188 protein-coding genes, 1 tRNA gene and 2 pseudogenes (2 of these 191 only partly in view) are annotated in these 230,686 nt (G+C 41.8%); 88 read left to right on the top strand and 103 right to left on the bottom strand.

Annotated elements, in window-relative coordinates:
* A protein-coding gene (locus ID165_RS05670; RefSeq protein WP_192349405.1) for a hypothetical protein crosses the window boundary here: on the bottom strand, nt 1-191 show its 5' portion. The gene continues 4 nt to the left of window position 1, outside the view; the window shows 191 of its 195 coding nt (coding positions 1-191); it begins with the start codon at nt 189-191; the stop codon falls past the left edge of the window.
* Between the two features lie 123 nt (nt 192-314).
* Between ID165_RS05670 and ID165_RS05665 the strand changes: the two genes are divergently transcribed.
* Nucleotides 315-557: a helix-turn-helix domain-containing protein gene (locus ID165_RS05665; RefSeq protein ID WP_192349404.1), complete on the top strand. Its 243-nt coding sequence runs from the start codon at nt 315-317 to the stop codon at nt 555-557.
* Here the strand turns inward: ID165_RS05665 and ID165_RS05660 are convergent.
* Nucleotides 550-1,428 (bottom strand): HEPN domain-containing protein, encoded by an 879-nt coding sequence (locus ID165_RS05660; protein WP_192349403.1) that lies wholly within the window; start codon nt 1,426-1,428, stop codon nt 550-552. The genes ID165_RS05665 and ID165_RS05660 overlap by 8 nt on opposite strands.
* A gap of 85 nt (nt 1,429-1,513) precedes the next feature.
* Between ID165_RS05660 and ID165_RS05655 the strand changes: the two genes are divergently transcribed.
* The gene (locus ID165_RS05655) at nt 1,514-1,894 is read left to right on the top strand and encodes a thermonuclease family protein (protein WP_192349402.1); all 381 of its coding nucleotides are present in this window, start codon (nt 1,514-1,516) and stop codon (nt 1,892-1,894) included.
* A gap of 615 nt (nt 1,895-2,509) precedes the next feature.
* Here the strand turns inward: ID165_RS05655 and ID165_RS05650 are convergent.
* From ID165_RS05650 to ID165_RS05630, 5 genes are all read right to left on the bottom strand, one after another.
* Entirely contained in the window at nt 2,510-3,133 is a 624-nt protein-coding gene (locus tag ID165_RS05650) for an RloB family protein (RefSeq protein ID WP_192349401.1), read from the bottom strand.
* Nucleotides 3,123-4,427, bottom strand: a complete 1,305-nt coding sequence (locus ID165_RS05645; RefSeq protein WP_192349400.1) for an ATP/GTP-binding protein — start codon at nt 4,425-4,427, stop codon at nt 3,123-3,125. The genes ID165_RS05650 and ID165_RS05645 overlap by 11 nt, the downstream gene beginning before the upstream one ends.
* 340 nt (nt 4,428-4,767) lie before the next feature.
* Nucleotides 4,768-6,906: a DEAD/DEAH box helicase gene (locus tag ID165_RS05640; protein WP_192349399.1), complete on the bottom strand. Its 2,139-nt coding sequence runs from the start codon at nt 6,904-6,906 to the stop codon at nt 4,768-4,770.
* The gene (locus ID165_RS05635) at nt 6,906-8,213 is read right to left on the bottom strand and encodes an ATP-binding protein (RefSeq protein WP_225586997.1); all 1,308 of its coding nucleotides are present in this window, start codon (nt 8,211-8,213) and stop codon (nt 6,906-6,908) included. Before ID165_RS05635 ends, ID165_RS05640 begins: the two co-directional genes overlap by 1 nt.
* A 2-nt stretch (nt 8,214-8,215) precedes the next feature.
* On the bottom strand, nt 8,216-11,008 hold the full coding sequence (locus tag ID165_RS05630) for a tellurite resistance TerB C-terminal domain-containing protein (RefSeq protein ID WP_192349398.1): 2,793 nt from the start codon (nt 11,006-11,008) through the stop codon (nt 8,216-8,218).
* A gap of 158 nt (nt 11,009-11,166) precedes the next feature.
* Here ID165_RS05630 and ID165_RS05625 point away from each other — a divergent pair, with 158 nt between their 5' ends.
* Nucleotides 11,167-12,036, top strand: a complete 870-nt coding sequence (locus tag ID165_RS05625) for an exonuclease domain-containing protein (RefSeq protein ID WP_192349397.1) — start codon at nt 11,167-11,169, stop codon at nt 12,034-12,036.
* Between the two features lie 336 nt (nt 12,037-12,372).
* On the opposite strand, the gene ID165_RS05620 is transcribed toward ID165_RS05625, so the two are convergent.
* From ID165_RS05620 to ID165_RS05590, 7 genes are all read right to left on the bottom strand, one after another.
* A complete protein-coding gene (locus ID165_RS05620; RefSeq protein ID WP_192349396.1) occupies nt 12,373-12,546 on the bottom strand; it encodes a hypothetical protein in 174 nt (57 codons plus the stop codon).
* A gap of 624 nt (nt 12,547-13,170) precedes the next feature.
* Complete coding sequence (locus tag ID165_RS05615; protein WP_192349395.1) at nt 13,171-13,719, bottom strand: T9SS type A sorting domain-containing protein; 549 nt, start codon at nt 13,717-13,719, stop codon at nt 13,171-13,173.
* Nucleotides 13,720-13,748: 29 nt separating this feature from the next.
* A complete protein-coding gene (locus ID165_RS05610; RefSeq protein ID WP_192349394.1) occupies nt 13,749-15,551 on the bottom strand; it encodes a S8 family serine peptidase in 1,803 nt (600 codons plus the stop codon).
* A gap of 283 nt (nt 15,552-15,834) precedes the next feature.
* Nucleotides 15,835-16,737 carry a PD40 domain-containing protein gene (locus tag ID165_RS05605; protein WP_192349393.1) on the bottom strand — a complete coding sequence of 301 codons (903 nt, stop codon included), beginning with the start codon at nt 16,735-16,737 and terminating at the stop codon, nt 15,835-15,837.
* 1,238 nt (nt 16,738-17,975) lie between these two features.
* The gene (locus ID165_RS05600; RefSeq protein WP_192349392.1) at nt 17,976-19,109 is read right to left on the bottom strand and encodes a peroxiredoxin; all 1,134 of its coding nucleotides are present in this window, start codon (nt 19,107-19,109) and stop codon (nt 17,976-17,978) included.
* Nucleotides 19,110-20,372: 1,263 nt separating this feature from the next.
* Nucleotides 20,373-21,353: a nucleotidyl transferase AbiEii/AbiGii toxin family protein gene (locus tag ID165_RS05595; protein ID WP_192349391.1), complete on the bottom strand. Its 981-nt coding sequence runs from the start codon at nt 21,351-21,353 to the stop codon at nt 20,373-20,375.
* Nucleotides 21,350-22,075, bottom strand: coding sequence for a DUF6088 family protein (locus ID165_RS05590; protein WP_192349390.1), 726 nt, complete (start codon nt 22,073-22,075; stop codon nt 21,350-21,352). The genes ID165_RS05595 and ID165_RS05590 overlap by 4 nt, the downstream gene beginning before the upstream one ends.
* Before the next feature lie 545 nt (nt 22,076-22,620).
* On the opposite strand from ID165_RS05590, the gene ID165_RS26625 reads away from it, so the two are divergent.
* Together ID165_RS26625 and ID165_RS05585 are read left to right on the top strand one after the other, a co-directional pair.
* Complete coding sequence (locus ID165_RS26625; protein ID WP_225586996.1) at nt 22,621-22,839, top strand: hypothetical protein; 219 nt, start codon at nt 22,621-22,623, stop codon at nt 22,837-22,839.
* A gap of 153 nt (nt 22,840-22,992) precedes the next feature.
* On the top strand, nt 22,993-23,193 hold the full coding sequence (locus ID165_RS05585; RefSeq protein WP_192349389.1) for a hypothetical protein: 201 nt from the start codon (nt 22,993-22,995) through the stop codon (nt 23,191-23,193).
* Between the two features lie 160 nt (nt 23,194-23,353).
* Here the strand turns inward: ID165_RS05585 and ID165_RS05580 are convergent, their stop codons facing one another.
* From ID165_RS05580 to ID165_RS05560, 5 genes are all read right to left on the bottom strand, one after another.
* The gene (locus tag ID165_RS05580; RefSeq protein ID WP_192349388.1) at nt 23,354-24,016 is read right to left on the bottom strand and encodes an NAD-dependent epimerase/dehydratase family protein; all 663 of its coding nucleotides are present in this window, start codon (nt 24,014-24,016) and stop codon (nt 23,354-23,356) included.
* Nucleotides 24,017-24,041: 25 nt separating this feature from the next.
* Nucleotides 24,042-24,605, bottom strand: coding sequence for a TetR/AcrR family transcriptional regulator (locus tag ID165_RS05575; protein ID WP_192349387.1), 564 nt, complete (start codon nt 24,603-24,605; stop codon nt 24,042-24,044).
* A gap of 79 nt (nt 24,606-24,684) precedes the next feature.
* On the bottom strand, nt 24,685-25,092 hold the full coding sequence (locus ID165_RS05570; RefSeq protein ID WP_192349386.1) for a nuclear transport factor 2 family protein: 408 nt from the start codon (nt 25,090-25,092) through the stop codon (nt 24,685-24,687).
* A gap of 223 nt (nt 25,093-25,315) precedes the next feature.
* Nucleotides 25,316-25,639: an IS3 family transposase gene (locus ID165_RS05565; RefSeq protein WP_192349385.1), complete on the bottom strand. Its 324-nt coding sequence runs from the start codon at nt 25,637-25,639 to the stop codon at nt 25,316-25,318.
* A complete protein-coding gene (locus ID165_RS05560) occupies nt 25,636-25,953 on the bottom strand; it encodes a transposase (RefSeq protein ID WP_192349384.1) in 318 nt (105 codons plus the stop codon). The genes ID165_RS05565 and ID165_RS05560 overlap by 4 nt, the downstream gene beginning before the upstream one ends.
* A gap of 243 nt (nt 25,954-26,196) precedes the next feature.
* On the opposite strand from ID165_RS05560, the pseudogene ID165_RS27075 reads away from it, so the two are divergent.
* Nucleotides 26,197-26,532 (top strand): annotated as a pseudogene (locus ID165_RS27075) (thermonuclease family protein).
* A 38-nt stretch (nt 26,533-26,570) separates the two neighbouring features.
* On the opposite strand, the gene ID165_RS05545 reads toward ID165_RS27075, so the two are convergent.
* From ID165_RS05545 to ID165_RS05500, 10 genes are all read right to left on the bottom strand, one after another.
* On the bottom strand, nt 26,571-27,197 hold the full coding sequence (locus tag ID165_RS05545; protein ID WP_225587127.1) for a zeta toxin family protein: 627 nt from the start codon (nt 27,195-27,197) through the stop codon (nt 26,571-26,573).
* Nucleotides 27,198-27,294: 97 nt separating this feature from the next.
* Nucleotides 27,295-27,525: a PDDEXK nuclease domain-containing protein gene (locus ID165_RS26615; RefSeq protein ID WP_225587126.1), complete on the bottom strand. Its 231-nt coding sequence runs from the start codon at nt 27,523-27,525 to the stop codon at nt 27,295-27,297.
* Between the two features lie 209 nt (nt 27,526-27,734).
* Complete coding sequence (locus ID165_RS05535) at nt 27,735-28,346, bottom strand: bifunctional 2-polyprenyl-6-hydroxyphenol methylase/3-demethylubiquinol 3-O-methyltransferase UbiG (RefSeq protein WP_192349381.1); 612 nt, start codon at nt 28,344-28,346, stop codon at nt 27,735-27,737.
* 472 nt (nt 28,347-28,818) lie between these two features.
* Entirely contained in the window at nt 28,819-29,961 is a 1,143-nt protein-coding gene (locus tag ID165_RS05530) for an NAD(P)/FAD-dependent oxidoreductase (protein ID WP_192349380.1), read from the bottom strand.
* 29 nt (nt 29,962-29,990) lie between these two features.
* On the bottom strand, nt 29,991-30,788 hold the full coding sequence (locus ID165_RS05525; RefSeq protein WP_225586995.1) for an AraC family transcriptional regulator: 798 nt from the start codon (nt 30,786-30,788) through the stop codon (nt 29,991-29,993).
* 513 nt (nt 30,789-31,301) lie between these two features.
* Nucleotides 31,302-31,640: a hypothetical protein gene (locus ID165_RS05520; RefSeq protein ID WP_192349379.1), complete on the bottom strand. Its 339-nt coding sequence runs from the start codon at nt 31,638-31,640 to the stop codon at nt 31,302-31,304.
* Nucleotides 31,641-31,659: 19 nt separating this feature from the next.
* Nucleotides 31,660-32,580 (bottom strand): DUF6268 family outer membrane beta-barrel protein, encoded by a 921-nt coding sequence (locus ID165_RS05515; RefSeq protein WP_192349378.1) that lies wholly within the window; start codon nt 32,578-32,580, stop codon nt 31,660-31,662.
* Nucleotides 32,581-32,596: 16 nt separating this feature from the next.
* Complete coding sequence (locus tag ID165_RS05510) at nt 32,597-35,731, bottom strand: efflux RND transporter permease subunit (protein ID WP_192349377.1); 3,135 nt, start codon at nt 35,729-35,731, stop codon at nt 32,597-32,599.
* A gap of 2 nt (nt 35,732-35,733) precedes the next feature.
* Nucleotides 35,734-36,837: an efflux RND transporter periplasmic adaptor subunit gene (locus tag ID165_RS05505; protein ID WP_192349376.1), complete on the bottom strand. Its 1,104-nt coding sequence runs from the start codon at nt 36,835-36,837 to the stop codon at nt 35,734-35,736.
* A 257-nt stretch (nt 36,838-37,094) separates the two neighbouring features.
* Complete coding sequence (locus ID165_RS05500) at nt 37,095-38,423, bottom strand: TolC family protein (RefSeq protein ID WP_192349375.1); 1,329 nt, start codon at nt 38,421-38,423, stop codon at nt 37,095-37,097.
* 409 nt (nt 38,424-38,832) lie between these two features.
* Between ID165_RS05500 and ID165_RS05495 the strand changes: the two genes are divergently transcribed.
* Nucleotides 38,833-39,840 carry a sensor histidine kinase gene (locus ID165_RS05495; protein ID WP_192349374.1) on the top strand — a complete coding sequence of 336 codons (1,008 nt, stop codon included), beginning with the start codon at nt 38,833-38,835 and terminating at the stop codon, nt 39,838-39,840.
* Nucleotides 39,837-40,604: a LytTR family DNA-binding domain-containing protein gene (locus ID165_RS05490; protein WP_192349373.1), complete on the top strand. Its 768-nt coding sequence runs from the start codon at nt 39,837-39,839 to the stop codon at nt 40,602-40,604. Before ID165_RS05495 ends, ID165_RS05490 begins: the two co-directional genes overlap by 4 nt.
* A gap of 409 nt (nt 40,605-41,013) precedes the next feature.
* Here the strand turns inward: ID165_RS05490 and ID165_RS05485 are convergent.
* A tRNA-Ile gene (locus ID165_RS05485) sits at nt 41,014-41,087 on the bottom strand.
* A gap of 103 nt (nt 41,088-41,190) precedes the next feature.
* Between ID165_RS05485 and ID165_RS05480 the strand changes: the two genes are divergently transcribed.
* Nucleotides 41,191-41,820 (top strand): HAD family phosphatase, encoded by a 630-nt coding sequence (locus ID165_RS05480; RefSeq protein ID WP_192349372.1) that lies wholly within the window; start codon nt 41,191-41,193, stop codon nt 41,818-41,820.
* Complete coding sequence (locus ID165_RS05475; RefSeq protein WP_192349371.1) at nt 41,813-42,919, top strand: site-2 protease family protein; 1,107 nt, start codon at nt 41,813-41,815, stop codon at nt 42,917-42,919. The genes ID165_RS05480 and ID165_RS05475 overlap by 8 nt, the downstream gene beginning before the upstream one ends.
* 128 nt (nt 42,920-43,047) lie before the next feature.
* Here the strand turns inward: ID165_RS05475 and ID165_RS05470 are convergent, their stop codons facing one another.
* Both ID165_RS05470 and ID165_RS05465 read right to left on the bottom strand, forming a co-directional pair.
* Nucleotides 43,048-44,121 carry an agmatine/peptidylarginine deiminase gene (locus ID165_RS05470; RefSeq protein WP_192349370.1) on the bottom strand — a complete coding sequence of 358 codons (1,074 nt, stop codon included), beginning with the start codon at nt 44,119-44,121 and terminating at the stop codon, nt 43,048-43,050.
* Between the two features lie 6 nt (nt 44,122-44,127).
* Entirely contained in the window at nt 44,128-45,003 is an 876-nt protein-coding gene (locus ID165_RS05465; protein WP_192349369.1) for a carbon-nitrogen hydrolase, read from the bottom strand.
* Nucleotides 45,004-45,311: 308 nt separating this feature from the next.
* Between ID165_RS05465 and ID165_RS05460 the strand changes: the two genes are divergently transcribed.
* Together ID165_RS05460 and ID165_RS05455 are read left to right on the top strand one after the other, a co-directional pair.
* A complete protein-coding gene (locus tag ID165_RS05460) occupies nt 45,312-45,746 on the top strand; it encodes a RidA family protein (RefSeq protein WP_192349368.1) in 435 nt (144 codons plus the stop codon).
* Between the two features lie 630 nt (nt 45,747-46,376).
* Nucleotides 46,377-47,858: a hypothetical protein gene (locus tag ID165_RS05455; RefSeq protein ID WP_192349367.1), complete on the top strand. Its 1,482-nt coding sequence runs from the start codon at nt 46,377-46,379 to the stop codon at nt 47,856-47,858.
* Here ID165_RS05455 and ID165_RS05450 read toward each other — a convergent pair.
* On the bottom strand, nt 47,848-47,988 hold the full coding sequence (locus tag ID165_RS05450; protein WP_192349366.1) for a hypothetical protein: 141 nt from the start codon (nt 47,986-47,988) through the stop codon (nt 47,848-47,850). The genes ID165_RS05455 and ID165_RS05450 overlap by 11 nt on opposite strands.
* 150 nt (nt 47,989-48,138) lie before the next feature.
* Complete coding sequence (locus tag ID165_RS05445; protein WP_192349365.1) at nt 48,139-48,600, bottom strand: small multi-drug export protein; 462 nt, start codon at nt 48,598-48,600, stop codon at nt 48,139-48,141.
* Nucleotides 48,601-48,894: 294 nt separating this feature from the next.
* Here ID165_RS05445 and ID165_RS05440 point away from each other — a divergent pair, with 294 nt between their 5' ends.
* Together ID165_RS05440 and ID165_RS05435 are read left to right on the top strand one after the other, a co-directional pair.
* Nucleotides 48,895-49,377 (top strand): thiol-disulfide oxidoreductase DCC family protein, encoded by a 483-nt coding sequence (locus ID165_RS05440; protein WP_192349364.1) that lies wholly within the window; start codon nt 48,895-48,897, stop codon nt 49,375-49,377.
* A 40-nt stretch (nt 49,378-49,417) separates the two neighbouring features.
* Complete coding sequence (locus ID165_RS05435; RefSeq protein WP_192349363.1) at nt 49,418-49,867, top strand: nuclear transport factor 2 family protein; 450 nt, start codon at nt 49,418-49,420, stop codon at nt 49,865-49,867.
* Nucleotides 49,868-49,893: 26 nt separating this feature from the next.
* Here the strand turns inward: ID165_RS05435 and ID165_RS05430 are convergent, their stop codons facing one another.
* Nucleotides 49,894-50,328 (bottom strand): hypothetical protein, encoded by a 435-nt coding sequence (locus ID165_RS05430; protein ID WP_192349362.1) that lies wholly within the window; start codon nt 50,326-50,328, stop codon nt 49,894-49,896.
* 216 nt (nt 50,329-50,544) lie between these two features.
* On the opposite strand from ID165_RS05430, the gene ID165_RS05425 reads away from it, so the two are divergent.
* The 6 genes from ID165_RS05425 (at nt 50,545) to creD (ending at nt 55,394) form a co-directional block, all read left to right on the top strand.
* A complete protein-coding gene (locus ID165_RS05425) occupies nt 50,545-51,633 on the top strand; it encodes a sensor histidine kinase (RefSeq protein ID WP_192349361.1) in 1,089 nt (362 codons plus the stop codon).
* The gene (locus ID165_RS05420) at nt 51,630-52,325 is read left to right on the top strand and encodes a LytTR family DNA-binding domain-containing protein (protein WP_192349360.1); all 696 of its coding nucleotides are present in this window, start codon (nt 51,630-51,632) and stop codon (nt 52,323-52,325) included. Before ID165_RS05425 ends, ID165_RS05420 begins: the two co-directional genes overlap by 4 nt.
* A gap of 230 nt (nt 52,326-52,555) precedes the next feature.
* Nucleotides 52,556-53,170 carry a hypothetical protein gene (locus ID165_RS05415; protein WP_192349359.1) on the top strand — a complete coding sequence of 205 codons (615 nt, stop codon included), beginning with the start codon at nt 52,556-52,558 and terminating at the stop codon, nt 53,168-53,170.
* A complete protein-coding gene (locus tag ID165_RS05410; protein WP_192349358.1) occupies nt 53,160-53,465 on the top strand; it encodes a transcriptional regulator in 306 nt (101 codons plus the stop codon). The genes ID165_RS05415 and ID165_RS05410 overlap by 11 nt, the downstream gene beginning before the upstream one ends.
* A gap of 52 nt (nt 53,466-53,517) precedes the next feature.
* Nucleotides 53,518-53,844, top strand: coding sequence for a hypothetical protein (locus ID165_RS05405; RefSeq protein ID WP_192349357.1), 327 nt, complete (start codon nt 53,518-53,520; stop codon nt 53,842-53,844).
* 218 nt (nt 53,845-54,062) lie between these two features.
* Nucleotides 54,063-55,394, top strand: a complete 1,332-nt coding sequence (creD, locus tag ID165_RS05400) for a cell envelope integrity protein CreD (RefSeq protein WP_192349356.1) — start codon at nt 54,063-54,065, stop codon at nt 55,392-55,394.
* Nucleotides 55,395-55,925: 531 nt separating this feature from the next.
* Here the strand turns inward: creD and ID165_RS05395 are convergent.
* Nucleotides 55,926-57,023 carry a serine hydrolase gene (locus ID165_RS05395; RefSeq protein WP_192349355.1) on the bottom strand — a complete coding sequence of 366 codons (1,098 nt, stop codon included), beginning with the start codon at nt 57,021-57,023 and terminating at the stop codon, nt 55,926-55,928.
* A 266-nt stretch (nt 57,024-57,289) separates the two neighbouring features.
* Between ID165_RS05395 and ID165_RS05390 the strand changes: the two genes are divergently transcribed.
* Both ID165_RS05390 and ID165_RS05385 read left to right on the top strand, forming a co-directional pair.
* Nucleotides 57,290-58,201 (top strand): sugar phosphate isomerase/epimerase, encoded by a 912-nt coding sequence (locus tag ID165_RS05390; RefSeq protein WP_192349354.1) that lies wholly within the window; start codon nt 57,290-57,292, stop codon nt 58,199-58,201.
* A gap of 124 nt (nt 58,202-58,325) precedes the next feature.
* Complete coding sequence (locus tag ID165_RS05385; protein WP_192349353.1) at nt 58,326-58,463, top strand: hypothetical protein; 138 nt, start codon at nt 58,326-58,328, stop codon at nt 58,461-58,463.
* Nucleotides 58,464-58,698: 235 nt separating this feature from the next.
* On the opposite strand, the gene ID165_RS05380 is transcribed toward ID165_RS05385, so the two are convergent.
* Complete coding sequence (locus tag ID165_RS05380) at nt 58,699-60,201, bottom strand: hypothetical protein (protein WP_192349352.1); 1,503 nt, start codon at nt 60,199-60,201, stop codon at nt 58,699-58,701.
* Nucleotides 60,202-60,468: 267 nt separating this feature from the next.
* Nucleotides 60,469-61,737, bottom strand: coding sequence for a fumarylacetoacetase (gene fahA, locus ID165_RS05375; RefSeq protein ID WP_192349351.1), 1,269 nt, complete (start codon nt 61,735-61,737; stop codon nt 60,469-60,471).
* Nucleotides 61,738-62,081: 344 nt separating this feature from the next.
* Here fahA and ID165_RS05370 point away from each other — a divergent pair, with 344 nt between their 5' ends.
* The 7 genes from ID165_RS05370 (at nt 62,082) to ID165_RS05340 (ending at nt 69,208) form a co-directional block, all read left to right on the top strand.
* Entirely contained in the window at nt 62,082-63,971 is a 1,890-nt protein-coding gene (locus ID165_RS05370; protein ID WP_192349350.1) for a CocE/NonD family hydrolase, read from the top strand.
* A 770-nt stretch (nt 63,972-64,741) separates the two neighbouring features.
* The gene (locus ID165_RS05365) at nt 64,742-65,266 is read left to right on the top strand and encodes a hypothetical protein (RefSeq protein WP_192349349.1); all 525 of its coding nucleotides are present in this window, start codon (nt 64,742-64,744) and stop codon (nt 65,264-65,266) included.
* Between the two features lie 10 nt (nt 65,267-65,276).
* A complete protein-coding gene (locus ID165_RS05360) occupies nt 65,277-65,948 on the top strand; it encodes a hypothetical protein (RefSeq protein ID WP_192349348.1) in 672 nt (223 codons plus the stop codon).
* 241 nt (nt 65,949-66,189) lie between these two features.
* Nucleotides 66,190-66,771 (top strand): Crp/Fnr family transcriptional regulator, encoded by a 582-nt coding sequence (locus ID165_RS05355; RefSeq protein ID WP_192349347.1) that lies wholly within the window; start codon nt 66,190-66,192, stop codon nt 66,769-66,771.
* 63 nt (nt 66,772-66,834) lie between these two features.
* Nucleotides 66,835-67,197: a DUF4260 domain-containing protein gene (locus tag ID165_RS05350; protein ID WP_192349346.1), complete on the top strand. Its 363-nt coding sequence runs from the start codon at nt 66,835-66,837 to the stop codon at nt 67,195-67,197.
* A gap of 117 nt (nt 67,198-67,314) precedes the next feature.
* Complete coding sequence (locus ID165_RS05345) at nt 67,315-68,460, top strand: ATP-binding protein (RefSeq protein WP_192349345.1); 1,146 nt, start codon at nt 67,315-67,317, stop codon at nt 68,458-68,460.
* Nucleotides 68,461-68,572: 112 nt separating this feature from the next.
* Entirely contained in the window at nt 68,573-69,208 is a 636-nt protein-coding gene (locus ID165_RS05340) for a hypothetical protein (protein WP_192349344.1), read from the top strand.
* A gap of 56 nt (nt 69,209-69,264) precedes the next feature.
* Here ID165_RS05340 and ID165_RS05335 read toward each other — a convergent pair whose 3' ends face one another.
* The gene (locus ID165_RS05335) at nt 69,265-70,236 is read right to left on the bottom strand and encodes a GlxA family transcriptional regulator (RefSeq protein ID WP_192349343.1); all 972 of its coding nucleotides are present in this window, start codon (nt 70,234-70,236) and stop codon (nt 69,265-69,267) included.
* A gap of 137 nt (nt 70,237-70,373) precedes the next feature.
* Between ID165_RS05335 and ID165_RS05330 the strand changes: the two genes are divergently transcribed.
* The 3 genes from ID165_RS05330 (at nt 70,374) to ID165_RS05320 (ending at nt 72,982) form a co-directional block, all read left to right on the top strand.
* Entirely contained in the window at nt 70,374-71,780 is a 1,407-nt protein-coding gene (locus tag ID165_RS05330; protein WP_192349342.1) for an MFS transporter, read from the top strand.
* A gap of 298 nt (nt 71,781-72,078) precedes the next feature.
* Entirely contained in the window at nt 72,079-72,495 is a 417-nt protein-coding gene (locus tag ID165_RS05325) for a VOC family protein (protein ID WP_192349341.1), read from the top strand.
* Between the two features lie 40 nt (nt 72,496-72,535).
* Nucleotides 72,536-72,982, top strand: a complete 447-nt coding sequence (locus ID165_RS05320; RefSeq protein WP_192349340.1) for an SRPBCC domain-containing protein — start codon at nt 72,536-72,538, stop codon at nt 72,980-72,982.
* A gap of 53 nt (nt 72,983-73,035) precedes the next feature.
* Here ID165_RS05320 and ID165_RS05315 read toward each other — a convergent pair whose 3' ends face one another.
* Nucleotides 73,036-73,866: an alpha/beta fold hydrolase gene (locus tag ID165_RS05315; protein ID WP_192349339.1), complete on the bottom strand. Its 831-nt coding sequence runs from the start codon at nt 73,864-73,866 to the stop codon at nt 73,036-73,038.
* Nucleotides 73,867-74,067: 201 nt separating this feature from the next.
* Here ID165_RS05315 and ID165_RS05310 point away from each other — a divergent pair, with 201 nt between their 5' ends.
* Nucleotides 74,068-74,568: a GreA/GreB family elongation factor gene (locus ID165_RS05310; RefSeq protein ID WP_192349338.1), complete on the top strand. Its 501-nt coding sequence runs from the start codon at nt 74,068-74,070 to the stop codon at nt 74,566-74,568.
* Between the two features lie 290 nt (nt 74,569-74,858).
* Nucleotides 74,859-77,492: a valine--tRNA ligase gene (locus ID165_RS05305; protein WP_192351315.1), complete on the top strand. Its 2,634-nt coding sequence runs from the start codon at nt 74,859-74,861 to the stop codon at nt 77,490-77,492.
* A 166-nt stretch (nt 77,493-77,658) separates the two neighbouring features.
* On the opposite strand, the gene ID165_RS05300 is transcribed toward ID165_RS05305, so the two are convergent.
* Entirely contained in the window at nt 77,659-80,523 is a 2,865-nt protein-coding gene (locus ID165_RS05300; RefSeq protein ID WP_192349337.1) for a PD-(D/E)XK nuclease family protein, read from the bottom strand.
* A complete protein-coding gene (locus ID165_RS05295) occupies nt 80,516-83,734 on the bottom strand; it encodes an exodeoxyribonuclease V subunit beta (RefSeq protein ID WP_192349336.1) in 3,219 nt (1,072 codons plus the stop codon). The genes ID165_RS05300 and ID165_RS05295 overlap by 8 nt, the downstream gene beginning before the upstream one ends.
* Nucleotides 83,735-83,907: 173 nt before the next feature.
* Between ID165_RS05295 and ID165_RS05290 the strand changes: the two genes are divergently transcribed.
* The 5 genes from ID165_RS05290 to ID165_RS05270 all read left to right on the top strand — a co-directional run bounded on the left by ID165_RS05290 (nt 83,908) and on the right by ID165_RS05270 (nt 88,035).
* Nucleotides 83,908-86,061, top strand: a complete 2,154-nt coding sequence (locus ID165_RS05290; protein WP_192349335.1) for an alpha-glucuronidase family glycosyl hydrolase — start codon at nt 83,908-83,910, stop codon at nt 86,059-86,061.
* A 96-nt stretch (nt 86,062-86,157) separates the two neighbouring features.
* The gene (locus tag ID165_RS05285) at nt 86,158-86,643 is read left to right on the top strand and encodes a VOC family protein (RefSeq protein ID WP_192349334.1); all 486 of its coding nucleotides are present in this window, start codon (nt 86,158-86,160) and stop codon (nt 86,641-86,643) included.
* 262 nt (nt 86,644-86,905) lie between these two features.
* Complete coding sequence (locus tag ID165_RS05280; protein ID WP_192349333.1) at nt 86,906-87,481, top strand: DJ-1/PfpI family protein; 576 nt, start codon at nt 86,906-86,908, stop codon at nt 87,479-87,481.
* A gap of 104 nt (nt 87,482-87,585) precedes the next feature.
* Nucleotides 87,586-87,762: a DUF4160 domain-containing protein gene (locus ID165_RS05275; protein ID WP_225586994.1), complete on the top strand. Its 177-nt coding sequence runs from the start codon at nt 87,586-87,588 to the stop codon at nt 87,760-87,762.
* A gap of 36 nt (nt 87,763-87,798) precedes the next feature.
* On the top strand, nt 87,799-88,035 hold the full coding sequence (locus ID165_RS05270; RefSeq protein WP_192349332.1) for a DUF2442 domain-containing protein: 237 nt from the start codon (nt 87,799-87,801) through the stop codon (nt 88,033-88,035).
* A gap of 133 nt (nt 88,036-88,168) precedes the next feature.
* On the opposite strand, the gene ID165_RS05265 is transcribed toward ID165_RS05270, so the two are convergent.
* Nucleotides 88,169-89,002: a 1,4-dihydroxy-2-naphthoyl-CoA synthase gene (locus ID165_RS05265; RefSeq protein ID WP_192349331.1), complete on the bottom strand. Its 834-nt coding sequence runs from the start codon at nt 89,000-89,002 to the stop codon at nt 88,169-88,171.
* A gap of 109 nt (nt 89,003-89,111) precedes the next feature.
* Here ID165_RS05265 and ID165_RS05260 point away from each other — a divergent pair, with 109 nt between their 5' ends.
* From ID165_RS05260 to ID165_RS05250, 3 genes are all read left to right on the top strand, one after another.
* Nucleotides 89,112-90,176 (top strand): AMP-binding protein, encoded by a 1,065-nt coding sequence (locus tag ID165_RS05260; protein WP_192349330.1) that lies wholly within the window; start codon nt 89,112-89,114, stop codon nt 90,174-90,176.
* A gap of 112 nt (nt 90,177-90,288) precedes the next feature.
* The gene (locus ID165_RS05255) at nt 90,289-90,717 is read left to right on the top strand and encodes a DUF2141 domain-containing protein (RefSeq protein WP_192349329.1); all 429 of its coding nucleotides are present in this window, start codon (nt 90,289-90,291) and stop codon (nt 90,715-90,717) included.
* A 216-nt stretch (nt 90,718-90,933) separates the two neighbouring features.
* Nucleotides 90,934-91,695 carry a hypothetical protein gene (locus tag ID165_RS05250; RefSeq protein ID WP_192349328.1) on the top strand — a complete coding sequence of 254 codons (762 nt, stop codon included), beginning with the start codon at nt 90,934-90,936 and terminating at the stop codon, nt 91,693-91,695.
* A 149-nt stretch (nt 91,696-91,844) separates the two neighbouring features.
* Here the strand turns inward: ID165_RS05250 and ID165_RS05245 are convergent, their stop codons facing one another.
* Together ID165_RS05245 and ID165_RS05240 are read right to left on the bottom strand one after the other, a co-directional pair.
* Nucleotides 91,845-92,618: a LexA family transcriptional regulator gene (locus tag ID165_RS05245; protein ID WP_192349327.1), complete on the bottom strand. Its 774-nt coding sequence runs from the start codon at nt 92,616-92,618 to the stop codon at nt 91,845-91,847.
* Nucleotides 92,615-92,872 (bottom strand): hypothetical protein, encoded by a 258-nt coding sequence (locus ID165_RS05240; protein ID WP_192349326.1) that lies wholly within the window; start codon nt 92,870-92,872, stop codon nt 92,615-92,617. The genes ID165_RS05245 and ID165_RS05240 overlap by 4 nt, the downstream gene beginning before the upstream one ends.
* Nucleotides 92,873-93,431: 559 nt before the next feature.
* Here ID165_RS05240 and ID165_RS05235 point away from each other — a divergent pair.
* From ID165_RS05235 to ID165_RS05220, 4 genes are all read left to right on the top strand, one after another.
* Nucleotides 93,432-96,176 (top strand): outer membrane beta-barrel protein, encoded by a 2,745-nt coding sequence (locus tag ID165_RS05235; RefSeq protein WP_192349325.1) that lies wholly within the window; start codon nt 93,432-93,434, stop codon nt 96,174-96,176.
* 681 nt (nt 96,177-96,857) lie between these two features.
* Nucleotides 96,858-97,850 carry an LLM class flavin-dependent oxidoreductase gene (locus tag ID165_RS05230; RefSeq protein WP_192349324.1) on the top strand — a complete coding sequence of 331 codons (993 nt, stop codon included), beginning with the start codon at nt 96,858-96,860 and terminating at the stop codon, nt 97,848-97,850.
* Between the two features lie 55 nt (nt 97,851-97,905).
* Nucleotides 97,906-98,496 (top strand): Crp/Fnr family transcriptional regulator, encoded by a 591-nt coding sequence (locus tag ID165_RS05225; RefSeq protein WP_192349323.1) that lies wholly within the window; start codon nt 97,906-97,908, stop codon nt 98,494-98,496.
* 75 nt (nt 98,497-98,571) lie between these two features.
* Complete coding sequence (locus ID165_RS05220) at nt 98,572-99,450, top strand: pirin family protein (protein WP_192349322.1); 879 nt, start codon at nt 98,572-98,574, stop codon at nt 99,448-99,450.
* Nucleotides 99,451-99,719: 269 nt separating this feature from the next.
* Here the strand turns inward: ID165_RS05220 and ID165_RS05215 are convergent, their stop codons facing one another.
* The 4 genes from ID165_RS05215 to ID165_RS05200 all read right to left on the bottom strand — a co-directional run bounded on the left by ID165_RS05215 (nt 99,720) and on the right by ID165_RS05200 (nt 106,456).
* Nucleotides 99,720-102,137 carry an ABC transporter permease gene (locus ID165_RS05215; RefSeq protein ID WP_192349321.1) on the bottom strand — a complete coding sequence of 806 codons (2,418 nt, stop codon included), beginning with the start codon at nt 102,135-102,137 and terminating at the stop codon, nt 99,720-99,722.
* Nucleotides 102,138-102,380: 243 nt separating this feature from the next.
* On the bottom strand, nt 102,381-102,986 hold the full coding sequence (locus tag ID165_RS05210) for a hypothetical protein (protein WP_192349320.1): 606 nt from the start codon (nt 102,984-102,986) through the stop codon (nt 102,381-102,383).
* A gap of 450 nt (nt 102,987-103,436) precedes the next feature.
* Entirely contained in the window at nt 103,437-103,601 is a 165-nt protein-coding gene (locus tag ID165_RS05205; RefSeq protein ID WP_192349319.1) for a hypothetical protein, read from the bottom strand.
* Nucleotides 103,602-104,209: 608 nt separating this feature from the next.
* On the bottom strand, nt 104,210-106,456 hold the full coding sequence (locus tag ID165_RS05200; protein WP_192349318.1) for a Tex family protein: 2,247 nt from the start codon (nt 106,454-106,456) through the stop codon (nt 104,210-104,212).
* A gap of 306 nt (nt 106,457-106,762) precedes the next feature.
* Here ID165_RS05200 and ID165_RS05195 point away from each other — a divergent pair, with 306 nt between their 5' ends.
* The 3 genes from ID165_RS05195 to ID165_RS05185 all read left to right on the top strand — a co-directional run bounded on the left by ID165_RS05195 (nt 106,763) and on the right by ID165_RS05185 (nt 110,517).
* Nucleotides 106,763-107,335: a TlpA disulfide reductase family protein gene (locus ID165_RS05195; RefSeq protein ID WP_192351307.1), complete on the top strand. Its 573-nt coding sequence runs from the start codon at nt 106,763-106,765 to the stop codon at nt 107,333-107,335.
* 97 nt (nt 107,336-107,432) lie between these two features.
* A complete protein-coding gene (locus ID165_RS05190; protein ID WP_192349317.1) occupies nt 107,433-109,769 on the top strand; it encodes a glycoside hydrolase N-terminal domain-containing protein in 2,337 nt (778 codons plus the stop codon).
* Between the two features lie 154 nt (nt 109,770-109,923).
* Nucleotides 109,924-110,517, top strand: coding sequence for a hypothetical protein (locus tag ID165_RS05185; protein WP_192349316.1), 594 nt, complete (start codon nt 109,924-109,926; stop codon nt 110,515-110,517).
* Between the two features lie 148 nt (nt 110,518-110,665).
* On the opposite strand, the gene ID165_RS05180 is transcribed toward ID165_RS05185, so the two are convergent.
* Both ID165_RS05180 and ID165_RS05175 read right to left on the bottom strand, forming a co-directional pair.
* Nucleotides 110,666-111,628, bottom strand: coding sequence for a type IX secretion system membrane protein PorP/SprF (locus ID165_RS05180; RefSeq protein ID WP_192349315.1), 963 nt, complete (start codon nt 111,626-111,628; stop codon nt 110,666-110,668).
* 78 nt (nt 111,629-111,706) lie between these two features.
* Nucleotides 111,707-119,287: an MBG domain-containing protein gene (locus ID165_RS05175; RefSeq protein ID WP_370539755.1), complete on the bottom strand. Its 7,581-nt coding sequence runs from the start codon at nt 119,285-119,287 to the stop codon at nt 111,707-111,709.
* A gap of 1,120 nt (nt 119,288-120,407) precedes the next feature.
* Between ID165_RS05175 and ID165_RS27070 the strand changes: the two are divergent.
* Nucleotides 120,408-120,461, top strand: a pseudogene (locus tag ID165_RS27070) (hypothetical protein); the annotation flags it as partial.
* Nucleotides 120,462-121,310: 849 nt separating this feature from the next.
* On the opposite strand, the gene ID165_RS05170 reads toward ID165_RS27070, so the two are convergent.
* The 4 genes from ID165_RS05170 to ID165_RS05155 all read right to left on the bottom strand — a co-directional run bounded on the left by ID165_RS05170 (nt 121,311) and on the right by ID165_RS05155 (nt 124,896).
* Complete coding sequence (locus ID165_RS05170) at nt 121,311-122,261, bottom strand: methionyl-tRNA formyltransferase (protein WP_192349313.1); 951 nt, start codon at nt 122,259-122,261, stop codon at nt 121,311-121,313.
* 170 nt (nt 122,262-122,431) lie between these two features.
* Nucleotides 122,432-123,550, bottom strand: a complete 1,119-nt coding sequence (locus tag ID165_RS05165) for an ABC transporter substrate-binding protein (protein WP_192349312.1) — start codon at nt 123,548-123,550, stop codon at nt 122,432-122,434.
* 196 nt (nt 123,551-123,746) lie between these two features.
* Nucleotides 123,747-124,319 (bottom strand): phage tail protein, encoded by a 573-nt coding sequence (locus tag ID165_RS05160; RefSeq protein WP_192349311.1) that lies wholly within the window; start codon nt 124,317-124,319, stop codon nt 123,747-123,749.
* Between the two features lie 7 nt (nt 124,320-124,326).
* Nucleotides 124,327-124,896: a phage tail protein gene (locus tag ID165_RS05155; protein ID WP_192349310.1), complete on the bottom strand. Its 570-nt coding sequence runs from the start codon at nt 124,894-124,896 to the stop codon at nt 124,327-124,329.
* A 66-nt stretch (nt 124,897-124,962) separates the two neighbouring features.
* Here ID165_RS05155 and ID165_RS05150 point away from each other — a divergent pair, with 66 nt between their 5' ends.
* The gene (locus ID165_RS05150) at nt 124,963-125,253 is read left to right on the top strand and encodes a hypothetical protein (RefSeq protein WP_192349309.1); all 291 of its coding nucleotides are present in this window, start codon (nt 124,963-124,965) and stop codon (nt 125,251-125,253) included.
* 400 nt (nt 125,254-125,653) lie between these two features.
* Complete coding sequence (locus tag ID165_RS05145; RefSeq protein WP_192349308.1) at nt 125,654-126,220, top strand: pentapeptide repeat-containing protein; 567 nt, start codon at nt 125,654-125,656, stop codon at nt 126,218-126,220.
* 22 nt (nt 126,221-126,242) lie between these two features.
* Here ID165_RS05145 and ID165_RS05140 read toward each other — a convergent pair whose 3' ends face one another.
* Nucleotides 126,243-126,953, bottom strand: a complete 711-nt coding sequence (locus ID165_RS05140) for an NUDIX domain-containing protein (RefSeq protein WP_192349307.1) — start codon at nt 126,951-126,953, stop codon at nt 126,243-126,245.
* 90 nt (nt 126,954-127,043) lie between these two features.
* On the opposite strand from ID165_RS05140, the gene ID165_RS05135 reads away from it, so the two are divergent.
* Nucleotides 127,044-128,687: a carboxylesterase/lipase family protein gene (locus ID165_RS05135; RefSeq protein WP_192349306.1), complete on the top strand. Its 1,644-nt coding sequence runs from the start codon at nt 127,044-127,046 to the stop codon at nt 128,685-128,687.
* Nucleotides 128,688-128,738: 51 nt separating this feature from the next.
* On the opposite strand, the gene ID165_RS05130 is transcribed toward ID165_RS05135, so the two are convergent.
* Complete coding sequence (locus ID165_RS05130) at nt 128,739-130,994, bottom strand: helix-turn-helix domain-containing protein (protein WP_192349305.1); 2,256 nt, start codon at nt 130,992-130,994, stop codon at nt 128,739-128,741.
* 110 nt (nt 130,995-131,104) lie between these two features.
* Here ID165_RS05130 and ID165_RS05125 point away from each other — a divergent pair, with 110 nt between their 5' ends.
* The gene (locus tag ID165_RS05125; protein ID WP_192349304.1) at nt 131,105-131,737 is read left to right on the top strand and encodes an FMN-binding negative transcriptional regulator; all 633 of its coding nucleotides are present in this window, start codon (nt 131,105-131,107) and stop codon (nt 131,735-131,737) included.
* Nucleotides 131,738-132,149: 412 nt separating this feature from the next.
* The gene (locus tag ID165_RS05120; RefSeq protein ID WP_192349303.1) at nt 132,150-132,524 is read left to right on the top strand and encodes a PRC-barrel domain-containing protein; all 375 of its coding nucleotides are present in this window, start codon (nt 132,150-132,152) and stop codon (nt 132,522-132,524) included.
* Nucleotides 132,525-132,708: 184 nt separating this feature from the next.
* Here the strand turns inward: ID165_RS05120 and ID165_RS05115 are convergent, their stop codons facing one another.
* Nucleotides 132,709-134,343 carry a hypothetical protein gene (locus ID165_RS05115; RefSeq protein ID WP_192349302.1) on the bottom strand — a complete coding sequence of 545 codons (1,635 nt, stop codon included), beginning with the start codon at nt 134,341-134,343 and terminating at the stop codon, nt 132,709-132,711.
* 214 nt (nt 134,344-134,557) lie between these two features.
* A complete protein-coding gene (locus ID165_RS05110) occupies nt 134,558-134,911 on the bottom strand; it encodes a Spx/MgsR family RNA polymerase-binding regulatory protein (protein ID WP_192349301.1) in 354 nt (117 codons plus the stop codon).
* Nucleotides 134,912-135,144: 233 nt separating this feature from the next.
* Here ID165_RS05110 and ID165_RS05105 point away from each other — a divergent pair, with 233 nt between their 5' ends.
* Nucleotides 135,145-135,285 carry a hypothetical protein gene (locus tag ID165_RS05105; RefSeq protein ID WP_192349300.1) on the top strand — a complete coding sequence of 47 codons (141 nt, stop codon included), beginning with the start codon at nt 135,145-135,147 and terminating at the stop codon, nt 135,283-135,285.
* Between the two features lie 179 nt (nt 135,286-135,464).
* Here ID165_RS05105 and hemL read toward each other — a convergent pair whose 3' ends face one another.
* The 3 genes from hemL to guaA all read right to left on the bottom strand — a co-directional run bounded on the left by hemL (nt 135,465) and on the right by guaA (nt 140,084).
* On the bottom strand, nt 135,465-136,760 hold the full coding sequence (hemL, locus tag ID165_RS05100; RefSeq protein WP_192349299.1) for a glutamate-1-semialdehyde 2,1-aminomutase: 1,296 nt from the start codon (nt 136,758-136,760) through the stop codon (nt 135,465-135,467).
* 3 nt (nt 136,761-136,763) lie between these two features.
* A complete protein-coding gene (locus tag ID165_RS05095) occupies nt 136,764-138,413 on the bottom strand; it encodes an amino acid ABC transporter substrate-binding protein (RefSeq protein WP_192349298.1) in 1,650 nt (549 codons plus the stop codon).
* 141 nt (nt 138,414-138,554) lie between these two features.
* Nucleotides 138,555-140,084 carry a glutamine-hydrolyzing GMP synthase gene (gene guaA / locus ID165_RS05090; RefSeq protein WP_192349297.1) on the bottom strand — a complete coding sequence of 510 codons (1,530 nt, stop codon included), beginning with the start codon at nt 140,082-140,084 and terminating at the stop codon, nt 138,555-138,557.
* 215 nt (nt 140,085-140,299) lie between these two features.
* Here guaA and ID165_RS05085 point away from each other — a divergent pair, with 215 nt between their 5' ends.
* The 3 genes from ID165_RS05085 to ID165_RS05075 are packed head-to-tail and all read left to right on the top strand — an operon-like array spanning nt 140,300 to nt 143,314.
* Nucleotides 140,300-140,902 (top strand): hypothetical protein, encoded by a 603-nt coding sequence (locus ID165_RS05085; RefSeq protein WP_192349296.1) that lies wholly within the window; start codon nt 140,300-140,302, stop codon nt 140,900-140,902.
* A gap of 51 nt (nt 140,903-140,953) precedes the next feature.
* Nucleotides 140,954-142,669, top strand: a complete 1,716-nt coding sequence (locus ID165_RS05080; protein ID WP_192349295.1) for a M28 family peptidase — start codon at nt 140,954-140,956, stop codon at nt 142,667-142,669.
* A gap of 48 nt (nt 142,670-142,717) precedes the next feature.
* Nucleotides 142,718-143,314 carry a hypothetical protein gene (locus ID165_RS05075; RefSeq protein WP_192349294.1) on the top strand — a complete coding sequence of 199 codons (597 nt, stop codon included), beginning with the start codon at nt 142,718-142,720 and terminating at the stop codon, nt 143,312-143,314.
* Nucleotides 143,315-143,359: 45 nt separating this feature from the next.
* Here the strand turns inward: ID165_RS05075 and ID165_RS05070 are convergent, their stop codons facing one another.
* The 7 genes from ID165_RS05070 to ID165_RS05045 all read right to left on the bottom strand — a co-directional run bounded on the left by ID165_RS05070 (nt 143,360) and on the right by ID165_RS05045 (nt 150,262).
* Nucleotides 143,360-144,355, bottom strand: coding sequence for a phosphotriesterase (locus tag ID165_RS05070; RefSeq protein ID WP_192349293.1), 996 nt, complete (start codon nt 144,353-144,355; stop codon nt 143,360-143,362).
* Nucleotides 144,356-144,440: 85 nt separating this feature from the next.
* Nucleotides 144,441-144,866, bottom strand: a complete 426-nt coding sequence (locus ID165_RS27065; protein ID WP_370539737.1) for an SDR family NAD(P)-dependent oxidoreductase — start codon at nt 144,864-144,866, stop codon at nt 144,441-144,443.
* Nucleotides 144,818-145,120 carry a hypothetical protein gene (locus tag ID165_RS27060; protein WP_370539736.1) on the bottom strand — a complete coding sequence of 101 codons (303 nt, stop codon included), beginning with the start codon at nt 145,118-145,120 and terminating at the stop codon, nt 144,818-144,820. Before ID165_RS27060 ends, ID165_RS27065 begins: the two co-directional genes overlap by 49 nt.
* Nucleotides 145,121-145,373: 253 nt before the next feature.
* Nucleotides 145,374-145,775 carry a hypothetical protein gene (locus tag ID165_RS05060; RefSeq protein WP_192349292.1) on the bottom strand — a complete coding sequence of 134 codons (402 nt, stop codon included), beginning with the start codon at nt 145,773-145,775 and terminating at the stop codon, nt 145,374-145,376.
* A 165-nt stretch (nt 145,776-145,940) separates the two neighbouring features.
* Nucleotides 145,941-146,636 carry a head GIN domain-containing protein gene (locus ID165_RS05055; protein ID WP_192349291.1) on the bottom strand — a complete coding sequence of 232 codons (696 nt, stop codon included), beginning with the start codon at nt 146,634-146,636 and terminating at the stop codon, nt 145,941-145,943.
* Between the two features lie 369 nt (nt 146,637-147,005).
* The gene (locus ID165_RS05050) at nt 147,006-149,432 is read right to left on the bottom strand and encodes an ABC transporter permease (RefSeq protein ID WP_192349290.1); all 2,427 of its coding nucleotides are present in this window, start codon (nt 149,430-149,432) and stop codon (nt 147,006-147,008) included.
* 140 nt (nt 149,433-149,572) lie between these two features.
* Nucleotides 149,573-150,262, bottom strand: coding sequence for a head GIN domain-containing protein (locus ID165_RS05045; protein WP_192349289.1), 690 nt, complete (start codon nt 150,260-150,262; stop codon nt 149,573-149,575).
* Nucleotides 150,263-150,591: 329 nt separating this feature from the next.
* Here ID165_RS05045 and ID165_RS05040 point away from each other — a divergent pair, with 329 nt between their 5' ends.
* From ID165_RS05040 to ID165_RS04995, 10 genes are all read left to right on the top strand, one after another.
* Entirely contained in the window at nt 150,592-152,535 is a 1,944-nt protein-coding gene (locus ID165_RS05040) for a tetratricopeptide repeat-containing sensor histidine kinase (protein ID WP_192349288.1), read from the top strand.
* Between the two features lie 198 nt (nt 152,536-152,733).
* Entirely contained in the window at nt 152,734-153,438 is a 705-nt protein-coding gene (locus tag ID165_RS05035; RefSeq protein ID WP_192349287.1) for a 2OG-Fe(II) oxygenase, read from the top strand.
* The gene (locus ID165_RS05030; RefSeq protein WP_192349286.1) at nt 153,439-153,681 is read left to right on the top strand and encodes an Ada metal-binding domain-containing protein; all 243 of its coding nucleotides are present in this window, start codon (nt 153,439-153,441) and stop codon (nt 153,679-153,681) included. It abuts the gene before it with no gap.
* Nucleotides 153,682-153,797: 116 nt separating this feature from the next.
* Nucleotides 153,798-155,324 (top strand): bifunctional phosphoribosylaminoimidazolecarboxamide formyltransferase/IMP cyclohydrolase, encoded by a 1,527-nt coding sequence (purH, locus tag ID165_RS05025; protein WP_192349285.1) that lies wholly within the window; start codon nt 153,798-153,800, stop codon nt 155,322-155,324.
* Nucleotides 155,325-155,686: 362 nt separating this feature from the next.
* Nucleotides 155,687-155,839 (top strand): hypothetical protein, encoded by a 153-nt coding sequence (locus tag ID165_RS05020; RefSeq protein ID WP_192349284.1) that lies wholly within the window; start codon nt 155,687-155,689, stop codon nt 155,837-155,839.
* 518 nt (nt 155,840-156,357) lie between these two features.
* Nucleotides 156,358-157,848, top strand: coding sequence for a cysteine--tRNA ligase (gene cysS / locus ID165_RS05015; protein ID WP_192349283.1), 1,491 nt, complete (start codon nt 156,358-156,360; stop codon nt 157,846-157,848).
* Complete coding sequence (locus ID165_RS05010) at nt 157,838-158,818, top strand: M28 family peptidase (RefSeq protein ID WP_192349282.1); 981 nt, start codon at nt 157,838-157,840, stop codon at nt 158,816-158,818. The genes cysS and ID165_RS05010 overlap by 11 nt, the downstream gene beginning before the upstream one ends.
* Before the next feature lie 73 nt (nt 158,819-158,891).
* Nucleotides 158,892-159,917, top strand: coding sequence for a LacI family DNA-binding transcriptional regulator (locus tag ID165_RS05005; protein ID WP_192349281.1), 1,026 nt, complete (start codon nt 158,892-158,894; stop codon nt 159,915-159,917).
* 118 nt (nt 159,918-160,035) lie between these two features.
* The gene (galK, locus tag ID165_RS05000) at nt 160,036-161,181 is read left to right on the top strand and encodes a galactokinase (protein WP_192349280.1); all 1,146 of its coding nucleotides are present in this window, start codon (nt 160,036-160,038) and stop codon (nt 161,179-161,181) included.
* 126 nt (nt 161,182-161,307) lie between these two features.
* Complete coding sequence (locus ID165_RS04995; RefSeq protein WP_192349279.1) at nt 161,308-164,748, top strand: ThuA domain-containing protein; 3,441 nt, start codon at nt 161,308-161,310, stop codon at nt 164,746-164,748.
* Between the two features lie 297 nt (nt 164,749-165,045).
* Here the strand turns inward: ID165_RS04995 and ID165_RS04990 are convergent, their stop codons facing one another.
* On the bottom strand, nt 165,046-165,795 hold the full coding sequence (locus ID165_RS04990) for an NIPSNAP family protein (RefSeq protein WP_192349278.1): 750 nt from the start codon (nt 165,793-165,795) through the stop codon (nt 165,046-165,048).
* A gap of 89 nt (nt 165,796-165,884) precedes the next feature.
* Nucleotides 165,885-166,253, bottom strand: coding sequence for a transmembrane 220 family protein (locus ID165_RS04985; protein WP_192349277.1), 369 nt, complete (start codon nt 166,251-166,253; stop codon nt 165,885-165,887).
* 124 nt (nt 166,254-166,377) lie between these two features.
* On the opposite strand from ID165_RS04985, the gene ID165_RS04980 reads away from it, so the two are divergent.
* Entirely contained in the window at nt 166,378-166,938 is a 561-nt protein-coding gene (locus ID165_RS04980) for a GNAT family N-acetyltransferase (RefSeq protein WP_192349276.1), read from the top strand.
* A 470-nt stretch (nt 166,939-167,408) separates the two neighbouring features.
* On the opposite strand, the gene ID165_RS04975 is transcribed toward ID165_RS04980, so the two are convergent.
* The 3 genes from ID165_RS04975 to ID165_RS04965 form a co-directional block, all read right to left on the bottom strand.
* Nucleotides 167,409-168,425, bottom strand: coding sequence for an SMP-30/gluconolactonase/LRE family protein (locus tag ID165_RS04975; RefSeq protein WP_225586992.1), 1,017 nt, complete (start codon nt 168,423-168,425; stop codon nt 167,409-167,411).
* A gap of 184 nt (nt 168,426-168,609) precedes the next feature.
* Complete coding sequence (locus ID165_RS04970) at nt 168,610-170,091, bottom strand: arylsulfatase (protein WP_192349275.1); 1,482 nt, start codon at nt 170,089-170,091, stop codon at nt 168,610-168,612.
* 28 nt (nt 170,092-170,119) lie between these two features.
* On the bottom strand, nt 170,120-171,394 hold the full coding sequence (locus ID165_RS04965; RefSeq protein ID WP_192349274.1) for a sugar isomerase: 1,275 nt from the start codon (nt 171,392-171,394) through the stop codon (nt 170,120-170,122).
* 812 nt (nt 171,395-172,206) lie between these two features.
* On the opposite strand from ID165_RS04965, the gene ID165_RS04960 reads away from it, so the two are divergent.
* The 6 genes from ID165_RS04960 (at nt 172,207) to ID165_RS04935 (ending at nt 179,648) form a co-directional block, all read left to right on the top strand.
* Nucleotides 172,207-174,327 (top strand): bifunctional aldolase/short-chain dehydrogenase, encoded by a 2,121-nt coding sequence (locus tag ID165_RS04960; protein WP_192349273.1) that lies wholly within the window; start codon nt 172,207-172,209, stop codon nt 174,325-174,327.
* Nucleotides 174,328-174,374: 47 nt separating this feature from the next.
* Entirely contained in the window at nt 174,375-175,409 is a 1,035-nt protein-coding gene (locus ID165_RS04955) for a GntR family transcriptional regulator (protein WP_192349272.1), read from the top strand.
* Nucleotides 175,410-175,419: 10 nt separating this feature from the next.
* Entirely contained in the window at nt 175,420-176,745 is a 1,326-nt protein-coding gene (locus tag ID165_RS04950) for an FGGY-family carbohydrate kinase (protein WP_192349271.1), read from the top strand.
* Between the two features lie 21 nt (nt 176,746-176,766).
* Nucleotides 176,767-177,525 carry a (Fe-S)-binding protein gene (locus tag ID165_RS04945; protein WP_192349270.1) on the top strand — a complete coding sequence of 253 codons (759 nt, stop codon included), beginning with the start codon at nt 176,767-176,769 and terminating at the stop codon, nt 177,523-177,525.
* Nucleotides 177,522-178,886, top strand: coding sequence for a lactate utilization protein B (locus tag ID165_RS04940; protein ID WP_192349269.1), 1,365 nt, complete (start codon nt 177,522-177,524; stop codon nt 178,884-178,886). The genes ID165_RS04945 and ID165_RS04940 overlap by 4 nt, the downstream gene beginning before the upstream one ends.
* A gap of 195 nt (nt 178,887-179,081) precedes the next feature.
* Nucleotides 179,082-179,648, top strand: coding sequence for an LUD domain-containing protein (locus ID165_RS04935; RefSeq protein WP_192349268.1), 567 nt, complete (start codon nt 179,082-179,084; stop codon nt 179,646-179,648).
* Here the strand turns inward: ID165_RS04935 and ID165_RS04930 are convergent.
* Entirely contained in the window at nt 179,645-180,949 is a 1,305-nt protein-coding gene (locus ID165_RS04930) for a sensor histidine kinase KdpD (protein ID WP_192349267.1), read from the bottom strand. The two genes, ID165_RS04935 and ID165_RS04930, sit on opposite strands and share 4 nt — an antisense overlap.
* A 410-nt stretch (nt 180,950-181,359) precedes the next feature.
* Nucleotides 181,360-182,403, bottom strand: coding sequence for a 6-bladed beta-propeller (locus ID165_RS04925; RefSeq protein WP_192349266.1), 1,044 nt, complete (start codon nt 182,401-182,403; stop codon nt 181,360-181,362).
* Nucleotides 182,404-182,490: 87 nt separating this feature from the next.
* Here ID165_RS04925 and ID165_RS04920 point away from each other — a divergent pair, with 87 nt between their 5' ends.
* The 3 genes from ID165_RS04920 (at nt 182,491) to ID165_RS04910 (ending at nt 185,399) form a co-directional block, all read left to right on the top strand.
* Nucleotides 182,491-183,327, top strand: coding sequence for a sugar phosphate isomerase/epimerase (locus tag ID165_RS04920; RefSeq protein ID WP_192349265.1), 837 nt, complete (start codon nt 182,491-182,493; stop codon nt 183,325-183,327).
* Nucleotides 183,328-183,482: 155 nt separating this feature from the next.
* Nucleotides 183,483-184,613: a geranylgeranyl reductase family protein gene (locus tag ID165_RS04915; RefSeq protein WP_192349264.1), complete on the top strand. Its 1,131-nt coding sequence runs from the start codon at nt 183,483-183,485 to the stop codon at nt 184,611-184,613.
* 180 nt (nt 184,614-184,793) lie between these two features.
* On the top strand, nt 184,794-185,399 hold the full coding sequence (locus ID165_RS04910) for a DUF2911 domain-containing protein (protein ID WP_192349263.1): 606 nt from the start codon (nt 184,794-184,796) through the stop codon (nt 185,397-185,399).
* A 150-nt stretch (nt 185,400-185,549) separates the two neighbouring features.
* Here ID165_RS04910 and ID165_RS04905 read toward each other — a convergent pair whose 3' ends face one another.
* The 16 genes from ID165_RS04905 to ID165_RS04830 form a co-directional block, all read right to left on the bottom strand.
* Nucleotides 185,550-186,962 (bottom strand): Gfo/Idh/MocA family protein, encoded by a 1,413-nt coding sequence (locus ID165_RS04905; RefSeq protein ID WP_192349262.1) that lies wholly within the window; start codon nt 186,960-186,962, stop codon nt 185,550-185,552.
* A 193-nt stretch (nt 186,963-187,155) separates the two neighbouring features.
* Entirely contained in the window at nt 187,156-188,196 is a 1,041-nt protein-coding gene (locus ID165_RS04900) for a hypothetical protein (RefSeq protein WP_225586991.1), read from the bottom strand.
* Nucleotides 188,193-189,410 carry an alpha/beta fold hydrolase gene (locus ID165_RS04895; protein WP_192349261.1) on the bottom strand — a complete coding sequence of 406 codons (1,218 nt, stop codon included), beginning with the start codon at nt 189,408-189,410 and terminating at the stop codon, nt 188,193-188,195. Before ID165_RS04895 ends, ID165_RS04900 begins: the two co-directional genes overlap by 4 nt.
* A 10-nt stretch (nt 189,411-189,420) precedes the next feature.
* A complete protein-coding gene (locus ID165_RS04890) occupies nt 189,421-190,164 on the bottom strand; it encodes a DUF6503 family protein (RefSeq protein WP_192349260.1) in 744 nt (247 codons plus the stop codon).
* Nucleotides 190,165-190,194: 30 nt separating this feature from the next.
* Nucleotides 190,195-190,920, bottom strand: coding sequence for a hypothetical protein (locus ID165_RS04885; protein ID WP_192349259.1), 726 nt, complete (start codon nt 190,918-190,920; stop codon nt 190,195-190,197).
* Entirely contained in the window at nt 190,917-192,251 is a 1,335-nt protein-coding gene (locus tag ID165_RS04880; RefSeq protein WP_192349258.1) for a glycosyltransferase 87 family protein, read from the bottom strand. The genes ID165_RS04885 and ID165_RS04880 overlap by 4 nt, the downstream gene beginning before the upstream one ends.
* Nucleotides 192,248-193,126: a hypothetical protein gene (locus ID165_RS04875; RefSeq protein WP_192349257.1), complete on the bottom strand. Its 879-nt coding sequence runs from the start codon at nt 193,124-193,126 to the stop codon at nt 192,248-192,250. The genes ID165_RS04880 and ID165_RS04875 overlap by 4 nt, the downstream gene beginning before the upstream one ends.
* Nucleotides 193,127-194,038: 912 nt before the next feature.
* Complete coding sequence (locus ID165_RS04870; RefSeq protein ID WP_192349256.1) at nt 194,039-194,731, bottom strand: glycosyltransferase family 2 protein; 693 nt, start codon at nt 194,729-194,731, stop codon at nt 194,039-194,041.
* 6 nt (nt 194,732-194,737) lie between these two features.
* Entirely contained in the window at nt 194,738-196,204 is a 1,467-nt protein-coding gene (locus tag ID165_RS04865) for a cellulose synthase family protein (RefSeq protein WP_192349255.1), read from the bottom strand.
* On the bottom strand, nt 196,205-197,749 hold the full coding sequence (locus ID165_RS04860; RefSeq protein ID WP_192349254.1) for a 4Fe-4S binding protein: 1,545 nt from the start codon (nt 197,747-197,749) through the stop codon (nt 196,205-196,207).
* Nucleotides 197,746-199,101, bottom strand: coding sequence for an NAD(P)/FAD-dependent oxidoreductase (locus tag ID165_RS04855; protein WP_192349253.1), 1,356 nt, complete (start codon nt 199,099-199,101; stop codon nt 197,746-197,748). The genes ID165_RS04860 and ID165_RS04855 overlap by 4 nt, the downstream gene beginning before the upstream one ends.
* A 51-nt stretch (nt 199,102-199,152) precedes the next feature.
* Nucleotides 199,153-199,917: a DUF547 domain-containing protein gene (locus ID165_RS04850; RefSeq protein WP_192349252.1), complete on the bottom strand. Its 765-nt coding sequence runs from the start codon at nt 199,915-199,917 to the stop codon at nt 199,153-199,155.
* 239 nt (nt 199,918-200,156) lie between these two features.
* Nucleotides 200,157-200,666, bottom strand: coding sequence for a rhodanese-like domain-containing protein (locus ID165_RS04845; RefSeq protein WP_192349251.1), 510 nt, complete (start codon nt 200,664-200,666; stop codon nt 200,157-200,159).
* 36 nt (nt 200,667-200,702) lie between these two features.
* On the bottom strand, nt 200,703-201,416 hold the full coding sequence (locus tag ID165_RS04840; RefSeq protein ID WP_192349250.1) for a Crp/Fnr family transcriptional regulator: 714 nt from the start codon (nt 201,414-201,416) through the stop codon (nt 200,703-200,705).
* A 65-nt stretch (nt 201,417-201,481) separates the two neighbouring features.
* The gene (locus tag ID165_RS04835; protein ID WP_192349249.1) at nt 201,482-201,955 is read right to left on the bottom strand and encodes a type I restriction enzyme HsdR N-terminal domain-containing protein; all 474 of its coding nucleotides are present in this window, start codon (nt 201,953-201,955) and stop codon (nt 201,482-201,484) included.
* A 50-nt stretch (nt 201,956-202,005) separates the two neighbouring features.
* Nucleotides 202,006-202,524, bottom strand: coding sequence for a helix-hairpin-helix domain-containing protein (locus tag ID165_RS04830; protein ID WP_225586990.1), 519 nt, complete (start codon nt 202,522-202,524; stop codon nt 202,006-202,008).
* Nucleotides 202,525-202,885: 361 nt separating this feature from the next.
* On the opposite strand from ID165_RS04830, the gene hemA reads away from it, so the two are divergent.
* Together hemA and ID165_RS04820 are read left to right on the top strand one after the other, a co-directional pair.
* On the top strand, nt 202,886-204,154 hold the full coding sequence (gene hemA / locus ID165_RS04825) for a glutamyl-tRNA reductase (protein ID WP_192351301.1): 1,269 nt from the start codon (nt 202,886-202,888) through the stop codon (nt 204,152-204,154).
* A 94-nt stretch (nt 204,155-204,248) separates the two neighbouring features.
* The gene (locus tag ID165_RS04820) at nt 204,249-205,814 is read left to right on the top strand and encodes a WG repeat-containing protein (RefSeq protein ID WP_192349247.1); all 1,566 of its coding nucleotides are present in this window, start codon (nt 204,249-204,251) and stop codon (nt 205,812-205,814) included.
* Between the two features lie 10 nt (nt 205,815-205,824).
* Here ID165_RS04820 and floA read toward each other — a convergent pair whose 3' ends face one another.
* From floA to proS, 3 genes are all read right to left on the bottom strand, one after another.
* Nucleotides 205,825-206,844: a flotillin-like protein FloA gene (gene floA / locus ID165_RS04815; RefSeq protein ID WP_192349246.1), complete on the bottom strand. Its 1,020-nt coding sequence runs from the start codon at nt 206,842-206,844 to the stop codon at nt 205,825-205,827.
* Between the two features lies 1 nt (nt 206,845).
* Nucleotides 206,846-207,304, bottom strand: coding sequence for an NfeD family protein (locus ID165_RS04810; protein WP_192349245.1), 459 nt, complete (start codon nt 207,302-207,304; stop codon nt 206,846-206,848).
* A gap of 97 nt (nt 207,305-207,401) precedes the next feature.
* Nucleotides 207,402-208,883, bottom strand: coding sequence for a proline--tRNA ligase (gene proS / locus ID165_RS04805; RefSeq protein WP_192349244.1), 1,482 nt, complete (start codon nt 208,881-208,883; stop codon nt 207,402-207,404).
* A 233-nt stretch (nt 208,884-209,116) separates the two neighbouring features.
* Here proS and ID165_RS04800 point away from each other — a divergent pair, with 233 nt between their 5' ends.
* Both ID165_RS04800 and ID165_RS04795 read left to right on the top strand, forming a co-directional pair.
* Nucleotides 209,117-210,340, top strand: coding sequence for a hypothetical protein (locus ID165_RS04800; protein WP_225586989.1), 1,224 nt, complete (start codon nt 209,117-209,119; stop codon nt 210,338-210,340).
* 189 nt (nt 210,341-210,529) lie between these two features.
* Nucleotides 210,530-212,029, top strand: coding sequence for an OmpP1/FadL family transporter (locus ID165_RS04795; RefSeq protein WP_192349242.1), 1,500 nt, complete (start codon nt 210,530-210,532; stop codon nt 212,027-212,029).
* Here ID165_RS04795 and ID165_RS04790 read toward each other — a convergent pair.
* Genes ID165_RS04790 through ID165_RS04780 form a run of 3 tightly spaced genes read right to left on the bottom strand, consistent with a single transcriptional unit; the run spans nt 212,019 to nt 214,191 of the window.
* Complete coding sequence (locus ID165_RS04790) at nt 212,019-212,549, bottom strand: shikimate kinase (protein ID WP_192349241.1); 531 nt, start codon at nt 212,547-212,549, stop codon at nt 212,019-212,021. The genes ID165_RS04795 and ID165_RS04790 overlap by 11 nt on opposite strands.
* A gap of 3 nt (nt 212,550-212,552) precedes the next feature.
* Nucleotides 212,553-213,653 carry a BT_3928 family protein gene (locus ID165_RS04785; RefSeq protein WP_192349240.1) on the bottom strand — a complete coding sequence of 367 codons (1,101 nt, stop codon included), beginning with the start codon at nt 213,651-213,653 and terminating at the stop codon, nt 212,553-212,555.
* Nucleotides 213,646-214,191 (bottom strand): DUF1599 domain-containing protein, encoded by a 546-nt coding sequence (locus ID165_RS04780; RefSeq protein WP_192349239.1) that lies wholly within the window; start codon nt 214,189-214,191, stop codon nt 213,646-213,648. The genes ID165_RS04785 and ID165_RS04780 overlap by 8 nt, the downstream gene beginning before the upstream one ends.
* Before the next feature lie 14 nt (nt 214,192-214,205).
* Between ID165_RS04780 and folP the strand changes: the two genes are divergently transcribed.
* From folP to ID165_RS04765, 3 genes are read left to right on the top strand one after another with little or no spacing between them, the layout of a single operon-like run.
* Complete coding sequence (gene folP / locus ID165_RS04775; RefSeq protein WP_192349238.1) at nt 214,206-215,090, top strand: dihydropteroate synthase; 885 nt, start codon at nt 214,206-214,208, stop codon at nt 215,088-215,090.
* Complete coding sequence (gene cdaA, locus ID165_RS04770; protein ID WP_192349237.1) at nt 215,087-215,968, top strand: diadenylate cyclase CdaA; 882 nt, start codon at nt 215,087-215,089, stop codon at nt 215,966-215,968. Before folP ends, cdaA begins: the two co-directional genes overlap by 4 nt.
* 19 nt (nt 215,969-215,987) lie before the next feature.
* On the top strand, nt 215,988-216,710 hold the full coding sequence (locus ID165_RS04765) for a DUF5715 family protein (protein ID WP_192349236.1): 723 nt from the start codon (nt 215,988-215,990) through the stop codon (nt 216,708-216,710).
* 393 nt (nt 216,711-217,103) lie between these two features.
* Here ID165_RS04765 and kbl read toward each other — a convergent pair whose 3' ends face one another.
* Nucleotides 217,104-218,300 (bottom strand): glycine C-acetyltransferase, encoded by a 1,197-nt coding sequence (gene kbl / locus ID165_RS04760; protein WP_192349235.1) that lies wholly within the window; start codon nt 218,298-218,300, stop codon nt 217,104-217,106.
* A 156-nt stretch (nt 218,301-218,456) separates the two neighbouring features.
* Between kbl and ID165_RS04755 the strand changes: the two genes are divergently transcribed.
* Nucleotides 218,457-219,404 carry an NAD-dependent epimerase/dehydratase family protein gene (locus ID165_RS04755; protein WP_192349234.1) on the top strand — a complete coding sequence of 316 codons (948 nt, stop codon included), beginning with the start codon at nt 218,457-218,459 and terminating at the stop codon, nt 219,402-219,404.
* 180 nt (nt 219,405-219,584) lie between these two features.
* Here ID165_RS04755 and ID165_RS04750 read toward each other — a convergent pair whose 3' ends face one another.
* Nucleotides 219,585-219,755, bottom strand: a complete 171-nt coding sequence (locus tag ID165_RS04750; RefSeq protein ID WP_192349233.1) for a hypothetical protein — start codon at nt 219,753-219,755, stop codon at nt 219,585-219,587.
* Nucleotides 219,756-220,780: 1,025 nt separating this feature from the next.
* Between ID165_RS04750 and ID165_RS04745 the strand changes: the two genes are divergently transcribed.
* Nucleotides 220,781-221,194 (top strand): hypothetical protein, encoded by a 414-nt coding sequence (locus ID165_RS04745; RefSeq protein ID WP_192349232.1) that lies wholly within the window; start codon nt 220,781-220,783, stop codon nt 221,192-221,194.
* A gap of 112 nt (nt 221,195-221,306) precedes the next feature.
* Here ID165_RS04745 and ID165_RS04740 read toward each other — a convergent pair whose 3' ends face one another.
* The 3 genes in view from ID165_RS04740 to ID165_RS04730 are tightly spaced (at most 14 nt apart) and all read right to left on the bottom strand, a layout consistent with a single transcriptional unit that may run on beyond the window.
* Complete coding sequence (locus tag ID165_RS04740) at nt 221,307-223,262, bottom strand: OmpA family protein (protein WP_192349231.1); 1,956 nt, start codon at nt 223,260-223,262, stop codon at nt 221,307-221,309.
* 14 nt (nt 223,263-223,276) lie between these two features.
* Entirely contained in the window at nt 223,277-224,248 is a 972-nt protein-coding gene (locus ID165_RS04735) for a type IX secretion system membrane protein PorP/SprF (RefSeq protein WP_192349230.1), read from the bottom strand.
* Between the two features lie 5 nt (nt 224,249-224,253).
* On the bottom strand, nt 224,254-230,686 hold the 3' end of the coding sequence (locus tag ID165_RS04730) for a gliding motility-associated C-terminal domain-containing protein (protein ID WP_192349229.1). Its footprint extends 7,841 nt past the window's final position; only the last 6,433 of its 14,274 coding nucleotides appear in the window; its start codon lies off the right edge, out of view — the gene reads right to left on this strand; the stop codon is at nt 224,254-224,256.

Genomic DNA, 230,686 nt, shown 5'->3' with positions numbered 1-230,686 from the left:
ATTGGGTTTTTGGGCTTTAATGGAAACAACAAATCCATAGTGCCACCTTCCTGCTGCGCAGGAGCTGCTATAGGCAAATATACCGGAAGTGCTAGCCCCCCTGTCCCATTGCTGGGGCCTGAGAAGATGCCCGAGCCTCGAATAAAATAGGAGGCTGCACTTCCAATGTCTAAAATCAAATTGACCATCATCCTGAAATTTTAGGCTTCTCAGACCAGCAACGAGGATGATAATTAATCAAATATAAAAAAAATATTAATAAAGTCAACATTTATGTTGACCTATTTTAAGACTTCTTTAGAGAGCTTCAAATTATGAAGGAAGTTGATCTTAATACGTTTCGAATAAAGCTAGGCGAAAATATAAAATTAAGGAGAGAGGAACTTGGCCTAACCCAACCAGAACTTGCCGCTAGGTTGGGAAGCAAGGACAAACAAATGATTAGTAGATACGAAACTGAAGGAGCAAATCCTACTGCTTACAATTTGAGACAGCTAGCTAATTCTTTAGAACTTTCCGTACAAGAATTGCTTGATTACCAAAACAAGGTCAAGTAATTAAATTGTTTAATCGATCCAGTTCTTTAAGGCATAAATCTTCAATTAGAATTTTCATCTGCATTACTTTATCAAGCATCTCTAGCATTTCTGACTCCGTAATCTGAAAATCGAGCTTATATCTTGCGTCAATATATCCTTTCTTCAAATTTTTAAAGATTTGAGATTCAAAATGCTCATCGATCTCCGAAAAAAACAAATTATAGAGATCAGTACTAAGATGCTTAGAATATTCTCTCAAATTTTGAAGATTATGGGATTTAGGCTTGTATCCAGTAAAAACAAGTAAAATAGCAGCATAAAAATGCTCTACTGTTTGATGCAAGTAAAAATTACAAACTCTATAACTTTTTCTTTCCAACGCTTGTGGGGCATCAATCAGAAAATCCTCTCCCATCGTAAACCAAATATCGTAATATTCCTGAGCTCTATCTCGTAATTGTAGGGGAGTCAGCTCAGTGGGCTTAACAAATTCAACTAGTTCTGTATCATAAAGGAGAATCCCTTCTTCAATTATTTGCTTGAAAAAATATTGATCATAAGAAAGCCCCTCATTGATGTAATCAATACTATGAACAAGAGCACTGACAATCCCCATTACAGAATTAATAGACCTATTTTCAATCTTGCTTTTAAGCTCATATTCCTTGATTGAATTATCCTTGGTCACCACCAGAAAATCAAAATCACTCCGGTAAACGAAAGTGACACCATCTTCCACTGTAATATCATCTACCCATTTGCCTTTTGCATAGCTACCAAAAAGAATGACCTTTTCCGGATTAGCCACTTCCAAAATAATATCAAGGGCTTTAGCAATTTCATATTGCTTTTGGGGTGGTAAATGAGAAAGTTGTTTGCTTAAATCCATATCCTAAAAGTAACAAAAATGGAAGTTTGACCAATATTGATTCGAGTTTTCTTCTTAAATTGATAGTGCAACCTGCTTTACTGTCATGAGGAAGCCTCTTCTTATTCTCTACGTTTTATTCTCTACGTTCACACTGCTCTTCACCCAAGAGCGATATGGCCCTTACAAAATCCACGAATTTGTGGACGGCGATACGTTCTGGGTTAAGATGGATGCTGGAAAGACTGAGAAGATCCGTCTAATTGGAGTTGACACCCCTGAAGTTAAATGGGAAGGACTCACCGAAGAACAACCCGGTGGGAAAGAAGCATCAGAATATGTCAAGAATCTATTGAAAAGGAAGAAGGTACTACTAGAATACGATGTACAAAAGTATGACCGATATGGAAGGACTCTGGCATATGTATATCTGGAGGATAGTACATTTCAGAATGCCCCTCTTGCCGTAGTCAGTACCTCATATTGACTGGGAGGGATATGTAATTCCATCATAATATACTTACCATTTTGTAATTGGCTTTCCTACCTCATCCCCCTCCGTCTCCTTAAAGAGAGGGTGATCGGCAAAGAGAGGGTGATCGGCTCTGCTATCATTTTACTATTCTGATTCAGAATTAAGCGAGTTCCGGATTTAAGCCCGGATGGGTGATAAAAGTTGGCTGTTCTACCTCATCCCATCCTTCTCCTTGAAGAGAGGGCGATTGGCAGCGGTAACTGATAGTTTTCAGTATTTAAAAGACATCTGCAATAAAAGGAATAAAATGATACCATCCCAGCGCGCAGTCTGGCCCCTTCGCTAAAAATGTCCTCAGGACATTTTCTTTACGCTCGGTCCTTCCTCCCCTACATGCTGGCCTCTCCTTAAAAATGTCCAAAGGGACATTTTCTAAACAGTCGATCCTAGGGTATTTTTTGGGAAAATGGGAGGAAATGTGAAGGAATTGTGGTGTTTTTTGGTCTGTTTACAAAATTGCCCACCTTGTAAAGTACCTTCTTAATGAGGTGATCTATTGGGTCTTTTCTCTGGGTAACTAATTGCAAAAGGGGGCGCAATTCCACCCTTTTTGCAAGTCAAAACTTGTCAAGACAATCCTAAAATCCCAAACAGCTTATGCATACCAGAATGTCCTCTATCCGGATTCTCAGGATCAAACTCATTACATTTTTTGGAATGCCCTATAGCAGAAGGCAGCCTTTCTTTTAACTTCAAATATATATCATCTCCTTCTCTGGTGTAATATTTCTGTACTTTGGCGTAATCTGTCATATGTTTTCTCAGGCTACGCTCCGCTCTTGCACAATCATCGAAAGGAGCCTGAGTGAATTCAAAGTGAAGCAAGAGCCAAAATTCCATGCATGGTTGATTAATAATAACAGTGACATTCGTAACTGAATCCAATAAGCCCTTATACTTCAAAAATTTATCGAGAGGTCTAGGCTGATCTTTTTTTGCCTCTCTTGTCTCTTTTAAAATCACGTCCATATCGATCATCCATACTACAGTGTCATAGTCATCAGAAAGACTAAGTACCTTATCGTATTGGTTGGATAGTGACTTTTTCTGAGGAATTTCAGGTTTGATCTGAAACAGTAAATCAGGATGGTTTCTTTTGAGCATATTAAGATACCAAGCTTCAGTATCCCCATCTACTACTACGGCAACTACAGGTTTTCCTTTAGAAAGGATATTCTTTTTATTTCTCATGGGTCAGATCGATAAAAAAGTCTCCTGTATGGGGCACACCTCCCAGCTTCCCTATCTTGTAAGCATTATATACATTACTGGTATTTCTGATCACAGAAGAATCAAAATCATCCAAAGAATAGAGCTCAGTAGCACTGCTCTCATTTTTATCGGTAAACCAAATGGCGTCATTTCTAAAGATATCCCTATTGTCCAGAATTTCCCGGTTGTGCGTAGTGGCTATCAACTGGGAATTCTTGGTATTCATCAGGAATGAAAGGATAAAATGATTGTACAGATCAGGATGCAAGGAAGTCTCCAGTTCGTCAATCGGGAAAATAACTGACCCCTTGATCATCAAAGCCAAGAGTCCTGCAAACCCAAAATACCGCTGAGTCCCCTGAGATTCAGCCAAAAATGGTAGCAAATATTTTATGCCACCAACCGTATGTTCAAATTCTAAATCAATTGACGTGGAAATCTGAGAATTCAAAATATTTGTAAAGTACTCAGGATCAATACCTCGATCGAAATGAAATAGCTCTTTGTCATAAGAAACCTCAGATTTTTCTTTATCAATTACTATATCTGAAATATTAAAGTCTGCCCTTTTCAAAATTCGTGAGATATCAGTTTTATATATTTTTCCAGAACTTATTTCACTCAGAATTAATGAATCCAATTCAGTATGAGTCAGTACCAAAGACTTGAGCTGCATTTCAAACCAGTCAGCCACATTCCTTAATTCATTTATCTGGATATTCGTCTTTAGATACCCCCCTAGTACCGTATTATTCCAGAGGGTATTTGATTCCAGTGTCTTTTTGTAAACTTTATCCACGGAAATCTTACTTCCAAATTTGATTTCAGTAAACCGGTTTTCAATATCTGTAGTCCGCCTGAAAATATTGGCTTTGCTCGGATTGTAGAAGGTCAGCTCTTCTGTCAAGACTGCATTTTTATTGAATTCTACGGTATAGGCATACTTTATCTCCTTTTGGATAAATTCAATGGAAAGAATTGAAGGATTATGAGGGGTGTCCTGGTCGAATAGAAAAGGAGAAAATTTAAGCTGCGCTGTTTTCTTTTCCTCCGGTTCCAAGACCAGATCTCTTAGAAAATCAAGCGCCCGAAGGATGGTAGTCTTCCCTGAGGCATTGGCGCCATAAATAAGACCAAGCTTCAAAACCCTGATTCCACTCTGGGTAGTAATCACATATTGATCTTCCAAATGAGAGGAGCTATCCGCTTCAAAAGACAGGATTTGCTTTTCCTTAACAGACCCAAAATTTTGGACACTAAAGTTGAGTATCATCTAGGTGTTTTTAAGACTAACGCTATTAATTTACCCGCAAAAGAGTATACAAAAATACAACGAAAAAAACTAATTTTGGTTATTTTTCATCCAAATATGTAAACAGTTAACATATTTGGATGAAAAAATCTTCAATATCATAATCCCTGAGGCCACTTCCACAGCGCCTTCTGCACCTCACCTAAAATTAACACCTAGGTGATAAGGCTAATTAAAACCCTTAAACAATTTAACTTCAATAAGTTGAACACTATTTTTAAGATTCAAAATGTCCAGTTTTTTAGTGAAAAAACTGGACATTTACGCTATTTTCAAAAGCACATCATGAACTCTAGTCAAGCTATTTTCCATTCCTAACCGGTTGCATTTGATCTAGCAATATTTCCGCTGAATCAAAATCAAAATACTTCTGCTTCAGGAGCATTGTTTGATATGAAATCGGCAAGTATATCGCCCACTTTGAAAAACCCAAAATACTTGGATTGGTTTCAATTTTTTGCTGAATCTTTAAATCTAGTCCTGCTTGTGAAACCTTCCAGCTACCCCAGCGGGACTGAAACTCTTCGAAGGAAGCCTTAATTTCCAGAGCACTTTTTTGTTCTTCCAAAATGGTTGTAATTCCCGCCATATCAAATACGAACTGAATGGTTCTATTAATCCGGCTACCTGTAAAGGTAAATAACTCAAGCTTTTTCTCTGATAGCTTCAAAGGTCTCTGGGTGGCTTGATCTGTGATATTAAAGACCGAAAAGTCCTTCCTCAATATGTTAATCTCACTTTTGCTCTGCTCATCTAAAAATTCATAGATCTCGATAGAATAAAGTATCTCCAACATTTTCTCCCTGACTCTTGGATGTATGGATCCAGCCCCACCAAAGAAGATCGGCTTTTTGCCATCATATGCAGGGATAACTTCCACTCGTTTTGCTTGCTCATCCACAAATTTGATCTTCCAGATCCAGGCAGCAAGCAGAATATTTTCATCTTCTACCAGCTGCGGAGAATAAGGAACCTCTCCGATATTGTTGCCCGCATGAACCACCTTGAAATTATCCTCGGATTCAAACATGCTGTAAAAATTGCGGCTATTGACCAGCTTTTCGCCCTCCACTCCAATAATCACCTCCTGTCTAATCTTTTCCAATAAATCAATTTCGATCAAATGATCAATGATTTCCTTTATCTCACTCCCTTTGATGTGCTTGAACGTGGAATTTGTTCCAAGCTGATCAATTAATTCCGCAATGGGTAATCCAGAATGTCCTTTGGTAATCGACAACGCCTGATGCAGTAAAATATCGAAAGGTTTCTCCGTGACTTGGGGAGGCTCTATAAATCCTTCTCTGTACAACAACCAGCACCCAATAGACTGGAGTAAACTCCATGGTTCGGTAGCATAAAGAAACAGATTACTCTGCTGATCATCTTTCCTGCCACTTCTTCCTACCCGCTGGATCAGGGATGCAATACTGTGGGTGGAATCTATCTGCACCACTTCATCCACAGTACCTATATCAATCCCCAGCTCAAGCGTAGAAGTACAGGAAATACAGAAGTTTTGATAGGTGTTATTCTTGGCAAAGTATTCTACATATTCCCTTACCTGTCTGTCCACAGAGGAATGGTGAGAAAAGTAATTTGGGTGCCCCTTGACCCTGTCGGAGATTTTCTTCAGTTTGACGGCAACCTCCTCCGCCCTACCTCTACTGTTGGGGAAAATCAGAACCTTTGAATATTTGGTCTCTTTGTACAAATCCTTTAACAACTCAAGCGGCAACTCTTCGCCATCAGCTTTGAAAAAACGGAAGACTGCATTTATTTCCTTAGGAGTTCTATCGATCAGGATTTTTGTGCGCTCAACTTCACCTGTAAATGATTTTACTTCCAGAAATTTGTTCACTTCACTCATGGTGGCAGACAATCCCACGATAGAAAATCTTGAACTGTTTACCTGCTGGAGTCTTGAGAGGATTGACTGGAGTTGTATCCCCCTATCTGTTCCAATAAATGAATGGATCTCATCAATAACCACATACCGAAGATTGGAAAAAAGAACCTTAACCTGATATGGACGATTGATGAACATAGCTTCCAATGATTCCGGGGTAATTAAGATTATACCATTGGGATCTTTAACCAGCTTTTCTTTTAGTGTCCTGTTAGCCTCTCCATGCCACTTGGTGACTTTTACATCCAGGTATTTGCAGAGGTCTTCCACTCTTGCGAATTGATCATTGATCAGGGCTATAAGAGGTGATATATATAACACCTGTACTCCCTTATCCAGAAAGTTGACCTTGGATAAAATCGGCAGAAATGCCGCCTCAGTCTTACCTGATGCTGTTCGGGAGACAAGGATATAATTATCCTCTGATCTCATTATCTTTGTGATTGCAGCATTCTGGATTGGCCTAAGACTTTCCCATCCTTTATCCCTGATGAACCTTCTGATGGGCTCTGAAAGCAAGTCGTATCCCATTACAATTCCTCTATCCCATCAAGGGCTGAGTCATCAGGTCTTTCATCATACACTTCCACTTCGCCAAAAAGTTTGCTCTTATCGACTTTGGGGTTTTGCCTGATGATATTGAGAATATTCAAAAAATCACGGATCACTTCCCTTGGCGTAAGGAATTCAGAAGCACCAGGTTGATTGAACAATTCTTCCATAAACTGATGAATCTCGTCATCTGATATATCAATATGGCTTTTATAGTTAAAATCAAAAATCTCTTTCAGCTTCTTGAGCAATACAAATATTTCATTGTGATCCAAAGGAAGAAGCTTAATAACAGGCTGAGCAAAATCCCTAATCTCAGCAGTTTCAAATTTATTTGTTGACAGCCTTGTTTTGAGCGCATCATAGCTAAAGAAGCCCCTTCGCGGGTTTTCTAGAACTTCTTTAGTTCCCGCAAAATTGATAAATAGATTACCCACCTTTCCTTGAAAACAGTCATTGTAAATGGTCAGGATCTTCTCGTAGTTCTTTTCCCTCATGGTAGAGGTGGAAATTTTATAGAGATTGATCGCCTCATCCAGATTGATCATAAACCCACTGTATCCCATGCTGACAAAGAGCTTGCAAAAATTCTTCAGCATATCGTAATAGTTCAGGTCGTTGATCACCTCACGCACTCCCAGATCCTGACGGGCTTCTGTCTTGGTCTTATACTCTCCTTTTAGCCATTTGAGAGCATTTCTTCTCAAGCCTTCCTCATCTTTGATATACCCTTCATAGTACTTCATCACTACTGTCCCAAAATCAAAACCACCAACTTCAGTGATCTCATTGATGGTTTTCATGATATTATTCTGAATTATTCCCAAATACTTTTCATCTCTAATTTCCGTAAGAAGGATAGCATTGTCTTCAGCGGTCTTTGTAATGATCTGCTCAATCCATTTTTCCAGAAGTGTGGGCAATGCTCCACCCTCTGGCTTGGTCTGGATTGCTATGTTATCCATAATAGCCGCATATAAGGCAACTCCCTTTCCGTCATTTGAGTACAGCCTATTGTCCGGAGTAAAGTCAGCATTGGCGACAACAAATTTTTGTTTTAAAGCAACGGTATTCAAAAGATGCAGCATAAAGGATTTTCCGGAACCAAAGTCCCCTATCCAGAATTTGACTATGCTATGACCGTTTTTCACTTCTTCCAATGCAGAAACCATGGCATTGATCTCAGAAGATCTACCCACGGTAATATGTTGAACGCCTATTTTCGGGACGACTCCACCGATGAGAGAATTGATAATAGCGGTGGCTTCTTTTGGCTTAATGTTCATGGTTATTTGGTTGTAATAGTTTGAAAATACATGGCTTCGATAATATAAAAATCTTCATCCTCTTCAATTAAAATATCATCGAGCACTTCATAGCAAGCCTCATTGATACTTTCAATTAATTGATTCCGAAAGACCCCATTTGCTTTCGCAAAAGATTCAATTTCACTAACCGGGATTGAAAAATTATTCTTTGAGAATAATTCCAAAGCTGAATAATGTATAGGCTTAAGCTCAATTTCTTCCAAGAATGGGGATTCACTTACTTCTCCTTTAACTGAAGTAATGTGGATTTCTATTTCCTCTTTCGTCGAACTCATATCAGTGGTTTCCATCTTTATATCTTCTTCCTCATCCTGCAAAAATTCATTGAGCAGCTGCACCGTTCCCGCATGCTGCTGCCTAACCTCTTCAATTGAATTCCGATCCAGCTTGATTCTTTTTCTTTTTATAGCATAAAGTTCCGATACAGCGGAAATAGCTTTATCCAAGTTTTGATACTTCAAAAAATCGTTAACAATAACCCCAAACATGTCCAACTGTTCTTGAGACTTGAAAAGACTTTTCTGAATAGTTTTAGTAAGTTTTTTATTGTCAAATTTGGCAGATTTGAGATCGTGGTCCAGGTAATGCATGTATAGGATCAGAGATGATTCTTTGTCCTTAGTGGCCATGAATTTTGATGCTTCAAAGAAAATATTTTCAATCGAAGGATTCTTCGCATTGACGTCACCTAGGCTCTTTATATCTTCTAAAAACTTTTTCTCATTACCGGAAAAGGTATCGCAAATTCTCTGGAACTCATCTTTCCATCGGCTGGTATTGAGTGCATTGAGCTCTTTTTGGGTTGCTTCATCCGGTTCTGGAATCTTAATAACAAGCTCCCCTATCACGTGCGAAAAAGGAATTGCTATCTTTGCTTCAAACTGCTCGCTAATCAAAGGATCAGAATAACGGATTTCTGTACTTAACTTTCTCCTGTGCCCATAATGCTCTCTGACAGCATTCTCACATAATTTAAAAAGTGTGGTGTAAAATTCATCAGAGGTGTTTTTTACACTCATTTTATAATTCGCGCTACCTTTTCGATATCTAAAGATCTTCCTGGCAATCAGATCGGAAGCTATTAAAAATTCATTTTCCAAATTGGATCCGGATTTTTCACATTGTTCAGCGAAGATTGCGATAGAATCTAGGTAAAGCTGTATCACCTGGAAATAGCAAAATTCAATGCTGCAGAAATTAGTGGTAGATTCCCACAGCTTGTTGAGTAATACTACTTCTTTATCATTTAGCCCAAGTTTCTCCTTGTATTTACTACCAACCTTCCAATAGACATAGTCAGGCTCAGAGTCATAAAAGACTTCGTCAGCAGGTTTTATTTCTATTTTCTGATTTGTAAAATTGCCAGCGAACCCTGATTGTATTCCCAACTCCTTCTTGATGTCATTTAGAAACCTAATACCATATGATCTGGTCTTATAGTAGCTATTACCCAAACTATTGATTTGAGAATCCAGCAAGTTGATGTTTAAGTGATTTCTGTATTCATCCAAGAGATCAAAAAGCAATACAAAGGCATAGTTGGTATTTCCCATGATATCCAGAGAAGTACCATTTAAAAACTTCTGTTTGAAATGATTATAAAAAATCTTTTGCTCTGAGTTGGCAGAATTAAGGTCTGATTTGGAATAGACATATTGGTGAGCCCATGTGGGAACGGGTATAGGGTCAGACTTTTGAGGTATTAAGTCAGCAGTGAAAGGCCCCATGGTTACATCAATAATACTTTCGTCCTCCTTACTATCCTCTAATGAGAAATTTTGACTTGCTATCAATTCGGAACTTATTTCCTCATTACTGGCACCATCGATTTCTCTTTTAATGCTTTTTAGGTAACCTATAGCATAGGATTTTGTCTTACTATAATATGCTCCCAAATTAAACAGCTGGGTTTCCAGTAGACCTATATTTTGATGGTTCTCATATTCGGCCAGTAGATCATGAAGCAAAACAAATGCGTAATTATTATTTCCATTTAAATCCAAAAATGAATTGGCTTTAAACTTCTCCTTGAAATACTGATAAAACAACTTTTGCTCATTCGTTGCCTTATCAATCACATTCAAATTAAAAACATCCCTATCTGGCCAATAAGGAGCCTGGGTAATTACGTTCGGTTTCTTGTCTGAATGCACGGTTTGAATCGGCTTATCTTTTAATCCAAAAATAGTTTCGCCACTCGTTTTTCTCTTATCAGTAATTAAAGTAACTGGATTCGCTCCTTTCTGAGTAGTAAGTCTCTTAATTTGACCCCGATTATCATTAGCAACTTTGATATTTTTAGGTTCCTGAAACAATTCAGGGTGAGCACCTTGAAACTTTTGTATGGATGATGCAATCCTTTTTTTTCTATACCTGCGCGAAATTTCAATGATTATAAAAAGAGCGAAAAACAAAATAAGAACTCCGGCAAAAGGATAAGACTTTTGTTCTTCTACATCTACAATTGGCACCTCCTCTACAGAATCAGCAATTATAGGTTCTACTAATTTCACAAATTTGCTTGAGATGTATCCGACCTTATCTTCAAATTCAATTTTATACCAGTTTGGATTTGACTTATCCAAAACATTTACCTGAGCTCCCGCCTTTGCTACACCTAATGGCTCATTGCTTGTACCAATTCCAGATCTGACAAAAACATCACTGGTGACTTCGTATATTTCGAAAGCAAAAGATTTAATATTTACAGAGAGAATCAGTAAAAGAACTAATGATGTAAAAAATGCCTTCATTTGAATAATCTGGTTAATACTTTATTTAACAATATCAAGCAACTCTATGTAGAAATCATATCCAGCTAAGAAAATGATCCCAATTTAAAAACACTCAAGGCTAGTTCAAGATGGGTGTTTTTTTTATATTTTAACTAAAATATAAAAAAAACAAGACTATGGACAATCACTTTTTCGTAATTGATGTTGAAACTGCCAATCTAGATAATTCGAGTATTTGTCAAATTGGGCTGGCTGAATTTCAAGATACCACGTTAATTTCTACATGGGAATCACTTGTAAACCCTGATCAGTTCTTTGATCCCTATTTAAGCAAAATACATGGAATTACGGCTGATCAGGTTTTGAAAAGCCCTAGATTCTCGGATCTGTCAGGACATATAGCAAAAAAAACAAAAGGAAAAAGATTGTTTCACCACATGCCTTTTGATAAAAACGCGATTAATAGAGCTTGTGAGCGACACAATGCTTTAAGATGGGAAGCAAAATGGATGGACTCTGCAAGGTTAGTGAGAAGAGCATGGAGGGAATTTGCCCATACCGGTTATGCTCTTGGGAAAATCACCAAGCATCTAGGGATTAAATATCAAGCTCATCATGCACTATATGATGCAATCGCTACAGGTCAAGTAATAAATGCTGCAATACTTCATTCGGCTATCCCACTATCCGAATGGGATGAAAGAATCCTTCAATCTATTAATTCCTTTCAATCTTCTGGCAAGGCCGCTAATTATAAAATGCAGGGAAATCCAAACGGCTTATTATATGGAGAATCAGTCGTATTCACAGGAACATTAAGTCAACCCAGATCTATGTATGCCCAGTTTGCTTCAGAGGCGGGTTGCAGGGTTCAGGATGGAATAACAAAGGAAACAACAATATTGGTAGTGGGTTGGCAGGATTCTTACAGATTAGCTGGATATGAAAAAAGTTCTAAACATCGAAGGGCAGAAAAACTAGCCGAGGCAGGTCATGGAATCCGTATCCTCAGTGAAGAGGATTTTCTTGCAATTACAGCAGAATGAAATATTGCTCTTATCACCTCTTACTAAAGTCGGACAGGCTTTTAGTTCAATTAAAATAGTAAAAGCTGCTTTCTCTACCTCCCACTGAGCGAAGTATAGGTTTGAAATATAATTGGCTTTCCAAACTCATCTCCTCCTTCTTCCCGATACGCTCCGCTATCGGGACAGGCTCTTTAGGAGAAGACGATTGTGAGATTGTATTTTCAAGCTAGTGCTTCCACTAGATTGAGAGGTTTTCAGGTTTAAGCCCAGATGGGTGTTTTACCTCACCCCCCGCCCTCTCCTGAAGAGAGAGGGTGATCCGCTCTGCTATCATTTTACTATTCTGATTCAGAATTAAGCGAGTTCCGGATTTAAACCCGGATGGATGATAAAAGTTGGCTGTTCTACCTCACCCCCAACCCTCTCCTGAAGAGAGAAGGTGATCGGCTCTGCTCCAAATGGGCTAAAGTATAGGAAATTGGTTGGTCGTTCCCGAATCACTTCGCTTATCGGGATCTTCGATCTCAATAACTAAAAGGCTGTACGCAAGAAAAGGAATAAAATGATACCATCCCATCACGCAGGCTGGCTACTTCGCTAAAAATATCCTCAGGACATTTTCTTCACGCTCGGTCCTTCCTCCCCTACATGCTGGCCCCTCACTAAAACAGTCCACCAGACTGTTTTCTAACGCTCGGTCCTAGGGTATTTTTTGGGAAAATGGGAGGGAATGTGAAGAAAGTGTTGTGTTTTTCGGTTGGTCAGCAGAATTATATGCATCTCTCTGTGCCATTCTGCAGATAAAAACAGAAAGTGGGGTTCATGGTCCTGTTCTGGATTTGTGATGCGGGTGATGGGTTTGGCTCCTTTTCCTGCCCGTCATTTTCTTTATCTGACTTATAGATTTAGCTTTTCCCTCACTTGTTCTCTGAATAAATTGTACCACCTATTATCCTCTCAGAAACCAGAATACTAACCGAATCACCCGTAGTATAACTGGATGCGGTACAGGTTTTCAACAACTAAAAGACTTTTTGAAGGCTTTTCTGGCTCATGTGGGTATAGATTTCAATTGTTTTGCTATCATATTCCCTTTTAGTTTGGTTTGCATTCCCTTCAAACGGGCTGAAATTAGGCGTATCAGAAAAGGTATTATGGCTTAAGTAGCTTACCTTCCAGAACACCTCCCTGTGAATAATACTTAACCATGTAGGTACCCGGCTTGAGACTGCTGACATTTATGGTAGTCTTGCCGCCCTTAAGCTGCTGCTGATAAAGCTGATTGCCCAGCCGATCATATAGAACTAGCTCACCCGTTTCCCCTTCTATCAACTGCTCCTGCTGTAATCCGTTGTCCCTTGACTCGGCAGGAATACCCAGAACGGCAATTTCAGCCTCAGAGGTAGCCGGATTCGGTGATATCCTCAGGCTATAGCCCGCAAAACAGGGAGGGTCAAAGAGTGTAACCGTCCGCTTGGCGGAGGTGCCACAAGCATTCACCGTTTCCACTGCTACCAAGTAGGAGTTTCCACAGAAAGGGCGAGCCCATGGAATCCTGATGGTTGCGTTGTGTTCACCGGATTGCAGGATCCCGCCCACATACCAATTGTAGGAGATCACTCCTTGGTTGGCCGGAGGAGTCAGGGAGACGGTGAATCGATTCGGGGGAACGTTCGCCAAAACCACAGGGGTGGGCGGCATAGCGGGTTTGCCCACCCAGAAAACCTTTTTCACCTGAACATTTCCCAGGCAGTCGTAATGGCATACGTGAGGGTAGCCTGCGCTGCCGCAGTTCCACTAGGACTAAGTGTAGCAGTAGTTCCGCTGCCCGAAGTCGAACCTGTAAACTGCCCGGATGGAGTAACAGACCAAGTGGCGGAACTTCCTGTAGGAAGGTTTTGAAGGGTATAAGAACCGGTAGAGCAGAGGAGGTCGGGGCCTGATATTGGGCCTGCAGCTGCCGCAGGATTTGGTTCGCCTACAGCTGTATAGGCCAGCTTTGTCTGCGCGGGGGCATTTGGTATCCACGTATTCAATGTTTGTCCCGATGCGTTATGCCTAACATAATATGCAGCATATTCTACATCGAAACCCTCTTTCGTTACATTTGAAATAATAGAGAAGGGCCTTCCATTGTTGGGATTGGCATAGCTTCGCCCTCTAGTTTGCCGATCCCGCATCCAGACTTGGGGGACATCACAAAATGGGATATCAAAAGACACGTGCTTGGTGATTTTATATCTATCCACTTGAAAATAAGTTCCTGCGGCGATCCCCCATCGTCCACTCGTCACTACCCATTGACTTAATGCCTGGTTCAAAACGGAAGTTCCTCCCACCGATTCTCCATGTATGACCGTATTAGGCTGATCGATTAACTCCAAAGCAGCTCTGGCATTTACTATGCCATGTCCTGTGTCCTCATCGAAGCCAACAGCACTAACATCCGTTGCTGTTAATTCCAATATATTTCTAACATCATCATTGGTAAGGTTAAATCCCCTGTCTTTTGCCTCTGATATCACCAAACCGGCCACTCCCGCCACTATGGGGGCAGAGAACGAAGTGTCGTTGGGGCTGGCAGTCCCACCACCTCTATCGGTGGTCAAAATACTTTCGCCCGGTGCGCTTAGGTTAATATGTGCTCCAGTATTAGAAAAGCTGGCTTTTTGCCCTTGCTGTGTTGTTGCTCCTACAGCAATCACCTGCTCCTCAAACCCGGCAGGATATCGTACGCTGTTATTTGATTCGTAATAATTCCCCATCGATGCAGTAATCACTACATTATTTTTATAGGCATTGTCAATAGCTTGGGCTACAAAGGGAACTCTAGTGATAACCTCACTCAAAGGCCACCCCATGTCAGGAAAGCTATAGCTTAAGTTGATGATATCAGCATCATTCATAACAGCATAATCCAATGCGGCACCAACGTCTGCCGGGAATGCGGTGGTACTCCATTGCCAGTTTACGATATGTGGAATTTTAATACTCCCACTCCTAACCATTTTAACCGGCATGATTTTGCAGTTCCACATTATACCCGACACCTGATTAGAATTATTTGTAATTGCTCCAATTACTCCCGCTATTTTTGTACCGTGTCCTGCATAACTGTCTGTAACAACAGGTAAATTGTCAAGAGGGTCATTATCTCCATCACCTGTGTCAATACCCTGAATTACCCTACTGCGATTCCCTGGATCAAGATCTCCATGATTATAGTCCACCCCGCCATCAAGTACAGCTACAACCACATCATTTCTTCCTTTGTTAATATCCCAAGCCTGCTTTGCGTCAATATCAAAATTGGGGTAGGAAGGATTATACAGGTGCCACTGGCTACCGAAGTTGCTATCATTGGGAGTTGCGTCAAAATCAAGTTTGATAGGGCTATTTAGCATAGTATGAATCACGCTTTCCATTTTGTCCATTTCTGCCATTAAATCATCAGAACTAAATTGGTCGGATAATCTAATTTTGAACCAGTTTTTCAATACTATCTTTTCTGAGTCTTTAATACTTTGCTTCAACTGGCCGTTTTCCTCGTACCTATGCTCAAAACAGACCTAATTGTTTCTATATTAAACTTTTTAAAAATTTCACGAAGATCAGAGTCATGATCTGCGCAGTTGAGGATTCCATTAATGTATCGGATAAAATGCCATCCTTAAATTCGATAAGGACAGTTTCTCCAAATTTGTCTTGGGAGACCTGCTTACTTTCGTTGTGGGTACAGCCCATGCTGCAACCAATCAAGAAGCTATAGAATACTAAAAGATGTAGCGGATTTTTCATTAGGATTGGGATATATGGTCAAAAAGTCAGCTGACGCCTATTGCTTCCGTCAGGACCGATCAAATAAAGTACTTCCTTGGAATAATCATGATTTGCATGGCTATAGACAATCTCGCCCTGAACTGACCAGCTTGGGTAAACCCCATATGATAATGGAGTCTGATTGTTTCCATCCGATTCCATAACATGGATCCTGACATTCTTACTCCAAGCTATCATTTGGCCATCCGGAGACCAGGTAGGACTTCGGTTATCACTGTTGTTTTCTGTCAACATTAAATCATTATCGCCTGTCGTATCCATCGCGAAAATTCTCCAGCCATTCCAATCTCCGGAAGCTTTTGTATAAACTAGTCTATCGCCATTAGGGCTTAGTTCCGGATCTCTACCTGCCACTATAATATTCCCAAATATTGGGCTCAAACCTGTAAAATCTTCTTTAATCGATAATAGATTACTCTCACCTTCTATATTTTCAGCCCTATCAAAAAGAATTTCGGTTCCACTGGAGATCCAATCCGGAAAGAAATAGGAAGAGTACTGTGATAAATCATTCTCTTTAAATGTTATAAGGCTGTCACCATCGATTTTACACTTCTGCAGCACTCCTGATGTGGAGAATACCAGCCATTTACCGTCGGGAGACCAAGCTGGATTAAGATGTGTTCCCCGAAGCACCAACCTTCTGTTTCCCCCATTATTGTCGATGATATACAATCCGGTAGGATAATCCTCAGCATCCGGTGATTCGCTATTCTGATGGTAATATGCGATATGCTCTCCATCAGGCGAAAATTTTGGGTATTGATCCCTGTCTGAGACAAACAATTCATAATTTCCAGGAGAGGGATCAGGAAACTGGCTACATGAAACGGTAGATATAGATAAAAAGAATAAAAGAAATGACTCAAATTTTTTCATGTTCGTTTAACTAAAAATCCTAGTAATTATAATTAAAAACTTATTCTCTAACAAGTGAGTATCTGTCAAAAAAACAAAAATAATCTAGCGATAATATAAAACGCCTAGAACTCGAAACCAGCACACCTTTTTAGTTCTACTTATTTCGAGTAAGAAAAAAAATTGCGGAAATTTAGAGGCACCTCATCCTACCTGCATTTCGGTTGGTCTCGGTATTTGAGAGCCTCAGGTGATAAAGAACAGGTACAAGAAAGGGAATAAAATGATACGAAAAAATACCCTGTACAGGGTATTTTTTGTGCCTCACCCTCCACAACCTCCTCTACTAGCTGGCCCAATCCTAAATCAATTCACTGAATTGATTTTTAACGGATTGTCCCCTCTGGGAGTAGTCACATCGCTCGTGGCACTGGGTGAAGTTTGTAACTTCACCCTTCTATCTTTACCAATTTGCAATTGGCTTTCCTACCTCCTCCTTTCCTCCTCCTTAAAGAGGAGGCGATTGTGAGATTATATTTTCAAGCTAGTGCTTCCACTAGATTGAGGGGTTCTCCGGGTTTATGCCCAGATAGGTACTAAAAGTTGGCTATTTGTCTTCTACGAAAAGGCTTATGCAATAAAAGGAATAAAATGACACCATCCCATCACGCTGGCTGGCTACTTCGCTAAAAATTTCCTCAGGACATTTTCTTTACGCTCGGTCCTTCCTCCCCTACATGCTGGCCTCTCCTTAAAAATGTCCAAAGGGACATTTTCTTAACAGTCGATCCTAGGGTATTTTTTGGGAAAATGGGAGGAAATGTGAGGGAATTGTAGTGTTTTTCAGTTGGTCAGCAGAATTATCTACATTCTGCTGTGTCATTTTGCAGACAAAAAAAAGAAAGTGAGTCATGGGGTTCGGTTCCAGATCTGTGATGCGGGTGATTGGTTTGACGATCTTTCCCAATGTGGGAAGCAGTTTCATTTGCTTTATGTGGCTGGTAGGCTTGGATCTTCGAGCCGTGGGATTATAGTTAGCGATTGTCGAAAATGTCCGCTAAAAAACCAAAACCATCCATCAGAGGGGTCAACATACTCAGGAATATCACCGAAAATCTCCCAGAAGGAAAAAAAATAGTCCCGACGGTAAATACCAAATAATTAGAATCTTACGATAGATCTTCTCACTTCTTTCTAATCCTCATCCTTAAATTAACAATTAGCTTTTTGACGAAAAGTGTGTGAAGAATTTTCCAGCTTCACCTATCTGTATCATTCGACAGACTGTTAGTTCGAAGACTTTCTAAAAACTCCTTTTGGTAGCCTTGAACTACTTTATCAATTTCACCTGATTGATTAATTATAAAAAATGTAGGAAAGGCAAATACGCCGTAATTCTCCCCAATTACCTTTGCCTCAGCTATAACAGGAAATGATGGATCAAATATTTCCATATATCTGGAAACGTTTATTTTAGTATCCAAGGGATATATAGCCACAAGAGATACACTCTCTGAAAGTTGAAACTTTTCATTTGTAAGATTTTCAATTGCCAGTTTACAATAGCCACAATTGATTACTGAAAACATAAGTACAAGCTTTTTATCCTGAAAATCTTCTTTTTTAATCAATCTTATATTAAGATCAGTCCCTTCAAAGTCGGGAGCTGAATCGCCTGGATTATGAGTAATTCTATCTTTGTCATTTTGACCAAAGGGCACGGTTACAAAATCTTTGGGAATGGTATAGGTTAACTCCATATTGTCATCACCGAAACTATAATCATCGTAGCGATACACAACCGTCTGAGACAATTCCCCCCTGTAAAAATTCCTACGCTCAAACCTTTCCATGAGCTTGGTTTTTGAATTTATGAAGATGTACAGCGCTGTATAAATCTCATTTCCATCAATGATGGTATCTGTTTCTACTCTTTTAAAGGAAGAATAGCGCACTGTGTTTTGAAGGGTATCATTTACATAACTCCAATCATCCTCATTTAAAAAGGTCATAGGGGAAAATTGGATATTCCTGCCACTTCGGACTGACGATTCCATTTGGTCAGCTTGCTCTACAGGAAAAATATTTATGATTTTTTCATTTTTCTTTACTAATCTGTATTCACCATTTCTAAAATAATCATCAGTAGTATTACTCTGAAACAAAAAGTCATACCCTAGGAAAGAGCTTGAATTTTTCTTAAGAACAACAGATGCTTTCAAGGTATCAATAGTCCCCATGGGATTAGGATAGAAAGCTGATTGATCATAACTTATGTAATTTGCAGCATTTAACTTCAATCTGGCATCTTCCAAAAGATTATTTGGATTTTGCTTGCATGCAACTAAACACATGTTCATTAAAACCAATGCACTTAATTTATACTTCCACATATACCTATTTTTTTTGTCAGAAAACTCGAATAATGACGAATACTCCGTAGTTCCTTACTTAGTCTATGATGCATTGCATTTATATGACAGTACGAGAAAACTTATTGAGTAAAAATATAGATCGATTGCTGAAATTTCATTGTCTATCTATTACACCTGCCTTCTACAACCTTACTTGGAATAGTAACCTTGTTCTTAGCGCTGGTTGGAGTACATCTGTTGTACTCCTTTCATCCTAATCAATTCTGAACAGTTATCAATTTATACCTACCTCGTATTTCCCGATTTCGGGGTGACTCTTTCTTGAAAAAATTCACAACTGTCTTGCCATCACCCGTGTCAATACCCCTCTAGGTGTAGTCGCATTGTTAGTTTGAACTTGGTGTAGTTTGCAACTATAACCTTTTATCCCTACCAATTTGCAATTGGCTTTCTTACCTCACCCCTATTCTGATATTGAGTTGCTTACCGAATCACTTCGCTCTCGGGATTGAACTATCGGGAGCGATCGGCTCTGCTATCATTTTACTATCAGATTCAGAAATAAACGGTTTCCGGATTTAAGCCCGGATGGGTGTTCTAGTTCACCCCCTGCTCCAGATGGAGTAAAGAGTAAGAAGTAGGTTGGTTGTTCCCGAATCGCTTTGCTCTCGGGATTAAAATATCGGGATCTTCGATCTCAATAATTAAAAGGCTCAAGCAAAAAAAAAAAATGATACCAGCCCAGCGCGCAGCCTGGCCCCTTCGCTAAAATGATTCGCCGCGGCGAATCATTTTTTAACGCTCGTCCCTCCCGCCCTGCAAGCTGGCCTCTCCTTAAAAATGTCCCCCGGACATTTTCTTAACAGTCGATCCTAGGGTATTTTTTGGGTGAAAGACAGAAAGTTATCCACATTTCAGGCTGGATAGGGAGGGAATTGCTGGAATTTGGGGATGGACGTTGGCGCATAAGCTCCATCAGTACCAGGCTACAGGAATCGATGATCCCATATTCCTTAACCGCTCACCATATCCCTGTTTTCACTAGATGCAGCGTAAGGTGGTTTACAGTTGTAGTAATTTTATTTATAGGCATCTGTGATTCGCTACGCTTAATTGATGGCTGCTCTCCCAAAACTTCGGGACCATCGGAGGGCCTAGCTATTGATTTCTCGATAGTCCTCCATCCATTTCAAAGCATTCGACCTGCTTTTAAGGTCGATAAAGTCACACACGACTTAAATGTATGAATTGTAGCCCCATTCCTAAACGCCCCGTCCAAATTCAATCTACTTTAACCTCCCAAATAATCTCGCCTAGTCTATCAGCCAAAATTTTCATAGAAGACAATACATCCTGTGGTAATGGAAAGTCTCCATAAACCAATCCACTAAAACCTTTGGAGTAAGTAGGCTCCAATTCTTTCCAGACTCCGTCAAGATCCGCAAAAATCAAAGCTTCTTTAGGGTGAAGATTCAGCCAAGAATTGTTACTTCTATATCCTATCACATCGTCCTGCCCTACCCTATTAATCATCACTTCAAAGTCCGAGGACATTATAAAAGCCCTGATATTTTCTTCCCCCAATATTCTATGTAAATCATAAAGATGACGGATCTTCATTTTCAGATCAGCTATGGGGTTTTCGGAATGGCTAAAGCGGACTAAACTCAATATTTTTTCGCACACGGTCCTTTTCACATCCAGCACTTGAACAGTAAATGGCTCCAAATTATACTGAGTAGCCAATTCATTTTGATTAGTACTCCTCATCATATTATAGATAAAAGATTTTATTGTCTTCTCGTGAAATGGTTCATAGTGCCCTAGGGTAGAAGACTCCAAAATCACTTTGTCTCTGACCTGCCCAAATTTTCCTGAAAAAATCATCGGATATTCATGGGCGGTCTTTCTGATCATTCCCAGCTTATTGGTTACTCCCACAATCTCAACTTCAGGCATTACCCTCTCCACAACATTATAAATAGCTTTCAATTTGCCCTTCAACTTACTGCCCGACTCCCCTTCTCTAGAAAGAACCACCAAATCTATATCCTCAGAGAATCGCTCTATCAACCCATAACATTTTGAAAGTGCAGTCCCTCCCTTAAAAACCACTTCTGTTCCGATGGAATCAGAAAAAATAAGGCTCAGTGCTTTAGTCACCCAATAGTCTTTTTCCACATAGATATCCAATATCCCCATTTGCTCTGCTGTAAACCGAACAGCCTCTCGGAATAATGACGGGTTTTCATGAAGATTCATACAATATTCCAATTTTGAGAAGTGGGCAAAACATTTCCTGCACCAGGAAGCTGATATTGAGTAATCGGGTTGAGCGATTTCTTTAGCACATTCAAATATTCAATTCGTTTGAGCTGTTCCAAAATGGCCCCCAATAGCGCCCGGCATGAGGGGGGATATTTTTGAGACAGGCGAACCAGTGTTTTCACTTCCGATTCATTCAATTGCGAAATCAATTCAATAAATCTGAAACAGGATCCGGAAATGGTGGCATCAGGGATTTTCTTGACATTGCGCATTGCATCCAAAACCTGTAAAAGAGGGATGTTTTCTTTCGTAATGGTATTGCGCTGACGTACAAAGGAAATTTTATATCTCCCTCTTTTGAATTCAGGTCTCACCTCATTCTTCCCGATCTGAATAAGATTTCCAATCTGGGTGGACAATCCGAGTTTCGCATAAATACTATGCCCCGTCAGATACCCGGTAACCTTTCCGTCTTCCTCCAATAAATCTTTGACAATCTGATACTGAGGAGGTGCCAATTCCCCAAAAGCTGTTTTCTCCGGCTTGAAGTATTTCCCTTTCGATAGTTTGTTAATTCTTCCTGCAGACACCATCCGATTCAATGCTTTGATGACCGCCTCTTTACTTTTCACCTCCCCCATAAAATCAGCATAGGTGAACACATACCCTTTAGGGAGCCTATCAATGCTATCTGCTATGTAATCAGTGATTTTCATGAATTTTGTAGGTTCTCAAAAATACAAAAATGTCCAGTTTTTTAATTAAAAAACTGGACATTTTATATTCGATTGTAAAAAATAATCTTATTGGGAACACTATCCGCACGGGATGCTGACCGAAGGTCAGCATCCCAGTAATGAAAGCATATTTTTTTTATGTTAAAAAAAACTTTTCAATACTATTTATAAGCCAAAGACAAAAATAAAAACAATCTTAGACCACACCCATTTACAAGGCATTTTTTATCAAGACCTATTGCATTGATGTTTATCATAAGACTTCCAAGAGTCTAAACTTGACCACTTCTCCCCCGTCTATTTTTGTCCAAACGCTACAAAAAAAATCTTGCTTTTTTATTCAAAAAGCGCACCCTCAGATTTGTCCTTTCCGGAGCCAAGGGAATCCATTCCTTTGAAGTCAAATCAAAAAGAGCCTTCTGGCCTTAGAATAGGCTATTTTCCAGTGTTCTCTGGATTGAAAAATTCCTGTCCTAACCTTACCCAGAAGTTTGATTTATGTTTCAGGCGAAATAAAACAGATTATGGAGGAGCAAATCATTTCATGGATCATAAACTACCTTGGAGAAGGGGTATTATTTCCCGTCATAATTTTTCTCATCCTCTATTTCCTAAAAACCATGCACCTCTACTTTGATTCAATTCTAATATTCATTTCCAAGCACCAGGAAATTAAATCTCATGAAAAGATTGAGAAGAAGAAACTAAAAGCAGTCCGGAAAAAGAAAAAGGCATCTAGGTAAAACGCTATCATCTCTCCACGTAAAGACTACACTCTTAATGTATAAAGATCATTTCTCTGCCAATTCATGTCAAAACCTACTAAACAGTATCGCATAATTCTCACATAGTAAGCAAATTACCCTATGTTTACACTTCACAAAACCCAAAGTAAAATGCCAAATTATGTAGTAAACAATGTCGCCCAGCCGAATGGCGACCATGAGGTTCATCAAACAGGATGCAACTATTTCCCAAGTAATTATCGGGATCTAGGCTGGCACTCCAACTGTGTGTCTGCTGTGGTAGCAGCTAAAAAAATCTATAGCAAAAGCAATGGGTGCTATCATTGCAGTAATGCTTGTCACACTACCTAAAAGAGAAGACTGGCTAATCGTAGTTATCGGTCAGCCAGTTTTTTTCATAACTCTCAAATCTCCCCCACCGGAAGCCGATTCAGCTCTCCTCCTCCTCCTCATTCAACACCCCCACAATCGTCCTTTTTTACGCTCACAAAGAACTTTGATCACCTAAAATTTATTCATCCAGCTCAGCCTGTTTGGCAATTAATTTTAAATCTTCTATTTCTAAACTAGTTGCGCTGTATCCAAGTGTCAGTATTCGAACTAATGCAATTCCTATTTCATCATAAGTCAGGATTTTATTTGGAAAAACAAAAGGATAAATAAGCTTAAGTCCTTTATAAATCGGCCTCACATTTTTTTGTGCTTTCATCGGAATAATAAAACCTGGCCGAAAGCTGTAAGCAGCTTTAAAATTAAGCTCATTTAATGCGTTCTCTGTTTTGCCTTTTATCCTTGCCCACATTATTCTTCCCTTTTCCGTACTATCTGCATAAACTCCAGACAAGTAAAAGAAGACCATATTCGGATTCACATTGGCAAGTTCCTTTGCAAACATGATTGTGGTATAAAAAGTGATGTGGTTGTATTTATCCTCATCCATGCCAAAGGAACTAATTCCTGCGCAATAGAAACAGCCATCGTAACCCATTAATTGGTCGCTATGGGAAGCTAGATCTGTAAAATCTTTTACAATCAGTTCAGAAAGTTTGGGATGCGCTAACGGTGAAGCTCTTCTATTCACCATCAATACGCCGGTAATATCCGGATGATCAAGAGAAGCCAGTAAAACACCTTCCCCAATCATTCCTGTGGCTCCTGTTATTATTATTTTCATTTTCTAGTTTCTATCATGTAGCTCATCAGCGCTCAATCATTTTCCAAAACATAGAGAATGTATCCTCAATGATGCGGTGCTGTTCTTTTTTGGTGAATTGACTTGAGGAAAGGTATTGATTCACACCAAATACCTGATTGCTGATCAAAGCGTACAATAAATTCACATCAATATCAGCGATCTTTTGCTCCTCGATAGCCAACCTAAAAAGTTGTAATACAGGTGCTGTCTGAGCAGAAATTTCATCAGCCCCAATTTTTTTCAGATAGGGAGAATTGGAGAACTGCGCCAGAAACAAAAACTCCTTGGGATTACGGAGCGACCATTTAAGCGATTCTTCATAATAAGTTTTGACGACTTCCTTTGTTGATTTAGCTTCAGCCAGTGCAAGATGTATACTTTCTGCTGCCTGCCCCTTTAATTTTAGGTAAAGTGAAATGATCAACTCATCTTTTGTCGGAAAAAAATAAAACAAAGTCCCTGTTGCTATACCTGCCTCTTTTGCAATCTTACTAGTCGGTGTATCATTAAATCCTTGTGATACAAATAATTCCAATGCGGTTTGAAGTAGTTTTTCCTTTTTATCCATGGCTTAAGATTAATTTTTGAAGGCAATTGAAGTATAAAAGCACTTATATACCCCGGTCGCATTCTAATACGGTAAACTATTACTTTACATCATCCATCGGGCCACAGAATAATTCATTGACCATAATGGTATCCAAATATTCATAAAGCCCACTGATTAAGCCATCCTTAAATGTTAAAAGCAGCATCACATTGTTTTCGTAAATGCGCCCATCCTTTCGCGTTCCCTGAATATGGACGTAAAGTGCTGCCCGCTCATCATCTGCGGTAATAGACCGGAGCGTGATGTTCATCCCTCTAGGGAAGCGTTCCGCCACGGTGCCCCATAATTCCCCTTGGTTTTCTAAGGACTGGTACCCCCCAAACGGCCATGATCCCTCGCCACTCAGCCAATAAACACAATCAGGCGTTTTTAATTTGGTCATTTCATCGAAGTTTCCGACCACCATTGCATTGAAATATTTTTCTGCGGTTTCTTTTATTTGCATAGTTGATAATTTAGTGACTGTTTAGTCAGTCATACAAATGTACACTAATTTATTTGCCTGCAAAAACTGTAACGCTTTTAAAAACTTATAACATCAGGATTGAGAATCCAAAAGACCCATGGAAGCTTCTTGCGGAAGCATTTTCTTAAGCATATGGAATTAGACTCAGTTATGGAATTAAACTGAATGAAAATTGCTGGAATTGATTTGACTTTAACCTTCTCTAAAGCGGCCCATGATTCGAATCTGTGGTCGACACCTTGAATTTATTGCAGATAATGCTGCGCAGGCCCAGCTGTTTCATCAGTCTGGCTACCCTGGGTCTGGAAACAAGGATTCCCCGATCCTTGAGTTCTATCCTCATTTTGGGACTCCCCAGGCGAGATTTGGTCTGTTGATGCAGTTCTTGGATAGCGGCTTTCAAAACCTGATTCCCAAAGGCTCTTTTAGAAGGTTTTCTGCTTAGCCAGGCATAATAGGCACTTCTTGATACACAGAAAACTTTACACATCTTCTCAACAGCAAATTCCGCTTGGTAGTCTTTCATGAACCTGAATATTTGTTGTCGCTCTTGGAAAAGATGCTTACAGCCTTTTTTAAGATATCCCGTTCGATCTGCGCTTCTTTTAGTTCCTTCTTTAATTCGGCTATTTCGCGCTGCTCAACAGTCAAAACCGGTTTCCCATTGCCTGTGAAACTGGACGCTCCCGTTGATGCAAATTCCCGGCTCCACCGCCTGACCATGTCACCGGCAATACCTAATTCCCTGCCGATCTCATTGGAGGATTTACCGCTTTTGTGTAGTTCAACTGCCATCAATTTAAAGGCCTTGTCGAAAGTTCTTCTTGATCTGTCACTCATTGATTCAAAGTTAGGAGAGCTTAACTTCATGTCCAATCAAATGTAGCAGCTTCATTTCTGTCGCTTTAGTCCTCAGTTTTTGTGAATTAAATAAACAATAAATCCACCTGTTTTACTGCTATGAGGAAATTTCTTTAAGCCCTAATCTTCTTATTCTCCACATCCACATTGCTCTTCGCCCAAGAGCGATATGGCCCTTACAAAATCCACGAATTTGTGGACGGCGATACGTTCGGGGTTAAGATGGATGCTGGAAAGACTGAGAAGATCCGTCTAATTGGAGTTGACACCCCTGAAGTTAAATGGGAAGGACTCACCGAAGAACAACCCGGTGGGAAAGAAGCATCAGAATATGTCAAGAATCTATTGAAAAGGAAGAAGGTACTACTAGAATACGATGTACAAAAGTATGACCGATAATATGGAAGGACTCTGGCATATGTATATCTGGAGGATAGTACATTTCTAAATGCACATCTGCTGGAAATGGGACTGGCAAGACTGGCGAGACTGGCGACCTTTCCCCCGAATGTGAGGTATGTGGAATACTGTACCAAGAACGGGAAGAAGGTGGTTTGAAAAAAACTGCAGGAAATGAAAAAATGAACCGGTTTTTGTTAAATTCTATTAATAAAGAAAAAGGAGGATGCTATGAGCGACAAGGATTTTGCAAAATTGATGGAGATTGCCCAAGAAAGAATTGAAGCGGTAAAAACGATGACCAAGAAGGAAGCTATCGAACCCTCAATGGTGCTGGTATTTTGACCAAAAAAGGAGAATATACCAGGCATTAAAAGCCTACTCCAAAAGGAAATAATTTCACTGTCTGGCACAAAGTGTCCACCATTCTCAACTCTGATCGCCACTCTTTTCTGGGCTTCTTCTACAGAATTCAAGCAGAAATAAATCATATTAACCGCATACCCTTTGGCTTTAAAAATCAATGGCCAGTGTAATGGGTCAGAATTGAAGTTAGTCTCGTAGGCAAAAGACTTTCCGGCATCAATAGCCTGATCGATTTGCGTCTCAAGCTTTTGGAAAGTCATATTATGTGCCATCTGATCCTGGAAATCTGTAGGGATTATCGAGGAGTAGATTTCGAGGAAATGCTTATCATAACCAAAAACGGCTATCCCTTCAGGAGATAGGATGCGTGAATAAGAAGATTTACCCGCTCCGTTGCATCCCGCAATAACCAAAAGCTGGGTTTTTCCATTAGTTAAACTGCGGAGACACCTTAGGATTCTTCGTCAGTGTGCCCATAGCGACTTTCTGCTCATATACGCGGATCTCTTTTTTAATGCGCGGCATCTGACTTTTCATTTTTTTTAGTCAAATCTTCTATCTGTGCAGTAAGCTTATCTTTTTTTGTACCCATACCTCAAAGATACTAAATTTTAAAATTTGAGAAATCAAGCCGGAAAGCATATCCACAAAATATTCCTTTCCGTTGTACTCCAGCCTATACTGATTGCCAATAAAGCTAAATCCTTTACCTAGCTCAAGTATAGAAGCCCTAATCTTAGCGATCAAACGGTTTTCAAGCTCCAATTCCTTGACTGGTTCTGTAATGCCTCCCCCCTCGGCGTAGTCACATCGCTCGTGACACTGGGTGGAATTACAAATTCCACCCTCATATCATTACCAATTTGCAATTGGCTTATCTACCTCTTCACATCCTTCCAGATACAGTGGTGTGAGGCCTGCATGCCGTGGAGTAGGCGCACCTCGTCAGAGAGATTCAGCGAAGCCGCCTACTTGATTATGGTGCGTTTTTCTTGTCATTTCATTCTTGTCTTTCTACACTTTATTAGGTGAAAAGGATAATTTTCGGTCACTTCTGTTACTTCAAAAAGTCCTACGTTCCCAAATTCTTCTTGCAGGGTTTCCTTGTCGTAAAAGAAAATTTTAACTCCACCAAACATTTCAAATCGGTCTTTACTTATTTGTGTCCCTTGTCCATAAGTTTGGGCATCCTTAGTAATTGCTGTAAAAACCATACACCCGTTTTCAGTCAATTGGCTGAAACAGTCTTGGATAAGTTTTTTTCTTTCGTCTTTGTCCAACAAGTAAATTAATCCGTAACAAAATATTCCGTCAAACAATTTGTTGTCAAAAGGCATTTCTGTTACCGAACCGTGATAAATATTCAAGTCCTTCCCAAAATGTTTCTCAGCTAAATCAATGGCGGTCCGCGAAATTTCAATTCCTGTAACGGTTATTCCGCTATCTATAAAAATCTGTGCGTTTCGTCCGTAGCCAATCCCCGGAATTAGCACATTTTTTATCTGTTGCTCAACAAAAAAATCTTTTGTCAAAACAGCAGATTTTGCGGGTTCTAACCCCCACATTTCTTGCTTTTGCTTAAATGCTTGTTCCCAAAATTCTGTCATTTTATTTTTAGTTGTACACAAACTTTGTCTTCCAAAATACCGCAATTGCAGCCAACATTCTTCACTAGGGTTAAAATTCTTTTAGAATTGATTTTGTTGCCTTGACCTCTTAAATGCCGATGGCACTTTTTGGGAGCACTTGGACATAATTTTCCGTTAGCCATTTGGAGAAGGCATCCAATACCTGCAACGCTTTGTCCTGCCGGCAGATGGGGTATCCCCTACCCGTTTTCCGTAGTGTTCATAAGCGGCGTATCCATCGCTCAGTAAACAGCAGTGCCTACGGATCAGTTCTACCATTGCTCTCTACCGAAGCTAATGTTTCTTTTTTTGGATGCATTCTGTTGCGGCAAAGGCTTTCTTGCTCTGACCGGGATTCCTGCCACTTACAGTACAGGGAATAGTACGCTTCGTTGCTTATCCTTTTCATCCTGCAACATTATATATTCAAGCTCCAACCAGCAATATGGTTTTATCGAAGGGATACAAACATATCAAGGATGTATTGCAATCCTTTGGGTCCATGCATCTCAACTGTATTTTGCATAGTGATTGCGGTAACTTCTTTTGCTCTTTCAAACATTCTGGTTTCGTAGTTTTCCAAAGCCGATTTTATATTTTCTGCATGAAGTAACCCTTCGCTTAATTCCAACGCATCAAGCATGGCCATATTTACACCTTCGCCTGCATAGGGCGGCATTCGATGGGCTGCATCGCCAATGATGGTTAGATTGCTTTGAGTTGACCAATGTTGGTCTGAATGATAATGATACAATGGTCTTGGCACAATAGTCATTTTACTTGTTGCAAACAGTTCGTGGTAAATTGAATCCCAATTTGAAAAATTTGTCTCGAACCATTTTTTAACATCTGCCAAATTTTCAAAATTGATTCCACATTCTTTCACCCAATTTGTATTTACTTTTTCGCCTGTATAAAATGCAATACTTCCATCGCCTTTGGTGCTTAAAATAATTGATTGTTCATTTCCAAACGCAAATATTTTTCCACCTTTAAGCAGTTTGAAAATACTCGGTGCGTTTTTCTCTGCATCATAAATATTTCCTTCAATAATAGTAACACCTGAATAAACCGGTTTTATGTCACTTAAGTAAGGTCTGATTTTGGAATTAGCGCCATCCGCTCCGATTACAATGTCAGCGTAATATTCTTTTTCATTTTTGAAAAGCAAATTCCAACCATCATTTTCCTTTTCCATTGAAACGAATTGACTATCCCAAACAACGGTATTGGGTTGTAAGGATTCCAATAAAATTTTTCTTAAAGGGCCTCTGTCAATTTCAGGACGGTGTTCTGCACCATACGCTTCCGCATGGTCATCTATATGAATATTTCCATTATTGTCCATTATTCTTAGCTTCCCCGCATCAGGTAAATAATTAGCGTAAAATGCATCCAAAAGATTCGCTTTTTTAAGTGCTGCTAAACCCGATTCTTCGTGTAAGTCAAGATTGGCACCTTGAACCCGGGCATCTTTGTTGATGTCCCGTTCGTACACCGTTACGTTACCACCACCTTGCTGTAAAAGTCTTGCCAATGTTAAGCCACCTGGGCCACCACCGACAATTGCAATTTTTTTGTCTTTGATATTCATTCCCGTAAAATTTTAATTACGGCACAAAATTACTTCTCAGGTAAGGTTGAAAATTGTATAAATCGGTCGTTTTGGTTTTGTGCTAATTGTTTAGGGCTTACTCCTGCCAACTTTTTTACTTCTTTAATAAAATGGGCTTGGTCAGCAAAGTTTTGTTCCGGAAAAAGTTTGCCCTCTTTGATATGTTGAAATGACGCTCTGAACCGGAGAATATTGCAGTAGGCTTTTAATGGAATGCCATATTGCCTGCTGAAATAACGGTTGATTTGGCGGCTGCTCCAAAAAACCCTTTCAGAAAGTTCCTCCACCGTCATTGCCCCATTTGAATTGTATATCAATTCAAACAATTTTTGTTTTTTGCTGTCTAATTCATTTGGTACTAGTGATTTGATTTTTTGCGTTGCTTTTTGGCAGAATACTTTAAAATCTAAGAGATCTGATGAGCTAAAATCCCAAAAGTCATCAGATACATTTTTTCCCTTGTTCAATAAGTCTGAAATATTCTCTTTCAATAAATATTCTGCCGCAAGTGGTTTAAAACTTATTGCAAAGGTTGTTCTATTAGCTTTAATTGTAGAATGTACAGGGTTTGTTCCTATTCCTAGAAGTGTAATGTGAAAAGCATCGGTTGCTGATTCAGTAAAAAATACATCAACTCTCCCATCAGGTAAAACGACAACTTGTTTGTCGCTGTCATTTGGGTTATGTAACATCCAAAAACTCTCTACAAAGTCGGATAGTGAATTGTCAGGTTTTACAGATTGATATTTTACATATCGTGTGATCATCTCCTCATCAAGTCCCACTGTTTTTACAAAATAAGCCACTACCCAAAACCGGTTGCCCTAACAGGGCTGCTTCGTTAGTTTTGGATAACTCTTGAAAAGCTTGACAGCTATCTTTCCTTTCAATGTGCCCGTCAATTGTGAAATCGAAATCTTTGCAGGAACAAAAACCTACAAATGAAGATGATCTTCCTGAACGTTAAGTTCTTCAACCATACAGCCTTTTCATTCGCAAAGCATCATTATATCATCAGCAACCAGCTCCTTTATCGCACCCTTCCTTAAGTATTAGCAATTCTACGCCACGGCGTACAATTGCTAATACTTAATCCAGATTAAAAATACTAAAGCTGTATTTAGGAAACCAAACAATTTGATAATCACATTTGAAAAATCACAGATTCATTGGCAGTAAATGCAATCCCACTTTCATCAGATTCCATTCTGCCCTGCTTTTAGGAGATGAGGGTTCCCTACCCTCCTTAATTTAATGTCTTTAAGGTTCGGAAACCTGAGTTGATCGGTTCAGGATCTGCGATTACTGAGACGCTGAATTCACAATTTGGTCCATACAATTGTTTTTGAAAACGCCATTTTTCGTGCGGTGATTGTTAGCTTGTTGCCGTTCATTACCAACTCGCAATCAGCTTTTGTGCTGCTGCCTGGTTTGAAAATTTTCCCCTTCCATTGACCTCCTGAAAATTGAACATTCTCAATTATTGTCTCTTTTGATTCTTCGATCGTACCGGTAAATGCTTCACCGGATTTTGATATCAGGATAATCTTCCCTTCCGATGTTTTCCATTTGCCTGAAAAATCGTCAGTAATTTTTTGGCCGAAGCTAAGCGCCGATACCATCATCAGCATTATAGAAATCATGATTCTCTTTTTCATATTTATTGTTTGTTTGACGCTATTCTTGATTTTGAGACGCGGATTTTTTTGTTGGAGGAACAATAGTCAAACCCACACTGAAACTGCTGCTACTTTGTGAACTGTATGTATGAACCGTGCTGTGCCCGTCCTCAAACCGGTATCTTCGCATGGCGTTAAAACCACCAAAGATTTCGAGTTGTACTATTTTAGCAAAACGATAGCGCACAGTTGGGCCAAAGTTTGCGACAACATAGTTCAAACGGTCGACCGGAATCGATCCGTAAAAATTGTCAACACTTGAATTAAAGTTAGCTCCGTTCAGCACCGTCTTAAAGCCAACCCAGAGTTTCTCCTCCCGGGTTAGTCGGTAGTTATAATCAATGGTTGCCGGTAAAAATGTAAAGAATTGATGCCTACCATGTTCATATTTCAGCTGCAAGCCCGGTAATAACATTGGTTTTCCAAGACGTGTGGTGTAAATCAACCCTCCTCCGGCCATAAGCTTTTGATTAATTTGTTTGTTCGCCAGGAGAAATCCCTGCATCAGGAAGTCATCGCTGTTCAGTTTGTCACCAAAGTCACTCGCCAGTGTGGGTGAGAAGCGGCTTATCAGCACCCATTTTTCGGTAAGACGATGAATGACCATAAAGGAATAGGAGAGCTTATAAAATTTTTGCTTATACTCATTAGTACTACTATCCGAGAAGGATGTTGCCTCTAATAAACTGAATTGTACCCCGTTTACTAGGAAGGTTCTATCATTTTTGAGTTTCATAGGAATATTGATATAGCTATTTAATTCCTGAAAAGATACCTGCAGGCTGCTGCCATCGTCATTTAGTCTGACTTTCGGATAGTATAAATAGTCTACGCCCGCCAATTTTAAAACCTGGGCTGAAACTTCTGTCATTGTTGCCAGGAGTGCCAAGGGGAGTAAATACTTAAATTTTGTATACATAATGTTAACGGGACTATTATTGATGCGTATCTTCTATGGAGGGACCTGTGGGATGCCAGGATGAACCTATCTTATATTTTGATCGCGAAATCTTTGCTTGGATCGTATCTACCACCAAATAGACTGAGGGGACAAGAAATAGGGTAAGGAGGAATGAACTGGTCAGCCCACCGATCAGGACCCAGGCCATCCCATTTTTGAATTCAGAGCCTGGGCTTTGTGATAATGCAAGTGGAAGCATACCCAGTATCATGGAGAATGTGGTCATAATAATGGGGCGCAGACGTTCCTTTCCTGCCATGATTAATGCCTCCACAGTGCCTTTACCAACATTTTTCAATTGATTGGCAAAATCTACGATCAGTATACCATTCTTGGTTACCAGCCCAAGTAACATAATGATCCCAATGATGGTAAAAACGGTAAGTTCGTCCATCGTTAATGCAATCGCCAACAATGCCCCAATCAACGCGACAGGTACGGAAAAAATCACTACAAATGGATACACTAGGCTCTCATAAAGACATACCAACACCATGTAAACCAGGAGTATAGCAATAGCCAGGGCAAAACCGAGGCTTCCGAAAGCACTATCCTGATTTTTCGCATCACCTTGGTAACTGATTTCAGTATTGGCTGGCAAAGGGGTGGACTGCAGCTCCTTTCGGATATCATCCACAATCGTTCCCGATGGACGCCCGACAGCAGCTGAAGTGATAGTAATCGAATTTTCCCGATCGGTCCTTTGTAAAATGGCTTGTCCTAAAACCTCCTGAACATGTGCAACCTGCCCAAGCTTTACTAATTTGCCTCCACTGCTAGTTAAGGATAGATTCCTCACTGCCTCCATACTCTGCTTGTCAGCATCACTGATCGCTACATTCACCTGGTAGGTATTGTCTCCACTTCCCAATTCGATCTTATTATTACCATTAAAGGCCAGCTGGATGCTTTGAGTTACATCTGCCAACGACAATCCAAGCATTGCGATCTTTTCCCGGTCGGGGATAATTTGTATTTGCTTTACCGCTCCCTTGGTACTGAACCTTACATAATCCGAACCGGCAGTTTTGGACACGATATCCCTGACTATTGATGCGGCTTTGAACAGACTGTCCGGGTCTTTCCCTTTTACGGAAATCTGGATCGGTGAAATCACTGTGCCCGTGATATTAGTAGGGATAACTGTAACCTGAATGCCCGGAATTTTTTCTATTTCGTTGCGGGCAATCAGGCCAAACTCGTCTGAAGTAAGCTCACGCTTCTTCTTGTCAATAAGTGTTACTGAAAGCTCAGCCAGGTTTTCTGAACTGCCCTTTGCCCCTGTCTGCGTTCCCACCAGGCTATAGACGGTCTTCACTTCAGGATGCTGGAGCATCATTTTCTCTGCTTCGGCGACCAATAGGTTAGTTTGCCGGATCGGCATATCTGGGGCAGTTTCTAGCTGGATGGCAAGTTCACCCCTGTCGGATTGACCTGCGAAAGAGCCCCCGATAAATCCTGCCGGAACAAGGGAGACAGAACCTAGCAGCAGTAAAACAACCAGGATAAAGAAATATCTTTTACGGTGCAGAATCCAATGGAGCAAATGACTATAGGCATCCGCCATTTTATTCAGATAGCTCTCAAAGGCAAGGATCGTCCTGCCCCAAAGGCTACCCGCAGAAAGTTGCTCCAGTCTGGCAAAACGCGATGCCATCATTGGTGTGAGGGTAAATGCGACTAAGAGGCTCATCAGGGTAGAGACTACTACGACCGTGGCAAACTCACGAAGAAGATTACCGATCAACCCACCGGCTAATGCCATAGGTAAAAATACCACCACATCGACAAGTGTAATGGCAAGGGCTGTAAATCCGATCTCATTACGTCCCTCCAGGGCCGCCTTCTCCTTATTTTTCCCCATTTCCATATGGCGGAAAATATTCTCTAGAACCACAATGCTGTCATCAACTAGTATACCAACTACCAGGGAAAGTGCGAGTAACGTCATCAGGTTAAGGGAAAACCCCAGAACATACATGACAATAAAGGTGGGAATCATAGCAGCAGGAATGGCTATCAGTACAAAAAAAGCGCTACGTAAGCTGTGTAGGAACAGTAGCATGACAAAACCAACGATCAACACTGCCAGCATTAAATCGTGTATCACCGAGTTGGCGGATTCCAGTGTATACACTGACTGGTCAGAAGCGATTTCAAATTGAAACCCGACGGACTTGTGGGTCTTGACTAACTCGGCCAATTTCTGCTTCACTTCCTTACTGACTTCAACCGCATTGGCGTCGTTGGTCTTGAAAATTTGTAGGCCGATCCCCGGCTTACCATTTATTCTATTGAGTGTAGCGATTTTCTCCTGGCCATCACTGACAGTTGCTACGTCAGAAAGCAATACCCGGCTTCCATTTCCTTTATCTTTCACTATCAGTTGTGGCAAAAGCCCAATGCTAGAGTAACCTGCATCAATAGTAATCGAAAGATTCTCCTGTTCATTGCTAATATTCCCCCCTGGGATGGAGATGGAATTTGCTAGTACCACCTGGAAAACCTGCTTGGCAGATAACTGGTACATCTGGAGTTTGGCATTGTCAAGTTCAATCTTTATTTCCTTGGACTGCCCTCCGATAATATTGATTTGGCCCACGCCCTTTACCCCACTTAATTTAGGCTTGATGTCCCTATCAATCAGCTCATACAACTCTTTGTCTGCAATAGTCGCGGTAACAGAAAGGTTCAGAATAGCAAAGTTGTCGGTATTCACACGATTTACGGACGGCTCCTCTACCCCCTCGGGAAGTGTTGACTTGATCTGGTTTATCTTCCGCTCAATGTCTTGTTGAGTGAGGATATCCGAAACACCCGGCTTCAGATTCACCTGTATGGACGAAACATTCAACAGCGAGCTGGAAGTAACCAAATCGATGCCTTCCACGGTGCTGATTGCCTCCTCAATAGGTTTTGTAAGCTTGCTTTGCACTTCGCTCGGAGATGCACCGGGAAATACCGTATTGATCGTCACCACTCCTGCCGAGAAGCTCGGCAATAAGTTGTAGTTAAGATTAGTATAACCAATAATGCCAAATATTATCAGGCCTATAAAGACAGTAGAAATCAGCAGTGCCCGCTTGATGGATAATTCAGTTAAGCTCATGTTTAAATAGTTATGATAGCTATTGGGCTGCCTGACTTCACATTGATTAATCCGCTGGTGATAACGGTTTCGCCCTCACGTAGACCTGATATGATCTCAACCATGTCGTTTTGGCGATGGCCGGTAGTAACCGGTCTCTCAATTGCCCTTTCATTTTCTGCGACAAAGACAGTTGGATTTGACGAGCCAGTTACTAATGCAGATTGGGGGATGCGTAAGATATCCGACCTTGATAGGGTAATGAAGGATACCAATACATCGGTCCCACCCTTTAAAGCGATATCACTTGAATTTTCGATCAGCAGGTCAACCTGATAATTATGGTTATCATCTGCCACAGGACTACTAAAAACGATGTGCCCGGTAAAAGTTTTTCCAGAAAAAACCGGGGTAGTAATTGTGGCTTCCTGGTTAGCCTTAAGCTGGTAGCTGGTCTGCTGGTTCACATAAACCGTAGCCTTTACTCTACTGATGTTACTGATGTTGGCAATAGCTGTTCCTGTAATAACAAACTCACCTTCTTTGATTTTGTGTTTGGAAACGGTGCCTGTCACAGGTGAAACAATGGCTGAATTGGCAATTTGCTGTTTGATTAGATCAATTTGGGCCTGTGCGTTTTCGAAATTGACTAAGCTGCTTTCATAATTGCTTTTTGCCGATAGCATGTCCATTTCCAACCTGGCATTATGTTCGTAGAGGTCTTTTGCTCGCTGATAGTCTCTGAGTGCTTTGTCGCGGGAAATGGATGTCGAATTTAGATTGGCTTCTGCCGATTTTAGATTGATTTGTTGAATCCTTGTATCCAGCTTTCCCATAATCTCACCTTTATGTACCTGTTTGCCTAAGAAAATATCTAATTGTGAAATTATGCCGCTTGCGTGGGAATACACACCTGCTTCCTCCATAGGCTCCACTAATGCCGGGTATTGTACGATTGCATCGAGCGAACCTTTTTCCACCTTCGCAACCCCTACGGAAACCGGGATGTTTGACCTGTCTACCGGCTGGTTCTTTTGGTCTATCTTCTTTTTGTTGGCGGAAAGGGCCAGGATAATAGACAGTATTACCGCGGCAGATATTCCGATGGGCACAATTAGTTTTTTCATGTGTTTATAATTGATTTATATTGGCCACATGGAATCTCGCATGCATTATAATCATCGCAGTGTGTGACTTTGGAGTCATGCTCGGTTTCATATGTTTATAATTGTTCTTTAAAGGTCATATGGAATCTCGCACAGTAAATAAACATCACTCTTTGTGTCACTTACGACATGCTCGATTTCATAATATCCATCATTTGAAAGATGTCTGACCAAACGGAATTATGCTAGTACGCTTGGTACAAGGGATGACAACAAGTTTACTGGAGCGTAGTTAAAAAGGCGAAAAGATTTCCCCTTGATTTTTGAAACTCGAGTTGACTTACAATCAGGTTGTAAAGGCTATTGATATAATTACTTTGGGCGGCTTTGTAGGCGGTATCATCGTTGAGAAAATCCGTTAATGAAGCTACCCCACGCTGATATTGATACTCGGTGACTTTCCGCAATTTTAGCGCAAGGGCCATATTCTCTTGATTACTTTGATAATTACCATAGGCTGTACTTACCGAGGTTTTTGCGTTCTCAAACCGCAGACTGTAGGACTGTTCCCTGATCTGGAAATTATACTTTTCATTCTCAAGCTTTAGCCGCTCTTCTTTAACTTGGCTCTGGCGGCGGAAACCACTGAAAATCGGTACGCTGACCGATAGTCCCACATAGGAAAAACCCTTCCATGACGAGAAAGCATCCGAAAAATCATTGGCAAGTGACTGTGCTGCGATTTTACTGAAAAAGCTGATGGAAGGTAGGTAACTTGCCTGCTTCGCCAGCAAGTTCACCTGCTGAAGTTCGATCAACTTTTCCCCTATCTTTACCTCTGTTAAAGCCTCCAATTCAAAAACCTCGTCCACGTTGTGTTCAGCAAACTGCCCATAGTTGATCGAATCTATTATTGCCAGGTCAGCATCAAGGGGCAGACCCATCGCATTTTTTAAAGTGTTTACAGCTAATCGACGTCTTGTCTTAGCATCTTCCAATTGATAGTTGGCAGCATTCAGATTAACCCTAACCCGATCGACATCCTTTTCAAGCACAGTACCTTTTTCAAATTGGTACTGCAGGGTTTTTACCATTTCTTCGTACTTGATTTTATTCGCTGTCTGTATGGCTATTTGCTCTTCATAGATTAACACCTGGAAATAGGCTTTTGCCGTGTTGTAAGCGAGATCCTCGTTATTATGCTCTTGTTGTACGCGAGATACGGCTATATAGGGTTCGTTCCCTCTGATTCCGACAATTTTCTGTGGGTCGTAAAGTGTTTGGCTTACATCGATGCCCAGATTACTGTTGTACTTGGTTCCAAACTGTATTTCTTCCGGTTCGGGACCAAATATCCCAGCAGGCAACACATTAGTTTGCAACTTCAGGTTATCTGTGAAAGTAGCTGACCCAGAAACCTGTGGCAGATAACCCGCCACCGTTTGAGCGCTTTTGGCCTCTGCAATGCCAACATTGTTAGTGTACACCGCCTGAGAGGGATGATGCTTCAGGGTATATTCTATACTCTGAAGAAGTGAGAAATGGTCTTGCGCTTGACTATCACTTATCAAACCTGCAAGAAGGATGAAAAGAATTTTATATTTCATGTCCTATTAATTTCATTTGTAAGGGCCTGATGGGATCTCGTGTTGTTTATGATCTTCCCCTGTGAGTCGCTTCGGTCCTACCCAATTTCATTTGCCTTTTTTTGAAGAACGACTCCCAAGTTGCTGAAAGAAGAATTGCTGACCTGGTTCTGATTTTCCCTGTGCAAAGCAGCAGAGGTACCCGCAAGTCTAAAAGTACATTTTGCATGAAGCGGGCAAAACACAAGGGGAGACGGGCAGATTTCCTAAACCGTCAGGTTGCAAGTCCAATTGAAACTCCCTATTAAAGTACAGCCTAACTACACTATGCCATTTTTACAAATCAGAAATGCCCGCTTCGGAAGCCAACCTGCCCGCCTTACGAACTTTTCCTGATTGATCTGTTATGTAATGGTTTAAATTTGCCTTTGTGAAAAATATCAATTGGAAATTTGGTTTTGGTATTGCCGCTGCACTGTCGCTGATTACCCTTTCTTTTCGGATTACGCTCACGACCGATGCGGGATGGCATTTACATGCGCTTAGCCTTGTATATACCTTTGTCTATAATATCTCAATATGGGTGGCCATGAATGCATTGCTGAACAACACCAAAAGAATGTGGTTCTTAGAATCGAAGATTCTTATTGCTGCGTGCATCGCCGTCACCGCTTTGTTGGGTATTATCGAAGATTGGGCTTTCAACCACTTCACTGGCTACATGCTCCAACAAGCAGCCGCACCCGGCATCAAAAGATATTTCATCATGTTTTTCAGAGCTTTTCTGCTTAGCTCATTTTATTATTTTCTCGCTTATTATCTGCATGTCCTGTCTGAAAAGCAAAAACACAGTCTTGAGATCGAACGGCTGAAACAGGTACAACTTGCTGCTAACATCTCTTCTTTAAAAGAGCAACTAAGTCCCCACTTTCTTTTTAACACACTAAATACCCTTAGTTCGATCACACATGAAAAGGAAGTAAAGGAGTATATCTCTGAACTGGCAAATGTTTACCGCTATTTACTTACTTACAAAAAGGCGGATTCAGCGACACTGGAGCAGGAACTCACCTTCATTGAATCGTATCTTTATATCATAAAAGCAAGAATGGAATCCGCTTTGGAGATAGTGATACAAGTGGATAGTCAACTGCTGTCAAGCCTTTTACCCCCGCTCACACTGCAACTCCTAATTGAAAATGCGATCAAGCACAACGTTGCCTCGGTTTCCCGGCCACTGACCATCAGCATTTATAATGAAGGAAGCCGGGAACTGGTTGTTTCCAACTACTATCAACCCAAATCACTCACTCCATTTTCCACCGGGGTAGGTCTCGACAATGTTATTCAACGATATCGCCTGCTTTTTGACAAGGACATAGTCATCGAGAAAACCAAGCAATCCTTCAGTGTAAAACTTCCTATTATTATACCATGAACGTCCTAATCATAGAAGATGAAAAGAAGGCTGCCAAAGAGCTAGAGCGGATTTTGTATGAAATCGATGGTGACCTCTCTGTTGCTGCCATCCTTGACTCGGTGGAGCAAGGGGTATCTTATCTTTCGAAAGAGCCGCCCATTGATCTGATATTTTCCGATATTCAACTTGCCGATGGGATGTGCTTTGAAATTTATAATCAGGTTACTATAAGCAGCCCAATCGTATTCTGTACCGCTTTCGACGAGTTTATGATGGAGGCTTTTGAAACGAATGCGGTGAGTTACATCCTGAAACCGATCACCAGTGAAAAGGTCGCAACTGCACTGGCCCAGTATCACCAGATGAAGACCGCATTTGAGCCGGCAAGTGCCGCGCGAGCCCTTGGAAAGATATCCTCTCACCTGAAAAATGTGTTCAAAACAACACTACTCGTAGAATATAAGGAAAAGATTATCCCTCTTCGAGTGAAGGACATCGCTTATTTCTATCTTGACAAAACAATAGTTAAAATAACCACCCAGACAAACCAGTGTTTCTTTTTTGCCTCCAGCCTAGATGAAGTAGAACGGATACTTGACCCAGAACTATTTTACCGGGCCAATCGCCAATACCTCATAAACAAGAAATTCGTTGCGAGTATTGAACGGCATTTTTCGCGCAAACTCGTTACAAAACTCAGCGTAGACACCCCCGAAGCTATTGTGGTCAGTAAAGCGAAGGCTAGCGAATTTCTGAGGTGGCTCGAAGGCCTTAATAACTAAATACTTATAAATCAATTACTATTATTCTACGAAATTATATCGGTTGGCGTGCTGCTTTGGATATATATAACACTATCAGCCAACGAAACCATACTTCACCTGTCAACACAGACTTTTGAAGCACATGCTTTTGTCATCCACATTGAGTGCCAAAACTTTAAAAATCACCTTGGTCAATTCTTCGAATTTCACCCCCGTTCGCTCTTCCGGATCTGAATTCCGTTCTCCTTCAGCTGATTGTAGTTGCGGTAGCCTAAATTTTCATAATTCTCGAGGTAGAGGTTTTCCACGTCCTTGTAGTGCTCCGGAAATTCTATGCCTAAGGCTTATCTTAAAATATTTTTTTGTGCAAATGGCATGCAAATAAAAAAGCACTTAGCAAAAAAATGCTAAGTGCTTGATAATAAAGTGGGCCCACCTGGATTCGAACCAGGCACCTACTGATTATGAGTCAGTTGCTCTAACCGAATGAGCTATAGGCCCTTTACTTGAAAAACCTCAATTTTTAGCTTGTATTCGCCGTAAACCTTGGTTTTGGGAGTGCAATGTTACATATTTGAATGCAAATACACAACCTCTATTTCGCATGAAAAATGCTCCCGATGCAGACTTTTTGATTTTTGACTTAGGCAATGTCATCATTGATCTCGATTACCGCAGAGCAATGAGGCGTATCAGTCAAGAGATTTCTGTTGATTTACATAACAAAGTGAATGGGTTTTATCTAACTGATTTCCACAAGGATTATGAGGTAGGAAGAATCAACTCAGGCCAGTTTAGAGATGAGGTCAGAAGATATTTCCAGCAGGATTGGGAGGACGAAAAAGTAGATGAATTATGGAATGATTTGCTGCTAAAAATTCCTCCGGAAAGATTGAAATTAATTTCAAAATTGAGAGAAAAATTTCAAGTAGGCGTATTGAGCAATACAAATTCGATTCATATCAGTGCCGTAAATAGGATTCTAAAAGAGGACCATGGTCTGGAAAATTTTGATCCGATTTTTGATTGGGTGTTTTTGAGCCATGAGATGGGGTTGGCTAAACCTTCTCCGGAGATCTATGAAAAAATGCTGGTAGATCTGGGAACTTCAGGAGATCGGGTGATATTTTTTGATGACTTGCCAGCCAATGTGGAAGGAGCTAAAGCAGTGGGTATCCAAGCGGTGCATGTGACGGGGACTGAGGTTATTTTCGATTATTTTAAGAATGTATAGCAAAAAAGATTACCTCCGTCACGGAATATTATTTCTCGTCACACTAATTACCACCACGCTGGCAGGGGCTGAGTGGGTATATGGAAAATCGGTACTTGGTGAAGGAGACAGCTTACTTACTTGGGAATATTTCCGGAAGTCAATGGCCTTCTCTGTGCCTTTTATAGGAATATTACTTATCCATGAGTTAGGTCATTTTTTTACGGCTATTTATCATAAAGTAAAGTGTACACTGCCATTCTTCATTCCAGGTTGGTTGGGTTTTATAGGAATTCCGACTATCGGGACTTTTGGCGCAGTGATTCAGATGAAAGGTTTTGTCAACAGCAGAAAGAAATTCTTTGACATAGGAGTTGCCGGCCCTTTGGCAGGGTTTCTTATCGCCTTGATTGTGCTTATCTATGGATTTACCACACTTCCCGAACCGGACTATATTTATTCCATACACCCGGAGTATGCTGATCCGGATTTTGAGGTAGAAGAAGGCTCACTGGATTTTGAACTTGGAAATAACCTGCTTTTTTGGGGACTGGGTGAACTATTTGCCGATCCTGACCGATTGCCGGCCATGTCCGAAATGATCCACTACCCGTATTTATTCGCAGGCTTTCTTGCGTTGTTTTTTACGGCCTTGAATCTACTTCCGATCGGCCAACTTGATGGCGGACATGTGGTTTTTGGCCTTTTCCCCAAACTTCACAAAGAGATCTCGCTGGCAGCATACATTTTGTTTGTCGGGTATGCCGGCATGGGAATGATTAGCCCTTATTCGGACCTAAATGATCTCATGCTGTGGATTCCTTTGTACATAGGTTTTCTCTTTGTTTGTTTTGCGAAATCAGGATTAAGCCTACAGAATAGAATAACCCTTGTTCTTAGTATTGCGGCTTTACAGTATGCCTTGGCGTATGTCAATCCGGATTTGCAGGGATACCAAGGCTGGCTATTCTACGGTTTCTTATTGGGAAGAGTAATGGGACTGAAACACCCTGAAGTATCCGGATTGAAAGAACTGGATGGGAAAAGGAAATTATTGGGCTGGTTTGCGATTGTGATTTTTATCCTTTGTTTTTCACCAAGACCATTTATATTCTCATAAAAACTCCATGAAGTTTAATTTGACTAAAGCCCGGTTGAGATTATAATTCGCTGAAAAGTGGCCTAAACCCAAGGGTTTAGACCACTAAAAATCTTTCCACCGCTATGCTTTTGCAGGAAAAATACTTGTCAAACCGACGGCTCCTGCTGACTCAGGCAATGAAAACTGCCCAAACCCCAGATAATGTCAGTAGAGTCTACTCCTACTACCTTTCGATCCGGAAAACAATCAGAAATAATATCCAGGGCTACCTGATCATGGGCATCCCTGAAAGTAGGAACTACCACCGCATGATTTGAAATATAGAAATTGGCATAAGAAGCAGGAAGCCGCTGATCATCCCAGATCACAGGTGCAGGCATAGGCAATTCTACAATATTGAGCTGTTTTCCATCAGCCAACCTCATTTTATGAAGTCGGTCCAAATTCTCCTGAAGTAAGGTGTAATTCTCATCGGCTCTGTTTTTTTCCACTGCGGTTACCACCGTGTCTTCACTGACAAAGCGGGTGATATCATCGATATGCCCATCCGTGTCATCACCGACAATCCCATCTCCTACCCAGAGGATTTGTTTCACTCCATAATAATCCTGCAGGTACCGCTCTATTTGATCCTGTTTCAGGTGAGGATTTCTATTTTCATTCAGCAGACATGCTTCAGAGGTCAGCAAGGTACCCTTTCCGTTAAATTCCACAGCGCCTCCTTCCATCACAATCCCGGGTTTAAAACATGGAATACCCAGCTCCTCAGCAATTTTAATGGGAATTTGATTGTCCAGATTATGGGGAGGATATTTTTCTCCCCAGGCATTATAATTCCATTTCACCAATACTTTCTTTACCTCAGCATCCGGATTGATCAGGAAAGCAGGGCCATGGTCTCTACACCATGCATCATTGGTAGGGAAAAAGTGAAAACAAATATTAGCCAAGTTCACTCCTGCCTGCTCCAAATGAAGTAGCGCAAAATCCTTCATGGCCTGATCCGACACGTTGATATTTACGATTTCGCCAAGAGCCACGTATTTGATAAACTCTGAATATGGAGCAAAGATGGTCTCTAGTTTCCCCGGCCAAGAACCTTCCTTATGCGGCCAACTCAACCAGGTAGCTGTATGCCATGCAAATTCTGCGGGGAAATAGTAGCCCAACTCAGCGGGGGTTTTCTCTACCGATGTGGCCAATGCAAAGATATCTGTCATAAGGGTCTATTCTTCGTCAAGGAATCGTTTGGTAATCGGCTGATAAGAATCTATGCGACGGTCTCTCAAAAAAGGCCAGTGCGTACGGTACTGATCAGATTTGGCAAAATCGAGTTCCTCCACATGGATTTGCTCTTCATCATGACTTGCCTTAAAAATAACTCTGCCAAAAGGATTGGCAACAAAAGAACCTCCCCAGAATTTCATATCTCCCTCATTTCCACAACGATTCACCGATATCACAGGAATGCCATTTGCTACAGCATGAGAACGCTGTATGGTCTGCCAAGCTCCGTACTGCTCATCATTGACATCAGGGGCTTGATCCTTGTGCCAGCCAATAGCTGTAGGATACACCAAGAAATCAGCTCCTTTCAGCGCAGTGATTCTTGCGGCTTCGGGATACCACTGATCCCAACAGATCAGCACGCCGATGTTTCCGAATTTGGTGTGAAAAACTTTATAGCCCAAATCGCCCGGAGTAAAGTAAAACTTCTCATAATACCCTGGATCATCCGGAATATGCATTTTTCTGTACTTGCCCAAATAGGCTCCATCTGCATCCAAAACTGCCGTGGTGTTATGGTACAATCCTTCAGCTCTTTTCTCAAAAAGAGAAGCAACGATCACAACGCCAAGTTCTTTGGACAGATCACCGAGTATTTCCGTGGACGGACCGGGAATCACTTCAGCAAGCTTGAAGTTTTCGTAATCTTCCACATCACAAAAATATAAAGAGCGGAAAAGCTCCTGAAGTATTACCACCTGTGCTCCTTTGGCCGCAGCCTCACGTACACCGGCGATGGTTTTAGTCATATTTTCGGACACATCCGGAGAGCAACTCAACTGGACTAAGCCCACTTTTACAGTTTTATTTGCCAAAATAGTTCGGTTTTAATGGATAGGTTACAAAGATACTTTTGCCCGTCGCCATTCCCAAATGAAGATTTTGGAACTCATACTTGAGTAAGTCGAAAGGCAAGGGTGGAAATAACGGAAGGAAGGCGAAAATGATTCAATGGAAAAGCGGGAAAAATAGCTGAATTTCTGCTAAATCCATTGTAACTAGTGAATACAAAAGGTTTTAAGTCATCCGGATTACGAGTAATCCATCTTCAAATTCAATAAAACGTTAACTATTTTGTGAAAAACCGGGAATATTACTATAACCATCTATAAATCAAATAAATATGAAACCTGAAACCTTCTTAATCCTATTTGCCATTTTACTCAGTAACCTGGGAATGGCACAATCCAATATCAAAAAAGACAAGTGGCACTGGAATAACACGGAACAAGATACGATAGCGGGCTACGCTCAAGTAATAAAAGTGGACAACATACTTTATATTTCAGGTGCCGTAACAACTGAACTAACCCCTAAAGGAATTGAAGGAGTCTATAGCGCATTGGAATCATCACTAAAAAATTACGGTGCAACTTTCCAAAATGTCGTTAAAGAAAATCTATATACAACTGATATTGAAACGATGAAAAAATATAACCAAGCCCGCAAGAAATACTACAAAAATGATTTTCCCGCTGCGACTTGGGTGCAAGTTGACAGATTATATATGGAAAGTGCCAAATTAGAGGTGGAACTCATAGCTCATCTTCCCAAGTAATATCACTGGCTAGTCTTAAAAAAAGTTTACAGATCAGTAAAACAAGTCTCCGGTACAGTCATTTCATCCGGTAGGACGGCTGAATTTTTTGCCCTATATCCATTTACTCTACATACACAAAATGTATGTAGAGTAAATGGATGAGGTGGTGTATGCAAGAACATTGCACTAAATGGGCAGGAAAACACCTCTAATCCGCTTTTGCACATACATTCTAAACATTGGGCTCATTTCCAAAAAAATCAAAAAAACATAGGTTCATTGAAATCACATTCAAAAGATATATTATTTTATAAGCAAGGAAACAACTATATCTTACTAAACCTTAGTCACAATAAATCAACTATTTATTCTTAAAAAATGGTATCAGATTTTTATCATAATCTAATTCAATCAAATAGGATTAATCTTCAGGATAGCAAGAAAAATCTTTTCATTATTCAACTCTTGAGACTTTTCTTTTTTGCCGGATTCTTGACATGTTTGGTTCTTTCATTCAATAAGTCAGGTAGCTATATTTATTTTTCTGCAATTGGTCTTTTCGCCTTCATTTTTTCAATAAAGGCCTATAGAAAATTTCAAAACAAAAGCGAATTTTTCAAAAATGTAGACAGTATAGCCCAAAGGGAATTGAAAATAATTAATAATGATATTCCCTCATTAAAATTATCAGTTAATAGAATTGAAAAAGGCCATCCTTTCGCTTTTGACTTAGATGTATTGGGAGATAATTCTTTATACTCCCGATTAAATCGGACATCATCACAGATTTCGGAAAGTATATTGATTGATTCAGTCACCAAACTTAGCAATGACCGGAACCACATTTATAAAAGACAAAAATCAATTGAAGAGCTGTCCCAAAAGGTATCCTTATGTGTAGTGTTTAATGCTATTGCATTACAATATTTTGAAACCCAACCGGAAGTAAACTCACTCGATCAGGCACTCAAGAATCGAACAAAAAAAGTTGGGGTAAGCTTAACATTTTCCTCAATAGCATTATCCCTAGGAACTATTATGGCTTTGGTATCAGCTATAAATCAGGTAATACCCCATCACTATTGGATAATTTTATTTGTAATTAATTTGATGATAAACTATTGGGTAAAGCAAAAAAAATCGGACAAAATACTGTCCCGTGATACCAGTATTTCCATAATTAAGAAATATCAGGAGCTGTCCGATCACCTCAATAAGTTTAGCTTTGAAGGTGGGCAGCTTAAAAACTTATCTCTAGATTGTAAAAGGAATAGCACTTCTTTAGCAAAGTTGACCTCTATACTAAATTTTCAAAAATCCTCCAATTTTATAACCAATGGCTTTTTCTTATTGGATATCCATGTGATTCGAAAAACAGAAAATCTTAAGTCAGAGAACCCCATTGATTTTGGGAACTTGGTTTTATCTATTTGTCAAATAGAAGAACTGATTTCTATCGCATTTTTCAAATTCAACAATCCCACCTATACGTTTCCTTTAGTAGCCGACAAGCCCGGGATTTTGAACTTTAATCAATTGGGTCATCCATTTGTCCCTAAGGAAAACTGTGTAACCAATGATTTTCATCAAGAAGCTAAAATCAATATCGTAACAGGCTCTAATATGTCCGGGAAAAGCACGTTTTTACGTAGCATTGGGATTAATTTTGTGTTAGTTCATATCGGGGCTCCTGTTTTTGCGTCCCGTTTTGAAACTTCGCTGGGCAATTTATTTACATCAATCAAAACAGTTGATTCTCTAAATGAGCAAAAATCATTTTTCTACGCAGAAGTATTAAGGCTTTCGGAAATTCAAAAAAATATCACTGAAGAAAATTGGGGGTTAGTTTTATTGGACGAGACCCTCAAGGGAACAAATTCTGAAGATAAGCTCAGTGGGTCAATTTCTCTGGCAATCAAGTTTTCAAAATTGAACTGCATGCTGCTTTTTGCTACACACGATTCAAAAATGGGAGTCTTGGCAGATCAACACAAAGACATTTTCAGCAATTATTGTTTTGAAAGCGAGGTGGTAAATAACGAGGTGATTTATGATTTTAAATTGAAAAAGGGCATTACCACCAGTAAGAATGCCACATTCTTACTCAAAAAGCATGGGGTTATTGATTGATGCCAGCATTTCTAACGCTCAATGCAGCCTGTCTATCTAGACGAAGTAAATTGCTTAAAAAACCGTAGCCGGAATTGTCTCCAACAAAAAAACTCACTTCCACACCATTCCCTTTTTTGATACCGGCCATGACTACGGCATTTTATTGTATCCCTTTTCCTCCTGGATAAATTCTAAAATTTATCAATCACCCATGGTAAATCCCACCCCAATATTTCATTCCTGTTTTGAATGGGATATGCCTATACTGATTGAGCTCCAAATGAGCTGATCCAACACTTCAATTGTTAAATCCCTGCATGGCGGTCAAAGTAGCAACCCAAACAATTACGCATGATATGAATATACCGATGGCATTTGCAAAGAATGCTTTTTTCCGCTCTAGTCCAAAAAGATATGCAGCAATAGTTCCCACATAAACCCCGGTTCCGGGAAAAGGCATAGCCACGAAAACCATCAGACCCCAAAAACCATATTTCTTAACGTTTTTCCCTGCTCCCGCCTTTGCGCGGCGGCCTACAAAAATCGCAGCCTTCTTGTAATAATACCACTTCAAAAAATACCGGTTGATTACATCGAAAAAGAAATTCATGATCGGGAAAATCAACACATTGGCCAAAAAGCAACAAAGAAACGCCAGATAAATATTCACGCCCTTCAGTAAGGCGTAAGGAATTCCAACTTTAGCCTCCCCAAAGGGGGAAATGCTCCAAAGCATTGCGGTAAGTAAATCTAATAACATTCATCAATAATTGAATGCTGCAAAAGTAAGCAGTTTGGGAGTTTAAATGGTGAAGAATTGATGATTAATTATTTAAATCCATCACTGAAGAAAGGTAAAAAATAATAGGTGAAAAGAGCAATTCGCTCCATAAATATCTTTGCTCATCCATAAGCTTAAGATCGATTGACCAACACCTTGATTATCAAAGGAAAATGATATTTTCACCTACCAAAATAAGAATCCCAAATCAATCAGCACTGAAATTCGTAGGATATATATCAGCCAACATCTTTTTACCTTATACCTCCTCCTATGTTTGCCAACATCCAAAAAACACAAAATCCACCAACTCAGCCCTTATTTATCTGGGATGGGGAATGTGGATTTTGCAAGTATTGGATTATCATATGGAAGAGCCAAACAAAAGGCTTGACCTATACTACTTTCCAGGAAATAGCATCTGACTTCCCTGATATTCCGCTCAAAGAGTTTAAAAAAGCATCCAGATTGATCGAAACAGACGGATCTGTTTTCAGTGGACCGGATTCCGCCTATCGGACGTTTTGGTATTTCCCGAAACCCAAAAAACGCTGGCATAGACTCTATCAAAAGTCCGGGTTCTTTCAATCAATAAGTGATCACGGCTACAATTGGATTGCGAAGAATCGACCACTGATGATGAAGCTTACCTTGGCTTTCTGGGGAAAAGACCCACTGAATCGAAAGCCCTATTGGGGAATTTGCTTATTTGGAGTTATTGCTATTGTATTAGGTATAAGATCAATAATCGGTTAAATTTCTACCCAGTCAAACTCTATTTGCAAACTAATCTCCTATGAAACCGACCTTTCTTTTCTTGATCACTAGCTTATTCACCTACTTTTCTGCTTTTGCACAACAAAACTGTATGACCGAAGCATCCATCAAAGCACTGGATGCCCAATGGGAAGAAAACAACCTCAAACCCGATCCTGAATTTTTCAAAAATGTCTTGGCTGATGATTTCGTCTGGGTTCACAATCACGCTTCAATGATTGACACAAAGGAAGCCGTCGTAAAACGAGCGGAAGACCAGGCTGCAAAAGGCACAAGTAACACGCAATCCAGAATACAAAGCAATGTAGAAGTGGCAATTACAGGAAACACAGCTATCGTCACAGGATTCACAATGGTAGATCGGGATCCATCCCCTACCAAGTATCATTTTATGCGGACTTATGTAGAGATTGAGGGAAAATGCCTACTAGTTGGAAATCATACGATGGCTGTACCTGAAGGGGATTAGCACATGTTATTAGCCTATTCACATAATTAACCAGTTGTTTCGGTATCAGCTTTTCTCATCCAGCTCAAAACAAAAGTCGCAGTATACCCGAGAATAAAAACTGTCAAACCAAACAATGGTGAGAGCAACGTGATCTTAAGACCTCCGGCTAAAATGGCGGGTTCAGCTCCCCCAGATGCCTCCAGTGCATCAAAACCTTGGATCAACCCCAGTAGGCTGTTGGCAAAGGAAATCACCAACCCCAGCAGGGCTACTTGGTTGATCAGCTTTTTATATTTCAAGAAATTGGCTTGCTCTCCATTCAAGTGAGCAAATGCCTTGAAAGTAAAAAAGGTGGCTAATACTAGACAAAGTAGAACCAGTGTCATTCCGCTTAATCCTCCTTCGACAAATCGTTCAATAAGAATATTTGAGAATACCATACTTTGTCCGAGTACAATGCTTGTTGTTAATGAATTCATAATTTTTTGGTTTTTTGATTACACCACAAGTTTAACCCTACAGTTATTCCCTTTTTCATAAATGCGACCAACGACCAGTGAATGCAAATAATTGACTGTATTCACCGGATTTGTGACCGACATCTACAACTGCCGGTTACCTATCTGGCAAAACCGGTCATTCATCGCAATTTCTTTGCAAATACAGATTTTTAAAAGACCTTGTAAATTTCTAGGATGAACAAAAAGAGTCTACTGCTTCACATTTCAAAGAAATTGCTTGAACAGGCATCTATCTGCCTGGGTGCTTTGTTGTTCTTCACTTTTTACTTTGGAATCACAATTTCCAACTTAGGGCCCGCATTTACCTTTGGTGCATTCCTACTTCCGGTCACGATGGGAATGGTGAATGTGTTCAGTTTCTATATCATCCCAAAATTCCTCTTTCAGCAGAAGTATTTTTGGTTTGCACTCTATACGATTTATGCAATCGTCATCTCCATTTTCCTCATCGCATTTTCATCATTTTATGGCTTCATTTATATCAATTCCCTTGATTCCATAGGCACTGAATTTATGCTAACCAAGAATCTTTATCTTATCATGATAGGGGTTTATATAGTCGTTTTGCTTACTTCATTCTTTTCTGCCTATCGGGAAAATCATAAAGTACGGCTTCGAAATCAGGAACTACAATACGCCTTACTGAATGGAGAACTTCTACTGAAACAAGAAGAACTCTCCTACCTCAAAATGCAAATTCATCCTCATTTTCTATTTAACACACTCAATACGATTTATGGTTCTGCAATTGCGGAAAGCAAGGAAACTCCAGAACTTATCCTAAAGCTTTCCAATCTTTTGGACTATATCTTATACCAAACCCAAAAATCACTGGTGCCTCTAGAAGATGAAATCAGTCATTTGAAAGATTATTTAGCATTGGAAAAACTCAGACATGGAGATAGATTGCAGGTGAATTCAAGTTTTCCGGAGGAATCAAAAAACCTAATGATTGCTCCAATGCTATTTCTCCCCCTGTTGGAAAATAGCTTCAAGCATGGCAAGTCACAGAGTACCGAGGCTTTCGTAGAATTAAAAATAGAAATTCATGAAGAACGTATTCTTTTCTTTTTAAGAAACTCCTATGATGAAACCCTCTCAACCAAAAACCTGACTTCTTCGGGAATAGGCCTTCAAAACATTAAAAAGCGCCTCAATCTTCTCTATCCAAATTACCACCTATTGAATATCAGGAAATCTGATGGTTATTTCGAAGTCGATTTACAGCTAAAGACTACTCCACCTAAAACTAGTGTATCATGAACTGCCTCATAGTAGACGACGAACCTATAGCACAAAACATTCTGAAAGAGTTTATCTCAACGATTGATTATTTGAATCTTGTGGCCTGCTGTAGCAATTCAAATGAAGCCTTCAATGAGGTGCAACAGAAACAGGTAGATTTGGTTTTTTTGGACGTTAATATGCCTGGGATTGATGGGATGGCATTTGCCAAAATTATCCCAAAAGAAATCCATGTGATTTTCACTACAGCCTATAGAGAATACGCTATAGAAGGATTCAATCTGCAAGCCACCGATTACCTCTTGAAGCCAATTCCTTTTGATCGATTTCTAAAAGCCGTTGCAAAAGCCAGAGAATCCTTTGTTACCAAAAGCCCACAAACAGCTCAAGATAAGTCAGAATTCATCTTTGTACGGCAGGATCGGAAGATGGAAAAAATAGATTTTTCTGAAATACTAGTCGTAGAAAGTCAGGCAGATTACATCAAGATTCACTTAAAAGACCGATTCTTGATCGTTCGAGAAAGCATTTCCAATTTCGAAAAGAAACTTCCCGGAAGTCGATTCATTCGATTCCATCGATCTTTCATCGGGAACCTAAAATCAATAGACTCTTACACACATGAGTATTTGGAAATCGCCGGAAAAGCGCTCACCATCAGCAGATCCTATAAGGAAGAAGTGCTGAGGCGGCTACAGCAGTTTGAGTAAAAACCTATTTCCCAAACATGATTATCCATAATGACCACTAGCCTTATTTCCTTTGATTGATGGGTGGGATGACCGAAGTGGCCTCAATGCTGGTGTTTACCATTTAAGAAGTCACCTTTGATCTGCTACTGGTGTAATTGAGGATATACTTATTCCCAACTATTTTTTTTCACAAATAGTTAGAAAATGGAATTTTTACTTTTACTTTGTATCTCAAAGTACTTTTAAATATGAGAAAACCGGAACAAGAACTTGCCGAAATCAAATCCATGATGGAGCGGAGCACCCGCTTTCTGTCCCTCAGTGGACTATCTGGAATATTGGCCGGCACCTATGCACTTATTGCTGTTGGGATAGCATATGCCTGGATTTATTACCCTAATCCACCTTACGGATTCCGGACAGCTTACATTTTGGATACCAGAACCCTCACCAAGCTACTTGTTACAGCCTGCGTAGTTTTGGTAAGTTCTATTGCCACTGCCTTAATATTAAGTCAGCAAAAAAGCCAAAGAAATTCCAGTAAACTATGGAGTCCAGCCGGTAAGCGGTTTGTAAAAGCATTACTAATCCCTCTTTTGATAGGCGGTTTCTTTTGCATTGCCCTCTTTCTCCGGGGATACACCATTATAATTGCTCCGGCGACGTTGATTTTCTATGGTTTGGCGTTAATCAATGCTTCGCATTTCACACTTAGCGATATTAAATACCTTGGCTACTGCGAATTAGTACTGGGAATACTTTCAGCTTTCTTTCCGGGCTACGGGCTTATATTTTGGGCTTTGGGCTTTGGAGTACTACACATCATCTATGGGGCGATGATGTACTACAAATATGACCGATAACGTGAAGGGAACTTACGATAAGGCATTTGAGAATGTGGTTAGACTCCGCATGATGTCCATCTTGATGGTCAATGCCGAGTATGACTTTAATTCTTTCAAGGAAATCTTGGAGGTCACAGATGGGAATCTGGCTTCTCATTTGAGAAATCTGGAAAAGCAGGAATACATTTCAGTGAACAAGTCTTTTGTAGGAAGAAAGCCGATGACCAATTATTCAGCAACCAAAGCGGGCAAGCAGGCTTTTCAAGAGCATCTGAAATTCCTCGAAAATTTAATACAGGAAAACAAAAGCTAAAAAATTTATTCATTTACTTTGAATTTCAAAGTACTTTCCAAACTTATGAAGCATGAAAACAGAAATCAAATTTCTACAAGGCATCAAAGCAAAACCTGCAATTATCGCAGGTATCATCGGGGCAGGAATTCCTCTATCATGGCTCAGTTTCATTATTCTGACAAAAGAAGAGCTCTTCGAAACCTGGATGTTGATTCCACTGACATTTATTCCTATTGGCGGAATTTTCGGAGGCTTATTCTTTTATCTGATGGGCTTTATCTGGTTTCCTACAGGAGGAAAAAAGTTCGCAGCCGTTGTTTTCAGCGTCCTTATTTACTTCATCACAATCTGGATCTCTGCTGTCTTGGCCTTCAGCATTACAGGTCATTGGGATTAATCCACAGAATCACTAAAGCATAAAAAACTATATGAAATGGGATGTCCTCCCCTACTGCACAGTGTTCACTGGGGGATTTCTCCTCAAAAAAACAACCCATTCACAAATAGCCATACTAGAAAAAACTCAGTGAAAATCTGCGCATTTTTCAGCGTTCGATCTGCGGGAAACAAGTTGACACCATCAAAAATCACTCATTTACCTTTAACAACTACACTATGGAAACAAACACAAACTCTTCCTTACTTGAAAAATTTCAGGACTGGATTTCTAAATCCACCAGTTTAAAACTTTTAATTATCGGATTTATCGCCCTGCTCCTCTTGATTCCCCAAGCACTCACAACTGACTTGATCAATGAAAGACAAACACGCTTAGAAGAGGCCGAGTATGAAGTAACAGGTAAATGGTCTAGGTTCCAAACAGTAATCGGACCCTATTTGGCATTACCTTATCATCACTATAGAGAAGTGCAGAGTAATGGAGAGAACAAACTAATCAAGGAACTGAAAACCGCCTATTTCTTGCCGGATCTATTGGATATCGCAGGAGATCTCCAAGCAGAATCCCTTCATCGGGGAATTTTCGATGTGGTGGTTTATCAGAGTGATATTCAGCTCAAAGCGGACTTTGGTGCAATAGCCCTCGAAAAATTAGACATCACTGCCGAGCAGGTACTTTGGGATCAGGCATCGTTCTTGATTTCTGTCAGTGACCTTAGGGGAATAGGTGAAAATCCTGAGCTGACGCTCAACAATGTTCCGCTGATTTCAGAGCCATTCACAGATTCCCAGACCGGCCTAAAGGGACTTCAATTCCCTGTATCACTTGATTCTGCATCAAAAGATTTTACAATTTCCGGCAAGATAAAGCTCAAGGGAAGCGCCAATTTCCATATCGCTCCCTTAGGTAAAACCACCGAACTGAAACTGACCGGCAACTGGTCAAATCCGAGTTTTCAGGGAGATTTTTTACCGGAAGAGAGAGTATTGAATAGCGATGGTTTCGAGAGTACTTGGAAAATCCTGCATTTCAACAGGCCCTTTGGTCAGGAATTCACCAATACATTACCTAATTTTCAGGAAAGTTCCTTTGGTTTAAGTCTGAAAATGCCTGTGGATCAATACCAACAAAGTATTCGTACTTCCAAGTATGCTGTCTTAATTATCACCCTGAGTTTTCTTGCATTATTTCTAATGGAGACCTTCACCAAGCAGAGAATTCATCCACTTCAATACACTCTGGTAGGTTTTGGATTGGTATTGTATTACACCTTACTCATTGCGCTTTCCGAGCATTTGGGATTTTCTACTGCCTATTTGATTGCCAGTGTAGCCACGGTGGGCCTTCTGGCATTGTATTCCAAAAGTATATTTTCCCAACTTAAAACAACCGGGATTTTCACAGGAATACTATCTCTGTTTTACATCTTCATATTTGTTATAATCAAGCAACAAGACTATGCTTTGTTGATTGGAAGTATTGGATTATTTGTGGCGCTTGCTGCTACCATGTTTATTTCAAGGAAAATTGATTGGTATAAAAGTTAATATGACGATCCGAAATGATGCCATCAGCCTCCTTTTCTTTGGTATGGTGGCAGGGAGACGGGAGACCGAAGCGACCTTGCTAGATTTCACCTAATTCTATGTCGCTTTTGATTTTTAATGGCAGAAAAACGGATACATCTAATAATTAATTTCAACTACGAATCCCAAGAAAAAACAAGGCAGGTACCATGGAACCGGGTACCTGCCCTTTTTGATGCTACGGAATAGTTGAGTCCGTCATTTTTCAAAAGTAATGTCCTTTTGCTCCGTTGCACAGGTATAAAACTCCTGATCAAAGTCCCCAACATGTGCTCTTAGAAATTCCTTGTCAATCTTTCCCTTTTGGTGCCCCAGCTTGTCATTTTTCCAAAATTGAATAAACCCGACTTATGCATTAGAAAACCTACTACAGCCTTAAACAGTCAAAAAAACCTGCCAATATTGTCAGGTTTTTTTATTCTAAGTAATTGCATCAGCCTAGCAATCATTTTGCTTCTTAGTCATCTAAAAAAAGTCATCTTTTATCCACTCCTATTTCTCCAATGCAGGATAAATAAAATCTGTCAACAGTTGAAATGATCCTTTTTCAAGATCCCAGATATTATAATTCCCCGCAGTTGTTACCACTACCAGTTGTTTTGACTTGTCTAGGTAAATACGCTGGTCACCATTTCCTACTGCCGTGACAAGTTTGTTCGGTTCTTTTCCATCGGGAGATTGGTCTATCCAGAATTGATATCCATAACCACCGTTCTTTCCGCGCTTTACATGAGAGGTAAATGATTCTTCAACCCATTGCTTGTTTAATAACTCTTCTCCTTTGTAATAACCATCCTGCAATAAAACCACACCTATTTTCAGTATATCCGAAGGAAGCATTCTTAAACCGGATGCAGCTATAGGATGCTCTTGTCCAGGCGCTTTTGTCCAATAATAGGTATCTATTTCCAATGGTTTAAATAGATACTCAACAGCAAATTCTTCTATATTCAATCCGGTAGCTTTATGCAAAATGACAGAAAGTAATTCAGTAGTGCCCCCGTTATAATTCCACACACTACCGGGCGATTCTTGCAAAGGTCTGCTCAGAACATAGCGAATAGGGTCATCACTCATCACCATGGCAGTTTCCGAGTTTTTCGGATTGGTATAAGGGAGGTCTTCATTCCACTCCAACCCAGAAGTCATTGTCAGGAGGTGCTTTAAGGTAATCTCTTGATGAAGGCCAATATTGAGATCCCCATATTCAGGAAAATAGGTAAATACCTTTTCTTCTACATTTTCTATAAAACCATTTTGAATGGCAAGTCCAAAGCAAATAGATACGATACTTTTGGTCAGACTTCTTAAATCATGAAGGGTATTTTCACCATGTTCAACCACACCCAAGTCTGTGCCCCAAGACTCATCTTTGCCTGAAAAATATTTCTCAAAAACCAAGTTCCCTTTGTAATGTATCAATACACTATGAACGTTGGGATAGGTTTGATTTTCTATGGCAACTGTCATTTTTTTCAACATTTCTGTATTGATAAGGTTTGGTTCTTCGCTTGAACTGTCAGCTTGGCCAAAAGCAGAGTAGCCAACCAAACAAAGTAATAGGAGCATGATGACGTGTGCCTTTTTCATAGGGGATTAATTATATGACGGTTATTTATTTCAAAAATAACACGTTCCCTACAAAACAAAGTAGGCAAAAAACGACAAACTTACCTTCCAATAATGCCACCCCTGCTTTTTTTAAAAGCAACTCCTTTACCTGCCTAGTGGATGGCATGATTGCGGCTTAAGGTGCTGAAGCCTTCTTCGCAAACTCTACCTAACAGTATATCATGACAGACATTTAATATTACTGTGATTTAGCTAACTTGTACCCGATAAAAACCTAATCTAAAATGAAAAAACACTTTAATCTTAGTCTCAGCTTCTTTTTTGCATTATCTCTGGGCTTTACAGCCTGTAGTTCTAAAACCGGTACCGAAGAAGTTGCGGAAACAGTAGACTCAACTCAAGTCGAATCTACCAATTTCGGTGGATTAGCCCTTTACACGGTACGTGATTCCATGGCAAACAACCCAAAAAGCACATTACAGGCTGTAGCCGATGCAGGCTATGCTTACGTTGAGGCAGCAAATTATGATGATGGTAAATTCTACGGCATGGCGCCTGCCGAGTTTAAATCTTACGTAGAATCACTTGGCATGACTGTCAAAAGTGCTCATATGGGCATGGTAAATATGGAGAATGCTGACCAGTTAATCACTGATGTGAAGACCGCCGGTATTGAATATTTTGTTATTCCTGTCCCTCCGATGGGCATGTTTACTTTTGGTCCGGAAGGCATGGGCATGAAAGGTACTCCCGATGAATTGGTTACTATCATGAACACCTTGGGTGAAAAATGCGCTCAAGCCGGAATTAAACTTCTTTACCATAACCATGACTTCGAATTCAAAGCAATGGAAGATGGAACAATCATCGAAGAACTGCTTTTGGAAAAATGCAATCCCGAGTTTGTCAACTTCCAGATGGATCTATTCTGGGTAACCAAAGCAGAGGTAGATCCTTTGACTTACTTCGAAAAATATCCTGGAAGATTTATCGCATGGCACGTGAAAGATATGAATGACGAAGGAAACTTTGCTCCTGTTGGAACCGGGAACATCGATTTCAATAGAATTCTCGCAGAAAAAGATAAATCCGGCATGAAGTTTTACTTAGTGGAACAAGATCAAACATTCGGTTTGGATCCTATGGAAGCCATCAAAATCAGCCATAAAGGCTTGGAAGAAATTGGCTTTAAGTAAGATTTGAGCTTATATCTTTAGATTTTGAGTATATACTTACGCTGAAATTACTAAAGCCATCCAATTTTTTTGGATGGCTTTCGATTTTTGTAAAAATTATCTTTAAATCAATAGCTTAGTTCCTATGAGCGACACTTTTATTTATATCATTGTCGGAATCGTAATTCTTCATTTTGTAGCCGGCATAGGCTATTTGATTTATAAGATATCAGGGGGCAACTCTTCCAAAAAGGACAAGGTGAAAAATGATGAGGGTGAGTAGTGGGTTCTAAGTTGCAAGCGGCATAGTAGTAAGATGAAAGTGCAGGTTAGATCCAGCTTCTGGAGAAGCAGGATAACAATCAACATCAAAGCTATTCGTGCAACACAGACGGCGGGAATGGATATCACAATACTGTGACCTCTGCGAAAGCCTCTGTGCCCACCGCGGTAAAATAACTTCATTAAAAAAACCACTCCCTACAGGAAGTGGCTTTCGATTCTAGACCATTTACTTTTTATCCTATTAAAAGAGTCAAATTGCGATGGGTGTTATTATAGCCCACCCACGAATAGCCATTGGTTGTTCGTGCCGAAGCTGACAACACAAAACTATAAGCACAAGATTGAGATGGCCTCCAATTCCCCAATTCAGGAATCAGCTTATTGACAAAACCGGCCCAATTGCCTTTTGCAGGAGTATAATTTTCGCTATAGATAGAGGCAGAAAGTCCAGCTCCATAGGTAGCATAGAAGTTGACTCCCCTGAGATTTCCTTCTGGGTCATTCGCCGTGATCCTGAAATTCAACCCATCAGGAGCTGCACCAATTGTTTCGATCGCACATGCAGACACTTCATTTGAGCCATGCTTCACGCTCTCTATGATGGTAGCCGGCACGTGATTGTCAATATACAATCTCAACTCTTGAATAGCTGCTATATCAGTAGTGCTGCTCCCTACATAGAATGTCACTTGTATTCTATACAGTCCCGGCAATAGTGCAGCCGTGGGAAACTGAACCAATAAATCATCTATCGAGTAATCTGTCCCTGGATTTGCCATCTGATAGTATCCAAAGGCTGAAGGAGCAAATGATTCCAAAGCGTAAGTTGATCCTGTCCAGCGATAATTAGACCAGTTACTGATCAGCTTGCTGAATGAACCTCCGGGAGGTGCTATTTCCACTTTGTATTTTCTGTTTCCCGCTGTCCAGAGTTGCTGAAGTTTGGTTCTGTTTCCAATTAAATTCAGCGTGCCTCCAAATGCCGCATTCTCTACAAAATGATAATAGCCTGAATCAGTCGTTGCCCGGCCCGATGCAGAGATTTTAGTGGTCGGTATCAATCCCACACTTCCTACCAATGGTCCCAAGTCTTTAGAAGGTATTGTGGGCTTCCTGCTCAGAACCAATTGACGTAGTTTTGCGAAGTCCTTATAAAAATCTCCCGGAAAGTCAGTCGTAAACCCGGGATTGCTGGATTTCACCCTAAACCCAAAATAGGTATACGGAGTACTCAATGGCCAGGAAAGCGCCACATTGATCTCACTGAGCTCAATCCTGAATTTCCAGATTCTGTGCGATACATCAGAATTGGGGCTGGGTCCAAACTCCTGCACCACCCCAGAATTTGATGGATCCGCAAGAAGCCCCGTCCACTGCCCAGGCCCAAGATACTTCTGTCTACCCAGTTTGTTTGGCTGCCCCGGATACAAACCATAGTTCACATCTACGCCCGAAGAGATCGCACGGTCACGGTTATTGTCAAAAGTCAACCAAAAGTAATCGTTCGTACCTGAATCATTTCCTGTATCAGACACGACGTCCAGCGCGAGATAGAGGAAATTAGCGTCGTTTTTGGCCATTACATAGCCGCGTGTAAATTTGAGGCTCCCCGCACCGTCCCAGTCATCGGCCATAACAGGCTTGTTGATATCGACAGGGTTCACTGCCCACTCGCTGCGCAGAGGCAAGGCAAAAATAATAGGAGTTGTAATAGATAAATTTCTAAGCTTAGCCATTTGTTTTGATAAATTAAGAAAGTTTGTAAAGAAAAATTGTCTCTGAAAAAGTGAGACAGATATGAAAACTACAATCCCGCTCTACATACGAAAAGGCATGAAGTTACCGGGAACCAACGAACATCAACACCTGAGAAAACAAGATCAACAATCTGATGTCCAACGCTTAACAAAGCTATTAGCTAGAAGAAAAAACAGAATATAAATGAGCATAAAAAAACCCTGACTTTTACTAAATCAGGGTTTAAAATTAGTATTTATTGCAAATCACTTGGCGGGAAGAACTTTGGCTTTTACTTCTCCAAACCCTACTCTAATACCATCTTTCTCCGAAAATCCCTTCATAATCACCGTATCCCCATCTTCTATAAACTGCCTTTCGGTTCCGGATTCAAGCTTAACCGGCTCATTACCATTCCAGGAAAGTTCCAGCATAGAACCATAGGAACCAGGTTCCTCACCCGAGATAGTTCCGGAAGCCATCATATCCCCTACATTGATATTGCAGCCATTTACAGTATGATGAGCCAGTTGCTGGGCTACATTCCAGTACATATACTTAAAGTTGGAAGCGCAAACTTTGCTGCTCTTCTCGCCTTCAGGCTGAATATACGTCTCCAATTGTATATCAAAACTGTGGGATTTTTCACATCTCAAATAATCCAAAACTTCAGGCTCCTGTACAGGGCCCTCTACTTTGAATTGCTCCAAAGCTTCCAAGGTTACCACCCAGGGCGAGATAGAAGAAGCAAAGCTTTTTCCCAAAAATGGGCCTAAGGGCACATACTCCCAAGCCTGAATATCGCGGGCAGACCAGTCATTGAAAAGTACAAAGCCGAAAATATAGTCCTCTGCATCAGCGGTGGAAACAGAATCCCCAAGCTTGGTGGACTTGCCTGTGATAAATGCCAGCTCTGCTTCGAAATCCAGTTTTTTACTTGGCCCAAATACAGGCGAATCTGATTCAGGATCTTTTGTTTGTCCTTTTGGTCGGGTGACCGGTACTCCTGAAGGAATAATAGAAGATGCTCTTCCATGATAGCCGACGGGAAGATGTTTCCAGTTTGGAAGAAGTGCATGTTCAGGATCACGAAATAGTTTACCCACATTGGTGGCATGCTCCATACTGCTGTAAAAATCGGTATAGTCCCCGATTTTTACCGGCATCAACATGGTCGCTTCCTTTCGGTTAACCATCACTTTCCCTCTAGCAGAATGATCTCTCAGCTTTTCATTGTCTGCCAACAACAAATCCTGCACGCGTTCACGGATTTTTTTAGTGATGACTTTTCCCAATTCAATCAGCTCATTCAGTGAATCTTTGAGAAACACCCCCTCGGGCAAAAACATATCAGAAAAAAAACCTTCCTGATCCAGCACACTTAAGTCAACAATCTTATCACCGATTGCAATTCCTATACGCGGTCTTAGTCTTTTGTTTTCAAAAACACCAAATGGGAGGTTGTAAATCGTGAAATCGGAATTTTTTGATACTTCCACCCAGGTAATCAGGGTGTTGGTTGGGCTGTCGCTCATGGGTAAAAATCGTTGTGACTGCAAATTTAGCTTTTATGTATGAAATGAAAAGTTTAAAAACCGAATACCTAAACATTCACAAGTACATCAATCACATAAGTCATTGGCTTCTTGACCGTTGATGCAGCCTATCTAAATTTCAATTATTTCTCAACCATTAAATCTACCAACCATCAATTTCCACTCCTCCAATTCAATCTCTTCACTAACTTAGATTAAAATTGAAATCCTATCATATGAAATCGACACGATTAAAATCATCATTAGAACACACAGAGCTCCGCCAGCTGGCTGAATAATAGTCCAAGATTCCATCTGACCTTTAAAAATCAAATTATAAACACATGAAAAATCTTTATAACACCTTCCTGACGCTACTGCTCGTCATGATCTTTTCTGTTTCTTTTTCGCAGGAAAAAAGCATCATAGATCAGCTGGATGAAGTAGCTATAGTAGACCAGAAAGTTATGATGCCCATGCGGGATGGTGTGCGGCTGGCCACAGACATTTACCGTCCCAAGGGAGAGGGAAAATACCCTATCGTATTTTCCAGAACTCCTTACAACTTCAATACCTGGGGAAATGGAGAAATGAATACGCGTACCATGCAAACCGCACTTACGTGGGTAGAAAAAGGCTATGCTTATGTAGTCCAAAATGAACGCGGGAGATACTTCTCGGAGGGAGATTGGGATATTTTGGGCGTTCCCCTGACGGATGGGTACGACGCTTTCGAATGGATGTCCAAGCAAGACTGGAGCAATGGCAAAATAGGCACGCTGGGCTGCTCCTCCACTGCCGAATGGCAAATGGCCGTTGCTTCACTTAATCATCCGGCACTGGCGGCACTGGTTCCTCAGGGCTATGGTGCAGGTGTAGGTAAAGTTGGTGAGTTCTATGAGCAAGGAAACTGGTACCGTGGAGGTGCAGGGCAAATGCTTTTCACCAACTGGCTTTATGGCGTACAGCATGACCCTATGGCTCCAAAATTACCTAAAGACATCAGCCAAAAAGATCTATTGAGGCTTCAGCGCTTCTACGACATGTCTCCGAAGTATCCAAGAATCGACTCCAAAGAGGCGTTGAGTCATCTTCCGATTCAGGACATTATCAAGAATCAGCATGGCCCAATGGGAATCTATGAAGAAATGATCACCCGTAAGCCGGATGACCCGAAGTGGTTTGAAGGCGGATTGTACCATGATGATATGCCATTTGACAAACCCAGCTTCTGGTTTGTTTCCTGGTTTGATGTCTCTGCCGGGCCAAATATCGCATTATTCAATCACGCCAGAGAAAATGCTGTTTCCCAACTATCGAGAGACAATCAGTATCTTGTCATCGCTCCTGTGCTTCATTGCTCTTATACCCGAGCGTCGGAAAACACGATGATAGGCGATCTGAATGTAGGTGATGCGCAATTGAATTACGACGAGATCATCACCGCATGGTTTGACCGGTGGTTGAAAGATGAAAAATCTGAAACTATGGCGGAAATGCCAAGAATTCAATACTATACCATGGGTTCCAATAAGTGGCAAACTTCAGAGGTGTGGCCCCCAGCTGAAGCTGTGATGACCACGATGTATCTGGATTCTGAAGGAAAAGCAAATACACTAAACGGAGACGGGAAGCTTTCTGTCAAAAGACCAAGAAAAGACACTCCTGACACCTTCCAATACGATCCGATGAATCCGGTGACCTCCTATGGAGGAAACGTCTGCTGTACCGGAAATGCCATCGATGGAAACGGCGGTTCTTATGACCAAAGTGAAATGGAATTACGGGAGGATATTTTGGTATACACATCCGATGTACTGGAAGAAGGAATCGAAGTTTCCGGCTTTATCGAGTCCTACCTCTACCTCTCCTCTGATGCCAAAGACACCGATGTTACCATCAAGTTAATCGATGTGCATCCTGACGGAAAAGCCTTTAATTTAGATGAAACAATCCAGCGGGTTCGCTATAGAGAAGGCTATGACAAAGAAGTTTGGATGGAAGACGGAGAAGTCTACGAAGTAAAAATGACTCCAATGAGCACTTCCAATTACTTTGACAAAGGGCATAAAATCCGCATCGAAGTCAGTAGTTCGAATTTCCCACGTTTCGACAGAAATATGAATACAGGAGGAAATACCTACGATGAAACCGAAGGTGTGGTAGCGACCAACTCCATTCATCATGGAGGAAAGAGTCTGAGTAGAATTATATTGCCGATAGTGAAGAAGTAGATTTCAGTATTCTTATGAATAACCAAAAAGGAAGTTTAATCGCTTCCTTAGTTAAGGTTGGGCGCAGTAGAGACCAGAAATAGTTTTATTCGGATTGAAATCATCTAACAGCAGGAAATTTCGGACAACAATCGTGGAACCCCTCGATTTTAATAAGTCCCCAAAAAACTGAGAACATCTGAAATATGTCTGCATTTCAGATTTATCATTTTTTTGTTGAACAGGATACTGTACCATTCTAAAAATTGCTTAACTTCTTATGTAGAAAGTCAAAAAAAGTCAAGAGTTTTAAACATGAAAAAAAATCCATTTGTTAGAAATAATTGGACCATAAAACAGATGAAATAGAAAAGAGATTCAATGAAAGCTAATCAAACAAAATTGAAAACAATAGTTTTATAAAGGCACTAATAAAAAAAAAAAAAAACACAGCTGCTGATTTATAATAATATTAAATTTATACATACTTAGTAAATTGATAGATAAACCTTTAAATATAAATGCTTTATGAGCCTAATGTTACAATGTGGATCATTCGTTATTGATAGTAAAAACAAAGACCTCATTCAAGCCTCTCGCTTTGATTTTTCATGGGAGTTGGCGGCAAAAATGTATTTTAAAAACACACTTTTTAAAATGCGAAATTGATTCAAAAGGAGAAAAATCCTATAAAACTCTTGCTTTCAATATTAATAGAAATGAAACTCATTTTTTAAATTTAGTGAGTTCTCAAGATTTTTTTAAGAAAAACTTTACGGATAAAAAAAATAGTGGACAGAGCCCCGTTATTTTATTTATTCAATATTCCATTTCCAAATATAGAGTACGAAGTTGAAAATTTAAGCATATCTGGTGAAGATCGATATAGTATAATAGTGTCAAAGTTTCGAGAGAAGACTTACCAAAACTTAGAACGATATAGGGTTCGCATAGAAATTCCAAATACTTTTGATTTTAGAGAAAATCCGTTTCGCCCAATATTTCAGGCAAATTTTCAAGACATTTATGATTTCTCAGAGAGTTATAAGGAATATTTATCAAAATTTCTTAATGTTGATCCTGTATGCATTAAAACAAAGAATTTTATAGTACCATTTTATCTACTTAACGCAGATGAGTTAATTGAAATAAATTCCATTCAATATGAAATTGAAAGTGAGATGCATCAAAAAATGATAGAAGAGTCACAAGAAATTGAAGGTGAAGAGCATTTTAATTGGGAGAGATCTGTTATGGAGGAGATGAATAGGGAGGCATTTGAATTTGATCCTGATAATTATTGGAATATAGATTAATAGAGAAGTTATGAAAGTTAGATTATTAGCAATGGGATTATTTGAGGAGTATGATCCCACCAACTACACTAGACACCTTAGTAATTTAAGATTAGAAAAATTTTATCAAAAAAAGGCCTATCATTTCAATTTTGAAACAAAAATTGACACTAAATATAAAATTTCCCCTAAAGGTGGTTATTTTAGTCCGTTGAAAGCTGAAACTTTCTTTTATGTAGATGAGTCAGATCGAAAACCCGTTGAATTTTCTTCAGTAATTAGTAGGAAACCTTCTTTCTTCGCCTTTATACTTCCAAATCCAGTATTACATAGAACTGACTTAAAAACAGGCTATACAATTAATGATATTTCACACAGAGGACAACCCTTCAACAATGAGCGATTTCATAATAAGAGTTATATAGAAAGCTTCAAAAATTTTTCTCTTGACTCTGATCTAGCTGGAAAAATTAGCATTATACACGAACTTCACGACTTTTCCTTTATAAATAACTTTTTAGAAAATAATTGTTATCCGATTTTCATTCAAGACCAGGAAGAATTGTGCATATTGATTAATGACTATAAAGTATTTCTCGAAAAAATATTTAACCTTAATGTTGACATAAAATCATTTTCAAAAACTATTATTCCATTTTTTAAGCTTGAAGAGCAAGAAAAGAAGCAGTTAGCTTTACCATAATTTCGCCATATTCTCCCCCACTGATCGTAGAATTTAGTTTTGAGGTTGCTAGGTGTAATTTGTAATTACACCTTACTATCCACATGAATTTGTATTTCTGATAAGCCAAGCTTCTGGTGAATCAGCACAACTGAAAATCTGCGACCTCCGCGTAAACCTCGGTTGGTGAGTCAGTCGAACCACAGCGTCCTTTGTGGTTGAAAAATCTCCACATCTGTTTTTTTACTATTTTAACCAAACAATGACAGAACTCGAACAAAATATAATTAGCTACTTTGGGGTGATGCGTGAGGATAGTTTGCAGGCTATAAGCTCACGCTTTCACCCGGAAACGCTGAAAAAGGGAGATTACTTTTTGAAAACAGATAAGCCTTGCAACAAGCTTAGTTTTATAAAATCAGGGCTTTTGAGAGTCTATAAGCAAACCGAAGACAAGGAAGTAACCCAATGGATTTCTAGTCCAGGCTATTTTGTGGCAGATCTTTCCAGTTTACTTTTTGGCACTCCAGCTCGCTGGACTATCGAAGCCTTGACGGATGCTGAGCTTTTCACCATCAGCGGAGAAGATTACAAGTCCATCGGAAATGTTGTTCCCAATTGGCATGAGCTTGAAAAGCTGTTTATAGCCAAATGCTTTACCTTTTTGGAAGACCGTGTATTCACTCACTTGTCCATGACTGCCGAAGAACGCTATTTGCATTTCTTTGAGTACAATAAGGAGCTTTTCAACCAAGTTCCGCTTCAATACATCGCATCAATGCTTGGCATGACACCGGAAACTTTCAGTAGAATCAGAAATAAACAACTCAGCTCAACTTCTTGATATTTATCAAGAGCATCCTGCCTTCTACTTCCCAATTTTGCCTCAACACTAAATCACTTAACAATGAGGAACTTATTAAAATTGGAAGAGGCCGCAATATTTCTGCTAAGCATTTATTTATTCAGCATACTGGACTTTGCCTGGTGGTGGTTTCCAGCGCTCTTGCTGGTTCCTGACATAGGAATGATCGGGTATTTATTCAGTCCGAAAGTTGGAGCTTTCATTTATAATCTATTTCATCACCGGTTGGCGGCTGCCGGTGTTGCTTGCTACGGACTGGTATTTGAAAATGAGTATTGGATACTTGCCGGGATTATCCTATTTGCTCACATTTCCTTTGATAGAATGATGGGCTACGGCTTGAAATTCAACGACAGTTTTCACCATACGCATCTTGGAGGCATTGGAAAAATCGACAAAAGTTGAATTCAACATACGGTTAACACAAAAAACAACACACACAACATACTCGTTTTCAGTAAATTATTTTATTTTGAGCGCCATTTTGTGTAATTTTGGAATTAGATTCCTAATTTACACAAAATGGAGTATTTTGATAGACATATAAAAGACAAGGCAATATCGCTTTTAGGCAAATTTCCCACGCTAGCCATCACAGGTCCACGACAATCCGGAAAAACTACCTTTGCAAGAAAATTGAAACCAGATTATACTTATGTAAATCTGGAGCTACCAGAAACAAGGAACTTTGCCAAATCTGATCCATTAGCTTTTCTTAGAGCATATCAAAACGGAGTCATTCTAGATGAAGTCCAGTGGGTTCCCGAGTTATTCTCCTATTTACAGGTATTAACTGACGAGAGAAATATTCTTGGCGAATATATTCTGACTGGCTCCCAAAACTTTCTTCTATCTAATCAAATCACCCAATCCCTAGCGGGACGGGTAGCTATGTTAAATTTACTCCCATTTTCAAAGGCAGAACTATCCGGGCATATCCCAATCCAATCTTGGGAAGCTCTGACCGTAAATGGTGGCTATCCAAGAAAATATCAGTTTGACATCGCGCCTAACGACTACTATCCCAATTACATTCAAACTTACATCGAGCGTGACGTGAGACAAATCCTGAATGTGATGGATCTGGGGAATTTCCAAAAATTCCTCCAATTACTCGCTGGAAGAGTTGGTCAAATATTCAATCAAAGCAATTTTTCAAATGAACTTGGAATCGATCAGAAAACCGTAAATGCGTGGCTTACCGTGCTGGAAACATCTTTCATTGCATTTAGACTTCCTTCTTATTATCGTAATTTCAATAAGCGGATTTTGAAGTCACCGAAAGTGTATTTTTACGATACTGGAGTACTATGCAGTTTATTGGGAATAAAACGCGCAGAAGATTTGAATGTGCATTTTGCACGGGGTCCCCTATTTGAAAACCTGGTAATTCTGGAACTCATGAAAAAAGAACTCAATGCCGGAAATATTCCAGCCATATATTATTGGAGAGACAGTCATCAAAATGAAGTGGATCTTTTGCAAGAAAATGATGGGAAATTGACGGCTATAGAAATAAAATCGTCGGAAACCTATCATTCAGATTTTCTCAAAGGCTTGAAATACTTCCAAAAAACAGCTCCTGAAAGTGCTGCAAAACTCATCTACGCGGGAAATCTAAACCATGAACGAGAAGGAATACAGATCAGTAATTTTCAAAATTTATAAGTCCATTACTTAACAGTTAGATTAAGTCCAGCTTCTGGAGAAGCAGGACAACAAGGATATTTGGAGAATATATGCACTTGCGTATATAATAGATGTACACAATATGAATACAATGAAACATTTACGACTAGCTTTTATTTTGACTCTTACCCTAGTGCTTGTTCAAGCTTGTAAGACATCAAAAACGGCAAACGGAAACAAAAAAAACACCAAAAATGGATTGATTATTTTTCAAAATGGCGTAGAAACTTCCGTGAACAATCTTTCGGAAACGATAGAAATTGACAAGAAAGAATTCTCATTGAGATTTTACAACAAGAAATATGATTCCGAAAACAAAGAATTTCATTCAGCTCAAATCGCAGCTTTTGTTGACAAATCTGAATTTGATAAAGTAAAAGTCGGATTATCAAAGGCTGATATTCCTTGTTTTGAACCGGGATCAGGAATGGCTCCCGACAAAAGTGGAAAATATGAAACTTTGATTTTCAATAATAACGGACACCATTACACGATTTATGAAAACCCGGAAAGTGAAAGACTCAACCTTTTGGAAGACTCCGGGAAATTTTTGAAGCTTGAATTTGAAATAAACTCTTTGTACTATGACACTATGGAAGTTAAGATGACAGACACCAAATTAAAAGAGTTCTACATTGCTTTTTTGATTGACAGAAATCTAAATGGAACTATTGACAAAGGAGAGTTGAAAAAACTGACATTTAAAATAAAGGGGCTAGACGAGTAGACAGGCGTAAGATGTAGGCTCACAGACTGTCCCTCCCGACTAGGTGAGAGTCATTCCTAATTAATCCTAGCATATCGCTTCTGATAGGCGGATGGCGTAATTCCTACAATCTTGAGAAACACCTTTCTAAAAGCAGTCCCATCGGTATAGCCAACGCTGTACATGACCTCACTGATATTCAAGTAGTTCTTTTCAAACATTTTTTTCGCTGCTTCTACTCTCACACGTTGTAAGTACTCTATCACTGTATTATTGATTGCTTTAGAAAATCTACGCTCAAAAGTTCTTCGGCCTATACTAAACCTTGCACATAGCTCACTTACGGTAATGCTTTCGCTGTAATTTTGCTCTATATACAACTGAGCCTTCTGCATCAGCACATCATCATGTTTTTTTTGTGTATTAAAAATGATAAATGGCGACTGACTGTTACGATCAATGTCTATCTCAAAAATTTTAGAATGCCTGACAGCCATTTCACGTCCTATGAATTTCTCAATTAAATATAAATTGAGATTAAGTGAAGAATAGGCACCACCACTGGTATAAATCCCATTTTCATCGGTTATTATTTTGTCGTCCTGCAAATTCACAAGGGGAAACATAGCCTTGAATTCTTCCGCAGCCATCCAATGCGTGGTGCAATCCCTTCCATCCAGCAAACCCGAACTGGCCAATATAAATGCACCAATGCATAAGCTGGCGATTTCTGCGCCTTTTCTATATTGCTCGACCAGCCATGGAACCAAGTTTTTGTTAGAATCAACTACCGCTTTGTATGGACCATGTACGGCAGGTATAATAATCAAATCCGTTTTTTCGAGATTCTGCGTAGTAACATCAGCTTTAATGTCGAATATGTTGTTGCTTGACTTCTTCTCTAGATTTGCTGCCACTAACTGAACTACAAACTTTGGAACATTACCAGATTTCACCAATGCATCATTTGCCATGGTAAACATCTTATAGGTCGCTTCTAAATTACTTGCGCTAATGTTGCCTTCTGGCAATAGAATGGAAATATGCATCGCTTTACTTTTGGGTAAACCCAAAGATAATCAAGCCTCCTGTCGCATTCAACACCCTATATTGTCAAAATAGCACTAACTGACTGGTTCTTATAGGCTTTACCTTTATCCAATATTCTGAAAAAGCGATAGACACTATGTACCAAATCAATCAATCAGAGCAGAAAACAGGCAAATCAAATCTATGGTGGGCCCTGACATTACTTTGCACATCTTTTTTCATGGTAGTTACGGATTCTACCAGTGTTTATTCCGCACTGCCCTCTATTGAGGAAGAACTTGAGTTCTCATTAGGTGGATCCGAATGGATAATTATTATTTATATGTTGGTTTTTGCAGGGTTGGTATTATTAGGTGGCCGCATCTCCGATTATTTTGGACGAAGGCGAATGTTTACAATAGGGGTAATATTTTTTACACTTTCCGCTGTACTCTGTGGATTTTCTTGGTCTGGTGAGGTACTTATTTTTGCCAGACTTCTTCAAGGTATTTCTGCTGCAATAATGACACCCGCCGCTTTGTCTATTGTTATCAACACGTTCACTGACAGCAAAGAAAGAAACAAAGCTATTGGAATATGGGGAGCGATGGGAGGTATTGGCGCAACCGGTGGTTTGTTGATTGGAGGCCCCACAACCGAATGGCTGGGCTGGGAATGGATTTTTTTCATCAATCTTCCAATTGGCATTTTGGTTTTGATATTGACCCCATTTCTACTGAAAGAAAGTAATGACAGAACAATCTCAGACTTTGATATGGCAGGAGCCATACTGGTTACTGCTTTTTTATTGATGACAGCCTATCTAATTACAGGTATTCCGAAGCATGGGTTACTAAGCATTCCCACTCTATCGTTATGTATAGTAAGTTTCTTGCTCCTAACAGCATTTATAAGGGTAGAAAAACATGCGAAATCACCGCTTGTCCCTTTTCGAATATTTCAATCTCAAACACTGGTAGGAGGCAATTTATTGATATTATTTGCAGGAATGTCCGTGGATGGAATGCTGTATATTTTCACGATGTTCGTCCAGCAATTGCTGGGATATACTGCATTTCAGTTTGGCTTAACTATGACAGCAATGACTGCTTTGTCCGTAGTGGGTGTATATGCAGGCCAGTATTTCGTCTCAAATTATGGATTGCGTGCGGTAGGAATAATGGGAATGGCCTTGCTGGGCATAGGAATGGCATCAATTAATCTCTTACCTGTCGAACACAATACATGGCTTATGCTGATTGCATTATCTGTTTTTGGTATAGGAATGGGAACTTCGTTCGTCTCTGCCCAAATTGCAGCCTTGTCAAATGTAAATGAGGCGGACTCGGGTCTCGCTTCGGGTATAGTAGAAACTGCCTTCAGCGTAGGTGGTGCGCTGGGAATTGCTATTCTGGCTACCGTTTCGCAGGTATTTTCCGATAATGCAAATCCTGCGGTTTTAACATCTTCCGGAGTAACTCACGCCTTTAATATAGTAGTTGCATTTGCTCTCGTAGGCATAGCTATTTCCAATTATTACTTTAAAAAATTATATCTGGGATAAGATAATCTAATAGGATCGTTAGTTGTGAACTTATTAAAGCAGGTAGGAGATGATAATAAGTAGAAACAAAGAATAAATATCATAATTAACCGCATTCAATAGCCATAGGATGATGCCAGTAGCCATAATTTCTTTGCTCACCTGGTCAGATGACCGATACTTCGACTACGCTCAATACAAGTGACCGAAGTGGCCTCAATGCTATTGCTGACCAAATCCTACAATGCTTTAGTCCCTTTACTGACAGAAAAGCTGATTTACATAAATACTAATTAAACCTATAACAAATTGATACGCTATGAAACCAAAACAAATCTGGGCAAACTTAGGGGTAGAAAATATCGAAAGGACGAAGGAATTTTACCAAGCATTGGGATTTAAGCTAAATGGTCATCCTAGCAAGGAGCTTGTGAGTTTCTTTTTTAGTGCTGATGGATTCGTAATTCACTTCTTCGAAAAGGAAAAATTGAAAGCGAGTCTAGAGGGGGAATTATCTGATCTCAGCCAAGGAAACGAAATCATGTTTACGCTCTCGGCAGCTAGTAAAAGTGAATTTGATCAGTGGATAGATGAAATAGAAAATGCGGGAGGAACGGTTTTTTTCGACTCCAATAAGGATAGAAAGGCTTTTTACGATGAAAATGGTTTTTACGTTTGTGTATTTGCAGATCCTGACGGCCACAAGTTCAACCTTTTATACAGTGACACTATGTAACACCATAGAATCGAGTCAATAATCACATATAATAAGAAAAATGAATAACGCTCTTATAGTTAACAAAGAAAAATTGACACATACTACCCCAAAAGAAATTTGGGAGGTAATCACTGCCACTTACTACTTCGATAACTGGATGTTTGTTCCGGGAAAAGCTGAAGAAAATAAATCCTTTGGCTTAGGAAGCAACATCAAATGGATTAATGAGAAAAACATTGTTTATCTCACAGGAGAAGTGATTTCATTTGTTCCTCAACGAAAATTTGTGATTTCATTGCAGGATATAAGTTGGAAAGCTGAAGTACCAAAAGGAACTGTAACCTACGAGTATCATTTAATCGAAACAGATAAAGGCACAAAGGTGAAATTTTACTTAGGCGACTTGTCAATCGATCCAGAAGGACAACGTTGGTTCGATGCTTACAATGAAAGTGATGAAATCGGAGCTATAGAAAAATTAATTGAGCGTAGAAAAACTTCATAAAAAAGCCGGAAACCTAATAAAAGGACCGGCTTTTTAGATGACAAATATCCTCCTTACTTTTTCAGGAAATCCAACAAAAGCTTATTCAATTCATCCCCATGTGTGAGGTTTAAGCCATGCGGGGCTCCTTTGATTAGATGGTAGGTATTATCGGTAATTCCTTTTGCCGCCTGTTCTCCAGAAGTCTTGTAAGGCACAATATTGTCCTCATCTCCATGGACAATCAAGGTAGGAACTTTAACATTTTTCAATTCGGATCTGAAGTCCGTGCCAGCCCAGGCCTCTGCGGCCTTGATGGTAGCGATAGGAGATGCATGAGAAGCAACAGAAAAATCAAATTCCAGATTTGCCTCACTCACGCCCGCTGCATCTTTTTTATAATTATAGAAGTTCTTATGAAATTCCTTTAGAAATCCCAATCTATCTGATTTTAGAGCAGCGAGGATCTCATCCAAAGCCTTTTGCGGAACGCCCTCAGGATTATCATCTTTCTGTGCCACAAGTGGAATTATGGATGCAATGAGTGCAGCTTTTGAAATACGATCTGCACCAAACTCAGTAAAATACCTCACCACTTCTCCCCCACCCATACTAAAGCCAACTAAAGTCACCTCTTTAAGATCAAGCTGAAGGATCAATTCATTCAAATCACCCGCTAAGGTTGTATAATCATAATCTCCCCATGGTTGGGATGAATTACCAAACCCCCTCCTATCGTAGGCAACGACCCTGAATCCCTCCTCCACCAACGTCCTGATCTGACCTTCCCAGCTCTGATGACTCAATGGCCAGCCATGTATTAAGATGACAGGTTTCCCTTTTCCATAATCCTGATAGAAAATCTCTACCGGTTCTTTTCCTTTACTGTGTTTCAAAAATGACATAAGTAGTTAATTTAAACGTTAGTGGCTTGTTGAATTAAACAGGTTTGAAAATCTGCTGCGTACCAGTATAAGACTGGAGTAAACGATATTTTGTTGCATAACTGCTTCGTTTATTCTTTGCATTACCAGCTCTTGTCTCCTGCTTGGGAAACTTAATCCCATCTCAAACTCTTATACATATAGAATAAAGATAATAACCGCATGAGCAGAGGATTTGTAAAAGAAGATGATCAGGAAGAAACCCCTCTAGTACCACCAAGAGCTGATTTGCCAGATGATGTCATAAATTATGTCACCGAAAATGGAATGGAAGAGCTCCTTGCCGAAAAACAAGGGCTGATCGAGGAAAAATCCGCTATAGAGGCTGCCACAGAACAGGAAAAACGAATTGCATCAAATTTCATTAATGCTAAAATTCATTTGCTCGAAGAACGGATCTCCAGCACCAAAATAATAGCATTGGACGAACAGCCCAAAAATGAAATTCGGTTTGGAGCAACTGTCACCCTAAAAATCGGAAATAGTCCTAAAACCCAGAATTACCAGATTGTAGGTGTGGATGAAGCAGATATTGCCAAAAATAAAATATCCTTTATCTCACCCATAGCCAGGATATTGATCGGCAAGAAAGTTGGAGAGCAAGCAACTTTAAAATTGGCTAAAGAGAACAGAGTTTTTGAGGTGATGAAAATAAGGTATTGATTTTTAACCTGTCAATGAAGAAGTTGTGATTGTGGCACTAAGTAGGAAAAGTAAATTTTGGGACTACAAATTCCGAAAAGCATGAATGAAAATTTTTAGACTAGTCCAGGTTCAGGAGAAGCAGGACAACTTAAAGCTGCGCTCTCTGCGTCAACCTCCGTGCCCGCCGCGGTTAAACCCTCCCATTGCGCTCTTTGCGGTTTAAACCTCATTTTTCCACAATTGATCCGCCAATCATGCCTCCAAAATTGGCTTTTTCGCTATTTTTGCGGCTCAAATACTTATCCAATATGTCTATTGCCAGCAAATACGATCCGGCAGCTACCGAAGCCAAGTGGTACGCCTACTGGATGGAGCACAAGCTTTTTTCTTCGAAAGTTGACCCGAATAAAGAACCTTACACCATCGTAATCCCTCCTCCAAACGTCACAGGCGTCTTGCATATGGGACATATGCTGAACAATACCATTCAGGATGTATTGATCCGTCGTGCCAGAATGCAGGGAAAAAATGCCTGCTGGGTTCCCGGAACAGATCATGCTTCGATCGCTACGGAAACGAAAGTGGTGAACTTGCTGAAAGAACAGGGAATCGACAAAAAGTCCCTGACCCGCGAGAAATTCCTAGAACATGCATGGGAATGGAAAGAAAAATACGGAGGAATTATCCTTGAGCAACTCAAAAAATTGGGAGCCTCCTGCGATTGGGACCGAACAGCTTTCACCATGGATGAAGGGCTGAGTGATGCGGTGATCTCCGTGTTTGTAGACCTCCACAAAAAAGGCAAAATATACCGTGGCATCCGTATGGTCAACTGGGATCCTAAAGGGAAAACTGCGCTGTCAGACGACGAGGTGATCACCAAGGAAATCGCTTCCAAACTCTATTACATCAACTATAAGATCGAAGGATCGGAGAATGAATTCCTTACCATCGCTACCACCCGGCCGGAGACAATCATGGCTGATGTGGCGATCTGTGTGAATCCTAATGATCCCCGATTCACTCACTTAAAAGGTAAGAAGGCCATAGTCCCTTTGATCAACCGTGCCATTCCGATCATAGCCGATGAATACGTGGATATGGAATTCGGTACGGGTTGCCTAAAAGTAACTCCTGCCCACGATATCAATGACTATGAACTGGGACTAAAGCACAAGCTGGAAGTGATCGACATCCTGAATGATGACGGAACGCTGAATGAAAAAGCCCAGATTCTAGTGGGAGAAGATCGTTTTGTTGCTAGAAAGATGATCGCCAAAAAGCTGAAAGAAGTAGATCAGTTGGAGAAAATAGAAGATTACAAATCCAATGTGGGACATTCGGAAAGAACAGATGCGGTGATCGAGCCAAAACTTTCTTTGCAGTGGTTTCTGAAAATGGACGAAATCACCAAGCCCGCACTCAGCTCGGTAATGGATGACGTGATCCAGTTATACCCCCCAAAGTTCAAGAACATGTACCGCTCTTGGATGGAAAATGTGCGTGACTGGTGTATTTCCCGTCAACTCTGGTGGGGACACAGAATCCCGGCTTACCACCTTCCTAACGGGGAATTTGTAGTCGCAAAAACTGCTAAGGAAGCCTTGGCCATCGCCAATGAGAAATTTGACGGCAAATTCACCTTATCGGATTTACAGCAGGACGAAGATGTGTTGGACACCTGGTTCAGCTCCTGGCTTTGGCCGATTTCGGTTTTTGATCCGGAGGTCTTCACCACCGGCAAGCCGAATGAAGAATTGAAATATTACTACCCTACGAATGATCTGGTAACTGCACCGGAAATTTTGTTCTTCTGGGTGGCACGTATGATCATTGCCGGATACGAGTATATGGGTGAAAAGCCTTTCAAAAACGTGTACCTAACCGGAATTGTACGGGACAAACTAGGCAGAAAAATGTCCAAGTCTCTGGGCAACTCTCCTGACCCGCTGGATCTGATAGCCCAGAACGGAGCTGATGGGGTACGTACCGGAATGCTGTTCTCCTCTCCTGCCGGCAATGATTTGCCTTATGATGACAAGCTCGTGGAGCAGGGAAGAAACTTTGCCAATAAAATCTGGAACGCTTTCCGTCTGGTAAAAGGCTGGGAAATCGATCCGAGTCTTGAGGGTTCGTCCAATGCCTCAAGTATAGAATGGTTTGAAAACCGGTTCAACCAAGCACTGGTAGAAATCAATGAGCACTATGAGAAATTCAGAATTTCCGATGCGTTGATGACTACCTACAAGCTGGTTTGGGGAGACTTCTGCTCTTGGTACTTGGAGATGATCAAACCCGAATATCAGCATCCAATCGATCAGGCGACCTATGACAAGACCATTGTGCTCTTCGAAGATATCCTGAAAATCCTTCATCCATTTATGCCGTTTATTTCTGAAGAACTATGGCATCAGATTAAGGAAAGATCAGTAGAAGAATCCTTAATCCTGGCTTCTTGGCCATCCGAAAAAGGCTACGATCAGCAAATCATCGAGGAAGCCAATCAGGTCTTTGAGGTAGTTTCTCAGGTACGAAACCTACGTGCATCCAAAGGCATGTCACCAAAAGAATCGCTTGACTTAACCATCAATGCCAAAAACGAAGGGTTATATGGTCGTTTCGAAGCAGTCTTAAATAAGCTGGCCAATCTTTCTTCACTTAATTTCGGCGAGAAAGTAACCAATTCACTCAGCTTTGTGGTTAAGTCTGACGAGTGCTTTGTCCCTATGGGTGACTCTATCAATGTAGAAGAGGAAAAAGAGAATATCCGGAGGGAAATCGACTACACCAAAGGCTTCTTAAATTCGGTGATGAAAAAACTAAGCAACGAACGGTTTGTCGCAGGAGCACCTGCGCAGGTTATAGAAATGGAGCGTAAGAAACAAGCTGATGCTGAAGGCAAAATCAAAGCCTTGGAGGAAAGTTTGATAAAGCTTGGATAAAGCCTATTGCTTCTTTTCTATTGATTTTATTTATCGCAGTAAAGAGTATTTCCCTTGACTTTTCCGGGGAAGAAAATTCACTCTTGAAGTGAGGGCAGAGAGATACAATGTGGCAAAATCGCAACACATCTCCCTGCCTTTTACTTTTATCCAGAAGGAGCTAAAGCTACCTTCCACAGATCTCTTTGTAGGCACAATAACCGCATTTCTTCAAATCTTCCGTCTGGTCAAAAGGGATTTCAGGATTGTAAATATCCTCCAGCAGTACTTTCAACCCAGTGCTGTATTCTTCTTCAAACTGCCTGTAGTCATTTACTTCAGATCCCTCTTTTCTGGGCAATTTCTGCTGCAGGTAAGGGTTAAAATCATCTCCAAACATTTCCCTGAGATTAAAAATTGCAGGTTTAAGAGGCAATGTATTCCCCGGGTTAGTAGCCTGGTAGATTAAGCCATAAAACATCGTCTGCATAGCAGCTTTGTTTCGGCTTTTATTCTCTCTGTCAAAAAGCGATGTAACATCAGGAAAGGTTTTGTTGTCCTGCCCCGATTTATAATCTATCAGTCTCACCGAACCATTGTGCTCATCCACACGGTCGATAATCCCCTTTAAGGAAACTGTTTGCTCACCCGAAGAAGTAATGATCCTTAAACCTGCTTTATACACTTTCTCCTTCTCCAAAGAAATCAAGGTAAAGGGAGCTGAAGCCTCATCTATTTTTAAAATTTGATGCAGGTATTTCTGAAGCACATCCCGGGCAATAGCCATCTGACCATTGAGCTTAGTATCTGCTTCGTCTTCCAAATGATAAAAATTCCGGATTGCTTTTTCAATGGCAGGAAATACCCACAATTTCCCCAATTCCCCGAAATCTGACTTTTCCAGCAAAGTTCTATTCTTTCGCTTCGCAAAATCCTGATACAATATCTCCATGCTCAGGTGAGCGAGATTACCAAAAACCGCCGCATCAATTTCCTCACTTACCTCCTCCTTTTCCCGGATATTTGCTAGGTACTGAAGGTAAAACTTCAACCTACAATCCAGAAATACACTCAGTGCAGAAGGTGAAAAGGAAGTTTGGGAAACACCATTCTCATCGATCAGGTACTTATCAAGTAGGCGAATCACTTCAGCGTCTTTCTCTATCGTAATCGCTTTAGGAGATTTTTGGTCAATTGGAATATAAACCACCTCTTCATCCATAGTTCTTCCCAGCTCTACGGACATTTGCTGAATATATCGGCTCCTTTCGCCGGCCTTTCCCTGATCAGATGCGGTCGTATAGATCATATGTACTTCCTCCGCACTGTGCAATAATCTATAAAATGTGTAGGCGTAAATCGAGTCATTCTGCTCCTGCACAGGCAATCCAAACGCTTTACGTATGTTAAATGGAATCATGGAATTCAACCCTGCGGAAGGCGGAAAACTATCCTCATTCATAGTGCAAATGATCACCCGCTTAAAATCAAGATTTCGGGATTCCAGTACCCCCATGATTTGCAAGCCCTGGAGGGGTTCTCCCTCAAAAGGCAATTTGACCTCCCGGAAAACCTGCCGAAATAGCCGGATAAAAAACTCTCTGTTGATGGTGAGAATATCCTGACCGGCAAAAATCTCCCGTAATCGTGTCAACTGCTTGAAACATTGATAAAGATAGGAACGCTGCAAAGGCTCGTCCACCAACCGCTCAGCCAGAGCTTCCATCAGATTGGACAGGTAACTGAAAAGTGAATCGTTTTCAAGTTTCCGGAAAATCAACTGATATAAGAATCCTCCCATATGAAGCTTTTCCGCAGTAACATGAATCTGGTTCAAGAGCTGCATTTCTTCCACCAACTTCTCCGCAAAGCCCGGATTCGCACTTTTCAGGTATATCGAGCTCAGCAGGTTTTTTACAGCCGTATGATAGAAAAGCAACTTTCCATCCTCTTCTTTGATATACCGCTGCATTTCCAGCACTGCTTCCAAAAAAGAATAAACAGGTGCATTTTTCACAGGATATCCCATGGTCACATTTACCTTACCCACTTGCTCGGGCAGCGTGTGAAGAACAGGAAAAAGCATCTGCTCATCCGGCAAGATCACCACAGTCTCTTCCCAAGACTCACCGGCAGGGATTTTTTCCAAAATTGACCCTACCAAATTTGCCTGATTGGTCTTTAAAGGAGTCGCATAGGTTTTAATACTTGCCTTTCGATCCTCAATCTGTGTTGGAATCCGCTCAGGGAAAGTGGGTCCGAAAACCTTGTCTTTCTGATAATCACGGAAAAACATGCCCGCTTCCTGTACCTTATCTTCCAAATAATATGCATCCACATCCCAATAAATCTTTGCATCAAATGCGATAAGGTAATGTTTGATCAATGCCTCCTCCGCGCCTGTAAACGCATTGAAACCTATAAAATGATGTACTTTTTCAGGACGGGGAATAGTATGCAGCGATTCTGCTACTTTTCTGTAGAGCATCCCGGAATAAGCCAAACCAGATATCGCCAAAGACCCTTGAAAACTTGTATAAAGTGGACTTAGCAATTGCCAGAACTTCAAAAATTTCTCCTGATGATCTCTATCCTGACGGATAAATGAAGACCAAAATTGCTTGATCAACGCAACTTGACTTTCGTTCAGAAAACTCAAATCCGACTCCAACTCCTTGATCTCAGACAAGTGATGGTAGAGTTTATCCGCATTTGCCATAAACTGATCCACATCATTGAAATCTTTGAGAATCATCTCCCCCCAGAAATAAAACCGGTCAAAAGTCTCGGCTTCAGGATTCAACTCCCGGTACACGCGATACAGCTCAAAAATTAAAGTCAGCTCATCCGCGGGTCTATTTCCTGCCAACTCATAAAAGATTTCCTCGATCGTTTTCACTTCCGGCATCCAAGTCGGTTCGCTGATCAAACTCCCCAAATGCTGGGTAAAGAACAATCCGGCACGCCTATTCGGCAACACCACGGTGAGCTTTTGAAGGTCAGCCCCGCTTTCGAGGATTTCTTTGGCGGTATTTCTTAAGAAACTATGCATAAACCTCCTCGATTAATCCCGTTTCCAAATAACATAAATAACCTTTGGTGGGCTTTTGTGATAGTCTTGATACCAGTTCCATATATTCTCTTACCTGACTGGCGTAGCGAATCTGTGCTTCGCCTGTTTTAAAATCCACGATCAATGCTTCACTTTCATTCAGGATAATCCTATCAGGTCTCTTCTGCTTTCCTCCCGGAAGAAGAATGCCTTGCTCTGCCAGGAGAATCCCTTTTGCGCCAAACCATGAAGCAAAAAGCGGATCGGTAAAGAGGTGCTCCAATTGCCGCTCCACCAGCTGCTTTTCTTCCTCATTCAATCTCCCTTCAAAATAAAAAGTCTGCAAATTCTGCAAAGCCGCATTTTTGTCGGCTGATAATTCCAAAATCTCATGCACGATCAGGCCAAACTTCTGCTTCTTCCGCTGCTCCATTCCTTCCAATGAAAAGTCAGCTGCATACTTTTTCAGTGTCAATACTTCTGACCAATTTTTATAAGCCCAGCGAAGTTCAGGAGAATTTTTAGACTCCACTGTTTTTAGCCGGTTTTCAGGCCAATCTCCAAATTCAAATATTTTTGACTCTTGGTCATAATATGAAATCCAGCTCATGTCAGTTCCGGAAGACTGTGGAGATTGGATCAATTGCTGAAGCTGGACCTCCATGGAGTTCTGTGATCCGATTTTCTCCTTGTAGGGCAAAAATCCAAAGAAAACATCCTCAGCCCTTGTGAGTGCCACATACAACATATTCAGACTATCCAAATAAGCCATGGTGGCTTCCTCAGCATAAGTGTCTCTAAAATCTGAATCTGCCAAATTCCCATTAAGCGTGAGCGGAATAATAGCGGAAAGTCCCTTTTCCCTATCCTCAAATGGTGACCAGACCACATTTCCTTTGTTGGTATCGAAGATCGTCCATTTCAGAAACGGCATCACGACCACCTTAAACTGCAGCCCTTTAGATTTGTGAATTGTCAGAATCCTCATGGCGTTATGCCCTTCTGGAATTTTGACTGTGCGCTTGGTTTGATTGATTTCCCACCATTCCAGAAAACCACTCAGGTCAGCCCGATTAGTTGCCGTAAAGTCATACACCGCTTCCTTGAACCCCGAAATATAGGCTCTCTCCAAACCAATTTCCATCAGGCCTAGCACTTTGATCAACTCTTCCAATGCCTCCATCAGAGGCAATTGAAGCATCAGGATTTCCTTTTCTCCGAAAGCTTTGACTTGTTCTTCGAAGTAAGCGGGCATTCTATCCAATGCAAACAGTTCATGATCTACGGGTGCGTTCATCAACACTGCCAAATAATACCACATGGTTTTGTACTGAACCTTATCAGACGGATTGTGCAGGTAATTGAAGCCTGAAACCAAGGCCTTCACTGATGCCGCTTTGTTCAGATACATGGACTCGTCGGAGAGCACATCAAAACTATACTGTGAATCGGGATTATCTGCCGCATAACTCATCAGGCAATCCGCTATAGCCTCCCCTTCTGACTTTCTCCTCACCAGAAAAGCGATATCCTCCAGCTCATATCCGTGATCCTGTAGCTCCATGACCAAATCGGGTAACTTCGATAAAACCACCTCATCGAAATTCCCTTCTTCATCCTCATTTTTTGGATCGATAAACTCCAATTTGACTTTTCCCTTAAAAACTGACTTTTCCTTCTTTGGAGAAACTTTCTGAAAGGAATCCGAATAAGCCTGCGAAAGGATCTGCGGATTTTCCACAGCGTAGCTTTCACTTAAGACCTGCTCCATCGCTGAAGGCAATGCTTTAAAAACAGCATTGTTGAAATTGATGATATTCGGAAGGCTACGGAAATTTTTGTCCAGATTTTCCAACTGGATGCGTTCCTTGCCTATTTCATCCTCCACCTGGGAAAGCAATAATTTCATCTCTCCACCACGCCAGCGATAGATCGATTGCTTCACATCTCCTACGAGCAGGTTAGTCTGATTTTGCCCAAGTGAGTTTTCCAGAAGTGGTTTAAAGCTGTCCCATTGAAATCCCGAAGTATCCTGAAATTCATCAATCAGATAGTTTTTATACTGATTTCCGACTTTTTCATAGATAAAAGGCGTATCATTTCCCTTGGTGATTTCCTTGAGAAATTCATTGGCATCAGAGATCAGAAGTATGTTTTCCTCATCCTTGACAAGGGTAAGTTCGTCCAGCAAATTTCTAAAAACACCATAGACGTAACTGTTTTTGGCAATTGCCTGCAGCGTATTCCACTTTGAGCCCAAGGCTGTAATCTGATGCAAAATTTGGTTTAAGCCTTGGTCGTAAGCAGATAGAATTGCATCGATTTGCTTACTTGATTTTGCAAACCAAGTTTCAGGATTATCGATTTTACTCTTCTGCGAATCCGTTAGAATAGGAATAGGCTGGTTTCTATCACCCAATTTCTCAAACAGCCTGGCAAATGACCTGGAACCTCCGGCGAAATCCGTCCATTCCAGACCATTCGAAATGCGGATCAAGTCCGCCTGTTTCCCCAGTTCTTTGGCGATACCGACAATCTCTTGCTTTCGCTCACGGACAAAAGACTGTAGTAAAGTAATATTTTCCTTATCCTTCAGAAACTCCTTGATTTCAGGGGAATATTTTTTGAAATCCTCCTGAAAAATCTGCTGACCAAGGCCTCGAATATTGCGCCTAATATCCCAGGATTTGCCATTCTGGATTTGTTCATAGGCATAATCCACGAGCCATTTATGGAGAAATTCATCTTCCATCACCAGCATCACCACCCGGTCTACCACGCGCTCCAACACTGCCAATTGATCCAATTCCACATCAAACTTGGCATTCAAGTCAATCTCCCGGGCAAATGCCCTTACCACTTTTTGGAAGAAACTGTCAATCGTACTCACCGAAAATCTTCCGTAATCATGAAGAATCGCCGTGAGTGTCTGCCGGGCAAGGAACTTTAGCCCTGCCTCGTCCACATGTAGTGAACGCATCAATTCCCCGTCCATCTTGTCTTCGGGACTGACTTGGCCCCTCAGTCTTTTCAGCTCTTCCAATATCCGCTCCTTCATCTCCTGTGTAGCTTTATTGGTAAAGGTCACGGCTAAGATTTGCTTGAATGCATGAGGGCTTTGCAGCGCAAGCTTGAGATACTCCAGCGTCAGCGTATAGGTCTTACCCGAGCCTGCGGAGGATTTGTAAATAATAAACGGTTTATGATCCATAGGTAAAAAGTAATCGAACTAAGATAAGCAAGGCAGGGAGTTTAAACTCAATGGAAAATCAAGTTTGACGAAAATTGTCGGGATTAATAACACCTCTGTAAGTAGCTGCTTTAAAATCAAACCTTTGGATTCTGCTTCGATTTATCGATCTTTTAGGCTCAAACCCAAAACCTATGTACAAACCTATTTATCTCGCAGCCCTACTGTGGCTGTGTACCGCCTTGACTTCACTTGCCAATGACGGCTACAAACTCTGGCTGGATTATCAGCCCATCAATGAAGCAAAATTGAAATTCCAAGTCGAACCATTATTTGGTGGGGTTTACTTTTACGGTGAGAATCCCACATTCGATGCCATCAAAAATGAGCTGAATCTGGCTTCCGGAAATATGCTTGGCAAAGCTCCTGTTTTCAGTAAAGAAAGACTTCAAAAGACTAAACTTTGGATTGGAACCCGGGAGCAACTTTCTCAGGTATTGTCACTGAGTCAGCAGGCAGAAATCAAAGCACTAGGAGATGATGGATATTGGCGGGGCTCGGTGGAACTGGATGGAAAATCATTCTACACAATCGTGGGAAACCAACCTATCGGAGCACTTTACGGGGTTTATAATTGGCTGAATTCTATACAAAGTAACACTTTCGATAAGTCTATTGAATTAGCTGAAAGTCCGAAAATTAAACTTAGGATGTTAAACCATTGGGACAATCTCGATAGGACAGTCGAAAGAGGCTATGCAGGCTTCTCGATTTGGGATTGGCATAGACTTCCGGGTTACATTGATCCACGGTACATTGACTATGCCAGGGCAAATGCTTCTATAGGAATCAATGCAGTTTCACTCACAAATGTGAACGCAAATGCCCTGATATTGACCACTGATTTCATGAAAAAGGCGAAGGCTTTGGCGGATGTTTTCAGACCCTATGGAATCAAGGTTTTCTTGACTGCCCGCTTCTCGGCTCCTATTCAAATTGGCAACTTGAAGACTGCCGATCCGCTGGATCCTGAGGTGATTGATTTCTGGAAAAAGAAGACCGATGAGATCTATTCCTTCATTCCTGATTTCGGTGGATTTCTGGTAAAAGCAAATTCCGAAGGACAACCCGGGCCGCATGAATACGGAAGGAATCATGCAGAAGGGGCAAATATGCTTGCCGATGCTTTGGCACCTCATGGTGGAGTATTGATCTGGAGGGCATTCGTCTATTCCCATGAAGATGATGTGGATCGTCACAAGCAGGCAAATTATGAATTCGAACCACTGGATGGGAAATTCAAAGACAATGTGATCATCCAAACAAAAAATGGCGCTATTGATTTCCAACCCCGGGAGCCTGTTCACCCCCTATATGGAGCTATCAACAAGACAAATGTTGGGATGGAGTTCCAGATCACTCAGGAATACCTTGGGCAAGCCACTCAGCTGGTTTACCTCGCTCCCATGTGGGAGGAAGTGTTAAAAACGAAAACCTTTCGGCCTTCTTCGACTTCTACAGTGGCAAGTATTCTCGAAGGAGAAGAAAGTGGTCAAAAGCTTACGCTTATCGCGGGAGTCTCCAATATTGGAACAGACCGCAACTGGACCGGACATCTGTTTGGGCAATCCAACTGGTATGCATTCGGACGCCAAGCTTGGGATCCAAGCCTGAAATCCGAACAAATCGCTGAAGAATGGATCAGATTGACTTTTGGTCAAAAACAAGAAGTGATAGCGAAAATCAGTGATATAATGCTAAAATCTCACGAAGCTGCCGTGGACTATATGACTCCGCTTGGCTTGCATCATATCATGGGTAGAAGCCATCACTATGGCCCAGGACCTTGGGTAATGGGCGGAAGAGCAGATTGGACTGCACCTTATTACCATCAGGCAGATAGTCTTGGAATTGGCTTTGACAGAACAAGTGCCGGAAGTGGGGCATTGGACCAATATGCCCCTGAAATAGCAAAGGAATGGTCTGATCCGCATCAGATTCCTGAGAAATACCTATTATGGTTTCATCACGTGCCATGGGACTTTAAGCTTACCGATGGAAATACCCTCTGGGATGGAATAGCTTATCATTATGATCGGGGAGTAAAGGAAGTAAGGGAAATGCAGCAGACTTGGGCAAGCTTGGAATCGGAAATAGATCCTGAGGAATTTGACCATGTCCGACAGCTTTTGGAAATTCAGGAAGAAGAAGCAGAATGGTGGAGGAATGCCTGTTTGCTGTATTTTCAAAGTATTTCCAAACTACCCTTCCCTGCTGACATCGAACAGCCTGAAGGTGAATTGGAATATTATAAGAGCTTGATGTTCCCAAATGCGCCGGGGATATAGAATTTGAGATTTATTATTTGAGATTTGAAATTTCCACGCATTTTGGCACTAATCAGCTAAGGGTTCGGTTAATTTCAAATCTCAAACTTCAAATTAATGAATACCTACACCATCCCCGCCGCTACCCGAATTGGCCATATACATCTGAAGGTTTCAGATCTTCAAAAGTCATTGGACTTCTATCAAGGTTTATTGGGTTTTGAATTGATTACTATGTATGGGCAGGATGCCGCCTTTATTTCTGCCGGAGGTTATCATCACCACATCGGACTAAACACTTGGCAAAGCAAAGGAGGAAAGCCCACACCAAAGAATACCGCGGGGCTTTTCCATACCGCAATCGTGCTGCCCACACGAAGAGACCTGGCTGTTTTGCTGCAGCGGCTGATAGATGCGAATTATCCACTGACCGGTGCTGCAGATCATGGAGTTTCCGAAGCATTGTACTTAGATGATCCGGATGAAAATGGAGTCGAGCTGTATTGGGACAGACCAAAAGAAGCATGGCCACTAAATCCTGACGGAAGTATTATGATGTACACCAGGAAATTGGATATCAATGGGTTATTATTAGAAATATAATCCATAGGTTTAACCCATCTAAATACGATCTTTTACCCAGCTCACAATCAATTTCATCATCTCTTCCCGATCCAGATCATTGATCAATTCATGGTAGCCATAACCACCAAACCGCCACCCATGCTATGTCCATAGATAAAGACAGGAACATTAGCAAAACTTAACTCTTGATTAATCTCATTCCAGCTTCATTTTCTTAAATTGGGCTAACTAAAACAGGTAGATTCTCTACCCACTTTTCAAACCAACTAATCATAAAAAAATGAAAAAGATATTATTCCTTACAGGAGATTTTGCGGAAGATTACGAAACAATGGTTCCTGTGCAGATGCTGGAAATGGTAGGCTACGAGGTCCACTCTGTATGCCCCGGAAAGAAAAAGGGAGAAACCATCAAAACTGCCATTCATGACTTTGAAGGTGATCTCACCTATACCGAAAAGCCCGGTCACAACTTTATGCTAAGCTATTCCTTTGAACAGATAGATGTAGATGACTATGTAGGATTGGCGATTGCAGGTGGGCGTGCTCCTGAATACCTGAGATTGAATAAAAAGCTGCTGGAGATCGTCAAGCACTTCTTTGATACCAATAAACCGGTGGCTGCTGTATGTCACGGGATCCAGATTCTAACCGCCGCCGGAGTGGTAAAAGGCAGAAAGCTGACTGCATACCCTGCCGTGGGACCGGAGGTAACTATCGCAGGTGGAGAATATCAGGATATTCCTGCCACAGATGCCTATGTGGATGGCAATCTGGTCACTTCTCCGGCTTGGCCGGGTCACCCGGCTTGGATCCGCGAATTTCTTAAAGTGCTTGGAGCAAAAATCGAAATCTGATCCTACCTTGGCTTACAACAGAAAATCCCTTTCAGATACTTTGGAAGGGATTTTCTGATCATATAACCTATTAGAAATTTTAGAATTGTTTAACTTGTGAAGCAATGCCTACAGTTCTGAGAGTAAAAGGTTTTAGGTTTTTCTTCTATAGCAATGATCATTTGCCTAAACATATTCATGTGGAAAAATCCGGAAAGACTGCAAAATTCATTTTAAACCCTAGCCAATTGGTCAAATCAAAAAATTTTTCAGCATCTGAATTGTCAGAAACCGTACCTTAATTGAACTAAACGTTCAACTATTTGATCAAAAATGGGATGAGTACTTTAACTAAATTCAAATCTAATCAAGCTTCTGATCTTTCATTTTCAAATAACAAAATGAAAATTATCATGGAAGATGGTCGGGAAATAAGTATTCCATTGGAATGGTTTCCATCCCTGAGAAATGCCTCCGATACAGAGTTAAATAACTGGAGATTTATTGGCGATGGAGATGGAATTCACTGGGAGGATCTAGACGAGGATTTACTAGTAAGTGAATTGATTTCCTAAATTCAAACCCACATAGAAAAGCCAAGAATTAAGATTTTCAAAAATCTTAATTCTTGGCTCTATTGTCTATCTTCCTGGCTCCAATTTCTTGGCTCTTAGTCCTTGATACTAACCTCTTGCTACTAAAGTCTCACTAAGGTATCCACTTATTGGCTCCAAAATTTGGCTTACGCTTCTCCAGGAATGCATTTCTGCCTTCGATCGCCTCATCAGTGCCATAAGCCAATCGGGTGGCTTCCCCTGCAAAAACCTGTTGCCCTACCATTCCATCATCAGTAAGATTCATCGCAAACTTCAGCATCTTAATAGAGGTCGGTGACTTGGCTAAGATTTCCTGAGCCCATTCGTAAGCCGTTGACTCCAATTCAGCATGGGGGATCACGGCATTTACCATTCCCATTTCATAGGCTTCCTGTGCTGAATAGTTTCTTCCCAGAAAGAATATCTCACGCGCTTTCTTCTGTCCCACCATTTTGGCCAAATAAGCCGAACCATAGCCTCCGTCAAAGCTGGTCACATCAGCATCGGTCTGCTTGAAGATCGCATGCTCCTTACTCGCCAAAGTCAAGTCACAGACCACATGTAAGCTATGCCCTCCTCCTACTGCCCAGCCAGGAACAACAGCTATCACTACCTTAGGCATAAAACGGATCAGGCGCTGCACCTCCAAAATATTCAACCGATGATATCCATCTTCGCCTACATAGCCTTGCTTGCCTCGTGCTTTCTGGTCGCCACCGGAGCAAAATGCCCAACCTCCGTCTTTTGCCGAAGGCCCTTCCCCGCTCAATAAAACCACACCGATGGAGGTATCTTCCTGTGCATCGTAAAATGCATCATACAGTTCAGCTGTAGTTTTCGGACGGAAAGCATTCCTGACTTCAGGACGATTGAAAGCGATTCTCGCCACGCCGTCACATTTTTTATAGGTAATATCTTCGTATTCTTTTGCAGTGATCCAGTTCATATCTTTCGATTTGGGTAAAAATCTAATTCTTTTGCAAGATAACAGGCTTCCCTGAATTTTGAAGGAAGGATAGTTACCTTAGGCAAAAGCATTAACAAGGACTTGGCACATGTTTCAACTGATTTTCGACAACTACGCATTGATCACAAAGGAAGACTTTGAAACTACTCCCGATGATTTTCCCGACTATGTGAAAGCCGCTGTTCAATTCTGTCGCGAATGGCTTTCAGGTAAAAACATCTTTGTGCAGCAAACCTCAGGTTCCACCGGAATTCCAAAAAAAATGGAGATCACACGGGCTCAAATGATAGCCAGTGCCAAGTCAACTCAGGCGTTTTTCAAAACCGATGGAGCTAGTACTTTACTGTGTTGCCTAGATCCTGCCTATATTGCAGGCAAAATGATGTTGGTGCGCGCGCAGGTGTGGGACTGCTCCATTCAGTTCGTTGAACCTAAGTCAAACCCTCTTTTGGAAGTAAATGCCATTCCTGATTTTGTCGCGATGGTGCCTCTTCAGGTCGAAGCCTCACTGAAGGACAAGTCTTCATTAGTGAAGCTTAAGCAAATTAAACACCTGATAATAGGTGGAGCTCCATTAAATACGGGTTTAAAGCACCAACTCATCGCAAGCGATATTCAGGCTTATCAGACTTATGGCATGACTGAGACAGTATCCCATGTTGCGCTGGCCAAAATCGTACCAGGTGAATTGATCTACAGCATGTTACCGGGAGTAGAATTTGGTTTGGATGAACGAAATGCACTTTGGGTGAAATCAGAATCAAGCAATAATCAATTGGTGCAAACAAATGATCTGGTTGAGTTGATCGATAAGGATTTATTTCGCTGGCTCGGAAGGGCAGACTTTGTCATCAACTCCGGTGGGGTGAAGCTCCATCCCGAGCTGTTGGAAGCCAAAACAGAGCGTTTAATCCACAGTTTTTATCCCAATTCCGCATTCTTCTTTTTTGGAATGAAAGATAAGAAACTGGGTGAAAAATTATGTCTGGCTATAGAGTCTAAAGATTCAGCTGTAAATGAAAATATACTCACCATCAGGCTAAAAATGGAATTGGGTAAATACGAGCTCCCAAAAAACATTTTTGTAATCCCTGAGTTCTCAAGAACCGGCTCGGGAAAAGTAAACAGACTCAAAACAATCGAATTACTATGAAATCGAGCATGATGCAAGCGACACACAGAGGGATGATTATTTTCAGTGCGAGATTCTCCCGATGAAAAATCGGGACAGGCTATATGACCGTTAAAAATCAAATTATAAACAGATGAAACCTGTATTTTTAATTTTATTCTTTTTAATGAACATCTCCTCCTCTCAGAATAATTTCGGAACTATAGAAATAATTATTTCGGAAACTTCTTCAGATGAGGGAGTGATTCAGGTGCTGATTTTTGATCAGGAAAAAGGATGGCCGGAATCAGTTGAGGATGCCTGGAAAATGGTAACTATCCCAATAGAAAACGGCATTGCTAAGCAAACGCTTACCGATGTGCCTATCGGCAAATACGCTATTACAGTATTCCATGATCATGATGAGGACGGAGAAATCCGCAAAAATAGAATCGGATATCCTTTAGATAATTTTGGGTTTTCCAACAATCCCAGTTTAGTTTTTGGAGTTCCTTCATTTGAAAAATGCAGTCAAAAAGTAAAACCGGGGAAAGCCACCCGCTTTGAAATTGAATTGCGCTGAGAAATTTTGAGGTAAAAGGTCTACTTTTGCAGCAATGAAACCGAGCATGTCGTAAGCGACACACAACTTGTCCCGAACTTGCTTCGGGACAAGAATGATTAACAGTCTTGCGACCTGCCTGCCATAGGCATGGATTCCTTGTCCGACGATAGGCGGATATCCCGTTTCCTTGGTCACAGGACAAGTTATGACCGCGGAAAAGCAAATTATAAGCAGATGAAAAAGAGTAACGACAACACAGATGGAATTGTAATTGAATTCGATTCAGGAATTATCCCGCCTCCATATAGTCATGTATATAGACTTTCACTTGATTGGAGTAATTCTGATTTAATCGCCGAGCTGGAAATTCATTATACTGATAGAGAAGATTTGAGCGAAGAGGAAATCATAGATGAAGGATTTACTCCCAATGATGATTACAGCTTCAAAGGAAAACTGGACTTCGTCTGGAAGAAGGTGGTTTCGATGGAGTTCGAAAAAACGAAGTGGAGCGGTAGGCATATAGATGAAGGCGGACTTACGCTTTCAGCTATAGAAGATGGTAAAGTTGGTCAGGCAAAAGTTCCCACTGACCAAGAAGCTTGGCAGATGCTGGCTCAGGATGTGATTCAGGCGATCTACGAAACCTCCAAGAAGGAAGCGCCGCTCACTGTAAATTACCGTCAGGTGACGAATGAAGAAAGTGTCGATTGCTCGATCACGATGAACTTCTCTACCCGTGAAGCTGTATTTGCCTCAAAAAATGAATCCCGTATTATAAATTGGGAATACGCAGTTCAGCTATTGAAATTGGTATTCTCTCCGGATTACAATTATGAGATTGCCAAAGAAACTGCCGGAACCAAACGTGGTTCCTATATAGAATGTGGAGACGGCTATTGGCATGAACTGGGAAAGGGAGTAGTCAACATAGACACATCCTTTGATGCAGTTGGAAAGATCAAAGACGGTTTTGAAAACTTGATGGAAGAATAAAATATTTGATTATCCCGCAATGATGTCGATAGCTATATTTTCTTTGCTTTACTGTCTGCCCCGATAGGCGGGAATGATCCGACACAGCGGACAGGCCGAAGTGGCCTTTCTTAGCTTTAATCAAATCCTATTTTGGTTTGAAAAGAGAACTACCCCTTAAGCGTCCTCAGATCCGCACGAATATCTGAGATCATCTCGCCTAAATCCTCCAATGTCAGTGGCTTTTTCTTATCGCCCGGATTAGGAAAATCCGTACTGATAAAAGCTTTGGCTTCCCAAACTTCCACCACATCCTCTCCCTTTACCTCATAGGGCTTGTATTGCTCATTATCAGAAACAAGAAAAAGCTTGCCGTTATCGGTGAGGTAGTTGAAAACACGCTTGTAGACTACTCCTTCTGTCTCCGTTACGAGCACGTAGGTTTTACCACTTTTGATATCGTTTATCTGATCCACATAAGCACCGATCACGATGGTACCCGAAGTCAGAGGAAGCATGGAATCACCTGCCAGCTCAAAAGCCCGATAAGTAGCCTGCTTGGAAAGTGTGGGAATCTGAAACTGAGGAAGACTTTCCATGTATTCAGTATCTGCAAATCCGTTGAGATAACCTGCAGATGCCTTCTGTCCCACTAAGGTGATATTTTCCTTCTCGTCTTCATCGCAGGCAATGGTAAGGATATTGACTCCTCTTTTCTGGATTGCCTTTCTGCCTTGGCCTTCGATATCATGGTTGAGCAACTCTTCCATCCCTACCTCCAACACATCACATAGCTTTCCCAGTGTCAATAGCTTTGGCTCAGACCTACCGTCTTCATAGGCTGAAATCATCGTACGTTGCACATCCAGTTGATCTGCAAGCTCAGTTTGGGTAATGCCTTTTTGCTTACGCAGATATCTGAGGTTGGAAGCTAGGTGTTTCATGCTGAGTACAGGTAGAAGTTGTGATCTTCAGCCATTGGCTGCACTGGAAAAAAGGGATTCATATTCAAAGAAGCATGTTTTCTTCTCTCCATGCGCTGCTTGATTTCGTCGATGATTTCTCCGACAGGCTTGGGACCATTTACCAACAGGTAACCGTATTGTGGTTTTACCTCGTCCTCGATGAAAAATTTAACCTGGCAATTGCCTGATGCCAAGTTCTTTGTCGTAATGCTGATTTTTTCGTGATTTTCCATATCCGGTTCTTTTAACTTTAGCTAAGATATGAATGTTGTTTTTATAAACATAACAATGACTGAAAAATCAACATTATTTTATGACGCTAATTGTCATAATTTTCATAACCTCTCAAAACCACCCCTCATTCCCCCAGTAGTGTTAACCAAAACCTGTCAGATTTACACCATCGATTTTTGATAAATAAGTAGATTATTACGGTTCTAATAGCAAACCCTAACAGGTTTATCCGGTACTTTTTACACCTCACATAACACTAGGTTTTTAAACTCTGTGAAAATTAAGGCAGTATACCTGGTTGAGCAGCTTGCCTCGCCGTGGCGGGGAATCGAATCCCACTTTCAATGACAAGTCATGCTTAAACACTAGAATAAGCTTTCTCATACACATGCTATTAACTACTCACTACAGCATTTTACCGCTTAGCCAATATCCCTCAATAACTTGCCGGCAACTTACTTCCTTTGTCCCAAGGTTGACCATAGATCTACTTAATGATGAGTTTCATTAAGCCAGTGATGTAACTTCATAGAAGGAATACCCAATTAGCCAACAACAATGAAATATTACCTCTACCTCCTCTTATTTCTAATCTCCATATCCCAACTAACTGCCCAAACCCACTCTATAAAAGGAAAAGTCAAACAAGCAGGCACAGAGATTACCATTCCAAATGCAACTGTTTTAATCCAAAATCTACCTGACTCTGTACAGGTGGATGGAATGATTTCTGATTTTGACGGGGAATTTGAAATCAACAATATAAAGGACGGAGAATATCTTCTCAAGATTCAGTATTTAGGATATGAGAACCTGTTCAAGACCATCCATGTCAGTCAAGATTTGGATTTGGGAGTCCTGGGTCTTAAGGAGGAAGCAACAGCTTTGGATGAAGTGATCATCAGCGCAAGAAGAGCTCAGGGAGAGCAGAAGGGGGATACCACATTATTTAATGCCGATGCTTTCAAAACCATGAGAGATGCCAGTGCCGAGACCTTAGTGCAGAAGCTTCCGGGGGTTGTTTCTCAAGATGGATCATTGCAGGCCCAGGGAGAAGCGATTACCCAGATCTTGGTGGATGGAGAGCCTTTTTTTGGTGGAGATATCAATACGGCTTTGCAGAATATCCCTGCCGAGGTAATTCAGAGCATTGAAATCTTTGATCAAAAAAGTGACAAAGCACTCCTCAGCGGATTTGATGATGGTGAGCGAATGAAAACCATCAACATCATTACCAAACCAAACCGAAGAAAGGGACAGTTTGGAAAAGCAACAGTGGGATATGGTACTGACGAACGCTATTTGACGGGAGCAAGCATCAATTCATTCAATGAAGACCAGCGAATAACTTTTACCGGCTTGAGCAACAATATCAATGTCTTGGATTATTCAAGTGATGCAAATTCCCAAAGCAACAACCGTCCACAAAACGGTATCATAAACACGAATATTCTCGGCATAAACTATTCGGATAATTGGGGAGACAAAATAAAAATCAGCGGAAGCTACCTCTACAGCCACCGTGAAAACACCAACCTGTCCAGTCTAGTCAGAGAATATGTAACGGGCTCAGAATCAGATCAAGTATATACGGAAGAAAGTAGAGAAAAACGAATCAGTCAGGATCATCGGTTTGACATGAGATTCGAATACAATATCAATGAAAACAATCGGATTCTATACAGGCCAAGGCTCTCTGCAAAGTTCGAAAGGGAAAATTCCGGCTTCTTTGGCGAAACACTAAATAATGCCGGCCCCCTAAACCAAACAGAAAACAACCGTACGGCAGACAATGAGGATTATGACATGTTTCATCGTTTGTTTTACAGCCACAAATTCGGCAAAGAAGGAAGAAGTCTAACCCTAAGTGCAAACACAGGAAGTCACGACAATAAAGATGAAGCTTTTCGCAGCGCTACCAACATCTACTATCAGCCGGATGAACGCAGGGAAATAATAAACCAGCAAATCAACCGGGACAGATCCGGTTTCGATTGGGAAACCGGTATTTCCTATACAGAACCTATCGGAAAAAACGGACAGATGGAATTAGAATATGAGATAGGCAATCGATTAAATGATTCGGACCAGTTGACTTTTGATATTTTGACCGAAGAAATCAGCAACCCTGACCTTTCATTGGATACTGCGCTGAGTAATTCATTCGAAAGCAAATATCTGAGACAGGAACTAGAGCTGGGCTATCAATACACACTTGAGAAATTAAAGTTTCAGGCAGAAATCCAATATCAGGATGCTTCGCTTAAGAACGAACAGTTTTTTCCTGCTGTCGGCACGATTGACAGAAGTTTTCAAAGCTTTCTCCCTACTATCAGGCTTGATTACACTATTTCCCCTACCACAAACTTCGAATTGGATTATGATACAGATGTGGATGCCCCGTCTGTAGACCAACTTCAAAATGTAATAGATAATTCTAATCCACTCCAGTTGAAGACAGGAAATCCCTCACTTGATCAATCATACTCCAATAGAATGAGACTTAGATTCCGGAGTAACAATCCGGAAAATGATAGATCATGGTTCATTTTTGCCCAATATAGACTGGTAAATGATGCTGTATCCAATAGCACGTTCACCGCGGAAGAAGCGACTGAATTGCCCGGGGGAATTATCTTGGAAAAAGGATCACAACTCTACATGCCTGTGAATCTAGATGGTTTCAAAGATTTCAGGTCTTGGGTGAGTTACGGCATCCCGCTTGACTTTGTCAAATCCAACTTCAACATCAACGGAGGATTTAGCAGCACCAAAAGACCCGGGCAGGTAAATGAGCAATTGAGCTTTAACAATTCTTCACGGCTAAGTACAGGACTTTCGCTTAGCAGCAATATTTCAGATCAGATTGATTTTAATGTCTCCACACGTTTTTCCTACAACAATGTAGAAAACACCCTGAATACAAACTTGAATAACAACTTCTATAATCAACGCTCAAGATTAAATCTCAGCTGGATAATTTGGGAAGGTTTTGTATATAGATTAGATGTAAACCATCAGTTGAATTCCGGGCTATCCGAAGGATTTGATGCGAATGTTCTTCTAATGAATATGAGTATAGGGAAAAAAGTGTTCGGAAACCGGCGGGGAGAAATTTCTATCAATGCCTATGATTTACTCGGCCAAAATAGAAGTGTGTATAGAAATGTCACCGATGCCTTCGTAGAGGATGGTCAAAACAATGTGATGCAACGGTATTTCATGCTTTCATTTTCCTACAACATCCGCCGTTTCAATAAAGGAACGGATATGGACGACTACAATGAAATCTACAATAATTAAACTATAGACAGACTGATGGAATATTCATCAGCCTGTCTTGGTTAAGCTAAAAGCGCTTCACATTCAGCTATACAGTTGCGGCATGCTTCTGCGCATTTTTTGCAACTTTCGTGTTCATGCTTCTCACATTCTTTCGCACAATTGTAACATGCATCTACACACTGCTGCATTGCTACCGCCCGATCCTCGGAGCTACTCTCTGCTGCTGCAATACAATCTTTACAAGCATCAATACATCTTTCGCAGAACTTGATGCAATCCTGCATTCCAGGGCGGTTACTACACGCTTCAATACATTGCTCACATGCTTCAATACATAGTTCACACGCTACTATACAGTTGCTTTTGATTTTTGTTATCGAGTTCATAAGAATTGGTGTTTAGTTGGAATAATCTTTTACTTGAAATTCAAATAAATATTAGTTAGCCAGCATTCAGCAATAGCCAAAATATTTTGACTTTAATAAGATTTGCTCAAAAAATCTGCCACAAGAGTAATCTGCATTTAACAGCTATATAGCACCCTGTGAACAACCAGCACACTGAAAACCAATAATTTATGTGGTATAAAATTCACATATTGTGGACTTTGATAACATAGAAGTCGAATTAAACCCTGCAGTTCAGAAACTTTCCCGGTAGAAATTCAATTTGCTTACTAACTACAAGCAATTACCTATTTTGAAAACGAACCTACCCTATTCTCTTCTCGACCTTGCCATCATCCGTGAAGAGTACGATGCCAAAGATGCATATATAAGAAGTCTCCAAATGGCACAGCATGCCGAGCAACTTGGCTACACCAGAATGTGGCTGGCCGAGCATCATAACATGGCCAATGTAGGCAGCTCATCCCCTCAGATCCTGATAGGATACCTAGCCAATGGCACTTCTAAAATCCGCCTAGGTTCCGGAGGAATCATGCTTCCCAATCATAGCCCGCTGATCATCGCAGAGCAGTTTGGAACGCTGGCGACTCTTTATCCTAACCGAATTGATTTGGGACTTGGCAGGGCTCCCGGCACTGATCAAACCACTGCTACTGCGCTACGAAGAGGAAGGCATGAGTCGGTACAGGAATTCCCAAGTGACCTTGACGATCTCCAGCGCTATTTCTCAGAAGAAAATATGGATTCCAAAGTCCGTGCATTTCCGGCTGAAGGGTTAGACGTTCCTATTTACTTGCTGGGTTCAAGTATGAGCAGTGCAGTACTTGCTTCACAAAAGGGACTGCCTTATGCATTTGCAAGCCACTTTGCCCCCGGATATTTGATTAATGCATCAAAATATTACCGTGAGAATTTTCAGCCTTCAGCTCATTTGTCAGTGCCATATTTTATTTCCTGCGTGAATGTGATTGCTGCTGATTCTGATGAAGAAGCCCATTATTTGGCTACCTCATTTTACCAGACAGCCTTAGGGATCATCCGAGGCAAGTCATATCCTATGAAAAAACCCGTAAAAAGCATGGATAATATATGGAATGAAGCCGAAGCTGCGGCCATTCAGAATATGATGGCATGTACTTTCATCGGTACAGAAGAATCGCTTAAACCACAATTCGAAAGCTTCTTCAAGCAGGTAGAAGTGGATGAACTGATGGTATCTACGAATATCTATGACCCGGAGAAACGCTTGAGATCACTGGAAATCACGGCGAAGGTTTTAGGGTAAATTCAGTCTTTGATATTGATTCTTTTTAGCTATTTTGGAAGCTAAACACCTTGCCGTGCTAGCCAATTTCAAAACTTATCTTAGCAAAAAAAGTGACCTTGAAGAATACGCTCTCGACGAAATCCTGAAAGAAGTAAGAGTAGAAACCATCCAAAAGGGCGGCTTTCTACTTCATTCCGGGGAAATCTGCAAACATGCTTTTTTTACCGAAAAAGGACTTCTGAGGGCATTCAGAGTGGACGAATCCGGAAAAGAGCACATTATCCAATTCTCTCCCGAAAACTGGCTCACATCGGATCGCAGCAGTATTTATTTCAACGAACCTTCGGATCTTTTCATCGAAGCTATTGAAAATAGCACCGTCGTGTTCATGAGCAGCGAGTTTATGGAAACGGTATCAGGGATGAGTCACAAATTCCTTCAAGCAAATGATCGGGCACTCCACAGCCATATCCGTCAACTCCAATTACGCATCAACCAATTGCTTGGGGCTACGGCAGAGGAACGTTACCTTACTTTCATCCAAAAATACCCTGATCTCCTGCTTCGCGTACCGCTTTGGATGACCGCTTCTTATCTGGGGATCACACCGGAATCACTGAGCCGGGTAAGAAAAGATCTTGCAAAAAAGAATTTCAGGCGTTGAATCGATCTTACCATACATCAAGGTGGGGGCAATAGGGCTTGCCGATATTTGTTTATCATTTAAACAAACTACATCATGGCAACAAAAAATATAGAAATCATAGTCAATCCTACTGCACCGCATTTTGTAGGGGACGGATTCAGAGTCCACAATTTCATTCCAAGCGGATATCACCTGGATATGGAGCGCATGTCACCTTTCATCATGCTGGATTACAATTCCAAGTTTCATTTTCCACCTTCCAATGAACCGAAGGGAGTTGGTGTGCATCCGCATCGGGGTTTCGAGACGGTCACGATTGCCTACAAGGGAAAGGTAGCACACCATGACAGTACCGGTAACAGTGGAGTAATCGGAGAAGGAGATGTGCAGTGGATGACTGCAGCTTCGGGGATTTTGCACAAGGAATACCATGAAGAAGAATTTAGTCGCACCGGCGGAGAATTCCAGATGGTACAACTTTGGGTGAATCTTCCTGCCAAAGACAAGATGAGTCCTCCAAAATATCAGGGAATAACCAATGATCAGATTCAGAAATTTACCTTACCGGATAATGCGGGAGAAATTGAGGTGATTGCGGGTAAATATCAAGGACTGAAAGGTTCTGCAAGTACATTCACCGATGTGAACTTGATGAATGCCAAATTGAAAAAACGCGGAATTGCCAACTTCAATTTCCCTGCACATTTCAATACTGCTTTGCTCGTAATCGAAGGTTCAATCGAAGTCAACGGAAAGGAAGAAGTAGGAACAGACAAATTCGTTCTATTTGAAAACAAAGGAGAAACCTTTCAAATCAAAGCCGGCGAAGATGCAGTTGTTTTGATTCTGAGCGGTGAGCCGATCAATGAGCCTATCGCTTCCCATGGCCCATTTGTAATGAATACCAAAGCGGAATTGATGGAAGCTTTTAACGACTTCAATGTCGGGAAATTTGGCTATCTGGAAGATTGATCTGATATAAAAAGTAAAGCCTCTGGATTATCATGATTCAGAGGCTTTACTATTGCAGAAGTTTGAACTTGTTTTAACTAGAGTATTTTCAATTTTTTCCCCGCAGATACTCGCAGAAAAGAACGCTGATAAACGCAGATTTTTTAATAACAGATTGAATAGTTTATTTGGTACAAAATCAGCTAAAATCTGCGATAGTTATCAGCGATTATCTGCGGGAAACTTTTCTGCGCAAATCTGCGGGAAATCAATCGAGTTCCCACTTTCTTTTACTCATCCGCCAAACTATCAACAGGATTGCCCAATGCCGCCCTTATGGCCCGATATCCCACGGTGGAAGCAGTTATAACCAGAGAAACAGCAATCACGAAAACGTACAAACCAATAGGCACCGTGGTTCTGTAGGAGAAATTCTGAAGCCATTGATCCGTGAGGTAATAACCCAGCGGAACGGCAATCAAACAAGCGATAAGCACCAGATAAATAAACTCTTTTGAAAGCAAAAAGGTAATTTGGGAAATCGAAGCTCCAAGCACCTTTCGGATTCCGATTTCCTTGAGCTTTTGCCCCACCAAGAAAGAAATCAACCCATACAGTCCTATAGAAGAAATAACTATCGAAAGCACGGCAAAGACTTTATAGACAAGTGAAAGTTGGTTTTCACGACGGTAAAAATTTGCAATCGTCTCATCTAAAAACTCCCCGGCATAAATGGCATCTGGATAGATGTTTTTGAATTCTTCCTCTATACTTGCCAGCGTTTGCTGACCTGCCGAACTATCCAATTTCATTCCCATCACATAGTAATCCTGTTTTTCCGTAGCGATGATGAATGGCTTCACTTCTTCCCGTAGCGAGTTTTGCGCAAAGTCCTTCACTACGCCGGTGATCGTCATCCAAGGTTCTCCACCGCCGATTGTGATTGTTTTGCCTATTGCTTCTTCTGGATCTAAAATATTGAGCTTCTTGGCCATGGTCTCATTGATCACAGCTTCTTTGAGTGTGTCACTTTCAGAAAAACCGGTTCCTGCTGCAAACTGCAACCCATAATTATGAAAATAATCTGCATCTCCGTACTTCAATGAAGCCATAAACGGAACATCCTCACGTTTGTCGTCAAACCAAAAATTCGAAGCCCAATTGTTATTAGAAGAAGGCACATCACTGGAAATACTGACACTTTTGATTTGGGAATTCGATTCCAGACGCTGCTTCAGCACATCCAATCTACCATCTCTTGGTTCATCAGAAGGAAGATCAAAATAATAAACAGCCTCCTTCGAAAAGCCTAGATCAGCATTCTGGATTTCTGTCATCTGCTTTACCGCAATCACCGTCGCGATCATCAACACCTGTGCGATGACAAACTGCATCACGACCAAACTTCTTCGCAAAGAAACTCCACCAACCTGTGCTACCTGAATTTTATTTTTCAATGCCTGAATAGGCTGAAAGCCTGAAAGGATCAATGCCGGATAAAGTCCTGACAGCAGCGTCACCCCCAATATTATTGTGGTAGAAAATAATAGAAACGTAGGAGTAATCAACTGGATAGACTCAGGCACTTCGGCAACTTTGCTGAGGTAAGGAAGTAAAACTGTAGCAGCCAAAGTAGAAATGGTCGCTGAGATAAACACGACCATAAAAGTCTCCCCAAATGATTGGAAAATGACCTGTCCTCTACTTCCTCCCATCACCTTTCGGATTCCCACTTCCTTACTTTTACCAATGGCTTGCGCTGTGGAAAGATTGACAAAGTTGATCGAAGCCATCAGTAGTATAAACATACCAATCAAGGCCAAGGTATAAATGGTTCCCTTGCGTATCATTCCTCCACTGATCGGATCAAAACGATTGTCAAAGTGAATATCTCCCATTGACTGTAGAAAAAATGACTTCTTCGAAGTGCCTCGATCTTTGTAGTTTTTCTCTGCAAAGGCAATCAATTGCTGGTTGATCTGATCTACTTTTCCAGACTCAGGGAGTTTTAGGTAAACCTGAAAATTACTTCCAAAGCTTCCCCATTCGTCAAAATAAGTATCAAAAACTTCCTCGTTGCTCTGCATGGTTTTATAGGACACCAGCATGTCAAATCTGAAATTACTGTTATCAGGAATATCGGCTACTATTGCACCCACGGAGGCTTCCACACGTTTTGACAAAAGCATTGATTTCCCGAATGCATTTTCCCAAGTGCCAAACAGCTTCTTGGCTTCTGTCTCTGCAAGAACCACTTGGCCCGGATCATTTAAGGAATTTAGATTTCCTACCAGTACCTCCACATCAAATAATGAAGAATAATCAGCGGTGGTAAAGAAGGCATCTTCCACTATAAAATTATTTTGACCTATAGAAGTCACAGCTTCATCTACCGTCACGAAAACAGAGGAATTTACCACCGGCACGATAGCATCGGTTCCCGATAGATCTGCCTTCAGCGCATCGGGCATGGGAGGAGATACACCTGGATTGTAGCTCATTCCATCGGAATACTCATCCTGAGTCACTACGCGATAGATCTGATCTGAATTGGACTGGAAATTATCATAACTGAGTTCGTAACTCACAACCGTGAAAAGCAAAAAGGCAGCGGTGATACCTAAGGTCAAACCAAAAATATTGATCAGCGTCACACGCTTGCCTTTCTTAAGATTTCGCCAAGCGATTTTAGAGTAAATTTTCCACATAGGTATTGTATTGAAATGTCTGTCCACATACCCTTTAACCAAGATCAAACCAGAAAAAATAAGCCTATTTAGGCCTAGAATGGAGATTTATTCAAACTCTTGTAGAGTTTCCCGAACAATTTTGTTCGCTTTCGGGCAAAGAGAGGGAACAAAAATATCGAATAGATTCGACAAAATGATAGCTAAATTGTCTGTTAAAATCGACAGAATTGCATAAAAAGCAAAAACCCTGAGACTTTCATTTCAGGGCATTTTTATCAAATTCTCAGTGTACTTAGTGGCTAAAAAGTAACCATATCCACCCATGCGAGCGTCTCCAAAATTATTAGGAGTATTGAACATGTTCTTATAGCCATGAATAACTTTGGATATGCTTAGTCTACTAATCCCATTAGAGCTTAGTGGTTCAAAAAGCTCAAGAGTAATCAAATCGCCTTGGATTAATTCTGTACTGAAATTCCCAGTCTCACCATAATTTTGGGAGGTAACCGGACCATATACCATAGTTCGATCTTCATTATAAAGGTACATTTCTCCTCCTTTAGGTAAAACCAAATCATCAAAAATTAGGTTGATAGAAAACGCTTCCGGTGACTTGATTCTCAGTTTCCATACCTTACCATCTGTGATTTCATACCAAGAACCAGAATTACTCAGATCATAGTTTACCTCAGTGGCATAGTCGAAGCGGAATGGAACACCTAGGTTTGCTACTGCAGAATCTTCCTGCAATAATCTATGGACATCTATTTTTGGCAACTGGCGTATCGATCCTAATTCGGCAACATTATGATATCCTCTTTCTCCCAATAAAGCTTGTTCTGCATATTGGGTTTGTATTTGAGCCATTGAATGGGTTGACATGAAGATAATAAGCTCAGTAAAGAGTAAATTGACCTCATAAGAATTACGTTTATAAAAATCCAGTTTTTAATCTATTTTAAATTCTATAGATGTGCTAATCGAAATTTCTATTCCATCAATAGCGACGAGATCCGTAAAAGACGAAAAACACCTCCCTTTATCAATAGGTTGGTTTTCTTGTCGGTAGGACCAAAAAAAGACCAAATATCATCTCTCGCTTCCCTTGGGGAGGGATTTTCGTTGGTGGAAGATTACTGTCAACAAAGTTGATAGAGACTTCCGGATCGTAAGGTTTCCCGATTGGATTCATAGTCTCCGATTCCATCTCATATACCAAAAGAAAATCTTCCCTTCCGTAAAACTGCGTAAAGAGCCGCCTGTAATCACTCCATGAAAAATACAGCGTGTCCTTAGTACGGTTAATAAGATCTAAACCTATTGAAAAATCCTCCCGGCATTTAAAGAATTGGTTCTTTCCCCAAATTCGTTTAATATGACCAGTTGAAATTCCAGTCTTTGGTCAGGAGAGAAATCGCTTTCCTGACAGGATGAAACCATCCCCCCTGTGATCAATACCAATAATGTGAATAGTACCTTCATAAGCGCTAAGAATTAGTAATACTATACAGAACAGAGTACGATAAAAGTATCCAAAACGCTTTAACAAAATACAAAAAAACCAAACACAGCCATCTGAATTACAACCGAATACGAAAACGTCCTCGGAAGAATAAAGCCTCACTGAGAAAATAAAGGCCTGTGCGGACACAGACCTTGGCGGAGAAATTTACTCCCTAAGACATCTTCAGGTGAATAGTACTTCACCCCAACCAGATTGAAATTATCGATTTTCCGTGAGTGAGCACTCACGGGGCTAAGAAAAATGCCGTGAGTGGAGACACTCACTGCGGCAAAATACAGTGGCAAAATATTTTCTTTGCGCTTTCTTCGCGCCCTTTGTGGCTAACAAAAATCACCCTCCGAATTTACCTTTGAGCGCAGCCAATTTATCAGCCATAGAACCTTCAGGTTCCTGACGCTGAGGTTTACCTTTGCCCGTGCGAGTGTCTCCACTCGCACGCCAAAAGCCAGTTAGTGGGCACTAACCGGGACGAAGAAAAAAGTCGTGAGTGACGACACTCACTACGGCAAAAGAAATTGTGACCTCTGTGTAAACCTCAGTGTTCTCTGCGGTTTAAAAACAAGAATCACCCTCCGAATTTACCTTTCAGCGCAGCCAATTTATCCGCCATTGAACCTTCCTGCTCTTTAGCTTGGGGTTTGCCCGCAGGTCTTTTTTCCATCTTCTTGCCCCGCTCCGCAAATGGATCTGACTTCATGCTCAGCCCGACACGCTTGCGCGGAATATCAATTTCCATCACTGTTACCTGTACTTTTTGATTGACAGAAACAATCTCATTCGGATCCTTTACAAATCGATCTGCCAAGTGACTCAAATGTACCAAACCATCCTGATGCACTCCTATATCTACAAATGCACCGAATGCCGTGATATTCGTCACCACGCCGGGAAGCTTCATCCCAACTTTCAGATCTGACATACTGTTCACACTTTCTTCAAAAGCGAAAACCTCAAAACTCTCGCGGGGATCTCTTCCGGGCTTGGCCAATTCCTCTAAAATATCCTGGAGTGTAGGCAAACCTACTGTATCGGACACGTAGTTCTTCAAAGAAATCCTATTTCTCAATTCCTCAGAACTCATCAAGTCCGAAACTGAAGCATTCACATCTTTGGCCATCTGCTCCACCAAGACATAGCGCTCGGGGTGCACAGCCGAGGAATCCAACGGATGTTTTGCCTTGCTGATCCTCAAGAAGCCTGCAGCTTGTTCAAAAGCCTTATCCCCAAGTCTAGGCACTTTTTTGAGTTGCGCTCTGCTCTTGAAAGGACCGTTTTCATTTCTGAACTCCACAATATTCTGGGCCAAAGTCGGTCCCAGTCCAGAGACATAAGTCAACAATTGCTTGGAAGCAAGATTCACCTCCACGCCTACACCATTTACCGCAGACATTACCGTATCGTCAAGCGCATTTTTCAAGGCATTTTGATCCACATCATGCTGGTATTGACCGACACCGATGGATTTGGGATCGATTTTCACCAGTTCTGCCAGAGGATCCATCAGTCTTCTACCGATGGAAACAGCTCCTCTTACTGTCAGATCAAGATCGGGAAATTCTTCTCTAGCCACATCAGATGCCGAGTAGATAGAGGCTCCGGATTCATTGACCATAGTCACAATCACTGATTTTGGCAATCCCAAGCTCTTTACAAAAGCTTCGGTCTCACGTCCCGCAGTACCATTGCCTATGGCAATGGCCTCAATCCCATACTTCTCAACCAAACCTTTTACATTCATCGCAGCTTCTTGACCTCTGCGGTTGGCTTCATGGGGAAAAATAGCTTCGTAATGTAAGAATTGACCCTGCGGTCCTAAACAAACCAGTTTACAACCTGTACGGAATCCTGGGTCGATGGCCATTACAGACTTCTCACCCAGTGGTGCCCCCAATAAAAGTTGCTTCAAATTTTCTGTAAAAACCTTGATCGCTTCCTCATCAGCCTTGCGCTTGGTGAGTAAGCGTACTTCCGTTTCCATACTGGGTTTCAACAATCTTCTATAGCAGTCTTTGATTGCTAATTTCACCTGCTCCACGGATGAATTTGCGGCATCAACAAGAATCATTTTCTCCATCTGATAAATAGCAGATGCTTCTTCAGGGACAGCATCCAGCATCAGGAAGAGTTCTTTCTCCCCTCTTCGCATCGCCAAAACCCGATGAGAAGGTGCGGTTTTAATAGGTTCGGACCAATCAAAGTAATCCTTGTATTTTATCGCCTCCTGTTCTTTGCCTGGTAAAACCTTCGAAGAAAAAACACCCTCATCCAAAAAGAGCTTTCGCATCTTCTCTCTGAGTTCAGCCTTCTCATTGATCCACTCAGCCATGATATCTCGAGCTCCTTGAAGCGCTTCGTCTATCGAAGTCACTTCTTTGGAAGCATCTATAAAATTCCCCGCTTCAGCATCCAGGTCTATAAATTCTTGCTCGAAAATCAGCTCGGCCAGTGGCTCTAAGCCCCTTTCTCTGGCAATTGTAGCTTTGGTACGACGCTTAGGCTTGTATGGCAGATAGATATCTTCCAGCTTTGACATAGTCTCCGCTGCATTTACTTTATCTTTCAGTTCCGGAGTCAATTTCCCTTGCTCATCGATTGATTTCAGGATTGCTTCTTTTCGTTTTGCCAACTCTCGTAGCTGTAAAACCCGATCTCTAATAGCAGCCACCTGCACCTCGTCCAATTCGCCGGTAGCTTCTTTACGATATCTGGAGATAAATGGCACCGTACCGCCTTCGTCCAGCAATTGCACTGTGGCGTTCACTTGACTGGGTTTGATTTGGAGTTCAGCGGCTATTTGTACTTCGTAATTCATAAGCTAAAGAAAATTCTAATCTAAATTTGAGACGCAAGTTAAGCCTCCTTTTGGAGACAAAAAGTAAGAAATGTGAGAGTTGTCACTAAGCGTCTGATTTTAAGATTGTAAAATTGGATGTTCTTAAAATTGAAAAATTTGAATTACTTGTCCGTCGAGGCGGATTAAAATGTTCTGGGTTGTCGGGCTGAGAGAAGTCGAAGCCAAGTTCTCGTCTTCGCTCGAACTGACATACCTTGCAAGTTAAAAATTGACCATAACGCTTGAAGTCCCAAAAATCCCGTAAATCATCTATCTAAAATGAGCATTGATTGGAAAAAAGAAATAAAAAGCTGGGGCATCATGCTCAGCATAGTGGCATTTTTATACTTTACAGGATTGCTGCCAGTTATCATTGGGGGACTGCAATCTGTTCTGCTCTCCACAGGACTCATCAAGCCCAAGATCGAAATCCCCGACCTCACCAACCAGCAATTTGACTATCGGGGGAAATTCCTGACATTTAATGGTGAGGAAATTGACCTGGAAAGCTATAAGGGCAAGACACTCTTCATCAATCTTTGGGCTTCTTGGTGTGGACCCTGTCGTGCAGAAATGCCCCATATTTCTGAGCTTTATAAGTCCGTACAACATGAGCCTGATTTAGAGTTTTTACTAATCGGAATTGATAATGACTTCAAAAAAAGTCAGGGATTTATAGAAGGAAAAAGCTGGGCCTTTCCTACTGCCCATGCAAGTTTTGGACTGAATCAGAGTTTACAAAGCGAGTCTATCCCTACCACTTTGGTAATAAACCCGAAAGGCAAAATCGTCTTTTATCAAGAAGGCATGAGCAATTTTAATACAGATAAGTTTCGGGAGTTCCTACTTTCACAGTAAAAACCCGCCTTCAAGGCATCAATTAAGCAATTTTGAACATTTTGGGTTGGCGACTTCAAAGATTTGTCGTAATCTTATTTTTTTGACCCAATAACCTATGAAAAAGTTCTTGCTGAGCATAGCTCTCACACTTAGTTTATACCCCTTTATTTTAGCCCAATCCCCTTCTGTGCTATGGTACAGTCAGCCTGCAGTGGAATGGGAAGAAGGACTGCCTGTGGGAAACGGCCGGCTTGGAGCCATGGTCATGGGCATACCGGGACAGGAGCACCTGCAGCTCAATGAAGATTCATTATGGCCCGGCGACTATAAAGACTGGGGTTTGGCAGATGGAAAAAGAGCTGATTTAGATCAAATCAGATCCTATTTACTCTCCGGTGACAATAAAAAAGCAGATTCGCTTGTGGTATTGAAATTCTCCAGAAAAGGTGTCACCAGATCCCATCAAACTATGGGAGATTTATGGTTTAATTTCGACTGGATAGAGTCCAAAAATTACAGAAGAAGCCTAAACCTGGAAACAGCCAGTGTTCTAACTCAATTCATAACTGAAGGCTATGAGGTCAGCCAAGAAGTAATCGCTTCTGCTCCGGATGATGCATTGATCATGCGTTTTAAGACAAATCACCCGCAGGGTTTTAATGGACAGATAACGATGAGTCGCCCTGAGGATAATGGCTATGCCACAGCAAAAACGACTGCGCTCAATGGTAAGCAACTCGAAATGTCCGGCATGATCACACAGCGTGGCGGTCAATTGGACAGTAAGCCTGTGGAGATATTAAATGGAGTAAAATTCAGAACGCTACTCTTCGCCCAAAATCAGTCAGGTGAGATTACTACTACCGATTCCACTTTGATCGTGTCAGGAGCAAAGGAATTTACGATCAAGTTAGTCTCGGAAACTTCTTTTTACCATGAGGATTATGAAGATGAAGCAGCCCGCCAGCTTGAAAAAATAGAATTGAAAAGCTGGGGAGAAATTCTTCATTCCCACGAGAAAGAATATGCTTCCTGGTTTAACCGAATGAGCCTCCAATTGGAGTATGATGAAGCTGACCTCCTTGCCACAGACGAACGAATCGAACGTGTCAAAAACGGAGACGTTGATTTACACCTGGAGAAGCTTTTGTTCGATTATGGTAGGTATCTGTTGATTTCTTCCAGTCGTCCGGGCACCAATCCCGCTAATTTACAGGGACTTTGGAACAGGCATATCTCCGCTCCATGGAATGCAGATTATCATCTTAACATCAATTTACAGATGAATTATTGGCCTGCAGATGTGACTAATTTAGGTGAATTAAACCAGCCACTTTTTGCTTTTATGGATGGAGTAATAAAAAATGGAGAAAATGCTGCCCGTGAGAATTTTGATATGGATGGATCCATGATTCCCCATACTACAGATCTTTGGCAAGCTCCATTCTTAAGTGCTGCTACGGCGTACTGGGGAAGCTGGATTGGCGCGGGAGGATGGATAGGCAGACACTATTGGGATCATTATTTATTCTCTCAGGATATAAATTATCTTGAAAATCAAGCTTATCCGGCGCTTTCAGCCATTTCAGCATTCTATTCTGATTGGTTGGTAGAATATCCGGCTGACGGAAAACTAGTCTCCTCTCCTTCCACTTCTCCGGAGAACCAATTTATCAATCCTGAGGGAGAAAGTGTAGCTACTACGATGGGAGCAGCGATGGATCAGCAGATTATAGCAGATGTATTCTCCAGCTATCTAAAAGCTTCTGAGATTTTGGGTAAAGAAACCACTCTTACGGAAAAAGTCCGAGGCCAACTTCCGAATCTTCGTCCGGGAGTTCAGCTAGCTGAAGATGGAAGAATTTTGGAGTGGGATCAGCCCTATGAGGAACATGAAAAAGGGCATCGGCATATGTCTCACTTATATGCCTTTCATCCGGGAGACGCTATTACGTCTAGTGAGACACCTGAGGCGTTTGACGCAGTGCGTAAAACGCTAGAATACAGGCTGGCAAATGGTGGTGCAGGAACCGGTTGGTCACGCGCATGGCTGATTAATTTCTCCGCTAGATTACTGGATGGAGAAATGGCGCATGGGCATATTCAAAAGTTGATTTCCCAATCCCTTTATACCAATCTATTCGATGCTCACCCTCCTTTTCAGATTGACGGAAATTTTGGATATACTGCAGGAGTCGCTGAAATGCTGGTACAATCGCACGAAAATGGCTTGATTAGGCTTATGCCTGCTTTGCCAAAAGCTTGGACAAATGGTAGCGCAACAGGCTTGAAAGCAAGAGGAAACTATACTATAGATATGACTTGGCAGGATGGTGAACTCAAAACTTACAGGATTCAAGCAGGAAAAAACGGTCGAATCCTGGTTTACTATGATGGATCAGAAATGGAATTGGAACTCGAAAAAGGGCAGAGTGTAGAAATTGAATTGTAAAAAACATTGAGCTGCTGATCAGCCCGTTATTGATTACATGCTGTAGGGATGGATATTGTGTAAGAAGTGACTATGAAGTAAAACCTTATCCTGCAATCAAGTTGTCAATCGGTATGATAAAGTTTAAATTACTCTTTCATTAAACCCAAAGACGATGAAAATCCTATTGAGTACTGCAGTGATTTATTTGACAATTTCTCCTGTCTTTTCACAAAACATAGTCATTCCATCCAAAGAAGTTCAGATAAGAACTGCGGTTTTGGCCGCTCCGGAAGAAAAGCAAGAGCATGCAAGAATTCTGGGATATGACGAAAATGGAGAGGTGGTTGAATTGAGAAAAGGCTCAAATGAAATGATTTGTGTGGCAGATGATCCCGGTGGAAAAGGCTTCAGTGCCTCCTGCTATCATTCGGCTCTGGAACCATTTATGGAAAGAGGCAGACAACTTAAGAAAGAAGGAAAGTCATTTCAGCAAATCTTTGATATTAGAGAAGCAGAAGCTAAAAACGGTAAACTCAGCATGCCTAAGGATGGTGCGACACTTTTTGTACTTACAGCAGACGATGAAAGCTACGACAGCAATTCAGGCGAAGTTTCTGACACATTCCTGCGATACGTAGTCTATTTACCGTGGGCAACCTCTGAAACCACAGGACTTCCATTGAAACCAAGTGCCCCGGGAATGCCATGGATAATGGATCCAGGGACACACAGAGCACATATTATGATTACTCCGCCACGGGATTGATCATTAAAGTATAAGTTTTCTTTATATCAGAAAAAGTCCTGTTGCAATAAAAAATGGACTTGCCCCCAATATGTGTCTAACTTTTTGGGAGCACATCAAAAATGTATCAAGACTATTTCGTTAAATATTAGTTTCAGTCTATTTTAGTCTACCACATCACCACCTGACGGGGATCTGTTCTTACATTGTCCCTAAAAAGGCTGAACACTGCAGTGAATTCATGCGTGTTGCCGGGGAGATTGTAACTCGTGGCATTGGGGAATTCGTACAGATAACCTATCCTTAACCGCTTGGTCACGATTCCCAGCTGGGCGTTGGTCGCATAGTCAATCCTATGGCCTATTCCAAACCACAGACGGTCCACCAGCAGGGCCTTGATATTAAACTCGATGTTGTCATCCTGATTCTTTTGCATGCTGTACATCGCATTGGCTATCACTGCGATATTGTCGCTTACGGCACTTCTGTAGCCTGCCTGGAAAATGGAGCTCGCTGGATAGGCATCCATAAATTCGTCACCTGAGATGATTCTTCCACCATTTACCCGATGGATACCATATGAGAAATAGAAGTTGGCGTGTGTCAGAGCAATTCCTAGATTGAAATCCACCACATTCATATTTGAAAATTGCCCAATATACTGTCCCAGTGTAGGATCATTCTGTTCCTCTGTGGTCAGTGCATTCCCATCCAATCTTATAGTCTGGTAATTGAAGCCTGCCCCGAGTCTCAGGTTATGCTTTTCAGACAGCCTGATTCTACTCGCATAGCCCAATGTAAGCTCTGTCTCCCGGAATGCGCCATACGTATCATGCAGTAGATTTATCGAGACCGCATTCTTGCCCATCAGGGCAGGATCCATCTCCCCCGTCAATTCCCCAAAGTCCAATTCCGTGCTGAAAAAGTATGTTTTTGGGGCACCGTCTACCCCTGACCACTGATTCCGTACAAAGCCCCTGACCGTGGAGCCTTCATACCCCGTAAGCCCGGGATTATAATAACTTTGGAAGAGGTTAAAATTGGAAATGAATTTCCTCGACTGGGAATATCCGCAGGTCACGGATCCGATAACCAGGACCGCGGATAGAAAGTATTTAATGTTTTGTCTCATCTGAAAATTAGTATAAATCCAAAAAACGGGAGTCCGGTGTTTAGTAGCTACCGGCTCTCCCAAACTTCATTTGACAGCTTATTTATTAATCAGATTAAGCATGCCGCGTATTACCCCGCCTGTTTCTCCCACTTCAATCACATACAGGTAAGCGCCTACCGGCATCTCTTTGCCGTTAAAGGAACCATCCCATCTTACATCAGGATCCCCGGTGTAGAACATTCTGTCCCCGCCTACGGCAAAGACCGAAATCCTTACCCCGGAATAGTAGCGCAACCCAGGCACTCCCCAGGTATCGTTGATGCCGTCACCGTCAGGTGTGAAGGTATTGGGAACCTCAAGCTGCTCTAGCGGAGTACGTTCACGGGTAATATTAAAGTCTTTGTCCAATACATTCCCCGCCCTGTCAGTCACCCTGAGTGAAACTGTAAATTCTGTTCTGCCTTCTGCCTGTTCCGCACTGCTCCAAAACAAAACCCCATCAAGTACTTCGAAATAATCATTGTCGTAAACTCCCTCCGGAAGAATCAAGGTGTGTTGATCATCGGAGGGATCGACCACAGTGAATGTTCCGATCTCCTGAAAGAATAGGTCAGGAACCGCCACAAAACTGTCTGAGCCCAGCGTCACGTCCTGCGGTGTAGGTTTCACGAGTACCGTGATTTCTAAAATTGGCTGGTGCCCATTCGGATTGGACAAGCCCGAAGACTCTTCCACTGAACCTTTGGAAATGAAGGTTCCTACCATCATCGGGTCATAGCCCGACAGGTCCCAATCCACCGCCAAGTTTACAAACGCTCCCTTGGAGGTAATCGCAACTGCTTCCGCAGGTACTCCCAGTCCACCCGCAGGTGTACCCCAGAGAACCTCCAAGCTTTGGCCTGCAAACCCGATGATGGTATCCCCTTCTTCCGCTTCCCCCATAAGAATTTCAAAGTCAGCTCCCGTAAAGACGACCGTATAATTGCTTCCCGCAGTCAGGGTTCCGATTACGATGGAATAAGTACCCACTTCCTCACCGGGCTCTCTTTCAAGCGATCCCTCCAGCACTGCTTCGTCATCCCCCACTCCAAAATCTGTGACGGTATAAGTCAGTTCGGGATCCTCTTCCCCAAAAACCTTGCTTTGCCCTGCATCTGCGACTACGCTCAAATCAGCTGGCATAATTATCAACTCAGCCGTCAATATCAATTCATCCAGATTGCTCCCCATGATGGTTGCCGTTACCATCTGGCTTCCCACATCCGTTCTGCCATTGTCGGTATAGGACACAGAGGTTCCCGAAGGAAGGGTTCCTACAATCGCAAGTGACTTTTCTGTGCCGTCATAGACAAAACTGCCGTCTTTGAATGTGATTCCCGTGATCTCGGCTGGGGTAATTGTCAGCCGGGCGGTCAATACCAAGTCCGTATAGTTCGATCCCGTGATCGTCGCTGTCACTTCCTGTGTACCCACGTCCGTCCTGCCGTTGTCGGTATAGGACACGGAAGTTCCCGAAGGAAGGGTTCCCATGATTTCAAGTGACTTTTCTGTGCCGTCATAGACAAAGCTTATGTCTTCGAAAGTAATTCCCGTGATCTCGGCTGGGGTAATTGTCAGCCGGGCGGTCAATACCAAGTCCGTATAATTCGATCCCGTGATCGTCGCTGTCACTTCCTGTGTACCCACGTCCGTCCTGCCGTTGTCGGTATAGGACACGGAAGTTCCCGAAGGAAGAGTTCCCGTGATGGCGAGTAATTTTTCTGTGCCATCGTAAACAAAGCTGCCGTCTTCGAAAGTAATACCTGTAACTGTAGCAGGGGTTACCGTCAGGTCTGCTCTCAATACCAAGTCCGTATAGTTCGATCCCGTGATCGCCGCTGTCACTTCCTGCGTACCCACGTCCGTCCTGCCGTTGCCGGTATAGGCTACCGATGTTCCCGAAGGAAGAGTTCCTACAATCGCAAGTGATTTTTCTGTGCCATCGTAAACAAAGCTGCCGTCTTCGAAAGTAATACCTGTAACTGTAGCAGGGGTTACCGTCAGGTCTGCTCTCAATACCAAGTCCGTATAGTTCGATCCCGTGATCGTCGCTGTCACTTCCTGCGTACCCACCTCCGTCCTGCCGTTGCCGGTATAGGACACGGAAGTTCCCGAAGGAAGGGTTCCCGTGATTGCAAGTGATTTTTCTGTGCCGTCATAGACAAAGCTTGTGTCTGCAAACGTAATTCCCGTGATCTCGGCTGGGGTAACTGTCAGCCAGGCGGTCAATACCAAGTCCGTATAGTTCGATCCCGTGATCGTCGCTGTCACTTCCTGCGTACCCACCTCCGTCCTGCCGTTGTCGGTATAGGCTACCGATGTTCCCGAAGGAAGAGTTCCTACAATCGCAAGTAATTTTTCTGTGCCATCGTAAACAAAGCTGCCGTCTTCGAAAGTAATACCTGTAACTGTAGCAGGGGTTACCGTCAGGTCTGCTCTCAATACCAAGTCCGTATAGTTCGATCCCGTGATCGTCGCTGTCACTTCCTGTGTACCCACGTCCGTCCTGCCGTTGTCGGTATAGGCTACCGATGTTCCCGAAGGAAGGGTTCCCATGATTTCAAGTGACTTTTCTGTGCCGTCATAGACAAAGCTTATGTCTTCGAAAGTAATTCCCGTGATCTCGGCTGGGGTAATTGTCAGCCGGGCGGTCAATACCAGGTCCGTATAGTTCGGTCCCGTGATCGTAGCTGTCACTTCCTGCATACCCACGTCCGTCCTGCCGTTGTCGGTATAGGACACGGAAGTTCCCGAAGGAAGATTTCCCGTGATGGCGTGTAATTTTTCTGTGCCGTCATAAACAAAGCTTGTGTCTGCAAACGTGATTCCCGTGATCTCGGCTGGGGTAACTGTCAGCCAGGCAGTCAACACCAAGTCCGTATAATTCGATCCCGTGATCGTCGCTGTCACTTCCTGTGTACCCACGTCCGTTCTGCCGTTGTCGGTATAGGACACGGAAGTTCCCGAAGGAAGAGTTCCCGTGATGGCGAGTAATTTTTCTGTGCCATCGTAAACAAAGCTGCCGTCTTCGAAAGTAATACCTGTAACTGTAGCAGGGGTTACCGTCAGGTCTGCTCTCAATACCAAGTCCGTATAGTTCGATCCCGTGATCGTCGCTGTCACTTCCTGCGTACCCACGTCCGTCCTGCCGTTGCCGGTATAGGCTACCGATGTTCCCGAAGGAAGAGTTCCTACAATCGCAAGTGATTTTTCTGTGCCATCGTAAACAAAGCTGCCGTCTTCGAAAGTAATACCTGTAACGGTCGCAGGGGTTACCCTCAAATCTGCTGTCAATACCAAGTCCGTATAGTTCGATCCCGTGATCGTCGCTGTCACTTCCTGCGTACCCACCTCCGTCCTGCCGTTGCCGGTATAGGACACGGAAGTTCCCGAAGGAAGAGTTCCTACAACCGCAAGTGACCTTTCAGTGCCGTCATAGACAAAACTGCCGTCTTCGAAAGTAATACCTGTAACGGTCGCAGGGGTTACCCTCAAATCTGCTGTCAATACCAAGGTGGTGAAATTACTACCTGTGATCGCCGCTGTCACTTCCTGTGTACCCACGTCCGTCCTGCCGTTGTCGGTATAGGACACGGAAGTTCCCGAAGGAAGAGTTCCCGTGATTTCAAGTGATTTTTCTGTGCCATCATAGACAAAGCTTGTGTCTGCAAACGTAATTCCCGTGATCTCGGCTGGGGTAATTGTCAGCCGGGCAGTCAACACCAAGTCCGTATAGTTCGATCCCGTGATCGTCGCTGTCACTTCCTGCGTACCCACCTCCGTCCTGCCGTTTTCGGTGTAGGACACGGAAGTTCCCGAAGGAAGAGTTCCTACAATCGCAAGTGATTTTTCTGTGCCGTCATAGACAAAGCTTGTGTCTGCAAACGTAATTCCCGTGATCTCGGCTGGGGTAACTGTCAGCCAGGCGGTCAATACCAAGTCCGTATAGTTCGATCCCGTGATCGTCGCTGTCACTTCCTGCGTACCCACCTCCGTCCTGCCGTTGTCGGTATAGGCTACCGATGTTCCCGAAGGAAGAGTTCCTACAATCGCAAGTAATTTTTCTGTGCCATCGTAAACAAAGCTGCCGTCTTCGAAAGTAATACCTGTAACTGTAGCAGGGGTTACCGTCAGGTCTGCTCTCAATACCAAGTCCGTATAGTTCGATCCCGTGATCGTCGCTGTCACTTCCTGCGTACCCACCTCCGTCCTGCCGTTGTCGGTATAGGCTACCGATGTTCCCGAAGGAAGGGTTCCTACAATCGCAAGTGACTTTTCTGTGCCGTCATAGACAAAGCTTGTGTCTGCAAACGTGATTCCCGTGATCTCGGCTGGGGTAACTGTCAGCCGGGCGGTCAACACCAAGTCCGTATAGTTCGATCCCGTGATCGTCGCTGTCACTTCCTGTGTACCCACGTCTGTTCTGCCGTTGCCGGTATAGGACACGGAAGTTCCCGAAGGAAGAGTTCCCGTGATGGCGAGTAATTTTTCTGTGCCATCGTAAACAAAGCTGCCGTCTTCGAAAGTAATACCTGTAACTGTAGCAGGGGTAACTGTCAGCTGGGCGGTCAATACCAGCGTTGTAAAACCAGGACCTGTTATTGTTGCTATTACTTCTTGCGTTCCAACGTTCGTTCGTGTGTTATTATCGTATGAAACCGATGTTCCTGCCGGAAGTACCCCTGCTATCGCAAGTGACTTAGCTGTTCCGTCATAAATAAACGAACCGTTTTCAAAAGTCACACCTGTTACATCAAGCGGTACCACTTCAACAATAGCAGTTGCGCTTGATTGATTGCCATTTACATCAGTTACGGTGAGCGTAACTGTATTTTCTCCAATATCAGACGATCCAAATACCGACTGGCTCAAAGATAAACTAGCCAAACCACAATTATCCGAACTTCCGTTATCTACATCTTCTGCAGCAATGGTTATGGTCCCAATCGGTTCAAGTTGAACCATGATGTTCTGGGTTATCACAGTAGGCGCAATAGTATCCTCTACTGTAACTGTTGCCGTTCCTATTGCGCTATTGCCGTTGACATCAGTCACTGTTAAAATTACCGTGTTTTCACCCTCGTTTGTGCAATCGAAGTCGGATACATTCAACGTCAAACTTCCTATACCAACCCCATCCGTACTGCTGTTGTCAATTTGTTCTGGGGTAATACTTACTTCACCGGCAGCATTCAGTTGAATCGTAATATTTTGAGTAATTACCGTTGGGGCAGAGGTGTCCACTAAGTAATTGTTGGACGGAGTTGTCCCTATCCCCGTATTTCCCCTTAAATCAACATAGCCTGTATTTTCCAGCGTGATCACATTGGTTGCTTCCTCCACTCCATCTGCAGGAGTAAAAGTAGCTGACCAGGTAATTCCATCTGTACTTTCAGGATCACTCAATACCCCATTGGGTACAGCAAAGTCTGCCGCGGTCAGACCAGTTACCGCTTCACTGAATTCTATGGTCACCGGGGAAGTTTCTCCACTTGCCAGCTGGGTGTCGGCTACCACAATTATTGCCGTTGGTCTACGGGTATCAATCCCAAAGTTGTTGGAATCTGTGGTTCCTGTACCTACATTTCCACCCGCATTCTCTACCCCCGTGTTATCCAAAGTTATCACATTGGTCTGTTCCTCTACATTGGCAGTTGGTGTGAAAGTGGCTGTCCAAGTGATGTCTCCATCGGCTGAACTCACAGGGGATAATGTCCCGTTGGAAAAGCTCAGGTCTTGATTACTAAATCCAAAAACCGCCTCGCTGAAAGTGACCGTCACTAAACTTGTTTCTCCTATTCTTAATTCATCTTCAGAAACTACGATGTTTGAGGTAGGTCGGACACCGTCGATAACCAGGTTTTTTTGACCTGCCAAGGAATTTGCACTACCCACGGCCGGAAGGGTGAGAATTGCATCGTCCCCGGAGGTATTTTGAATCACTGATCCATTTAAGGATAATGCTCCTGCGGAAGTATAGTCAAGGTCTGAAGTTTGATCTCCATTCTGTACGGTATAGCTGAAATTAAGCGTGTTTGTTCCTGATCCGGATGTATAGTTAACCTCCCGATCTGTTACTCCGGTTTCCAGACTTAGTGTGGGAGCCCCTCCACTGACAATAACTGCCTGATCAAAAATCACCTGTATAAATAGCTCATCTCCGATTTTGTAGATTCCATTTTCCCCGGACGAAGTTACAGAGGTGACGACAGGATTGATGGAATCAACAATGATTGTGATCACATCCTCATCTTCCTGAGCACCTCCAGAACCGGAGAACCCTTGGTCATTCGTAGTGATCGTAATACCCGCAAGACCGCTGTATCCAGCTGTTGGAGTAAAGGTCATTCCATTAAACGCTGCATTAATATCTGCAATTGAACCTTCCATGCTCAATGCTGCATCGTTGCTTCCTGTTCCGGTGGTAAAAACCAAGCCAGCGGTAGTAGAAAGAGTAATCATGCCATTGGAAGCAGTCAACGAAACAATTACATCTTCAGATCCCACATCTACATCGCTTACACTGATTTGATTTCCACTTCCACTACTGAATTCAAGAGTTACATTCTGATCGGTTTGCTGTGGGCCGGGGATACTGTTGACCGGAGCATCATTCACTGCTGTGACATCAAGTGTGACATTCGCAGAACTTGTTAATGATCCTCCACTTCCTGAATTGCCATTATCATTGATCGTAATGCTTAAGATCACATCAGAAGTTGCATTTAGGGCAGTTGTGAATGTCAATTCTCCATTAGAAATGAAAGAATTGATCGCATCGATATTTCCTTCAATTATTCTGGAACTTGAAGTTCCGCTTACTGCTACACCACTTCCTGGTTCTGCAGACAAGCTTCCGCTCCCTACATTGAATGTCACCGTAACCAAGTTGGTACCTGCATCTGAATCACTAAAGCTGATGCCGGTAAGTGCCCCTGGAAGATCTTCATCCAAAGTAATCGTAAAAGGTGCTGAAATACTTGGCGCATCATTGACCGCTGTTACTGAGATCCGGAACACATCGGAAACATTTCCTCCGTTGCCATCAGAAGCGATCACTTCAATATCAATATTTCCTGAATCAGAATTCCCAGGCGTTCCGCTGAAAGTTCGAGTGGCACCATCAAAGCTTAACCAAGCCGGCAAAGCTGCTCCACCTTCTAATTGAGCAGAGTAAGTCAGGATATCGGCGACATCCACATCATTGAAGGTATTAGCGGCGAACTGGAAATTAAATGCAGCATTTTCAGTGGCATTTTGATTAGGAATTGCATTGGCAACTGTTGGTGCGTCGTTTACATTGGCGACAATGATATCAAACGTATCCGTGACAGTCCCCCCATTTCCATCATCAGCGATCACATCTATGCTCACTATCCCTACATTGGCATTCAGTGGTGTGCCTGAGAAGGTTTGAGTTTCCGTATCAAATTCTAACCATGACGGTAGGCTTCCTCCGCCTGACAATTGAGCAGAGTAACTTAATTCATCGTCAACATCCACATCCTCAAAAGTATCGGTAGGAACCACAAAGTTAAAAGGTTCATCCTGTGTTGCATTTTGATTATCAATCGGATTCGCAACTGTTGGAGCATCGTTGACAGGAGTGATATTTAGTTGGATTTGCCCCAAGACCACGGTTTCCCCTCCTCCTTGTCCGGTATTTCCATTGTCATTCGCTGAAACCGTAAGTGTAGCCACATTTGTGCCGCTCAGATTTGTTGGGGGTGTATAGACTACATTTGTATTTATATTTAAGTAAGCCTCAATATCAGCTACTGTTCCTGAAAAAGTACCAGTGGAAGCGCCAGGTCCAATTATACTCACACCAGTACCGCTTGGGTTAGCATAATTCAACGTTCCTTGGCTTACATTCAGAATTAATGTAACGATGTTATTTCCAGCATCAATATCTGCAAAAGTGGCATCAGAAAAGGCATTGTTAAGGTCAGTATTTACTGCATCCTCCAGCACAGTAACTGAAGCCGGCAATCCTTCAAAGGTTGGGGCATCATTGATCCCGATAATATCAAAAGTCACTGACGCTACCGCTGAAGTTGAGTTGCCATCATTAGCGGTGAAAGAAATTTCACCTGCATCCTCTCCGAATAGATCAGGTGTAGGCGTAAAGGTGGCCGCAATCAATGCTGTATTGATGTCTATCAATGTTCCGGCAGCGGTGAAATTCGCAGAACCGTTTCCATCGCCACCAAAAGTGATCCCTGGTGTACCTAAGGTAAGAATACCTCCGGTAATGGTAAAGGTCAAGGTCTGATCATCCCCTTCCAAGTCAGTCACTCCAAAATCACTCGATAAAAGAACGTTTTCATCATCTTCCTCCACCACTGGAACACCCGGTGGGGTTGCTACCGGAGCCGTATTCGGCGGAGCCACCACAGGTGAACCCACTCCAATATTATTAATCGCAATATACGAGTCTGCACCATCAGCTTGATAAATCCACACCTCGTCGACATCAGAGAATGCAGTTGGAAGATTTCCCGGATTAGACAAAGAGACATATGAGCCATCTGTATTGCCGTCAAAATCGTACGTAGCGGTAGAAACTCCGTCCTTAAACCCCTCAATAGTAAAAGTAGCTCCATCGTAATTACCCCAGTCGTGGAAGTCTATGCCATTAAATGCAAATTCGGCACCATTTTCAGATTTTATATTCCATCCGTAAAAGATTAAGTTAGCTTCAGCTCCATATACAATTATCGCAGGATAACTTGACCAATCGGGTTCGGATGCATCGTGGTATTCCAAAAGATTGGCAGTTAGTCTTGTTCCGGAACTATTAATAGGATAGGCTTGTATATTTATATCACTGATAGATACCGAACCTCCATCACCATCACCTGCGATCTTGTCTCCAAAACCGGTATTATTGGAGAAAGAAAGCACCGGATTGGTATTTAGCAGTACCGATGGGATACTTGGGAAAAAAAGTGAACCTGAGAAACTGTCTTCCAGATTGTCCGGGTAATTAGCGTAATTCCCTAATTCCCAATTAGCAATCGAATTGATAGTGGCAGCACAATTAATCGCCGTGCCATTGAAGGTAGTTGGTCCGCTATAATACCCTTCATCTGAAAAAACTGCTGCAGTTTCTCCAACCACCAAACCGGTCCCCGAAAGGGTCGCAGGAGCAGGTAGACCTCCCACAAAAGCCAAAAAAACACCTGGAGATGCTCGACTTCCTGTAAATGCATAAATCTGATCCCCGATTGCCGTGTTAAATCCGGCATCAGTTTCCACCGCAACGCCAATAGAAGCAGTAATAGGGGAGCCTGGATTATCAGAAGCATTGACTATATCTATAATAGTACCTCCCGGAATGGCCGCTCCTGTATTATTTGTCCAAGTGACATCACCTTCACCCGTGGGAGAGCTAAACTCTGTCCCTGTCCATTCTTCATCAGTGAATACAATCACAGCTCCTGCGGGAGCACTATCTATAAGTAAAAAAGAAAAACCATCCTCACCCCCTGTAGCACCTTCATTGTATGCCACAAATGCAATATCCCCAGGAGCGTTAATTGTGTTGTCTAATGTTTGCGCATTTACTAGAAATGGAACAAAAAACAGTAACCCTGCAAATAGTAAAAATATTTTTTTCATAATGTCAATAAAATATTGTTCTCTCAATAAAAAGATTTTAAAATCCAATTTTAGCCGCTTGAAGTTGATGCTTCCCAAATTTCTCGTTTGGTTTCACTCCAAGTGCTACCAGCTTATTCCCGGTCACGACAGCCTCCGGGGTTTGTATAATATTGATTTTCAAAAATCTATAATCAGAACAAAGCACAAATAATCCCTCCTTTGCACTGGCATGCACCACTGTTCCCGGAGTTAGCAAAGCTGCATTGCGAACATCCGCAGGACTGGTTTCCAAAATTCTCACTAGTGTATTTCTAAAATAAGTAATTGCTCCTCCATAGGAAGGGTTGGAAGCATTTACCAGTGCCTCTATTGCGTCAGCACTTTGGTTTTTCCAGTCGATGGTCAACTCTTCCTGAGTTGGCCTTTTATAAGTACTAGGATTTCTCTCTATAGCTTTACCTTTAAATTCTACTTCTACCAAACCAACCAATCTATCCAAAAGCCCACTTGACATTTGGCTGAGACGCGCGCCTAGCAGTCCATAATTTTCTCCTGGATATATTGAGACTTGTTCTTGAATATATAGTTCACCACAATCCAAGTACTCCTCCATTTTATGAACCGAAAGGACAGCGGTTCTCTCTTGATTTCGTATCATCCAGAAAACAGGATCTCCTCCTGCATAATCCGGTAATCTTCCAAAATGAAAATTAAAGATTCCCAAAACTACTCCTCTTAATAAGGATGTAGGGAGTTTATAAGGAAAGCTTAAACAAATACCCATGGTACATTCCAACTCCCCAATCCATTTCAGCAATTCTTTACCAAGTTGCTTTTTATTGGTTTTAAAGAGAGCGATTCCCTTTTGAGCAGCAAAATCATCTATATACCTAAGTGCCTCATGATCAAAATCAGGGACAACAATAGCCTTGAGTTTCCCTGATTTCTCAAGAGCTATAAGTAATGGAATACTCCATCCGGAATTTGTAAATAAAACAATATTCATATGTTTATAATTTGTTTTTCATAGGTCACCCCGATCAGTCAGGGCAGGCCATGGAATCTCGAATGGCAGATAATCATTGCAGTGTGTGACGATTTTCGTCATGCTCGATTTCATATCTATAAAAAACCCTAAAACTTAATAACAATACCCTCTTTTCACTTTCTTACAAATCACATAAACATATAGGGATTCGTATATTGATTTCGTTCCTGAGATAATTCCAAGATCGAAGCAGGAGGAATATCCCCTCTTTTTCTTGCCGGATGACTCTCAAAATCTTCGCATCTTCCACCCTCATATAGCTTAATCCCAGACTCAAAAAACTTAGTCCCGGCACTGTACCATGTTCTGCCTACCACAGTTTCCTCCTCAAATCCATCCCAAGCAGAATAAATTTGCCTCGGGATATCGGTAAGGTTCTCCAACTGTTGAAGAGCATGATAGATAAGTTGCCCTTGCTGAAAACCTAAGGCGTGATGATGGGTGGGGGACATTCCGATATACTCATTTATTCCATCTACAAGTTTCCTGTACTTCTCATGTTTTTTTGATAATTCGACAAAAGACCAAACATTTCCACCCGACTCATTGTCAGTAACAAATGGAGAAGTAAACAAACAATTGGGCTTCAACTCTATTTTCCGCAAAAACCCATTGATCAATTCCGGATGCAACAATAGACACCAAGCTTTATTGGCATCCAGATTAAAATTATCTTCTAAATCCTGAAGCAATTCCCCTGAGTCGTAGGCTTTGGATATATACGTTTCATATTTATCATACTTTTTCGACTTCAGCCCAAGCATAAATGCCCTGTGTGAATCATATCCAACATCAAACAAAGAAGTCACTATCAACAACTCTTTTTCTTTTAGACTTTCTCCTACATAGTTTCCCAACTCAAAAAAAGACTGCCAAAGCATAAAGGAATGGAAATAAAGGTTGGCAGGTATTTTCTCTCGAGCCACTTTAGTCTCTCCCAATCCACCTATCAGCATTGGCACATTCATTATCTCCGCCATGTTTCCTACTTGCAGCGCTGTATTGAACTCCATCAATCCACCAATCACATCCACTTCATCCAAGGTGATCAATTTTCTGGTTTTCTCCAGACTCACACGCTCCGTCCCAAAACCAATGTCCTCAATCACCAACTCAGCTTTTCTTCCTAAAAAAAGATTATCATGAATGGTAAAGTATAATTTAAGCCCATCCAAAAACTCTTTAGATATAGTAGGATACTCTTTAGACTGAGGTAGAAGAACTCCTATTTTAAAAGAATTCTCCATTTTATTCTTGTTGAGCATAGTAAAAATATATGATTATCCTCTTTTCTAATTTCACAGTCACGTGCTAACGCCAACTGCCAATCGGTCCCCTAAGACATAGATAACGCTTCACAGTGTGCGGCAGAAGCTATTTTGACTTTGGCAGTAATTGGACGCATAGCAGAGGATTGCTAAAACGCAGTTCTACAGAAGCACACTATTCTCTTGAGGGATAAATGCCATACAAACAAATGATTGGATTAAGAACCAAATATGGTTGTTCGTTGGAATGGGATAATCCACTACCTGCCATCCCTATACTTACATTACCGGTCACACCAACGGGACTGCCTCCATAACTTTCCCCGCTACTTGGAGTACTTGCATAATGATCATTCCCCATATTAGCCATTACCCCACTTCCCGGACTGGATTCGTCTTCGTCACCCGCAGTTTCATTTACAGGAATACCAAAAGAACTGTTGGGCATAGCTGCGATATGAGTATGGCTAGGCAAATTAATTTGAGTTAAAGTAACCTTCTCTGCACCTGATCTTTGACCCGATATCCTATTAGTCAATCCATTTCCTTGCCCTTCACCAACGGCAACTCTGCCTCTGAGGTCCGGCAATGCAAAACTTGTCCTCCCATCACCACCGTATATTGTACCTATCAAGGAATATAAAACCTGATTTTGTGCTACTGACAGTAATTGACCTTGACAGCTTAACCAATTTTTCGGAGCCCAATTTGGGCCAAAGAACCTTATCTCTGAAATATAACCTTCCATAGCAAATTTAAGGTCTTGACGGAAAAATACCTTGAGAACAAATAATAGGCGTTATGCATAGCCAAGGTTGCATGTTTTCATGAGCTTGACTACCACCTGCTACACCAACTGTTACAGTTCCATTTACCGCGATTGGAGCACCAGAGTACATAGCACCTGAACTGGGAGTAGATGAATATTGATCGTTACCTGTGTTTGCCAAGACACCACTACCTGGGTTACTTTCATCTTCGTCTCCTACAGTAATATTGACAGGAATAGTGGAATGACCTGAAAAAACAGCCCCATGACTATGACTGGGCATTTCTGATTGCAGCAAAGTCACATGCTCTACTCCGCTGGCTTCACCTATTCTTCTTGGTGTCAGACCCGGACCGGCTCCTTCACCTACGGCTACTCTACCTCTAAGGTCAGGAATAGCAAAAGTATTCATACCGTCGCCTCCATAAGTTGTCCCTATTAAGGAAAAGAATGCAGAGTATTGGTTAATGGGCAATAATGCTCCATTACAAATCATCCAATTTCTCGGTGCCCAGCTGGGGCCAAAATACCTGATTTCTGAAATAGTTCCTTCCATTTAATTTTGTGTTTTATGGTTAAAAATTTAATTTGAACAATTACTTTTTCTTAAATCCTTTGAAGCATGGCCGACACCAAACAATTCTATGAGTCTCTAAAAAACTTTATCTTAGAAGAACTACAAACATGGGCTCCCAATAAGCCCTTACTGGAAATACCCGACACTGAATGGATGGGGTCTCCACTAATCTATGACAGATCACTGATTTCATACAAAGGCAGTGAACCTATATTTGAAACTTGGAAAAAAGAATTTTTCCTTAATGCATTTGTCTATGCGCACATCTACAAAAACGCCAATACCGGAACTACAATTCTACATTCCTACCTGGGTTTTAAAGAGGTGAGACCATAGATCTTAAAACTGTACTTCTAAATCAAAAACCGCTTAAAACCAATACGCTATCATTGCTTATGAAGTATTTAAATATAGATAATTATAGGTTAAGGTACTAATCTAAACTGAAAATTAGGTATTAATACGTACGCATGGATAGTGCATTACCGATGCGGTATTTTTATATGTTTTCAAGAAAATCAATAGATAGTAATTGAATAATTCAAAGTTGTAAATAATGCAAAAAAATGTGAGTCTTATAAAACAAGCCAACAAGTTATGAATAAAACATCATTAATTATTTTAGAACATTAATAATCATTTTTCGCAAAAAACCTTTCACCGAGAAATCTGAGTGTGGTTTTTATAAAAATGATTCTACTTTTGAAGTTCTGACTCAATTACAAAATTCCTAAATATGCCCTTCTTCTCAGAACAAACCTATAAAGACTTAGACTACACAGAGTTACCATTGACTGTCGCAGAATATGAATACTGTACCTTTGATCAGTGCAATTTTTCAACCTTGGATTTAAGAGGAATCAATTTTGAAAACTGCATATTTAAGCGATGTGACATGAGTAACGTGAAGGTTCCCGATGTGTCATTTCAGCAAGTTCGTTTTGAGCAGTGCAAGATGTTGGGCGTTCATTTTCACGCCAGCAACCCATTTCTGTTGGAATTTATCTTTCAAAATTGCCAACTAGACTACTCAAGCTTTTACAATTTGAAGATCAAAAAATCAAAGTTTTTAGATTGTAGACTTACAGAAGCTGACTTTACCCAAGCTGATTTGACCGCTTCCGATTTTCAGGGTTCGGATCTCACCGGTGCCACATTTGATCAGACTGTAGTGGAGAAAGTAGATTTCAGAGACACCCTCCACTATTCAATAGACCCAGAGAGAAATAGAGTCAAAGGAGCCCGGTTTGATCTGGATGGACTACCCGGCTTACTGGGCAAATATGCCATTAAGATCGGTTGACAATAAGTAAAAACCTACAATCTCACTTCCTTTCTTTGAAACTATAGAGATAAGGTGCTTTGTGAGAACCTCCGGAATATAGCTTCTCATGCCTTTCCAATATATTAAGACTAAGCATTTTACGCTGAAAATTTGCACGGTTTTGAGTTTCACCCAGTATAGCATCATACACTTGCTTCAGCTCTTTCATGGTAAAGCGCTCGGGAAGCAGATTGAAACTTAGTAGTTTTTGATCCAAGTGGTTACGCAGGTGTTCGAGTGCTTTCTTTACTATCTCGTCATGATCCATCATCAGCTTTGGCAGCTGATCGAAGTCATACCATCCTATAGAATCTGACAATTCATCAGGCTTTGGCACCACATTTTCGTAATTAATCAACGCATAATAGCCGACTGTAACAAATCTACCAAGCAGCCAATGATTCTCGAAGTAGTGTCCCTGCGCTTCCAGAATATTCCTCATCAACGCAGGGTCAAAGCGCTCCATTGAGCCAAAGGTGTGAAATTGTTCCAAATAGATTTCCTCCAACCCTGTTCGCTCAGAAAGCCCACGCTTCACTGCTGCATCTAAAGGTTCGTCCATACGCACAAACCCTCCAGGCAGGGCAAAAGTCTGTTTACTACTAGTACTATGATATTCAAGTACCAAAATTTTGAGTTTTTCCCCTGAAAAACCAAAAATAACAGAGTCATAAGAAATATGTGGCAGGTATTCTTCGTGTGCTAAATGCATGTGCAAAACTATGAAATACTGGTATAAGAAATAGGATTTTCAAAAATAAGCATTTACTATTGTTTCCTGTAGAAACATTAATTAAAGCCCATGCAACCTATCTTACAATCAGTCCGGATTTCTGCTCTGATACTTCTACTTGGAATATCAGCATCTCTTAAAGCCCAAAACAACAATTCAATTGAAGTGCAGACAAAAATCCAAAATGGAGTGATCGCAGGGTCATATGATGTCAAAACAGGTATACAAAAATACTTTGGGATTCCATTTGCAAAACCTCCTGTAGGCGAGCTTCGCTGGAAAGCGCCCCAAGATTTGGATAATTGGTCTGGAGTGAAAGAAACCAAAAAATTTGGTCCCAGAGCTGTACAAGCTCCTGTTTTCGGAGATATGGACTTTAAATCTGACGGAGTTAGCGAGGATTGCCTTTACTTAAATGTGTGGACCCCTGCGAACCGAAACACTAAGGACTTGCCCGTTTTGGTATATTTTTATGGAGGAGGTTTTGTGGCAGGTGATGGTTCGGAACCACGATATAACGGAGAAGCTATGGCTCAAAAAGGCATTGTGGTCGTCACGGTAAATTACAGATTAAATATATTTGGTTTTCTAGCCCATCCTGACTTAAGCGCCGAAACTTCTTACAAAGCATCGGGAAATTATGGCCTGATGGATCAAACTGCTTCTTTGAAATGGGTTAAAGAGAATATTGCGGCATTCGGTGGAGATCCAACGAAAGTCACTATTGCGGGTGAATCTGCAGGTTCCATATCAGTCAGTTATCAAATGGCTTCTCCCCTTTCGAAGGGTCTAATTGCAGGAGCAATCGGTGAAAGCGGCGCCGGGATAAATCCGACTTTGGCTCCTACACCTCTGGCGGAAGCTGAAAAACAAGGTGCAGAATTCGCTTCCAACGCCGGTTATAATTCTATCAAAGAATTGAGAGCACTGCCTACAAAGGATATTTATGAGATCTACAATGAATCCAAACGCTTTGGATTTCCCGTAGTTTTAGATGGTTATTTCCTTCCAAAAACGATCCCGGAGATTTTCGAGGCTAAAGAACAGGCAATGGTGCCGCTACTGGCAGGCTGGAATTCAGCCGAAATTCCGGGCATGGCATTTATGCAAGGGCATCCTTACACTCCTGAAGCATTTATCTCCAAAGGGAAAGAAGTTTATCCGAATGATTATGATGAAGTTTTAAGTCTCCATCCGCATGCTGACGCAAAAGAAGTAGAGCGGTCGGCGACTGATTTAGCCTCTGACAGATTCATAGCATATTCTACTTGGAAGTGGATGGACCTGCATGCCAAAAACTCTGATCAGCCTATTTACCGATACTTGTACAGTAAACTTCGTCCACCTCTAAAAGACACCAATCTAACTGCAGGACTGGCAGGTGGCACCATAGAAGGCGGACCAAAAGCACCAGAGCCAATCGGTGCTCCACATGCCTGTGAAATAGAATATGCCATGGGAAATCTGCCTTTAGTAGATGTTTTTGACTGGACTGCTGATGACTATAAAGTATCAAAAATCTTTATGAATTACTTTGCCAATTTCATCAAAACAGGAAATCCAAACGGAGATGATCTCCCTGAATGGAAGATTGTGGAAGGGGTAGATATTACCCCGCCTGTGATGGTGATTGATACAGAAAGCAAACTGATCAAAGCTATCGATGATACCAGATACAACTTTCACGACAGATCGTACGGAAATATCAACTAATACCAATCAACCGAATTCATTTAAAAGAGAGGCTAAACAGTCTCTCTTTTATTAATCCTGCCTTCCTGCCACTACCATTTTGATGGTATTATAATCGTACTTGCCATCAAAATGAATCCTAAGAGCTTGAAGATTCTTGATGTTTTCGATCTGAGAATTAATCTCGGAAATAACCTCGATTGGTAGGCAGTCTTCTAATTCCACCCTGCCTTCTTTGATTCCTTTGGCCAGATGGCCTTTGATAGTAGACTCCGCCAATCCCCGTGCTACTACAATATCCCCAATGCTTTTGCCTTCATCGATCATCCCGAAAGTGATCTCGTAGGTCTCTCCTACTTTTCTTTTCAGATTTGCTTTGCCAGCCTTTTTTCTTCCGGTTTTGTTGCTGGCAAATTTCGGATTATCAGCTGCAGTTTGTTTGGCTGCCTCAGCCAATCGAAGGCGGAGATTGATTTTGTCCTGCTCCAAATCGTTCATTTTGCCGGGAATGCTCCCTTCCAAAATAGATAAAATCAAGCGGCTTACTTTGCTGATTTCTCCATACTTCCTAAGCAAACTGACTTCAAGTTCTTCCAAACCATTTGCATAGGTTTTGGTTCTGGAAAATCGCTCGACCTCTGCACGATGAATCAGTATTTTCTCCAAAGCATCTTTCAAAAAATTTTTGAAATAGGCAGCTCCTTTGTCCAGCCGCTCCATCAATTTCTCTTTTTCATTCTGTTGCAACAGAAAGCGAAGTTGATTGCTGAACTTGCCGGCTGTTCCCACTTCATTTCTAATCAGGGAAGCGATTTCACCTACAGCCTTTTGCATCTCGGGATCTTCAAATTCCAGAGAACTGTCATTCTTTCGCTGAAAACTGTTGATTTCCTGAAGCAAACCGGACAAATCGAACGTATCACCGGACAAAAGTGAAAGATACCGCTGCTGATATGTCCCTAAAAGCTCATCAAGTTGGGAATTCTTTTTGGCTCCTTCCACAAAAGTCTGAACCTGTGAGTCTGATTGCAGTGCATTGTTTTGAATTCTAGTTCTCAGCACCAATCCTCCCAGGCTTCTCAATCGGCTCAAGGCTACGTAAACTTGTCCGGGCGCAAATGCGTTGCCCACATCTATTATCGCCTGGTCAAAAGTCAATCCCTGGCTTTTATGCACCGTCACTGCCCAGGCCGTTTTGATGGGATACTGACTAAATGTCCCTATCACCTCCTCTTCCAATTCCTTGGTATCCGGATTGATGACGTACTTTTTATTTTCCCAAATTTCCTTTCTCAGCTGATATACGAATTTCTTCCCTTCCAACAATACCTTGATCGTATCGTCCTGCAGTTCCTCCACAGTCGCCAGTTTACCATTGAAGTAGTCTTGGTTCCCGGAAGAGTCATTTTTGATAAACATCACCTGGGCACCCACACGAAGTTCGAGGGATTTGGGAAGTGGGTAAATATTCTCGGAGAAATCACCTTCTATATAAGCCTCATAAAACTTCGATTCTCCTTTCAACGCCATCAATCTTTCACGATTGATTTGATCAGCCTTGTAGTTATGGGTAGTGATCGTGATGCAGTCTTTAATTTCTGAGATCTCCTCCTGCGTTCTGTAATGCTTATTCAATAAGGTGATATCCTCCTGCGTCACGGTATTTTCCCTCAAATGATTGAGTACTTGGATAAAATCATCATCCTGTTGCCTAAAAATCTTGTCCAGCTCCAGATAAACCAACCCGGATTCTTGCAGCACCCTAGCTTCAAAGAAGTGCATGCTTGGGTAAAACTTGCTTAGCACCTGCCATTCATTATCACGAACAATAGGGGGAAGCTGGAAAAGATCCCCAATCATCAATACCTGCACTCCACCAAACGATGTCGTATAGTTTCGCTTAACACTTCTCAATCTGTAATCAATCGCATCCAACACATCTGCCCGAAGCATACTGACTTCGTCTATCACGAGTAATTCTATGGATTTCAGCACATTTTTTCGGAGCGCATTCAAAGGATGCTTTCGGATCAGTGTATGCTGGGTAAAACAACCGTATTGATCCGAGAAATTACCTTCAGGCTCATTTACAGGGAGGAAAAACCCAAGCGGAAACAAAAACTGGGAATGGATAGTAACTCCACCTGCGTTCAGGGCGGCAATGCCGGTGGGTGCTACTATTACATGATTTTTGTGTGTTTGCAAAGCTAGATTTCTCAGAAAAGTGGTCTTGCCTGTTCCTGCCTTTCCGGTCAAAAAAATCGGTGCTCCTGTGTTGTTGACGAACTTGGCAGCCAACTCTAATTTATCAGTACTTTGATTTTCCATTCGGCGAAACTACTATTTTTAAAAATGAATAAAATCGAATTTAGAGTCTTTCACTTTCTCTTCCTGTTTCTAATTTCGCTTATTAAATCCATAATCTCAAACTAATCCGCATGTATATACACCCACTGAATCGCTGGAAAGACGATGCTGAGCTAGGTACTTTTATTCAAAAAAATGCTTTTGCAACACTGGTTACTCAAATTGACAACAGTCCATGGGCTACTCATTTGCCGCTTGTTCTGGATGAAAATAAGAATGGCAATACGGTCCTTTCCGGTCATATCGCAAAGGCAAATCCCCAATGGAGAAATCTCCAGGAGAATAAGGAAGTACTGGTTATTTTCCAAGGACCTCATGCCTACATTTCATCATCTTGGTACAATCATGAAAATGTACCTACTTGGAATTATATGGCTGTCCATGTTTACGGAAAAATTAGACTTATCGAAGGAGAAGAACTTCTAGATCACCTGAAAAAATTGGTAAATAGCTATGAAGATGGGCGCCCAAACCGCATTCGTGTGGAGACTATGAACGAAAACTATGTCGCAAAGCAGCTCAAAGCTTTAGTTGGCTTTGAAATAGTGATAACCGAAGTTCACGGCAGCAAAAAGCTATCGCAGAATAGAGACGATGTCAACCATCAAAACATCGTGAAAAATCTACAAGAAAGCAATTTTCACCAAGATAGAGAACTGGCCGAAGAAATGAGAAAAGAAAGATCCGATTCATCAACAACCTAAGCTGTCTTCCTTAAAACACAGTAAACACCCTAAGCTCATGAAGCTAACGTAAGTCTTAAGATTAGCGGTTGCTTCCTCGAGTCTACTTGTGAATATCATTGCCCAATTCGCCCCTTTGGGATACATAAAAAATCTTAAAAAAATACCGGAGATAGCCTAAGAGCCACTTTATCGCAAATGGCATAGCCTTCGTTTATACTTAATTGAAATGGATTATTGATTATCCGTATTTATGTCACTATTCATATTAAAACCAATATAGGAATATAGGATTTGCCCAAAGCCCGTGAAAAGTGTACTTCTACCTGTCCTATACGACAGATCATCTCCTTTCTAGGGGGTCAGGCAACCTAGAAAATATCGCAGTTGGCGACATTGCGGAAAATCTAAACTAACATAAACCCACATCACCATGAATACCCAATATAATTTCCCCATTAGTAGTTCAACCACAGCAAATTGCGTGGTTAAGACAATAAAAGATGAATCAGTAGGAACTATAAAGGACATCATGCTAGACACCGAAACAGGAGAAGTAGCCTATGTTGTTCTTTCGATTGACACAGGATTTCTAAATCTGGGCAGTAAACTTCTAGCTCTACCTTGGGAGGCATTTGATTTTCACGGTCACCAACGTGATATAATCATCGTAAATGTCGAAAAGGAAAAGCTGGAAAATGCTCCCGGATTTGATGATGATGCCTGGCCGGTAGGTCCTCAGCATAGATTCATCAATGAAGTACATACTTATTATGGATTTGACAGAAGAAGAGCGTTGATTGAATAGGCGTGGCGCTCGGATTCTGCAGGGCTCTCCAATTATGGGGAGCCTTTTTTATAGTCAATTTTAACCCACAATACGAAATACGAATTGGCAATTCTACACCACCGCGTACAAGTTATTGCAGCCATTCAATACTTCAAAATCGTCCATCCTACCCTAAGTAATAGTTACCACAATAGGTAGAAAATCATCTCTTTCTGCCTTTGTCTGCAGGATCTTGTTCATTTAATATTAGCTGCATGAGATCCCCGGGTGCTATTTCGAGCATCCCTTCTCTTAAGGATTCCCAAATTAGGTTGAAGGTACCGCGATATTTATTTCGCTGCGTTTGAAAAGTTGCAGTTTTGTAGTTTCTGTTTTCAGGGAGATTGTTGCTTGAAATTAGAATATTGGAAAGTGTTGACATCAATTTCTTTTTATTTTCCTCCTCATCCCTCAACTCAACCTTAAGATCGCTGTAATGGAATTTCATAAAATTCGATGAGTATTTTGGATTTGCATCCATAGTGATTTCCAACTTTTCCATCCGGCCTGAGTTTATATTTACTGACACCAAATCACCCAAAATACCATTTAACGATGGGAGAGCAAAAGGATCAACACTGGCTTCCAAATGGAATGTTTCCTCATTGGCTCCCATACCGTAAGGTACAGTCACGTCCATACGCATAGGTGCAAAACCATTCAGAACAGCTTCCCCATGAATCATCATTTCGCCGGACTGCAGGGAATCCAGAGATACCACACGGGTAACGAGCGCCGATAACTGCTCAAAGTTCAGACTCCCAGGGTGCGATTTTCCTTCAGATATTTGCGAGTAAGTAATCGTAGAATTCAGCACCCTGACCGTATCCAGCTCCAGAGGAAAAGGAATAAGTTCCACCATTCCTTCAAACATTGGCTTCTCCGGTTCGTCGTAAGGGCGGGATTTGTTTTTATTTCTCAGATCATGGAGAACAAGGCTATCAATGGTCATCAAACCGGCAACTACAGACCAATTGCCATAGATACTGCTACGGGCACTGATTTTCTCGATCTTCAAGTGTTTCAGATCAATTTCTATATAATCTCTCTGAAACTGTGCTCTCTTTGCTGCTGCGAGATTGGAATCATCATATGCTAATTTCAAATCAAAAAAATCAAATGAGTCAGCTTTGGAATCATAATTCAATTCGCCCAATGTAAAAGTCAGCTCTTCGTCTATATTGATTTGAAGATTTTTAAGACCACTCTCTATACTTGCAAGTTTGAATGGGATGGCATAATTCAGTCGTACAGAATCAGTTTCCAAATCAGCAGCTGAAATATTAAAACTGTCAAAGCTTCCGAATTTTCTCAATGAATCTGATTGCGTAAAAAACTCGCCGGAACCATCATTAAGGATAAAATTATGGATCACTCCACGAGAAACTATGTCGCCGAAAAAATCTTGGAAGGCCATGGATACATCAGCCGGTTTTTTGGAGATTGAATCATTCCTTACCAGAACAAATTTTGGGACTTCAAACTTCAATTCCCCAATGTCGAGAACATCCCCAAAAATAAAACTAAGCATATCCACCTCACCAAGTCTAACAGATTGCATAGTCCCTGTAATAGTAGTTGCCATACTGTCTTTCACAGGATGAACAGAGATATCCATCAGTTCTATACTGCCCCTAAACAGCTGCACATCCACATTATCAAATCGAATATCATAGGCTCTATCCTCATTTGCATTCAGCCGGTCAGGTAAGGTCTTTATCAGCCACTTTTCTACTAAAAATATCGATACTATGCCCACAAGAACCAGCACCCCCAGAATCCAGAGAATTTTTTTCAAGAGTTATTTTTTAGATTTTAATATTGAAGTGTTATAGGGTAAAGTGAAAGGAGAAGCCGTCAAAAAGATACAAATAAATTAGCGATATATCTTTCACATGCTATTATTAAGCCGAACAATCCCCGTACCGAAAAATCGACAAAAGAAAAGACTCCCCGAAGATACAAACCTCGAAGAGCTAATACGTTTCACAACAGCGTCGCGACGGGAGTTCCTACTTCAAATGTCCTTCGATTTCCTCAGGATCAAACCCCAAAGTAACACTTCCGTCTTTGTAAACGATCACCGGTCGCTTGATCATACTTGAGTTTTCTTCCAAAACCGGAATCGCTGTCTCCTCATTTTCAAGTGCTGATTTCTGTTCATCCGTCATTTTTCGAAAAGTCGTTCCTTTCTTATTCACTAGAGAAGCAAGATCAGTTTTCTTCAAAAACCCTTCTAAAAGTACTGCATCGGGCTTTTCTCTTTTATAATCAATAAAGTCATACTCCACTCCCTTTTCCGCTAGGAAATCGAAGGTTTTCTTCATCGTGTTGCAATTTTTGATTCCGTAAATTTTGATAGACATGAGGTTTGTAGTTAAAATATTTTAGGGTTTTAAAGCAGATTCGTAGATTTAAATCACATTGGATTATTGGCTGGAAGTCCGATGACGGATGACCGAAGTAACCCAAAATCAACATCCTACCTTCTTTTTTAAGTTCCGAATTTCCTAATTAGCGGTAAAAGGGATATGCCTAGGATTTTATTATTTGATCGAATTTTTCACTAAATAGTAATTCTCTACAATCTTTCAAAACCATGAGCAAATCCGGAATTTTCGTTTATAAGAGCGATCAAGAGGAGCGCTTTGTCTCAAAAGTCCCAGAACTTCCCCTGCTTAAAGCACAAAGAAGAAGGGATGAAATACCAGAACCAAAATACAAACTGCCATATGCTTAACTTTTGGTTAGCAAATCAACGTGTAAATATCCTTATATGCCATGAAGAAAGACCGTCCAAATACTCCGGAGAATTCAAAGAAACCCTCAAAATATCGTGGAAAACTTCCAAACGAAATTGCTGAAAAATTCCAAGTATATATTTCTAAATGCCGAGCCGAATGGTCAACAAACAGAAATTTATAACCCCGTTACCTCTACCATCGCTTCCTTATGAGCAACTAGGATCTGATCGATTACCTCATCATTCAGAGCTGTGGACAAGAACAAACTTTCAAACTGGCTTGGTGCCAAATAAACTCCCCGCTTTAGCATGGCCTGAAAATATTTCCCAAATAAACCAGTATCAGAAGTCTTTGCACTTTCAAAGTCAAACACCGAACTATCAGTAAAAAACAAAGAATACATGCTCCCCATGCTATTGACTGTATAGTCCAACCCCAATTCCTGATTGATACTTTTTATTCCATCTGTCAATGATGCACCGATGTGATTCAATTCTTTATAAACTTCCGGATGATCGTTCAAATATCTCAACATCGCTAATCCCGCAGCCATGGCAATTGGATTACCCGAAAGCGTGCCTGCCTGATATACGGGGCCTTCAGGAGAAACGAACTCCATAATTTCTCTCTTCCCTCCATAAGCACCTACCGGCATTCCTCCACCAATGATTTTGCCTAATGTGGTCATATCAGGAGTTACTCCGAAAACTTCCTGCGCACCGCCCTTTGCCAGACGAAAACCGGTCATCACCTCATCGAAGATCAATACGATTCCCTCTCTCGTACAAATATCCCGTAATCCTTCTAGATATCCTTCTTTCGGAAGGCAGAGTCCCATATTCCCCGGAATAGGCTCCAGAATCAACGCAGCTACTTCACCCGGATTAGCAGCTATCAGTGTCTCGATAGCCTCCAAGTTATTATATGGGGCAATCAAGGTATCTTTTGCCGTTCCTTTGGTCACTCCCGGAGAATCAGGATCACCCATAGTCATCGCACCCGACCCGGCAGCAATTAGAAAGGAATCACCATGTCCATGGTAATGACCTTCCATTTTGATAAACTTATCACGGCCGGTATATCCCCTGGCTACTCGAATAGCAGACATTGTAGCCTCAGTTCCGGAATTCACCATTCTGACTTTTTCTACCGAAGGAACCATGCTTACGATCAGTTCAGCAATCTCAACTTCTCTGGCGGTAGGTGCTCCAAAAGACGTCCCATCATTCATAGCTTCCATTACAGCTTCACGGATCATGGGGTTATTGTGTCCCAAAAGCATTGGCCCCCAGCTATTGATCAGCTCGATGAATTTATTCCCATCTTCATCATACAAATAAGCCCCATCCGCTTTTTTGATAAAAAGGGGCTCCCCGCCGACTGCTCTAAAGGCACGAACCGGTGAATTCACTCCACCTGGTATGAAATTTTGGGCTTTTGCAAAAAGCTCTTTACTCTTAGAAATATTCATTGATTAATCTAAAGGTTTCAGTTCCCCTGCTTCTAATGTAAACAGCGGTACATATTGATTACTATGGGTGCCTTGAAAGTTAAAACCCCAAGTCAATTCCCCCACTTGAAATGCTTTCTGATCCAAGTTCCTCCTCAAATCAAAGCCTTTTGTATCTGACATATTGGAAGCCACCCAGTTTATCATTTCTGCTCCCAAAACGGTGTTCATACTTGGAAGACTCTGGTATTTGTCAAAAAATCTGTTCCTGAACTGCTGCATAGGTTCATCATAGAAATTCAAGGTGTTATTCCCTATAAAGTAGAAATTAGGAAACTCCAACATTTCATAATTGGCAAAATTAAAGCCTAACCAAGAATCCATAACAAGAGTAGGAATGGAAGCTGTGATGGATTCCATCAATGAAAATGCAGGCTGGGCGATAGCAGGATCGTCAGAAAGCAACACAATCTGATCTACAGACATGTTTTCCACTCCACTGCGAATCCCCAATCCCTGTAAGAACTCACTGGTATTCCTAGGGTTAATCTGCTCAAATTCCACCAACTGAAACCCTTCTCTTCCCAGCCTATCTTGCAGCATTTTGGCCAACATCTCATCACGGGCACTGCCACTGTATCCTATCGCTACTCTTTCTCCCCAATTTTGTTTTTTCAACCCATCCACAATTCCATTTGCAATAGAACTTACCGAAGGCCTGAAGAGGTAGCTATAATCCAACTCTTCGAATCTATCGCCTAAGTTAGAAAGTGGATGAACAAATGGTATTCTAGCCGTTTCCGCAAAATTGCTCACCACATCTGCTTCATCAGGGTATATCGGTCCAATAATAATATCCGCAGAAGCAATAGCAGGATCTGCCAATAAGGCCTGCAAATGTGCCTCATCTCTCTTTGAATCAAAAGTCAACATATTGACCCCAGTCCCTTTTCGCTTCAATTCCTCAACTCCATATTTCAAGCCCTGATACAATTCGAAGACAAAATCATTCTGGGCAATGCCGGACAAATTTGTGCGGGATGAATTAGTAAACGGCAAAATCACCACGATATCCAGCACCTGATCTTTCACTACATTTTTTCTTTCATTCGCTTTTCCCTGAAGCTCATAGTAAGCTGCCCGCTCGGTGGCTGAAAGTACGCTTTGCTTTTCCAAAACACGCTTAAGTGCCTCTCCATAGCCGCGATTGTCTTTAAACTCAGAAAGATTGGCTATCATAAAACTTGCACTCACCTGCTCTAAGTTTTCGTATGTAGCATTAAAAGCCATCTCCATAATGGAGCCATCCTTAATTTTTTTGATAAGCCGAAGTGCTTCGATGTTTTGTTGGTTTTTAAAATATGCTATAGCCAAAAGGTATTTAGCCTGATCAGATTTCGCCCAGTTAGCTGTGACTACGGGTTCCAAAGCGGCTACTGCCTGTGCAGGCTGGTTGGCTCCAAGTGATGCTTCTGCCAGATGGAATGCAGCGTAGTTGGCCAAGTTACCATACTCCTTTGGATCAGTAAATTGCTTGAATAGCGGGATGGCTTCCCAATAATTTTTGGAAGCAAGTTCGGACTGCGCCTTACGATAAGCATCCGGTGTAGGAATTTGAGCAATGGAAAAACTCAAGATGAAAAATACCGGAACTGCTAAAAGAATTTTTTTCATTTTATAGAAGTGAATCAAACATCAAACTGGGAGTGCAAATTTAACCCATTATTTTCAAACCCAAAGTTCAGGCCGAAAAGCCTTGAAAAGTAAAAACCCGAAGATTTTACCCCGGGTTTTATTATTTTAGATTTCAAATTTCTATTCCCACTCTATCGTAGCAGGTGGCTTGGAAGAGATATCATAAACCACGCGGTTCACACCTTTCACTTTGTTGATGATATCATTGGAGATCTTGCCCAAGAATTCATATGGAAGATGGATCCAGTCAGCAGTCATGCCATCCACAGAGCCGACAGCTCTTAGAGCAACCACTTTTTCATAGGTACGCTCATCGCCCATTACGCCTACGGATTGGATAGGCAGCAACATTGCTCCTGCTTGCCAAACGTCATCGTAAAGACCGTGATCTTTTAAGCCTTTGATAAAAATATGATCTACCTCCTGAAGTGTTTTCACCTTTTCAGCAGTAACATCTCCCAAAATACGGATTCCAAGCCCCGGTCCCGGGAATGGATGCCTGCCAATAATTGTTTCGACTATCTCCAGTGCACGTCCCACTTCGCGAACTTCATCTTTAAACAATGTATTCAAAGGTTCCACTACAGAAAGCTTCATAAAATCCGGCAAGCCTCCCACATTATGATGTGATTTGATTGTAGCAGAAGGGCCTTTTACAGAGATCGACTCGATCACATCAGGATAGATGGTTCCTTGTCCAAGCCACTTTACGCCTTCCAGTTTATTAGACTCTTCATCGAAAACCTCAATGAATGCATTTCCAATAGCCTTTCTCTTCGCTTCAGGATCAGTGATACCGGCAAGCGCATCATAAAATTTCTGCTTGGCATCTACACCGATCACATTCAACCCCATGTGCTTGTAGGATTCCAGAACTTCTTCGAATTCATTTTTGCGGAGCAAGCCATTATCCACAAATACGCAGATCAGCTGATCACCAATCGCACGGTGAATCAACGTAGCGGCTACAGAAGAATCCACTCCTCCCGACAGCCCCATTACTACTTTATCTGTTCCTATTTTAGCTTTTAAATCGGATATGCTCGCATCAATAAACACATCTGAAGTCCAATCTTGGGCACAGCCGCAGATTCCAACTACAAAGTTTCTAAGCAAATTCTTACCTTCTGTAGAGTGAGTTACTTCAGGGTGGAATTGAATACCGTAGGTTTCTTCATCCTGAATTTTGAACGCAGCCACACGAACTGAGTCAGTGCCGGCTATCACTTCGAAATTTTCCGGCAGATTCTTTATCGTGTCTCCGTGGGACATCCACACTTGGGAACCATGACTCATTTCTTTCAACAAATCATAGTGATTGTCAATATGATTCAGGTTGGCGCGGCCATACTCTCTAATCTCAGAGGGAAGCACTTCTCCACCGTATTTTTGAGCCAATAACTGTGAACCGTAACATACACCTAAAATTGGGAGCTTACCTCTTAAAGCATCTAAGTCCAAATCAGGTGAACCTTCATCCCGCACAGAGCATGGGGAACCTGAAAGTATCACTCCTTTGATATCAGAAGTGATCTCCGGAACTTTATTATAGGGGTGGATTTCGCAATAAACATTCAGTTCTCTAACTCTTCGGGCGATGAGTTGAGTGTACTGAGAACCGAAATCGAGGATCAAGATTTGTTCTGCCATGCGCAAAGGTAATCAGCCAAGGTGGCTTCCTAAAATCCGACAAAGAAAATTTGGTATGAGAATTTTGAATAATGGGAGAAGACACTAATGAGATATAGATTAAAAACTTGAATTATAACAATTTAACAAGTCTTTAGTTAAAATAAACTAAAGACTATTTTTTAATGAAAAGATTATTAGATGTTTGTTAAAACAACTTTTAAAACCTTTTTATCATGAAAACAAATCTACTATTTCCCATCCTTTTGTTCGTGAGTCTATTTCCAATAGCATCTTATGCTCAAGAAGAACCTAAATTACAATACACCGTAGGATTCGGTTCATCCATTGACGGAATGAATTTGCTATGGGGACTAAACTTCTCGAACGAATTAAATGTACGTTTAGGAAAAAGAACTTCGTTTAATGCAGGTCTCTCTTTTTATCAATCTCTAGGTAGTTATGATGAGAAAACACTACCAATTTATTCCAATGGAAAGAATAGTGAACAGTCTTCAGGTATTTTTATAACCCCATCTTTCAAATACGACATTATCCAACGCCCTTCCGGACTCAAGTTGGCTTTTTCGGCAGGACCCTCACTACAGCTTGGTGGAGAGTCCTTCATTCGTGGCTCTTATTCAGAAGTCCCTTCAACTGCTTATGTTGTCAACAAATATCAGCGGGTAGGTTTAATGCTAGAATTAGAGGCTGAATGGAACTCTAAGAATCCAAACCGAAAAAATGCAGTGAGTCTTTCCGCATTTGGAGCTGACAATTCCATGCCATGGTATCTAAACGCTACTTATAAAATGCGGTTTAAACTCGGAAAGAAATAAACGCAAAATTCTATCTTGCGCCCTTACTACATAAGAACTCAAGTTTTCAGAATGATTCTCAAACCTATTTTCCTCCTCTTTTCACTAGGATTAAGCATAGCTTCCTTTGCCCAAAAAGCTCCTCTTCAAAAAATCACTGATCCATATTTCAAGTTGGTAAGACCCGAATTCCAAGGTGACTTAGCTTATGAAACGGTTGCTTTTGTGGAGCAATACTGGAGAATTGCCGGAAATACCGGGTTCAATAACGCCGTTTATCGGATTGCTGAAAAGCTAGAAGCAGCAGGGTATGTTTTGGAGGGAAATGCTACCGACTCCGATCTATTCATCTACCGGATAGAAACCAGGGAGATGAGGCAGCCCACTTGGGAGCCGGTTGCTGCTTTATTGAAAATAGCCGGTTCAGATGAAACTTTACTTTCATCAAATACCAACCGAAACATGATCTATCAATATTCCTCCTCCACTCCTCCTGATGGAATTGGCGCAGAAATAGTCTATATAGAGCATAAAGACCAGCTTAAAGAAGAATTCGTAAAAGGAAAAATCATTTTCTCTGATGTATTAAGCTATAGAAATATGCAATCAGCAGTGAAGGAAAATGGAGCATTGGGCGTGCTGACTTACGATATGCCTGAATACTTGCAACCTGAGAAAAACACTACTTCTATCCAATTCCGGGGCTTGAGGTATGACGTGGATAATCCTACTTGGGCAATTGCACTTTCTTTCGAAGCCAAAGAAAAACTGAAAGCCGGGCTGGCAAAAGGCAAAGTAAAAGTACAGGTGAAAGTAGAAACCAAGATCTATGACTCAGAGGAACTCACCGTAGTTGCCCACGTGAAAGGAAGCGAATTGCCACTGGAAAGTCTGGTGTTCTCCGCCCACATTCAAGAACCGGGGGCAAATGACAATGCTACCGGAGTAGGCACCCAACTGGAAATGGCTACAATCACAGCAGATTTGATCCGACAAGGAAAGCTTGATCTGAAGCGTACCTTGACCTTTCTCTGGGGAGATGAGATAATTTCCACCAGAAGATACATAGAGGAAAAGGAAAAGCGGAAAGCCGATATCAACTGGGGAATTTCCTTGGATATGGTAGGCGAAAATACAGACTTAACAGGTGGCACCTTTCTAATCGAAAAAATGCCTGATCCGAGTGCGATCTGGACTCGGGGAGAAGACAAGCACAGTGAATGGGGTGGTTCTCCCATGACAGTAGAACAAATGAAACCGCATTACCTAAACGATTTTATCATAACCGCTTTTGAAGCGCAGGGCAAATACGCTGATTGGGTGGTAAAAACCAATCCATTCGAAGGAGGATCTGATCATACGCCATTCCTTCAGGCGGATATTCCCGGACTGTTGCTTTGGCATTTTACTGATCAATTTTATCATACAGATAATGACAGGCTGGATAAAGTTTCCCAAAAAACCATGCGGAATGTAGGGACGGCGGCTTTGGTGAGCGCATACACCTTGCTGAATGCCGATGCCAAAACTGTTGATCAACTAGTACTTCTGATTGCAGCTAAAGCCCAGATACGATTGCTATCGGAGGTTCAGCTTAGCAAAAAAGCTATAGCTGAAGGTGGATCGAAGGAGGAAGAGCAAAAAATCCTTCATACCTGGACGGACTATTATGAACATACTATGGATTCTATCAAGGATTTGGTGCCAGCAGATGATGAAAAAACCTTGAGAAAAATAGCATTGGCAAAAGCAGCAATCAAAGCTCATGTGATGGATTTTAATTTTTAGTTAAAGCTGATTTTATCCATATATTTGAGCATAACTAAATTCCTTTTTATGAAAAAGTCCTCTCTTATTGTCATTGCAATTACCCTATGCTTTTTACAATCAATCGCCTTTGCCCAAGACAAAGACAAGTTGATATATTATGTGGGAGTAGGACCCACTATAGATGGAAATGGGGGGCTTCTAGGGGTTAATATTAGTAACGAATTAAGTTTTGCCTTAGGTAAAAGAAGTTCTCTTAATCCATCATTAACATATTATCAGTCTATTGGATATTGGGATGAGGATGAAAGAAATAAGCAAGACAATTCATCTGGACTTTTTACAAACGTGACTTTTAAATACGATGTATTGAAAACAAAAAATGACTTCAGAGCATTCTTAGCTTTTGGGCCTTCCTTCCAAATAGGAAGTGAAAATGGGTATGGAGGCTCATACTTGATCTATAATGATATTGAAAACTACTATGTGCATCAATATACTGTAGAGCGTTATATCAGATTAGGCTATACCCAGCAGATCGCTTTCGATTGGAAAAACAAAAATGAGAACAGACGAAATTCCGCTGTAGTAAGTATGTCTTCTTTTGGCGGATATTGGCCTTGGTACTTAATGGCTACTTACAGAATGGGATTCAGGCTAAAATAAATACCTCCTCCCTTACTTGAAAATTGATCATTTAAATTGAGAATTTCACTTTCCAAAAGCACTTTTCGGGTTTTGTTCCAACAGCATCTTCCAATCTGATGCTGTAAATCCCCTTTCCTTCAATGCGGGCATCAGTTTTTGGAAAATATTGGTGAAGGGCACAAAATCACCACCCGCTGACTTTTCAGGATCATACCATCCGGCATCATGGGAAATCAGCACTTGATCCAAAAATTTATTTTCCTTGGCAAAAAGTAAGCGATCGATGTACTCATCCACGCTCCATCCTATTCCATCCAGACTGATCCACACGCCCAAGTTTGCAGCAGTGAGATAATTCTGAAAATCCTGCTCGGCTTGTGCGTGAACCCAAATAAATGCTGAAGGGGAAATTTTCATTTCCTGCAAAATAGCTACTTCCTGACTTGCAGTAGCCCAAGTCCCCGTATGGGAAGCTATTTGCAGTCCGGTCTTCTGATGCGTGAGCCCTGCTGCCTTGACCAGTTTTGCATCGATTTCCAGAAGAGGAATTTCCTCGTTTACAGAGATCTTAATAAATCCCGGTTTGATTCCTGTCTCCCCTATTCCGTTTTCAAATTCCTCAATCCATCGGTTCGCCAGTTCTTCAACACTTTCAGCAAAAGCAAACGCCGGCAAATACTTATTATCTACAGCTCCATAGAATCCGGAGTTTGTGACTAATTTGATTCCTGAGAGCTCGCTTAGCTTTTTCAGCAACACCACATCCTTTGCCAAATAGGAAGGTGTACAGTCAAAGATCGTCTTCACTCCAAATTGCTTTACTTCCAGCAAATACGGCAAAACTTTAGCAATTACTTCGTCTTGGTCATACCGCTCAGGAGAAACGGAATCGGCTCCGATAAAATCCACCAGCATATGCTCATGAATCAAAGTGATTCCCATAGAATCAACGGAGATCGAGCCTGTGACGGTGTTGATGAAAGAAGGCTTGGATCCGGGTGTTGAGCAGGAAAAAGAAAAGACTAGGGGGATTAACCCGATGAGTAGAAAACGCTTCATATATAAAGCTAAGCAACTACTTTATAGAAAGTCAACTGAAATACCGATAGATTTTATAGAAGAGTGAGGTCCGAAAGCAATACGGCTATTTCAAAGACGACATTCCACCATCCACATGGAGTATCTGACCCGTGATCCAGGAGGATTTATCACTTAGCAGAAAACAGGTAGCTTCAGCAATATCCTTCGGCATTCCTATCCGCCCCAAGGGATGTCTCTTGTCAGAAACTGCCCGTTTTTCATCCGTGCTTACGAGCTGTTTTGCCAACGGTGTATCCGTCAAGGAAGGGGCAACGGCATTTACCCTGATACTGTTGGATGCCCACTCTGCTGCAAGGGATCGCACCAAGCCTTCCACGGCACCCTTTGCCGAAGCAATACCCGCATGAAACCCCATGCCAGTCTGCACCGCAACAGTGCTGTATAATACCACCGATGCATGCTTGGATTTTTTAAGATTTTTCAGACAAGCATGAAGCGTTTTGACCGCTCCAAAAAAGTTAATATCCATTTTGACTTAAAATCCTCCATGGAAATCCTATGAAATGGTTTCAGATTGATAGATCCTGGACAATAAACCAACCCATCGATTACCTCTGGTAAATCCTGCAATTCTGAAAAGCCATCTGTTACATCGATTTGATGGTTTCCTTCCCCACTTCTTGAATAGAGATATAAATTTGCCCCAATATCCAGGGCGAGTTCAGCAACCGATTTTCCAACCCCTGAATTTCCCCCAATGATAACAATATTCTTTCCTTTCATAGCTAACAGCTTTAGTGTAGAAGCTGAATTCGAAGGAGAATGTTTGAAAAAACCACAGCAAATTTTAGAATAGGTTTACTTCAATTCATAAAAATAGATAGTCTGCATATCCTTCTCGACTGCTTCGGGGTCTTCTCCAGGTTTGGCACTCGAATAAAGCACATCACGTACTGACCATAGTTTCACATCCATTTTGCCTTGCCATAGTTTCTCTTGACCTTTGAATATCTGGTAATTGGGTATTGATTTATACTTAATTTGCCAACTCGACATACTCTGATCCCCCAATGTAATCCCGTGGAAGTTTATCTACTTCTTCTTGCAGAGCAAAACCATTAAATTGCGTCAATAAATAGTCATTTGAAAGCACAAAATCGGTATATCCTGAACCTGCTAAGGTATTTAAAAACCCTTCAAATGATGCCTCATCCCTGGTCGGTAAAATCTGTTTGTAACTTTTACCGGGATTCAAATCCCATTTTCTTTTCAATTTCAATTCAGGGATCCCATAGACATACATTTCAGGGGAATTGGGAAAAAGCACAAACAACTCATCTTTGACAATTTTTACAATAGGGTCTAAATTATTGTATGTACCGGGAGTGACAGCCATGTGGCTTTCAGCAGGAATGGAATCCGAACTTAGGACTTCCATCGAATTGAGATCTCTGAGTGTGATAAATGGATGAGTTTGTTCACTGTGCCCTACGAAAACCTTGGTTAGTGCGCTTGCCAAACTACCTAGCCCCTACGGTTAAAAACTAGATTTGATCCCCCCCCAAACTTTTGTCCGGGGGATTAATTAATAAGTTTTCCGATTCTATCTTTTTCTTAAACTGCTTGATCCTGATGTTTTAATTTCTCCAATAGTGGGAGAACCGGAATAAATCACATCTCCTGATCCTGAAGCTTTCACCGATACTTTTCCCAAGTCTCCTACGTGCGTATTTCCAGAGCCTGACTTGCTTACCTCCAATTCGGCGATTGTCAAATTTTCCCCATGGAAATCTCCGGAACCCGATTGTTTGATTTCAGCCTGATCTACTTTCCCTCCTTTGATTTTAAGATCGGCAGATCCTGAGATAGATACCGAAAGCTCACGGGCTTCAAGCTTGTCCATTAATACATCTCCTGATCCGGATAGACCTGCGTAAAACACTTCAGATTTTACGGGGGAAGTCACTTCAATCGTTCCGGAACCTGAGCACTTTACTCCTTCCAATTCTTTGTAGGTGATGTAGAATTTCAATTTGACATTGTTGTAATTCCCCTTCACCAAGCCCACACTCAAGACATCTCCGTTAATTTCAGTTTTGACTTTATCCAGAGCCACTCCTCTGGCTTCGATTTTAATTTCCTCCTTATTGCCCTCAGTCATAATCACTTCCCAGCTACCACCGGAATGTACTTTGGTAAAATGTCCAGGAGTTCGAGTTTCTGATTGTTGCGCATGGACGCAAGATGCCAGCATCAATGCAGAGACAGCAAAAGCAATAATTTTTGAAGAGATTTTCATAATAGCATAATTGAAAGATTGCAAAATATTAAAGACTTGTTTGCCATGGTGGATTGTAAAATTACTGAGTTCTAAAGGTTAGGATGCGGTAAAGTTGAAATGATGAAGGAATTACTTTTTAAGGACTGATCCAGCTTCCTTTCATTAGATGCATATTCCTAAGGAAAAGTTGCACGAGTAGATTTTCTTTCTCTATTCTAGCCTCTTGTCTCTCTTATGTTTAAGAATTAAAGGTTAATACCGATGTCTGATACTTAGTGCTGAGTATGTCAATGATTTCAGGTTATCACCGACTTTCCTTTCTTCTTGATTCTTGTCTCTTGATTCTTGTCTCTTGATTCTTGATACTAACTACTTGCTACTTTCATTTTACTCGCTCTTTATACTCTTTACAGGATCTGCCCAAGCTGCTTTCAAAGACTGTGACATCACTGTGATAGCTGCTATTGCACCCGCAATCAGTCCCGCCCACAAGAATACGGTCCAGTTGATTCCGATTTTATAAGCAAAGCCTTCCAGCCAGCCAGACATCCCAAACCAAGAGATCGGAATTGCAATGACAAAACCAATCAATACAAGTTTCAGAAAGTCTTTGCCCAGTAAAATCAGAATGTTTGCTGTCGCTGCTCCCATTACTTTGCGGATGCCAATTTCCCGTGTTCTCTGCTGTGTGGCAAAAGTAGTCAGCCCAAATAATCCCAGAATAGAGATGATCACGGCTAATCCGGAGAAGAAGGTAAAAATGGTTTTCACCCGCTCTTCTGCTTCATATTGTCTGTTGAATCCCTCATCCACAAATAGGGGTTCAAATGGAAAATCAGGTCTAAGTGCTGCCCATTCCTCCTGCAGATAGGCCAACGTTTGTTCTTTATTTTCAGCATTTATCTTTAGACTGATCAGATTATTTCTGTCCTGAGGAACCATAAATACCAATGGCACGATCGGCTGGTGTAGTGATTCAAAGTGAAAGTTTTGCATCACTCCGGTCACAAAGCCACGCTTGCCTCCATAATGGAATTTTTTACCTATGGCTTCTTCCGGGCTTGTCCAACCGATCTCCCTGATTGCAGCTTCATTTAGGATAAAGGCTTCAGTAGAATCACTTGCCAGATTATAATCAAAATCTCTTCCTGCTACTACCGGAATCCCGTAGGTATCCAGAAAATTATGGCTTACCTCCACATCCGCAATCCGCACATTGAGTTGTGTCATTTCTCCGTCAATCTCCGCAGTGCCTCCTTGAGAATCCAGGAGTCGGCCAGAGGGAACCCGACTGGAAACGCTTACTGCATTAATTCCCGGATGACTTTCCAACCTATCTTTGATAATCAGATAATTTTCCTGAATAGCAGAACTAGAAGGAAGCACGACAATATCTTCTTTCTCAAAACCCAAATCCTTGCTCTGCATAAAATCCAGTTGACGCACTACAACCAGCACAGCGACGATCAGCACTACAGAAATCGCAAATTGCCCGACAACTAAAACTGACCGGAATTGCTCATGCCCTTTCCCGGCTTTGAATGCTCCCTTGAGTACTTTGGCAGGAGAAAACCCTGAAAGAAATAATGCCGGATAACTACCCGATACCAAACCTACGATAAGCACCAAGGAGACTAAACCCAATACATATTCAGGGTTTTGTATGAAGTTCAGGCTAAATTCTTTGCCTGTGAAATTGGAAAATGTCGGTAAAAACAGATAGACTAGAATCAGGGCGAAAATCATCGAAATCGTCGTCATCATAAATGATTCTCCCATGAACTGTCTGATGAGGCGGCTTTTATCAGCACCCATCACTTTGCGCAAGCCCACTTCCATAGATCTCATAGAGGATCTGGCAGTGGAGAGATTCATAAAGTTGATACAGGCGATCAGCAGTATAAACAGCGCAACAGCCAGATAGACGTAGACATAATCAATATTGCCGTTTGGCTCCATCTCAGAGTCCAGATTTGAGTAGAGATGCACATCAGTCATCGGCCACATAAAGAGCTGCGTTCCCTTAGAGGCAGGGATTCCCGGCTGGTATTCGCTCATATGCCTATCTATGAGTTCTGGAAGTCTGGATTCGAATGCTTTGTAATCCACTCCTTCATTGAGTAATACAAACGTGGAGAAGTTGTTCCCTCCGTAATTGCTCATAAAAGCTTCCTGGCCGCCATAGAAATCTATAACAGGAGCCATAGAAGCTAGAAATTCAGCATGGAAATGGGAATTGTCAGGCATGTCTTCCATAAGGCCCCGAACCTGAAAAGTTGCCTCTTGGCCTGCAATGTTAAGATCTAATTCCTTGCCTATGGGATTCTCTTCACCAAAGTACTTTTTGGACATGGATTCCGTTATGATCAATCCGTCTGAGTTAGCCAGTGCCTCCTTTGACTCCCCTTCGATCATCTTAAATGAGAAAATATCAAACACCTCCGGGTCTACAAAGTAAAAGTTCTCCTCTTCAAATGCCTTATTCTCATATTTCACCAAAGGATCATAGTGGAAAAACCTCCCAACTGCTTCCACATCCTCACTAAAATCAGATTGGATCAACGGCCCAAAAGGTGGAGCAGTGTGTCCCAGATGTAAACTGATTTCACCATCCGGATTAAACCAAGCTCTGGAAACTCTATAAATCCGATCCGCATTTGCATGGTACCTGTCGTAGCTTAGCTCATGCTGCACAAATAAGAAAATCAAAATACTCACGACCATTCCCACAGCTAGCCCAAACACATTAATAAACATGTACAGCGGGTTTTTCCGCGTATTTCGAACGAGTATTTTAAAGTAGTTTTTGAGCATGGTTTGATGAGAATATTGAAATATTTAAAAATTGGAAGATTGTAATAAGTTGAAGTGGCGAGGTGGTAAATCCGGTAAGCTTTAACCTCCAACTCTTGTTTCCGGGCTCTAACTTCTTGATTCTCCAGCCCGGATACCGGCTACTTCTTAATGACTTTACCTGAACCGGAACTTGAGATTTTTTTATTGCTTGGATTTCCCTTGTAGTAGACATTACCCGACCCTGAAGATCCGACGGTAAGGTTCTCACTTGCACTTATGGATGTATCTCCTGAACCTGATTTTCCCACTTTCACTGAATTGGCCATCAAGTCCAGCCCATCGAAATCTCCTGATCCTGACTGACCAATATTGACTTTATCGGCACTTCCTCCTTCTACATACAGATTCCCCGATCCGCTCATTCCTACATTCAATGATCCAACATTTAACATTTTCACCTTCACTTTTCCACTTCCGGAATGTCCTATATTAAATTTGTCTGAGCTAATATTTGATTCCAACGTCATATTTCCAGAACCGCCGGAACCTATACTTTCCAGTTCACGCACAGTTATATAAGCTTCAAAATTGACATTTCTGTGATTCCCTCTTTCCAGTGAGATTTCAAGTTTTCCGTTTTTCACTTCAGTGATCACCTTATTCAAGTCGAAGCCTTGAGACACCAGCTTTACTTCATCTTTAGATCCAAGCGTAATAAAGACATCCCAGCTTCCGCTAGATTCAATTGCCCGGAATGATCCCGGCAAGCGGGTTTCAGTTTGCGCTTGCACTACCGTGCCCAATAAGAAAAGGAGAAGGACAAAGGCTGTAATTTTCGAGAAGGTCATAGCGAATTGATTTATAGTTTAATCCACCGGTACTTTTCAGAGATTGTGCCATTAGTAAAAACCGCCTTTTTAGCCATTTCAACAGTCTTTCACTAAAACAAACCTGTCCGAGCAGGAGCTTTTTTGTGCGTAAGCGAACATTTTTCTAAGTTTTGGGGCATTCACCAAACAAATTGTACTCAAACCTTTTTCTCTTGAAAGAATACTATGTTGATAGAGAAATGCGTACCTAGATGTTTCAGAAGTTTGATATTCAGGCATTCAAATGCATATTTACTTTATCGTCTTTATCACCAACCCAAAATAAGTTTTTAAACTAACGCCTTTATATGATTCCACACTTACTGGTATGGATATTACCATTCGTATTGCCAATTCAACATTCCCAATCTGATAGTCTGAAGATGATTGTTGAGCAGACGGACGATGATTCGATCAAAGCGTCAAGTCTTTTGGCTCTTAGCAAGCTCTATTATACCTTCGATCAGGATACGGCAATTCTGTACGGGCAAGAGGCTAAAGCACTTGCAAAAAAACTTGGTTACAAAAAGATTGAGGCCAATTGCCTAAATATAATAGGTGTAGCCAATCTGATAAAGGCTGACTTCGAAAATGCATTGAGCGCACATTTAGAAGCGCTTAGCATTCGGGAAACCATTCAGGATAGTGTAGGTATGATCGAATCCACCATGAACCTTGGCAACATTCACTATAGGCTTAGGGAGCTTGAAAAAGCGGTCGTACAATATCAGAAATCACTAAAATTAGCTCAAAAAATCAACCATGAACGGGCTATGAGCTTACTTTATAACAATCTTGGGAGCTATTACCTAGATCGATGGCAGTCATGGAATGAAGAGGATGACTTCAATATGACGAAGGAATACTTAGAGAAATCGAAAGCTATCAAGGAAAAACTTCAGGATAAGCGCGGCCTTATCAACACCCTGATTCAGCTGGGGGAAATATATTATGAATCGGGAGAGAAACAGAAAGGTATCCTACTGCTGACTAGGTCACTGGAAATTGCCGAGGAGCTGAATGATACTGAAGGCAAGCTTTCCTCTCTTGGAACGCTTTCTAATTACCATAGAGATGACAACTCACTTCCCAAAGCCTTAGCATATGCCTCTCGCGCATATGAGATAGCCCAAGCCACACATTCAAACTATCAGATCAATATAGCCGCAAGCAGAATGTCTCATTTGTCTGCTGAAACTCAAGATTACAAAAATGCCTTTGAATATATGCTCATCAAGGAAGCCAGTAAAGATTCCATTTTCAATGAATCCAGACAAAAAATCCGTGATGAATTGCAAATCCAATATGAAAGTGAAAAAAAGGAACTTGAAAATCAGAAACTAACTAAAGATAGGGAGCTGGCAGAACTCGCTATTCAGCGGAAAAACGAATTGTTGATCATTGCTATAGCAGTAGGCCTATTTTTGATCGTACTGGTGTGGTACCAGCGAAAGATCAACCAAAAACTCCGCGCCGCCCATTCAGAATTAGAACAGGTGAATGCAAAAGTACAGTCCCAAAACCGGCATATACAGTTGCAAGCAACAGAACTAAACACAACTAACCTTGCCCTCAAAAAAGCAAATAAATTCCGTGACAAGCTATTCTCTATTATTTCGCATGACCTGCGGACACCTTTTTCATCGCTAAACAATTCTCTCGATCTCTGGCAATCCGGGGAACTCAGTCAGAAAGAGATGGACTATATTCTGTCCAATATTGCTACAGACACCCGAACAACCTCAATCCTATTATCAAATTTGCTTACCTGGGCTAGGACTCAAATGAGTTCTGACCAGATAGATAAGACTGAATTCTCACTCGCAGAGCTTGTTTCTGAAAATCAGGACCTATTTGCCAAGCAACTTGAACAAAAAAACATACAATTGAAAAACCATATCCCTCCCTGCCTTAAAATTTCCAATGACAGAGAAAGACTGAGTTTTATCATTCGGAATATTCTTTCCAATTCTATCAAATTCACTCCCGCAGGCGGGACAATAACCGTAAAAACAGATCCTGTTAATACCAATACCATCCTGATCGAAGACAGTGGAATAGGGATGAGTCAAGCTCAGATCGATAATCTATTCAATAAAAAGCAGTATTCAACGGCTGGAACAAACGGAGAGCAGGGAACGGGAATAGGACTAATGCTCTGTAAGGATTTTGCAGACAGCATAGGAGCAAATATTTCTGTAAGCAGCCAGTCAGGAGTAAGTACTACTTTTAAGGTGGAACTGGGAAGATAATTTAACATAATTACCCATGCCTATGGGAGACATTGAGCAAGTTTCGGGTTTTTTCACCCCTCCTTTGTCTAAATCTTTGCATTCAATCAAAATAACTGAAATGCAACAATTCAAAAAGATACACCTAGGCAAAGACAGTACCGAATACTTACAGAAAGTAAAATTTAAAAGAGCTGGCGAATCAGCAAATGAGAACCAATGAAAGAAAAAATAGCATCTATCAATTGGCAAATCATAGTAGAAGAAATGCACGAAAAAGGTTTTGCCCTTATCCCTAATCTCTTTTCAGGCGAGCAGTGTAGCGAATTGATAAAGGATTATACCAATTCCAGTCTTTACAGAAAAACGGTTGTGATGGAACGTTACCGTTTTGGAGTGGGTGAATACAAATACTTCAATTATCCCTTACCTGAACATATTCAAGAGCTAAGAGAAAGTATCTACCCTAAACTAGCGTGTATCGCAAATCAATGGATGGAGGTATTGAATTTAAACACAAAGTTTCCCGATACCCATCAGCAACTCCTCAATCAATGTAACTCGCTTACCCAAACTAAAGCAACTGTATTGATTTTAAAGTATGGAAAAGGAGGATATAATACATTGCATCAAGATCTATATGGAGAGCTATATTTCCCGATGCAAGCAGTACTGTTCCTAAACGAACCTGAAAAGGATTTTACAGGAGGAGAATTTGTATTGACCCAACAAATCCCCAGAGCACAATCAAAAGCTATAGTACTACAACCCAAGAAAGGCGATATGCTGATTTTCACAACCAACTTCCGTCCAGTGAAAGGTACTAAAGGCTATTTCCGCATAAATATGAAGCATGGTGTAAGTGAAGTCCTTTCAGGTGAAAGACATACACTAGGCATAATTTTTCACGATGCTTTGAATTAAATGTTAATGCATTCTAAAATAAGCGCAGGGGATTTACTAACTAAAATCAAGCAGCGGGAAGTTAGCTTTGGTGGAAATAGCAAACTAAAAATATACGGCACTCTCCGATGTAAATCCGGTAAACGAATGAACCGAGAAAACAGAGTTTTCTTTAACTCAGAACACGAAGCTATTAAAAATGGGTTTCGCCCCTGCGCACATTGCATGAACACAGCCTATAAGAACTGGAAGACTTCTACATAAAAAACACGCTCCGGATTGATTAGAAGCCAAGCCCTTTTCGACCTTTTTCCCTACCTTTGCATTCCGCTGGAGCGGACTAAGCTTTCCTTAAAGAAATCAAACAAATCCATTGCCCAATGGCTACAAAAAAAATTCAATCAGCCCTTATTTCGGTCTATTATAAAGACAATCTCGAACCTATTATAGCTCTGTTGAAAAAACACGGAGTAACCATCTATTCCACCGGGGGAACCCAGAAGTTTATCGAAGAACAAGGAGCTGAAGTGATTCCAGTAGAAGAGTTGACCAGTTACCCTTCTATCTTTGGAGGCAGAGTAAAAACCCTTCACCCAAAGATTTTCGGCGGTATTCTTTATAGAAGAGACCATGGCGGTGATGTGGCCCAGGCTGGAGAATACGATATTCCTGCCATTGATTTGGTAATAGTGGATTTGTATCCATTTGAGGAAACTGTGGCTTCTGGGGCTTCTGAAGCTGATATTATTGAGAAAATCGATATCGGAGGAATTTCTTTGATCCGTGCAGCGGCTAAGAATTTCAAAGACGTGACCATCATCGCATCCAAAGATCAGTACACAGAATTGGAGCAAAGACTGTCCGAACAGGATGGAGCTACTACCCTTGCTGACCGTCGTTATTTTGCGACTCAGGCATTCCAGGTGTCTTCCAATTATGACACGCATATTTTCAACTACTTCAATAGAGAAGAAAATATTCCTGCGCTGAAAGTTTCCGAAACCAAAGCAAAGGCTCTTCGCTACGGAGAAAACCCACATCAAAGTGCCCATTTCTATGGAAACATGGAAGCTCTTTTTGATCAGCTGAACGGCAAAGAACTTTCCTATAACAACTTGGTGGATGTGGATGCCGCCGTGAATTTGATCGCTGAGTTCAAAGGCGAAACAGCCTTTGCAATCCTAAAGCATACCAATGCCTGCGGAGTAGCTCTGGCACCTACAGTAAAAGAAGCGTATCAAAAAGCCTTCGATGCAGATACTACTTCTGCTTTCGGCGGGGTGCTGGTAACCAACCAACCCGTAGATAAGGATGCAGCTGAGGAAATGCATTCCTTGTTCTTCGAAGTGCTGATCGCCCCTGATTTTACAGAAGAAGCTTTGGAAGTTTTGAAAGGCAAGAAAAACAGAATTCTGCTCAAACAGAAAATGGATCTTCCCGGCACCAAAATGATCAAGACCCTGCTAAATGGAGTAATAGAGCAGGACAAAGATTTGGCTACCGAAACAAAAGCTGACTTTACCGTTGCCACCAAAAAAGCCCCTACCGAAGCGGAAAAAGATGCATTGGTCTTTGCGGCAAAAATCTGTAAACACACCAAATCAAACACCATCATCTTATCCAATGAAAACCAGCTATTCTCCAGCGGTGTAGGCCAAACTTCCCGTGTAGACGCATTGCTTCAGGCAATTGAAAAAGCAAAAGCATTTGGTTTTGACCTGAACGGCGCTGTGATGGCATCAGATGCATTCTTCCCTTTCCCGGACTGTGTGGAGATCGCCCACAAGGCGGGAATCACAGCGGTAATACAGCCCGGAGGATCTATCAAAGATCAGTTGAGTATAGACTACTGTGATGCTAACGGCGTCGCCATGGTGATGACGGGTGTGAGACATTTTAAGCATTAAGAAAGTAGCAACCTTTGAGGCGTCATTTTGACTGAGGAACGAAGGAGAAATCTCCTCGAAGGTTTTGCTCGCATAAAAATAAATCCTTCGAGGTTTCAAAAACCTCAAAGGATAAGTATCAAGACCTTTGAGGAGCCTCCCCAGCAGCCTCGCCATGGCGGGAAGTTGAAGGAGCCTTCAAAGGTCTTTTCTTTTACGCCTCTAAAACCACAGGTACATCTGAGGCCATCCAGGAATGATTTCCCCAATCTAATTAAGACTATTTTCTCCTATTCTCGTAAATTGGGTAAAACTCAACTGAAAATGGAAACTCTAAGAATCAAAGCATACCCAAAAAACAAATCAAATCAATAGCTGATTTTTTGAACAAGGAAGGTATTGCGTTCGATATGGAAAAAAAGGAAGAATTTCCGGGATTCATAGATGAACTGGAGTCAAGTCTGAATCAGGTCCAAAAGATTCAAAAAGTAGAATTGAAAAAGGAGAATGTCAAAGATTTTTTAAATGGGCTATGAAGTAATTACAACTCCCGATTTAAAGAAGTTTTTTAAGCGTCTTTTCAAAAAAACACCCTTCAATAAGAAATGACCTTCTAGAGCTAATTCAAAGACTCGAAAATGATTACCAAATTGGAATTCCTTTGGGTTCAAACCTTTTTAAGATCAGGCTTTCAATAGAAAGTAAAAACAAAGGAAAGTCAGGCGGTGCTAGGGTTATATACTATTTTTTTAAGTCAAAACAATGAAATCTACATGATTCATATTTTTGATAAAAGTGATTTTGACAACGTTTCTAAGGAAAAGCTTTTGCAATTATTGAGATCAGCTGGACTTATAAACTAAGTGAAATTAATGCTGAAATGTTCATCGATCCATTTCGTAATTGAAAATTCCCTAAAAGTCAGTGCATTTTAAATAAACACATCTTTTCTATTCCCTTTCATTTCCCCACCCGAATCCCCTATTTTGCAGCCTGAATCAATTTCGGGCTTTTTCCGTTCTTGCTTCTTGATACTTGAATCTTGATTCTATAAATGAAATCGCATAATCTTAAACTTTACAATACGCTTTCCCGGCAGAAAGAAGAGTTTCAGCCCATAAATCCCCCTTTCGTAGGCATGTATGTCTGTGGGCCGACAGTCTATGGAGATGCCCACTTGGGTCATGCACGCCCAGCCATAACTTTTGACACGGTAAACCGATACCTCACACACTTGGGTTTCAGGGTTCGCTATGTAAGAAATATCACCGATGTGGGACACCTGCAGGGAGATGCCGACGAAGGAGAAGATAAAATCGCAAAAAAAGCCAAGCTAGAGCAGCTGGAACCTATGGAAGTTGCACAGCAATATACGGACAGCTACCATAGAGATATGGCACTTTTGAATACCTGGAAACCGAACATAGAACCACGTGCCACCGGCCATATTCCTGAGCAGATTGCGTTGGTAGAAGCCATTCTGAAAGAGGGATTGGCCTACGAAATCAATGGTTCAGTCTATTTTGATGTGTTGAAATACAACGAAACCAGTCAGTATGGCAAGCTTTCAGGACGTGACTTGGAAAATCTAATGAGCGGAAGCCGCACACTGGACGGTCAGGATGAAAAGCGAAATCCGGTAGATTTTGCACTTTGGAAAAATGCTTCACCGGAGCATTTGATGAAGTGGGATTCCCCCTGGGGAGTTGGATTTCCGGGTTGGCATTTGGAATGTACAGCTATGAGTTCCAAGTATCTGGGAAAACAATTTGACATACATGGCGGAGGAATGGATCTGCTTTTCCCCCATCATGAATGTGAAATCGCACAGGGAAATGCGTGCAATCATCAGGATCCGGCCAAGTACTGGATGCACAATAATATGATCACCATCAACGGACAGAAGATGGGTAAATCACTGGGTAATTTCATCAACTTGCAAGAGCTTTTCACAGGAGACCATAAACTTCTGGATCAGGCCTACAGTCCCATGACCATACGTTATTTCATCCTGACAGCACATTACCGTTCTACACTGGATTTCTCCAATGAAGCGCTTCAAGCTGCACGGAAAGGCTATAAAAAACTGATCAATGGGCTGAGAATATCCAAGTTGCTGAAGTTCGAGGCAAGCGAGGTAACTCAGGACGAAGAGCAAATCAAGCAGGTGGAGCAAATCATCACCAATGCTTACAGGGCTATGGACGATGACTTCAATACAGCGCAGGCTATTGGGCATGTATTCAACTTGCTGAAGAAAATAAACTCTATGTACACGGGGCAATTAAAACCTTCCGTCTTCGGAGAGGCTATTTTCAACAAATTAATCGAGACATTCAGCATCTTTGTCACTGATATTCTGGGATTGATCGAGGAAAAATCTAATACTCAAAATGAGATGCTAAATTTGCTATTGCAACTGTATTCTGAGGCAAAAACTGCCAGGGACTATGCCAAAGTGGATGAAATCAGAGCAGGACTCAAAGCGATAGGATTTGCAGTTAAAGACATGAAAGATAAAATTGATTGGGCATATGAAGAATAGAATATGGCTTATTTCCCTAGTGGCATTGCTCTGGGCATGTGGGGGTTCTGAAGAATCTGCTGAGACACAGGTTGAAAAGAAACCGGTAAAGCCCTACCCTACTTTCAATCCCGATTCAGCCTATGCTTTTGTGCAGAAACAAGTTGATTTTGGTCCTCGGGTACCGGAAACGGAAGCACATAAAGCCACCAAAAGCTGGCTTTTGGATAAGTTTGAAGGGTATGGATTTACGGTGGAAACACAGGACTTCGAAGCTAAAACCTACGATGGTCTTACCTGGAATTTGAGTAATATCATTGCTTCCTACGATCCCCAAGCCACCAAAAGAATACTGTTGGCAGCTCACTGGGATACCCGAAGAATTGCTGACAAAGATACCGAACGAATCGATGAACCTATAGATGGAGCCAATGACGGTGGCAGCGGCGTGGGTGTGTTGCTGGAAATCGCCCGGATAATCGGTTCCCAAGAGTTAAAACCTGAAGTAGGAATTGACATTATACTATTTGATGGGGAAGATGATGGCGAGCCTGAAACTGCCGCTTCCCGTGACGACAGTCAAGTCTGGTGGTGCCTGGGTTCCCAGCATTGGTCCAAAAACAAGCATAAGCCAAACTATTCTGCCTATTATGGCATTTTAGTAGATTTGGTTGGAGCCAAAGGAGCACGATTCTACAGGGAGGGATATTCCCGTCAATATGCCTCGGGGATTCTCAAAAAAGTCTGGGATAATGCTACTCAAATTGGCCAGGGGGATTTTTTCATCTACAAAGATTCTCCCGGAATTACTGACGATCATGTATTTGTCAATGAATTTGCAAAGATCCCTATGATAGACATCATAGAGTTTTCTCCCGATTTTGGTTTTGCCCAGTATCATCACAAGCACAGTGACAATATGGACATCATTGATAGAAGAACCTTACAAGCTGTGGGGGAAACTGTCTTATTTACTGTTTACCAAGAGTAAAAACCTTATCTTTCCAGCTGAGAATCGTCCAATTTGGATGCATCTAAAGTGGATTATTAAATGATTTTCCCCCATGAAAAAAGGTCATCAGGTTACGATGAAAGAAATTGCCAAGAAGCTGGGCGTTTCTGTATCGACTATATCCCGAGCACTAAAAGATTCTCCTGAACTGCATCCGGACACCAAAAAGCGAATAGTGGAGATGGCAAAGGAGATGAATTATCAGCCCAATCTCTTGGCTCAAAGTCTTAGAATAAGCCGTACAAATACGCTGGGTGTAATCGTTCCGGAAATTACTTCACATTTCTTTGCTTCTTGTATTTCCGGAATTCAAGATCATGCAAACAAGCGTGGATACAATGTGATGATCTGCCAATCTAACGAAACGCTGGAACTGGAAAAAGCCAACATTAGAACGTTGGTCTCCTCCCAAGTAGACGGCTTGCTTATTTCTTTGAGCCGTGAGACAAACCGGTATGATCATTTATTGGATCTATATAACAGAGAAATTCCATTTTTACTCTTTGACAGAGTGAATGAAGACATCCCTGTATCGAGGGTCACGTTCAACGATGAAGGCGGTGCCTATCAGGTCACAAAGCATTTATTGGAGACAGGCTGTAAGCGCGTCATGTATGTATCAGGCCCTGAAGACCTTTACATTAGCAAAAAACGTAAAGAAGGCTATCTCCATGCGCTAAATGAGTTCGGGATAACCCCAGATCCTGCTTTGGTGAAAATCTCTGACCTCACACTGGAAGGAAATGTGAAAATAGCACATGAAATAGCTTCAATGAACGATCGTCCTGACGGAGTATTCTGCATGATAGACCCGGTGGCACTGGATCTGATGTCGGTATGGAAGCCAATGGGAATCAAAATACCCAACGACATGGCTCTTGCAGGATTTACAAATAATCCTACATCCGCGGTGGTAGAACCACCACTGACAACCGTCGCTCAGCCTGGTTATGAAATGGGAAAATTAGCAGTGACTCACTTACTCGACCAACTGGAAGGGCAAGTGTCGGATGACCCTATCTCTATCGTACTAGAAACTACACTTGTTCCCCGCCAATCAACCAAAGCCCTTAATTAAGTACGTGAAATCATGCATGATACAAACGGCACACAGTAGGATGATTATTGGCCATTCGAGATTCAACAGCCAGCCCCGACTAATCGGGGTAGTTGATAAAAATCAATTATAAAAACACATGAAAGATAAAATTGGCCAAACTTTCCAAGAGTTTTTTGCCAGTGAACCTATTTTGGCCTTCTCACCCGGAAGAATAAATTTAATCGGTGAGCACACAGACTATCAGGAAGGTTTAGTTTTCCCCGCCGCAATAGAACAAGGGATCTGGGTGGCAATCCAAAAAAACAAACTTCCTTCTTGTAGGCTCTATTCAGAGGATTTTAAGGAAGAGTTCGTTTTTGATATCAACTCCTTCTCTCCCAAAAAAGGACACTGGGCAAACTACACGATGGGGGTAGTATCACAGCTTCAGCAAGCCGGTTATAAGTTGGAAGGATTTGATCTGGTATTTGGAGGAAACATCCCTGCTTCTGGACTTTCCTCCTCTGCTGCACTTTCTGTGGCAATCGGCACTGCACTCACAGAATTATTCAAACTTACCATCACCAAAAAATCAATCGTTCTCTACGCACAAAAGGCCGAGCATCTGTTCGCTGGAGTGAAATGTGGTATAATGGATCCCTATGCCTCCGCTTTTGGGGTAAAAGACCGAGCGTTGCTGCTGGATTGCCGTAGCAATACACACTTTGAGGTTGAGGTTGATTTTGGTGATCACTCCCTCGTACTTATTAATTCCAAAGTAAAGCATAACCTTGCCGACTCAGCCTATAACAAGAGAAGAGAGGCTTGCGAAGCAAGTGTGAAGATTCTTCGGGCTACTTATCCTGATGTTACCACACTCAGAGATATTCCTGTGAAAGAGCTTGAAAAGGTAGAGCAGATCCTATCTACTGAGCTTTACCCTAAGGCAAAACATGTCATCACTGAGATAGACCGGGTAAATTTGGCTTCAAATGCACTTCATGCAGGAGACTTAGCCGCCTTTGGAAATTTACTGAAAGCATCTCATAGAAGCCTGAGCAAAGACTTTGAAGTTAGCTGTCCGGAACTTGATTTCCTTGCGGAGCAATCATGGATTCTGCCAGGAGTCATAGGATCCAGAATGATGGGTGGGGGATTTGGAGGCTGTACGATCAACTTGGTTTCCAATGCTCAGTTGGAGTATTTCAAATCAGAGATGTTCTCTGTCTATAAGCAATCCTTCAAAATAGAAGCCGATTTTATTCCAGTTGCACTTTCCGAAGGAGCCAGAATTCTGGAATAACCACCTAATTGCATTATCTATTGTTTCAAAAAGACATTTTATATAATTTTTATCAAAAAAATCCCCAATTTGTAAAGGAAACTCTGAATTGAGTTTAATTACCTATTTTCCCAAAATTTAAAACCTATGAATTTCTCAAAAAACCTAAGAAGCCTACTGCTGCTTGGATTGATGGCGAGTGTAGGTTTCTGGAGCTGTAATTCCCGCTCCGGAAAACCTAAAGTACTTGTATTCAGCAAAACAGCAGGATTTTACCACGAATCTATTCCTAAAGGAATCGAAGCAATAAAAAAATTAGGGTCAGAAAACAACTTTGAAGTAGACACAACTACCCAAGGTGCTAGTTTCAACGAGGAAAACCTTTCTCAGTATGCATCTGTGATTTTTCTCAGTACCACAGGAGACGTGCTCGATCATGTGCAGGAAGCAGAATTTGAGCGTTATATCCAGTCCGGAGGAGGCTTTGTAGGAATCCACGCCGCGGCGGACACAGAATATCACTGGGGCTGGTACAATCGTCTGGTGGGTGGGTATTTCAGCGATCATCCTGGGATCAACGATCCTCATCCAAATGTGCAATCCGGAAAAGTCACTGTGGTGGATGCGGACAATGATGCTACATCTTTTCTTCCATCTCCTTGGGAGAGAACTGATGAGTGGTATTCCTATCAAAAAATGAATCCCAAGGTAAATGTTCTCCTGACTTTGGATGAAGACTCTTACCAAGGAGGATTGGATATGGGCGAGCATCCAATCGCTTGGTATCATGACTACGATGGAGGCCGGGCTTTTTATACAGGAGGTGGTCATACCAACGAATCATTTACCGAAGAACTTTTCTTAAAGCATCTCTTAGCCGGGATTGAATATGCAATTGGAAATAATCAGGAACCGGATTATTCAAAAGCCAAGAGTAAGAAAGTACCTGAGGAAAACAGATTTGAAAAAACCATGTTGGCTGTAGGAGAATTCACCGAACCTACGGAATTGACAATATTGCCCAATTTGGATATTCTTGTAGCGCAAAGAAGAGGAGAGATCCTGCTCTACAATAGCCAAACTAAAGAGACTTCCGAAGTAGCTAAGCTGGATGTGTACTGGAAAACATCCGTACAAGGCGTAAATGCTGAAGAAGGTGTCTTAGGTCTTCAGCGAGACCCCAATTATGCTAACAACAACTGGGTGTATGTATTTTACTCACCTACGGCTAAGGAAGTCAACCGCCTCTCCAGATTCAAATTCAAAGAGGGAATTTGGGACATGAACTCAGAACAAATCATTCTGGAACTTTACTCCCAAAGAGAAATATGCTGCCACACCGGAGGATCAATTGCCTTCGATGCAGATGGAAATCTATTTCTGTCTACAGGGGATAATTCCACTCCATTCAACCAGTCTAATACTCCCTATGTAACCAGCGGCTATGCGCCATTGGATGCCAGAGAGGGAAACAAGCAGTTTGATGCCAGAAGAAGCTCAGGCAATGCAGATGACCTTCGGGGCAAAATACTTAGAATCAAGGTAAAAGAAGACGGATCATATGAAATCCCAAATGGGAATTTATATGCTGCCGGAACAGAAGGCACCAAACCTGAAATATATACTCAAGGTCTCAGAAATCCCTATAGAATATCTGTGGATCAGAAGACAGGCTTCTTATATTGGGGTGAAGTGGGGCCTGATGCCAGCGGTGATAGCACCGATACCCGTGGACCACGAGGGTACGATGAAATTAACCAGGCACGTGAAGCAGGCAACTTTGGTTGGCCATATGTGATCGCCGATAACTACCCCTACCGTGAGTACGATTATTCCAATGGTACTTCAGGAGAGCTTTACGACATTAATGGACCGAAAAACAAATCTCCACACAACACCGGTATTGAAGTATTGCCTCCTACTCAGCCGGCGTTCATCTGGTACCCTTATGGAGAATCTGCAGAGTTCCCTACTTTGGGTACCGGCGGTAGAAATGCGATGGTTGGTCCTATTTATTATTCTGACATGTACTCCGGTGACAGTAAATTGCCTGACTATTTTGACGGTAAATTAATCATCTATGATTGGGTTAGGGGTTGGATCAAGCTCGTGACCATGACGGAATCCGGAGATTACGACAAAATGGATCCATTTATGCCAAACACCAAATTCAATGCACTCATCGACATGGAAATGGGGCCTGACGGACATATATATGGATTAGAATATGGAAATGGCTGGTTCTCCAAAAATGCAGATTCCGGTCTATTCCGCATTGATTACAATGGAGGCAATAGAGCGCCTGTAGTTACAGAAATCACTGTGGATAAGACATCAGGAACCAATCCCTTGACCGCTACTTTCACTGCTGAAGCATCAGACCCGGAAGGCGATCCTATTTCCTATACTTGGGATCTTGGCAACGGGGAATCCAAAACTACCGAAGAGCCTACGCTTACGCATACATTTACTACCGTGGGAGAATACGCTGTCACCGTGACAGCCACTGATCCAGCCGGTCTGAAAGGCAAAGGAATCCCCGTCTCGGTTTATTCAGGCAACATCGCCCCTGAAGTAAGCATTGCCATAAAAGGTAATAAGGCATTCTATTTCCCTGGTAAGCAAGTCACTTATCAAGTCACTGTGACCGATGAAGATCATTCCGATGCTGCAAATGACATGGACAACCTATTCGTCAGTGCTGATTACGTGGAAGGATTCGATCAGGCTGAAGCCAATCAAGGCCATAAAATCATGACTGATGCCATGGTTGGGAAATCACTGGTCTCTTCTCTAACCTGCAAGACATGTCACAAGGAAGCAGAAGCTTCCATAGGACCTGACTATACAAGTGTAGCCAAAAAGTATACTGAAAAGGATATAGATTACCTGAAAAACAAAATCAGAAATGGCGGAGGCGGAGTTTGGGGAGAAACAGTTATGCCTGCCAACCCCGATTTGCCGGAATCCGAATTAAATGCCTTGATCAGCTATATCCTTTCGCTGGATGAAGTCTCCCAAGAGAGCCTTCCTAGTTCTGGAAAAGTGGATCCGACCATGGGTAAATCAACGACTCCCACTGGCGTGCTGATGATCAGTGCCTCCTATACAGATAAAGGTGGGGAAGGTATTAAGCCGTTGACGGGTTCTTCTTCTTATATACTATCCAGTAACACCATTGATCTAGGGACAGCAGTGGAACTTACAGGGGGCTATAGCAAAATAACTTATGGAGGAACCAACCTATTGACGGTTCCTGCGGATCCCGCATCATTTGCTGTCTCCAGAGTAGATCTAACAGATATTGTATCAGTGACATTGAATACCGCTGCCACTGCCAAGCTAACAGATGGTTTTCTGTTTGAGCTAAGACTGGACAGTCCTGATGGGCAAATCGTAGGAAGCAAGGAATATATCCAGGGTCCAATGAACGGACCTCCGGGGGCACCTGCCTTTGAGATGCTGACAATTCCTGTGACAGGCCAAGCAGATGGCAAGGTTCACAAATTGTATATCACCACGAAAACCATTAAAGGTGGGGAAGCAGGCACATTTATTCTAGCAGGATTGACCTTTAACGCTAAGTAATACTTGTACCGAATAAATCAGAAAATCCAACCCTGATTCCGGGGTTGGATTTTTTTTAACAAAGGTTTTCTGTTTGAAGTATTAGCTAGTATCAAGATTTTAGAAACAAGAAACAAGCTCTTGGATTCAATTTGAGCTAATAACAGATTTAGAAAGATTGGATAAAAGGAATTTTTTATACAATAAATCGGCTCGTTAAAAACTTGGATTTATACCAAGACTGCAGACGTCTGTGTGCTACAGCTCAGCTGACTGATTATCGGCTTATCACGAATTAACCAGCTCATTTTATATAGGTTACTTTAGGGGTGAAAAAGGCAGGGGCTTAAAAAACACTGCATCTACCTTTTCTACAATCTTACCATCTGACTCAGATGCATTACGGGCTTTTACCCAGGCGGGATCTTTGATGAAATTCTGAAAATTCCTTTCAAAAGAGGCCTGGTCCTTATCTGCCAAGAGATAAACCAGCTTTGACTGGCTTCCATCCTTCTCAACAGTTATCCAATAGGGGTAATTTCTTAATCCCTGTTTTTCGAAAAGATCCTGTGTATGATTCCTGAAGCGTGTGATTAGATTGTCCAGTCTGCCATCAAAGCAGGTATAGGTCCTCAATTGAAAAACACCACCCTCCCGTGGCTTTTGAGTATCATTCAATCCCTTTGCCAATTTCATAAAAGTCTGATCCACACTTTTTACCAATCCGCCATTCACTTCGGATTCTTTCTTTGCTTTCTTCCATTCGGGGTCATTTGAAAATTTCTCCCACGTACGATCACGGGATTTTTCATCAGGATAGCCGAGAATATAAGTCAGGGAATTATCCGTATTGTCTACAGGAATAAAATAGGCTATATTTTCCATGCCGTTTTTCTCAAAAAGAGCCATCGTGTGCTCCTCAAAGCGCTTGATCAAATCCGGAAGTTTGCCTTCATTGGCGTAGTACTTTCGTATTTCAAAATAGGTAGAATTACTTCCAATTAGTTGTTGCGAAAAGCCTGAAAAGGCGAAGAGTAAGGCAAACATGGTTAGCATTAATTTTTTCATGGTTATTGGGTTTGTTGAAAACAGCACCTGAAGAGTAGCTATTTAAATGTAAGGTAAATTAATCTCGCTCAATCTCGTTTTAGCTGCGTCTAACCCTTATTGCTCCAGGCTTTCCAAAGTGCCGGACTTAGTACCAAAGCCACAATCAAAAGTCCAAAAGTCTCACGTGCTTCCTCCATTTGGGGTGTTTTCATAGTAAGATCTTGCTGCTCCACCTCTTGCGCGATCCAATCGCCTATTCCCCCTGGATAAAAGTAAACAGAACCTAGCAAACATGCCACCACCACCACAGTAAGCGGGATCTTAGGGAAAATCCCACGGGACCCCATCAGGCAAAACAACATAGCCACCCCATAAATACTCACCCAGACCTCTGGATCAGGATCATTGAATTGCCAATAAGCAAAAAGCGCAAAGATGAAAATCCATAGTCCGAAAAAGATTCTGTTAAATTTCATAATATGTCATGGTTTGATCAAAATTACAGTAAAACAAAGACTTTTATTTAATTTGATAGGATAACATCTGCATTAAAATACTTCTGTTAAATTTGGTAGCGATATCCTCACCCCTCCTATTTACATGATCACACTCACTCAAAGTAAATCAAAAGCAGATTTACAGGGAATCATTGATCTTCAAAAAGCCAATCTAAGCACACAGATTTCTATTGATGAAAAAGAATCACAGGGCTTTGTATTCGTCAGGCATTCATTGGAAGATCTCGCAAAACTAAATGCTATAGAAGCACACATCATTGCTCGGGATGGAAATTATATTGCCGCATATATTCTGGCGATGACCAAAGCTTCCAAAGCCGATATCCCCCAACTTGTGCCCATGTTTTACCAATTCGATGAAATCGAATATATGGGCAAAAAAGTAAGCGGGTACAACTACATTGCGGTGGGTCAGGTCTGTATCGGGAAATCTTATCGGGGCGGAGGACTTTTTGATAAATGTTATGAAAAATATAAGGAAGTATTTGAAGAAAAATATGATTTCGCAATCACGGAAATTTCCACTTCGAATCTCCGTTCAATCCGGGCCCACCTTCGCATCGGTTTTGAGGTAATTCATACCTTTCATGATAATGTGGAAGAATGGAATATCGTGATCTGGGATTGGATGAAAAAAAGTTAAAAACATAAAGGGAAACCCTATTGCGAATGTTTCCCTTCCTCTTATCGGTGGCCTTAGCCAACTACAAGAGCCGAGCTACTGTTTAAAGACTTTTCATCCAGTTACCCAGACTCTTAATAATGGTTATCAAAATCCGTTCTTCTCCACGCTGAGGTTTTGAAGATTTCAATCAACACTTCTGTGGTATTCCATTTCAGTCAAACTCCCAAAGGACTTTGACCATTCGTATTTCAATTACGGACTTTTTAACCCTATCAGGGATCGTACTCCCAGCCTTTTTATCTCTCACTTGGTATACTGAATATCTCCCTTATTTCAACCAATCACAAGATTTCATCCCTCTATTTACCCACTGCCTTTCCACCAAATTTTATTCTAAACCAACAGGCGTATCAACCTTAAATTGATGGTTATCAGCTTTTTAATAACATATTGAGGCAAATCAATATAAACCACAAAGCAACGCTGCATCAGTCCATCCTGATCCGCATCAAATAGGCATCCGCTGTCATGTACAAATAGGTTTCGTTACCATCAAACGTACAATTTGAAGTTCCCTGACCGGTACGGATTGTTCCCAGATGTTTTCCTTCGGAACTGATCACCCAAATCCCCCCTGGTCCGGATGCGAACAGTGTCCCCGAACTGTGGACCGTCAGGCCGTCAGGCAACCCCGGATTCTCTTTACCCACTTCCGCGGTAGCGTCCAATAAAACCCTACCTCCCACCACATCCCCGTTCTCATCCAAATCAAACGCATAATACCTAGCCTTCTTGGCATCAGACTGAGCGATATATAGTGTTTTCTGATCCGGGCTAAGTCCTATTCCGTTTGGACGACTCAGACTATCCAGTAGCAGACTAAGACTTCCATCTACATCCAACCGATACACGCCTTGAAAGTCCAACTCTTTTGGATTCCAATCGTCCAAACCATAAGGGGGATCCGTGAAAAACAACTGACCTGATTTGTTATAAACCAAGTCATTTGGACTATTGAAGCTTTTTCCTTTATAATCCGACACCAATACGGTAAAATCAGAATGTGGTGCAGAGAGCGGAGATTTCATTTTTGCGATTCTTCTTTCTCCATGCTGGCAAAGAATCAAATTCCCATCTCCGTCCAATGCCAAGCCGTTTGCCCCAGGCTCTTTCTTATTTGTTTCCCTCCCCAAGTACCCTGAGGGCTCGAGGAATAAACTCAAACTATCCTTCTCTGTCCATTTCCACACTTTATTGGTAGGAACATCTGAGAACAATAGTGCATTTTGGCCAGCAAGCCAAAGAGGCCCTTCTGACCATTCAAAGCCTGAAGCCAAAATCTCAATTTCAGTACCTTCGGGAATTAATGAATTCAGCTCAGAATGTAATATTTCTACAGAACCTGTGGTCTCGTAAGAGGATGTCAATACCCCCACTGTAGAGCTTTTGGGATTGGCACAAGCTAAAGTGATTGCTAAAAAAATCAAGCCGGTTGAATTTCTCATTTGTATATATTTCATTTTTCTTTTTAATAATCGGATTCAAATAACAGTATGCTAAACTGATAACACTAAAACAGGACAGAGGGGGACACTTAATCTTCAACCTCTCGTTATATTCAATTATTCAAAGGTTTTACAGTAAATAGATTGGGTACGGAAGGCGGGGATCATTCTCCGTCTTTCTTCTTTAATCCCCTTGCTTTCTTTCAGAAGGGAATAAACCAAAAACAGGATTTGGTCTATGTGCCGAATCCATCAATACCTCCAGTTCCTTAACTTTAGCTGGGTTTTGTGCAGCAATATTATTATCCTCCCCTATATCAACACTAAGATCATAAAGTTCAAGCACAGGCTCGTCGTTGCCAAAAACCCCAAGTTTTATAGCCTTCCATTTCCCCCGCCTCACAGCTTGCTTTCCTCCCCGCTCGTGAAATTCCCAATACAAATATTCGTGCTCTTTCTGATCCTTTTGCTGTAAGAGCGCCGGCAAAAACGAAATACCGTCAACATCTTCCGGAGTATCAGCACCGGCTAAATCAGCAAAAGTTGGTAATAAGTCCCAAAAAGCTGAAATATGATCACTTTGTGACCCTGCTTGAATCCTGCCCGGCCACCAAGCAATCATCGGAGTACGCACACCGCCTTCATACAAGTCCCGTTTATAACCTCTATAAGGTCCATTGCTTTCAAAAAAATCAGGATCAGCCCCACCTTCCTGATGAGCCCCATTATCTGACGCAAAGATAATCATCGTATTTTCAGCCAAATCCAATTCTTCCAGTTTCGATACCACCTCACCCACATACACATCGATCCTCTCTACCATTGCGGCAAAAGTGGCGTGTGGATAAGCCTGCGACTGATAGGCAGATATTTTGATGTCAGGCCCATATTCAGTTCCTAGTCCTTCCTGATGCGGTATTTCATCTCCGAATTTGGATCTATATTTTTGGAAAATCTCATCGTCTGGAGCCGCAAGTTCCGCATGCGGCATTATGATAGGCATAAATAAGAAGAAGGGATCGTCCTTATATTTTTCAATAAATGAGATTGTCTCTTGCTGTATCAGATCCGGTGCATAAACTTTCTTTTCCATCCAGTCATTTCCATCCAAAACCACTTTTTTCCCATTGTCCCAAAGGTATGCAGGATAGTAACGATGCGCATAACTTTGGCTGTAATAGCCATAAAACCGCTCAAAACCCTGCTGATTCGGATCTCCGGTGTTCCCGACAAATCCAAGTCCCCATTTTCCAAAAGCACCGGTCCTGTAGCCTGCACGCTGCATCACCTTGGCAATAGAAGAGACGGAGTCAGGCATGGGGTACTGCCCTTCGGATCCTACTTGGAGATTCCCGCGAATTGGCGTATGGCCTGTATGCAACCCTGTCAAAAAAGATGACCTAGAAGGTGCACATACGGTGGTTCCTGAATAATGATTAGTGAAAAACATTCCTTCATTCGCCAAGCGGTCTATATTGGGTGTCTCTATGTAGCACTGCCCTAAAAATCCAAGATCTCCATACCCCAGATCATCCGCAAGGATAAAAATGATATTTGTCTTTTTCTGTACTTCTACCAACTTTTTCTCCTCGGAATCACAACTGATTAATGCTGGTGAAGAAAAAAGTAAAAGTAAAAAAAAGGGTATGCCATAGTGTTTTAACATACCCTAAGATAATAAGATTTATTTCTAGCTAAACCATTGAATTATATGATTTTCGTCCTCGCTCATGAACCAATTTATTACGGATCATCAAAATCCTGTAAGCCTCCAGCGGCTCTGCTGCACCGCCTGCACGCACTCTGGCTTCGCATACCAAAGGTCTAACATCAGTCAAATAAGCCATTTGTAAAATTTCCTGAGCTTGAGAACCTTCCCCGTTTTTTTGACATTCATGGAGTTTTATTCTATCTACAAGCAGTGCTTTAGTATAAGCAATCGTAATCGCTTCCAATGCCTGAATTAAATCGACCAAAGGATCCTGAGTATTGTAACTGGCATCGATCATCCAAGAAATACTGTCCCAGTCCTGAGCACCATCCTGGTCTCCGCTAATCAATTCGCAAAAAATCAAAAACAACTGATAAGGCTTAATACTACCGGGGTTCATATCATCGTCACCGTATTTGCTGTCATTAAAATGAAAGCCTGCAAGAAGATTTTGATACATCAGGGTTGCTACGATCTGTTCAATATTGGTTTTGGGAAGGTGATATCCCAGGTCCACCAGCACCTTGGCCCGTGAGCCCAATCTCTTGGCAAGCATGGAGGAAGTCCCCCAGTCCGGCACCACAGTATGGTAACAATTCGGTTCGTAAGGCTTGTACTCCAGCATCAAATCCCAGTCCGAAGGCATGTACTCATAGATTTCACGAAGCGACTCCTCCGTCCATCCCAGTGTACTTCTGAATTTGGCTTGACCGGGAAAATTACTCCCGTCAGCCATCCAGACCGTCAGCCCCTTGCTCCCAAGCTTTTTTCCGATATTGATCACATCTTCGTTATGGGCAATGGCCTCTTGCCGAATAGATATATTAGGGTTACCCAAGGAACCCAACTTTGCATACTCCTTTTGATTTTGATCCTGTGAACTTGTGCTGTTCATCGTGTCAAACTCCAGATTTAACTCATTTGCCAAATCTTTTACCTCAGAATAATCCTCCGGCATATCCCATGGAATATAGACTGAAACAGAGTTTGTCTTGCAGGTCAATTGCTGCAAAAGCCCTATATCTTCTAATTTTTCATTGAGATTTCTGGGTTCTCCCCCTGTTCTGAATCTTTTGTTGCCAGTCCTGCCATTTCCCAACGCCGCACTGGGAATAGCAATTTGAAACTCTTGGATCTTGCGGATGACTTGCTCAAAATCTATACGTTGATTTGAAAATCGCTCACGCAAAAGATCTAGTGAGCGTGCATGAAAGTCTGTGGAAGAAAATGACGCTAGTTGATCGTCTGTAATTCTCATTGTTACTATGTTAATGTTGTGCTTGTTGCACTGTTACGCTTTTTGTTTATAAAGAGGACATCCACAGGCTTGATAGTACATATGTAAACACCGGATCACAGCTTATCAAAAATCAAAGATTCTCTACCTCCGGCATCCATCCCGCATTGTTGATCATGTACCTATTTAATAGCATATGTTGCTGGATATTATACCCACTCCGGCTTAACTCTAGAATGCAAAACATTACAGATCAACACTTTTGATTAAATATATATAATCTGTTGGTCAAGGACAAATAATTCCAACAACTCCTCTTCCAAACTGTAGATTCATATCAGCTCGGTACGATTGCCTGCTAGAAATGGGTATCCTAAAGATATATTAATCAAAATGGTAACCAAAAATTAACAGCCGTTTCAATATTCCTTAACTAGAGTCCGCTTTGATATGGAGATGAATGAAAAAATCGAAAATTAACTTGAATGAAAGTAAGTTACACTTCATAGTTACACCTAATCCTTATGGTTTCTGACTTTTACTTTTTAGATTAGAGTCTTAAAATGAGTAGGTAATATCCAGTAAATGCATTGAAACACAAAGCTTCCAAAAGCAATCTTCGCTAGAGAACTATTATCCACAACGTCGACCGAAGTAAATTTCGAATAATACAAATAAAACAAACATACATTAAATACAATTAAAAACAACCAAACATTATAACAATCACCAATCCAATAAATCAATAAAAACTTTAGGTATTCAAGACAGCACAGGATACCTGAGGTAATCTTTTCACCCATATTCACTGTCAGAACAATCTGCTAAACGCAATGAGCATAACAACACAAAACTTTAAGCATGTAAGTTACCTCTGGGATGATGCAGTAGCATCCAGACTCGAGGGCAAAGAAGTTGATCTTCTTATTTACCGGTCTAATATACTTGGAGCCGATCTTAGAATAACCAATTACGGCGGAGGAAACACCAGCTGTAAAACCTACGAATCCGACCCGCTTACCAATGAGCAGGTAGAGGTAATGTGGGTAAAAGGCTCGGGTGGGGATATCGGAACTCTTACAAAAGCCGGACTTGCGGGACTGTATGTAGATAAGCTTCGAGCTTTGAAAGACATCTATAGAGGTTTGGAATTTGAAGATGAAATGGTAGAACTTTTCAATCACTGCATCTACGACCTGAAGTCTAAAGCACCTTCCATTGATACTCCTTTACACTCTTTTTTACCATTCAAACATATAGATCACCTTCACCCTGATGCAGCGATTGCTATTGCCGCAGCAAAAGACGGAGAGCAGATCACTCAGGATCTTTGGAATGGTCAGATCGCTTGGGTGCCTTGGCAAAAGCCGGGTTTTGATCTAGGTCTGCAATTGAAGCAAGCGCTTGATGAAAATCCCGGAATCCGTGGTATAATGCTCGGTGGTCACGGACTGTTTACTTGGGGGGACACAGCTTATGAATGCTATATCAACAGTCTGGAAGTGATAGAAACCGCTTCAGAATACCTGACTCAGAATTACGGCAAGAAAAGACCCGTTTTCGGCGGCGAAAAAATACAGTCTCTAGCCCCTGAAAAGAGAAAAAGTCAAGCAGCTAAACTGGCACCACTGCTAAGAGGCCTTGCTTCTTCAGAAAACCTAATGGTAGGCACTTTCACTGATGCTCCGGAAGTACTTCAATTTATAAACAGTAATGATCTTGGCAAATTGGCTCCAATGGGAACCAGCTGTCCAGATCACTTTTTGAGGACAAAAATCTCTCCTTTGGTGTTGGATATTGCAGCAGACACGGAGCTGGCTGATCCATCTACTTTAAAAGAAAAATTGGAAGCGGCTTTTCAAAGTTACAGAGAAATGTATGCAGATTACTACAAGAGGCACAAGCATGCCAATAGTCCGGCAATGCGTGACCCAAATCCTGTAATCATCATCTGGCCGGGTGTAGGGATGTTCAGCTACGCTAAGAACAAACAAACCAGCCGGGTAGCGAGTGAATTCTATATCAATGCTATCAACGTAATGCGTGGTGCGGAAGCTGTTTCTGAATATGTTTCTTTACCACTTCAGGAAGCATTCAATATTGAATATTGGCTGCTGGAAGAAGCTAAGCTTCAGAGAATGCCAAAAGAGCAGCCGCTTTCAAGAAAAGTAGCATTGGTGACCGGAAGTGCCGGTGGTATAGGCTTGGCTATCGCTGAGAAATACATTCAGGAAGGTGCCTGTGTAGTTGTAACAGATATCGACGGAGACAGACTACTGCAGACCAGCGATGCGCTTTTGAAGAAATACGGCAAGGATGCTTTCTTGGCGGTAAAACTGGATGTTACTGATAACAAAAGCTTGGAAGCTGCCATTGAAGCTACTTGTCTGCAATTTGGCGGAGTGGATATCGTGGTGAACAATGCCGGAATCTCTATAAGCAAAACCTTCGAAGACCACACCGATCAAGACTGGGACAAACTGAATAACATCTTGGTAATGGGTCAATACCACATTTCCAAAGCAGGTGTCAAAATCATGAAGCTTCAGGGTCATGGTGGGGATATTGTGAACATTGCAAGCAAAAACGGATTGGTAGCCGGGCCAAAAAACGTGGCTTACGGAACCGCCAAAGCGGCGCAGCTCCACATGTCAAGATTAATGGCTGCCGAACTGGCCGAGGACAAAATTAAAGTCAATGTTGTGAATCCTGATGCCGTAATCGAAAACTCAAATATTTGGGAAGGCGGATGGGGTGAAAACCGTGCCAAAGCTTACGGTATTGAAGTCAAGGACTTGCCTCAGTTCTATGCCAACCGAACGCTATTAAAAGAAAGTGTAAAAACCAGCGATATCGCAAACGCAGCTTTCGTCTTTGTAAGCGGTCAGCTCGGCAAAACCACCGGAAATATGCTTAATGTGGATGGCGGACTAGCCGCTGCATTCCCTAGATAGAACACGGATAAATTACCCTTAGTCCCCAATAAATAACCCAAAATGCTATGTTAGTTGACAAATCGGAAAAGATTCATACGGATTCAAGAACCCCTAAATATATGCAGGTAGTTAACCTTATTCTGGATGACCTAGATTGTGGTAAGCTCAAAATCGGAGATAGAATTCCTTCGATCAATGAAACGAGTTTCGACTTTCTGCTATCCAGGGACACCGTAGAAAAAGCCTACAATGAACTTCGCGATCGGGGCATCATTACTTCTGTGAGAGGTAAAGGTTTCTATGTAACTTCTACGAATATGGCTAACAAACTAAAAGTTTTATTGATATTCAATAAGTTAAGCTCTTACAAAAAGATTATCTACTATTCTATTGTAGAGACATTGGGAAATCGAGCAACAGTGGATCTTCAAATCCATCATTACAACCGCACGATTTTCGAAAATCTATTGGAGCGAAATCTGGGGAACTATAATTACTATGTCCTGGCACCACATTTCTTTGATGAAAATAATCATCCGGAGACGTGCTATGACTTGATCCAGCAAATCCCTAAAGATAAACTCCTGATAATGGATCGTGACGTGAAAAATCACGAAAACGAATTCCCGGGAGTTTATCAGGATTTTGCAAGAGATATTCTTGAGGCATTGGAATCGGGTATTACTCACTTGCGCAAATATTCAAGGCTGATTTTGGTATTCCCAAAAGGAGACATGTATCCTGTTGAGATCATTGATGGCTTCAAGCGCTTTTGTTTTTTCCATAATTTTAACAACCTAATCCTAGATGGAATTGATGATGAGCCACTCTATGAAGGAGATTCATTTATAGTGATGGCAGAAACAGACCTTGCCAACATCGTGAAAAAATCCAGAGAGCAGGGACTCAATCTAGGGAAAGAAATAGGGGTCATTTCTTACAATGAAACTCCACTGAAGGAGATCTTGGCAGAAGGGATCACTACGATCTCCACTGACTTCGGCGAAATGGGCACTACCATTGCTAACCAAATTTTGGGAGAAGAGGACAAAATACCTCTTAAAAACCCCTTCAAAATGATCATCCGAAAATCGCTTTGACAGCGTAACTATGAGTAAAATTCCAGTAACGGCTGTTTTTGATATCGGCAAAACAAACAAGAAATTCTTTCTTTTTGATGAAAATCTAACAGAAGTATACAGTTCTTACATTCGTCTAGACCCAATTCCAGACGAAGACAATTTTCCAAGTGAACCTTTGGCACCACTGGAAGAATGGATGTTGAAGACTTTCAGGGAAGCATTGAAATCACCTGACTATCGGATCAAACGCTTGAACTTCTCGTGTCATGGAGCTTCTTTTGTGCATACTGATGAGCATGGCGTTCCCGCCACTCCTCTTTATGATTACCTGAAGCCTTTTCCGGAAAAGCTTTTAAGCCGGTTTTACGAGGAAAACGGTGGCAAAATGACCTTCTGCCGAGCTACCTCATCCCCCCCACTTGCGATGCTAAATTCAGGTTTGCAGCTATACTTCATCAAATACTCCAAGCCGGATTTCTTCAACAAAATCACTCATTCACTCCATTTCCCCCAATACCTAAGCTACTTGTTTACAGGAGAAATGGTCTCTGACTATACCAGTATAGGATGCCACACAGGACTTTGGGATTATGAGGCTGCAGATTACCATAACTGGGTGGATAGAGAAGACATTCGAAAATTACTTCCTCCTGTTGTACCCGGAAATACACTTTTGAAGACTAAATCTGAACTCGGAAATATCCCCTGTGGAATAGGAGTTCACGATTCTTCTGCGGCACTTCTCCCTTATATCAAGCAGGAAATAGCCCCTTTTGCCTTACTTTCTACAGGAACATGGGCAATTTGCATCAATCCTTTCAATAAGACTAAGCTCACAAAGAAAGAGCTTAAGAGAGATTGCTTACAGTTTCTCAGCATCAAAGGTGATCCAATCAAAATCTCTCGGCTATTCATAGGTGAAGAGCACAAATATCAGGTGGAAAAATTGTATGAACACTTCCAAATGCCCCTTGGCACCTATAAGAAATTAAAATTCAGTGCTACTTTATTTGAAAAGGTAAAAGGTCATAAAGGGAAGCGTGTCCATTTTCATTACCTCAAACCGGAAGATTATGGGTTGACCCAGGCCAAGGAAAATGACTGGAGTATTTTTCAAGAGTTTAACGAGGCATATTACACCTTTATACATGAACTTACTGATCTACAGATTGTTGCCATCAATCTTGTCTTGGACAATGCACCGGTAGGCAGACTCTTTATAGACGGTGGCTTTAATGCAAACGACATCTTCGTAGAGATGCTCCGCAAAAAACTCCCCGAATTAACGATTATTCCAAGTGATTTCCCGAATGGTTCAGCTTTAGGCGCGGCCATGTTGGTATCCATGGAATAGATGGCTTAATTTACATTACCAATGAAAAAAAATGCCCCGCATATCGGTCTATTTATCCCGTGCTACATCGATCAATTCTACCCCAATGTGGCCATCGCCACGTTGGAACTTCTGGAGAAACTTGGCTGTAAAGTAACCTATCCTATAGGTCAAACCTGTTGTGGACAGCCCATGGCAAACTCAGGGTTCGAAGCTGATACGGTTGGGACTACCTCTAAATTTATCCGTGATTTTGCTGTGTTCGACTACATCGTGGCCCCCTCCGGCAGCTGCGTCCTGCACGTCAAAGAGCATTCGCCAAAAATAGCCACGCTCCAAAAAAACCAAGAATACGTACAATCACATATCTACGAACTCAGTGAATTCATCACCGATGTACTTAAAGTTGATTCGATTAAGGGAAGCTATCCTCACAAAATCGGCTTTCATGCTTCCTGTCACGGGCTTCGGGGGCTGAGACTTGCCAGTGATTCGGAAAGAAACGAGCCGGTTTTCAACAAAACACTACAATTAATGAAAGACCTGAAGGGAATGGAAATAGTGGAATTGACCAGAAAAGATGAGTGCTGTGGATTCGGCGGAACGTTCGCCGTGAGCGAAGAAGCCATCTCTGTGCAAATGGGAAAAGACAGGCTTGCAGATCATATAGACAAAGGTGTAGAAATCATCGTAGGCGGAGACATGTCCTGCATTATGCACATGCAGGGAATCGCTGCCCGGGACAAAGCAAATGTCCGGCTAATGCATTTTGCGGAAATACTAAACCAAGTCATCTCATGAGTCATCCGGAGAATGCAACGGTATTCCTAAAAGATAAAGCCCGTGCCAAATGGCATGACGATACACTCTGGATTGTACGCCAAAAGCGTGACCTAACCATCCATCAAATCCCTGAATGGGAAAAACTGCGTGAACTGGCATCCCAAATCAAAGATCACACACTTTCCAAACTTGACTTCTATCTCGAAGAACTGGAAAAAAATGCAACCGCAAATGGCATAAAAGTCCACTGGGCTGAAGATGCACAGGAGCACAATGAGATCATTGGAAAAATTCTGGATGAAAAAAAATGCAAAGCCATCGTCAAAAGTAAATCTATCCTGACCGAAGAATGTAATTTGAATCCTTACTTAGAAGAGAAAGGCATTGAGGTTGTAGATACCGATTTGGGAGAACGGATTATCCAGTTTCTCAAGCAGCCGCCAAGTCATATCGTGATGCCGGCCATTCACTTGAAAAAGTCCGATATCTCCGAGATTTTTCACGAAAAACTACAAACCGAAAGAGGAAATGTTGACCCCGTTTACCTTACGCATGCAGCACGTATGCACCTCCGGGAAAAGTTTCTCCAAGCCAAGGTAGCCATCACCGGGGTCAATTTTGCGGTGGCAGAGACGGGAGAATTCGTCGTATGTACCAATGAAGGCAATGCCGACATGGGGGTGCATCTGGCAGACACGCATATTGCCTGCATGGGAATAGAGAAACTTATCCCAAGGCGAAAAGACTTGGGGGTGTTCCTTCGGCTCCTGGCCAGATCTGCTACCGGGCAGTCCATTACGAATTACAATTCACATTTCAGAAGCCCGTCTCCAGGAAAAGAACTTCATCTGATCTTGGTCAACAACGGCAGAACAAAGCAACTTGCCCGGGAGAAGTTCAGAAACTCACTGAAGTGCATCCGTTGTGGAGCATGTATGAACACCTGCCCTATCTATCGCCGAAGCGGTGGATTCAGTTATGGAAGTACTGTTCCCGGACCTATTGGATCTATACTTTCTCCCGGAATAGATCTGAAAAAACACAGCACACTGCCTTTTGCCTCCACGCTATGCGGCAGCTGCTCGGATGTCTGTCCGGTAAAAATCAACATTCACGAGCAGCTTTACGAATGGAGACAAGAAATCACAAAAGCACAGGGTTTATCCCTGAAGGGCTTGTCTATGAAATTGGCGAACGGAATTTTCAAAAGTCCTCTCGCTTACAGGATTTCAGGTAAAATGATGAGAGCGTCCTTAAAGACATTGCCTGACAGTGTTATTTACAACCCATTAAATGCCTGGGGAAAAGGCAGAAACCTACCGGAATTACCCTCCGAGTCATTTAAAGTTTGGTATAAAAACAATAGAAATCGAGCATGAGGCAAAACCTCACACACTGGGATGATTATAAAACCTGCGAGATTCTCCCGATCCGCGGCGGATGGGACGGGCATGTGGCCTTTAAAAAACAAATTATAAACACATGAAATCGAGCATGTCGAGAGCGACGCACACTGGGATGATTATAAGCCATGCGAGATTCCGTATGACCATTGGAAATCAAATTATAAACACATGAAAACAAGTAGTAAACCATCCATATTAGCCGCTATCAAAGAATTAAACATGGAAGAAAAACCCCTTCCGGACATCCCTGATTTCGACGTTTCAACTGATCTTGTAGGCACTTACACCCGTTCTTTGAATGCCAACAAAGGAATTGTAGTGGGCAAGGAAGAAATTGAGCAGATGATCGCAGAAACGGCCTTCACAAAAATCTATAGCTCTGCTCCTGAATTCGGACATTTCACCAATTGCCCATTACCCGTGCATCCCGCTGATTTTTCAGATCTGGATCTGGCGATTATCGAAGGCCAATTTGCTTCGGCAGAGAATGCGGCTATTTGGCTGGACGAAAGCAATTTGGATCTGAGAGCAATTCCCTTTATCACAGCACATTTGGTGATCGTCATCAAGCAGAATAATATAGTGGGAAACATGCATGAAGCTTACCAACGCATAGGATCTACAAATTCCGGTTTCGGGGTATTTATCGCAGGCCCTTCCAAGACTGCAGACATTGAACAATCACTGGTAGTGGGTGCGCATGGAGCCATGAGCCTTAGGGTAGTTATTCTTTAACCCAAATTCTTGGTCAGAATAAAACAATTCTTTCCATTACTGCTACTATAGTTTAGATCAAAGTTTATTTTGTCTGCGATCCTCTTACAAAGCGGCAAACCTACGCCAGTTCCCTTTTCCTTTTTTGTGCCATAAGAAGTCCTAGCCCGGAAGACAAACAAGTTCTTCTGCTCTAGCGGAGAGATAATAGCACCTTGATTTTCTACTATCCAACTCAATTTGTCCTCTTCGATCTTGAGACTTAGCTCAATGGTGGAATTAAGGGCAGAAAACTTGATCGCATTATCAAGCAGATTTTTCAGAATAATCCTAATCTCGTTGATCTCAATAGAAATATTCCGATCCTCTCCCTCTATTAAAACCTCAATCGTCTGTTTTTTTTCAATCGCCTGTACCTCCATCATCTCTTTCATTTCCTCTGTAAGCTCAGTCAAACTGATCTGATGAAGCTGAACAGGCTTGTCCTCAAGTTCGGTCATTACCCAACTTAGCGTATTGTTAAGTACTTTGTTCAGATGGAAACTTTGTCCCTTTAAATTTCTCAGAATTTGCTCTATTTCGCCTTGCTCAAAAACTTCTTTATCAACTAATCCCAAGGTAGTGTTCAGCATACCGATGGGAGTTTTCAAGTCATGGGAAAGCAAAGCTATTAGCCTTGTTTTCTGATCGTTCAACATCTTTACTTCATCAAGCGTCTGCTCTTGTCTCAGCTTAATCTCATTCAGCAGTTGGGTTTGGTTTCGATAACTTTTGGTAAAAAAATGAAGTACCGAAAATACAAAAACACTTATCCAAAGTATAGTGACGGCATGATCAATAAACTGATTCTGGGGACCTTCATAAAAATGTTCAATCGCTAAATATCCCTGTAATTCAGCAAAGAACAAGAGAAAAAACATAGATAAAGAGCCGACAAACCACATTACTTTAGGCCAACCCCTGATCAGGAGGGATGATACTACCACCATCAAGAAAAAAGCATAGATAGTAGGTCCATCATTTCCGTCATTGTAGAGAAAATTAAAGCAGATTACTATATGGGCGAAAATCAGTAAAATATTTAAGGCAAGCTGGGGCCTGCCATATTTAGAAACCAAAAAATATGCAGCCAAAAAAGGTAAAGAAATAACTACTTTGACCCAAACAATCACTGGCGACATTCCAAGGAGCACATCAGTAAGCCCCAACAGTAGCAACAATATGAATGCTAAAAGCGCAAACATCATTGCTATTTTTTTTTGGATGTATTCCAAATTGGTGACATTCTCCTCAGAAATCAACAAACCTTTCGCAAGCCGCATAAAAAAACTCTAAACTAAATTGATTTGAAAATAAGAACCTCAGTCCATTACAAGGACTGAATACATCTATTTTATGGTGAAAATTAAAAGCGAAAGGCTATTACACCTTATTACTCCATAAAATAAAGCACGATCCGACTACATGCTGAATCCAAAAACATGCCCATGAAACGAAACTAAAGAATAATTATTACATTTGGTACCTATTTAATTTTTCCTGCATCCTTCGTTTTCAGAAAGCTCCAGAGACACATTGTCGCCGGCAGCAGCTTATAGAACCTCCAAGATTAGCCGGCTCTAGTTACATTCTGGAAGAAAGTGATTTCCCTCTCCATATTTGATGCAGAAATCACCGCTTACATTCATGATTTGGCCCAAGATTAGAAAGAGTTAAAGATATACTGCCGAAGCTAAACCCTAACCAGCTTAATAGGATAGGTTTTTCCTGCATTCCACTGACATACATAGATGTTTTCATCCTGATCGATACACACATCATGACAATGCTTAAAAATTGCTTCTGACTGCACCATCAGTTGAAGTTGCCCATTTCTATATTCCGGCACTGTACCTCCAGGGTTGGAAACCACCTTATTGTCTATATCCAAAATAGTCACAAATCCCGAATCAGCTGTTTGCTCCAAATATTTTAGTCTGGACCAGCACACACCTGCGTAAAGATTTTCTCCATGAATTACCGGCCTACATACAAACGCTCCCGGAAGAAATATAGTCTCCATATACTCCCCATCCATGGTAAATCGCTTGAAAGAATTATGCCCCCTGGAAGTACAAAGTAAGGTTGGGGCTTTTCCTCCACGCTGATCTACTGTGATGCCATGCGCAGTACTGAACTCTCCATCTCCAAACCCACTACCACCGAACTTTTGGATAAACTTCCCATTTTTATCGTAGCGGAGAAAAAACTGCGAACCGTAACCATCCGCAACATACAGATCCCCATTTGGGGCTACGGCAGTTTCCGTTGGGACAAAAGACATTTGTTTGGTATATACTCCTTCCTTGACAGGCGCTGCTATTTCTGCCACGATCGAACCATCTAATGTGGTTTTCACCACCCTACCCGCATTGTCCGAGATCCAAAGATACTCCGCATCACCCTCGTCTACCAGAGTCAACCCATGCGCTCGATCCATCCCCAGTGTCCAAGCATTAAGAAACCTACCGGTCTGATCGTAGATTATAATATTATTTTTGGGTTCATCTGTCACCATAATCATTCTCCCCCTACGATCCATAACCATCTCGTGACAATTGTTCACCGGTATTTTATCAGGATCCAGCAACCCCCAATCACTATCAATTCGGTATTGAAAATCTCCATGACCTACTACCTTATCACGGGTATGGGCAAAGGAAAAGGAAGGCGAAACAGACATAGCAAGCCCCATCAGAGCGGTATTTTGGATAAACTTTCTTCGATCTGCTTTCATATTTATAGCGCAAAGCATGAATTTAAGGATAACAATCGAAAACCGGATAATAATCCATAGTTTAGATAAAGCCTAATTTAACCAATCATGAAAACACTTCTTAAAATACTCCTTATAAGCCTGTTTGTAGTATCATCACTTCTGAAACTTCAAGCCCAAGAGGTGGCATTACAGCTATATTCCCTTCGCAATGAATTGAAAGTAGCCCCAGTAAAGAGCCATGAGCTTATTTCAGAATGGGGAATATCAGCTTTGGAGGGCGGCGGAGGGTACGGCATGACCGACGATGAATACGTCAAGCTTCTTGCCGACAATAATCTACGTGTCATCGGCGTAGGTGCGGATTACAATCTACTCACCAAAAACCTAAAACCTATTGTTGACCAAGCCAAAAAATTTGAAGCAAAGTATGTCACCTGCTATTGGATACCGCATAAAGATGGTCCTATTTCCATGGAAGAGATCAAAATAGCAACTGCGCTCTTCAATGCTGTGGGTCAAGAACTCCGTGAAGAGGGTATCGCTTTTCTATATCACCCTCACGGCTATGAGTTTACCAAGGATCGTAAAAAATTCAGATTTGACTACATGCTTGAAAACGCCAAAAACTTTGGGTTCAATCTGGATGTTTTCTGGGTGAAAATGGGTGGCGGAGATCCTCTGGCTATTATGAAAAAACATCCCGGGAAATTCCCAATACTACATCTAAAAGATCGCCGCAAAGGAACTCCCGGATCCAAAGATGGTCATGGGGATGTAGAGACAAATGTAGTCTTGGGCACAGGAGACATTGATATTGCAGGAATTATTAAAGAAGCTAAAAAACAGGGAACTGAATACTTAATCATAGAAGATGAAAGCTCAAGATCGGTCACCCAGGTTCCCTTAAGTGCAGCATTTATCAAAAAGGAACTGCGAAAATGATGTGCGCTCTTGAGAAAGATGTCTATCCTTAAGGATAAGCCCATTCTCACCTTCTATCATATCTCTGATTATACAATTAATCAAAACATGAAGCATTACTTCTATTTTGTATTTTCTTTACAGTTGATTTTTAACTATGATTTTATATTCAGTACATGAGTCACTATGATGTAGCGATAATAGGCAGTGGCCCCTCAGGTGCTATGGCTGCATATCACCTGGCAAAAAAAGGGATATCCACGGTGATAATCGAAAAGGAATCCTTGCCCAGGTATAAAACTTGTGGAGGAGGGTTGGTTTACAGAGGAAGAAGGAAATTGCCCTTTGACATCTCTTCAGTTGTAGAACGGGAGTTTAATCAGATTAAACTATACTTCGAAGGAGAGAACACAGTGCTTACCACGGAACGTGATGTTCCCGTCATTAGCATGGTGATGCGTGATAAATTTGACAGTTTTCTTATCACAAAAGCCAATGAGCTTGGAGTAGACATAAGACAGGGGCATAAGCTAACGGACATTACTTTTGATGATATTCCCACACTTCATACTAATCAGGGTGATATTCGTGCAAAGCTGATCATTGCTGCGGATGGAGCTCTAAGCCCCACGGCGAAACTTGCAGGATGGAAAGAAACACGAAAGCTTATCCCTGCTTTGGAATATGAAGTAGAGGTGACCCCTGAGGATTTCGAGCGCTTATCCAAGGAAGTACGGTTTGACATGGATAGCGTCCCACATGGATATGCATGGAGTTTTCCCAAGGAAAACCACCTGTCGCTAGGTATAGCATCTACGAGAAGAAAGAGAATTGACCTCAAAGTGTATTACAAAAAATATTTGGAAAAACTGGGAATAAAAGAAATTGTAAGCGAAAAAGCCCACGGTTTCCAAATCCCGATATCTCCACGGACTGACGGTTTTTATAGAAAAAATGTTTTTCTTATTGGAGACGCAGCAGGATTTGCGGATCCGGTGACAGCAGAGGGGATTTCCAATGCCTTGTGGAGCGGAGAATTGGTAGCAGAGGCTATTTTCGAGTCAGGTTTGAATCCGGAAAAAGCAGGAGGTATTTACCGGCAAAAACTCGAAAAAGAATTGCTGCCCGAAATCAACACCTCCCAAACGGCAGCTAAATGGTTTTACAATTACCGCATTATCAGAAATATGTTGCTAAGAACGTATGGTGACTATGCCATATCATTTATGACAGATCTATATTTGGGAAACAGAAGCTACCCGCAGAATTTGATGAAAACAATCAGAAATAAAATAACTGAAATATAAAAACCCTTGGTTTAGGTTCAGAATATCATACATGTTGATTTTTATGGATATCCGCTTTTCTACCGGTAAATCAACAAAGGATTTAGTGGTATTTATCATTTACAGTTCTTCTTTTACCTCTTTTGCAAAAATTGATTTAGCTTACCCTCTTTATAAATTCCAAAAACAATTTACAGACACATGAACAACAATAAAATCATTTTGGCGGCTTTTGCCCTGATTCTCTTTTTCTCAGTTTCCACATCCTCTTTTGCGCAGCTACAGGCTCCGGCACCAAGCCCATCTGCTTCTGTTTCCCAAAATGTGGGCTTTACCAAAATCAGCATTGAATATTCTTCTCCGGCAGTAAAAGGAAGAAAAGTATTTGGTGATTTGGAAAAATACGGGGTAACCTGGAGAGCAGGTGCTAATAATCCAACGAGCATTGAGTTTAGTACAGGAGTGAGTATTGCCGGCAAAAACATAGGAGCAGGCAAATATTCTCTTTTCATCACTCCACAAGAATCGGGAGACTGGACCATACACCTGAATGGGAAAGGAAACGCAATTTATGCTTACATGAAAGACGGGAAAGTGGATGAAGAAGCATTGGGGAAGGACGATGCCGTAGCAATCAAAGTAACTCCAATTTCAGCTCCTGAGACATTTGAAAGGCTTGCATATTTCATTTCTGCAGAAGACAACAAAGTAGCTTCGGTTACTTTCATGTGGGCTGATGTAATGCTATCTTTTGAGGTAGACACCCAAGTGGCTCAGAAACTAGAGCAATTCCAAGGATTATTCTAAGACTTTATTTCACACCAAAAAAAGAGGCTGTCTCATAGGCAGGGACAGCCTCTTTTTCACCAATGTTAGCACAATCACCTATTTCAGAACTATATGGTCGCATAACGCAATACAACAATAGGCAACTAGTTTTATTCAACTAAACCCAAATCACACTCTCACACCGGTCGTTCCGCCACCGTTCAGTGTGATATCCACCGGCGCATTTGTTTTCCAGCTCCCCCCCGTGAAATCAGGCACATCAATAGCATTGGACCTATTAGCCACTGACCATTCGCTAAGCGGAGAAATACAGCTCCAAAGAGCCGCATCATACACATCCTGATCCAGAGGAAGTCCATTTCTAAGACAGTCTATCAATCGCCAGTCCATCATAAAGTCCATGCCTCCATGGCCCCCTACTTTTTTGGCCAGCTCTCCCACCTTCTGGATAATCTCGGGTGTGTACTTGGTTTCCAAATCCTTGAACTCCTCATCCTTGAGCCAACCGTGTCCTTTGGCAACTCTCGGTTCCGGATATTTTTGTGCATATCCTTCCGTACCACTTACTACATGAAGTCTGGAATATGGACGCGGGGAAGACACATCATGCTGAATCATGATACTTTTGCCGTTCTTCGTTTTTACCATTGTAGTATTCATGTTCCCACGGAATTTCTTTGTAGCATAGGAAGCAAAAAAATTATCCTGTTCAGCCAATTTCTTGGCCTCTGCATGCATGGAAAAATCATTGGATGAGGTAGAGGTCAAATAATCCATCCGGTCTCCTCTGTTGACATTCAGGATTTGACAAATAGGCCCTAGTCCATGGGTGGCATATAAATTACCGTTCCGGTAGTTCTCTTTAAGCCTCCACATATCCTGATAGCCATTTTCCTTATTGAAATTCAGCGCCAACAAATCATGAATATAAGCTCCTTCCACATGTACCACTTCGCCAAAATAGCCTTCACGGGCCATTTTTAACGTCATCAATTCAAAGAAATCATAGCAGCAATTCTCCAGCTGCATACAATGCTTCTTGGTACGCTCAGAAGTCTCCACCAATTGCCAGCACTCTTCTACTGTAATGGCAATAGGTACCTCACAGGCAACATGCTTGTCTGCTTCCATGGCATAAACCGCCATTGGAGTGTGCCATTCCCAAGGTGTGGCGATATAGATCAGATCCAAATCATTCCGATCCATCATTTCCTTAAATGCATAAGCATTACCGGAATAACCGTCAGGCTGATGCGGTGTATCCTTCAACTGGGACTTTGCCTTATCCACCCGCTCAGGAATCAAGTCACAAAGCGCCTTTATCTCTACATTCTCTATTTTACTCAATCGATCAACAGCTCCCGGGCCTCTCATCCCAAGTCCCACTATCCCTACCCGGACAGTATCGATTTTAGGAGCTGAAAAACCGCTCATATTAAAAGATTGGATTCGATTTACTCCGTTTTTCGCTTGGAAAGGCAGGTTATCAAATTCATTGGCGAGAGTATTGCCCGCTCCAAAAAGCCCCAAACCTACCAGGCCGGTAGATTTCAGAAACGCTCTTCTCTGGTTATTTTTCATAGCTATGATCTATTGTCTTAGCTAATTAATAAAAAAATACAAAAAGTAACGGTACCTTATAAATAAAATATGATTATCTGCAATAACATTAGTAGCTATGTCTTCCTTGCCTTAATGGCTGGAAGACCCGCCATTGTGAGACAGGGATGACCAAAAGTTGCTTCGTCGCTATGCGTTTGGAATCCACTAAGTTTCAGTCAGCTAAAAAATAATTACGCATCACCTGCTCAGCCATTTTTCCCTGCGGGGTAAAATCAGGCTCACGATGCTTCCCCTCCGGATACCATTTCCAGAAAAACACACCGGCCATCCAGCTCTTTTGCCATGCTGTTTCAAAAAACGCCTCATAGCAAAGTGCCTGCATTTCTTCGGAAAGTTCAGTTTCCTTTCGCTCATTTGGCCAAACCCAAGGTTCCATGGCTGCGTCCACAGTGTTGCAGTAACCAATCTCAGTAAATATCACCGGCTTTTTGCTCTCGGAGACTAGTTTTTCGATTTTTGGTAGATGCTTTTTCCAGCCGGCTTTGAGGTCTGCAAGCTTTGGATCAGCCTTTGAAGAGAGAGGAAAATACGCCTGAATTCCAATGTAATCCAGTGCATCCCAAAATTTCACATGCTCAAATTCAGTGAAATTTGCTGCGTAAACTAACTTACCGGAATAGACTTTTCGGATTTCCGCAATCACTTTTCTCCAGTCTTCTTCACGTGCAGAGGTCAATTCCAGTTCAGTGCCCACGCAGAGCATGGGGATTTGATGCTCCTCGGCCATTTTAGCATAATCCAGAATAAAACCCCCGTAATTCTCAAACCACAGCTTCCAATCCTCCTCGCTTTTCATGACTATTTCACCCGGCCAACTCCCGCGAACCCATAGGTGCGGCTTGAGCATATTCATAATCCCATGACGGGCAGAAGAATCAAACGTTGCTTTAATCCCTACTGAAGATTCTCCCCACCATTTGTTTTCATTATGCATATCCCAGCGGATCTCAGGAGTATTCTTTTCATTCTGCCAGCCAAAAGGTGTTTGGGAAATTGCATTGGCTCCTGTTGCCTTCAATACCTCCAGTTCCGTCCCCAAAAGTGGCGACCTGCTTCCCACCCAACACACTCCTTTCCATTTTTCAGAAGCGGTGATTAAGTCCCGTTGTAAGGGAAATATTGCCCATAACACCAGTCCTAGCATAATCAGAACTGAGCTCAGCAAGTAATCCCTTGACCGTTTCCTTTTCACTTTGCCAACATGGTTTGAATAATAATCTCCTCCTGCAGTGTGCGATGCACAGGGCACTTATTGGAAATCTCCAACAGTTTCTGTCTTTGCTCTGCATCCAGTTCCCCTTCGATTTCTATAATTCGGGTAAATTGACTGACTTTTGCAGTGTTTTCTTCAGGATGGGCACTGTCAGACAAGTGAACTTTCTCATGGTTCAGAAAGACGGAAACTTCCTTCAAAGGCCACTTTTTCCGATCTGCATACATCTTCAAAGTCATTGCGGTGCAACTTCCCAGTGAAGCCATCAGCAAGTCATATGGATTGGGTCCCAGATCATCCCCTCCAAGGTCAGCCGGCTCATCCGCAATCAAATGGTGATTTGGTGTCATCACTTCCGTGGTGTATTTCTCTCCCGAAAGTCTCACGAAAACCTGATTCCCTTGGGTATCATTAGACTGCTTTTCCTCATTTACTATCACATAGCGTTTGCTCCAGCTTCCAATCACCTCAGCGATGTATTCGCTGTCTTTGGGATCTGATACCAAATGATTGGCACCATCTAATGAGATAAAACTTTTCGGATGAAAAGCCGCACTGTAAATCTCCGCAGCATTACTGATTTCCACGATTTCATCCTGGGGAGAATGCATGATGAGTAGAGACTTCTTCAGCTTTTTCAGAAAAGTAGCCAAGGGTTTCTGCTCCAAATCATCCACAAAGCTCTTGCTGATATGAAATGGACGGCCGCCAATTTTAACTTTTGCACTTCCGCTTTTCTCTATTTCCTCAATACTATCCACGAACAAATGGCGGACATGCGCCGGGAATGCAGGCGCAGCAATAGTTACAACGGCTTCTACTTCACTTATCTCAGCTGCCGCATATAACACCGCTGCGCCTCCAAGCGAATGGCCGATGAGCATTTTGGGAGATTGATATTCTCTGGTTAGGAAATCGGCCGCATCCAGTAAATCACTCACATTACCAGTAAAAGTTGAGTCGGCGAATTCTCCTTCACTCATCCCTAGCCCTGTGAAATCGAAACTTAATGCAGCTATTCCATTTTGGGAAAGTGCAGTACAAATTCGGGTGACAGCCGAGAAGTTTTTGGAGCAGGTGAAGCAATGCGCAAAAATCGCAAAAAAATGCGGCTTTTGATCAGCAGGCAGATAGAGGTGTGCCGCCAGCTCATGGCCATTTCTATTGGTAAATGTCAGTCGTTTTGGGTTCATTTTTGATTAATTATTTCAACGGTTCAACCTTAATATTCTCCAAGTTTATCTCCGAAAGCAGCTCTAACTCACCGGATTCGTACAAAGCCTGCATTTTCTCTACAGGAACCGACTCATCCACCGGCTTTAGATTTAGGTAGTTTTGAAAGCGAATTCCCCCCACCTCGTTTACAGTGCCTACTTCTCTCATCCGCACACCTCCGCCATCCGTATGGTAGCTATAAGCCATGAAATCCACAATCGAATCATCGGCACCTATCCAGTACAAAAACTCATCGTCAAAATCCTCCCCTCCGCCTTCCTCGGCAAAAGTCACTTTGATCAAGTCATAGTTCTTCCCATTGATTTCTGTTTCGCCCAGGGAAGTTTTGAAAACGGAAGGATCATTGAGCCCATAAGGAAGAAAAGCAAAATAAGCCACCGAATTGACCGAGCGGGAATATTTTCCAATCCATTCTTCGGAAAGTGTATCGATTTTCGCACCATTTACAGTCCGCACAAAACCGGCATTGTTCAGCACGTCTATTACATTTCCTGTAGAATCCAAAAACTCGCGGATGTACTCAAACCTATCCGGTGTTTTGAAAATGGTATAATGGGTGTTTCTGAAATCAAACTCAATTTTCGAATTGGAGTAAGCCTGTCCTCCATGCGCTTCTATAGCTTTGTCAACGATTTTCTCAGCTTCAGTCCGGGACTCACAAGAAAAAGCAGCTAGGCCAAGCACGAAAATAAAGAAGTGTTTAATATTCATTGGTTTGATATTCAAAGGGTAAACGCTCAATTATTCAAAAGTTACTTCATAATCAGAATATAAATACTCCGCCTGAATAAAGATCTTCTTGCGCGCATCATCAATTCTATAACTTTTCTGCTCTTTTGGCAATAAAAAACCTGTTGACTCATCGTAAGAGGTATTTTCAATCAAGCTAAGGTTTTTGTCATGAAGTTCATTGGCCACAACCTGAGCCGAAACCGAATCAAAATAAAACCACCGGATATCCGAATCGGAACCATAATCCGCTCGAACAGCTTCAGCCTTTTTACCATCCTCCAATGTCTTCTGCCCTTCATACATCAAGCTTGCATTCTCATCCATCAGATTCCAGGGCTGCGCAAAAGCAAAATAAGCAGCATCAATTTCTGATTTTTTAGCTCTCAAAAACCCTTCATTCTGAATTGCATTCCCACCCATTTGATAGCTCATCTTGCTTCCGTTGAAATTGGCTACATGAAGCACGCTGTCTTTCTCCCACGATATTTTCCCTTCGTAATAGGGCTTCAGCCGAAATTCCAACCATTGTTCGTACTCGCTATCAACAGCTCCGTTTTCATCCAGTATACGTTTTTTTTTCTTGAATTTGATACTTGCCACATCCGCCCATTTTTTGGAAAGTTCATGTGCGTTAATTGACTTTTCGATAAGTTTCTCAGCTTGCTTTTCCGGACTTGGAGTACAGGAAAAAATTAGAGTTACTAAGAGAAATGAGAGTATAAGTCTATGGTTCATGTAGTTGTTACCGATTTGTATTTTGATAGATAATTGTCCCAATATATCGCACCAAACAAGAGTGCATATTCTACGGCTAGAACCAGTGGATTTTCTTGGTAATCGGAATTGCCATAAGCTTGGTACGAGAATATCACTGCAAAAGTCCAAATAAGGAAGGCTTTTTTATCTGTGAATAAGCTCAAGCCAAACGCCGGAATCAGATACCAGGGATGGACGACCGGCTGCAAAACCAGGTAAATCAAATAAATCAACACCCAAAGATCCACAAGCTGCAAGAGATTTTGAGGTTTCTTTTTCCAAGTGACATAGAGGATTCCAATCAAGGCGACCCCGCTTAGAATGGGAGTCAGTTCCCCGATGATGTTATAACCCTTCACCCAAAAGCCTATTTCCCGAAGCAGGGAATAGATTGATGCGTTGAATTCAAATTTGCCTTGATAGAGTTTCAGACTTTGAAAGAAATGAACCCAGGAATTATCTATCAGAAGCCAAATAAATCCAGCAATAACAGCAATCCCCGATCCAATCCAAAAAAGGTTGGATCTTCCGGTTTTCGCAAATGAAAAGAAAGTAGGAACCAGCATCAAAGGCAGCAACTTCATCCCAATCGAAAGTCCCCAAAACCCTCCAGAAAGTCCAACCCTATTTTTGCTTAACCCATACAGCGAAGCAAGCAAAAGAAGCAGCACCAACCCTTCAAAATGAAGATTTCCGGTAATTTCCATGATGACCAACGGATTCAACCAATACAAAATAAGTCTATTCGCAGGGAACTCAAAATGATCAAAAAGCTTGAATAAAAGGAAGAAAACACCAATTTCTCCCAAAATCAGAACGATTCTGATAATCACAATACCTGATCCTTGATTCAGATTTCCGCCCCAGGCGGCAACATAGAATATTATCTGATTCAAGGGTGGATATACCGAAAAATACTTCGGGGAATTCATCTCTTCATAAAGATTAACCAAATAGTCATTTGAGCTTCCGGGATGGCTCTGAAGCCATTGTTCGGGCGTTTCCAAATAAGGATTTTGGTTCAATTTCACCAGTTCTCCGTCCCATAAAAAACGGGGGTAATCATCCGACCAATTAGGAATTGAAGGCAATAAGGCATATCTAAAAAGCATTCCGGCAACAAAAATCCAACCCCATTTTGGCTTTATGCTCAAAAAAGAAATGACGATCATCCCTGCAAAAAGCAATGTGAAAACTAAAAAAGTTTGCCAAAAATTTTCTCTGGGAATGAAATAGCCTAAAAAGATAAATCCTGCCGTCATCAGCAGAAAAACCAAAAGAATAAGAGCCCGTCTGACTGGCCTTTTCAAAGTCCTAGACTTTTACGAGCCGATTCATCCTGAAGTCGATTTTTTTTCCAATAATCCAGCATTTGGACACTCTTACGAACTGCTGTGGTCACCTCTTCGGTGCCGTCTTCTTTGGTTTCCGTTTCTTGCCAAGAAATGATCTCATATGGAAAAGCATCCACATAGTTGATGAGTAATTTTCTTCCGATTTCCTCATAGATCACTTCTACTTCAGCCTGATTCGAACCCGTCTTACGCTTGAAAATTATTGCACTTTCAGCATTTAGCGGATGGTGGGTAAAGCGATTATAAATCAAACTTGGAATTAATTTCAGATGGCCCGAGGGCACCAAGTCGGGATTAAGCCTGATCAAATTGAAAATCTCGTCTTCAGAATTTGCGCTTATGGACAATTCCTGATCACCTTCCGATTCGAAATAGGAGAATAATTTGGCCTGATACTTATTGTTTTTCCAGTTGAGCTGTGTAAATGACTGCCCGCACCATTCGGTAACTGAAGCTGCGATTTTGGGAGAACTCAACTCGTCGTACACCGGAGTGAAAACGGAGAGCATCGTGTGGTAAGGATAGACTCCAGTCACAAACTCACGCATCATATTCAGCTTCATCACCTTCATCCCTCCTTTTCCCGCAGCAGCAGGATCGTCAAGTTTAACCTGCTTTCTCTTCGAAAAATCCTCCGTCACAAAAATCATCACTGCCCCACCTTCCCGCTCCTCTCCATAGCGCATTTGTTTTAGTTCAAAGACATTGATCTCGGCTCTACCCTGATACCAACGGGAAGCAAACTCCTCCTCATCAATAGCTTTTCTTCCTGTCGAATTGCAGGAACCGATCAGAAATAAAAGCAAAACAAGGATGAATATATTTTTCATATGACTATAATTTGACTTTTAAATGCCATATGGAATCTCGCATGGCTGATAATCCCCTCAAATATGTGTCGTTTTGAGTCATGCTCGATTTCATAGGTCTAAAATTACAAAAATCCATTCTTCTTGATTCTAATATCTTGCTACTTGATTCTAACGATAAGAGATTGCTTCTTCGCTCCTGCCTCGCTTATCGCAATGACGAATCATGGCCCTTGCTTCTTGAATCTTGCCCTATCAGTTACTCTCTATAAAATCCCCCTTGCCCCCTTTACCCGAATTTATTTTTCCAAACCAACTAATCAATCCAAGGGGGAGTTCGCAGGTGTTGTCACTAGACTCTCGTCTCTTGCTACTTGCTACTTTATCCTTACGTAAGAGATTGCTTCTTCGCTCCTACCTCGCTTATCGCAATGACGAATCATGGCCCTTGCTTCTTGAATCTTGTCCTATCAGTTACTCTCTATAAAATCCCCCTTGCCCCCTTTACCCGAATTTATTTTTCCAAACCAACTAATCAATCCAAGGGGGAGTTCGCAGGTGTTGTCACTAGACTCTCGTCTCTTGCTACTTGCTTCTTGACTCTTGTTACTTGTTACTTGCTACTTTATCCTTACGTAAGAGATTGCTTCTTGGCTCCTGCCTCGCTTATCGCAATGACGAATCATGGCTCTTGCTTCTTGACTCTTGTCCTATCAGTTACTCTCTATAAAATCCCCCTTGCCCCCTTTACCCGAATTTATTTTTCCAAACCAACTAATCAATCCAAGGGGGAGTTCGCACGTGTTGTCACTAGACTCTTGACTCTTATTACTTGTTACTTGCTACTTTATCCTTACGTAAGAGATTGCTTCTTCGCTCCTACCTCGCTTATCGCAATGACGAATCATGGCTCTTGCTTCTTGGTTCTACAAATTACCAATACTTGAAAATCGTATAAATGATCTTCCATCCAGCTCCAAATACTCCCTTAACCGTTCCACTTACTTTCGAAACACCTACCCGCTTTCGATAATTCACCGGAACTTCCGTGTATCGAAGACCAGCTTTATGCGCTTTAATCTGCATCTCGATCGTCCAACCAAAGTTCTGATCTACCATATTCAATTCAAGAAGCTTGGGCCAAACAATTGCCCGAAATGGGCCCAAATCAGAAAATTCAGCTCCCTGCATATACTTCATCATGGTAGTTGCCAGCCAATTTCCAAATACCTGGGGAAACGTCATCGAACCGAATTCCCGCACTCCCAAGGCTCTGGATCCAATCACCAGCTCTGCTTTTTGGTCCAAAATAGGCTGAATCAAATCCGGCAATTCTTCAGGAAAATCGCTGTAATCCCCATCCAAAAAGACCACAATATCCGGTTGGGTTTCCTGCTTTTTGATCCAGTCCATCGCAGTCAGACATGCTTTTCCATAACCTTTCTGAGGTTCGAAAACCACTTTTGCCCCAGCCATCTCCGCTACTTTTCCTGTGCTGTCTGTAGAGTTGTTATTTGCTACTACTACGTTTCTGACTAGAGATGGAATATCCCCAATTACCTTTGGAATGGATTTCTCCTCATTGTAGGCAGGAATGATTACATCAATAATTGGTGGATTATGCATCGAAAGTTATTTACCCAAACTATAGGCTTTGAATGATGAAAAGAAAACCAACCCATATCCTACTGAGAGCATCAGGTGAAAGGGCAACATTTCGAAAGTACCCAAATAAATATGGAGTGCTACCATACCTGAAAACACCAGCATCAACCCACCTTCCATCCAGGTGGTAACCGGGATTTTGAACTTGAGGTAACGATTTGTTTCCAGACCGGAACCACTTTCCAGGTTAAATTTTGGAGTACGGATAAAGGGTGATTTTTTACCGGAAAGCCCTTCCCAAACTGCCTGGGCATTATGCAAGCCTAGGCCCATAGACACCGACAGGAATAATGGCAACATATAGATGGCTTGAATCAAGCTTCTCCAAAAACTTCGTTTCTCATAGAAATACCCAACCAAATACACACCTGCAATGATCACAAACCCGATCATAAACAGTCCCGAAATTTTGAACAGATTCGCTGAAATCATGCCTTGCGTTCCTGCCCACCACACGCCCATACTACTCAGGCTCACTAATAAAACTGCTATAAAAATACTGCTGTTGAAGAGATGGGCCATCGCGTGAAATTTAGTAGAAAACGGAAGATTTTCCCCCAAAACCGCTTTGGCATGTTTTACTGCGCATTCTGCTCCTCCTTTGGTCCAGCGAAATTGCTGTGACTTTACTGCCGACATAATCGGAGGAAGCTCCGCCGGGGATTCTATTTCCGGTCTATAGACAAACTCCCATCCTCTGCGCTGGGCACGGTAGCTCAAATCCAAATCCTCAGTCAATGTATCATCCTGCCAGTTTCCCGCATCAACAATACAGGTCTTTCTCCAAATACCACCGGTTCCATTGAAATTGATAAATGCATGCTGGCTGTTTCTCCCGATCTGTTCGATCAGAAAATGTGCATCCAGCGCAAAAGCCTGTAAGCGTGTAAGCAGCGAATAGTTTTTGTTCAAATGTGTCCAGCGGGTTTGGACCATTCCGACTTTGGCCGAAGAGAAATAAGGAATGGTTTTCAGCAAAAAATCAGGATCAGGAACAAAATCCGCATCGAAAATCGCGATAAACTCTCCGCTGGCTTTAGCCAAGCCTTCCTTTAATGCACCCGCCTTAAAGCCTGACCTGTCAGAACGATGAATGTATTTGAAATTGATTTCAGGAAACTCAAGGATTTTCCTTTGGATCAACTTGGCGGTCTGATCTGTGCTGTCATCCAGCACTTGGATTTCCAGTAATTCCAAGGGATAATTTATCCGGGAAATTGCCTCTACCAAACGATCTACAACGTAAAGTTCATTGTAGACTGGTAACTGTACTGTGACTTTTGGCCAGACTACAGGTGAAACATGAGGCACCAGTTCCAATGATTTTTTTGCACCAAGAAACCTTAAAAGCAAATGCCCTTGAGCAAGGCTGTAAACAAAAATAAACAGCATTCCCAGGGCATAAATCCCAATCAAAAGATATAATAAAATCATTTACGCATTTATCTTGATGGAATCATTTCCAATGATTATGGGCATTTCGTTGATTCGGTTTTGCTCTGGACCATTTTCCAATTTCAGCACTCCACGGGGACATACAGCAGAACAAACCCCACAACCCACGCAGCTGGCTCTTACGATTTCCTGCCGCCGCTGCGCATACCAGCGCACGTCTATCCCCATTTCACAATAGGTGGAGCAGTTGCCGCAGGAAATGCACTGGCCTCCGTTTGTGGTGATTCTGAACCGTGATTTGAACCGTTGCACTATGCCAAGATAGGCTGCCAGCGGGCATCCAAACCTACACCAAACACGATTGCCCATGAAAGGATAAAAGCCGGTACCGACCACGCCTGCGAACACCGACCCAATCGCAAAACCGTAGAACGAATGTAATTGGTTTGTGACATTTCCCAAAAGTGCAAAACCTGAAAAGTAATTGGCTATAGTCACGGCAGTCATCACTACTGCCAGCACCAAAACACTATGGACAATTACGCGCTCATATTTCCAGGCTTTCAAAGACTTGTCCGAAAGCTGACGGTACGGATCCCCCACAGTCTCGGCCAAGCCGCCACAGCCACATACCCATGAGCAATACCATCTTTTGCCAAAAAAATAAGTGAACACCGGTACACCGATAATGATCAGTAAAATCCCCCAAATCAACATAAACATCCCTACTCCACCGGCACTCAAAAACGTATCAATCTGATAATCGTAGAAAAAATCGTAATCGAGAGGCCAAATATTTTTGAAATCAAAATAGGGCTGATTTAGCAAAACGAGAATTTCGGGAATCAGAAATGCGAATGCCGTTTGGAAAAACATCACGGAAGCAGTTCGCAACTGCTGATACTTATTTCCTCTGTATTTACGGAACATCCGAGCGCCCATCACAGCAATCGCAAGGGTATAGATCGTGCCGTAAAGAAACCACTGACTTGCTGGATTGCCACTAAGAATCATACTCAGCGGGGTCACCATCCAAACCTGATTTACAATATAGGCTGGAAACCAGTACAAAATAATGTAGAACAGAATCAAATATGCTCCTGTGACCATTCCCATCCAACCACGGTTCTTCATGGAAGAGTGGAAAATCCCGTTGTTTTTAATCCCAGCAGGCTCGTCTGTATGCTTTGGCAGATTGTACATCAATCCACCTAAAACAGCCAAACCAATAGAAAGTCCCAAGAAAAGCCAAGGATGATCGCGGACGGGGCTACTGAGCGAGCTTTGCGCCAGCGGAAAGCTGTAATCATCCCAAATCACCTCATCCCACTTGGACTGCTCTTTCAACACATCATTGTATGAGTTGAAGTTTTCATTGAAAACGGAAATAAAGGAGAAATTGGAAGAATAAGTTTCACCGTACATTGGTGCAAGAATTTCCGACATTTTATCCTGATGAATTTCCTTGGTATTGGCTAGAACCAATTCTTCGGTCAGCGTATAATTACCTAAAAACGGCATTACAGTAAATACCGCCAAACCCACCAAAAACAAGAGAATACCTATACTTTGAATCAACTTCATATGCTTGTTCCGAATAATTTTTGGATAAATGTCTTCTTGGAAATGGTGAAATCGACTCCGAATTGACTTTTAAAAGCTTGTTGAATAGCTATGTAATAAGGAGAGAAAAACTCCGGGTCGAAATTGGCTTTATCCAGTTTGGAAATGACCTTAGCACCATCCCATCTTTCCCTGATTGCCTGATCAAAAAATTCATGTCTCAGTCGAAAGCCAAAATTATTCACTCCAAGAATCCGGCCATTTAAGTCCATCAGCATACGAAAAGCCACTTTTCCATCCGGATGCTCCCAATAGAAAGATTTCACTTGCTCAGTATCCCATCTTGCTGGAACATGCCCATAAGTCTGGTATTCTATATCCAGAAATTTGGCTGAATTAAACCAAACGCCCGGTTGGTAGGTGATTTTTTCTCCTGCCAAAATATGTCCCAAGGTCTCTCCATGCATTCTTCCTGTGTACCAAACCTGCTCTACATGCTTGCGATCCGATGCCGGCACTTCGTGAAACTCTGCACAATCCCCGATGGAATACACATTTGGAATATTTGTCCGAAAACCAAAATCGACTTTTACACCCCGATTGACTACTAATTCAGTATTTCTCAGGAAATCAATATTGGGAGTCACACCTGCAGTAAGCCCTACAAATTGGCATTGGATCTCCTCTCCTGATTTTGTCTTGACTGCTTTCACGCGGGCATTCGGATCAGAAATAATTTCTTTCAATTCCTCTTTCAATCTCAGATCAATATGGTGCTCCCGCATATGCCTGACCACCAATTCAGATTCTTCCCTGGGCAACACACTGCCCCAGAAACCAGCTTCCCGAACGAGAAAAGTCACGGGAATTTTCTTATACGCAAGCATTTCCGCCATCTCTATTCCGATCAATCCTCCACCCACAATTACAGCCCGTTTCACTCCCTCTTGGGTATTTTCCTCCATAAGTTCAAGATCCTGCTTGGAATACAATCCCTGAACACCTTGTAGATCCTCACCTGCCCAGCCAAATTTATTCGGCTTGGAACCTGTAGCGAGCACAAGTTCATCGTAGCTCATATCCTCTCCGGATTGGAAAAGCATATTTTTGGCAGTAAAGTCGATTGATTTCACCCAGCCTTCTTTCAGTTCTATTCTGTTTTTATCCCAAAACCAATTCTCATAAGGCTGGGTATGCTCAAATTTCATATGTCCCATAAAGACATACATGAGTGCGGTTCTGGAAAAAAAATATTTTGATTCACCTGAAATCAGCGTAATCCTGACCGATTCGTCAAGCTTTCTTAGCTGTCGGGCGCAGGTCACTCCTGCTATTCCGTTGCCGATAATGACCACATGGCGGTTTGAATTCATTGGGACTGGTATGGATTGGGGCACAATTGGAAATTTACCAAAATCTTGAATCTATTCGTTCAAATTCCAATCATAATCCAAAAAGGAAACCTTTGCATTCCCCTTGATTTTGGCCTTGCTATACTTATTGAGAAAGTCAATTAGACTGCCATTCTTGGTAAAATCCCCTTTGAACCAGGAGAAAATAGAGGAGATTTGGATTGACTCAGGCGAGATTTTATTCCTGCTTGGATCATTTATAAAACGGATGGCAACCTTATCCAGCTGCCCCTCGATCGTAGTGGCTTCGAAAGCTTCATTGAGCAAAGGCGGACAGGAAACCGATGCGCAATTGATGGCAAAGTGAATTCGCGGTTCTTCAAATTCCTTTCTCAAAATCGAATGCTCGATCTCATCCAAGCTGGATTCCTGCCCTCCTATCTTAAAAAACTTGTAATGCCATACATCTTTGATCAAAGGAATCTTCAGCTTAGGCCCAAGGTCTTTGATACTCTCCACCGGGTAATTATCCACGATCAATTTCACCGTAAAAGCATTGTATGCGTTGATCCAATAAGCCAATTGCTCATCCTTTGACCAGGTTTTACGATCTGGAGCATTCTCACTGATGCTTTTAAGATATGTTTCTAGCTTTGCCTTTTCTTTGATAAATCCTTTGTAATTAACTGTTCCGTCTGCACTGACATTCGCTTTGAGCAATTCATTCCATGCCTTGTGACTTGGGGGGGGGGGTTCAGCCATTCCTGGAACCGAGCTCTGGCAACTGAAAAGAATAATGCTGAGGAAAAGTATGATATGTATTTTTGGATTTTTCATGGGATGTGTTTAGGGTTGATGTACGATCCGATGTCAAATAAGGATGCTTAAAATTACCAATTGGTCGTATGAAAGACCAAAAACGGAGTAAGTATATCCACCTTTCTGTCCGTAAAGAGTCAAGAGCAAAAAGGATTTAGAGTATTTTTTTTAGCCGCTTCGGTCTTCCTGCCTTTAAATCAAAGAAAAGGAGACTCCTAGCTTCATTACAGATATCCATAAAACGAAGTATTGGAATTTTAATAAACCTTTTCCCCTTTAGTCAGCCAGATACCCCAAGATTGGGAATAGGTATGCACTTTCTTAGTAGGAGAATTACCCTGAAAAATCGGTTTATCTTCATTTACCCATTCGATCAGGCCTCCGTACAGATTATAAACTTCTTTGAATCCTACATCTTTAAGTTTTTTACCAATTCCCTGAGATCTAGCCCCCACCGTGCAGTACACCAAAACCGGTTGATTTTTATCCAGCTCAGCCACATTTTCCATAGAAAAAGTATTGTAACCGACCCATTCTGCACCCTTGAGATGACTGACTTCAAATTCCTCTTTTTCACGCGTGTCAAGAATTTGATACTCACTCAAATCAGTCACTTGAGAAGGTTTCAGAACAGGAAAATCAGTATCATAAAGAGTGGAAAGTAACGCTTTGTAGGCAAGCGATTGGGCTTCGGCGTTACCGGAAAAAATAAAAAATGCGAATATTGGTAAAAGCGTGATAATGTATTGGCTATGGAAAGACTTCATATCACTTCAAACCCAATACAAACAGTTATGTTCAGTCTATGCATAAAAATCTGAAAGCTTTACAAGCCCTTCCTTATTCAACACAATAATCTTTTTGCCTTTCAGCTCTATAAGTTTATCCTTTTTGAATTCCGACAAAAGCCTGATGACAGACTCTGTGGCAGTGCCTATTAGGCTCGCTATTTCTTCCCTGCTCAGCACCAGATCAATCTGTTGAGTTCCTGCTCCATCCAGTCCATATGAATTTGCCAATTGCAAGAGCAAATACGCCAACCGCTCACGTATGCTCTTTTGCGAGGCATCCATGAGCTTCTCTTCCATCACTCCGATTTCATGACTCAGTGCCTTTGTGAGTCTTTTGAAGAAAGGACCATTACTCACCAATGCTTTGAGAAAAGTCTCCTTAGGAATAAAGCAAATCTTGGCATCTTCGATTACCATGGCAGAATTGGTGTAATTCTCCTCTCCCAGCAACGCAGAATACCCTAGCAGGTCACCCTTTTTCGACAAATGCATAATTTGCTCTTTGCCATTGGAAGCAGTTTTGAATATTTTGATCACTCCTTCATTTACACAAAAAACCCCTAGCGGCTTGGCATCTTCATAATAAAGCACCTGCCCTTTTCGGTGGGAAATCATATTCTTGTTGTCTGAAATATTGCAAGCCTGCTCCTCTGTAAGATCAGAAAGCATCGACAGCTTACGACTGGCACAAAGATCACAAGGATGCATGGAAGAGGTCTTGGACATACTCAATAGAAATGAATTCAGTTTATTCTGATAAGAAGCTCAGATGTAAATTTACAACATAGGAATTAAATGGGAGGTTCGGGAAAACTCTTCTCTTGGGTAAATTTCTCTCCTGAAGGATCAAAACTCAGGCAAATGTGCTGTAATCCGTTGCTGATAACAAGAAAAGGCGTTTTCAATTCCTTATGATACATGCAAGCCTGTTCAATGGTTTTCTGCGTGAGCTTTACTTTGGGAGCTTTGCATTCAACCAGTAAATACGGATTACCGTTTTTGTCCCAGACTACCAGATCAGTCCTTTTGATCAGTTTATTGTAAATTAACCCTTTTTCCAGTGCCAACAGCCCTTTGGGAAAATTAAGTTGAGTGATCAGGAAATTGATCCAATGCTGCCTGACCCATTCTTCAGGCGTCAAAACCAGCTGTTTTTTGCGGAGTGAATCAAAAATCCAAAGCTTTCCATCCCTTTCCAGAAGTCGTGGATCGAAATGGGGTAAATTAAGTGTGGGCAGATGAATCTGATCCAAGTGAGAATCCATGGTTCAAAGATGGCTAAAATAGCTCACTTGGGACAAATGAATTATTCGAACTATTGAAAATCAATATAAGGGGCGATTTTGTCAATCCACTCTTTCTTGAAAATTTTGATTTGCTTAAGGTCATCAGGGGATTGGAAATCACCATGTTGCTTTCGAAAAGCTACTACAACTTTTGCTTCAGCATAGCTGATATATGGATGCTTCGCCAATTCCTCCACCTCAATTTGATTGATTTCCATTTTCTTAAGAACCGAAGGAGAAAAGTCAAAATACTCCCAAATCATATCGATCGTTTCCGGTTTCAATCCATATACCTCGCTAAGTTGATTTTTGCTGTAAAAGCCGCCTATACTCTCCCTAAACTTCACAATCCTAGCGGCTGTGCTTTGCCCTATTCCCGGCACGATTTGCAGGATGGCAGAGTCTGCCTCAGAAAAAGGGATTCGGTTAAGATTGTCAAGCTGTTTTGAGTTTGATTTCCTTATGATGGTATCTTGGGGGTTGAAAACAGGAAAAGGTGAACCGGCAAGAGGAATCTCTGCTGACTCCAGACTATCTACAATTGCCATGTATTGTATATGAAACTTCTCCGACTTTGATTTCCTTAGTTCCTTTAAAACACCTTTAGCGATAACAAGAAGAAGTAAAACGGGGATTAAGAGCAAAAACCCCCGTGATTCTTTTCCTGAGAACCCAAGGGAAATTTTCAGCCAATAAAAAATCCTAGACCACATAGCATCTTAAAAAAAGTAATAGAATCTATCAATCACCCATAAGATAATAGTATTGAATTAAGAAACCAAAACTCACTACTCTTGCTTTAATAAAGCGAACAGTTATTTAGACAGATTACAAATTAACAGATCCCTATCCAAAATGGACACTTCGGTTGTCTTAGTCTGTTAAATTTGCAGTCCAAGCTTAAGCATGATGCAAGTCAAATTTAGAGCACTCAGTTTATCACATAAGAATGCACCAGTACAAATCCGGGAAATCATTTCTCTGGACGAGAAGGCTGTGCATAGCATCTTATTGAAAATCAAGGACTTTTTTAGCTTAAATGATGCTTTGATACTTTCTACCTGTAATCGGACGGAAGTTTACTACAGCCATGATCAAGACATAAGTACTGATATAATCAAGTTGATAGGTCTTGAAAAAGGATTGACTGATATTGTTAATTTCCTTGAGTATTTTGAGGTTTTGAATGATGACAGAGCTGTAATCAGGCATTTATTCAGAGTTTCAATGGGATTGGAAGCCCAGGTGGTAGGTGACATCCAGATTTCTAACCAGGTAAAGAGAGCTTATCAAGCTTCGGCAGACCTGAATATGACTGGGCCATTCCTTCACAGATTGATGCACACGATCTTTTTCACCAATAAGCGTATTGTACAGGAAACTGCCTTTAGGGATGGGGCTGCATCTTTGTCCTATGCAGCGATTGAATTGATTGAAAGCTTGACTTCAAATACTTTCGAGCCCAGAATATTATTGATCGGAGTTGGAGAGATAGGTGAAGATGTTGCCAAGAATATGGTTCACCTCCCTAGTGCGAAGGTCAAAATAACCAATAGAACCCTTAGCAAAGCAGAATCTATAGCGGTGGAAATGGGCTTTGATGTAATCCCTTTTGAGAATTGCTTAAAAGCTATGGAGGAAGCAGATGTAATTGTATGCTCTATTCAGCGTCCTGAACCATTTATCACGAAGGAATTGGTTAAAAAATTCCGGATCAACAGTTACAAATTGCTTGTGGATCTCTCCGTTCCCCGAAGCATAGAAACTACAGTAGAGGATGTGCCGGGAGTCGTGCTTTATAATGTGGACAACATTCGCAGCAAAGCTTCTGAAACATTGGAAAAACGACTGGCTTCAGTACCGAAGGTGGGAGAAATAATAGAGGAGAGTATTAAAGAGTTTTTCGACTGGAAAAAGGAAATGATTGCCTCTCCCACCATCAATAAACTCAAGCAATCCTTGGAGCAAATCCGTCAGGAAGAGATGGCGAGATTTACAAAAAACACCGACAAGAAGGAATATGCAGTGATCGATAAGATCACCAAGAGTATGATGCAGAAAATCCTCAAAGTTCCTGTAGTGCAACTTCGCGCAGCTTGTCAGCGGGATCAAGCGGAAGAAATGATCCAAATTATTTCAGACTTATTTGATCTGGAGAAAATAAAAACAACAGAGTAGCTAGTGCTACAAGCTCTAATAAAAATGACCAAAGGATTGAATCAAACCTTTGGTCATTTTATCTTTATCACCTTTCTGAATAACCAATAGTTATATGAATAAAAATTTTACGCTACTCGTAAGTCTCATACTCACTTTTTCAATTTCTGAGACTGCCCATAGTCAATCATGGGAAGTATATGACACCAAAATGCAGCTTCAGTCAAGGTTGATTTATGATGAAATCGACCTCCTCAGCGAAACTGTCAGAATAGGAAAAAAAGGAAACGAGCTCTCGCTGTTGTCCAGTGATCTTAAACCGGCAGTTTCACTGGTCGGAACGGAGATCTACCAATACACAGATCCTTGGATTCTTGTCAAAGGCCCTGATGGCATAGGTGCATTCCATGAATATGGACAACAGGTATTGCCGCTGGAGTATGAAAAGATACAGACCTATTTCAACATGCTTTTGGCAAGCAAGGGAAATGAATACTGGCTTTACCAGCGTGGAAAAAACAAAACAATCTACCTTGGCGAACTTGATGAAACCAAGATCACCAATACAGGGCTACTAATCGTACGAAAACAGGGTGAATATTCTTTGCCTTTATCTTCCAATCCCGACAAAACATTTGAACTGCTTGCCGATAACGATGGGGAATTTGTGTTGGCCAAAGACGCAACAGGCTATGGGCTGATCAATCGTGAAGGTGACTATGTGCTTGAGCCTATTATCGAGACTCTGCAGCATACACACGGCAATTTCTATTATGGCTATAACCAAGGGCAGTATTTGCTGATTGAAGGAAATGATATCAAATCAAATATCCGTTATAATTCATTTCACAAAATCACTTTTGAAAACGACATTATGCTGGAATATATTCACGGAAAACTCCGTCGTGTAATGGAAGACGACGGCATTCTTTTAGATGATGTGGGAATTACGGCGGTCGATAAAGTTGGCAAAGACTTATACAATGTCCATTTTCGGGATTCAAAAATAGGGCTTCTGGGAAAGAAAGGTTGGCTAGTACAGCCTATGCTTGAGGTAGATGAGATCAGGTTTGGCAGTGAAGGCCTTTTTCCGGCTAAATCAAACGGTGCCTTTGGCTTTGTAGATTCATCCGGGACTTGGGTGATCCAACCTCAGTACGCAGAGACCACCGTTTTTTCAGAAAAAATAGCTGCCTATAGAACATCCCAAAGCTGGGGACTAATAGGCGCTACCGGAGATCTGATCAGCACAGCCCATTACGATGAAATCAAGGCCTTCCAAAAAGGACTGGCAATTGCAAAAAGCGCCAATAAATTCTATCTATTGAACACTACCGGCCAAAGCGTAAATCAGGATGGATTTGATTCCATTTATCGAACCGGGGATGGGTATTTCTTGGTAGAAAGATCAGGGAAAACCGGTCTTCTTGACAGTAACGGAAACGAAGTCATTCCTACTGAATTCGAAGGGCTAAGAAGAGAAAGAAAGAATTTTGTTATTGTCAGGAAAAATGGGCTTACCGGAGTAATCAACGAAACAGGTGAAATCATTCTTCCTTTAGCCTACGAGAAAATCGTGGTCGATTGGGCAAACGAACAGATTTTCACAAAAAACAACTATGTCCCAACTGTGATCCAAATTATAGAAGAACCTGGCAAGAAAAACAAAAAAGGGGCCTGAGCCCCTTTTCTTATTTTTTCTCATTTTTCCCTTTAGAGGAATCTTTTGAGTCTGTTTCTGAATTGGCTATAGATTCCCTCATGGAGGTATCTGATTGGATATTCTCCATTTTGTAGTAATCCATCACGCCCAGTCTGCCACTTCGGAAAGCTTCTGCCAGAGCCCGTGGAACCTCTGCTTCGGCTTCAATCACCTTAGCTCTCATCTCCACATTTCTGGCTTTCATCTCTTGCTCTAGAGCCACGGCCATCGCACGTCTCTCTTCTGCTCTGGCTTCCGCTACTTTCAGATCGGCAGAAGCCTGATCGATTTGCAATTTCGCACCGATGTTTGTTCCCACATCAATATCCGCGATATCTATAGAAAGAATTTCAAAAGCAGTTCCCGCATCCAATCCTCTCTGTAGAACCAATTTTGAGATTTTATCCGGATTTTCCAACACACTCTTGTGCGTCGCTGCCGAGCCAATAGAAGTTACAATACCCTCTCCTACTCTGGCCAGAATGGTTTCTTCACCTGCTCCACCTACAAGTTGGGCGATGTTGGCACGAACAGTTACTCTCGCTTTTGCGATCAGCTGTATACCATCAGCAGCTACAGCAGCTACATTCGGCGTATTGATCACTTTTGGATTTACAGAAATCTGCACTGCTTCAAATACGTCTCTTCCCGCCAAGTCAATTGCAGTAGCCTGTTTGAATGTCAGGTTGATGTTCGCTTTATCTGCAGATATCAGAGCCCTGATCACATTGGGTATATTTCCTCCCGCCATATAATGCGTCTCCAAGTCATTTGTTGTCAATTCAAGACCTGCTTTTGTAGCTGTAATCAAAGAATTAACAATAATACTCGGTGGCACCTTTCTGATTCTCATCCCAATGAGTTCTCCTATCCCAACCCTCACATTCGAAAATTGGGCAGTGATCCATAGATTAACAGGAACAAAGTACAAAAAGATGAAAAGTAGGACTATTCCCGCGACCGCAGCCACTAGGATGAACATTGAACTGCTCGGATCTAGATTCTCCATATTATTTTACTAAAATTTTATTGTTTTCGATTTTGATAATAATTACTTCTGTTCCCACAGAAACAAAACCATTTTCAGATTTCACCTCATACACTACGTCTTCAAAACTAGCTTTTCCTATAGGTTTGAGATCAGATACTGTGATACCTTGCATCCCTATCCGTAAAGCCTCAGTCCGTCCATCAAAAGCTCCTCCCTGCATGGCAGATTTAAGGGAAAAACGATTCCAAACTCCGGAGCTAAACCCATAAACAATAGCAGCAAGATTCAAAATAACTGCCACTGAAGTGATCCACCAGGCTATCTCAGCATCAAAACTAAGAAAAGCATAGACCACCCCTGCCAAACTCACAGCAAGCCCAAAGATTCCGACCACCGTAGTTCCCGGAACAAACAGAACCTCGGCAAGTAAGAGGATGAGACCTATAAGTAGGAGGCTGGAGAGTACTAGAATTGTCATTGACTGCTTAGAGAGAATAGATGTCTAAAATACAAGTTTCCGCGTTATCCCTTGTCAATTAAGAACAAAAAAGCCCGGAAATATCCGGGCTTGATGATTAATAGGCTTTTGCAAAAAGAACTCTGCCTGCGGAAGGTTTGCCTGAATAGACACAAGCGCCACTTTCTTCTTCCCTATCTAAAGGAATACACCGTATCGTTGCTTTGGTGAGATCCTTGATTTTTTCTTCTGTCTCTGAAGTGCCGTCCCAATGGGCGGACAAAAACCCACCTCTATCTTCCAATACTTCTTTAAATTCATCCCAAGAATTTACTTCCGTGGTCATTTCCCCTTTAAAGGCTAATGCTTTGGAATAAATACTTTTCTGAATTTCATCAAGCATAGCCGTTATCTTTTCTGAAATCGGTAGGGAATCCAATTCAAATTGCTCTTTAGTCAAGGTATCTCTTCTGGCTATTTCAATTGTACCATTTTCCAAATCTCTTGGTCCGATTGCAATTCTAAGCGGCACGCCTTTCAATTCATGCTCTGCAAATTTCCATCCAGGCTTATGTGTATCGCGGTTATCATATTTCACTGAAACTCCGGCTTTGCGAAGCTCGGAAATAATCTCACTTGCTTTTTCGGTAATGGCATCCAATTCTTCCTCCTTTCTATAAATCGGGATAATCACCACTTGTATTGGAGCCAATTTCGGAGGTAGAACCAACCCATTGTCATCCGAGTGAGCCATAATCAAGGCCCCCATCAAACGTGTACTTACACCCCACGAAGTCCCCCAAACATATTCTAATCCTCCTTCTTTAGTTGCAAATTTCACATCGAAAGCCTTGGCAAAATTCTGTCCCAAAAAATGGGAAGTTCCAGCCTGTAGTGCTTTCCCATCCTGCATCATGGCCTCGATACACAAGGTGTCATCGGCTCCTGCAAAACGCTCACTTTCTGTTTTTCTTCCCTTCACTACAGGCAAAGCCATAAAATCTTCAGCAAACTGTGCATAGACATTCATCATTTGCATAGTCTCAGCTTCAGCTTCTTTTTTGGTGGCATGGGCTGTATGCCCTTCCTGCCATAAGAATTCTGTGGTTCGAAGGAAAAGCCTAGTTCTCATTTCCCAACGAACTACGTTTGCCCACTGGTTAACCAGCAGTGGAAGATCCCTATAGGACTGCACCCAATTTTTATACGTGCTCCATATAACCGTTTCCGAAGTAGGACGTACGATTAGCTCTTCATCGAGTTTAGCTTCAGGATCTACAATCACACCACTTCCATCCTCAGCATTTTTCAATCTGTAATGAGTGACTACAGCACACTCCTTAGCAAATCCCTCTACGTGGCTAGCTTCCTTGCTTAAGTATGATTTTGGAATAAAAAGCGGGAAATAAGCATTGGAATGGCCAGTTTCCTTAAACATACGGTCAAGCTCAGCCTGCATTTTCTCCCAAATAGAATAGCCATAGGGCTTGATGACCATACATCCTCTGACGGCCGAATTCTCTGCCAAATCGGCTTTTTTCACTAATTCATTGTACCATAGCGAATAATCTTCGCTTCTCTTAGGTAGTCCTTTACTCATTGTGGTTGGTTGAGATACAGATTATAGTTATTTTTGCTAACTTATGCGTGACAAATATAAACCAAAAAGTAGAACCCTTCACCCATGGACTCGTATAAGAAAGTAACAATTAAACTTCTACTATGAAGAATTCCGCAATCATAACATCATCATTTATTCTAGGATCGCTGGTTTTAGTTTCGTGTAGCACTAACAAATTAGCCACCACAGATACTAGTGACAACTTGTATTTCATGGCTTCGGACGCAAAAGTCGCTACCGAATTTGCTGTGCAGAACAATACCCGCGAGCAATTTCAACCGCTTTCATCTACAAGTTCAGATCCTATCCCTCAAGAAAGCTTTAGCTCTCGAAATGTAAATCCTGACTATATCGCAAGGTATCAGGCTGCTGAAGACACAATTCAGGATGATATCGTGTACTTTGACGAAGGAGCCGAACAAGAAAGCAATCCCGATATCAATGCTTATGACAATTATAGGGTAAACGGCTCAGGAAACAATTCCATCTTCAACAACTCCATGGCTTTTAATATGGGAATGATGTATGGAATGAATGCCGGAATGATGTACGGAATGAATCCTTGGGGAATGGGAGGGTTTTACGATCCTTTCTGGGGGCCAAGTTTTGGGTATAGACCTGGATTTAATTTGAATATTGGTTTTGGGTTTGGGTTTGGAAATGGTTTTTACAGACCAATGTACATGAGACCGGGATTCGGATATGGAGGATTTTATGATCCATGGGGGATGCCAATGTATGGATGGGGCGGATATCCGGGTTATGGCTATGGCAGACCGATATATGTCCTTCCCGGAGGAGAATACGGAAATAGAAGAGTTGTAACCGGTGCTAGGCCCACTAGAGGTTCTTCACTTGCCGGAGCCAGAGGAGGAAATGTATCCAACGCTGCACTTCAGCCGAGTACTGCCAGAGCACAGGCTCGAAGAGATGTCCTTAACAATAGGTCAAATACATCAACGAGAAGAGTTATTTCCAATTCTGATAATTCAAGAGTTTCAGCCAGAGATTTCAGTTCATCTCAAAATGACTATTATAACTCCCGTGCCAGAGAAGGCAGTAGTAGAAATGTAAGTTCGGCAGCTATGGATAGACCTGTTTCGAGGACAAGAAGTGCGATGCCATCTGCTAGACCAAGTGTAGGAACTACAAACTCCAGAACTATCAATTCAGGCCGAGGCGGAGCCGTTAGATCTTCATACCCTGCCACAAACACTAGAACTTCCAGTCCTTCTTATAATAGAAGTAATGTTCCAAGTAGATCATCATCACCTGCCTACAACAGAGGCGGAACTAATACAAGAACCGTAACTCCCACAAGGAGCACTCCTGTAAGAAGTACGCCGAGCTACAGTGCTCCGTCTAGAAGCAGTGGTTCCTCAGGAGGAGCTACAAGAAGCAGTTCAGGTTCTTCTAGAGGTGGTAGAGGAAATTGATTCATCCAATACTGATTAGTGGATAAATTTAAATAAGGCAGTGGGATCACTGCCTTATTTATTGCTGCCTAGGTAGCAGGAAAATCCATTTCTAAGCCTATTTGTGTGTTTTTGGAAAAAGAATATGGAGAAAAAGCAACATTTTCTTCAACCCAACACGTTTATTTATTACATCCAAATCAAATCTAAATGAGAATATCCATTCTGGTTTTATCCCTATGTTTAATTTCCACCTCTTATACACTGGCACAAAGTGGATATTTTGAGGACGCATATCGCTTCAGTCAAGTACAGCCCGCCGGCTCAGCCCGCATTATGGGAATTGGCGGAACACAATGGTCACTTGGTGGCGATGTGTCCAATATCGCAGGAAATCCTGCAGGACTAGGTTTCTTCAGGGCCTCAGAGGCAAGTGCTACTGTTGGGTTCAGCGACTGGGGAGCGGAAACAAATTATATGGGGCAAAATAGAAGTTATAATACCACTAATTTCTCGCTGCCAAATGTGAGTTTCGTGATGGCAAATCCAAAAAGTGACTTCGAAAGAGGAGCATTCAAAGGTGGGACCTTTGGAATAAGTATTCAGCGGATTGCCAATTTTAATACTGAATATGGATATTATTCCGACCAGCCGGGAGAAACATCCATTATCGATTTTTATTTACAGGATGCCCAGGGGTTTCCTGAAAATCAAGTCGCAAACTTCGGGTTAACAGGAATGGCCTACAAAACGTATCAAATCAATCCAAGACTGGACAATAACGGCAATGTTATTCCAGGTGAATATGAATCTGTCAACGGGTTGATTGCCCCTTTTCAGGATGAAAATGTTACCCAAGAGGGAAGTTCTAGCCAGATAACTTTTGCTTATGGTGCTAATTTCAACCATAAATTATTTGTAGGAGGATCCGTTGGTATCCGAACACTCAATTTCACTTCTAGGAAGATCTATAATGAAGAGTTTCTGGAAGGCCCATTGATCAACTCTAGTCTTCAGGAGAATCTGTTTATAAACGGTGGCGGAGTAAATCTTAACTTGGGATTGATATACAAGCCGATAGATTACTTAAATCTTGGCTTCACCTTCCAAACCCCTACTTGGTATGCCTTAAATGACGAATACAATGCAAATATGTATACCAATTATGATAATTATGAATTTGAGGGAGAGGTGCTACAAGAGATATATGAGGAAACAGATATTTTTGTCAGCTCATTCAGCTTAAATACACCTCTGAAAATAGGCGGCGGTGCTACTGTATTCTTGGGTAAAAACGGGTTTATTTCAGCGGATGTAGATTGGGTGGATTACAGTGCTGCCAGAATCAATTCCAGTGATTTTGATGAAGGGCCTGATAATCAACAAATTCAAAATCTATACACCAGCACAATCAACTTCAGGTTCGGTGCAGAATATAGACTGAGCAATTTCAGACTTAGAGGAGGTTATGGCTATTATGGTGACCCAATTGCAAATTCTGACTTCGACAGAAGTACGCAGCAGATAAGTGGTGGTCTTGGCGTGAAAATCAATAAATTCTCTGTGGACTTTGCTCTGGTAAATCAAAAGTTCAATACACTATACAGTAGCTATCAAGTATTGGACACTCAGGGAAACAATATCGGTCCTTTGACCGAAATCAAAAACAACCAGCTCAACGGGGTACTTACAGTGGGGCTTAGTTTCTAAGCAAACGGATCAATTCCGACACTAACAACTCAGCGGAAAAATCCTCCCCGCTGAGTTTTATTTTTGCCTTTCGGTAAAAATAATCCCGCTCCACAAGTAAACTTTTTAGTTTCACGGTGATTTCACCCTGATCAAGACCCATAAACATGGGTCTAGTCTGAGCCTTAGCCAATCCCAGCCTGAAAGAAATTTCCTCTAGCGGCACATCCAGATACACAGACACGGCTTTCTGATTGATCAAATCCATGTTTTCGTTGAAGCATGGACAACCGCCTCCAGAGGCAAGCACGTAGGAATCATCCCGCCCCAGGAATTCTTGAAGTACCTCTGTCTCCCATGCACGGAATTGACCTTCACCATATCGCGAGAAAATATCCGGTATTTTCATCTGAAAACGATCCTCTATCAGGTGATCAAGATCATAGTAGGGGAATTTCAGAACTGTAGCCAGTTGTTTTCCAAATGTACTTTTGCCGGATCCCGGGAGTCCTACCAAAACGATTTTCAAGTCCTTGCCCATCCCCTAATTCATGTATAGGTCTAAGACTTCATTTATATCCGGAGTATTATTGTGATGGTACTTACCCAGCACCTTGCCATTTTGCAAAACCATTATCCCCGGATTAGCACGGATCATGGTTTTTACTACCGTAGCATCTGCTTGAAGAGAAAGCATATCCCAACCTCTTGATTCGGTGAAATTCTGAATTTCATCCTGCGATGCGGCAGCAACAAAAACAGGTTGAATAGGAGATCCGGAAAGAGATTTAACAAGGCTGTCAAGTTGGATAAGGTTTGAATCACTCATTTTGGCCATGCTGCTTACTAAAATTAGCATCTTATTGCCTGTGAAAACTTCTTCAGAATAATCTCCATCCTCATTCCAAACAGCAAAATCAGAAATCTTGGGCAAGGCATCCGGATTTTTCAAATTCATTTCTACAAACTCCAGGCTTTCATCGGATGGATATTGATCAAAAGTCACTAGTTTACCATCTTTTTTCATCACATAAGAATATTGAAGTGGAGCTGATGGCTGCATATTTTGAGGGATGTTCACCCCCACTTTATATGCTCTAAAGTCAACAAATGGAAGATTTCGAACCGCCAAAATAGCCAGTACAAAAGACATGGCCATGACTAATACAGTCACTCCTTTTGCCCAAGTAGGAGATGTTTTGGGTAAATCCATTTGAAACAAGAACAGGATAGCGATCAGGACCAAAAGAATCAAATCCTTGTAAAATGACTCCCATGGTGTTAGCTTGATAGCATCTCCAAAGCAACCGCAATCCGTCACCTTGTTGAAATATGCTGAGTAAAAAGTAAGAAATGTGAAGAATAAGATCATCAATGCAAGAGCCCAAACTGTAAATCTACTCTGTACTCCCAATATCAACATGACCCCCAGTACTACCTCCACTACTACAAGGAAAACACTAAGTTCTAAAGCAATAGGTTTGAAATGGATAAAGAAGCCGGCTATATCTGTAGAAAACACATCAAAATACTCTTCCAGCTTAATCGATGTCCCCACGGGATCATTGACTTTGATCATACCCGAAAAAACAAAAAGGCCTCCGACTATAAATCGGATCACCCACAAAAAGCCCTGCTTAAACATGATAATGTAATTTAATTAAACAAAATACAGCATAATTGATCATGTCCTGATAGTTAGCCTCAATACCCTCGGACACTAGAGTCTGGCCTTGATTATCTTCTATTTGCTTGGTTCGGAGTAATTTCATCAAAATAATATCTGTAATAGAACTTATACGCATATCCCGCCAAGCTTCACCATAATCATGGTTTTTATTTTCCAAAAGCCCACGGGTTTCGTTTACCCAGTGATCATATGCAGGCTCAAGTTCTTCGAATGGGATTTCCATTCTATCATCTTTCAAATAACTGATTTGAAGCAGAGCGATCAGACAATAATTAATAATCCCCACAAAATCATCTTCGATGGGATCACTGACTTTTTGATTCCCCTTTTCCTGAATCGATCGAATACGTTGTGCTTTGATGAAAATTTGATCCGTAATCGATGGTAAGCGAAAAATTCTCCAAGCTGTACCATAATCTATAGTCTTCTTACGAAATAGTTCTTTACAACGGCTGATAACTTCCTTATATTCGTTACTCGTTTGCGTATCCAAAGTTTCTTAATTTAATGTTTCCTCTTCCGGGCAAGTCTTCTAAAACCGAAGATAAATCATTTCCCCAAAAAAACACCCTTCAAATCGATGGACGGCTAATCTGTTGGGACAAACCTCAGTTGATGGGAATAGTAAATCTAACACCTGATTCTTTTTTCGAAGGAAGCAGAGCCGGGAAGTCGCTAGATAGAGTCACCGAATTAGTTGCCTCACATATTTCGAATGGAGCTAGCATTCTGGATCTTGGCGGATATAGTTCGAGACCTGGCTCGGCCGAGGTTGGCTTGCAAGAAGAAATTGATAGGGTTATTCCAGCGGTGAAATGGATCGCTTCCAACTTTTCCGGGAGTTTAATTTCTGTTGATACTTTTAGGTCAAAAGTTGCTGAGGAAGCAATACTTGCGGGGGCTCATATGATCAATGATATATCCGCCGGAGATCTGGATGAAGAAATGATCCCGACGGTGGCCAAGCTTCAGGTACCGTATATAGCCATGCATATGAGAGGGAATCCCCAAAACATGCAGGAAAAAACAAAATATTCAGATATTTTAGGAGAAATATTATATTATTTCGCTGAAAAACTAGAACAATTGAGAAAGTTTGGCATCAAAGATGTAATAATTGATCCGGGTTTTGGATTTGCTAAAACTCTTGAGCAAAATTATTTCTTGCTAAGGAACCTTCAGCGCTTTGAGACACTTTCATTACCGTTACTTGTGGGTATTTCCAGAAAATCTATGATATCAAAAGTGCTGAAAGTCAATGCTAATGAGGCGTTGAATGGCACCACCGCATTAAATATGTTTGCTTTATGCCAAGGGGCAAACATCCTACGAGTTCACGACGTTAAAGAAGCTAACGAAACATTAAAATTATACAACACTTTATACCCTTGACATTACTTTTCAAAATAGGATTTTTAGACATCTCCATCATCAATATCTTTGATATTGCGTTGGTAGCTGCCTTATTGTACCAAGTTTATAAACTTCTAAAGGGAAGTGTTGCAATCAAGATTTTTCTTGGTTTTCTGTCTATCTACTTAATTTATCTCCTAGTCCGTGCGCTTCGAATGGAACTTTTGTCCTCTATTTTAGGACAATTCATGGGAGTGGGTGTGATTGCTGCTATTATAATTTTCGCCCCTGAAATCAGAAAATTTCTTCTTTTGATAGGACGGTCGTCACTCCTCTCAGATGATAATGTATGGAAAGACATGCTTTTCTTTTGGAGAAAAAAGGACGATGCTATTTTCAACATCAGCCCTATTATAGATGCTTCCAAGACCCTTGCCGGTAGCAATACAGGAGCGTTGATGGTGATTTCAAAAAGTACCGAATTAAAATTCTATGCCGAAAGCGGTGATATTCTAGATGCAGAATTATCGAAAAGACTGCTTATCTCTATTTTCAACAAATACAGTCCCCTACACGATGGTGCCGTGATCATTCACAACGGTAAAATAAAAGCGGCCCGCTGTATTCTGCCTGTCACTGAGCGTGAAGTTCCCGCCCAATTTGGGCTTCGTCACAGGGCAGCAATAGGCATGTCAGAGACCACCGATGCAATTGTATTGATAGTATCAGAGGAAACAGGTCAGTTATCCATGTCCAAAAATGGTAAGATTCTCCATAATATGTCTTTTCAGGAAATCAGAGAAACCATCAATGACTATTTAAATAATCTTGATGTGGATACGCGCTTTGAAGATCTGGAAGAATATGAGTTGAAAAAGCGGAGAAAACTCGCGATGACAAGCAAGTCAGCATCGTAATAAAAGTATCCATTCTTCTATGAAAAAGCCCCCATTAATCCACTTTGCCTTTTTTTTTATACTTTTTTCGGCAGGTGCTCTAGCTACTCAGGTCTATTTGCCTGAATTAAAAAACCAGATAAAAGATACCTATTCCACCCTAACCGGTGATCCGAAACCAAACTTAAAGCCTGAAAAAATCGAGCCTTTAGAGTTGGATTTACCTGCGCCCAGAGTCGTCCCTCCTATTCCTGATGAGCTGATTACAAAAGAATATGATAAACATCTGTTCGCATCAGAATATAATGGATTTGGTCTAATAGAGGATGAAAATCATTTCAACAAACTAGTTGAAGGCAAGCAGTTGGTGCCTGTGAGCAAGGGAAACGGATATGAAGTGACACCCTTAACCCATAGTCACCCTTATGTTACACCGTACTCAAAAATTATCCTTGAAGAACTAGGTGTAGCTTTCCAAACCCTCACCGATACTGAGAGCTCCTTTACATTAACCTCAGTAACCCGTACTCCTGAGCAGCAAAAAAAATTAAGGAAAAGAAACAAAAATGCAACGGAGGGTGTCAGTTCACACTCTTATGGAGCTTCATTTGATATTTCTTACATAAGGTTTAATGGTAAAAAAAACTTCAACAGAACCAAGCAAAAAAAACTTGAAGAAGTTCTAAATAAATTTCAAGAAGCCAATAAAATCTTCTTCATCAAAGAAAGAAAACAGAGTTGCTATCACGTGACCGTTAGATAGTTAGTTTAGAGGCGAAAAAGTGTTTACAGCCTCAATGATCAATTATCAAACCCAATTTCCGATAGAAGTTAACTGTAGTCTTCATGGTTTCTACCTGAACATTGTGACAAAAAACATTATCTATATCCGAATGAATGCGCAGACTGGAATTATACTGGTGCTAACCTGAAAAAATCCCTCCACGACAGTCGTCGGGATAGGCTCTTAAGCCCTTTTGGAAAAGAGGGAGTTGTCAAATTTGAACTTCTAGCATTAATTCAAAGTACATACGTTTAAGACTTTCAGAAAAAAAGCCGGGAATCTAACTTAGAATCCCGGTTTTAGAACATCGGAAAACAGGCACCCTACATCCAGCCATAACATCTGAGCTAACTAACCTGCCCTTTGGAGCTGCTACTCAATCACTCCTAATTCCTTCCCTACTTCCGTGAAAGCCGCAATCGCCTGATCCAAATGTACCCGTTCATGCCCCGCAGAAATCTGCACACGGATTCTAGCTTGACCTTTTGGTACCACTGGATAGTAGAATCCTATCACGTAAATTCCTTTCTCTAGAACCTTCTCGGCCATTTGCTGTGAAAGAACTGCATCATACAGCATAATCGGTACAATTGCATGCTCGCCTGGTTTGATATCAAAGCCGGCAGCGGTCATTTTCTCACGGAAATAGGTTGTATTCTCTTCCAGCTTATCTCTCAACTCAGTAGTTTCAGACAATAAATCAAACACTGCTATCGAAGCTCCTGTGATCGATGGCGCCAAGGTGTTGGAAAACAAATATGGCCTAGAACGCTGGCGAAGCAATTCGATAATTTCCTTTCTTCCTGAGGTAAATCCCCCCGAAGCTCCTCCAAGTGCCTTTCCAAGCGTCCCGGTGATAACATCTATTTTTCCCATTACGCCGCAATGCTCATGAACTCCTCTTCCTGTTTTGCCCATAAATCCAGTTGAGTGGCACTCATCTGTCATGACTAAAGCTTCGTACTTTTCAGCCAATTCCACGATCTTGTCCAACTGTGCAATTGTCCCGTCCATAGAGAAAACCCCGTCAGTCACAATGATTTTTTGCTTAGCTCCTTTGGCAATGGCCTCCTTCAGCTGGGATTCCAGATCTTCCATATTATTGTGCTCATATCGGAAACGCATTGCTTTACATAGACGGACACCATCGATAATAGAAGCATGATTCAATGCATCTGAGATAATCGCATCTTCAGGGCCTAAAATAGGCTCAAACACTCCCCCATTGGCATCGAAAGCCGCCGCGTACAAAATGGTGTCTTCTGTGCCTAGGAACTCAGAAATTTTCTTTTCCAATTCCTTATGAATGTCCTGAGTGCCGCAAATAAAGCGCACGGAAGACATTCCAAATCCATGGGAATCAATTGCTGCCTTGGCTGCTTCGATTACTTTTGGATGGGAAGAAAGCCCCAAGTAATTATTGGCACAAAAATTCAAAACTTTTTGCCCGCCTGCAATGGTGATTTCTGCCGATTGTGGAGATGTAATCACACGCTCTTTCTTGAAAAGGCCTGCGTCCTCTATTCCCTTAAGTTCTTCTTGCAATTTGGGTTTGAACTGATCGTACATGATAGCTAGTTGATTTTATGTTATTCAAAAACGTCTGCTTCCTTTGGTCAAATATCCTGATCTGGAAGCAGTTTTTTCTTACTTTTGCAATCGCAAACCCAAATATAAACAAAAACCCAGAGCCCGGCTTTAGGGTAGATTTTGAAAGAAATATCAATGGAAAAAATCCTAGTAATAGGCGCTGCAGGCCAATTGGGTTCGGAACTCACTAAGTCCTTGGCAGATCAGTTTGGTGCAGAGCAAGTAATCGCCACAGACCTCAACCAATCCGCACAATCCAAGTTTGACTTTTGCCGCTTTCAAGTTTTGGATGTGATGGATAAAGAAGGTCTGAGAAACCTTGTCAAAAACGAAAAAATCACCCAAATCTATCATTTGGCGGCAGTGCTTTCCGCAGTGGGTGAGAAAAAACCACTCTTTGCATGGGAGCTGAACATGGAAAGTTTACTTCATGTTCTGGAGCTGGCCAGAGAATTTAATCTTAACAAAATCTATTGGCCATCCTCTATTGCTGTCTTTGGACCCAATACACCAAAAATCAATACGCCTCAGTATTGCGTCAAAGAACCCAATACGGTGTACGGCATCTCGAAGCAGGCCGGAGAAAGGTGGTGCGAATACTATTTTCAGAAATACAATGTGGACGTTCGCAGCCTTCGGTACCCAGGCTTGATCGGATACAAGTCTCTCCCCGGTGGAGGCACCACAGATTATGCGGTGGATATCTATCACAAAGCATTGGCAGGGGAAAAATTTGATTGCTTCCTTCGCGAAGACAGTTCACTGCCTATGATGTATATGCCTGATGCAATCAAAGCCACCTTGGATCTTATGAATGCTCCGGGTGAGTCTATAAAAATCCGCTCTAGCTATAACCTGGCTGCGATGCACTTCACTCCAAAAGAAATCTACCAAAGCATACTGAATCATATTCCTGATTTCAAAATCCAATACAATCCCGATTTCCGCCAGGCAATTGCGGATAGCTGGCCAGATAGTATTGACGACTCATGTGCAAGACAAGACTGGGGGTGGAAACATGATTATGATCTTGATGCCATGACCGGGGATATTTTGGAGAACCTTCCAAATTTCAAATTCTAACCGGTATCCTGTTCCAAAAGCAGTTTTTCCATGTACCGAATTAGCCAACTTATAACCCAGATTTTAAAACAACCTCAGCCTACGGCAGATTAGCTAATACATAATTCCTGGCAAGCTCCAGTTCTACAAAGCGGTTGGTATCCCTGCCCTCTTCATAAGAGTTCGTCGATACCGGTAACGCTATATGACTACTCTTACAGGTGTCATTTGTTTGGCATTAACTCTATAGCCATTTACCACAACAGCAGTCACCGATTCGGCACCTTTCAGGGATAAGTCCATATTCCGATTAAAGTCTCCCATATTGTCTGTATGCTCCACAACCAAGGCAGTAGCACGCTGAGTAGCCAAGTAAAAGGGTTACAAATGTTCCTTTTGTTTGCGTCATCTAGAGTGTTTTTATGCCTACCTCCTTTCCTCCATATGACCTGAATGAATAATGCTATGGAGCGAAACCATATTTAAGCCATACAGCTAACAAACTGCGACTGCATTCACTAAAGATCGGTTAAAATATCGGGCACATAAATCCCCATACTGGGTAAAAAAAACTGATTTTGAGGATATTGTATGCAAATTGTCAATAGATACAATAGAATAATACAACAAATACATTATTTTGCACAAAAAAGGTAAGAAGATGGTAAATTTCATGCCAGTATACAAAGGTGATCAACAATTTATCTCAAAAATTATCTGATTATACGTGAGGATGCAGGTTACCTCAGTTGCTTCGCTTATATGGTCCGAAGACCCGTCGCAACGAGACAGACAAATGCAGCCTAGAGGGATACCGAATTATTGAATCTATACACGAAAGTCTACCAAGCCCTATGTCGCTTTCGCCCACTTCCCGACGGAAAGTCGGATATATATGAAAAAAAACAATTCCTGTTTCCAAAAATGACAAAACAGCAGCAATGAATTTTTCGGAACAAAACTTGCCGGTTTATCAGAAACTTTACCAATCAACGAATTAGCTTTCTGGTTTAGAAATTGAGTTAGTATGATTATCCGCAATGATGGCAGTAACTATGTTTTCCTTGGCTTAATAGCAGGAAGCCCTATGACATCTGCACTTCCAGACATAGGGATGACTCCCCACGGCGAGGTCAGCCTAATTGCCATGATGCATGATGCTAGTGTTCTCCTAATCCTATGATGCTTTTATTGCTTTGCTGGCAAAAAAGCGGATGTATGTATGGCGTAATTATAAAACAAAAGAAATCAAGTTTGGTTATACCATGAAATATCATATTTCTCCAGTCTTTACTTTCCCCTTACCAAAAGCTGTTAATGATTCAAAACTCATTGACTTGAATGAAGAATAAGTACTTGGTCACCCAAATCTTGTCCCTATTCGCAAATTAATAAAAATGACATACCCCAACGATTTTAACCTTACCTGCGCCAAGATGGAGCAAAGAGGGTATTGCATTGATAGTTATGCACTACTATCAGGCATAATAGAAAACTATAACATACAGTTTCGTCTAGACAATTCTCTTCCAATAGTTAATGGGGATTGTGAATTGCTTGAGGAAGCTTTTAAGGGTTTTGTATTGAACGCTGTAAGTGAATTTAAGGATCTAAAAGGCACTTTGCACATAGTTTATAGAAAAGATCTGGAATCATCCTTCCTAGCATTCTTTATTCAGGGTTCGGTACTTCCCGAGGATGAAAAAAATGTCACTAATTTGGTCGAAACGATCACAGATCTCAATTTTGCAATCTGTCGAAAAGTATTAAACCAAGACGAGCATATAGTGAAAAGCCCATTTCTCAATTAAAGAAAAAAAAAAAGACCTCCTAACACTAGGTGGTCTTTTTCAATTACTAGGTCACTAATTCAAGATCTATAAAAGTGGCGAATCCAAAGAGACAGCTGAAGAACCACCCAAATCAATATTCTGTAATTTTAAATTCAGTTCTTCTGTTCTCCTGATGCTGCTCTTCGGTACATGAGACATTATCTGCACAAGAATTAAGAAGTTTTTCTTCACCATATCCTATTGCTTTAAGCCTATTCTGATCAATCCCTGATTCTATCAAATAGGCAATTACGGCTTTAGCACGTTTATCTGAAAGTTTAAGGTTATAAGCGTTGGTACCTCTAGAGTCTGTATGTGAATACAATTCGATTTTAATCGTAGGATTGTCTTTCAGAATCTTAATCAAATTATTAAGTTCCGGTTTAGCATCTTCTCTGATGTCCCACTTATCAAAATCATAGTAAATATTTTTGAGGGTATACGTTTTCCCTACAGCAATTTTATCTAGGTAGATATTCCTGACAATCACAGAGTCTTGAATTTGAGCTGCGGTTGGGATCAAAATATCACCGCTATTACCTGTTAGGTATCCCGTTTTCTTGCCTTCCAAATTAACTATCTGATCAAACTTCACCTTAAACCTGAAGGATCCATCGGCTTCAGAGACATAAGTATTCACTAATTGGCTTTGATCATTATAGAGTGTTACCACACCATCTTCGAGCTTTTCACCCGTTTCTTTATCAATTAGATCGCCTTTGATCACCAAATCCTTCTGTACAAAAAGATCTGCGAAATAAATATCATCCAGCCCCTTACCGCCTTTTCTATCGGAAGAAAACACGGCCTCGGTATCACTTCCAGGCAGCAATGAAAGCCCGAAATCATCGCGGTTTGAATTAATCGGACTGCCTAAATTCTCAGGTTCAGTGTATTCTCCATTTTCTAGATGCACTCTGAAGATATCCAATCCGCCTAAGCCGGCATGTCCTGTGCTTGAAAAGTAGAGGATTCCATTTTTATCAATGTATGGGGTTCTTTCATCTCCATTGGTATTGATCACCTCACCAAGATTCACAGGAGTTGACCAAGTTTCATCCTTCCATTCAGAATAGTATAAATCTGCTTGCCCATTGCCTCCTGGCATATCAGAGGAGAAATAGAGCTTGGAAGTGGATGGATCATAGAATGGGTCAGACACAGAATAGGAAAAAGGAGCATTAAAAGGCAATGGCGTAAATGAGTCCATGTTAATATTGCCTGTATCCAAAGCAAAAAACAATTCGGGAAACAAGGTATAATCCCTAGAGGAACCGGAATCGGACTTTTTGTGTTTCTGCACCTGTGTGATTGTTAAGAACAAATTATTTCCCTTCTTATATAAAGGACCGACATGCAAATCACCATTTAACCTATCTGTCTGCCTCGGAGCTTGCTTCACAGTATTTTCTTTGTTATCCCAGGCAGCTTCATGCATTTTCAAAAAACCATTTCCTGTCCAACCGTACACATCGCTTTTGAGTGCATTATTCGGATCTACCCGAACATTTTTAGGAAGCAATCTATCAGAAGTAAAGTGAAGAACGGTATCATCGGAAATCATCGGTCCAAACTCAGAAAAGGCTGAATTGGCTTCAGGGACCGGTACAATTGCAGATTCAGAAGACCTATTCAAGAATGACTTTCCTCCCAAGGCTGTTTTCCAGATTAACTCCAAATCCGGATTGGTGCGGGCAGAATCCAACCTTCCAAGAATAGCAGTTGCCTCCGAATATTTGGAATTGGCTATTAAAGCTTCGGCAAGAGGCTTGAGATCACCTTCCTCCAAGTCCCCATCTCTTTCCAGTCTGGTATACCATTCCTCCGCCTGTTCAAAATTCCTCACTTTTGAATATGCCTGAGCCAACCCTCGGGCTGCCTCAGGCTGGGGTGACTCATTCCAACTTTCCAAGAACTTCTCTATTCCGACAGAATAATTAAGATTCTCCGTCTGTTTTTTACCTTCTACGTATTTCTTATAGGATAAAGGTTTACACGAAACAAAGCAAACAATCAGGAAGCACGCTATATATAATAATCTTTTCATGTCAAGTTTTTTGCTTAAAAGAATCGTGGAGAAACCAATCGTACTCGCTTAGGAGGGAATAAGAAAGCAATGGAAATATCATGAGTGGTAAATGTATTAACCGAAAACCCAGAAAGCGTATGGTCATAGGCATATCCCAACCGTAAACTCTCACGTAGCTGAACCTGCACCATTCCAAGTAGACCGGTTGATTTTTTTAGTCCCGGTTGTATATCCCTCCCAGGCATATCAATACCAAATCTGTACCCAGCACCTAACCAGATCATATCATTCAGGATCAAAGCTGCATTCAAATCCATTCTTGCCGGTGCTTTGAAATCATCCATATACATAATAGAGGGCACCAGTGAGAAATTGTAATTAAGATCCAAATGATATCCGCCCGTCACGTATAAGTGCGGATCCGGAAGAACCATCACGTCTCCCCTGTCAAAATCAATTACAGAAGAAAGCATCTGATCAGCAGCTACACCTATGTAATAATTATCATCATAAAGAAACAAACCCAATTTTAAGTCCGGGTAGGTTATTCTCTCCTTACTCAATGGGATAGATGGGTCATCTCCCATATCAGGGTTCAGCATAGATCCATCCAGTTGTGAATTCACTACCCCCGCTCCTACTCCAAAACTTAGGAATTTAGTATCACTAAGTCTTAGGTGATAGGCAAGATTTCCATAAGCAGCTACCGTCCTCTGTGCGCCTAGTTTATCTGTGAGAAATTGACCTCCAATACCAAGTTGGGATTCTTCAAGATAGGTATCTCCTGCCACCGCAAAGGTTTCAGGGCTCCCTGTCACACCAGTCCACTGCTTTCTATAATAAGATTGCAGATAAAGCTGCTGTTTATAACCTGCATAAGCAGGATTTATAAACACAGGATTAAAAATGTATTGGCTGTACTGGGGTACCTGCTGCCCATAGCTATCGCTAAGGGCAAGAAGCAGGAATCCAGTTAGCAAAGTAATGATCTTAAATAGTTTCATCTTGCTTACTTAATTATAGTTACGTAACCTGTCATAGTATGACTTACACCCTGATTATCTATCAGCTGGAATTGGTAGAAATAAGTACCACCGTTCAGGTTCTCACCATTCCAGTCATTTTGATAGTTTGTTGATCTGTAAACTTCCACACCCCAACGGTTCACCACTACCAGCTCATTTTGTGGGAAGAATTCCTGAAGGCCTCTAATCACCCACGTATCATTGATTCCATCGCCGTTCGGTGTAAAGACATTTGGTATTTCGAATACCAACTGCTCATGACTCGCAGTATCTGTATTGTCGGAAGGCTGCAGCTCTTCATCATCTGATACTGCGGAGGCCGTGTTGGAAACAGTTCCTTCAGAGACAGCTCTCACCCTTATAGTCATCGTCTCTACTGCCATTGGATCAATGGTGGCAATATTCCAGATCAGCGTTCTTGTCTCCAAACTGTAGGAAACTGAACCTGAGGAAACATCAGCACCAATATATTCCACCGCAGATGAAAGTATGTCTGTTACCACAACCTCATTGCTTGTGTTTTCCGAATTGTTGGTCAGTGTGATTTTGTACTCAAAAATCGAATTCACCTGAACCAGACTTGAGGACACTTCCTTGTCCAGTACCAGATCGACTTCATTGACCGGATCTTCAATGGTAACCGGATCTGTCTGATCGCTATCGTCAGGGAAATTATCCCCTTCCACAGTTACCATATTAGTTATAGAACCTTCTTCGGCCATTACCATCACTGTAAGTTCAAGTGAAATAGATTCATCTACACCCAAGCTCTCTATAGTCCAAGTAATAACTCCATCGCTTACTGTAGCTTCAGGATTAGTCTCAACCAACATGGTTCCCTGCGGCAAAGTATCTGTTACTACTATTCCCGTAGCGATGTTATCTCCCAGATTCTCAAGCAAGATTGTGTAAGTAATCATGTCACCGGGAACAACTGAACTAACATCTTGAGTTTTGGTGATGTTGATATCCGTAGGACTATCGATTACTTCCACTCCATCTCCCGGATCAGACTCTGTAGGATCCTCACCATCATCAGGAAGATCTACTACCGCAGTGTTATAAATAATATCACCTACTTCTACATCGTCAGTAACCTGCGCAAGAAGAGTTAGCTCAATATTTTGACCCGGTGCAAGTGAAGGGATAATCCATGACACCACTCCATTAGCAAGCAATCCTCCTTGGTCAGATTCCACATACATCAGTCCTACCGGAAGAGTATCTGTCACCAGTATATCTTCTTTTACAAGACTGGAAACATTGCTGACCTTAATCGTGTAAGTTATAACATCCCCAATTTTAGCTTCTGAGACATTTGATACTTTCTCAATAGTGAAGGATAAAGGATCAACTACCTCTACAACTTCAGGATCAGATTCTTTTGGAGTATCAGGATCATCAGGACTGGTCACCACTGCAACGTTGCTGATCATAGTACCGGCTGTGATATCCGCCGGTACACTTACTGTGAGCACCAGATCCATCGAAGTATTGGCCGGGATAGAAGGTATGGACCAAGTAACGGTTCCGTTATCAAATAAACCTCCATCACTTGCTGACACAAATGTCAACTGGCTAGCCAACACATCACTTACAACTATATCATCCATTGGTACAGAAGCTGTGTTGACAACACTAATAGTGTAGGTTATTTCACCTCCGGGGAATACCGTTGGGCTCGCTGCTGCCTTGGAAATCTGAAGTCCATCTCCTAGATCACATAACGTAAGTGCAACTGTCACGCTAACTCTTTCAACACTTTCACATGACGTCATTTGATCTGTCTGTGATGCATAATAAGTTGCTCCATCCACTAGTGGTGTAGCTGGATTAAGTGGCAGACCACCCACCTCAGACTCATACCAGCGAATATTGCTACCCGTCACATCAAGTGATCCGACAATAGGATTTTCAGTGTCTTCACAGAATGTTTGCGTAGGGTTTGTAACAACAGGAGCCGAAACCGAACGAACCGTTACTGTCAAGTGTGCTGCTTCCTCCGGCTTAGTTTCACAAACTTCATCTCCCGTTACGGTGACATAGTACCTAGTGGTAACAGTCGGACTGACATTCAGATCAATCACTTCCTCAGTAAGAGCCTCATCAGTATAGAACCTGAATACCGGGTTGGTAACAGAGTTGCTAGTTGCTGTAAGCAAAGTGCTTTCACCCTCGCAAATTACAACATTCATTACCTGTATATCAGAAGATAGCGCTTCCCTTCCTACGGTCACAACAAGCTGTGCAGCATCATCAGATGCATTCTCACATACATTGTCACCTGTTACGGTCACGTAGTAAGTTGTCGTCACCGCAGGGCTCACATTAAGATCCGTGATCTCGTTGCTCAGTGCAGCATCGCTGTAGAATCTGAACATCGGGTTGGTAACACCTGCTGCAGTGGCAGTCAGCATAAAGCTCTCGCCTTCGCAGATCGTGCCGCCCACCGCATCTATATCGGAAGCTGTTGCTGCAGGACTAACCGTTACAACCAGTTCTGCCCCGTCTCCGGATACATTCTCACATACTCCCTCACCTGTTACGGTCACGTAGTAAGTTGTCGTCACCGCAGGGCTTACATTGAGATCAGTGATCTCGTTGCTCAGCGCCGCATCGCTGTAGAACTTGAACATCGGGTTGGTTACCGTACTGCTCGTGGCAGTCAGCATAAAGCTGTCGCCTTCACAGATTGTGCCGCCCACCGCGTCTATATCGGATGCCGTTGCATTTGGAGCTACTGTCACTACCAGTTCGGCACCGTCATTTGCCGCGTTCTCACATACTCCCTCACCTGTTACGCTCACATAGTAAGTGGTCGTAACCATAGGGCTCACTTCAAGATCCGTGAGCTCATTGCTCAGCGCCGCATCGCTGTAGAACTTGAACATCGGGTTGGTTACCGTACTGCTCGTGGCAGTCAGCATAAAGCTGTCTCCTTCACAGATTGTGCCGCCCACCGCATCTATATCGGAAGCCGTTGCACTTGGCGCTACTGTCACTACCAGTTCTGCTCCGTCTCCGGAAACATTCTCACAAACTCCATCACCTGTTACGCTCACGTAGTAAGTTGTCGTCACCGCAGGGCTTACATTGAGATCAGTGATCTCATTGTTCAGTGCCGCATCGCTGTAGAACTTGAACTCTGGGTTCGTGATTCCCGCAGCTGTTGCAGTTAGCATAAAGCTCTCGCCTTCGCAGATCGTGCCGCTCACCGCGTCTATATCGGATGCCATTGCACTTGGTGCCACAGTCACAACCAGTTCTGCCCCGTCACCCGAAGCGTTCTCACAAACTCCATCACCTGTTACGGTCACGTAGTAAGTTGTCGTCACCGCTGGGCTTACATTGAGATCAGTGAGCTCGTTGCTCAGCGCCGCATCGCTGTAGAACTTGAACATCGGGTTGGTTACCGTACTGCTCGTGGCAGTCAGCATAAAGCTCTCGCCTTTGCAGATCGTGCCGCCCACCGCATCTATATCGGAAGCCGTTGCACTTGGTGCCACAGTCACAACCAGTTCTGCCCCGTCACCCGATGCGTTCTCACAAACCCCGTCACCTGTTACCGTCACGTAGTAAGTGGTCGTCACCGCAGGGCTTACATTGAGATCCGTGAGCTCGTTGCTCAGCGCCGCATCGCTGTAGAACTTGAACATCGGGTTGGTTACCGTACTGCTCGTGGCAGTCAGCATAAAGCTGTCGCCTTCGCAGATTGTGCCGCCCACCGCGTCTATATCGGATGCCGTTGCACTTGGTGCCACAGTCACTACCAGTTCTGCCCCGTCTCCGGATGCATTCTCACATACATTGTCACCTGTTACGGTCACGTAGTAAGTGGTCGTCACCGCAGGGCTTACATTAAGATCCGTGATCTCGTTGCTCAGTGCAGCATCGCTGTAGAACTTGAACATCGGGTTGGTTACCGTACTGCTCGTGGCAGTCAGCATAAAGCTCTCGCCTTCGCAGATTGTGCCGCCCACCGCGTCTATATCGGAAGCTGTTGCACTTGGAGCCACAGTCACTGTCAGTTCTGCACCGGTATTCGGTGCGTTCTCACAAACTCCATCACCTGTTACGCTCACGTAGTAAGTGGTCGTCACCGCAGGGCTTACATTAAGATCGGTGATCTCGTTGTTCAGTGCAGCATCGCTGTAGAACTTGAACATCGGGTTGGTTACCGTACTGCTCGTGGCAGTCAGCATAAAGCTCTCGCCTTCGCAGATCGTGCCGCCCACCGCATCTATATCGGAAGCCGTTGCACTTGGTGCCACAGTCACAACCAGTTCTGCCCCGTCACCCGAAGCGTTCTCACAAACCCCGTCACCTGTTACCGTCACGTAGTAAGTGGTCGTCACCGCAGGGCTTACATTAAGATCGGTGATCTCGTTGTTCAGTGCAGCATCGCTGTAGAACTTGAACATCGGGTTCGTTACCGTACTGCTCGTGGCAGTCAGCATAAAGCTGTCGCCTTCACAAATTGTGCCGCCCACCGCGTCTATATCGGAAGCCGTTGCACTTGGCGCTACTGTCACAACCAGTTCTGCCCCGTCACCCGAAGCGTTCTCACAAACCCCGCCACCTGTTACGCTCACGTAGTAAGTAGTCGTCACCGCAGGGCTTACATTGAGATCCGTGATCTCGTTGCTCAATGCCGCATCGCTGTAGAACTTGAACATCGGGTTCGTTACCGTACTGCTCGTGGCAGTCAGCATAAAGCTCTCGCCTTCGCAGATCGTGCCGCCCACCGCGTCTATATCGGAAGCCGTTGCTCTTGGGGTTACCGTCACCAAAACTTCCGCCGCTTCGCCTGCCGCATTCTCACAGACATTGTCTCCTTCCACTGTCACGTAATAAACCGTGGTAGAACCCGGGCTCACTGTCAGATCTGTGATCAAAGTGGTCAGCGCTTCGTCCGCATAGAATCTAAACTCAGGATTGGTCACCGTGCTGCTGCTGGCGGTAAGCGTGAAGCTATCGCCTTCGCAGATCGTTCCGCCGTCCGCCTGGATATCCGCCGCAGTTGCGCCAGGATTAACCGTCACGTCAACAGGAATTCTCACAGGATCCTCGCAGCCGTCTCTCAATACCGCTATATAATAAGTCACTATGCCTGGCACGTTGAGTGCCGGAGTCGTGTAGCTGTTGCCGCTCGCAAGTAGGGTGCCTCCCGTAGGCGCATCGTACCATCTCAGGCTCGTGCCCGCAGATGGGGTCGCCTCAAGATCTGCCATATCCCCCTGGCAAACCACGGCATCTTCCGTAATCGTAGTAGGGGCCGCAAACCGGATGTTGGCCTGATAAATGTCAAGGCTGGTCAATGCAGTCAGCAATCCTGTCAATCTTACTCTGACCCTGTCAAAGGATCCTGTGGCCAGGACTCCGGCCTGTTGTCTGGTTCCTCCGCCCAATACAGTCAGGTTGACCAGGGATTCGTTCAGATTGAACTGATCAACCTGCGAAGCACCGTTAAACAGCGTTATTTCTATTCTTGAAAGCAGGCCTACATCTGCAAGACCGCCAGGGATTCCCAGATCAACCTTCACCGAATCTCCTGCCGCTCCCATGGTTGGAAAAGAAAGAGTCTGGGAGATTGATGACACAATGCCCAATGGAACGGTCAGTCTTGAATAAGTACTTGGATTTCCGTCCACAGCAAGCTGAGGGGAAGTCACAGCGCACAGTACACACGGACCGTCTATACTTACCGTCTGCCCGTTGGATACCGTACAGTCCTCAACCGGACCGGCAGGGATAACTACCACGGTGATCATCGTACGGTCAGCACTCTCACAGCCCGTTACATCATCCCTTGATGCTGCAAAATAGATGTAAGTACCCTGGGCAAGCACAGGTGTCGTGTAAGTCGGCCCTGTCACAAGTTCCGCTCCTGATTCGCTGTACCACACTACGGTGGAACCTGCAGGAGCCGAAGCCGTCAACTGCGTAGCAAAGCCTTCGGTAATCGTCACCGAACTGCTGCCCACCGCAGGAGCTGAAGGAAGTGGACTCACAGTAACAGTGAGTTCGGCTGCATTGCCAGGCTCATTTGCACACACATCGTCACCGCTCACCGTTACATAATAGGTAGTCGTTGCCGTTGGACTAACCTCAAGATCCGTGATCTCCGTATCCAGATCAGCATCTGCATAGAATCTAAATACAGGATTCGTTATTGTGCTGCTGCTTGCAGTAAGCACAGTGCTCTCTCCCACACATATCTCAACATCCACAGTCGTGATATCGGCTGCCGTCGCAGGTGGCAATACCGTCACCGCAATACGCATACGGCTCGCGCTCTCGCAGCCCGTGCCGCCCATCACGCCTACAAAGTATTCCACGTCAGCATCCACAGATGCAAGAACAATCTGGTTGCCTGTAATCTGGATGCCGTCAGTCACTATATTTCCTCCTGTTGCA

Source organism: Algoriphagus sp. Y33 (assembly GCF_014838715.1).
Lineage (GTDB): Bacteria > Bacteroidota > Bacteroidia > Cytophagales > Cyclobacteriaceae > Algoriphagus.
This window is presented reverse-complemented; position numbering and strand designations above follow the sequence as displayed.

Bases quoted from the DNA above. Each gene is read 5' to 3' on its own strand.
- ID165_RS05130 (WP_192349305.1), bottom strand. From the start codon at position 130,994: ATGGAAAATCAAAGTACTGATAAATTAGAGTTGGCTGCCAAGTTCGTC.
- ID165_RS04850 (WP_192349252.1), bottom strand. From the start codon at position 199,917: ATGAAAAATCCAAAAATACATATCATACTTTTCCTCAGCATTATTCTT.
- ID165_RS05605 (WP_192349393.1), bottom strand. From the start codon at position 16,737: ATGAAAAAATTTGAGTCATTTCTTTTATTCTTTTTATCTATATCTACC.
- kbl (WP_192349235.1), bottom strand. From the start codon at position 218,300: ATGTACGATCAGTTCAAACCCAAATTGCAAGAAGAACTTAAGGGAATA.
- galK (WP_192349280.1), top strand. From the start codon at position 160,036: ATGAAAGATAAAATTGGCCAAACTTTCCAAGAGTTTTTTGCCAGTGAA.
- ID165_RS05385 (WP_192349353.1), top strand. From the start codon at position 58,326: ATGAGCGACACTTTTATTTATATCATTGTCGGAATCGTAATTCTTCAT.
- ID165_RS05480 (WP_192349372.1), top strand. From the start codon at position 41,191: ATGAAAAATGCTCCCGATGCAGACTTTTTGATTTTTGACTTAGGCAAT.
- ID165_RS05235 (WP_192349325.1), top strand. From the start codon at position 93,432: ATGAAATATTACCTCTACCTCCTCTTATTTCTAATCTCCATATCCCAA.
- ID165_RS04840 (WP_192349250.1), bottom strand. From the start codon at position 201,416: ATGTCCAAGACCTCTTCCATGCATCCTTGTGATCTTTGTGCCAGTCGT.
- ID165_RS04955 (WP_192349272.1), top strand. From the start codon at position 174,375: ATGTTAGTTGACAAATCGGAAAAGATTCATACGGATTCAAGAACCCCT.
- ID165_RS05475 (WP_192349371.1), top strand. From the start codon at position 41,813: ATGTATAGCAAAAAAGATTACCTCCGTCACGGAATATTATTTCTCGTC.
- ID165_RS05660 (WP_192349403.1), bottom strand. From the start codon at position 1,428: ATGGATTTAAGCAAACAACTTTCTCATTTACCACCCCAAAAGCAATAT.
- ID165_RS05640 (WP_192349399.1), bottom strand. From the start codon at position 6,906: ATGGGATACGACTTGCTTTCAGAGCCCATCAGAAGGTTCATCAGGGAT.
- ID165_RS05295 (WP_192349336.1), bottom strand. From the start codon at position 83,734: ATGGATCATAAACCGTTTATTATTTACAAATCCTCCGCAGGCTCGGGT.
- hemA (WP_192351301.1), top strand. From the start codon at position 202,886: ATGCAAGTCAAATTTAGAGCACTCAGTTTATCACATAAGAATGCACCA.
- floA (WP_192349246.1), bottom strand. From the start codon at position 206,844: ATGGAGAATCTAGATCCGAGCAGTTCAATGTTCATCCTAGTGGCTGCG.
- ID165_RS05185 (WP_192349316.1), top strand. From the start codon at position 109,924: ATGAAAATCCTATTGAGTACTGCAGTGATTTATTTGACAATTTCTCCT.
- ID165_RS04785 (WP_192349240.1), bottom strand. From the start codon at position 213,653: ATGTTTAAGCAGGGCTTTTTGTGGGTGATCCGATTTATAGTCGGAGGC.
- ID165_RS04810 (WP_192349245.1), bottom strand. From the start codon at position 207,304: ATGACAATTCTAGTACTCTCCAGCCTCCTACTTATAGGTCTCATCCTC.
- ID165_RS04870 (WP_192349256.1), bottom strand. From the start codon at position 194,731: ATGCATAATCCACCAATTATTGATGTAATCATTCCTGCCTACAATGAG.
- ID165_RS04875 (WP_192349257.1), bottom strand. From the start codon at position 193,126: ATGAAAAATATATTCATCCTTGTTTTGCTTTTATTTCTGATCGGTTCC.
- ID165_RS04930 (WP_192349267.1), bottom strand. From the start codon at position 180,949: ATGCGGCTTGCGAAAGGTTTGTTGATTTCTGAGGAGAATGTCACCAAT.
- ID165_RS05040 (WP_192349288.1), top strand. From the start codon at position 150,592: ATGATTCCACACTTACTGGTATGGATATTACCATTCGTATTGCCAATT.
- ID165_RS04895 (WP_192349261.1), bottom strand. From the start codon at position 189,410: ATGAACCCAAAACGACTGACATTTACCAATAGAAATGGCCATGAGCTG.
- ID165_RS05110 (WP_192349301.1), bottom strand. From the start codon at position 134,911: ATGTCTATCAAAATTTACGGAATCAAAAATTGCAACACGATGAAGAAA.
- ID165_RS05275 (WP_225586994.1), top strand. From the start codon at position 87,586: ATGCCTACAGTTCTGAGAGTAAAAGGTTTTAGGTTTTTCTTCTATAGC.
- ID165_RS04745 (WP_192349232.1), top strand. From the start codon at position 220,781: ATGACATACCCCAACGATTTTAACCTTACCTGCGCCAAGATGGAGCAA.
- ID165_RS04995 (WP_192349279.1), top strand. From the start codon at position 161,308: ATGAATTTCTCAAAAAACCTAAGAAGCCTACTGCTGCTTGGATTGATG.
- ID165_RS05380 (WP_192349352.1), bottom strand. From the start codon at position 60,201: ATGGCTAAGCTTAGAAATTTATCTATTACAACTCCTATTATTTTTGCC.
- ID165_RS05395 (WP_192349355.1), bottom strand. From the start codon at position 57,023: ATGAAAAAGGCACACGTCATCATGCTCCTATTACTTTGTTTGGTTGGC.
- ID165_RS05420 (WP_192349360.1), top strand. From the start codon at position 51,630: ATGAACTGCCTCATAGTAGACGACGAACCTATAGCACAAAACATTCTG.
- folP (WP_192349238.1), top strand. From the start codon at position 214,206: ATGTTTCCTCTTCCGGGCAAGTCTTCTAAAACCGAAGATAAATCATTT.
- ID165_RS05220 (WP_192349322.1), top strand. From the start codon at position 98,572: ATGGCAACAAAAAATATAGAAATCATAGTCAATCCTACTGCACCGCAT.
- ID165_RS05425 (WP_192349361.1), top strand. From the start codon at position 50,545: ATGAACAAAAAGAGTCTACTGCTTCACATTTCAAAGAAATTGCTTGAA.
- ID165_RS04910 (WP_192349263.1), top strand. From the start codon at position 184,794: ATGAACAACAATAAAATCATTTTGGCGGCTTTTGCCCTGATTCTCTTT.
- ID165_RS04925 (WP_192349266.1), bottom strand. From the start codon at position 182,403: ATGAAAGCAGATCGAAGAAAGTTTATCCAAAATACCGCTCTGATGGGG.
- ID165_RS04960 (WP_192349273.1), top strand. From the start codon at position 172,207: ATGAGCATAACAACACAAAACTTTAAGCATGTAAGTTACCTCTGGGAT.
- ID165_RS05520 (WP_192349379.1), bottom strand. From the start codon at position 31,640: ATGAAAAAGAGAATCATGATTTCTATAATGCTGATGATGGTATCGGCG.
- ID165_RS04945 (WP_192349270.1), top strand. From the start codon at position 176,767: ATGAAAAAAAATGCCCCGCATATCGGTCTATTTATCCCGTGCTACATC.
- ID165_RS05215 (WP_192349321.1), bottom strand. From the start codon at position 102,137: ATGTGGAAAATTTACTCTAAAATCGCTTGGCGAAATCTTAAGAAAGGC.
- ID165_RS04795 (WP_192349242.1), top strand. From the start codon at position 210,530: ATGAGAATATCCATTCTGGTTTTATCCCTATGTTTAATTTCCACCTCT.
- ID165_RS05415 (WP_192349359.1), top strand. From the start codon at position 52,556: ATGAGAAAACCGGAACAAGAACTTGCCGAAATCAAATCCATGATGGAG.
- ID165_RS05570 (WP_192349386.1), bottom strand. From the start codon at position 25,092: ATGCAAATAAAAGAAACCGCAGAAAAATATTTCAATGCAATGGTGGTC.
- ID165_RS27060 (WP_370539736.1), bottom strand. From the start codon at position 145,120: ATGAAAGGAAAGAATATTGTTATCATTGGGGGAAATTCAGGGGTTGGA.
- ID165_RS05305 (WP_192351315.1), top strand. From the start codon at position 74,859: ATGTCTATTGCCAGCAAATACGATCCGGCAGCTACCGAAGCCAAGTGG.
- ID165_RS04740 (WP_192349231.1), bottom strand. From the start codon at position 223,262: ATGAAAAGATTATTATATATAGCGTGCTTCCTGATTGTTTGCTTTGTT.
- guaA (WP_192349297.1), bottom strand. From the start codon at position 140,084: ATGGCAGAACAAATCTTGATCCTCGATTTCGGTTCTCAGTACACTCAA.
- fahA (WP_192349351.1), bottom strand. From the start codon at position 61,737: ATGAGCGACAGCCCAACCAACACCCTGATTACCTGGGTGGAAGTATCA.
- ID165_RS04820 (WP_192349247.1), top strand. From the start codon at position 204,249: ATGAATAAAAATTTTACGCTACTCGTAAGTCTCATACTCACTTTTTCA.
- ID165_RS27065 (WP_370539737.1), bottom strand. From the start codon at position 144,866: ATGGATATTAACTTTTTTGGAGCGGTCAAAACGCTTCATGCTTGTCTG.
- ID165_RS04950 (WP_192349271.1), top strand. From the start codon at position 175,420: ATGAGTAAAATTCCAGTAACGGCTGTTTTTGATATCGGCAAAACAAAC.
- ID165_RS05210 (WP_192349320.1), bottom strand. From the start codon at position 102,986: ATGGCTCAAATACAAACCCAATATGCAGAACAAGCTTTATTGGGAGAA.
- ID165_RS05565 (WP_192349385.1), bottom strand. From the start codon at position 25,639: ATGAAAGACTACCAAGCGGAATTTGCTGTTGAGAAGATGTGTAAAGTT.
- ID165_RS05350 (WP_192349346.1), top strand. From the start codon at position 66,835: ATGAGGAACTTATTAAAATTGGAAGAGGCCGCAATATTTCTGCTAAGC.
- ID165_RS05450 (WP_192349366.1), bottom strand. From the start codon at position 47,988: ATGGCCGGTATCAAAAAAGGGAATGGTGTGGAAGTGAGTTTTTTTGTT.
- ID165_RS05030 (WP_192349286.1), top strand. From the start codon at position 153,439: ATGTTAATGCATTCTAAAATAAGCGCAGGGGATTTACTAACTAAAATC.
- ID165_RS05345 (WP_192349345.1), top strand. From the start codon at position 67,315: ATGGAGTATTTTGATAGACATATAAAAGACAAGGCAATATCGCTTTTA.
- ID165_RS05070 (WP_192349293.1), bottom strand. From the start codon at position 144,355: ATGAAGCGTTTTCTACTCATCGGGTTAATCCCCCTAGTCTTTTCTTTT.
- ID165_RS05505 (WP_192349376.1), bottom strand. From the start codon at position 36,837: ATGAAAAAACTAATTGTGCCCATCGGAATATCTGCCGCGGTAATACTG.
- ID165_RS05095 (WP_192349298.1), bottom strand. From the start codon at position 138,413: ATGAAAAAAATTCTTTTAGCAGTTCCGGTATTTTTCATCTTGAGTTTT.
- ID165_RS04920 (WP_192349265.1), top strand. From the start codon at position 182,491: ATGAAAACACTTCTTAAAATACTCCTTATAAGCCTGTTTGTAGTATCA.
- ID165_RS04735 (WP_192349230.1), bottom strand. From the start codon at position 224,248: ATGAAACTATTTAAGATCATTACTTTGCTAACTGGATTCCTGCTTCTT.
- ID165_RS05585 (WP_192349389.1), top strand. From the start codon at position 22,993: ATGCCAAATTATGTAGTAAACAATGTCGCCCAGCCGAATGGCGACCAT.
- ID165_RS05325 (WP_192349341.1), top strand. From the start codon at position 72,079: ATGAAACCAAAACAAATCTGGGCAAACTTAGGGGTAGAAAATATCGAA.
- purH (WP_192349285.1), top strand. From the start codon at position 153,798: ATGGCTACAAAAAAAATTCAATCAGCCCTTATTTCGGTCTATTATAAA.
- ID165_RS05005 (WP_192349281.1), top strand. From the start codon at position 158,892: ATGAAAAAAGGTCATCAGGTTACGATGAAAGAAATTGCCAAGAAGCTG.
- ID165_RS05135 (WP_192349306.1), top strand. From the start codon at position 127,044: ATGCAACCTATCTTACAATCAGTCCGGATTTCTGCTCTGATACTTCTA.
- ID165_RS05010 (WP_192349282.1), top strand. From the start codon at position 157,838: ATGAAGAATAGAATATGGCTTATTTCCCTAGTGGCATTGCTCTGGGCA.
- ID165_RS05180 (WP_192349315.1), bottom strand. From the start codon at position 111,628: ATGAGACAAAACATTAAATACTTTCTATCCGCGGTCCTGGTTATCGGA.
- ID165_RS05500 (WP_192349375.1), bottom strand. From the start codon at position 38,423: ATGAAATATAAAATTCTTTTCATCCTTCTTGCAGGTTTGATAAGTGAT.
- ID165_RS05320 (WP_192349340.1), top strand. From the start codon at position 72,536: ATGAATAACGCTCTTATAGTTAACAAAGAAAAATTGACACATACTACC.
- ID165_RS05560 (WP_192349384.1), bottom strand. From the start codon at position 25,953: ATGAGTGACAGATCAAGAAGAACTTTCGACAAGGCCTTTAAATTGATG.
- ID165_RS05105 (WP_192349300.1), top strand. From the start codon at position 135,145: ATGAGCAAATCCGGAATTTTCGTTTATAAGAGCGATCAAGAGGAGCGC.
- ID165_RS05510 (WP_192349377.1), bottom strand. From the start codon at position 35,731: ATGAGCTTAACTGAATTATCCATCAAGCGGGCACTGCTGATTTCTACT.
- ID165_RS04790 (WP_192349241.1), bottom strand. From the start codon at position 212,549: ATGGGCAAGGACTTGAAAATCGTTTTGGTAGGACTCCCGGGATCCGGC.
- ID165_RS05430 (WP_192349362.1), bottom strand. From the start codon at position 50,328: ATGAATTCATTAACAACAAGCATTGTACTCGGACAAAGTATGGTATTC.
- ID165_RS04890 (WP_192349260.1), bottom strand. From the start codon at position 190,164: ATGAATATTAAACACTTCTTTATTTTCGTGCTTGGCCTAGCTGCTTTT.
- ID165_RS05355 (WP_192349347.1), top strand. From the start codon at position 66,190: ATGACAGAACTCGAACAAAATATAATTAGCTACTTTGGGGTGATGCGT.
- ID165_RS05200 (WP_192349318.1), bottom strand. From the start codon at position 106,456: ATGAATTACGAAGTACAAATAGCCGCTGAACTCCAAATCAAACCCAGT.
- ID165_RS04765 (WP_192349236.1), top strand. From the start codon at position 215,988: ATGAAAAAGCCCCCATTAATCCACTTTGCCTTTTTTTTTATACTTTTT.
- ID165_RS05575 (WP_192349387.1), bottom strand. From the start codon at position 24,605: ATGGATAAAAAGGAAAAACTACTTCAAACCGCATTGGAATTATTTGTA.
- ID165_RS04965 (WP_192349274.1), bottom strand. From the start codon at position 171,394: ATGAGAATTACAGACGATCAACTAGCGTCATTTTCTTCCACAGACTTT.
- ID165_RS05625 (WP_192349397.1), top strand. From the start codon at position 11,167: ATGGACAATCACTTTTTCGTAATTGATGTTGAAACTGCCAATCTAGAT.
- ID165_RS05435 (WP_192349363.1), top strand. From the start codon at position 49,418: ATGAAACCGACCTTTCTTTTCTTGATCACTAGCTTATTCACCTACTTT.
- ID165_RS04800 (WP_225586989.1), top strand. From the start codon at position 209,117: ATGGCTTCGGACGCAAAAGTCGCTACCGAATTTGCTGTGCAGAACAAT.
- ID165_RS04970 (WP_192349275.1), bottom strand. From the start codon at position 170,091: ATGTTAAAACACTATGGCATACCCTTTTTTTTACTTTTACTTTTTTCT.
- ID165_RS04885 (WP_192349259.1), bottom strand. From the start codon at position 190,920: ATGAACCATAGACTTATACTCTCATTTCTCTTAGTAACTCTAATTTTT.
- ID165_RS05460 (WP_192349368.1), top strand. From the start codon at position 45,312: ATGAAACCTGAAACCTTCTTAATCCTATTTGCCATTTTACTCAGTAAC.
- ID165_RS04865 (WP_192349255.1), bottom strand. From the start codon at position 196,204: ATGATTTTATTATATCTTTTGATTGGGATTTATGCCCTGGGAATGCTG.
- ID165_RS05650 (WP_192349401.1), bottom strand. From the start codon at position 3,133: ATGAGAAATAAAAAGAATATCCTTTCTAAAGGAAAACCTGTAGTTGCC.
- ID165_RS05370 (WP_192349350.1), top strand. From the start codon at position 62,082: ATGAAAAATCTTTATAACACCTTCCTGACGCTACTGCTCGTCATGATC.
- ID165_RS05155 (WP_192349310.1), bottom strand. From the start codon at position 124,896: ATGGAAGGAACTATTTCAGAAATCAGGTATTTTGGCCCCAGCTGGGCA.
- ID165_RS05300 (WP_192349337.1), bottom strand. From the start codon at position 80,523: ATGCATAGTTTCTTAAGAAATACCGCCAAAGAAATCCTCGAAAGCGGG.
- ID165_RS05590 (WP_192349390.1), bottom strand. From the start codon at position 22,075: ATGAAAATCACTGATTACATAGCAGATAGCATTGATAGGCTCCCTAAA.
- ID165_RS05490 (WP_192349373.1), top strand. From the start codon at position 39,837: ATGAACGTCCTAATCATAGAAGATGAAAAGAAGGCTGCCAAAGAGCTA.
- ID165_RS05265 (WP_192349331.1), bottom strand. From the start codon at position 89,002: ATGAACTGGATCACTGCAAAAGAATACGAAGATATTACCTATAAAAAA.
- ID165_RS05360 (WP_192349348.1), top strand. From the start codon at position 65,277: ATGAAAGTTAGATTATTAGCAATGGGATTATTTGAGGAGTATGATCCC.
- ID165_RS05615 (WP_192349395.1), bottom strand. From the start codon at position 13,719: ATGCCGCCCACCCCTGTGGTTTTGGCGAACGTTCCCCCGAATCGATTC.
- ID165_RS05340 (WP_192349344.1), top strand. From the start codon at position 68,573: ATGAAACATTTACGACTAGCTTTTATTTTGACTCTTACCCTAGTGCTT.
- creD (WP_192349356.1), top strand. From the start codon at position 54,063: ATGGAAACAAACACAAACTCTTCCTTACTTGAAAAATTTCAGGACTGG.
- ID165_RS05050 (WP_192349290.1), bottom strand. From the start codon at position 149,432: ATGCTCAAAAACTACTTTAAAATACTCGTTCGAAATACGCGGAAAAAC.
- ID165_RS05530 (WP_192349380.1), bottom strand. From the start codon at position 29,961: ATGAATATCAAAGACAAAAAAATTGCAATTGTCGGTGGTGGCCCAGGT.
- ID165_RS05310 (WP_192349338.1), top strand. From the start codon at position 74,068: ATGAGCAGAGGATTTGTAAAAGAAGATGATCAGGAAGAAACCCCTCTA.
- ID165_RS04860 (WP_192349254.1), bottom strand. From the start codon at position 197,749: ATGAAGTTGATTCAAAGTATAGGTATTCTCTTGTTTTTGGTGGGTTTG.
- ID165_RS05335 (WP_192349343.1), bottom strand. From the start codon at position 70,236: ATGCATATTTCCATTCTATTGCCAGAAGGCAACATTAGCGCAAGTAAT.
- ID165_RS04975 (WP_225586992.1), bottom strand. From the start codon at position 168,425: ATGAGAAATTCAACCGGCTTGATTTTTTTAGCAATCACTTTAGCTTGT.
- ID165_RS04940 (WP_192349269.1), top strand. From the start codon at position 177,522: ATGAGTCATCCGGAGAATGCAACGGTATTCCTAAAAGATAAAGCCCGT.
- ID165_RS05515 (WP_192349378.1), bottom strand. From the start codon at position 32,580: ATGTATACAAAATTTAAGTATTTACTCCCCTTGGCACTCCTGGCAACA.
- ID165_RS04985 (WP_192349277.1), bottom strand. From the start codon at position 166,253: ATGAAATTTAACAGAATCTTTTTCGGACTATGGATTTTCATCTTTGCG.
- ID165_RS05250 (WP_192349328.1), top strand. From the start codon at position 90,934: ATGAAAAAGAGTAACGACAACACAGATGGAATTGTAATTGAATTCGAT.
- ID165_RS05190 (WP_192349317.1), top strand. From the start codon at position 107,433: ATGAAAAAGTTCTTGCTGAGCATAGCTCTCACACTTAGTTTATACCCC.
- ID165_RS05270 (WP_192349332.1), top strand. From the start codon at position 87,799: ATGAGTACTTTAACTAAATTCAAATCTAATCAAGCTTCTGATCTTTCA.
- ID165_RS05445 (WP_192349365.1), bottom strand. From the start codon at position 48,600: ATGTTATTAGATTTACTTACCGCAATGCTTTGGAGCATTTCCCCCTTT.
- hemL (WP_192349299.1), bottom strand. From the start codon at position 136,760: ATGAATATTTCTAAGAGTAAAGAGCTTTTTGCAAAAGCCCAAAATTTC.
- ID165_RS05315 (WP_192349339.1), bottom strand. From the start codon at position 73,866: ATGTCATTTTTGAAACACAGTAAAGGAAAAGAACCGGTAGAGATTTTC.
- ID165_RS05080 (WP_192349295.1), top strand. From the start codon at position 140,954: ATGATTCTCAAACCTATTTTCCTCCTCTTTTCACTAGGATTAAGCATA.
- ID165_RS05595 (WP_192349391.1), bottom strand. From the start codon at position 21,353: ATGAATCTTCATGAAAACCCGTCATTATTCCGAGAGGCTGTTCGGTTT.
- ID165_RS05260 (WP_192349330.1), top strand. From the start codon at position 89,112: ATGTTTCAACTGATTTTCGACAACTACGCATTGATCACAAAGGAAGAC.
- ID165_RS05470 (WP_192349370.1), bottom strand. From the start codon at position 44,121: ATGACAGATATCTTTGCATTGGCCACATCGGTAGAGAAAACCCCCGCT.
- ID165_RS04990 (WP_192349278.1), bottom strand. From the start codon at position 165,795: ATGAAAAAATTAATGCTAACCATGTTTGCCTTACTCTTCGCCTTTTCA.
- ID165_RS04935 (WP_192349268.1), top strand. From the start codon at position 179,082: ATGAAAACAAGTAGTAAACCATCCATATTAGCCGCTATCAAAGAATTA.
- ID165_RS05125 (WP_192349304.1), top strand. From the start codon at position 131,105: ATGTATATACACCCACTGAATCGCTGGAAAGACGATGCTGAGCTAGGT.
- ID165_RS04915 (WP_192349264.1), top strand. From the start codon at position 183,483: ATGAGTCACTATGATGTAGCGATAATAGGCAGTGGCCCCTCAGGTGCT.
- ID165_RS05245 (WP_192349327.1), bottom strand. From the start codon at position 92,618: ATGAAACACCTAGCTTCCAACCTCAGATATCTGCGTAAGCAAAAAGGC.
- ID165_RS05055 (WP_192349291.1), bottom strand. From the start codon at position 146,636: ATGAAAATCTCTTCAAAAATTATTGCTTTTGCTGTCTCTGCATTGATG.
- ID165_RS05150 (WP_192349309.1), top strand. From the start codon at position 124,963: ATGGCCGACACCAAACAATTCTATGAGTCTCTAAAAAACTTTATCTTA.
- ID165_RS05655 (WP_192349402.1), top strand. From the start codon at position 1,514: ATGAGGAAGCCTCTTCTTATTCTCTACGTTTTATTCTCTACGTTCACA.
- ID165_RS05280 (WP_192349333.1), top strand. From the start codon at position 86,906: ATGAAAAAGATATTATTCCTTACAGGAGATTTTGCGGAAGATTACGAA.
- ID165_RS05440 (WP_192349364.1), top strand. From the start codon at position 48,895: ATGTTTGCCAACATCCAAAAAACACAAAATCCACCAACTCAGCCCTTA.
- ID165_RS05645 (WP_192349400.1), bottom strand. From the start codon at position 4,427: ATGATACTCAACTTTAGTGTCCAAAATTTTGGGTCTGTTAAGGAAAAG.
- ID165_RS04980 (WP_192349276.1), top strand. From the start codon at position 166,378: ATGATCACACTCACTCAAAGTAAATCAAAAGCAGATTTACAGGGAATC.
- ID165_RS05205 (WP_192349319.1), bottom strand. From the start codon at position 103,601: ATGAAGGTACTATTCACATTATTGGTATTGATCACAGGGGGGATGGTT.
- ID165_RS05580 (WP_192349388.1), bottom strand. From the start codon at position 24,016: ATGAAAATAATAATAACAGGAGCCACAGGAATGATTGGGGAAGGTGTT.
- ID165_RS05405 (WP_192349357.1), top strand. From the start codon at position 53,518: ATGAAAACAGAAATCAAATTTCTACAAGGCATCAAAGCAAAACCTGCA.
- ID165_RS05410 (WP_192349358.1), top strand. From the start codon at position 53,160: ATGACCGATAACGTGAAGGGAACTTACGATAAGGCATTTGAGAATGTG.
- ID165_RS05665 (WP_192349404.1), top strand. From the start codon at position 315: ATGAAGGAAGTTGATCTTAATACGTTTCGAATAAAGCTAGGCGAAAAT.
- proS (WP_192349244.1), bottom strand. From the start codon at position 208,883: ATGAGTAAAGGACTACCTAAGAGAAGCGAAGATTATTCGCTATGGTAC.
- ID165_RS26625 (WP_225586996.1), top strand. From the start codon at position 22,621: ATGGAGGAGCAAATCATTTCATGGATCATAAACTACCTTGGAGAAGGG.
- ID165_RS05085 (WP_192349296.1), top strand. From the start codon at position 140,300: ATGAAAACAAATCTACTATTTCCCATCCTTTTGTTCGTGAGTCTATTT.
- ID165_RS05290 (WP_192349335.1), top strand. From the start codon at position 83,908: ATGTACAAACCTATTTATCTCGCAGCCCTACTGTGGCTGTGTACCGCC.
- ID165_RS04830 (WP_225586990.1), bottom strand. From the start codon at position 202,524: ATGGCAATTGTAGATAGTCTGGAGTCAGCAGAGATTCCTCTTGCCGGT.
- ID165_RS05120 (WP_192349303.1), top strand. From the start codon at position 132,150: ATGAATACCCAATATAATTTCCCCATTAGTAGTTCAACCACAGCAAAT.
- ID165_RS05630 (WP_192349398.1), bottom strand. From the start codon at position 11,008: ATGAAGGCATTTTTTACATCATTAGTTCTTTTACTGATTCTCTCTGTA.
- ID165_RS05600 (WP_192349392.1), bottom strand. From the start codon at position 19,109: ATGTGGAAGTATAAATTAAGTGCATTGGTTTTAATGAACATGTGTTTA.
- ID165_RS05075 (WP_192349294.1), top strand. From the start codon at position 142,718: ATGAAAAAGTCCTCTCTTATTGTCATTGCAATTACCCTATGCTTTTTA.
- ID165_RS04905 (WP_192349262.1), bottom strand. From the start codon at position 186,962: ATGAAAAATAACCAGAGAAGAGCGTTTCTGAAATCTACCGGCCTGGTA.
- ID165_RS05170 (WP_192349313.1), bottom strand. From the start codon at position 122,261: ATGAATATTGTTTTATTTACAAATTCCGGATGGAGTATTCCATTACTT.
- ID165_RS05045 (WP_192349289.1), bottom strand. From the start codon at position 150,262: ATGACCTTCTCGAAAATTACAGCCTTTGTCCTTCTCCTTTTCTTATTG.
- ID165_RS05035 (WP_192349287.1), top strand. From the start codon at position 152,734: ATGAAAGAAAAAATAGCATCTATCAATTGGCAAATCATAGTAGAAGAA.
- cysS (WP_192349283.1), top strand. From the start codon at position 156,358: ATGAAATCGCATAATCTTAAACTTTACAATACGCTTTCCCGGCAGAAA.
- ID165_RS05145 (WP_192349308.1), top strand. From the start codon at position 125,654: ATGCCCTTCTTCTCAGAACAAACCTATAAAGACTTAGACTACACAGAG.
- ID165_RS05165 (WP_192349312.1), bottom strand. From the start codon at position 123,550: ATGGAGAATTCTTTTAAAATAGGAGTTCTTCTACCTCAGTCTAAAGAG.
- ID165_RS05285 (WP_192349334.1), top strand. From the start codon at position 86,158: ATGAATACCTACACCATCCCCGCCGCTACCCGAATTGGCCATATACAT.
- ID165_RS05060 (WP_192349292.1), bottom strand. From the start codon at position 145,775: ATGGAAGTCCTAAGTTCGGATTCCATTCCTGCTGAAAGCCACATGGCT.
- ID165_RS05390 (WP_192349354.1), top strand. From the start codon at position 57,290: ATGAAAAAACACTTTAATCTTAGTCTCAGCTTCTTTTTTGCATTATCT.
- ID165_RS05160 (WP_192349311.1), bottom strand. From the start codon at position 124,319: ATGGAAGGTTATATTTCAGAGATAAGGTTCTTTGGCCCAAATTGGGCT.
- ID165_RS04855 (WP_192349253.1), bottom strand. From the start codon at position 199,101: ATGAATTCAAACCGCCATGTGGTCATTATCGGCAACGGAATAGCAGGA.
- ID165_RS05140 (WP_192349307.1), bottom strand. From the start codon at position 126,953: ATGCATTTAGCACACGAAGAATACCTGCCACATATTTCTTATGACTCT.
- ID165_RS05240 (WP_192349326.1), bottom strand. From the start codon at position 92,872: ATGGAAAATCACGAAAAAATCAGCATTACGACAAAGAACTTGGCATCA.
- ID165_RS05635 (WP_225586997.1), bottom strand. From the start codon at position 8,213: ATGAACATTAAGCCAAAAGAAGCCACCGCTATTATCAATTCTCTCATC.
- ID165_RS04755 (WP_192349234.1), top strand. From the start codon at position 218,457: ATGGAAAAAATCCTAGTAATAGGCGCTGCAGGCCAATTGGGTTCGGAA.
- ID165_RS04845 (WP_192349251.1), bottom strand. From the start codon at position 200,666: ATGAAGTCTTTCCATAGCCAATACATTATCACGCTTTTACCAATATTC.
- ID165_RS05255 (WP_192349329.1), top strand. From the start codon at position 90,289: ATGAAACCTGTATTTTTAATTTTATTCTTTTTAATGAACATCTCCTCC.
- ID165_RS05535 (WP_192349381.1), bottom strand. From the start codon at position 28,346: ATGACAGAATTTTGGGAACAAGCATTTAAGCAAAAGCAAGAAATGTGG.
- ID165_RS05330 (WP_192349342.1), top strand. From the start codon at position 70,374: ATGTACCAAATCAATCAATCAGAGCAGAAAACAGGCAAATCAAATCTA.
- ID165_RS04835 (WP_192349249.1), bottom strand. From the start codon at position 201,955: ATGGATTCTCACTTGGATCAGATTCATCTGCCCACACTTAATTTACCC.